The sequence below is a fragment of the Streptomyces sp. NPDC048696 genome (assembly GCF_043198895.1).
Classification (GTDB): Bacteria; Actinomycetota; Actinomycetes; order Streptomycetales; family Streptomycetaceae; genus Streptomyces.
This window is the reverse complement of sequence record NZ_JBICVJ010000001.1, coordinates 339,619-570,304: the sequence shown is the minus strand read 5'-3', so window position 1 is coordinate 570,304 and position 230,686 is coordinate 339,619. Positions and strand designations below refer to the sequence as shown.

188 protein-coding genes and 2 pseudogenes (2 of these 190 running past the window's edge) are annotated in these 230,686 nt (G+C 70.7%); 105 read left to right on the top strand and 85 right to left on the bottom strand.

Annotation, left to right across the window (positions count from 1 at the left end):
- Both lanL and ACGFRG_RS02520 read right to left on the bottom strand, forming a co-directional pair.
- Positions 1-1,698, bottom strand: the 5' portion of a protein-coding gene (lanL, locus tag ACGFRG_RS02525) for a class IV lanthionine synthetase LanL (protein WP_393260569.1). 984 nt of this gene lie to the left of the window's left edge; the window shows 1,698 of its 2,682 coding nt (coding positions 1-1,698); the start codon lies at positions 1,696-1,698; its stop codon lies beyond the left edge, outside the window.
- A gap of 45 nt (positions 1,699-1,743) precedes the next feature.
- A complete protein-coding gene (locus ACGFRG_RS02520) occupies positions 1,744-2,997 on the bottom strand; it encodes a serine hydrolase domain-containing protein (RefSeq protein WP_393260820.1) in 1,254 nt (417 codons plus the stop codon).
- Positions 2,998-3,303: 306 nt separating this feature from the next.
- Here ACGFRG_RS02520 and ACGFRG_RS02515 point away from each other — a divergent pair, with 306 nt between their 5' ends.
- Complete coding sequence (locus ACGFRG_RS02515; RefSeq protein ID WP_393260567.1) at positions 3,304-5,013, top strand: FAD-dependent monooxygenase; 1,710 nt, start codon at positions 3,304-3,306, stop codon at positions 5,011-5,013.
- Here ACGFRG_RS02515 and ACGFRG_RS02510 read toward each other — a convergent pair.
- Entirely contained in the window at positions 4,989-5,447 is a 459-nt protein-coding gene (locus tag ACGFRG_RS02510) for a MerR family transcriptional regulator (protein WP_361417327.1), read from the bottom strand. The two genes, ACGFRG_RS02515 and ACGFRG_RS02510, sit on opposite strands and share 25 nt — an antisense overlap.
- A 118-nt stretch (positions 5,448-5,565) precedes the next feature.
- On the opposite strand from ACGFRG_RS02510, the gene ACGFRG_RS02505 reads away from it, so the two are divergent.
- On the top strand, positions 5,566-6,285 hold the full coding sequence (locus ACGFRG_RS02505) for a class II aldolase/adducin family protein (protein WP_393260565.1): 720 nt from the start codon (positions 5,566-5,568) through the stop codon (positions 6,283-6,285).
- A 65-nt stretch (positions 6,286-6,350) separates the two neighbouring features.
- Positions 6,351-6,749 (top strand): carboxymuconolactone decarboxylase family protein, encoded by a 399-nt coding sequence (locus ACGFRG_RS02500; RefSeq protein ID WP_393260563.1) that lies wholly within the window; start codon positions 6,351-6,353, stop codon positions 6,747-6,749.
- Positions 6,750-6,813: 64 nt separating this feature from the next.
- Here the strand turns inward: ACGFRG_RS02500 and ACGFRG_RS02495 are convergent, their stop codons facing one another.
- Positions 6,814-6,981 (bottom strand): hypothetical protein, encoded by a 168-nt coding sequence (locus tag ACGFRG_RS02495; RefSeq protein ID WP_393260560.1) that lies wholly within the window; start codon positions 6,979-6,981, stop codon positions 6,814-6,816.
- A 75-nt stretch (positions 6,982-7,056) separates the two neighbouring features.
- A complete protein-coding gene (locus tag ACGFRG_RS02490) occupies positions 7,057-8,211 on the bottom strand; it encodes a serine hydrolase domain-containing protein (RefSeq protein WP_361417316.1) in 1,155 nt (384 codons plus the stop codon).
- Between the two features lie 209 nt (positions 8,212-8,420).
- On the opposite strand from ACGFRG_RS02490, the gene ACGFRG_RS02485 reads away from it, so the two are divergent.
- Entirely contained in the window at positions 8,421-8,960 is a 540-nt protein-coding gene (locus tag ACGFRG_RS02485; RefSeq protein WP_393260557.1) for a GNAT family N-acetyltransferase, read from the top strand.
- Between the two features lie 66 nt (positions 8,961-9,026).
- Here the strand turns inward: ACGFRG_RS02485 and ACGFRG_RS02480 are convergent, their stop codons facing one another.
- Entirely contained in the window at positions 9,027-10,238 is a 1,212-nt protein-coding gene (locus tag ACGFRG_RS02480) for a radical SAM protein (RefSeq protein WP_393260555.1), read from the bottom strand.
- The gene (locus ACGFRG_RS02475; RefSeq protein WP_361417307.1) at positions 10,235-10,624 is read right to left on the bottom strand and encodes a hypothetical protein; all 390 of its coding nucleotides are present in this window, start codon (positions 10,622-10,624) and stop codon (positions 10,235-10,237) included. Before ACGFRG_RS02475 ends, ACGFRG_RS02480 begins: the two co-directional genes overlap by 4 nt.
- Positions 10,625-10,810: 186 nt before the next feature.
- Between ACGFRG_RS02475 and ACGFRG_RS02470 the strand changes: the two genes are divergently transcribed.
- From ACGFRG_RS02470 to ACGFRG_RS02445, 6 genes are all read left to right on the top strand, one after another.
- The gene (locus ACGFRG_RS02470; RefSeq protein WP_393260551.1) at positions 10,811-11,554 is read left to right on the top strand and encodes a hypothetical protein; all 744 of its coding nucleotides are present in this window, start codon (positions 10,811-10,813) and stop codon (positions 11,552-11,554) included.
- 10 nt (positions 11,555-11,564) lie between these two features.
- Positions 11,565-12,203, top strand: a complete 639-nt coding sequence (locus tag ACGFRG_RS02465; protein ID WP_393260548.1) for a hypothetical protein — start codon at positions 11,565-11,567, stop codon at positions 12,201-12,203.
- Positions 12,197-12,988: a hypothetical protein gene (locus ACGFRG_RS02460; protein WP_393260546.1), complete on the top strand. Its 792-nt coding sequence runs from the start codon at positions 12,197-12,199 to the stop codon at positions 12,986-12,988. Before ACGFRG_RS02465 ends, ACGFRG_RS02460 begins: the two co-directional genes overlap by 7 nt.
- Before the next feature lie 5 nt (positions 12,989-12,993).
- Positions 12,994-14,961, top strand: a complete 1,968-nt coding sequence (locus ACGFRG_RS02455; RefSeq protein ID WP_393260818.1) for an ABC transporter ATP-binding protein — start codon at positions 12,994-12,996, stop codon at positions 14,959-14,961.
- 137 nt (positions 14,962-15,098) lie between these two features.
- A complete protein-coding gene (locus tag ACGFRG_RS02450; protein WP_393260544.1) occupies positions 15,099-16,355 on the top strand; it encodes a serine hydrolase domain-containing protein in 1,257 nt (418 codons plus the stop codon).
- Between the two features lie 166 nt (positions 16,356-16,521).
- Positions 16,522-18,060, top strand: coding sequence for a carboxylesterase/lipase family protein (locus tag ACGFRG_RS02445; protein WP_393260542.1), 1,539 nt, complete (start codon positions 16,522-16,524; stop codon positions 18,058-18,060).
- 18 nt (positions 18,061-18,078) lie between these two features.
- Here ACGFRG_RS02445 and ACGFRG_RS02440 read toward each other — a convergent pair whose 3' ends face one another.
- A complete protein-coding gene (locus ACGFRG_RS02440) occupies positions 18,079-19,227 on the bottom strand; it encodes an aminotransferase class V-fold PLP-dependent enzyme (protein ID WP_361417288.1) in 1,149 nt (382 codons plus the stop codon).
- A complete protein-coding gene (locus tag ACGFRG_RS02435; RefSeq protein WP_393260540.1) occupies positions 19,224-21,206 on the bottom strand; it encodes a hypothetical protein in 1,983 nt (660 codons plus the stop codon). The genes ACGFRG_RS02440 and ACGFRG_RS02435 overlap by 4 nt, the downstream gene beginning before the upstream one ends.
- A gap of 221 nt (positions 21,207-21,427) precedes the next feature.
- On the opposite strand from ACGFRG_RS02435, the gene ACGFRG_RS02430 reads away from it, so the two are divergent.
- Both ACGFRG_RS02430 and ACGFRG_RS02425 read left to right on the top strand, forming a co-directional pair.
- Positions 21,428-22,438 carry a LacI family DNA-binding transcriptional regulator gene (locus ACGFRG_RS02430; protein ID WP_393260538.1) on the top strand — a complete coding sequence of 337 codons (1,011 nt, stop codon included), beginning with the start codon at positions 21,428-21,430 and terminating at the stop codon, positions 22,436-22,438.
- 92 nt (positions 22,439-22,530) lie between these two features.
- Positions 22,531-22,950 carry a TOBE domain-containing protein gene (locus tag ACGFRG_RS02425; protein WP_361417279.1) on the top strand — a complete coding sequence of 140 codons (420 nt, stop codon included), beginning with the start codon at positions 22,531-22,533 and terminating at the stop codon, positions 22,948-22,950.
- Positions 22,951-22,964: 14 nt separating this feature from the next.
- On the opposite strand, the gene ACGFRG_RS02420 is transcribed toward ACGFRG_RS02425, so the two are convergent.
- Entirely contained in the window at positions 22,965-24,938 is a 1,974-nt protein-coding gene (locus ACGFRG_RS02420; protein ID WP_393260535.1) for a GTP-binding protein, read from the bottom strand.
- Between the two features lie 319 nt (positions 24,939-25,257).
- Between ACGFRG_RS02420 and ACGFRG_RS02415 the strand changes: the two genes are divergently transcribed.
- The 5 genes from ACGFRG_RS02415 (at position 25,258) to ACGFRG_RS02395 (ending at position 31,796) form a co-directional block, all read left to right on the top strand.
- Positions 25,258-26,178: an alpha/beta hydrolase gene (locus tag ACGFRG_RS02415; protein WP_393260816.1), complete on the top strand. Its 921-nt coding sequence runs from the start codon at positions 25,258-25,260 to the stop codon at positions 26,176-26,178.
- 132 nt (positions 26,179-26,310) lie between these two features.
- On the top strand, positions 26,311-26,637 hold the full coding sequence (locus ACGFRG_RS02410; protein WP_361417273.1) for a hypothetical protein: 327 nt from the start codon (positions 26,311-26,313) through the stop codon (positions 26,635-26,637).
- A gap of 282 nt (positions 26,638-26,919) precedes the next feature.
- Positions 26,920-28,899, top strand: coding sequence for a glycoside hydrolase family 3 protein (locus ACGFRG_RS02405; RefSeq protein WP_393260532.1), 1,980 nt, complete (start codon positions 26,920-26,922; stop codon positions 28,897-28,899).
- Between the two features lie 247 nt (positions 28,900-29,146).
- Entirely contained in the window at positions 29,147-30,865 is a 1,719-nt protein-coding gene (locus tag ACGFRG_RS02400; protein ID WP_361417270.1) for an acyl-CoA dehydrogenase family protein, read from the top strand.
- Positions 30,866-31,040: 175 nt separating this feature from the next.
- Positions 31,041-31,796, top strand: coding sequence for an IclR family transcriptional regulator (locus tag ACGFRG_RS02395; protein WP_393260530.1), 756 nt, complete (start codon positions 31,041-31,043; stop codon positions 31,794-31,796).
- 141 nt (positions 31,797-31,937) lie between these two features.
- On the opposite strand, the gene ACGFRG_RS02390 is transcribed toward ACGFRG_RS02395, so the two are convergent.
- The gene (locus ACGFRG_RS02390; protein WP_393260527.1) at positions 31,938-32,228 is read right to left on the bottom strand and encodes a hypothetical protein; all 291 of its coding nucleotides are present in this window, start codon (positions 32,226-32,228) and stop codon (positions 31,938-31,940) included.
- 342 nt (positions 32,229-32,570) lie between these two features.
- Between ACGFRG_RS02390 and ACGFRG_RS02385 the strand changes: the two genes are divergently transcribed.
- A complete protein-coding gene (locus tag ACGFRG_RS02385) occupies positions 32,571-33,116 on the top strand; it encodes a hypothetical protein (protein WP_393260525.1) in 546 nt (181 codons plus the stop codon).
- An 84-nt stretch (positions 33,117-33,200) separates the two neighbouring features.
- Here the strand turns inward: ACGFRG_RS02385 and gltX are convergent, their stop codons facing one another.
- Entirely contained in the window at positions 33,201-34,568 is a 1,368-nt protein-coding gene (gene gltX / locus ACGFRG_RS02380) for a glutamate--tRNA ligase (RefSeq protein WP_361418293.1), read from the bottom strand.
- A 520-nt stretch (positions 34,569-35,088) separates the two neighbouring features.
- On the opposite strand from gltX, the gene ACGFRG_RS02375 reads away from it, so the two are divergent.
- The 4 genes from ACGFRG_RS02375 (at position 35,089) to ACGFRG_RS02360 (ending at position 40,664) form a co-directional block, all read left to right on the top strand.
- Positions 35,089-35,763, top strand: a complete 675-nt coding sequence (locus tag ACGFRG_RS02375) for a response regulator transcription factor (protein WP_393260812.1) — start codon at positions 35,089-35,091, stop codon at positions 35,761-35,763.
- 5 nt (positions 35,764-35,768) lie between these two features.
- Positions 35,769-37,049, top strand: coding sequence for an ATP-binding protein (locus ACGFRG_RS02370; RefSeq protein WP_393260523.1), 1,281 nt, complete (start codon positions 35,769-35,771; stop codon positions 37,047-37,049).
- A gap of 174 nt (positions 37,050-37,223) precedes the next feature.
- Complete coding sequence (locus tag ACGFRG_RS02365) at positions 37,224-38,003, top strand: ABC transporter ATP-binding protein (RefSeq protein ID WP_393260810.1); 780 nt, start codon at positions 37,224-37,226, stop codon at positions 38,001-38,003.
- 99 nt (positions 38,004-38,102) lie between these two features.
- Entirely contained in the window at positions 38,103-40,664 is a 2,562-nt protein-coding gene (locus tag ACGFRG_RS02360; RefSeq protein WP_393260521.1) for an ABC transporter permease, read from the top strand.
- Positions 40,665-40,673: 9 nt separating this feature from the next.
- Here ACGFRG_RS02360 and ACGFRG_RS02355 read toward each other — a convergent pair whose 3' ends face one another.
- Positions 40,674-41,621, bottom strand: coding sequence for an RNA polymerase sigma-70 factor (locus ACGFRG_RS02355; RefSeq protein WP_361417250.1), 948 nt, complete (start codon positions 41,619-41,621; stop codon positions 40,674-40,676).
- Between the two features lie 173 nt (positions 41,622-41,794).
- Here ACGFRG_RS02355 and ACGFRG_RS02350 point away from each other — a divergent pair, with 173 nt between their 5' ends.
- Positions 41,795-42,280: a carboxymuconolactone decarboxylase family protein gene (locus ACGFRG_RS02350; RefSeq protein WP_361417247.1), complete on the top strand. Its 486-nt coding sequence runs from the start codon at positions 41,795-41,797 to the stop codon at positions 42,278-42,280.
- A 90-nt stretch (positions 42,281-42,370) separates the two neighbouring features.
- Here the strand turns inward: ACGFRG_RS02350 and ACGFRG_RS02345 are convergent, their stop codons facing one another.
- Both ACGFRG_RS02345 and ACGFRG_RS02340 read right to left on the bottom strand, forming a co-directional pair.
- Positions 42,371-42,517, bottom strand: a complete 147-nt coding sequence (locus ACGFRG_RS02345; protein ID WP_393260517.1) for a hypothetical protein — start codon at positions 42,515-42,517, stop codon at positions 42,371-42,373.
- 34 nt (positions 42,518-42,551) lie between these two features.
- Positions 42,552-42,974 (bottom strand): helix-turn-helix domain-containing protein, encoded by a 423-nt coding sequence (locus ACGFRG_RS02340; protein WP_361417244.1) that lies wholly within the window; start codon positions 42,972-42,974, stop codon positions 42,552-42,554.
- An 87-nt stretch (positions 42,975-43,061) separates the two neighbouring features.
- Between ACGFRG_RS02340 and ACGFRG_RS02335 the strand changes: the two genes are divergently transcribed.
- The 4 genes from ACGFRG_RS02335 to ACGFRG_RS02320 all read left to right on the top strand — a co-directional run bounded on the left by ACGFRG_RS02335 (position 43,062) and on the right by ACGFRG_RS02320 (position 46,799).
- Positions 43,062-43,883, top strand: a complete 822-nt coding sequence (locus ACGFRG_RS02335; protein WP_393260515.1) for an NmrA family NAD(P)-binding protein — start codon at positions 43,062-43,064, stop codon at positions 43,881-43,883.
- Between the two features lie 309 nt (positions 43,884-44,192).
- Positions 44,193-45,158, top strand: coding sequence for a threonine/serine dehydratase (locus tag ACGFRG_RS02330; RefSeq protein WP_393260512.1), 966 nt, complete (start codon positions 44,193-44,195; stop codon positions 45,156-45,158).
- Between the two features lie 146 nt (positions 45,159-45,304).
- Entirely contained in the window at positions 45,305-45,757 is a 453-nt protein-coding gene (locus ACGFRG_RS02325) for an iron chaperone (protein WP_393260509.1), read from the top strand.
- A 133-nt stretch (positions 45,758-45,890) separates the two neighbouring features.
- On the top strand, positions 45,891-46,799 hold the full coding sequence (locus ACGFRG_RS02320; RefSeq protein ID WP_393260506.1) for a pentapeptide repeat-containing protein: 909 nt from the start codon (positions 45,891-45,893) through the stop codon (positions 46,797-46,799).
- Positions 46,800-46,932: 133 nt separating this feature from the next.
- On the opposite strand, the gene ACGFRG_RS02315 is transcribed toward ACGFRG_RS02320, so the two are convergent.
- The 3 genes from ACGFRG_RS02315 to ACGFRG_RS02305 all read right to left on the bottom strand — a co-directional run bounded on the left by ACGFRG_RS02315 (position 46,933) and on the right by ACGFRG_RS02305 (position 49,757).
- A complete protein-coding gene (locus ACGFRG_RS02315) occupies positions 46,933-48,474 on the bottom strand; it encodes a purple acid phosphatase family protein (RefSeq protein WP_393260503.1) in 1,542 nt (513 codons plus the stop codon).
- A complete protein-coding gene (locus ACGFRG_RS02310) occupies positions 48,471-48,830 on the bottom strand; it encodes a hypothetical protein (protein WP_393260501.1) in 360 nt (119 codons plus the stop codon). Before ACGFRG_RS02310 ends, ACGFRG_RS02315 begins: the two co-directional genes overlap by 4 nt.
- Before the next feature lie 81 nt (positions 48,831-48,911).
- Positions 48,912-49,757, bottom strand: a complete 846-nt coding sequence (locus ACGFRG_RS02305; protein ID WP_393260499.1) for a class I SAM-dependent methyltransferase — start codon at positions 49,755-49,757, stop codon at positions 48,912-48,914.
- 16 nt (positions 49,758-49,773) lie between these two features.
- On the opposite strand from ACGFRG_RS02305, the gene ACGFRG_RS02300 reads away from it, so the two are divergent.
- From ACGFRG_RS02300 to ACGFRG_RS02290, 3 genes are all read left to right on the top strand, one after another.
- Positions 49,774-49,962, top strand: a complete 189-nt coding sequence (locus ACGFRG_RS02300) for a hypothetical protein (RefSeq protein ID WP_393260496.1) — start codon at positions 49,774-49,776, stop codon at positions 49,960-49,962.
- 165 nt (positions 49,963-50,127) lie between these two features.
- Positions 50,128-50,409 (top strand): hypothetical protein, encoded by a 282-nt coding sequence (locus ACGFRG_RS02295; protein ID WP_393260494.1) that lies wholly within the window; start codon positions 50,128-50,130, stop codon positions 50,407-50,409.
- Positions 50,410-50,466: 57 nt separating this feature from the next.
- Entirely contained in the window at positions 50,467-51,009 is a 543-nt protein-coding gene (locus ACGFRG_RS02290; protein ID WP_393260491.1) for a ricin-type beta-trefoil lectin domain protein, read from the top strand.
- Positions 51,010-51,024: 15 nt separating this feature from the next.
- On the opposite strand, the gene leuE is transcribed toward ACGFRG_RS02290, so the two are convergent.
- Entirely contained in the window at positions 51,025-51,693 is a 669-nt protein-coding gene (leuE, locus tag ACGFRG_RS02285; RefSeq protein WP_393260488.1) for a leucine efflux protein LeuE, read from the bottom strand.
- 226 nt (positions 51,694-51,919) lie between these two features.
- Between leuE and ACGFRG_RS02280 the strand changes: the two genes are divergently transcribed.
- Both ACGFRG_RS02280 and ACGFRG_RS02275 read left to right on the top strand, forming a co-directional pair.
- The gene (locus ACGFRG_RS02280) at positions 51,920-53,881 is read left to right on the top strand and encodes a hypothetical protein (RefSeq protein WP_393260485.1); all 1,962 of its coding nucleotides are present in this window, start codon (positions 51,920-51,922) and stop codon (positions 53,879-53,881) included.
- An 89-nt stretch (positions 53,882-53,970) separates the two neighbouring features.
- The gene (locus tag ACGFRG_RS02275; RefSeq protein ID WP_361417211.1) at positions 53,971-54,447 is read left to right on the top strand and encodes a hypothetical protein; all 477 of its coding nucleotides are present in this window, start codon (positions 53,971-53,973) and stop codon (positions 54,445-54,447) included.
- A 25-nt stretch (positions 54,448-54,472) separates the two neighbouring features.
- Here the strand turns inward: ACGFRG_RS02275 and ACGFRG_RS02270 are convergent, their stop codons facing one another.
- Positions 54,473-55,606 carry a sensor histidine kinase gene (locus ACGFRG_RS02270; protein ID WP_393260483.1) on the bottom strand — a complete coding sequence of 378 codons (1,134 nt, stop codon included), beginning with the start codon at positions 55,604-55,606 and terminating at the stop codon, positions 54,473-54,475.
- Positions 55,603-56,298 carry a response regulator transcription factor gene (locus ACGFRG_RS02265; protein ID WP_361417205.1) on the bottom strand — a complete coding sequence of 232 codons (696 nt, stop codon included), beginning with the start codon at positions 56,296-56,298 and terminating at the stop codon, positions 55,603-55,605. Before ACGFRG_RS02265 ends, ACGFRG_RS02270 begins: the two co-directional genes overlap by 4 nt.
- Before the next feature lie 314 nt (positions 56,299-56,612).
- Here ACGFRG_RS02265 and ACGFRG_RS02260 point away from each other — a divergent pair, with 314 nt between their 5' ends.
- Genes ACGFRG_RS02260 through ACGFRG_RS02245 form a run of 4 tightly spaced genes read left to right on the top strand, consistent with a single transcriptional unit; the run spans position 56,613 to position 62,807 of the window.
- Entirely contained in the window at positions 56,613-57,779 is a 1,167-nt protein-coding gene (locus ACGFRG_RS02260) for a GNAT family N-acetyltransferase (protein WP_361417202.1), read from the top strand.
- On the top strand, positions 57,776-58,999 hold the full coding sequence (locus tag ACGFRG_RS02255; protein ID WP_393260480.1) for an acyl-protein synthase: 1,224 nt from the start codon (positions 57,776-57,778) through the stop codon (positions 58,997-58,999). Before ACGFRG_RS02260 ends, ACGFRG_RS02255 begins: the two co-directional genes overlap by 4 nt.
- Complete coding sequence (locus tag ACGFRG_RS02250) at positions 58,996-61,533, top strand: acyl-CoA reductase (protein ID WP_393260478.1); 2,538 nt, start codon at positions 58,996-58,998, stop codon at positions 61,531-61,533. The genes ACGFRG_RS02255 and ACGFRG_RS02250 overlap by 4 nt, the downstream gene beginning before the upstream one ends.
- On the top strand, positions 61,530-62,807 hold the full coding sequence (locus tag ACGFRG_RS02245; RefSeq protein ID WP_393260476.1) for an MFS transporter: 1,278 nt from the start codon (positions 61,530-61,532) through the stop codon (positions 62,805-62,807). Before ACGFRG_RS02250 ends, ACGFRG_RS02245 begins: the two co-directional genes overlap by 4 nt.
- 6 nt (positions 62,808-62,813) lie before the next feature.
- Here the strand turns inward: ACGFRG_RS02245 and ACGFRG_RS02240 are convergent, their stop codons facing one another.
- The 11 genes from ACGFRG_RS02240 to ACGFRG_RS02190 all read right to left on the bottom strand — a co-directional run bounded on the left by ACGFRG_RS02240 (position 62,814) and on the right by ACGFRG_RS02190 (position 73,825).
- Entirely contained in the window at positions 62,814-63,986 is a 1,173-nt protein-coding gene (locus tag ACGFRG_RS02240; RefSeq protein ID WP_393260474.1) for an acyltransferase family protein, read from the bottom strand.
- The gene (locus tag ACGFRG_RS02235) at positions 63,983-65,920 is read right to left on the bottom strand and encodes a DHA2 family efflux MFS transporter permease subunit (RefSeq protein ID WP_393260471.1); all 1,938 of its coding nucleotides are present in this window, start codon (positions 65,918-65,920) and stop codon (positions 63,983-63,985) included. Before ACGFRG_RS02235 ends, ACGFRG_RS02240 begins: the two co-directional genes overlap by 4 nt.
- 22 nt (positions 65,921-65,942) lie before the next feature.
- Positions 65,943-66,701, bottom strand: coding sequence for a glucose 1-dehydrogenase (locus ACGFRG_RS02230; protein WP_361417184.1), 759 nt, complete (start codon positions 66,699-66,701; stop codon positions 65,943-65,945).
- Positions 66,698-67,084: a holo-ACP synthase gene (locus ACGFRG_RS02225; protein WP_393260467.1), complete on the bottom strand. Its 387-nt coding sequence runs from the start codon at positions 67,082-67,084 to the stop codon at positions 66,698-66,700. The genes ACGFRG_RS02230 and ACGFRG_RS02225 overlap by 4 nt, the downstream gene beginning before the upstream one ends.
- Positions 67,081-69,576 (bottom strand): beta-ketoacyl-[acyl-carrier-protein] synthase family protein, encoded by a 2,496-nt coding sequence (locus ACGFRG_RS02220; RefSeq protein ID WP_393260464.1) that lies wholly within the window; start codon positions 69,574-69,576, stop codon positions 67,081-67,083. Before ACGFRG_RS02220 ends, ACGFRG_RS02225 begins: the two co-directional genes overlap by 4 nt.
- A 74-nt stretch (positions 69,577-69,650) precedes the next feature.
- The gene (locus ACGFRG_RS02215; RefSeq protein ID WP_361417175.1) at positions 69,651-70,649 is read right to left on the bottom strand and encodes a glycine cleavage T C-terminal barrel domain-containing protein; all 999 of its coding nucleotides are present in this window, start codon (positions 70,647-70,649) and stop codon (positions 69,651-69,653) included.
- A gap of 121 nt (positions 70,650-70,770) precedes the next feature.
- Positions 70,771-71,262: a 3-hydroxyacyl-ACP dehydratase FabZ gene (gene fabZ, locus ACGFRG_RS02210; RefSeq protein WP_393260461.1), complete on the bottom strand. Its 492-nt coding sequence runs from the start codon at positions 71,260-71,262 to the stop codon at positions 70,771-70,773.
- Positions 71,259-71,546: a phosphopantetheine-binding protein gene (locus ACGFRG_RS02205; protein ID WP_361417169.1), complete on the bottom strand. Its 288-nt coding sequence runs from the start codon at positions 71,544-71,546 to the stop codon at positions 71,259-71,261. Before ACGFRG_RS02205 ends, fabZ begins: the two co-directional genes overlap by 4 nt.
- A 52-nt stretch (positions 71,547-71,598) precedes the next feature.
- On the bottom strand, positions 71,599-72,345 hold the full coding sequence (locus ACGFRG_RS02200) for a 3-oxoacyl-ACP reductase family protein (protein WP_361417166.1): 747 nt from the start codon (positions 72,343-72,345) through the stop codon (positions 71,599-71,601).
- Positions 72,342-73,340: an ACP S-malonyltransferase gene (locus tag ACGFRG_RS02195; RefSeq protein ID WP_393260457.1), complete on the bottom strand. Its 999-nt coding sequence runs from the start codon at positions 73,338-73,340 to the stop codon at positions 72,342-72,344. The genes ACGFRG_RS02200 and ACGFRG_RS02195 overlap by 4 nt, the downstream gene beginning before the upstream one ends.
- Complete coding sequence (locus ACGFRG_RS02190; RefSeq protein ID WP_393260455.1) at positions 73,337-73,825, bottom strand: 4'-phosphopantetheinyl transferase superfamily protein; 489 nt, start codon at positions 73,823-73,825, stop codon at positions 73,337-73,339. Before ACGFRG_RS02190 ends, ACGFRG_RS02195 begins: the two co-directional genes overlap by 4 nt.
- Positions 73,826-74,215: 390 nt before the next feature.
- On the opposite strand from ACGFRG_RS02190, the gene ACGFRG_RS02185 reads away from it, so the two are divergent.
- The 8 genes from ACGFRG_RS02185 (at position 74,216) to ACGFRG_RS02150 (ending at position 84,841) form a co-directional block, all read left to right on the top strand.
- Entirely contained in the window at positions 74,216-74,680 is a 465-nt protein-coding gene (locus ACGFRG_RS02185) for a thioesterase family protein (RefSeq protein ID WP_361417157.1), read from the top strand.
- Between the two features lie 91 nt (positions 74,681-74,771).
- Entirely contained in the window at positions 74,772-76,172 is a 1,401-nt protein-coding gene (locus tag ACGFRG_RS02180) for an FAD-binding oxidoreductase (RefSeq protein ID WP_393260452.1), read from the top strand.
- Positions 76,169-77,650, top strand: a complete 1,482-nt coding sequence (locus ACGFRG_RS02175; RefSeq protein WP_393260449.1) for a flavin-containing monooxygenase — start codon at positions 76,169-76,171, stop codon at positions 77,648-77,650. Before ACGFRG_RS02180 ends, ACGFRG_RS02175 begins: the two co-directional genes overlap by 4 nt.
- Before the next feature lie 71 nt (positions 77,651-77,721).
- On the top strand, positions 77,722-78,681 hold the full coding sequence (locus ACGFRG_RS02170) for an alpha/beta hydrolase (RefSeq protein ID WP_393260446.1): 960 nt from the start codon (positions 77,722-77,724) through the stop codon (positions 78,679-78,681).
- Positions 78,678-80,105 (top strand): aldehyde dehydrogenase family protein, encoded by a 1,428-nt coding sequence (locus tag ACGFRG_RS02165; RefSeq protein WP_393260443.1) that lies wholly within the window; start codon positions 78,678-78,680, stop codon positions 80,103-80,105. Before ACGFRG_RS02170 ends, ACGFRG_RS02165 begins: the two co-directional genes overlap by 4 nt.
- Positions 80,106-80,143: 38 nt before the next feature.
- A complete protein-coding gene (gene panD, locus ACGFRG_RS02160) occupies positions 80,144-80,563 on the top strand; it encodes an aspartate 1-decarboxylase (RefSeq protein ID WP_361417142.1) in 420 nt (139 codons plus the stop codon).
- A gap of 80 nt (positions 80,564-80,643) precedes the next feature.
- A complete protein-coding gene (gene asnB / locus ACGFRG_RS02155) occupies positions 80,644-82,491 on the top strand; it encodes an asparagine synthase (glutamine-hydrolyzing) (protein ID WP_393260440.1) in 1,848 nt (615 codons plus the stop codon).
- A gap of 181 nt (positions 82,492-82,672) precedes the next feature.
- Positions 82,673-84,841 carry an MMPL family transporter gene (locus ACGFRG_RS02150; RefSeq protein ID WP_393260437.1) on the top strand — a complete coding sequence of 723 codons (2,169 nt, stop codon included), beginning with the start codon at positions 82,673-82,675 and terminating at the stop codon, positions 84,839-84,841.
- Between the two features lie 73 nt (positions 84,842-84,914).
- Here ACGFRG_RS02150 and ACGFRG_RS02145 read toward each other — a convergent pair whose 3' ends face one another.
- From ACGFRG_RS02145 to ACGFRG_RS02135, 3 genes are all read right to left on the bottom strand, one after another.
- Positions 84,915-86,774 carry an AMP-dependent synthetase/ligase gene (locus tag ACGFRG_RS02145; RefSeq protein ID WP_393260808.1) on the bottom strand — a complete coding sequence of 620 codons (1,860 nt, stop codon included), beginning with the start codon at positions 86,772-86,774 and terminating at the stop codon, positions 84,915-84,917.
- 11 nt (positions 86,775-86,785) lie between these two features.
- Positions 86,786-87,412, bottom strand: coding sequence for a winged helix-turn-helix domain-containing protein (locus ACGFRG_RS02140; RefSeq protein ID WP_361417133.1), 627 nt, complete (start codon positions 87,410-87,412; stop codon positions 86,786-86,788).
- Between the two features lie 172 nt (positions 87,413-87,584).
- Entirely contained in the window at positions 87,585-88,976 is a 1,392-nt protein-coding gene (locus tag ACGFRG_RS02135) for a hypothetical protein (RefSeq protein ID WP_361417130.1), read from the bottom strand.
- 773 nt (positions 88,977-89,749) lie between these two features.
- Here ACGFRG_RS02135 and ACGFRG_RS02130 point away from each other — a divergent pair.
- The 5 genes from ACGFRG_RS02130 to ACGFRG_RS02110 all read left to right on the top strand — a co-directional run bounded on the left by ACGFRG_RS02130 (position 89,750) and on the right by ACGFRG_RS02110 (position 93,691).
- A complete protein-coding gene (locus tag ACGFRG_RS02130; protein WP_393260433.1) occupies positions 89,750-90,748 on the top strand; it encodes a phospholipase in 999 nt (332 codons plus the stop codon).
- A 164-nt stretch (positions 90,749-90,912) separates the two neighbouring features.
- Positions 90,913-91,500, top strand: coding sequence for an RNA polymerase sigma factor (locus ACGFRG_RS02125; protein WP_361417124.1), 588 nt, complete (start codon positions 90,913-90,915; stop codon positions 91,498-91,500).
- 2 nt (positions 91,501-91,502) lie between these two features.
- Positions 91,503-92,204 (top strand): Rieske (2Fe-2S) protein, encoded by a 702-nt coding sequence (locus ACGFRG_RS02120; protein ID WP_361417121.1) that lies wholly within the window; start codon positions 91,503-91,505, stop codon positions 92,202-92,204.
- 90 nt (positions 92,205-92,294) lie between these two features.
- Positions 92,295-92,762 (top strand): cupredoxin family copper-binding protein, encoded by a 468-nt coding sequence (locus ACGFRG_RS02115; RefSeq protein WP_361417118.1) that lies wholly within the window; start codon positions 92,295-92,297, stop codon positions 92,760-92,762.
- The gene (locus tag ACGFRG_RS02110) at positions 92,759-93,691 is read left to right on the top strand and encodes a metallophosphoesterase (RefSeq protein ID WP_361417115.1); all 933 of its coding nucleotides are present in this window, start codon (positions 92,759-92,761) and stop codon (positions 93,689-93,691) included. Before ACGFRG_RS02115 ends, ACGFRG_RS02110 begins: the two co-directional genes overlap by 4 nt.
- Before the next feature lie 62 nt (positions 93,692-93,753).
- Here the strand turns inward: ACGFRG_RS02110 and ACGFRG_RS02105 are convergent, their stop codons facing one another.
- The 5 genes from ACGFRG_RS02105 to ACGFRG_RS02085 all read right to left on the bottom strand — a co-directional run bounded on the left by ACGFRG_RS02105 (position 93,754) and on the right by ACGFRG_RS02085 (position 104,768).
- The gene (locus ACGFRG_RS02105) at positions 93,754-94,398 is read right to left on the bottom strand and encodes a hypothetical protein (RefSeq protein WP_393260428.1); all 645 of its coding nucleotides are present in this window, start codon (positions 94,396-94,398) and stop codon (positions 93,754-93,756) included.
- A gap of 127 nt (positions 94,399-94,525) precedes the next feature.
- The gene (locus tag ACGFRG_RS02100) at positions 94,526-95,329 is read right to left on the bottom strand and encodes a methyltransferase domain-containing protein (protein ID WP_393260426.1); all 804 of its coding nucleotides are present in this window, start codon (positions 95,327-95,329) and stop codon (positions 94,526-94,528) included.
- 356 nt (positions 95,330-95,685) lie between these two features.
- Entirely contained in the window at positions 95,686-96,225 is a 540-nt protein-coding gene (locus tag ACGFRG_RS02095) for a hypothetical protein (protein WP_361417106.1), read from the bottom strand.
- A gap of 134 nt (positions 96,226-96,359) precedes the next feature.
- Positions 96,360-100,175 (bottom strand): hypothetical protein, encoded by a 3,816-nt coding sequence (locus ACGFRG_RS02090; RefSeq protein WP_393260423.1) that lies wholly within the window; start codon positions 100,173-100,175, stop codon positions 96,360-96,362.
- A 6-nt stretch (positions 100,176-100,181) separates the two neighbouring features.
- Positions 100,182-104,768, bottom strand: coding sequence for a hypothetical protein (locus ACGFRG_RS02085; protein ID WP_393260420.1), 4,587 nt, complete (start codon positions 104,766-104,768; stop codon positions 100,182-100,184).
- Positions 104,769-105,214: 446 nt separating this feature from the next.
- Here ACGFRG_RS02085 and ACGFRG_RS02080 point away from each other — a divergent pair, with 446 nt between their 5' ends.
- Positions 105,215-106,096 carry a hypothetical protein gene (locus ACGFRG_RS02080; RefSeq protein WP_393260418.1) on the top strand — a complete coding sequence of 294 codons (882 nt, stop codon included), beginning with the start codon at positions 105,215-105,217 and terminating at the stop codon, positions 106,094-106,096.
- A 353-nt stretch (positions 106,097-106,449) separates the two neighbouring features.
- On the opposite strand, the gene ACGFRG_RS02075 is transcribed toward ACGFRG_RS02080, so the two are convergent.
- The 3 genes from ACGFRG_RS02075 to ACGFRG_RS02065 form a co-directional block, all read right to left on the bottom strand.
- Positions 106,450-110,310: a hypothetical protein gene (locus ACGFRG_RS02075; RefSeq protein ID WP_393260416.1), complete on the bottom strand. Its 3,861-nt coding sequence runs from the start codon at positions 110,308-110,310 to the stop codon at positions 106,450-106,452.
- Positions 110,307-113,075, bottom strand: a complete 2,769-nt coding sequence (locus tag ACGFRG_RS02070) for a hypothetical protein (protein ID WP_393260413.1) — start codon at positions 113,073-113,075, stop codon at positions 110,307-110,309. Before ACGFRG_RS02070 ends, ACGFRG_RS02075 begins: the two co-directional genes overlap by 4 nt.
- 126 nt (positions 113,076-113,201) lie before the next feature.
- The gene (locus tag ACGFRG_RS02065; protein WP_393260410.1) at positions 113,202-113,939 is read right to left on the bottom strand and encodes a BTAD domain-containing putative transcriptional regulator; all 738 of its coding nucleotides are present in this window, start codon (positions 113,937-113,939) and stop codon (positions 113,202-113,204) included.
- Between the two features lie 305 nt (positions 113,940-114,244).
- Here ACGFRG_RS02065 and ACGFRG_RS02060 point away from each other — a divergent pair, with 305 nt between their 5' ends.
- Positions 114,245-115,393 (top strand): hypothetical protein, encoded by a 1,149-nt coding sequence (locus tag ACGFRG_RS02060; protein ID WP_393260407.1) that lies wholly within the window; start codon positions 114,245-114,247, stop codon positions 115,391-115,393.
- 31 nt (positions 115,394-115,424) lie between these two features.
- Here the strand turns inward: ACGFRG_RS02060 and ACGFRG_RS02055 are convergent.
- The 3 genes and pseudogenes from ACGFRG_RS02055 to ACGFRG_RS02045 all read right to left on the bottom strand — a co-directional run bounded on the left by ACGFRG_RS02055 (position 115,425) and on the right by ACGFRG_RS02045 (position 118,892).
- Positions 115,425-116,139 (bottom strand): annotated as a pseudogene (locus ACGFRG_RS02055) (sterol carrier protein domain-containing protein).
- A gap of 140 nt (positions 116,140-116,279) precedes the next feature.
- A pseudogene (gene thrS, locus ACGFRG_RS02050) lies at positions 116,280-117,512 on the bottom strand (threonine--tRNA ligase); the annotation flags it as partial.
- A 216-nt stretch (positions 117,513-117,728) separates the two neighbouring features.
- Positions 117,729-118,892: an MFS transporter gene (locus tag ACGFRG_RS02045; protein ID WP_393260805.1), complete on the bottom strand. Its 1,164-nt coding sequence runs from the start codon at positions 118,890-118,892 to the stop codon at positions 117,729-117,731.
- A 323-nt stretch (positions 118,893-119,215) separates the two neighbouring features.
- Here ACGFRG_RS02045 and ACGFRG_RS02040 point away from each other — a divergent pair, with 323 nt between their 5' ends.
- From ACGFRG_RS02040 to ACGFRG_RS01995, 10 genes are all read left to right on the top strand, one after another.
- Positions 119,216-120,430: a hypothetical protein gene (locus ACGFRG_RS02040; RefSeq protein ID WP_393260404.1), complete on the top strand. Its 1,215-nt coding sequence runs from the start codon at positions 119,216-119,218 to the stop codon at positions 120,428-120,430.
- A gap of 20 nt (positions 120,431-120,450) precedes the next feature.
- Positions 120,451-121,656: a sedoheptulose 7-phosphate cyclase gene (locus ACGFRG_RS02035; RefSeq protein ID WP_393260803.1), complete on the top strand. Its 1,206-nt coding sequence runs from the start codon at positions 120,451-120,453 to the stop codon at positions 121,654-121,656.
- Positions 121,649-122,374 carry a cupin domain-containing protein gene (locus ACGFRG_RS02030; protein WP_393260401.1) on the top strand — a complete coding sequence of 242 codons (726 nt, stop codon included), beginning with the start codon at positions 121,649-121,651 and terminating at the stop codon, positions 122,372-122,374. The genes ACGFRG_RS02035 and ACGFRG_RS02030 overlap by 8 nt, the downstream gene beginning before the upstream one ends.
- Complete coding sequence (locus tag ACGFRG_RS02025; RefSeq protein WP_393260398.1) at positions 122,371-122,781, top strand: hypothetical protein; 411 nt, start codon at positions 122,371-122,373, stop codon at positions 122,779-122,781. Before ACGFRG_RS02030 ends, ACGFRG_RS02025 begins: the two co-directional genes overlap by 4 nt.
- Positions 122,778-123,353, top strand: coding sequence for a VOC family protein (locus ACGFRG_RS02020; protein ID WP_393260395.1), 576 nt, complete (start codon positions 122,778-122,780; stop codon positions 123,351-123,353). The genes ACGFRG_RS02025 and ACGFRG_RS02020 overlap by 4 nt, the downstream gene beginning before the upstream one ends.
- Positions 123,350-124,906, top strand: a complete 1,557-nt coding sequence (locus tag ACGFRG_RS02015) for a GMC oxidoreductase (RefSeq protein WP_393260392.1) — start codon at positions 123,350-123,352, stop codon at positions 124,904-124,906. The genes ACGFRG_RS02020 and ACGFRG_RS02015 overlap by 4 nt, the downstream gene beginning before the upstream one ends.
- 32 nt (positions 124,907-124,938) lie before the next feature.
- A complete protein-coding gene (locus ACGFRG_RS02010) occupies positions 124,939-125,862 on the top strand; it encodes a VOC family protein (protein WP_393260389.1) in 924 nt (307 codons plus the stop codon).
- 95 nt (positions 125,863-125,957) lie between these two features.
- Positions 125,958-126,605: a response regulator transcription factor gene (locus tag ACGFRG_RS02005; RefSeq protein ID WP_361418281.1), complete on the top strand. Its 648-nt coding sequence runs from the start codon at positions 125,958-125,960 to the stop codon at positions 126,603-126,605.
- Between the two features lie 12 nt (positions 126,606-126,617).
- Entirely contained in the window at positions 126,618-128,639 is a 2,022-nt protein-coding gene (locus tag ACGFRG_RS02000; protein ID WP_361417061.1) for a GAF domain-containing sensor histidine kinase, read from the top strand.
- A gap of 82 nt (positions 128,640-128,721) precedes the next feature.
- On the top strand, positions 128,722-130,326 hold the full coding sequence (locus ACGFRG_RS01995; protein WP_393260386.1) for a carboxylesterase/lipase family protein: 1,605 nt from the start codon (positions 128,722-128,724) through the stop codon (positions 130,324-130,326).
- Between the two features lie 26 nt (positions 130,327-130,352).
- On the opposite strand, the gene ACGFRG_RS01990 is transcribed toward ACGFRG_RS01995, so the two are convergent.
- The 3 genes from ACGFRG_RS01990 to ACGFRG_RS01980 all read right to left on the bottom strand — a co-directional run bounded on the left by ACGFRG_RS01990 (position 130,353) and on the right by ACGFRG_RS01980 (position 133,890).
- Positions 130,353-130,832 (bottom strand): hypothetical protein, encoded by a 480-nt coding sequence (locus ACGFRG_RS01990; protein ID WP_361417054.1) that lies wholly within the window; start codon positions 130,830-130,832, stop codon positions 130,353-130,355.
- A gap of 68 nt (positions 130,833-130,900) precedes the next feature.
- Positions 130,901-133,519: a caspase family protein gene (locus tag ACGFRG_RS01985; protein ID WP_393260383.1), complete on the bottom strand. Its 2,619-nt coding sequence runs from the start codon at positions 133,517-133,519 to the stop codon at positions 130,901-130,903.
- Positions 133,516-133,890: a hypothetical protein gene (locus ACGFRG_RS01980; protein ID WP_361417048.1), complete on the bottom strand. Its 375-nt coding sequence runs from the start codon at positions 133,888-133,890 to the stop codon at positions 133,516-133,518. Before ACGFRG_RS01980 ends, ACGFRG_RS01985 begins: the two co-directional genes overlap by 4 nt.
- A 523-nt stretch (positions 133,891-134,413) precedes the next feature.
- Between ACGFRG_RS01980 and ACGFRG_RS01975 the strand changes: the two genes are divergently transcribed.
- The 3 genes from ACGFRG_RS01975 (at position 134,414) to ACGFRG_RS01965 (ending at position 138,057) form a co-directional block, all read left to right on the top strand.
- Positions 134,414-135,832 carry a family 2B encapsulin nanocompartment shell protein gene (locus tag ACGFRG_RS01975; RefSeq protein ID WP_361417045.1) on the top strand — a complete coding sequence of 473 codons (1,419 nt, stop codon included), beginning with the start codon at positions 134,414-134,416 and terminating at the stop codon, positions 135,830-135,832.
- Between the two features lie 58 nt (positions 135,833-135,890).
- The gene (locus tag ACGFRG_RS01970) at positions 135,891-137,102 is read left to right on the top strand and encodes a family 2 encapsulin nanocompartment cargo protein terpene cyclase (protein ID WP_393260380.1); all 1,212 of its coding nucleotides are present in this window, start codon (positions 135,891-135,893) and stop codon (positions 137,100-137,102) included.
- A gap of 91 nt (positions 137,103-137,193) precedes the next feature.
- Positions 137,194-138,057 carry a geranyl diphosphate 2-C-methyltransferase gene (locus ACGFRG_RS01965; protein WP_393260377.1) on the top strand — a complete coding sequence of 288 codons (864 nt, stop codon included), beginning with the start codon at positions 137,194-137,196 and terminating at the stop codon, positions 138,055-138,057.
- A 72-nt stretch (positions 138,058-138,129) separates the two neighbouring features.
- Here ACGFRG_RS01965 and ACGFRG_RS01960 read toward each other — a convergent pair whose 3' ends face one another.
- From ACGFRG_RS01960 to ACGFRG_RS01945, 4 genes are all read right to left on the bottom strand, one after another.
- Positions 138,130-139,626: an IMP dehydrogenase gene (locus ACGFRG_RS01960; RefSeq protein ID WP_393260375.1), complete on the bottom strand. Its 1,497-nt coding sequence runs from the start codon at positions 139,624-139,626 to the stop codon at positions 138,130-138,132.
- Between the two features lie 275 nt (positions 139,627-139,901).
- On the bottom strand, positions 139,902-140,279 hold the full coding sequence (locus tag ACGFRG_RS01955; protein ID WP_361417033.1) for a MerR family transcriptional regulator: 378 nt from the start codon (positions 140,277-140,279) through the stop codon (positions 139,902-139,904).
- A gap of 119 nt (positions 140,280-140,398) precedes the next feature.
- A complete protein-coding gene (locus tag ACGFRG_RS01950) occupies positions 140,399-140,866 on the bottom strand; it encodes a hypothetical protein (RefSeq protein ID WP_361417030.1) in 468 nt (155 codons plus the stop codon).
- A gap of 20 nt (positions 140,867-140,886) precedes the next feature.
- A complete protein-coding gene (locus ACGFRG_RS01945; protein ID WP_361417028.1) occupies positions 140,887-141,105 on the bottom strand; it encodes a hypothetical protein in 219 nt (72 codons plus the stop codon).
- Between the two features lie 295 nt (positions 141,106-141,400).
- Between ACGFRG_RS01945 and ACGFRG_RS01940 the strand changes: the two genes are divergently transcribed.
- Both ACGFRG_RS01940 and ACGFRG_RS01935 read left to right on the top strand, forming a co-directional pair.
- On the top strand, positions 141,401-142,297 hold the full coding sequence (locus tag ACGFRG_RS01940) for an acyl-CoA thioesterase (protein WP_393260370.1): 897 nt from the start codon (positions 141,401-141,403) through the stop codon (positions 142,295-142,297).
- Positions 142,298-142,527: 230 nt separating this feature from the next.
- Entirely contained in the window at positions 142,528-143,187 is a 660-nt protein-coding gene (locus ACGFRG_RS01935; RefSeq protein ID WP_393260368.1) for an endonuclease, read from the top strand.
- A 69-nt stretch (positions 143,188-143,256) separates the two neighbouring features.
- Here ACGFRG_RS01935 and ACGFRG_RS01930 read toward each other — a convergent pair whose 3' ends face one another.
- A complete protein-coding gene (locus ACGFRG_RS01930) occupies positions 143,257-144,903 on the bottom strand; it encodes an APC family permease (protein ID WP_393260365.1) in 1,647 nt (548 codons plus the stop codon).
- Between the two features lie 1,383 nt (positions 144,904-146,286).
- Here ACGFRG_RS01930 and ACGFRG_RS01925 point away from each other — a divergent pair.
- The gene (locus ACGFRG_RS01925; RefSeq protein ID WP_393260362.1) at positions 146,287-147,246 is read left to right on the top strand and encodes a helix-turn-helix domain-containing protein; all 960 of its coding nucleotides are present in this window, start codon (positions 146,287-146,289) and stop codon (positions 147,244-147,246) included.
- A 95-nt stretch (positions 147,247-147,341) separates the two neighbouring features.
- Here the strand turns inward: ACGFRG_RS01925 and ACGFRG_RS01920 are convergent, their stop codons facing one another.
- Entirely contained in the window at positions 147,342-148,055 is a 714-nt protein-coding gene (locus ACGFRG_RS01920; RefSeq protein WP_361417014.1) for an RICIN domain-containing protein, read from the bottom strand.
- A gap of 259 nt (positions 148,056-148,314) precedes the next feature.
- Here ACGFRG_RS01920 and ACGFRG_RS01915 point away from each other — a divergent pair, with 259 nt between their 5' ends.
- From ACGFRG_RS01915 to ACGFRG_RS01900, 4 genes are all read left to right on the top strand, one after another.
- Positions 148,315-148,770 carry an XRE family transcriptional regulator gene (locus ACGFRG_RS01915; RefSeq protein ID WP_393260359.1) on the top strand — a complete coding sequence of 152 codons (456 nt, stop codon included), beginning with the start codon at positions 148,315-148,317 and terminating at the stop codon, positions 148,768-148,770.
- A complete protein-coding gene (locus ACGFRG_RS01910; RefSeq protein ID WP_361417009.1) occupies positions 148,767-149,288 on the top strand; it encodes a ParH-like protein in 522 nt (173 codons plus the stop codon). The genes ACGFRG_RS01915 and ACGFRG_RS01910 overlap by 4 nt, the downstream gene beginning before the upstream one ends.
- The gene (locus tag ACGFRG_RS01905) at positions 149,285-150,445 is read left to right on the top strand and encodes an MAB_1171c family putative transporter (RefSeq protein WP_393260356.1); all 1,161 of its coding nucleotides are present in this window, start codon (positions 149,285-149,287) and stop codon (positions 150,443-150,445) included. The genes ACGFRG_RS01910 and ACGFRG_RS01905 overlap by 4 nt, the downstream gene beginning before the upstream one ends.
- Positions 150,446-150,754: 309 nt before the next feature.
- Positions 150,755-151,108, top strand: a complete 354-nt coding sequence (locus ACGFRG_RS01900; protein WP_361417003.1) for a beta/gamma crystallin domain-containing protein — start codon at positions 150,755-150,757, stop codon at positions 151,106-151,108.
- A 130-nt stretch (positions 151,109-151,238) separates the two neighbouring features.
- On the opposite strand, the gene ACGFRG_RS01895 is transcribed toward ACGFRG_RS01900, so the two are convergent.
- From ACGFRG_RS01895 to ACGFRG_RS01855, 9 genes are all read right to left on the bottom strand, one after another.
- Positions 151,239-153,149, bottom strand: a complete 1,911-nt coding sequence (locus ACGFRG_RS01895; RefSeq protein ID WP_393260352.1) for an ABC transporter ATP-binding protein — start codon at positions 153,147-153,149, stop codon at positions 151,239-151,241.
- Complete coding sequence (locus ACGFRG_RS01890) at positions 153,146-153,580, bottom strand: lasso peptide biosynthesis B2 protein (RefSeq protein ID WP_393260349.1); 435 nt, start codon at positions 153,578-153,580, stop codon at positions 153,146-153,148. Before ACGFRG_RS01890 ends, ACGFRG_RS01895 begins: the two co-directional genes overlap by 4 nt.
- Complete coding sequence (locus ACGFRG_RS01885) at positions 153,577-153,831, bottom strand: lasso peptide biosynthesis PqqD family chaperone (protein ID WP_361416994.1); 255 nt, start codon at positions 153,829-153,831, stop codon at positions 153,577-153,579. The genes ACGFRG_RS01890 and ACGFRG_RS01885 overlap by 4 nt, the downstream gene beginning before the upstream one ends.
- Positions 153,832-153,856: 25 nt before the next feature.
- Positions 153,857-155,713 carry a lasso peptide isopeptide bond-forming cyclase gene (locus tag ACGFRG_RS01880; protein ID WP_393260346.1) on the bottom strand — a complete coding sequence of 619 codons (1,857 nt, stop codon included), beginning with the start codon at positions 155,711-155,713 and terminating at the stop codon, positions 153,857-153,859.
- A 27-nt stretch (positions 155,714-155,740) separates the two neighbouring features.
- Complete coding sequence (locus tag ACGFRG_RS01875) at positions 155,741-155,851, bottom strand: keywimysin-related RiPP (RefSeq protein WP_107470783.1); 111 nt, start codon at positions 155,849-155,851, stop codon at positions 155,741-155,743.
- Positions 155,852-156,225: 374 nt separating this feature from the next.
- Complete coding sequence (locus tag ACGFRG_RS01870; protein ID WP_393260343.1) at positions 156,226-156,843, bottom strand: TOPRIM nucleotidyl transferase/hydrolase domain-containing protein; 618 nt, start codon at positions 156,841-156,843, stop codon at positions 156,226-156,228.
- A gap of 51 nt (positions 156,844-156,894) precedes the next feature.
- Complete coding sequence (locus tag ACGFRG_RS01865) at positions 156,895-157,476, bottom strand: hypothetical protein (protein WP_393260341.1); 582 nt, start codon at positions 157,474-157,476, stop codon at positions 156,895-156,897.
- 120 nt (positions 157,477-157,596) lie between these two features.
- Positions 157,597-159,336 (bottom strand): glycoside hydrolase family 6 protein, encoded by a 1,740-nt coding sequence (locus ACGFRG_RS01860; protein WP_361416978.1) that lies wholly within the window; start codon positions 159,334-159,336, stop codon positions 157,597-157,599.
- Positions 159,337-159,380: 44 nt separating this feature from the next.
- On the bottom strand, positions 159,381-160,835 hold the full coding sequence (locus ACGFRG_RS01855; RefSeq protein WP_393260338.1) for a cellulose binding domain-containing protein: 1,455 nt from the start codon (positions 160,833-160,835) through the stop codon (positions 159,381-159,383).
- Positions 160,836-161,104: 269 nt separating this feature from the next.
- Between ACGFRG_RS01855 and ACGFRG_RS01850 the strand changes: the two genes are divergently transcribed.
- Positions 161,105-164,026: a glycoside hydrolase family 48 protein gene (locus ACGFRG_RS01850; protein WP_393260336.1), complete on the top strand. Its 2,922-nt coding sequence runs from the start codon at positions 161,105-161,107 to the stop codon at positions 164,024-164,026.
- 82 nt (positions 164,027-164,108) lie between these two features.
- Here ACGFRG_RS01850 and ACGFRG_RS01845 read toward each other — a convergent pair whose 3' ends face one another.
- Complete coding sequence (locus tag ACGFRG_RS01845) at positions 164,109-164,603, bottom strand: cupin domain-containing protein (RefSeq protein WP_393260333.1); 495 nt, start codon at positions 164,601-164,603, stop codon at positions 164,109-164,111.
- 80 nt (positions 164,604-164,683) lie between these two features.
- Between ACGFRG_RS01845 and ACGFRG_RS01840 the strand changes: the two genes are divergently transcribed.
- A complete protein-coding gene (locus ACGFRG_RS01840) occupies positions 164,684-165,535 on the top strand; it encodes a LysR substrate-binding domain-containing protein (RefSeq protein WP_393260330.1) in 852 nt (283 codons plus the stop codon).
- 12 nt (positions 165,536-165,547) lie between these two features.
- Here ACGFRG_RS01840 and ACGFRG_RS01835 read toward each other — a convergent pair whose 3' ends face one another.
- The gene (locus ACGFRG_RS01835) at positions 165,548-165,754 is read right to left on the bottom strand and encodes a hypothetical protein (RefSeq protein ID WP_393260801.1); all 207 of its coding nucleotides are present in this window, start codon (positions 165,752-165,754) and stop codon (positions 165,548-165,550) included.
- A 159-nt stretch (positions 165,755-165,913) separates the two neighbouring features.
- Here ACGFRG_RS01835 and ACGFRG_RS01830 point away from each other — a divergent pair, with 159 nt between their 5' ends.
- Together ACGFRG_RS01830 and ACGFRG_RS01825 are read left to right on the top strand one after the other, a co-directional pair.
- On the top strand, positions 165,914-167,185 hold the full coding sequence (locus ACGFRG_RS01830) for an MFS transporter (protein ID WP_393260327.1): 1,272 nt from the start codon (positions 165,914-165,916) through the stop codon (positions 167,183-167,185).
- A gap of 160 nt (positions 167,186-167,345) precedes the next feature.
- The gene (locus ACGFRG_RS01825) at positions 167,346-168,086 is read left to right on the top strand and encodes a class I SAM-dependent methyltransferase (RefSeq protein ID WP_393260325.1); all 741 of its coding nucleotides are present in this window, start codon (positions 167,346-167,348) and stop codon (positions 168,084-168,086) included.
- Positions 168,087-168,183: 97 nt separating this feature from the next.
- Here ACGFRG_RS01825 and ACGFRG_RS01820 read toward each other — a convergent pair whose 3' ends face one another.
- Together ACGFRG_RS01820 and ACGFRG_RS01815 are read right to left on the bottom strand one after the other, a co-directional pair.
- Positions 168,184-169,038, bottom strand: a complete 855-nt coding sequence (locus tag ACGFRG_RS01820; RefSeq protein WP_393260322.1) for a class I SAM-dependent methyltransferase — start codon at positions 169,036-169,038, stop codon at positions 168,184-168,186.
- A gap of 181 nt (positions 169,039-169,219) precedes the next feature.
- A complete protein-coding gene (locus ACGFRG_RS01815; protein ID WP_361416957.1) occupies positions 169,220-169,756 on the bottom strand; it encodes a hypothetical protein in 537 nt (178 codons plus the stop codon).
- 307 nt (positions 169,757-170,063) lie between these two features.
- Here ACGFRG_RS01815 and ACGFRG_RS01810 point away from each other — a divergent pair, with 307 nt between their 5' ends.
- On the top strand, positions 170,064-170,732 hold the full coding sequence (locus tag ACGFRG_RS01810; protein ID WP_393260320.1) for a HEAT repeat domain-containing protein: 669 nt from the start codon (positions 170,064-170,066) through the stop codon (positions 170,730-170,732).
- Between the two features lie 6 nt (positions 170,733-170,738).
- Positions 170,739-171,743: a MerR family transcriptional regulator gene (locus ACGFRG_RS01805; RefSeq protein ID WP_393260318.1), complete on the top strand. Its 1,005-nt coding sequence runs from the start codon at positions 170,739-170,741 to the stop codon at positions 171,741-171,743.
- A gap of 18 nt (positions 171,744-171,761) precedes the next feature.
- Here the strand turns inward: ACGFRG_RS01805 and ACGFRG_RS01800 are convergent, their stop codons facing one another.
- Complete coding sequence (locus tag ACGFRG_RS01800) at positions 171,762-172,457, bottom strand: SDR family oxidoreductase (RefSeq protein WP_393260315.1); 696 nt, start codon at positions 172,455-172,457, stop codon at positions 171,762-171,764.
- Between the two features lie 100 nt (positions 172,458-172,557).
- On the opposite strand from ACGFRG_RS01800, the gene ACGFRG_RS01795 reads away from it, so the two are divergent.
- Positions 172,558-173,385 (top strand): LysR family transcriptional regulator, encoded by an 828-nt coding sequence (locus tag ACGFRG_RS01795; protein ID WP_393260312.1) that lies wholly within the window; start codon positions 172,558-172,560, stop codon positions 173,383-173,385.
- Between the two features lie 108 nt (positions 173,386-173,493).
- Positions 173,494-175,143 (top strand): FAD-binding oxidoreductase, encoded by a 1,650-nt coding sequence (locus ACGFRG_RS01790; protein WP_393260309.1) that lies wholly within the window; start codon positions 173,494-173,496, stop codon positions 175,141-175,143.
- A gap of 185 nt (positions 175,144-175,328) precedes the next feature.
- Here the strand turns inward: ACGFRG_RS01790 and ACGFRG_RS01785 are convergent, their stop codons facing one another.
- A complete protein-coding gene (locus ACGFRG_RS01785; RefSeq protein WP_393260306.1) occupies positions 175,329-176,801 on the bottom strand; it encodes an ArnT family glycosyltransferase in 1,473 nt (490 codons plus the stop codon).
- A 198-nt stretch (positions 176,802-176,999) separates the two neighbouring features.
- Complete coding sequence (locus ACGFRG_RS01780; protein WP_393260303.1) at positions 177,000-177,629, bottom strand: dihydrofolate reductase family protein; 630 nt, start codon at positions 177,627-177,629, stop codon at positions 177,000-177,002.
- Between the two features lie 148 nt (positions 177,630-177,777).
- On the opposite strand from ACGFRG_RS01780, the gene ACGFRG_RS01775 reads away from it, so the two are divergent.
- From ACGFRG_RS01775 to ACGFRG_RS01705, 15 genes are all read left to right on the top strand, one after another.
- Positions 177,778-178,392, top strand: coding sequence for a dihydrofolate reductase family protein (locus tag ACGFRG_RS01775; RefSeq protein WP_361416934.1), 615 nt, complete (start codon positions 177,778-177,780; stop codon positions 178,390-178,392).
- Positions 178,393-178,554: 162 nt separating this feature from the next.
- Complete coding sequence (locus tag ACGFRG_RS01770; RefSeq protein ID WP_393260301.1) at positions 178,555-179,205, top strand: CatB-related O-acetyltransferase; 651 nt, start codon at positions 178,555-178,557, stop codon at positions 179,203-179,205.
- 274 nt (positions 179,206-179,479) lie between these two features.
- Entirely contained in the window at positions 179,480-182,221 is a 2,742-nt protein-coding gene (locus ACGFRG_RS01765) for a discoidin domain-containing protein (RefSeq protein ID WP_393260298.1), read from the top strand.
- 238 nt (positions 182,222-182,459) lie between these two features.
- Entirely contained in the window at positions 182,460-182,900 is a 441-nt protein-coding gene (locus tag ACGFRG_RS01760) for a peptidoglycan-binding domain-containing protein (protein ID WP_361416925.1), read from the top strand.
- Between the two features lie 148 nt (positions 182,901-183,048).
- On the top strand, positions 183,049-184,386 hold the full coding sequence (locus ACGFRG_RS01755) for an MFS transporter (RefSeq protein WP_393260295.1): 1,338 nt from the start codon (positions 183,049-183,051) through the stop codon (positions 184,384-184,386).
- Complete coding sequence (locus ACGFRG_RS01750; protein ID WP_393260292.1) at positions 184,383-185,966, top strand: PE-PGRS family protein; 1,584 nt, start codon at positions 184,383-184,385, stop codon at positions 185,964-185,966. The genes ACGFRG_RS01755 and ACGFRG_RS01750 overlap by 4 nt, the downstream gene beginning before the upstream one ends.
- A gap of 438 nt (positions 185,967-186,404) precedes the next feature.
- Complete coding sequence (locus ACGFRG_RS01745) at positions 186,405-188,867, top strand: collagenase (RefSeq protein WP_393260290.1); 2,463 nt, start codon at positions 186,405-186,407, stop codon at positions 188,865-188,867.
- A gap of 148 nt (positions 188,868-189,015) precedes the next feature.
- Positions 189,016-189,942: an endo-beta-N-acetylglucosaminidase H gene (locus tag ACGFRG_RS01740; protein WP_393260287.1), complete on the top strand. Its 927-nt coding sequence runs from the start codon at positions 189,016-189,018 to the stop codon at positions 189,940-189,942.
- Between the two features lie 128 nt (positions 189,943-190,070).
- Positions 190,071-191,108 carry an ATP-binding cassette domain-containing protein gene (locus ACGFRG_RS01735; RefSeq protein WP_393260285.1) on the top strand — a complete coding sequence of 346 codons (1,038 nt, stop codon included), beginning with the start codon at positions 190,071-190,073 and terminating at the stop codon, positions 191,106-191,108.
- Positions 191,105-192,463: an ABC transporter permease gene (locus ACGFRG_RS01730; protein WP_393260283.1), complete on the top strand. Its 1,359-nt coding sequence runs from the start codon at positions 191,105-191,107 to the stop codon at positions 192,461-192,463. The genes ACGFRG_RS01735 and ACGFRG_RS01730 overlap by 4 nt, the downstream gene beginning before the upstream one ends.
- A 4-nt stretch (positions 192,464-192,467) precedes the next feature.
- Positions 192,468-195,218: an alkaline phosphatase family protein gene (locus tag ACGFRG_RS01725; protein WP_393260281.1), complete on the top strand. Its 2,751-nt coding sequence runs from the start codon at positions 192,468-192,470 to the stop codon at positions 195,216-195,218.
- Between the two features lie 180 nt (positions 195,219-195,398).
- Positions 195,399-196,121: a VOC family protein gene (locus ACGFRG_RS01720; protein ID WP_393260279.1), complete on the top strand. Its 723-nt coding sequence runs from the start codon at positions 195,399-195,401 to the stop codon at positions 196,119-196,121.
- An 81-nt stretch (positions 196,122-196,202) separates the two neighbouring features.
- Complete coding sequence (locus ACGFRG_RS01715; RefSeq protein ID WP_361418275.1) at positions 196,203-196,751, top strand: GNAT family protein; 549 nt, start codon at positions 196,203-196,205, stop codon at positions 196,749-196,751.
- On the top strand, positions 196,748-197,860 hold the full coding sequence (locus ACGFRG_RS01710; protein WP_393260276.1) for an ABC transporter substrate-binding protein: 1,113 nt from the start codon (positions 196,748-196,750) through the stop codon (positions 197,858-197,860). The genes ACGFRG_RS01715 and ACGFRG_RS01710 overlap by 4 nt, the downstream gene beginning before the upstream one ends.
- Before the next feature lie 472 nt (positions 197,861-198,332).
- Positions 198,333-198,737 carry a transglycosylase SLT domain-containing protein gene (locus ACGFRG_RS01705; protein ID WP_361416894.1) on the top strand — a complete coding sequence of 135 codons (405 nt, stop codon included), beginning with the start codon at positions 198,333-198,335 and terminating at the stop codon, positions 198,735-198,737.
- Positions 198,738-198,937: 200 nt separating this feature from the next.
- On the opposite strand, the gene ACGFRG_RS01700 is transcribed toward ACGFRG_RS01705, so the two are convergent.
- Positions 198,938-199,351: a hypothetical protein gene (locus tag ACGFRG_RS01700; protein WP_361416892.1), complete on the bottom strand. Its 414-nt coding sequence runs from the start codon at positions 199,349-199,351 to the stop codon at positions 198,938-198,940.
- Positions 199,352-199,635: 284 nt separating this feature from the next.
- On the opposite strand from ACGFRG_RS01700, the gene ACGFRG_RS01695 reads away from it, so the two are divergent.
- Complete coding sequence (locus ACGFRG_RS01695; protein WP_393260272.1) at positions 199,636-201,087, top strand: amidase; 1,452 nt, start codon at positions 199,636-199,638, stop codon at positions 201,085-201,087.
- 130 nt (positions 201,088-201,217) lie between these two features.
- Positions 201,218-202,258, top strand: coding sequence for a vWA domain-containing protein (locus ACGFRG_RS01690; protein ID WP_361416887.1), 1,041 nt, complete (start codon positions 201,218-201,220; stop codon positions 202,256-202,258).
- 84 nt (positions 202,259-202,342) lie between these two features.
- On the opposite strand, the gene ACGFRG_RS01685 is transcribed toward ACGFRG_RS01690, so the two are convergent.
- The 3 genes from ACGFRG_RS01685 to ACGFRG_RS01675 all read right to left on the bottom strand — a co-directional run bounded on the left by ACGFRG_RS01685 (position 202,343) and on the right by ACGFRG_RS01675 (position 206,278).
- Positions 202,343-204,049, bottom strand: coding sequence for a ricin-type beta-trefoil lectin domain protein (locus tag ACGFRG_RS01685; RefSeq protein ID WP_393260270.1), 1,707 nt, complete (start codon positions 204,047-204,049; stop codon positions 202,343-202,345).
- A 359-nt stretch (positions 204,050-204,408) separates the two neighbouring features.
- Complete coding sequence (locus ACGFRG_RS01680) at positions 204,409-204,873, bottom strand: hypothetical protein (protein WP_361416881.1); 465 nt, start codon at positions 204,871-204,873, stop codon at positions 204,409-204,411.
- Between the two features lie 274 nt (positions 204,874-205,147).
- On the bottom strand, positions 205,148-206,278 hold the full coding sequence (locus ACGFRG_RS01675; protein ID WP_393260267.1) for an FAD-dependent oxidoreductase: 1,131 nt from the start codon (positions 206,276-206,278) through the stop codon (positions 205,148-205,150).
- A gap of 142 nt (positions 206,279-206,420) precedes the next feature.
- Between ACGFRG_RS01675 and ACGFRG_RS01670 the strand changes: the two genes are divergently transcribed.
- Positions 206,421-207,011, top strand: a complete 591-nt coding sequence (locus tag ACGFRG_RS01670; RefSeq protein WP_393260264.1) for a TetR/AcrR family transcriptional regulator — start codon at positions 206,421-206,423, stop codon at positions 207,009-207,011.
- Positions 207,012-207,074: 63 nt separating this feature from the next.
- Here the strand turns inward: ACGFRG_RS01670 and ACGFRG_RS01665 are convergent, their stop codons facing one another.
- Together ACGFRG_RS01665 and ACGFRG_RS01660 are read right to left on the bottom strand one after the other, a co-directional pair.
- On the bottom strand, positions 207,075-208,013 hold the full coding sequence (locus ACGFRG_RS01665; RefSeq protein ID WP_393260261.1) for a GDSL-type esterase/lipase family protein: 939 nt from the start codon (positions 208,011-208,013) through the stop codon (positions 207,075-207,077).
- 229 nt (positions 208,014-208,242) lie between these two features.
- Positions 208,243-209,199 (bottom strand): alpha/beta hydrolase family protein, encoded by a 957-nt coding sequence (locus tag ACGFRG_RS01660; protein WP_393260258.1) that lies wholly within the window; start codon positions 209,197-209,199, stop codon positions 208,243-208,245.
- 165 nt (positions 209,200-209,364) lie between these two features.
- Between ACGFRG_RS01660 and ACGFRG_RS01655 the strand changes: the two genes are divergently transcribed.
- A complete protein-coding gene (locus ACGFRG_RS01655) occupies positions 209,365-209,982 on the top strand; it encodes a TetR/AcrR family transcriptional regulator (RefSeq protein WP_361416866.1) in 618 nt (205 codons plus the stop codon).
- 97 nt (positions 209,983-210,079) lie between these two features.
- Here ACGFRG_RS01655 and ACGFRG_RS01650 read toward each other — a convergent pair whose 3' ends face one another.
- Positions 210,080-210,748 carry a class I SAM-dependent methyltransferase gene (locus ACGFRG_RS01650; RefSeq protein WP_393260256.1) on the bottom strand — a complete coding sequence of 223 codons (669 nt, stop codon included), beginning with the start codon at positions 210,746-210,748 and terminating at the stop codon, positions 210,080-210,082.
- 93 nt (positions 210,749-210,841) lie between these two features.
- Entirely contained in the window at positions 210,842-211,567 is a 726-nt protein-coding gene (locus ACGFRG_RS01645) for a dienelactone hydrolase family protein (protein WP_393260253.1), read from the bottom strand.
- Positions 211,568-211,862: 295 nt separating this feature from the next.
- On the opposite strand from ACGFRG_RS01645, the gene ACGFRG_RS01640 reads away from it, so the two are divergent.
- Positions 211,863-212,633 carry a polysaccharide deacetylase family protein gene (locus tag ACGFRG_RS01640; protein ID WP_361416857.1) on the top strand — a complete coding sequence of 257 codons (771 nt, stop codon included), beginning with the start codon at positions 211,863-211,865 and terminating at the stop codon, positions 212,631-212,633.
- Positions 212,634-212,811: 178 nt separating this feature from the next.
- On the opposite strand, the gene ACGFRG_RS01635 is transcribed toward ACGFRG_RS01640, so the two are convergent.
- Positions 212,812-213,411, bottom strand: coding sequence for a short chain dehydrogenase (locus ACGFRG_RS01635; RefSeq protein WP_393260250.1), 600 nt, complete (start codon positions 213,409-213,411; stop codon positions 212,812-212,814).
- A 164-nt stretch (positions 213,412-213,575) separates the two neighbouring features.
- Between ACGFRG_RS01635 and ACGFRG_RS01630 the strand changes: the two genes are divergently transcribed.
- Entirely contained in the window at positions 213,576-214,439 is an 864-nt protein-coding gene (locus ACGFRG_RS01630) for a LysR family transcriptional regulator (protein WP_361416851.1), read from the top strand.
- On the opposite strand, the gene ACGFRG_RS01625 is transcribed toward ACGFRG_RS01630, so the two are convergent.
- Together ACGFRG_RS01625 and ACGFRG_RS01620 are read right to left on the bottom strand one after the other, a co-directional pair.
- Positions 214,429-216,942 (bottom strand): hypothetical protein, encoded by a 2,514-nt coding sequence (locus ACGFRG_RS01625; protein ID WP_393260248.1) that lies wholly within the window; start codon positions 216,940-216,942, stop codon positions 214,429-214,431. The genes ACGFRG_RS01630 and ACGFRG_RS01625 overlap by 11 nt on opposite strands.
- Positions 216,943-217,223: 281 nt before the next feature.
- A complete protein-coding gene (locus ACGFRG_RS01620; RefSeq protein WP_393260245.1) occupies positions 217,224-220,241 on the bottom strand; it encodes a VCBS repeat-containing protein in 3,018 nt (1,005 codons plus the stop codon).
- A 375-nt stretch (positions 220,242-220,616) separates the two neighbouring features.
- Here ACGFRG_RS01620 and ACGFRG_RS01615 point away from each other — a divergent pair, with 375 nt between their 5' ends.
- The 3 genes from ACGFRG_RS01615 (at position 220,617) to ACGFRG_RS01605 (ending at position 227,670) form a co-directional block, all read left to right on the top strand.
- Positions 220,617-226,892, top strand: coding sequence for an RHS repeat domain-containing protein (locus tag ACGFRG_RS01615; protein ID WP_393260243.1), 6,276 nt, complete (start codon positions 220,617-220,619; stop codon positions 226,890-226,892).
- An 89-nt stretch (positions 226,893-226,981) separates the two neighbouring features.
- Positions 226,982-227,467: a hypothetical protein gene (locus tag ACGFRG_RS01610; RefSeq protein ID WP_361416839.1), complete on the top strand. Its 486-nt coding sequence runs from the start codon at positions 226,982-226,984 to the stop codon at positions 227,465-227,467.
- Positions 227,464-227,670: a hypothetical protein gene (locus ACGFRG_RS01605; RefSeq protein ID WP_361416836.1), complete on the top strand. Its 207-nt coding sequence runs from the start codon at positions 227,464-227,466 to the stop codon at positions 227,668-227,670. The genes ACGFRG_RS01610 and ACGFRG_RS01605 overlap by 4 nt, the downstream gene beginning before the upstream one ends.
- A 30-nt stretch (positions 227,671-227,700) precedes the next feature.
- Here the strand turns inward: ACGFRG_RS01605 and ACGFRG_RS01600 are convergent, their stop codons facing one another.
- Entirely contained in the window at positions 227,701-228,594 is an 894-nt protein-coding gene (locus tag ACGFRG_RS01600) for an NADP-dependent oxidoreductase (RefSeq protein WP_361416833.1), read from the bottom strand.
- A gap of 70 nt (positions 228,595-228,664) precedes the next feature.
- On the opposite strand from ACGFRG_RS01600, the gene ACGFRG_RS01595 reads away from it, so the two are divergent.
- Positions 228,665-229,252: a helix-turn-helix domain-containing protein gene (locus ACGFRG_RS01595; RefSeq protein WP_361416830.1), complete on the top strand. Its 588-nt coding sequence runs from the start codon at positions 228,665-228,667 to the stop codon at positions 229,250-229,252.
- 118 nt (positions 229,253-229,370) lie between these two features.
- Here the strand turns inward: ACGFRG_RS01595 and ACGFRG_RS01590 are convergent, their stop codons facing one another.
- Positions 229,371-229,640 (bottom strand): hypothetical protein, encoded by a 270-nt coding sequence (locus ACGFRG_RS01590; RefSeq protein WP_393260240.1) that lies wholly within the window; start codon positions 229,638-229,640, stop codon positions 229,371-229,373.
- Between the two features lie 221 nt (positions 229,641-229,861).
- On the opposite strand from ACGFRG_RS01590, the gene ACGFRG_RS01585 reads away from it, so the two are divergent.
- Positions 229,862-230,275 carry a VOC family protein gene (locus ACGFRG_RS01585; RefSeq protein WP_393260237.1) on the top strand — a complete coding sequence of 138 codons (414 nt, stop codon included), beginning with the start codon at positions 229,862-229,864 and terminating at the stop codon, positions 230,273-230,275.
- Here the strand turns inward: ACGFRG_RS01585 and ACGFRG_RS01580 are convergent.
- On the bottom strand, positions 230,251-230,686 hold the 3' portion of the coding sequence (locus tag ACGFRG_RS01580) for an MIP/aquaporin family protein (RefSeq protein ID WP_393260798.1). Its footprint extends 302 nt past the window's final position; the window shows 436 of its 738 coding nt (coding positions 303-738); the start codon falls outside the window, past its right edge; it ends in the stop codon at positions 230,251-230,253. The genes ACGFRG_RS01585 and ACGFRG_RS01580 overlap by 25 nt on opposite strands.

The following is a 230,686-nucleotide window of genomic DNA, read 5'->3' as shown; positions in this document are numbered from 1 at the left end:
TTCGTCGAGCCAGCGGGCCGTGGTCCGCAGCAGCGGTTCGAGGGCCGGGGCCTCGCCCGTACGTACGGCTCTGTCGAGGACGGCCACCACACCCGCCGCCCCCTGCTGGAGGTTGCACGGGTCGCCTTGCGGTAACGACCGGGGTCTGGGCCACAGGTGTACGGCGGCGGGGTCGGCCGTCGCCGCGACCCAGGCCAGCCCGTCGTGCAGCAGGCGGTCGAGTGCGGTGCCGGTGAGGGCGGGGCCCGGTGACGCCGTCGGAGTGGTCGGCTCCGCCCGGAGAAACGCCGCCGCCTTCTCCAGCGGCCAGCGGTCCGGCGCGTCGGCGGTGAGACCCAGCACGAGCGGGGCGAGGGAACCGAGGGCCGGGCAGTCCGGGGCGGCGGCCTCCACGATCGCCGTCAGTCGCTCGCCTGGTGGGCGTGCGGGCGAGGTGTCGGGGGCGAGCAGCGGGTTGAAGCCGGTGGTGGCATGGAGCAGGGTGGCGCCGAGGCCGAAGCAGTCGACCTCGGGGCCGGGCGCGGGCCCGTAGTCCGTACCGGAGAGGTATTCGGGCGCGGTGAAGCCCTGGGTGCCCATGACATGGGCCGTGCTGTCGGCGCGTACCGCGCATTCCAGATCGACGAGGACGGGCGTGCCGTCGGGGCGTACGACGACGTTGGTCGGTTTGAGGTCGCGCAGCACGAACCCGGCCGCGTGCACCTCGCCGACCAGACGTAAGAGGTCCCGTGCGAGCTGCCATGCCACCGGGACCGGAAGACGGCCGCCCGCGCGCAGTGCGCAGTCCGCCGACCACTGGCGCAGGTTGTCCCCGTCGATCAGCTCCTCGGCGAGGAAAACATGCCCACCTGCCTCGAACACCTCGTGCGGAGCCGGGGTGATGCCGAGCGGTGCCAACCGCGCCAGTACGTCGGCCTCGTAGCGCAGCCAGTGCCGGGCGTCGGTCCCGTCGGGCAGCGCACCGACGTGGGGACGGGCCTCTTTGAGGAGTACGTCCCGGCCGGTGCGGCGGTCGTGCGCACGGTAGACCCCGCCACGGTTGGAGAAGCGGATCGCCTCCCGGACCCGGTAGCGGTCCGCGAGGAGTACGGAGCCTGTGGTGCGGGCGCGTGCGGGCGTGCCGAACGGTGACCGGGCCCAGGCGGGCGGCGAGAACCACGGGTTGCGCTCGTCCGCGACGAGCGTCCCGTCCGGCGCCTGGAGCCGCCCCCGGTAGAAGCCCTCGTCGTCGAGCTCGCGCGGCGCCGAAAAACAGCCGTAACGACAGTGGACCAGGCTGCCCGGACGATACCGCCGGTCCGAGAGGATCGCCGGACCGGCGAGACCGTCGGTGGCCCGGTCCAACTCCTCGGCGAGAAGGTGAAGTTGACGGTCGTCCGCGGGATACGCGGTGATGAACTTGCCGGAGTGCGCCCGCGCCGCCCGTACGCCGTTGAGATCGGCGGTGACGCGCGGCGACACCGCGAACTTGAACGCGCAGCCGTGCGCCACCAGGACGCCCGCTGCCCGCTCCAGCACCTCGTGGGCGGAGGCGACGGTCGCCGAGACATGGAGCTTCCATCCCTGCCTGCGGGAGCGGTGGCCGGGCGGCGTGACCATGCACCAGGTTTCGCCGTCCCGCATCGCCCACGAGGGGCGTTCGGCGCCGAGAATCCGTGCCGCGATCGACTGGTAGCTCACCTCGTGGCTCGCCGTCACGCGGTCATCGTGGCACGGCTCACCGCAGCGCGGAAGGTCGCGTCGTCAGCTCTTGGTCGGTGAGGCCGAGGGCTGGGATGTGGACTGGGACGACGGTTGCGACGACGGCTGGGACGACGGCTGGGACGGGGGCGAGGTCGTCTGGCGGGGCTCGATGACCGGGATGTTGTACACGTGCCCGGGGGTCACGATGCGGGTGATCGCCTGGCCGAAGAGGGTGCTGGGTTCCGTCTTGTTCTGCAGGACGTCGGTGTTGAGGACGACCGAGAGCGAGGCCTTCGACTCCGGCAGGTAGATGGCCAGGGACTCGTAGCCCGGCAGTGAGCCGTTGTGTCCGATCCAGCCCTGGATGTTGAAGATGCCCAGACCGTAGCTCGCGCCCGGAATCGGCGTCGGGATGGTCTTGAGGCGCTCGGCCTGCGTTTTGGCCGACAGCAGGGTGCCGGTGGCGAGGGTTGGGGCCCAACTGTGCAGGTCCGACAGGGTGGAGACCATCGCTCCGGCCGCCCACGCCCAAGAGGGGTTCCAGTCCGTGGTGTCCTCGATCTTTCCGGACAGGGTCTGGTTGCTGTAGCCGCGGGCGTGCGGGCTGGGGAACTCGGTGCCGGTCGGGAGGAGGGTGTGGGACAGCCCGGCCGGCTTCACGACCTTCTGCGCGATGAACTCGTTCAACGGCATACCGCCGGCCTTCTCCACCACCAGGCCGAGCAGGATCAGGTTGGTGTTGCTGTACTCGAAGTCCTGACCGGGCTGGAACTGCACCGGGTGTTTGAAGGCGTAGTCCAGCAACTGCTGTGGTGTGAAGGGCCGCTTCGGGTCGGAGAGCAATGCCTTGTCGAAACCGGGGTCCTCGGAGTAGTTGAACAGCCCGCTGCGCATGTCCGCCAGATCCCGCAGCTTGATCTTGTCCCCGTTGGGGACTCCGGGGATGTATTTCGAGATCGGATCGTCCAGACCCACCTTGCCCTGGTCGACCAGTTCGAGCAGGGCGGTCACGGTGAAGGTCTTGGTCTCGCTGCCGATGCGCATGTTCAGATTCGGTGTCATGGGGGCGCGGCTCGTCTTGTCGGCGACACCGAAGGCCTTGACGTAGCTCCCCTTGCCGGGTGCCGACAGACTGACCATCACGCCGGGTATGTCGGCCTCGCGCATGACCTGCTGGATGGCGGCGTCCAGACGCGCGGCGACGGCCGGGCTGAGCTCGGGGAAGCCGGTGCCGCTGGACGTCGACGCGGAGGGGGATACCGGCGGCGTCGTGACGCCGTAGGCGCTTCCCGCGGACATCGGCACGGCCAGCATCGCGGCCGCCGCCACCCCCACACACGCCTTGCGCCACTGAATCTGTGAATACCTCACGGGCAGGCCTCCTGCCGGACGAGAACGTCCGGAAGACTGCATCCGGACGAGGACATCACTCCCGTTCCACGCTAGGTCGGCCGCGCCGCCCGCGCATGGCGGCGCCCGGGTTGCGGGTCCCGTGAGACCGTGCTGGAGCGCTCCACGTGGGGCGCGGTGCGGGTCCGGGGGCTCGGCTCGCCACCCGCGCAACGCCTGGTGACCATGGAGTACGGGACCCGTCCGATCGCCCGACACCGGGAGGCACCCGTGACGCAGAGCCACACGACCGACGTGTTGATCGTGGGCGCCGGCCCGGTCGGACTCAGCGCGGCCGCCGAGCTGCGCCGCCACGGAGTGCGCTGCCGTCTCATCGACCGGCTGCCCGCCCGCCTGCCGTACGCGAAGGCGGTCGGTATCCAGCCGCGCACCCTGGAGATCTGGGACCGGATGGGCCTGGCCCGCGCCGCCGTGGAGGCCGCCGTGCCACTGCGCGGCCAGCTGATGTACGTCAATGGCAGGGAACAGGCGCGGATCGACCTGGAGCTTCCGCCCGAAGTTCCTTATGGATTCGCCGCGTTGCCCCAGTACGAGACCGAGCGCCTCCTGGAGGAGTACGTCGCGGGCCTGGGCACGGTCATCGAACGCGGCACCGAACTGCTGTCGTTCAGCCAGGACGCGGACGGCGTCACCGCGCGGCTGCGCACCGCGTCGGGTGCCGATGAGGAACTGCGTACCCGCTATCTGATCGGCTGCGACGGCGCGCACAGCACCGTACGCAAGGGGTTGGGTCTGTCGTACGAGGGCGGGGCGTTCCCCGAGGAGTTCATGCTGGCCGATGTCGAGGCCGACTTGGACCTGCCCCACGGATACAGCGTGCGCTCCACGCACCGCGCCGCCGACGGCTCGACCGATGACCTGCTGGTCTGCATCCCGCTGCCCGGAACGGGCCGGTACCGCATGTCGATGATGGTCCCGCCGGAACTCTCCGAAGGGGCGGGGGGCGAGGCGCCGTCCGCGCGAGGCGACGACGTGGCGCACGGCCTGGAGGGCGGTCGGGCCCCGGAGCTGTCCCACATCCAGGCCGTCGTCGACCGGCTGGCGCCCAGCCCGGCCACCGTCTCCCGTATGCGCTGGTCGTCCGTCTTCCGTATCAGCCACCGGATCGTCGACCGCTACTCCGACGGACGCGTCTTCGTCGCCGGGGATGCCGCGCACATCCATCCGCCTACCGGCGCCCAGGGCATGAACACCGGTATCCAGGACGCCTGCAACCTGGCCTGGAAGCTCGCTCTCGTCGTCCAAGGGGCAGCCGGGCCCGCCCTGCTCGCCAGCTACGACGCCGAACGCCGCCCGGTCGGCGAGGAGGTCGTCGGCCGGACCGTCCGACACGCCACACAGGGCATCGAGACCGACCCCGCGGACCCGCGGACCGTGCAGCTCCGCGAGGCCCAGCTGCTGGTCGGCTACCGCGACGGACCGCTCGCGGGCAGCCAGTACGGGCCGACCGACGCACCCCAGCCCGGCGACCGGGCCCCGGACTGCGCCGGGCTGACCGCGCCCGTGCCCACCTACCCCCTGCGCCTGCTCGACATCCTGCGCGGCCGCACGGGACACGTCGTGCTCTTGTACGCGACCGACGCGACCGACGCGACTGAGCTGTCCGAGGCCGCCGAAGCGGCCGGCGTCGGCGGGGCACCGCTGGTGGTCACCGAAGGCAGCCTGGATGCCCCCAACTACCCGTACTCCGGGGCGAGTTCGCATGTCATCGCCGTCCTCGCCCGCGAAGTCGCGGCCACCACACGCGACACTTCGGCCATCCCCGGATACGTCGACGCCGCCGGGGAGTTCGCCCGGCTCTATCGCCCCGACGGCTCGACCGGCTTCGTCGTCCGGCCGGACGGGCAGCTCGGCGCCCGATTCCCCCTCGCTGTCACCGCGGCGGCCCTGTCCGACTACCTTTCGGTGCTCTCCGGCTGACCGGGGGACAGCGGTTGCGCTCCGAGGGGCTGAGCTGCGGGGGGCTGAGCTGCGGGGGACTGGCGCCACGTCGCCATCTGCTTCCGGAAGGTCGGACACACGAGGATGTCCTCCTTGCCGCACTGGATGGCGTGCGCCAGGAGCTGGTGGGCGTGGTCGAGGTCGACCATACGTTGCTCGATCTCGGCGAGTTTGGCCCGGATCAACGCCTGCCTGCGGGGTTGGTCCTGCTGGAACTCCTTGATCTCGGCCAGGGTCAGTCCGGCTTGCTGGCACTTGCGCAGCAGCACGATGCGCTCGGCGGCCTCGGGCGGATACCGCCGCTGGCCGCCCTGGCGTTCCGGCGCGGGCAGCAGTCCGTGGCGTTCCCAGAAACGGATGGCCGACGCGGGGACCCGGGTGAGCTCGGCGAGCCGACCGATCGTCAAACGCATACTCCGCCCGTCCTTCCGTCCGACGCTTGACTTAAACCTTAGTTCAAGTTGAAGAGTGGTCCGCGTACGGGACAGCGGCGCGAGAGCGGCCGCAGCAGACGACTTCGGAGATGACGTGATGACCGCGACGACCGCGACGACCGCGATGAACGGCACGAACAAGATGGACGAGACGACGGTTACCCCTGAAGTGGCGGAGCGGGGCCGCCAGCTCGTCGAGGCCGCGAGGCAGCTCTTCGTGGCCGGGGTGATGTCGCACTCCGGGCACGCCAACCTGAGCGTCCGGGTCGACGCCGAGCGCTTCCTGCTGACCCCGGGGTTCGTCCGCGATCTGCGGCCCGAGCAGTTGGCGATGGTCAGCCTCGACGGGCGGGTCCTCGCGGGAGAGCTGCGGTCCGTCAGTGCCGAGATCATCGGTATGCACAGCACCGTGTACCGCGCTCGCCCGCACGCGGGTGCGGTGATCCACACCCACTCGCCCGCCGCGACGGCCTTCGCCGTGGCCCACCGGCCGTTGCCGTGCCGGACCGAGCCGATGCTGCGCTTCGGACAGGCCGAGGAGGTACCGGTGGTGGCATGGGGGCCTCGTGGGTCCGACGTCTCGGTGCGGGGCACGGCCGAGATCCTGGAGCAGCGCCCGACGACGTCCGCGGTGCTGCTCGCCAACCACGGCCTGCTGGTGTTCGGTCCCGACTCGGCGGCCACCGCCCAGCTTGTGGTGGCGATCGAGGAGAGCGCGGAGGCGGAGATCGCCGCGGCGGCGCTCGGCGGTGCCGTGGACTTCCCCGAAGGCGCGCTGGAAGACGTCCGAGCGGCGATCGCGCGGGTTTCGGCATGACGGACGACGCTCGCACGCAACGTACGGAATCCGTTCGTACAGAGCCCGTTCGTAGTGCTGAGGCCGTGCGCACGGAGGCCGTACGGGACCGTTATCGCGCGACGTTCGGTGCCGTACCCAGCGGCGTGGAGAACCGACTGCGCGTGGCGCGGGCCCTCGGTCGACTCGACACGGAAGAGGCGTTCGCCGAGCTGCGGCACATCGTGCTGACCGACAATCCGCTGGGCGAACGGGTGCAGCAGCTGGTCCACTTCGGGCAGCTGCTGGCCCTCGGCCGTACGGATCCGGCCCGCCTGCACGCCCGCGGAGCCCTCCACGCCGGCGCCGACCTCACCGACCTCGTCGGCGTCGCCGAGACCGCGCTCATCACCGCGGGCACCCCGGCCTACGCACTCGGCATCGAGATCATCGCCGAACTCCTGGAGGCCGAACGCCTGGAGGTCGGAGACCACAGGGCTGTCTGAGGGGGCGTCCGGAGCGCGTCGGAGTCATGGGCGCGCTCCCGCTCCCGGCCTCCGGGCGCAGCGGTCAACCAGCCATGCCCCAGGCCATGCTGATCACGTACAGAAAGAAGAGCAGGAGGAGCGCTCCCGCGAAGGCCGCCACGCCGAGGACGGCCTTCATAGCGGTCTCGGCCGCCCGGTGGGCGTCGGCGGGGCGCATGGGGACTCGGGGGTCTTGCTCGTAGGTGGTCACGGAGACAGCCTGCCGCGCGCGGGCGACGGCAGGCCATCCGTACAAGTACTCAGGTGCGACGCGCGGTTGAGCACGTCACGCGGCGCGGCACAGCGCGGTGGAGAGTGTCTTCATCGCGGCCGTCGCCTCCGCGTCGGTCATGGTCAGGCCCGTGTTGACGGAGAGGGTGATCTGCCGCTTGCCGTCCGCCGAGGTGAAGCTGAAGGTCTGGAAGCCGACGACTTCGCCCGTGTGCCCGACGACCGGTCCGTCGGACGGGCAGAGGTTGCCGTTGCTCTCCAGCCCCAGGCCGTACGAGCGGTTGGGGCGCTCGGGGTTCATGGGGTGCAGGGTGCGCATCTCCTTCATCAGGCGGTCCGGCAGCAGGCGGCCGTCGAGGAGCGCCTTGTAGAAGGTGTTCAGGTCGTGCGTGGTGGAGATGAGCGTCCCGGCGGCCCAGTACGCGGCGGGGCTGAACTCGGTGAGGTCGGTGGGTGCGGCGCCCGTTCCCCGGCCGTCGAGCCACTCGTAGCCGTGCAGATGCGCACCCGTCAGGCGCGGGGAGGTCGGGAAGGACGTGCCCTTGAGGTGCAGGGGCCGCAGGATGCGGTGGGCGATCTCATGCCCCAGCGACTTCCCGCTGACGTGCTCGACGAGCAGTCCGAGGACGACGTAGTTGGTGTTGGAGTACTCCCACGTCGTGCCCGGCGCGGGCCGGTTCGGTATACCGGCGATGAGGGCGATGAGCTGGCGCGGGGTGTACGTGGCCTTCTGCGCGTCCCGTACCGGGTCGGGCTTCTTCATCAGTACGTCGGTGTAGTTGGCCAGCCCGCTGGTGTGGTTGAGCAGCTGCCGTACGGTGATGTGCTCGCCGCCCGGCACCACACCGGGCAGCTGTCGCTCGATGTCGTCGTCGAGTCGCACCTTGCCCTCCGCCACCAGCTGGAGGACGACGGTGGCCACGAAGGTCTTGGTCACGCTGCCGGCCCGGAAACGGTCCCCGGCGTGTGCGGCGCGCCCGGTGCCCAGATCGGCGACCCCACTGCTGCCCTTCCACACCCCGCGCCCGTCCCGCACCTCGGCCACGGCCCCGGGTATGCCGGCGGTCACGGTGGCGTCGAGGGCCTGCTGGAGCGCGGCCCGGTCGGCGCCGGACGCGGGCGCGGCCGCCACGGCGGGAGTGGCGACGGGGACGAGCAGAGCGGCGGCGAGAAGCGCGGAGGCGGCTGCGGCCTTGCGGTGGTGCGACATGGGGTGACGGCCTTATCTGAGTCGACGTGGTGCGAGTGGCTGACGTTTTTTCAGCCTAGGCCGGTGAGGGTGTTCCGGTGATCATGGACAGGGATGAGCTCGGGCTTCGCATCCCTTAAGGGAAACCCCAGGTGAGGGGTGGGGTGGCAGGTGTTCCACGTAATGGACGGGCGCCTGCCGCGAGCAGCCGGACTGAAATACTTCCGGCCATGGATGCTGAGGTGGTGGGGACCCGGGCGCGCTCGGTGGTGGCGGCGTCGGCACGGGAGATATCGGCGGACGGACCGGGCTGGGTGCTGCGTTCCGGGGTGGTGGCGGACATCGAGGCGATCGCCGAGCTGCGGGCCGATGTCATGCGCGCGGATCTGGAACGCCTCGGGCGCTACGACGAGCACCGGGTGCGGCAGCGGCTGCGCGATTCCTTCTCCACGCGGTACACGTCGGTCATCGAGGTCGACGGCGAACTCGCGGGGTGCGTCACGGTCCGGCCCGCCGACGGCATGCAGTGGCTGGAGCACTTCTACCTCGCGCCGCGCCATCAGGGCCGAGGGCTCGGGGCCGCCGTCCTGCGGTCGGTGCTGGGGCGGACCGACGCGCAGGGCATGGCCGTGGGGCTGCACGTCCTGCAGGGCAGCGCCGCCCGTCGGCTCTATGAGCGCCACGGATTCGTCATGGAGTCCCAGGACCCGATCGACGTCTTCATGGTGCGCCCGCCGGGGGCGACGAGAGGTGCCGCAGCGCAAGCCTGAGCTGTGGCACCCCACGCCGAGCACGGCGACGCGGGTGGTCACGAGGTCATGGCCTCCGCCAGGGCCTCAGTCCAGCGCCCGCCGTGCGAGCAGCGTCCGGTCCAGACGATGGCTCACGCTGTCCACGAGCCCGAGGTCCGTGAGCCGTTCCTCGATGTACTGCTGGACCGGTAGCACCACCCCGCACCGGGACAGACCCGACACCGGGTCGCGCCAGCGTTGCTCGGGGGTGGATTCCGCCGCGAAGAAACCGGAACAGGAGCCGAAGTACCGGCAGCCGGTGCAGGTGTCCCGGACCCTGTCCCGCGACTGGCGCAGTGCCTCGCCGAAGGTCGGGGAGCGGCGCATGGCGGAGAGGGATTCGGTGAAGATGTCGCCGTGCCGCAGCGACAGGTCGTACGCGTCGCCGTTGGAGTACACGGATCCGTCCGTGTCGATGACGAGGATGGTCTCCCCGCGCTCCTTGTCGTAGAAGCGCCGCTCGCCTTCGCCGTGCAAGGCGTGCACGACGTTGGCCGCGTAGCCCTCGATCGGCTCGACGTTGATGAAGCTGTCCGAGACCAGCCAGCGGTCGGTGAGCGTCTTGAGGGCGGCGACGATCTCCTGTGACGAGAGGTCGTGTTCCGCCTGCTGCCCCGGATAGCCCGTACGGTAGATGGGCAGCAGCCGGAAGCCCAGGTCCATGTCCTCGAAGAAGCGGTGGATGTCCGCCACATGGGGCGCGGTCGAGCGGGACAGCACGGTGATGCAACCGAAGTTGAGGCCCTCGTCCATCAGGCGCTGCATGTTGGCCAGGACCCGTGGCTGCGCCTGGCGGCCGGCGACGTTGACGCGCTGGCCGCCGACCAGGTCCACCGACACGCCCACGTCGTCGAAGACGTCCCGCATCAGGGTGAGGTCGTCGTCGGTGAGCCGGTAGAGGTTGGTCTGGACGGAGTTTCCGTACGGGATCCCGGCGGGTTCCAGGAACTCCTGCTGGGCCCGCTTGACCTCGTAGTAGAACTCGTGCGGCATCAGGAGCGGTTCCCCGCCGTGCCACACGAAGTCCGCCGTCCGGCCCGGCTGGTCGGCCAGCCACTCGCCGACATGCTTGATCATGTTCCTGACCTGCGGAACCGTCATCGCGGTACGGTCGCCGAGCGACGGGAACTCGTAGCAGTACCGGCAGCGCAGGTTGCAGAACTTGGAGACCTTCACCACGAGTTGCAGATACGGCGGCGTCTCCTCCCGCGCGGGAGGGCGGCCCTCGCGCCGGTCCTCGGCGGTGCCGACGCTCATGCGGTCCCGGCTCCCAGCGCCGACTTCAGTCGCAGGTACGCCTCGGTGACGCGCTGCCGGCGCGGAGCCGGTTCCGGGCCCTGGCGGCGCGCGGCGAGGCCGGTCCGGCGCGGGCCCTTGTCCAGGAACCTCTCGTGCCAGCCGTCGCCCGTGCGGGGGCCCTCGACCCAGAAGTCCGGGTAGTCGGGCCACATCCGCTCGGCGGGCCGCAGCCCGTCGACGATCGCCAGCCGCTCCCGCTGCTCCTGCCCGGCCCCGTCGGCCAGCGGCTCGTTGGGTCCGCCCGTGCGCTGGAGCGCGAGCAGCCGCAAGTACGCGCTGCGGGAGACGGACTGTGGCTCGATCGCGTCCTGCTCGGGGGGAGTCCTGTCGGTCCTTCCGGCCATGGTGACGACCCTTCTCGCTCTGTCGGCCCGCTGATGGGAGCGGCCGTTCCGCAATCATGAAATCTGGCCGGAAAAGTACTGCCAACCCCCCAATATTGGGGGGTGTTCGCAGGCCCCGGCGGCGCCCGAGACTGGTTGCCCCAGTCCAGCAACCGGCTCCGGACACAATGGGCAGGAGAGTTCGCGATGACTACCTCAGCAATGGCCGCCACGGCCAGGAGCGTGGACGTGGTGACCGTCCCGACCGATGCCGCGGGGGTGGCGGGCGGCGGTCTGCTGCCGCCCGCCGGATCAGTGGTGATCTACGTGGGGGACGCCTCGGCCCTCGCCTGGCGACGGCTGCGCGAGGCCGCGCTGCGCGGCGACTGGCAGGCCGTACGGGACACGCCCGTCCCCGAACGACCCGCCCCCGGCACCGAGTTGGTGGCCGCGTCGAACTACTTCGACCTGCTCTGCGCGGGCCACGCGCTGGTGCGGGATCTGGCGCTGCCGCGCGGATACGAGTTCAGGACGCTGACCTTCCCGTACACCGGCGGCCCGCTCCAGGACACGGACTTCCGTATCGTCGAGCACACCGACCGGGGTGTTCCCGAGGTCGGGACGACGTATCTGCTGATGCGCCGGGCACCCGAACTGACGCCGCTGGAGCAGCGCATGCTGGAGTGCGTCAGCCCCGACGAGCGGCATGTGCACATGGGGACGCGCGAGCCCTGCCAGACCATCACGACGATGGACATCATCACCGACCGCATCCGTGACGCGGCGAACGACGCCGTCCGCGAGAAGCACGCGCGCGCCGGTTTCGCCCGGGGCGAGAGCGCGACGGAACTGTCCGCCGCGGAGATCGAGGAGATCACGGGGGAGACGGGCGGGCCCGCGGCCTCGGTGGCCGGTCTGCTCGCGATGCGCCGCCGCCACTTCCGCCTCTAGGGAGCGCCGCGTGGGATCCGTAGTCGTGGCCGTCGTACTGGCGGCGTGGTTGATGTTGACCGTGGTGGCGGCGCTGCCCCGGATCGGTGAGGCGCTGCGCAAGCGGGTCCCCGCCTGGTTCTCCCCGTTGCTGCCGTCCTGGACGTTCTTCGCGCCCAACCCGGCGACCAAGGACAAGGTGCTGATGTACCGCGACGTCCTCGCCAACGGCACGGTCGGCCCCCTGCGACTCGTCCTGCCGGACGGCGGCGCGGGGGGCCGGGCGGGCAAGGCGCTGTTCGACGCGGCCGCGCACCTGGTACGGCGGGCCGCGCAGGGCTGGGAGGAGGAGCCGGACGCGCGCACCCGGGACGCCCGGCTGATGATCAGCACGCCGTATCTCCTGCTGCTCAACAGAGCGGCGTCCGCACCGCACGACGCCGCCGCCGTCGGCTTCGAGTTCGTCATCGCGCACGCGAGTCTGCGGGACGAGGACCCCCAGGTCATCTTCGTGTCGATGGTGCACCGGCTGGGGGCGGGAACGCCGGGAGCCGATGCGCGCGGCTCGGATGCACGGGATGGGGTTGTACGGGATGAGGAGGCGCGGGACATCGGCGTACGGGAAGTCGACGTACGGGACCCCGGCGCCCGGGAAGGTACGCCATGCTGAACGAGACCGAGACGGCCCGGGCGATCCTGGCCGTCTGCGGTGCCGGGCTCGCGGTGTCGGCGGCCCGCGACCTGCGCCAGGCCCGCGAGTTCGCCGAGGACGGCACGCTGGCGTGGTCCGTGGTCGGGGCGTACCCGCACCGCTGCCCGCCCCCGGTGCGCGGGCTCTTCGTCTGGGAGCGGTACCGGGCGGTGCTGGCCGTGCAGTTCGCGGCGGGCCTCGCCGCCCCGGTCGTGGCGCCGGTGTCCACGCGCGGCTCGGCCGTGCTGGCCTGCGTGCTGCTGGCCACCCTGCTCCTGGGCCTGCACCGCAGTGACTACGGAACCGACGGCGCCGACCAGATGGCGGCCCTCGCCATGCTCACCGCCGCCGCCACGCTGACCGTCGGGGGCACGGTCGGACGGCTCTTCCTCGCCTTTCTCACCTGCCAGTTGGTCCTCAGCTATCTGATCGCGGGGACGGCGAAGCTGATCTCGCCGATGTGGCGCGACGGCTCCTGCCTCGCGATGATCCTCTCCACCCGCTCCTACGGCTCGCCCCGGCTCGCCGCGATGCTACGGGCCCGGCCGCTGCTGGGGCTCGTGATGGCGTGGGGCGTGATGGTGCTGGAGGTGACGTTCTGGCTTGCGCTCATCGTGCCGGGCGGCCCGCGCTGGGGGTTCCTCCTCGCCGGAGCCGCGCTGCACATCGGCATCGCGGTCACGATGGGACTCAGTACGTTCGTCTTCGCCTTCATCGGGGCGTACCCGGCGCTGGTGTTCATGGCCGCGACCCTCACCGGGTGAGCGGGATGCGCCGCCGGAACCGAGACCGCACCGACCGCGCCAGCGGGGCCACGGACCCGGACGGCGTGCGGCCGTCGCACTCCGAGCAGCTGCTGTTCGGCGGCCCCCTGCGCTACGACATGGGCTGGTCCCAGCACGAAGAGGCCTACCTCGAACTGAACCTGCGCGCGGTGCTGCGCCGCCTGCCACGGCTCCTGGCCTCCGGGTTCCGGCTGGCCTGGCGCGCCGACCCGCGCGCCGCCCGTCTCCTGGTCGTCGCCAACCTCGGGCGCGGGCTCGCCCAGGCCGCGAGTCTGCTGGCGGTCAACCACATCCTGGCCGGGCTGCTGACGGGCGCGGCCATCGGGGACCGCCTGCACCGCGCGCTGCCCGCGCTGATCGCGGTGAGCGTCACGATGTCGGCGGGGGCACTGCTGCGGGCCGTCACCACGTACGCGACCGGGCGGCTGGAGCCGAGGGTCGAGCGGGTGGCGACCGAGGTGTACCTCGAACGGGCATCGCAGGTGGAGCTGGCGGCGATCGAGGACGACGAGTTCCACAAGCTGCTCGACTCGGCCCGGTACGGGGCGTCCTCGGCGCGCCGGATGATGAGCATCGGCAATCGCGCCATCAACGCGGCGACCTCGTTCGTCACCGCGGCGAGCGTCCTGACCGTGCTGCACCCCGTGCTGCTCCCGCTGCTGGCCCTCATGACGGTGCCCGGTTCCTGGAGCGCGCTGACCACCGCCCGCCGCCGCTATCTGTCCTTCCACGCCTGGACCCAGCACACCCGGGCCGGCGGGCTGATCGGGCACATGCTCACCGACACCGGCGCCGCGCCCGAGATCAGGGTGCACGGCATCGGGCCGTTCCTCCTGCGGCACTTCCGCGCCCTGTCCGAGTCCGCCGAAGCGGAGCAGGCACGGCTGGCCCGGCTCGAAGCCCGGACCGGACTGATCGCCGCCGTCTGGATCGGTGCCGCCACGGCCGCCACGTACATCACTCTGGGCGCTCTGCTCCTCGGCGGAGCGATGGCGCTGTCCGTCGCGGGCACCGCCGTGATCGCGATCCGTACGGGCTCGGCGAACCTCACCACGCTGGCCCTTGAGGTCAACGCGCTCCATGAACAGGCACTGTTCGTGGGGGACTTGGAAAGGCTCTGCGACGAGGCGGCGCGGCGCACCCCGCCCACCGGGGGCCTGCCGCTGCCGGAGTGTCCGCGGCGGATCCGCTTCGAGCACGTCACCTTCACGTATCCCGGCCAGGCCGCGCCCGCGCTGGACGACGTGACGCTCACCCTCCCCACCGGAAAGATCATCGCCCTCGTAGGGAGCAACGGCTCGGGCAAGACCACCCTCGCCAAGCTCCTGGCCGGTCTCTACACCCCACAGCACGGCCGCATCCTCTGGGACGAGACCGACGCCGCCCACGTCGACCGGCGCCACCTCACGGACCGCGTCGCGATGGTCGCCCAGGACTTCACCCGATGGGCCTTCACCGCGCGCGTCAACGTCCTCATCGGCCGCCCCGACGCCCCCGCCGACGACGAACGCGTCGACCGCGCCCTGCGCCACGCGGGCGCCAAGGAACTCGTCGCCGAGCTGCCCCGCGGCCTGGACACCTTGCTGGCCCGGGGGTTTCGCGGCGGCCACCAGCTGTCCGGCGGCCAGTGGCAGCGCATCGGCTTCAGCCGCGCCGCCTACCGGGAGGGACAGATCCTCATCGTCGACGAACCCACCGCCGCGCTGGACGCCCGTGCCGAACTGCAGGTCTTCGACGAGATCCGCGCCCTGGCCGACGACGGCCGCACCGTCCTGCTCATCACCCACCGGCTCGCCTCCGTCCGCCACGCCGACCTCGTCCACGTCCTCGACAAGGGCCACGTCGTCGAATCCGGCACCCCGTCCGACCTCCTGGCGGCGGACGGCCTGTACGCCGAGCTCTACCGGCTTCAGGCGAGCCAGTACGCCCCGGAGGGCGACGTGTGCCGCTGAGGGCAGCGAACCCTGCCCGCCCGACGGTGGCGCGGACATCGTCGGTCCGGTCATACCCCTATACGATCTTGGCGGACCGGAGGGGTTACAAGACCGGCCCTCCGCACAAGTCGCCGGGAAACAGGGGTATTTCTCTTATGGCTGGAACCACCATCGCCCGTACGGTGACCGTACTCGCGACCACCGTGGTGCTCGCGGCCGGAAGCGCCGTGGGCGCGTCCGCCGCGCAGGACCGGAGCGAGCCGGACACCGCCGGGGTGCGCGCCGCGCTGCAGCGTGTCGTGGACGCGGGCGCGCCCGGCGCGTTCGCGGTGATCCGCGACCACGGCAACCCCGAGCGCAGCCGCACGCTGACCCTCGGCAAGGCCGACCTCGACGGCACGCCCATGAACGCCGACTGGCGTTTTCGCGTGGGCAGCAACACCAAGATGTTCACCTCGGTCCTGGTGATGCGTCTCGCCGAACAGGGGCGCATCGACCTGGACAAGCCGCTGCGCGACTACCTGCCGGCCGGGACGCTGCCCGAGAGCTGGGCGATCACCGCGCGCCAGGTGATGGAACACCGCGCCGGGGTGTACGACCACACCAACGACCTCCTCGAACAGAGCGGCGAGGAGACCACCGACGCCTTCGAGAAGCGCATCCGCAACAACGTCTACGAGCCCAAGGACCTCGTGGCGATGTCGGTGAAGCACGGCCTGCAGTACACCCCGGGAACCGCCTACTCGTACTCGAACACCGACTACGTGCTGATGGGTCTTGCGGCCGAGCACCTCACCGGGCGTCCCTACGCCGAGCTGCTGCGGAAGCAGATCTTCGAGCCGCTGAAGCTGCGTCAGACCACCTTCACCGTGCCCCAGAAGACCATCGCGGGCCGGCACGTCACCGGCTATCTGACCAATGACGACCGCACCAAGCCGCTGCTCGACTCGACCGAGCAGACCGCGTCCTGGGTGTGGAGCGCGGGCGGTGTGGTCTCCTCCGCCCGCGACCTGGACCGCTTCATGACCGCGCTGCTCGCGGGCAGCTCCGGCGGGCTGGTCTCCGACGAGTCGCTGCGCCAGATGACGAGCGTGCTCCCCACACCCACGGCCAAGGTCAGCTACGGGCTCGGGATCAGGGAGATCGCGCTGTCCTGCGGCAAGGTGCTCGGCCACGGCGGAATCGTCCAGGGCTACCAGACCCAGACGTTCTCCACCCCGGACCACAAGCGCACGGTCGTCGTGTTCGCCAACGCCTCCAACAACGGCGCCGTCACCTCGGCGCTGACGAACACCCTGGAGCCCGCGTTCTGCGGCGCGGCGCCGACCGCCGGCACTTCCTCGCACCGGTCGATCACCGGCAACGGGGCGGCGGACCGTTCGGTTCCGGCTGTCGAGGACAGCCGTATCTGACGCTCCGTAAGATCCCCGGAGTGCGCGGCGCTCACCTGACGCGCCGCGTGCTCCGCGCGGTGCCGCGGCCCGGAACCGTAAATGGGTGGCATGCGTTCTGACACCGGCGGGATGATTCCGGAGGGGTCACCCTGAAGGCGTTCCCCCTACCCGGGAAGGGACCGCGATGGCGACTGGCGCTGCCGAGCCGACCGGCTCCGAGCCCGAGGCCCGTACCGCGGCCGGTGTGCTGCGCGGCCGGGTGGAGCAGGGGGTGGCGGTCTTCCGCGGCATCCCGTTCGCCGAGCCGCCCGTGGACGCGCTGCGGTTCGCCGCGCCGCAGCCGGTCAGGGGCTGGGACGGGGTGCGCCCGGCGGTGTCGTACGGCCCGCCGCCTCCGCAGGCCGGTCACTTCGGGATGGCCGCGCTGTCGCCGGACGCGGCGGAAACCGACTGGCTGACCGTGAACGTATGGACGCCGGCCCCGGACCCGGGAGCCGGGCTGCCGGTCATGGTGTGGATCCCCGGCGGCGCGTACGTCATCGGCATGGGGAGCCTGCCGGAGTACGACGGGGCCCGCCTCGCGCGGGACGGCGGTGTCGTCGTGGTGACGCTCAACTACCGTGTCGGCATAGAGGGCTTCACGTGGATCGAGGGGGCGCCCGCCAACCGGGGTCTGCTCGATCAGGTGGCCGCCTTGGAGTGGGTGCGCGACAGCATCCGGGCCTTCGGCGGCGACCCCGACCGGGTCACGGTCTTCGGCCAGTCGGCGGGCGCGGGTTCGGTCGCAGCCCTCCTCGCGATGCCCCGCGCGGCGGGACTCTTCCGCCGGGCGATCGCGCAGAGCGTGGTGGGAACGTTCTTCTCGCCCGAGCTCGCCGCCGACATCGCCACCGCCTTCGCGGCCGAACTGGGACTGCGGCCCACCGTGGCCGACCTGTCGGCCGTGGACCCGAACCGGCTGTGCGCCGCCGGTGACGCGGTCGCGGCCAAGTCGGCGTCGTTCGCGGAGCGTTGGGGGCAGGCCGCACACCGGTCGATCCTGGTGTCCCCCGTCGTCGACGGCGATGTCCTGCCGCGCACCCCCTGGCAGGCCGTGGCCGACGGCGCGGCCCGGGACGTCGACGTCCTCGTCGGACACACCCGCCATGAGCAGCGGCTGCTCACCGCGCTCGACGGTCTGCTCGGCCAGGTGACACAGGAGCAGGCGGACAGCGCCCTGAAGCTCTTCGCCCCCGGCCCGGACGGATCACGCCGCTACCGTGCCGCGTACCCCGCCGCGGGCCCGGACGAGCTCTACGAACTGGTCCACTCGGACTGGCTGTTCCGCATGCCGAGCCTCCACCTCGCCACCGCACAGCTCACCGGCGGCGGACACGCCCACGTATACGAGCTCACCTGGCCCGCCCCGGGCATGGGAGGCATCCTCGGCGCCTGCCACGGCCTCGACGTCCCCCTGGTGTTCGGCAATCTGAGCAGCGGCCAGCCGGCCATGCTGATCGGCGAGAGCCCGTCCGCGGCGGCGGAGGAGCTGTCCGCGTCGATGCGCGCCGCGTGGACCTCCTTCGCCGCCCACGGCGATCCCGGCTGGCCCGCGTACGACGCCGGGCAACGCCTCACCCGCTTCTTCGACACCCCCTCGACCGTCACCGCCTATCCGGAGGAGGCTGCCCGCCTGCTCTGGGAGCACCACACCTTCGCGGCGCTGCCACTGCTCGGCGGCTAGCGGCGGCGGACCGCCGGGTCAACGGCCGTCCAGCAGGGCGCGCACCCCCGCCGCCAGGCGCTCGTACTCCCGCGGTCGGTTGTACAGCTGTCCGCTGATCCGGATGCCGCCGCCGTCCGCCCAGGGCCAGATCAGCACCCGGCAGCGCAGCCGGGTGCCGATCTCGTTCTGCAGCGCGGCGGCCTCGTCCCGGGTGCGGGCCATGCCCGGGGGCAGACGCAGGGCGCGCATGGCGAGGGCGTCGTCGGCGGGCAGCGGGGTGAGGCCCGGGACGCGGGCCAGCAGCTCGGCGCCGTACGCGGCCAGGGCGCTGTTGTGGGCGCGCACCCGGCGGGCACCGAGCCGGACGATCAGGTCGAGGCCTTCAGGGGCGGCGAGCCAGCCGGTGTAGTCGGCGGTGGCCCGGTACTCCACGGCGCGGGGATAGCCGCGGTGGTCCTCCCACGAGGGCACCGGCGGGGACACCCGGGCGCGATGGCCGGGCGCCACGGCCAGGACGGCGCTGCCCGGCGGGGCGTACCCCCACTTGTGCAGATTGCCGAACCAGAAGTCGGGCCGCCCGGCCAGCGGTCGGTCGAGCATGCCGAGTGCGTGGGCACCGTCGACGACGGTCGTCACGCCTCGCTCGGCGAGGTCGGCGAGCAGCCGGGGACCGGCGATCAGTCGGGCGGTGGGTGAGCTGATCTGGTCGAGCAGCGCCACCGTGGTACGGGGAGTGACCGCGGCGAGGACCGCTTCGCGCACCGCCTCCTCGTCGGGCAGTGCCGGGTCGAGGACGACGGTGTTCAGCCGGGCCCGGCGGGCCGCCGCCGCGACGACGGTGCCGTAGCCGTGATCGGTGACCAGGATCTCGTCGTCGTCCTTGAGTTCCAGGGCGTCGAGCGCGAGGTTGGCGGCCTCGGTGGCGTTGGCGACGAAGGCGATCGCCTCGTGGTCGGCGCCCAGCTGCGCGGCGACACGGCCCCGAGCCGCGGCCAGGCGGTCCGGAACGGCCAGGAAGAAGGCGTCGGGGTCGGCCTGCGCCTCCGCTCGCAGCCTTCGCTGGACCCGGCTGACCGGGAGCGGTACGGCGCCGTAGGACCCGTGGTTGAGGTGGGCCACCGCGGGGCTCAGCCGGAACAGCTGCGGGCCGCCGGGAAAGGTGGTGGGCGCCGTGGGCGTGGTCATCGCGCCTCGATGGTGACGGTCTGCCCGGGCGAGACCCGGGTACGGATGTACGTGTACGTGGTGCCGTCCACCACCTTGGTACGGGCCGGCTGCCGCACCCCGTCGACGAGGAGGGCGCGGTGCGTGCCGGGGAAGCGTGCCTCCCAGGTGTACGGGGAGCTGCCCGAGGTGTGCGTGAGGGTCGATGTGCGGGCGCCGTCGTGCCGCAGGGCGAAGGTGGAGTCGCCGATGTGCAGATCCTCCAGCTTCAACCAGCCCATGGTGGACGGCAGTTGGGACCGGGTGGTGAGGGTGTGGTCCGGGGCGTCGGGAGTGAGTCCCATCAGCCCTTGGACGGTCTGCCCGACCAGAGTGAAGGAGACCTCCGGGTAGTCGCCGTTGGCGCCCTGGCGGGAGTTGACGTGCGGGAGGTCCTTGTGGTCGTAGACATACCGCATCCACTTCCACGCGGTGTCCGGGCGATCGCCCGCGAAGAAGACGTCGGGGAGGTAGGTCAGCGCCTCGATGTTGTCGGGCCGCCCCGCGCCACCGGCCTGCTCGTCGACGAAGTCCAGATAGGCGGCGAGGCGGTCGCCAGGGTCGATGATGTGCTTGAGCGGCATGAACCAGCTGTTCTCCTTGCCCCAGCCGGTGAGCGCCCGGCCGTCGGTGGTGTAGCCGCGCACCATGTCGGCGCCCGAACCGCCGCCGCTCCAGGTGGAGTTGAAGTACGCCTTCAGATCGCGCGAGCGGCGTTCGAAGCGCGCGGCCAGTACGCGGTCGCCCTTGGCGCGGGCGAGGGCGGCCATCGCCCGGTATGCCTGGTACTGGGAGCCGATGGCGTCACCGGCCTCGGCCAGCGGTTCCCCGCTGACCTCGTCGTAGCTGGCGGTGCCCTGGAAGATGCCCTTGCCGGTGCCCTCGGCGACCCGTACCCGGCCGTTGTCCTTCTGTCCGTCGTGGAGAGTGACGAACTCGTCGGTGACATGGCGGTAGAAGTCCCACAGGACGGGGTCGGTGAGGTAGGCGCGGTCTCCGCTCCAGCGGTACGCCTCCTCGGCCTTCTGCACCAGCTCGAAGGGGGCCGGGACCTCGCGTACGAAGGAGTCGGGGCCGTGGTAGGCGATCGACAGATACGTCCGGGCGTCGAAGTTCATGGCCCATACGGGGTAGTAGGCGTGCTCGGCGGTGGCGGAGGCGGCGAACGAGCGCAGCATCGTCTTGTTCTCGGCGCGCAGGCCCAGCACTTCGGCGCCGGCCAGTTGGTGGGCCGTGTCGCGCGCGTAGTAGCCGCTGCGGTGGGCGTATCCGGCCCAGTACGAGGGGGCGTAGACGCCGGAGCCGGTGCCGCCGGGGTTGCGCTCGTCGACGTTGAGCGGGCCCTGGGTGCCCGGCAGTTGGACCCAGCTGTTGGCTTTGCGCTCGGCCCAGTCGAACAGGGCGACGACCTCGGGATCGCTGGAGCTGATCCGGGGGTCGGCCGGCGCGGACGGTGAGACCATCACGTCGTCCACGTTCACCCACCCGTCCCCCGACTCGAACGCGATCTCCAGCCGGTCGCCGGGAGCGAGCGGGACACGGCTGAGCGTGTGGCGGCGGTAGGCGGGGGACGCGGGCAGGGACACGGATGCGGCGGTCACGCCGTTGACCCGCACCACGTACCGCCCGCCGGATCCGCCGGTGGCGATCCAGGCGGAGAAGTCATAGCTGCCGCGACCGGTGGCCGTGACGGTCTGGGAAATGTTCTTGCCGCCGGCGTCGAGGTAGGCGAGCCGCCTGCCGTCGTGCGGGTTGTTGGTGGCGACCCCGGTACCCGGGCCGAACTCCCAGCCCGATCCACCCGCTTCGAATCCGGGATCGACCACGGTCAGCAAGGCGGGCGCCCCGGCGGACCCACCCCGTGCGGTGTGGGCCCCGGTGCCGGCGGCGGCGGTGGGGGCGAGGGCGAGCGGAACCAGTAGCGCGGCCGTGGCGAGCAGCGTCACGCGGGAACGGCTCATCGGGTTCTCTCCCGGATCGGTGGAGTGGCTGTCCTGAGTGGAGCGGCTGTCCTACGGCGGTTCGGGGCGCGGGCGGCACGCTAGCAATCGGCCGAGACTACTTGCAATGGATATGACGAGACAGAAGTGAAGACATAGCTGAAAACTTTCATCGGATCGATGTAAGTTGCCCTGGACTCCGGCATGTTGGAGGGTCGTACGATCGTCACGGAAGGAGCGCGATGAAGGTCGGCATCACCGACGTCGCAGCCCATGCGCGGGTCAGCGAGGCCACCGTCAGCCGGGTCGTCAACCGGCGGCAGGGGGTGTCCCGCAAGACCCGGGAGACGGTCGAGCGGGCCATGGCCGAACTTGGCTATGAGCGGCCGACGCAGGGCCAACTGGTAGCGGTGATCACCGAGTTGGTCTCCAACCCGTTCTTCGCCGATGTCGCCGAACGCATCGAGTCGGCGCTGGCGCCGCACGGTTTGAAGGCCGTGCTGTGTCCCGCGTTCGCGGGCGGTGTGCCGGAGCGGGACTTCCTCTCCGCCCTGGTGGACAAGGGGGTCGCGGCGGTCGTCTTCCTCTCCGCCTCCAACACCGTGGCGGGCGCGGACACCGACGGGTATGAACTGCTGCGCCAGCGCCGGGTGCCGTATGTCGGGATCAACGGCGAGTTCGCCGACGGGGTGGCCGTGCCGGTCTTCTCCACCGACGACGCTCTCGCCGCCGAACTGGCCGTGGACCATCTCCATCGCCTCGGGCACCGCCGTATCGGCATGGTCTCCGGGCCGACGGGAAACCGCCCCGCCGACCGGCGCGTCCAGGGCTTCCTCGACGCCATGGCCCGGCGGGGTCTCGACGGCGCGCGGCCATGGGTGATCCGGCAGTCGTACACCGTGGAGGGCGGACAGGCGGCGGCCGCCCCGCTGCTCGCTCTCGGCGCCACCGCCATCGTCGCCGCCAGCGACTACATGGCGCTCGGCGCCATTCGGGGGATCCGTCGGCAGGGGCGATCGGTGCCGCAGGACGTCTCGGTGGTCGGTTACGACGGCACGGCCATCACCGACTTCACCGACCCGCCCCTGACCACCGTCCGCCAGCCCGCGGACCGGCTGGCCCTGGAAGTGGGCCGCAGCGTGCTGGCCCTGGTGGGCAACCGTGAGGTGCCCACCGGGGAACTGCTCTTCGACCCGGAGCTGGTGATCCGCGCGTCCACCGGGCCGGTGCCAGGCGTCCGGACGAACGTGTGACGGGTGGTTAGAGTGGGCGGGGAATAGGAGAATGACGGAAAAACCCGGCATTCCACCCCCACTCACACACTCCGTATGCGAGGCGTTCCTTCATGAGCCTGTCCATCCGCAATCAGATCCCCGGCACCGTCACCTCGGTCACTCCCGGCGAGGTCATGGCCACCGTCAAGGTGCGTCTGGAGGGCGGCCAGGACATGACGGCCGCCGTCACCCTGGAGGCCGTCAAGGAGCTGGGCATCGCCGAGGGCTCGGCCGTGCGCACCCTGATCAAGTCGACCGAGGTGGCCCTGGCGACCGGCCCGGTCGAGGGTCTGTCGATCCGCAACCAGATCGCCGGGACGGTCGCCGACGTCGCGACCGGCGGCGCCATGGCCTCGGTCAAGGTCGACATCAACGGCGGCGCGCTCACCGCCGCCATCACCAAGGACGCCGTCACCGACCTCGGCCTGGCCGCCGGTACCTCCGTGGTCGCGCTGATCAAATCGACGGAGATCGCCCTCGCGACGGCCTGAGCCATGCGCCTGCGTCACATCCGGCGGTGGGCGTGCAGCAGATACGCGTCACGGTGCAGCGGGTTGTGGTCCGTACGCACCCGGGTCCTCGGGTTCGCCGCCGCGCGGTAGTGGTCGAAGGCCGTCTCCAGAACGCCCTCGCCGCCGCACAGCCCGGGCAACTCCCGCTCAAGCCCGTGCACTTGGTCGGCCGGAAGATGGCCCTCGACGACGTACGCCTCGCCGTGGGCCGTCGGTGTGCCCGGCAGGGCGCGGCGGCGGGCCAGGGCGAGCGACACCGAGGCGTAGGTCTGCTGAGGGAACTCCAGGCGGAACCGGTGCATCGGCTCATGGACGACCGTTTCGGCCCGGTCCAGCGCGGTCATCAGGACGAGCGGGGTCAGGCCGCGGAAGTCGCCCGCCGTGCTCCTGATGCTGCAGAAGCCCGAGTGGGTCATCGTCACCACGCAGTCCGGCACCTGCCAGCCGTACAGGCCCTGCCGGAGCGTGGTGTGGACCGTTTCCTCGACGGCCCGCACATAGCCCAGCGGCAGCGAGCCGAGTTCGACCTCCAGCCGGAAGACGACACCGCCGCCGACCGGCCCCGGCTCCACCCGCAGTCCGACCGTCGCCAGGAACGGATTCCCGTCGTGGTCGATGATCTCGTGGGCCGACCCCGTGCCGCTCACGCGCTCGACGCAGATCGGCGTCGTCTCACGGAACTGGACGGCGAGGCCGTACTCCTCGGCGAGGGTGGTCTGCAGGACCTCCTTCTGCACCTCGCCGTAGAGGGAGACGGACAGCTGCCGGCCGTCCGGGTCCTGACGCAGTCCGATCAGCGGGTCCTGCTCGGCGAGCTGGGTCAGGGCCAGGTGCAGCGGGCCGCTGTCGGCCGGGGCGGCGGGCACGACGACGGTTTCCAGGGATGGCGGCGAGAAGACATGGCCGTCGGGGCGGCCGTCCGGAACACGCCCGACCACATCCCCGATCCGGACCACCGCAAGCCCGCGCAGCATCGCGATCTCCCCGGCCCGTACGGCGGGGCGATGCTCCAGCGTTCCCCGGTCGAAGACGGCGACATCGGTGGCCTTGGCCTCGGCGCCCCCGACCGGAACGCGCTCGCGGGCCCTGAGCTCTCCCGAGAACATCCGGACGTACGCGATCTTCTCGCCGCCCCGCCCGCGCTCCACCTTGAACACCCGACCCGACAGCGGACCTTCACCGCTGTGGCGTTCGGCGGGCAGCAGCTCCTGGATCGCCTCGACGAGCTCCGGGATACCCGCGCCGTTGATCGCCGAGCCGACGTACACCGGATGCACCCGCCCACGACGGGTCTGCGCCACGAGCGCGGCGCGCAGCCGGTCGTACGACAGGGCCGCCTCGTTCTCGACGTAGGAGGCGAGGAGGGCGTCGTCGTGGGTGGTGAGGGCATCGAGGAGCCGCCGGACGAAGGGGCCGTCGCCCTCGCCGAAGGCGGTGGTCCGTACGGCGGAAGTGCCGAGTCCGTCGGCGACGCGGCCCATCGCGATGACGGGCAGATCCAGCTTGCGCTCGATCTCGCGCAGCACGCGTGCGTCGTCGGCGCCGCGCCGGTCGGCCTTGTTGATGAACAGCAGGGTGGGGATGCCGAGCCGCTTGAGCGTGCGCATCAGCACGCGGGTCTGCGGCTGCACGCCCTCCACGGCGGACACGACGAGGACGGCGCCGTCCAGGACGCCGAGGACACGTTCGACCTCGGCGATGAAGTCGGGGTGCCCGGGGGTGTCGATGAGGTTGACGGAGACGGCCGAATCGCCGCTCCCCAGGCAGAAGTTGACGACCGCCGACTTGATGGTGATACCGCGCCGCCGCTCCAGCTCCATGCTGTCGGTCCGCGTGTTGCCCGCGTCGACGCTGCCGAGCGTGTCGATTACCCCGGCCGTGTGCAGTAGCCGTTCGGTCAGACTGGTCTTACCGGCGTCGACGTGCGCCAGGATCCCGAGGTTGAGCGTGCGTGGCGTGATGCGCATGAAGCGTCATGTCCTTCAGGTTGATGAGCGTTCCTTTCGTCTGGGACATGGACGTTCCGCGCATGATCAGCTCCCTTGGTCACGGGTGGTCTCACGCACAACACTGGCACAGCGGGCTTGAGCTGGGCGACTGGTTTTCCGGGGCGCCCGGCTTCCTCGCACTCGCGGCCGGGGTGGCAAGCTGTCCTGGTCGGGGGCGCGGTCGGGCGTCCCTTTGCCGAGGGGAGCTCTTGTCGTGGGTGTCGGTGACACGCCGTCGCGGCACGCCCGGTACGTGCCGCCTCCTGTCGACCCGGAGCTGCGTGCCGTGCTGGCGGCCATGGGGGAGGAGGCGCGGGAGCCGGTCACCCCGGAGGGTCTTGCCGCCTGGCAGAAGCGGGACGCTGCGGGACGGCCGAGGCCGACGGTCGAGGATCTGCGGGCCGACGGCCTCTTCGCGGTGGAGGAGCTGCGCGCGCCGGGTGCGCCGGGCGAGCCGGACGTCACGCTCGTGAGCGCGCGGCCCGCCGGAGTCGCCGGGCCGCTGCCGCTTCTGTACTACCTGCACGGCGGCGGGATGATCACGGGCAACGCATGGTCCGTACTGCCGCGCCTGCTGCGCGAATGGGCTCTTCCGCTGCCACTCGCCGTCATCTCCGTCGAGTACCGCCTGGCGCCGTACGCGCGGTACCCCGCACCGGTGGAGGACTGTTATGCCGGACTCGTCTGGGCGGTTGATCACGCGCGCGAACTGGGCCTCGACGCGGACCGCGTCATCGTCGGCGGGAAGAGCGCCGGCGGTGGACTCGCCGCCGCCCTCGCCCTCCTGACCCGCGACCGGGGCGGGCCGACCCCGATCGGCCAACTGCTCCTGAGCCCGATGCTGGACGATCGTGGCGACACGTTTTCCAGCCACCAGATGGCCGGTCACGACACCTGGGACCGCACCTCCAACGCGACGGCGTGGCAGGCCCTGTTGGGCGACCGGTACGGAGCCGAGGACCTGCCGCCCTACGCGGCCCCCGCCCGGGCCACGCATTTGTCCGGCCTGCCTCCGGTCTACATCGAGGTCGGGTCGGCCGAGACCTTCCGGGACGAGGCCGTGGCCTACGCCAATGCCGTCTGGCAGGCCGGTGGCGAGGCCGAACTGCACGTATGGCCCGGCGCGTGCCACGGGTTCGACACCCTCGCACCACGGGCGTGCCTCAGCCAGGACGCCCGCGACGCCCGCTCGCGCTGGCTTCGGCGGTTGCTCGGCTGATCAGTCGTTTCTCCGGCTGTCCGGATCACTTGTCCGGATCGCTCCGTGAAGGCTGTCAATGCCCAATATTGGGGATTCCGGGCCCGGTTGAGCCGGAGCAGTGTGGGCGCAGCCCGAAGAAGGAGTGAGCACATGACCGATCAGCAGTATGCCCGTCGCAAGGTCATGAAGGCGGCGGGGGGAGCAACTCTCGTCGCCGGTGCGGCGATCATGGGTACGCCCGCCGCCCGCGCCGCCGCCTCGCACAACCAGGCGCGGACCCTGGCGGGCCTTCCGATCCCGGACCGGGTGACGGCCTACCAGGACAACTGGCGCTTCTGCAACTACTGCTTCAGCCTCTGGTGGAACGGCGCGCCCACCAACGGCGCCTGCGCCTCCAGAAACTCCCCGGACGGCCAGCACCACGGTCCGGGCAGCTGGAACTTCTTCCTGCCGGCCAACCCTGCCGAGCACATCTGACAGCGGGGCGTGACGCCCCTGCGGGGGCGGGGGAGGCGTCGGGTCCGACTCCGGACCCGACGCCTCCCCCTTGCCGTCGTGGGCACAACCACCTCGCGCGGTCGACTCATGGTGGTGCCGAGGTCGGACGCGGCAGGGTACTGGTGGACTTCATGAAGTGAACGTGCGCGCGCTCCTTGACAGTGGATCAGCCCCACTGGCTTCATGTCTTGTGGCGTGAGCGAGCTGAGTGAGCTCGTCTGCCGCGTTTGAGAGCGCTCCCATCGATCAAGGAGCATCGACGTGACACTTCAGCCCGCACGCGGCGCCCTGCCGCGAACACGCACGACCGGCCGACGCACGACCGGCCGACGCACGGCAGGCGTACTGCTGGCCGCGGCCGCCCTGGTCGCCACCGCCGTGCCGGCCTCGTCGGCCCTGGCCGACCCCGGCACCGCGACCGCCGCCCATGACCGGACGACCGCGTACCTCAACCCGAAGCTGCCGGTGGCGCGGCGGGTCTCGGATCTGCTCGGCCGTATGACCACGGCGGAGAAGATCGGCCAGATGACCCAGGCCGAACGCGGCTCGGTCGACGCCGACCCCGCACAGATCACGCACCTCGGCCTCGGCTCGCTGCTGTCCGGCGGCGGGTCCACGCCGAAGCCCAACACCCCCGGGGCATGGGCGGACATGGTCGACGGCTACCAGGCGCACGCGCTCGCGACCCGGCTGCACATCCCGCTGCTGTACGGGATCGACTCCGTGCACGGGGACGGCAATCTGGTCGGCGCGACGATCTTCCCGCACAACATCGGCATGGGCGCCACGCGCGACCCCCAACTGGTGGCCGAGGAAGAGCACATCACCGCCACCGAGACCCGGGCCACCGGCCCGCAGTGGGTCTTCGCACCGTGCGTGTGCGTCGCCCGCGACGACCGCTGGGGCCGTACCTACGAGAGCTTCGGCGAGGATCCGGCGCTGGTCCGGCGGATGGAAAGCGCCATCGACGGCTTCCAGGGCACCCGTACGAAGGATCTGGCCCGGCCCGACCGCGTGCTGGCCACCGTCAAGCACTACGCCGGTGACGGCGACACCACCTACGGCACCTCCACCACCGGTGACTACACCATCGACCGGGGCGTCACCCGCACCAGCCACCGGCGCTTCGACGCCGTCGACCTGGCTCCGTACGTCACCGCCGTTCAGGTCCACGGCGCCGGCAGCGTGATGCCGTCCTACTCGTCCGTCCAGTGGACCGACGTGCCGGGCAGTCAGCCGGTCAAGATGAGCGCCAGCAAGGAACTGCTCACCGACGTCCTCAAGCGGAAGATCGGTTTCGAGGGCTTCCTCATCAGCGACTGGGACGCCATCACCCAACTGCCGGGCGACTTCGCGACCCAGGTCCGCACCTCCGTGAACGCCGGTATGGACATGTTCATGCAGCCATACGACGCCCCGCAGTTCGAGCAGGCTCTCGCCGCCGAGGTCCAGGCCGGCCGGGTCCCGATGTCCCGCATCGACGACGCGGTCTCCCGCATTCTGCGCGCCAAGTTCCAACTCGGCCTGTTCGAGCACCCGTTCACCGACCGGACCAACATCGGCACCGTCGGCTCGCCCGCCCACCGGGCCGTGGCCCGCCGCGCGGTCGCCGAGTCCCAGGTCCTGCTCAAGAACGACCACCACGCGCTGCCGCTCAAGCCCTCCCAGCGCATCTACGTCGCCGGGGTCAACGCGAGCGACCTCGGCAATCAGGCCGGTGGCTGGACCGTGACCTGGCAGGGCCAGTCCGGCAACACCGCCTTCCCCGGCACCACCATCCTGCAGGGCATCCAGAACGAGGCGAAGAACGTCACATACAGTGCCGACGCCACCGCCCCCATGAGCGGTCACGACGTCGGCATCGTCGTCGTCGGCGAGACCCCCTACGCGGAAGGCGTCGGCGACGTCGGCACCGGCGGGCACACCCTCGGTCTCTCCGCCACGGACCGGGCCAACATCGACCGCGTGTGTTCGGCCATCAAGACGTGTCTGGTCCTCGACGTCGCGGGCCGACCGCAGATCATCACCGGTGAACTGCCCAAGGCGGACGCCTTCGTCATGTCCTGGCTGCCCGGCAGCGAAGGAGCGGGAGTCGCGGACGTCCTGTTCGGCAAGCGCCCCTTCACCGGCAAGCTCCCCGTCACCTGGCCCCGCAGCGAGGCCCAGGAACCGATCAACGTGGGCGACGTCCACTACGACCCGCTGTTCCCCTATGGGTACGGCCTGACCGCCAAGCACTGATCCACGGGGCCGGGGAGTCCTCTGCCGCCCGGGTGAGCCGGGTCTCACTCGGGCGGTGAGACTTGTTTATGCAACGAGTTGCATAGAAGGATTCGAGGTATGGCGTGCGAACACTCGATCCTCGTCTCTCCGCCGCACGGGCCAGGCTCCGGCCATGAGCGCCGCCGGGCGATTCGAGCGGTCCAGTCGGTTCTTCACGCGTGACCCACCGACCTTGAACCCTCACCGCTCGAAAGGCGAAACCTCCGTGGCCGACGCTCTGCTGTTCAACCCGCGTACCTACGACCCTCAGCACTTCGACCCCGAGACCCGCCGGCTGCTGCGGGCCACCGTCGACTGGTTCGAGGCGCGCGGCAAGCGCAAGCTGATCGAGGACTACCGTTCACGGGCCTGGCTGGCGGACTTCCTCGCGTTCTCCGCCAAGGAGGGCCTGTTCGCCACCTTCCTCACCCCGGCCGCCGACGCCGCGAACCAGGACCAGCGCTGGGACACCGCCCGGATCGCCGCCCTCAACGAGATCTTCGGGTTCTACGGCCTCGACTACTGGTACGCCTGGCAGGTCACCATCCTCGGCCTCGGCCCGGTGTGGCAGAGCGACAACGCCGCCGCCCGTGCCCGCGCGGCCGAACTCCTCGCCCAGGGCGAGGTGTTCGCGTTCGGCCTGTCCGAGAAGACGCACGGCGCCGACATCTACTCCACCGACATGCTCCTTGAGCCCGACGGCGACGGCGGCTTCCGGGCCACCGGTTCCAAGTACTACATCGGCAACGGCAACGCCGCCGGGCTCGTCTCGGTCTTCGGCCGCCGCACCGACGTCGAGGGCCCGGACGGCTACGTGTTCTTCGCCGCCGACAGCCGCCACCCGGCGTACCACCTAGTCAAGAACGTCGTCGACTCGTCGAAGTACGTCAGCGAGTTCCGCCTTGCGGACTACCCGGTCGCCCCGGGCGACGTCCTGCACACCGGTCGCGCCGCCTTCGACGCCGCCCTCAACACCGTCAACGTCGGCAAGTTCAACCTCTGCACCGCCTCCATCGGCATCTGCGAGCACGCGATGTACGAGGCCGTCACCCACGCGCACAACCGCATCCTCTACGGCCGCCCCGTCACCGCCTTCCCGCACGTGCGCCGGGAGCTGACGGACGCGTACGTACGTCTGGTGGGCATGAAGCTCTTCAGTGACCGCGCGGTCGACTACTTCCGCTCGGCCGGGCCGGACGACCGCCGTTACCTCCTCTTCAACCCGATGACGAAGATGAAGGTGACCACGGAGGGCGAGAAGGTCATCGACCTGATGTGGGACGTCATCGCCGCCAAGGGCTTCGAGAAGGACAACTACTTCGCCCAGGCGGCCGTCGAGATCCGCGGCCTGCCCAAGCTGGAGGGCACGGTCCACGTCAACCTCGCGCTGATCCTCAAGTTCATGCGCAACCACCTGCTGGAGCCCGTCGAGTACCCGGCCGTGCCGACCCGCCTCGACGCGGCCGACGACGACTTCCTCTTCCGGCAGGGACCGGCTCGTGGCCTGGGTTCCGTACGCTTCCACGACTGGCGCGCCGCCTACGACGCGTACGCCGCACTGCCCAACGTCGCGCGCTTGCGGGAGCAGGCCGACGCCCTGTGCGAGTTCGTCGCCACCGCGGCCCCCGACGAGGAGCAGAGCCGCGACCTCGACCTCCTGCTCGCCGTCGGCCAGCTGTTCGCGCTGGTCGTCCACGGCCAGCTGGTCCTGGAGCAGGCCCGCCTGTCGGGCCTGGACGAGGACGTGCTGGACGAACTGTTCGCCGTCCTCGTCCGTGACTTCTCCGCGCACGCCGTGGAGCTGCACGGCAAGGACTCCGCCACCGAGCAGCAGCAGACCTGGGCGCTCGACGCGGTCCGCCGCCCGGCTGTCGACGCGGCCCGCTCGGCGCGGGTCTGGGAGCGGGTGGAGGCGCTGTCCGGGGCGTACGAGATGGCGCAGTGACAAGCCGCCCGCTGAGCCGGCGCAGAGCCGTCCAAGAGCCGTCGGCTCAGCGGGCGTCGACAGCCGTGGTCCCCTGGTGGTCCTTCCTGGCGTAAATGCTGTCAATACCCAATATCCGGGATTCCTGGCCGAGTTGGAGCCGGAGCAGTCTTGGCGCAGCCTGAAGGGGGTTGCGATGGAGTCCACGGGGGTGTCCCCACACGCCGTACGAAGACCGGGAGCCGGCGCCGGGCGCGGCGTGCTGGAAGGGGCGTTCGCGCTGTTGGAAGGGCTTGCCGGGGTGGACGAGGCCGGGCTGAGCTACCTGGCGTCCCGGGCGGGACTTCCCAAGGCGACCGCGCACCGCCTCCTCGACCAACTGGCGGGGCTGGGCGCGGTGGAGCGCCGGGACGGTCGCTACCGCATGGGTGCGACGGTCGCGCGCCTGGGGCGCGCCTGGCGGACCCATCGCATGGTGGAGAGAGCCGCCGCTCTACCGCTGAGGCGTCTCGCGGCTCAGACCCGGGGCGGCGCGGCCGCGGTGGCGCCCTGCGGCGGTGACATGGTGGTCATCGCCCGGCTGCCCGGGGCGACGGACGCGGCCTTCCCTTTTGTCACCGGGTCCGTTATGCCGCCGGGCAGTGCGGCCGCTGTCGTCGTCGCGGCGTCCGGCACCGCGACGCAGCCGCCCGCCGGCTGTTCCACCGCCGACTGGTCACGTCGGCTCTCCGCCGCACGGGAACACGGCGTGGCCGTACATCACTCCGAGGGGGAGGTGCCGATGTGCTGTGTGGTGGCACCGGTGCATGCGCGGTCCGGGGCCGTTGTCGCGGCTGTGGGAGTGACGCTCCTCGACGGCCGCCGACCGGGTCCCGCCGCGGATGCCGTCAGGCACGCGGCCCGCGCGGCCAGCGTGAACCTGACCCGTATGCCCGCCGCCTGGCACTTGTGACGGCGGGCCCGGCATGGCTCCCGATGAGCGGTCGTTCCCTTTGATCGGAACAGCCGTTCCGCTGAACGGAACCGAAATGGCCGCGGAGCGCAGTGGCCGGACAGAGTGGGGCTGTGCCGGGCCGGTCGGCCCGGCCGTCACTCACAGCGGGGAGAAGCAGATGGCAATCCGTAGGAAAACAGCCGGTGTTGTGGCCGCGGTCGTCGCGAGCGTCGGTTTGGCGACGGCGGCGTCAGCGGCGACGGCGGCATCGGGCTCCGGCACGCCCAAGCCGGCCCCCAGGGCCGTCAAGGCGTCGGCAGCGACGGCGGGCACGCCGGTGTTCGGTACGGCCGCCCAGCTGGCCGGCGGATCGACCGGTAGCGCGTACGCGTACTGCCCGTCGGGTACGGCGCCGACGGGCGGTGGCGGGTCGACCAGCGCCTGGGACATCTTCCTTACCGACTCCTACGCCTCCGGCAGCAGCTGGGTCGTCAGGGGGAAGAACACCGGGACGGGGACTGAGTCCCTGACGGCCTTCGTGCTCTGCCAGTAACCCTTCCGCGCAGGGGAGGGATCCCGGGCAGGGGAGGGGCCGCTCGCACGCCTCTGCTGCCCGCCCGGGGTTTCCCGCGCGCACGGGGCGGGTCTTTCGGGCCCGCCCCGTGCTTTTGGGGCTTTTCGGCCCACCCCGAAAGTCCGGGCGTTCGCAGCCCGTACACGATGCACTGGCCGTGGCAGTCAGCCGCCCCCGGCGGGCGGCTCAACCGACGCGACGGTCAGGAGACCAGCCACATGGCCATGCTTCGCAGGACAAGACGTGCCGTGCCCGCGATCGCCGCCGCCCTCGCCGCAGGAGCACTCGCTCTCTCCGGCGCGGGCAGCGCACAGGCGGCGCCCGGCCCCGCCGCCGTCATGCGGCCGATGGACGGCGGCACGTGTACCGGGAACTGGCACTACATCGGGAGCCCGGGGAACTTCTATATGTACGGCGAGTACGCGGGGCAGGTGCAGCAGCTCTGGGACTCCTCCTGCAACCGGACCCAGGCCCACTGGCAGTGGGCCGGACAGTTCCAGAACGACCACGCCCGTGACAACCCGACGGTCTGCGTGGCCCTGGTCTCGCCCACCTCGGGCGTGGTCGAGCCGTACGCCTGCGGCTCCATCGGCCAGAAGGACGTCAGCTCGTACGGGTGGGTGCACGACGGCAACCCGGACGACTGGCGTGCGCAGGCCAACATGTGGACGGCGAACCGCAACTGCTACAACGACGCGTGGGGCACCGACCACTGGTACGGCGGGGCGGACTGGGCCCAGCCGCACACCGGCGGACTCTGCTGAGGCATCGCCCACCCCACTGATCACCCGGCCCGGGCGGTGGACACACCGCCCGGGCCGGGCTCGTCAGCCGTTCGTACGCCGGTGTCAGCCGACCAGTTTCGCCAGGGCCGCGTCGATCCGGGCCAGGGTCTTCTCCTTGCCCAGGATCTCCAGGGACTCGAAGAGCGGGAGGCCGACCGTGCGGCCGGTGACGGCCACGCGGACCGGGGCCTGCGCCTTGCCGAGCTTGAGGCCGTGCTCCTCACCGGCCGCCAGTACGGCGTCCTTCAAGGACTCGGGGCTCGTCCAGTCGGCCGCGTCGAGGTTGACGCGAGCCGACTTCAACAGGGCGTCCGAGCCGTCCTTCATCGCCTTCGCCCACGAGGCCTCGTCCTCGACCGGCTCCTTCAGGAACATGAAGTCGACATTGGCGGTGATGTCCGAGAGGACGGCGAGCCGGGTCCGGGCGTGGGGCGCGAGCGCTTCCCAGGCCGCCTGATCGAAGTCCTCGGGCGCCCACTCGGCGTACGGCGCACGCAGCCACGGCCGGCACGCCTCGACGAACTCGTTCAGGGGGAGCCCACGCACGTACTCACCGTTGAACGCCGTCAGCTTCTTGATGTCGAAGAAGGCGGGGGACGTGTTCACGTCCTCGACGCGGAACCTCTGCTCCAGTTCGGCGTACGGCCGCAGCTCGACGTCGTCGCCCGGACCCCAGCCGAGCAGCATCAGGTAGTTGGTCATCGCCTCGGGGAGAAACCCCTCGGCGAGGTAGTCCTCCAGAGCCACCTTGTCGCGGCGCTTGGACAGCTTCTGCCGCTTCTCGTTGACGATCACGGGGAGATGCGCCCACACCGGAGGCTCGGCTCCCAGCGCCTCCCACAGCAACTGCTGCTTCGGCGTGTTCGACAGGTGCTCCTCACCCCGGATGACCTGGGTGATCCCCTCGTCGAGGTCATCGACCACGTTCGCGATCAGGAACACGGGGGAGCCGTCACCGCGGGCGATCACGAAGTCCTCGATGGCGGAGTTCGGGAAACTCGGCTCGCCCCGGATCAGATCCACGACGACCGTCGCGCCCTCGTCGGGAGTACGGAAGCGCAAGGCCCGTCCCTCCGCGTACTCCAGCCCCCGTTCGCGGCAGAAGCCGTCATAACCGAGCTGCTGAGACCCGGTCCGCTCCTGGACCTGCTCCCGCGCGCAGTCGCAGTAGTACGCGCGCCCGGCCGCGTGGAGCTGCTGAGCGGCTTCCCGGTGCCGGTCGGCGTTGTGCGACTGGAAGTACGGGCCTTCGAACGCGGGGTCCGCTTCGGAGATCCCGATGGCGGCGAGGGCGTTGATGATGCCGTCGATCCACTCGGGCTTGTTGCGCGCGGTGTCGGTGTCCTCGATCCGCAGGACGAACTTCCCGTTGGACTGTCGCGCGACGGCCCAGTTGTAGAGAGCGGACCTGGCTCCACCGACATGGAACATCCCGGTCGGAGAGGGAGCGAAACGTACACGTACTGGGGCAGCGGACATGCCGCAAGCCTACCGATCTGCTGCCGATGCCTGCGCGCGGCCGAGGGGGGCGGGCACGGGAACTGTGTCCCCGGTCAGGCGATCAGCGCTCTTTGTATCGGGTGCGTATCAGAAAGCGCTTGGTCGCCCATCGAATCAGGGAGCCTGCTCACGGCGAAGGGGTCCGCAGGGGAGCGGGAGTGCTGCGGTTGTTTCCGCCTTCCGGGGTGGTGATACCCGGGCCGACCTGGGCGTTCATGGATGGGAGTCGCCGTCGGGAAGGGGGCGGGTGTTCCCACGTGTGACGCGGTCGCCGTGCCCGGTCTCTGTCGTATCGTTCCCTTCAGGTCGTCGTCGCTGCGCCTGTGCACCGCCGGGATCGCTCGCCCGCCCGGACCGTCCGAACAGGAGTCATCCACCCGTGTCCTCGTCCGCCCCGGCCGGGGCCTCTTCGCGGCCTGTTCGTGTGTTGCTGGTGGAGGACGACGAGCTGATGCGGCGGTCCTTCACCGTCGCCCTTGAGCGCTATGGCTATGAGATGGAGGCCGCCGCCGACGGGCTTGACGGGCTTGAGCTCTTCCGGGACCGGCACGCGGGCTTCGACCTGCTCATTCTGGATGTGATGCTGCCCGGTCTCGATGGGATCGGGTTGTGCCGCCGGGTGCGGGAGACCAGCCTGGTGCCCGTTCTGATGATGTCCGCTCGCGGTGACGGGCTCGATGTCGTCGCCGGTCTGGAGGCCGGAGCGGACGACTATGTGGTCAAGCCGGTGGACACGTACGTCCTCGTGGCACGTATCCGCTCGCTGCTGCGGCGGGCGACCTACGCGCCGGCCACTTTGGGAACCGGGCACGCCGCAGACGAGGGGCCGTCCTCCGAGGGGGAGGTGCTGGTCTTCGGGGATCTGACCATCGACACGGCCGGCATGGAGGTGTCCGTCGCCGGAAGCCCGGTCGCGCTGACGCCGACCGAGCTGAAGCTGCTCCTTGAGTTCGCCGCCCACCCGGGCGTCGTCCTGGAACGGCACACGCTTTTGCGCGACGTCTGGGAGTACGGCTGGGACGGCGACAGCCGGGTCGTGGATCTGTGTGTGCAGCGGCTGCGCCGGAAGCTGGGGCGGGAGCGGATCGAGACCGTCCGCGGCTTCGGCTACAAGTTCAGGCGCTGAGAGCGGTGCGTAGGGTCCCGCGGTCGCGTACGTTCTCAGGGCTGCGGCCTGCTCGTGCGTCCCTGCGTTGGAAGATCGCGGCGCTGGTCGCCGCCACGGCGTGCCTCGTCGTGGCGGCGGTGGGCGTGCTGGTGCACTTGTGGATCGCGCGGGACATCCGCGACCGGGCCGAGGCGCGGGCCTTCAACAGCGTCTACTCGGCCATGGAGACATACCGGCGCACCGGAACGCTTGCGGACGGCGCACAGCTAGATCCGGTCGAGCTGCCCCACGCACTGCGCCACCCGGCCGACGGCGACCGGCACACCGCCTACGACGGGCACGTCGACGCGAACGTGGGGCCGAGCTTCTGGGGTGCCCAGCGGACCGGCGGCCCGGGCAGCCCGGTGCTCGCCTACCGGGTCAACATGAGCAGCGAGCTCTACACGCTGCGCCAACTCGACATGACCATGACGGTGGCCTCGCTGGTCGCGCTCGCGGCGGCCACACCCCTGGCGGTGTACGGCGCGGGGCTGGTCGCCCGCAGACTGCGGCGCGTCTCGGAGACCGCGGGCCGGATCTCCGCCGGGGACCTGGACGCCCGGACCGGGCCCACCAAGGGCCACGACGAGGTGGCCGACATCGCCGCCACCGTCGACCTCATGGCCGACACCCTCGGCCAACGGCTGCGCACCGAGCGGCGGTTCACCGCGGACGTGGCCCACGAGTTGCGTACCCCTGTGGGCGGTCTGCTGGCCGCCGTCGACCTGCTGCCGCCCGGTGAGACGGAGGATCTGCTCCGCGCCCGGGTACGCGATCTGCGGGGCCTGGTCGAGGACCTGCTGGAGATCTCCCGGCTGGACGCCGGTGCCGAACAACCCGTCCGCGCGCGGGTGCCGCTCGGCGCCGTCGTCCGCGAGGCCGTGACACGCACCGGCTTCGACACCGAGGTCGCCGTCGCCGCCGCGCCGGGCGCGGAGGGTGACGTCACAGTGGAGACCGACCCGCGCCGCCTGGAGCGGATCGTGGGCAACCTCGTCGTCAACGCCCACCGGCACGGCAACACCCCGGTGCGGGTCACCGTCGAGGGACGTACGGTCGTCGTACGCGACCACGGCCCCGGCTTCCCCAAGGACCTGCTGCTGCACGGCCCGCGCCGGTTCCAGACGGGTGCCACGGAACGCGGCTCGGGCCACGGCCTGGGCCTGACCATCGCCCAAGGGCAGGCCCGGCTCCTCGGCGCCGAGCTGCGTTTCGACAACGCCCCGGACGGCGGCGCAGTCGCCACCCTGCGCCTGCCGGACTGACCGCCGGACCCCTGCGTAACCGCAACTACGCAACCGCTACGAAGCGGCGCGTACGCCGATACACAGCCGCCCAGGCCCCGATACGTTCTCCGGGCACCCTTCGAAGTGCGCGTTTCCGCACTTGAAGAGGAGTCCCTTGTGACCGTCACCCCCTTTGCCCCGTACGCGACGCACATGACGCCCGGGGTCGCGGCCGCCACCACCGACCTGACCAAGGTCTACGGCAGCGGCGACACCCGGGTCGTGGCCCTGGACCGGGTCGGCATCGAGTTCCGGGAGGGGGAGTTCACCGCGATCATGGGCCCCTCCGGCTGCGGCAAGTCCACCCTGATGCACTGTGCCGCCGGGCTCGACACCCCCACCTCCGGCTCCGTCCGTATCGGCACCACCGAACTGGGCAGGCTCGGCGACCGGCAGCTCACCCAGCTGCGCCGCGACCGGATCGGTTTCATCTTCCAGGCGTTCAACCTGCTGCCCACCCTGACCGCCCTTGAGAACATCACGCTGCCGCTGACCATCGCCGGACGCCGCCCCGACCGGCAGTGGCTGGAACGCGTGGTCGCCATGGTCGGCCTTTCCGAGCGCCTTGGCCACCGGCCCGCGCAGCTGTCCGGCGGGCAGCAGCAGCGCGTCGCGGTCGCGCGCGCCCTGGCCTCGCAGCCCGCGATCATCTTCGGTGACGAGCCCACCGGCAACCTCGACTCCCGGGCCGGGGCCGAAGTCCTCGGCTTCCTGCGCGACTCGGTGCGCGAGCTCGGCCAGACCGTCGTCATGGTCACCCACGACCCCGTCGCCGCCGGCTACGCCGACCGCGTGGTCTTCCTCGCCGACGGCCGCCTGGTCGACGAGATGACCCGTCCCACCCCGGACCGGGTCATGGACCTGATGCTGCATTTTTCGGGGGAACACCACAAGACCCGCGACTCCGACGCCCGCCCGCATCACACCAGTTGACGTTCCGTCACCCCGTCACCCCGTCACCCCGTTGCCCCAGGACCGAACCCCGCCCTCGCTCGCACCCGACCGTCGAGCCCACGACCCTGAAAGCTCCCCATGCTGAGAACAGCCCTGCGCAACATCCTGGCGCACAAGGCCCGTCAGATCATGACCGTCCTCGCGGTCTGCCTGGGTGTCGCGTTCGTCAGCGGCACTCTCGTCTTCGCGGACTCCACCGCCGAGGCCCACCGCGCCGCCGCGTCGAAGAACTTCGCCGACATCGCCGTCACCGTGACCGCGAAGGAATCACCTCCCGGGACCTCGGCGGACGGGCGGACGAGTGTGCTGGACGACGCGCTCGTGCGGAGACTGGCCGCCGTGCCCGGTGTCGCCGCCGTACGGCCGTCGGCCGACGGATCCGCCGCCCTGAACGCGGCGGACGGCACCCCGCTGCGGGTCAGGCCGGGGGCGAACCCGGCCGCCGCCTACGTACCCGGCGCGGACGGCAACGACAGCCGCTACCCGCTGGTCAAGGGCCACGCCCCGAGGCACAGCGGTGAACTCGCCGTGGACAGCGGCACCGCGGCGGCCGGCCACCTCGGCATCGGCGATACCGTCACACTGGCCACCGACGGCCCGGTCATGACCAAGCGGCTGGTCGGCATCGTCACCACCGAGGACACCCGGGTGACCGCCGGCGGCACCCTCGCGCTGTTCGACAAGGCGACCGCCCAGAAGCTGTTCGCGACCCCGGGCCACTACACCGGGATCGATCTGTCCGCCGTGCCGGGCACCGACCAGTTCGCGCTCTCCCGGCGGGTCACCGACGTGCTCCCGGCCGACCGGGCCGAGGCCACCACCGGCGCCGCTCAGGCGGCTCAGCAGGCCATCCTCGTCGACACCCTGACCCGGGGTTACGAGAAGCTGCCGATGGTCTTCGCCGGGGTCTCGCTGTTCATCGGCTCGTTCCTCATCGTCAACACCTTCAGCATGCTGGTGGCGCGGCGCACCCGGGAGATCGCGCTGCTGCGGGCGATCGGCGCCTCGCGCCGCCAGGTGGCCCGATCGGTCCTGCTGGAGGCGCTGTTGGTCGGCGTCGTCGCATCGGCGGCCGGGTTCCTGCTCGGCCTCGGCATCGCCTCCGTGCTGCCCGACATCCTGAGCACCGGTGGAAACACGTTGCCTCACGGCCCCCTGGTCATCGGCCCGGCCTCCGTCGTGGCAGCGCTGGGGGTGGGTGTGGGCGTCACCGTGCTCTCCGCGTGGCTGCCGTCCCGCAGGGCGGCGAGGATCGCGCCCGTCGAGGCGATGCGTACGACGGAACAGCCGCCCACCGCCGCCCGATCGAGGATCCGCGGTGTGGCGGGCCTCGCCCTGCTCGTCCTCGGCGCCGGCTGGCTGCTGTCGCTCTCGGGAGCGAAGGACGCCTCGGAGGAGAACTTGCAGAGTGCGATGTTCGGCTGTGCCCTGCTCGTCGTCGCCCTGCTCGTCCTCGCGCCGCTGCTCGCCGTCCCGGTGATCCGGCTGACCGGACGGCTCACCGGCCGCTTCGGGGTCACCGGCCGCCTCGCCCGCGAGAACGCGCTGCGCGACCCGCGCCGTACCGCGACCACCGCCGCGACCCTTCTGATCAGCACCGCGCTGGTCGCCGGGCTCGCCGTCATCGGCAACTCCACCGGGCAGGCCCTCGACCGCCAGGCCGCGGCGGGCCTCGGCGCCGAGTACGTCATCAGCTCCCGCACCCCCACAACCGGCGTCGACCCGGCCGCCGTACGGCGGGTGGCCGACACCTCCGGGGTGCGGACCGCGAGCGCCGTCACGGACTCCACCCTGTTCGTCGGCGGCGGCGTCCGGGACATCTCCGGCGTCGACCCCGGGACCGTGGACAGCGTCATGAAGCTCGACTTCGTCAGCGGATCCGTGAAGGATCTCGGGCCGGGCCGGATCGCGGTCTCCCGGACCGTCGCCAGGGAAAACGGGGTGACGTCGGGCGGCCGGCTCAACGCCCGTATCGGCCCGGGCCAGGAGTTCACGCAGTACACCGTTGTGGGCGTCTACAAGGACAACCCCATCGCCCACGACGCGCTCGGCACCCGTACCGAGGTGTCGAAGAACAGCTTCACGCCCGGATCCGTCCAGCGGATCCTCGTCCGCACCGACAGCGGCGCGGTCTCGCAGACCACCGAGGACCGGCTGCGCAGCGCCGTGGGCGACAGTCCGCTGCTGAAGGTGCAGAACCGGCGACAACTCGTCGACGAGGCCGCCGGCACCATGGCCGACCTGTTGAACGTGATGTACGGGATGCTCGCCATCGGCGCCGTGATCGGCGCGCTCGGCATCGTGAACACCCTCGCCATGTCGGTCGCGGAACGCACCCGCGAGATCGGCGCACTGCGCGCCCTCGGCATGGACCGCGCGGGCATCCGGCGCATGATCCGCCTGGAAGCGGTGACCGTCGCCGGGTTCGGCACCCTGCTCGGCCTGGCGGGCGGAGTGTTCGGCGCCTGGGCGGTCGGCTCGCTGGCCAACGGCGCGATGGAGCAGTACTCCCTGGCGCTGCCCTGGGCGACGCTGCTCCTCCTCTGCCTGGTCTCCCTCGCCATCGGCGCGCTCGCGGCCGCCGTGCCGGCCCGTCGGGCAGCCGCGCTGAGCCCGCTGGAGGCCGTCGCACAGGCGTGACGTACGGGATCAGCGGCGCAGGGCGGTCTCCCGCTGCATGTGCGACAACTTCTCGGGGTTGCGCACGGCGTAGAGCCCGGTGATGAGTCCGTCGTCCATGCGTACCGCCACGACGGTGTCGATCGCCCCGTCGAGCCGCAGAACCAGTGCCGGGTAGGCGTTGACCTGTGCGGGCCGCAGCGACGACGTGGTGATTTTGTCCATCCCGGCGATCAGCAGACGGGCCACCTTGGCGGCCCCGAGCACCGGATTCAGGACGGCCTGCTTGACTCCGCCGCCGTCGCCCAGGAAGACGACATCCGGGGCGAGGATGTCGAGCAGGCCCTGCAAGTCGCCGGTCGCGGCGGCCCGTTGGAACGCGTCGAGCGCGTCCCGGGTCTGGGCCGGGGAAACGGTCCCGCGCGGCCGGCGCGCCGCGACGTGGGTGCGGGCCCGGTGCGCGATCTGGCGGACCGCGGCGGGGCTCTTGTCGACGGCCTCGGCGATCTCGTCGTAGTCGAGGTCGAACACCTCGCGCAGCACGAACACCGCCCGCTCGGTCGGCGCCAGCGTCTCAAGGACCAGCAGCATCGCCATCGAGACGCTGTCGGCCAGCTCGACGTCCTCGGCCACGTCGGGCACCGTGAGCAGGGGCGCGGGCAGCCAGGTGCCCACGTAGGACTCCTTGCGGCGGCCGAGCGTACGCAGCCGGATCAGCGCCTGGCGGGTGGTGATGCGGACCAGATACGCCCGTTGATCCCGTACCGCGTCGAGATCGACGCCCGCCCACCGCAGCCAGGTCTCCTGCAGCACGTCCTCGGCGTCGGCGGCCGAGCCGAGCATCTCGTAGGCGACGGTGAAGAGGAGGTTGCGGTGGGCGACGAAGGCGTCGGTGGCGGTGTCCGTACGCCTGCCGTGTCCGAGCTGCCCGGCGGGGTCCTCTGTACGCACGTTCTGCTCGCTGTGCTCGCTCTTCACCGGCTGCTCCTGCCTGTTCGCTCTCGATGGTGCCACGCGCACAAGACACCGGTCCCCGCGGTTTTGTGACACCCATGAGCGGTGGCGCACGTCACACTATCGGCCCGTCACAAGGCGCGGGCCGTCGGCATCTTGTGGTCGTTCAGCGCAACACCACGAGTGAGGACGAGGTCATGAACGAGCGAATCAACCTGTTGGAGAACGAGTTCGCCGGCAAGTTCACCAAGCGGTTCGCCAACGCCGGCCTGGTGATCCACCAGTCGACGCTGGCGAAGTCCACCCAGGAGCTGGTGTCGCTGCGCGTCAGCCAGATCAACGGCTGCGGCTGGTGCATCGACTTCCACACCAAGGAGGCCGCGGCCTCCGGTGAGAGCGCGCTCCGGCTCAACCTGGTTGCCGCCTGGCGCGAGTCCACCGTGTTCAGCGAGGCCGAGCAGGCCGCCCTGGCACTCGCCGAGGAGGGCACCCGCCTCGCCGACGCCCACCAGGGCGTGTCCGACGAGACCTGGGCGCAGGTGCGGGGGCACTACGACGACGACCAGATCGCCGCGCTGGTCTGCCTGGTCGCTCTGGTCAACGCGGCCAACCGGCTCGCCGTGATCGTCCACCAGAAGGGCGGCTCCTACGAGCCCGGCATGTTCGCCGCCGCACTCAACTGACCACCGGCCGCATCGGTCCCGGCCCGGGACGAACGGATCATGGTTCCTCGACGCGAGTCCCGCGGCCCTGCGGCAGGCCTGCGCAACTTCTCACCGGCTGTACGCGACAGTGAGCCGCAGCTGCGGTTTGTGCACCGAGCTGGGGATCGCCTTCATGCCGTACAGCCCGCTGGGCGGTATCTCCCGGGCGGGCGGCCTGGGCGCGTCGCACGCCGCGTTCGCCCGGATCGCCGCCATACCGTCGTCGGCAACGTGTCCGCGATGGTTGTTGTCAGCGGATGTCGTGGTCAGGGTGCGTCCGGTCGTATGTGTTCCGTGCCTCCGCGATCGCGGTGCGGTGGGCGAGGGACCAGTCGGCCAGTGCCTTGACCAGGTGGGTCAGGCCGGTTCCGGTCTCGGTCAGGCGGTAGTCGACCTGGGCCGGGACGGTCGGGTAGACCGTCCGCAGTACGAGGCCGTCGCGTTCCAGCCGGCGCACGGTGAGGGTCAGCATGCGCTGGGAGATGCCGTCGATGGCGCGCTGAAGCTCACGGAACCGGCGTGGCCCGCCCGCGAGTTCGACGATCACGAGTACCGACCACTTGTCCCCGATGCGGTCCAGGACGTCGCGGATACCGCAGTCGGGATGGTCCGCGCCCCCGCAGGGGTCGAGGTCGGCGGGGGTGGTGGTTACCCCGGTGTGCGTGGGTGACATCAAACTGCCTTCTTGTGGGCGACGCATGGCGGATCGAGGATCAATCGTAGTTACCGACGAGAACCACGACGGAAGACGGCGATTGACATGATCTTGGTGACGGGAGCCAACGGGAGCCTCGGCGCCGCCACTTTGGCGGCGCTGCGTGTCCGTGGCGCCGCCGCGACGGGCGGCAGCCGTACGCCGGGCGAGGGTATGCGGCGTCTCGACTTCGACGACCACGCGAGCCTCGGCCTCACCGGTGTGTCGACTCTGGTGCTGATCTCCGCCGGTTACGCCGAGGACGACCAGGTCGTCGAACGGCATGCGGCGGTCCTGGACGCCGCCGCCCGCGACGGTGTCCACCACGTCGTCTACACGAGCTTGACCGGCACCGCCGACCATCTCGGATTCGCGCTCGCGCACCGGGCGAGCGAACGGTTGGTGCGGGCGAGCGGAGTGCCGTGGACGATCCTGCGCAACGGTCTGTACGCCGAACTCTTCGGCGCGCTGCTGATGTGGTCCGAAGACGGTGTGGAGTCCGCGTTCGGCGACGGCGCCCTGGCCGCGGCCGCCCGGGACGACCTCGCCGAGGCCGCGGCGATCGTCGCGGCGGACCCGGCGCGGCACGACGGCCGTACGTACGACCTCGTCGGTACGCCGATCACGGCCGGGCAGGTGGCCGACCGGCTCGGCGTCCGGCACCGCACCATCGGCCTGGGCGAGTACCGGCGCAGGCTCCTCGACGACACCCCCGGTCTGCTGCCGTTCCAGCCGCCCATGCTCGCCTCGATCGCCACCGGCGTCCGGCACGGCTTCCTGGACGGCACCGCCCCCGACCTCGCGGACCTGCTCGGCCGCCCTGCCCGGGACCCACTGTCCGTGGCGGTCGCGGCTGCGTCCGCCGCGAGGCGGGGGGCGAGGGTTTAGCGGTTCGGCGGCGGGCGCTTGTTCGTACTTCCCTTCCGGCGGCGCGTCGCCGGCGAGCCGGTTGCGCCGGAGGGTGGTCAACAGGGCCGGGTCCGGCGCCTCTTCGCGCGACAGGCGGCTCGTACTACGCCCAGCCGGGCCGGCCGCACTTCGGGCCGCCGCGGCACGCCGTAGCATGGATTTCCCGCGGACCAGGGAAGGCGCTGGTCCAGCTCGCGTTCACCGTCCGGTCGGCGGCGAAGGAGGCGGCCACGGCGTGGCGCCCTGCTGCGAGCCGGCACCTTCTCATCGCAGCGCAGGAGCAACGAAGTGCAGCAGCTCACGTACGGCGACATCAAGGCCGCCACCGAACGGGTCGCCGGGCGCGTTCGCCCCGTCACCCTCGCCGCGGTCGAGTCCGGCGCGATCCCGACCGCCCACCGCGCCCCCTTCGGCCAGGTGTGGCTGGCGCTGGAGTTCATGCAGTTCACCGGCTCGTTCAAGGCGCGCGGCGCGCAGAACTTCATCCAGGCCCACCACGACGCCGGCACGCTGCCCGAAGCCGGGGTGACCATCGCGTCGGGCGGCAACGCCGGGCTGGCGTGCGCCTGGGCCGCCCAGCGGCAGGGCGTGCGTGCCACGGTGTTCCTCCCCACCAACGCCCCGGCGGTGAAGGTGGCCAAGCTGCGGGGCTACGGCGCCGAGGTGCGCCTGGTCGGTGCCGAGTACGCCGAGGCGCTCGAAGCGTGCGAGGAGTTCGCCACCACCACCGGCGCGCTCGCCTCCCACGCGTACGACCACCCGCTGATCGCCGCCGGGGCCGGCACGCTGCTGGAGGAGATCCGCCGTCAGATCCCCGACGTGGACACGGTGGTCGTCGCGGTCGGTGGCGGTGGTCTCTTCGCCGGGGTGGCCACCGCCGCCCGGCACCACGGCATCCGTACGGTCGCGGTCGAACCGGAGAACTGCCGCGCGCTGAACGCCGCCATCGAGTCGGGCCGGGTGGTCGACGTCCCCGTCGACTCGATCGCCGCCGACTCCCTGGGCGCCCGCCGCACTTCCGAGATGGCCCTCGCGGCCGCCCGGCACGACGGTGTCCGCTCCGTCCTCGTCCCGGACAGCGAGATCGTCCGCGCCCGCCAGGCGCTCTGGGACCACCGGCGGCTCGCGGTGGAACACGGCGCGGCCACGGCGCTGGCGGGCCTGCTCACAGCCGACCAGCGGATTCCCGGCGAGAAGGTCTGCGTGGTGCTCTGCGGGGCTAACACCGACGCCCGCACGCTGATCCAGCCCTGAGCACCGGCAACCGGCATCGGTACGGGGTGGGCCTCGCGGCTGCTGTTCGTGCTGGTCACCGGCGTGCTGAGCCCCGTTGTCAGTGGGCCGGACTAAGGTCCCTCTCAAGATCCCGCACCGCAAGGTCCTCAAGGGGGAGCACAGTCATGAGCAGCGCGGACAACAGCACGTACGAGGGATTCACGGCCGAGGAGCGGGCCGCGATGAAGGACCACGCCAAGGAGCTGAAGGCGGCAGCACGCCGGACCTCGCGCGAGGAGAAGGCGGCGCAGGCGGCACAGGACGTGCTCGCGAAGATCGCCGAGATGCAGGACTCGGACCGCGTCATGGCCGAGCGCGTCCACGCCGTCATCACCGCCAACGCCCCGACCCTCGCGCCGAAGCTCTGGTACGGGATGCCCGCCTACGCCCTCGACGGCAAGGTCGTCTGCTTCTTCCAGTGCGCGGACAAGTTCAAGACGCGCTACGCGACGCTCGGCTTCAGCGACCTGGCGAAGCTGGACGAGGGCACGATGTGGGCGAACGCCTTCGCTCTGACCGAGGTGACGGCCGAGGTCGAGGCGCGGATCGGTGCGCTCGTGAAGCGTGCGGTGAACTGAGACGTACGCCGGTGCCCGGGCCACGACGTGCGGTCGGCGGGCGTTCTCTCCACCTCGAACACCCGGCAATTTCACGGCAATTGTTGGCGCTTGGGTTGTTCCTCCGGGGCGTGAGCGCTGGCTCACTGTCCGTATGACGTTACTGACAGGGGTCGGCGCCGCGGTGGTCGCAGCGGGGCTCCTCTTCGCCCTTCTCGGTCCGGTGGCGCACGGGCTGACCCGGAGTCTGCCGGTGGACAGCACACCCCCCAAGGAGCGTCACGACGCCCTCACGGCGAACCGTGATCTCCTCCTGAAGTCACTGACCGGTCTGCTCGCCCTGGGCGCGCTGGCGTACACGGCGCAGACGTTCCGGGTCGCACAGCAGCAGGCGGCGACCGCCGTGCAGGGTCAGGTGACCGACCGGTACACCAAGGCGATCGAGGAACTGGACGCGGACGGCCCCGGCAAGGAGGACATCCGCATCGGCGCGATGTACGCGCTGGAGTGGTTGATGGGCGACTCCCCGCGCGACCACAACACCGTCGTGGACGTGCTCGCGTCCTTCGTCCGCCACCACGACAAGGCAGCGGGCGATTCGGCCGCACCGTCCGACGAGGCCCTGGGGCCCGGCGACGTCCGGGCCGCGCTCACTGTCCTCGGCCGCCGGGATCGCCGGGGCGAGACCCACCGGCTCGATCTGCGGGACATCGGCGTCGCCCATATGGACCTTGAACAGGCTGATCTCTACCACGCCGACCTGTTCCAGGCCGATCTGCAAAAAGCCCGTCTGGCCAAGGCCGATCTCCGGACCGCCTCGCTGGTCGCCGCCAGACTTCAGGGCGCGCGTCTGCCCGGGGCCGACCTGCGCCGGGCACATCTCGACGGCGCCGACCTGACCGGCGCCGACCTCGCGCGAGCGGACCTGCGCGGAACGGACTTCACCGCCGCGCACAGTCCCGACGCGGATCCCCAGCCCGCGGCGAAAGGACTGACCTGCGCCCAACTGCGCACGGCGATCACCGACGGGACGACACGCCTGCCGTCTGCCTTGTCCTGCTGACCGCTTGCCCGCCGCGGGTGTGGCGCCGCTCGGTGCGCTTGAGGAGCTTTCGCTTGAGCAGCTTCGCCACCTCCCGGTCCGTCCTCACCGTAGCGATCACCCGAAGGGGACGCACCGCGGCCGCGTATGCGTGCTAGTGGGCGTCCCGGCGCCTGCGGTGGATGCGGAAGCGGTCGAAGAGGACGGGGGCGGGGTCCGGGTTCGTCTTGGTCGCGGTCGGGGTGTGGTAGTAGCTGACGGTGATCGTCGTACGGCCGCCGATCAGGGGTCCCGGGTCGACGTCGAAGACCGCGACGCCGTACGGGTAGGTCTGGTCGGGATCGCGCACCGCGGACCAGGTCGCCTTCTCTTTGGCGTCCGGGTCGGCCTTGTAGGTGAGGCGCTGGGTGCGGACGAAGGCGTCCGGGACGCCGTCGCCGTCGGGGTCTGTCAGATACGTGTCGTCGTGCGAGGCGGTTCCGCCGCCACCCAGGATGAGGTGGACGGTGCCCTTGGAGGTGTCGATGTCGTCGAGTCGGTCGTCGACGACGGCCGGGCGCAGGAGGCTGCCCGGGTCGGTGCCGCGTACCGGGTGCGTACGCTCGTAATCGTGGTCGTGGCCGCAGAGCACCAGGTCCACGGCGTGCCGGTCGAGGACGGGCAGCAGCTGCTCGCGCAGCCCCATGTCGCCGCCGTGGCTGGCGGCCGACGACGACATCGCGAACTGGTGCAGCGACACCACGATCCAGTCGACGTGCCGGCCCGCCCGGGCCCGCGCCAACGTCCGCTCCAGCCACTGGAGTTGGGCGCCCTCGCTGTAGCCGCTGATGTAGACGGACTGCCCGGTCGCCGGGTCGATGCTCGCGTCGTCCTCCACCGCGAGGTCGTTGCCGTCCAGGACGGCGAAGAGCACCGAGCCGACCTGGAAGCTGTACCAGTTCCCGCAGTAGTCACGGGTGTGGTTGTCGGGAAGGTCGAAGCGGGTCGCGTACGAGGCGTAGCCGAGGTCGCCGCCGCCCGCCTCCACCTCGTGGTTGCCGGGTGCGGGCATCCAGGGGCGGTTGGCGGCGGACACCGACATGTTGTTCATGAAGGCGTCCCAGCACTGCGGCTGGGTGTCGGCGTTGTTGTTGGCGTAGGCGAGGTCGCCGTTGAGCAGGTGGAAGAGCGGGTTGAACCGCTCCACCTGCCGCACCGCGACCGCCCCGTTGACGGCGGACTTCTTCCACTTGGGGTCGCCGGCGCCCAGGTCGCCGAAGCTGGTGAACCGGAACGGCACCCGTCCCGGCGCGGGCGCGGTGCGGAAGGTGGAGCGGCGCGGCGCCGCGCCGTCGTGCAGCACCTCGTACACGTACTCCGTGTCCGGCCGCAGCCCGCGCAGTCGCACCCGATGGGTGTACGTCTCGACCTTGTTGAGGCCGTCCACATACGTGGTGGTCTCGGCCCGCACCGTACGCCCGAGGTCCCCGCCGGGGCGCCCGAGGCGCAGGCGGGGTCGGCGCACCGAGGCGGCGGTCGCCCAGGAGACGGTCATCTCCCGCGAGGGCTCCTCGCCGTAGGCCAGGTGTATCTGCTCGGCCCCCGGCGCGTCCGCGACGGCGGGCTGCGTCCACAGCAGGGTCGACGCCGGACCGGCCGCCAACACACCTGCCGCCGCCGAGGCTTTGAGGACGGTCCTGCGTGCCGGCTGACTCACCGCTGTTCTCCTGACGCTGGGCTCTCGGAATCGCCCGAAGGCTCACAGCGGCAGAAGAACAACCCCACGGAGCGAGGGAAACGTCCGGCGGACAGCGGATGAAGGACGTTCGCCGAACGGATGAAACGGACGGCAGCCAGCCGTCGTCGTGGGGTGCCCGCGCCGCCGTGGTGCACGACGGCGGCCAGCTGGGCGGACAGTGCCGGCTCGGCCCAGCCATGGGCAGCGACCGCGCGGCGGCCCTGCGCGCGGACCGCCTCGATGGCCACCTCGCCGACGTCTGTCGACGCGTGCGTCGGCATACTGCCGAAACCCATGTACACCGGCGGTGCGCCGGCGTCCAGGAACGCGGTCAACTCAGCCGGGAGCGTTACGCGGACAACAACACCCGCACGTCGCGACTGCCAAATCCTCAAGCCGGCATGTGGAAACCCGGGCTACCTGGGGCGGTTGGCGGTGACCAGCCAGGCAGGGGCGTGCAGTCGCAGTGCGCCGTCCTTCTCGTGGGGGCGGAGGATGTCGGTCAGCTTCCGGTGGGCTCGCGTCTGGACCTCTTCCGTGACCTGGCTGGTCAGGTGGCGGCCGGGGCCGGAGGTCAGCAGGAAGGCGGCCGCGTCGGCGGCGTCGCGGCCCCACGTCCCGTACGCCTCAACGCGTACGACATCGATGTGCTCGAAACCGGCGGCGGACAGGATCGTGTTGGTGCGGTCCGGATCCGCCAGGGAGAACATTCCGGGGCTTCCCGGTGTGCCGAACTCTCCGACGGGCAGGATGTCGCGCAGTGCCGCGACGGCCTGAAGCCACTCGTTGTCCGCGGCCGGGGCCGCGCAGATGAATGCCATCCGGCCACCGGGGCGCAAGGCGCGCCCGATGTTGCCGAACGCGGCGACGGGGTCGGCGAAGAACATCACGCCGAAGCGGCTGATCGCGACGTCGAACGTGCCCGGCTCGAAGTCGTGGGCCTGAGCGTCTCCTTGCTCGAAGGCCACGTTCGGGATGTGCTCGTGCTGCGCGCTCTCGCCTGCGCGCGCCAGCATCGGTGCCGACAGGTCCAGGCCGAGCGCCTGACCGTCGCCGGCCCGGAGTGCGGCCAGTCGGGTCGTGCACCCGTTGCCGCAGCCGATGTCCAGGACGCGGTCACGCTCCTGGATCGCGGCGGCGGCGAGCAGGGGCTCGTTGAACCCGGCGTTGACGGCATCCCAGCGGTCCTGGTTCCGGGCCCAGTGATCGCCCTCGTACCCGTTCCACGCCTGTGCCTGGTCGGTGTTGACGACGTGGTGCATGGGAGGCCTCCTGTTGTTGGCTGCGATCACCGCCTATCTGGACGCCGAAACGCGGCTCGGACGCCTCCCGGACACCACCGACACCGTCTCGGTCGCCCTCGCCCTCGTCGGGACGGTTCATCACCTCCTGATGACGAGCTGGGCGGACACGCCGGACCCCCGTGAGCAGACGGTCCGCCTGGTCGCGCTGCTTGTCGGAGGGTAGGTGGCCGCCGCCGGGCGGTATGGGTGTAGCCCTGTTGCCCACGCGCCATCCCCTGTTCTGGGGGTAGCGGCGACAGTACTGGCGAGCCAGGATGTGAGGGTCAGTCATGGTCTGCGGGGGAGTGGCCGCTTCCGGCTGGGTACCTCCCCGGGAGGGAGAACAGTCATGCGTCGTCGTATCGCGGGGGTCGGCATGCTGGCCGCTGCCGGTGTGCTTGCCCTTGCTGTGCCCGCTCAGGCAGCGACGGGATACCTGGTGGTGAACGGTGTTCCTCACCAGAACCCGCAGCGGGGCTGCTATGCGACATCGTCGCCGGTCTCCCTCCAGAACTACACCAATTCCATCGTTCTGGTCCATGCTGCGGGGAACTGCCAGGGCCCCGTGACGGCGGAAGTGGACCCCGGACAGTCGGCGACGACGTTCGGGGCCAGCTACTTCGTCTTCTGAGCCAGCTGTGGACCGACCGCGCTCGCACGCGCCCGGTTCCGCCGGAAGGAAACGCCAGTGATCTCAGAGCGAGAAACCCGGAGCAGACCCAGGTCCGGACGCCGCGGCCTGGTCGCGTTCGTCGCGGCGGTGTTCGCGGTGCTGGTCATCGTCATGACCGGCGCGCCCGCGCAGGCCGATGGCTTCAGTGCGATCAACGTCTGGAACTCAAGCCACTGTCTCGACAACGCCACCGAGAACGCCGCGAAGCTTCAGATGTGGTCGTGCGACAGCGGTTCCGACGAGAAATGGCTGGAAGGGTTCAACACCCAGACCGGCCTGTTCACCTTCACCAACCAGCGCACGGGACGCTGCATCAGCGCGCCGGCCTTCGGGGCGGGAACGGTCACGATGGCGTTCTGTGACGCGGCCGACCCCGCTCAGCAGTGGAGCGTCTTCTTCGCGGACAACCCCAACGGGCCGCCCTCGGGCTGGTACGACGTCTGGCAGAACGCGTCGAGCGGGCTGTGCCTGTCCACGCCCAGCGTGCGCAACGGCACGCTCGTGCAGACGACGCCCTGCGATCCCTCCGACCAGTACGACAGATGGCACCAGCAGTGACCGGCGCCTGCGTCGTCACACCCCGCTGAGCGACAGCTTCGCGGCGAAGCCGAGGAAGAGCACGCCCGCCGCCGAGGTCGCCCCGGCCGACAGCCGCTTGCGGCGGCGGAAGGCGGCGGCCAGGCGGGTGCCGCTGAATATCAGCGTGGACAGGTAGAGGAAGCTCGCTGTCTGCAGCAGCGTGCCCAGCACCAGGAAGGACAGCGCCGGGTAGGCGTATCCGGGGTCCACGAACTGCACGAAGAAGGAGACCAGGAACAGGATCGCCTTCGGGTTGAAGAGGCTGAGCACCAGGGCACGCCGGTACGGCCGCTCGACGGCGATCTCCCCGGCCTCGCCCTCGGGGCCGGGAGCCGTGTCGGCCCCGGGTGACGCATGGCGGGTCCGCCACATGCCGAGTGCCTGCCGCAGCATGCCGATCGCCATCCAGGAGAGATACCCGGCACCGGCGTACTTGACCACGGCGAACAGCAGCGGCGTCGTCTGCAGCAACGACGCCGCCCCGAGCGCGGAGAGCGTCATCAGGACCGTGTCCCCGGTCCATACACCCGCCGCCGCGACATACCCCGTCCGCACTCCGCGCCGGGCGGCGACGGAGAGCACGTACAACGAGTTGGGCCCGGGCGCCAGAATGATCAGCACCAGGCCCGCGAGGTATGTCGGAAGATCGGTTACACCCAGCATGCGGCCGAGTGTCGCACAGGGGTGTGACAGTCGGTTCGGGTGTTTCACGATGTGGCACCGGTCGGCAGGGTACGGCGGGGGCGCGGTGTCGTCGCGACGGTTTCGCGGGCGAGTCGGTTGCGGGGAGTAGGTCCTGCGTTTGAGGACTTCGGCCTCGTGTGGCGGGTGGGTGCCAGGTGGTGGAATCCCGGCAACCGATATCGCCCGGAAAGCCGGAAGGTACCTCATGCGTCTTGGCTGGACCGCCGCAACCGCCCATGTCCTGCTCCTGAGTTCAGTCGTTGTCGCCGCGGATCTCTCCGTGGCCCACGCCCAACCCGTACCGCCCGCGATGCAGCAAGCGGCGGCATCGCGCAGTCTCCCGGACTTCGTGTACCGCGGGGTCAACCTGTGGCCGAAGGAGCCGTTGGCCAAGAACCCGGCCTATGAGTCGTCCGACCGCTATACCGAGCCGAATCCCGAGCGGGCGTTCAAGGAAGGCATGCATGGACGGCTGGCCGACGAGGCCCTGTCCGCGAACTTCTCCATCGAGCGGCACTTGCAGGGCGGCGAGCGCAACATCAGTCCGTACATCTCCACCACGGAGGACCTGGCGACCGCCAAGAAGTTCGCCCTGGGGACGGGAAACCAACCGGCTGCCTATGGGTTTGAATTCCGGCAGGGCGCGGACGGCAAGGTGCGGAAATTCGCCGTCTCCCGGGGCATCGTCTACATCATCAAGCCCACCAGCGGCAATATGGTCTACGTAGCGGACGCCGCGCAGCGCGAAGGCGTGGCGGACAAGCCCTCCGTGTGGGAGAAGTTCGGCCAGCGGGAGTGGGCGGCGTTCCGGAAGATCGATCCGCGGAACATCCACTCGGCGCAGGTGTATGAGCGTGTCGCCGAGGTGGACGAGAGCGGGAAGATCGGCACGTGGTCCGAGGCCGCGATAGCCAGGGGCGACTTCACGGTGGACGGTAAGCAGGTCAGGAGCCTCCAGGTCAATGATGCCTTCGACGCGAACCATCCCGGCTTCCTGCCCGCCCGTATGCCGTGTTCTCCCAGTGGCTCCGGCGGCCGCGCCAAGCGTTCCGTGAACCTGTGCGGAACCGGTGCGCCCGTGGAGGAGAAGCCGAGCGGTGAGGCGTCGGAGTCGCTGGAATCGCTGGAGTCCAGGCAGGTCGAGAAGGTCTTCGGGGAGTTGGCGGGCAAGTACGCGCTGAAGGTGGTCGCGCGCGACGGCAAGACGTTGTCGCCCGCCGATGTCCACGCCCGGATCCGGCAGTACACGAGACTGTCGCCGCAGGCGAAGGCCACACTGCGGGCGGGGCTGAAGTCGGCCGCCGGTACGGCCAAGGGTGCGCTGGTGGTGGCCGGAGGCGCCCTGTGGGCGAAGGGTGTGTACGACGCGTTCGCCGAGGACACCAGCAGTCTGGACAAGGCCGCCGCGCTCACCGCGATCGTCCCGTTCGTGGGCTGCGGCACACAGGCCGCGGCGAACAGCGACCACGGCCGGTTCGACGCCGACGACACCGCGGCCTGTTTCGGGGCCGACGCGCTGCTGGTGACCCCGTTGTGGCCGGCCGGGCTGACGCTGCACGGCGCCCGCTATTTCACCGCGAAGTGGCAGGAGGCCCAGATTCCGTCGATCACGGTGTTCCAGAAGGCGCGTGACGAGGCGTGGGGGCAGACCTTCGCGGACTTCCGTGGGCAGGGCCTGGCGAAGCTGGTCGCCTCGGCCGCGCAGGCCGAGCGCCAGCAGGTGGAAGCGGAGAAGGCGGTGGTCCTGCACAACGCCGCCGAGAAGATCGCCGAAATCCAGCGGGGCGGCGCCTCGGACGCGGCCAAGCGGCTGCTGACCCGCAGCGCCGAGCGCGCCGCCGAGAACCGGATCGACGAGCTCCCGCAGCAGGTGCGGCAGCAGTTCGACACCGCGATCCGGGACGCTCTGGTGGAGCGCGCCCGGCAGTACAACGAGGAGTTCATCAAGCAGGAGGTCGACATCGACCGCTGGAAGGACGAGTCCTGGCAGGCGACTCTGCACGGCCCGAGCCACTCCCGCGCAGACCGCCAGGCATACCTGGACAAGCTCGTTCAGCGGCTCCGCGACGCCGACATGCTGCCGCCGGTGCCCGACGCGAAGACCCTCGCCCCGGACATCGCCCGCGCACGCGAGGCCCTGGCCACGGCGGCGGGCGGCAACAGCTGATCGTCGGCCATGCCGGGCGCCCGACCCATCGCGGCGTAAAGTGCGCAAATACCGGTATATCCCTCATGGGAATGATCGAGGTTCCGCCCATGGCACACTCAGCTCCCCCTCCCCACCGCGTCTCCCGCACCGGCGTCCTCCTCGCCGTGATCGGCTTGGCCTTCGCCGTCCTGGTGGCCGTCGGACTGATCTGGTCCCGGGAGATCGCGTTCTGGATCAAGGGGCATACGGCGGGGAGCGCATGGTTCCTCACGTACGAAGGGGCTACGGTCAGCGGCGGGCCCCGGGCCACCGACGTGCGGTACGGACACAGCCCCGACCGCTACAAGTCGCAGTACGCGCAGGAGCGCGTCGGGCCCGTCCAACTCCCTTGGAAAACCGAGGTGTTCGTGAACGTCGGCAAGGAGGCGCGGGTGGAGCTGGTTCCCGCAGCGGACGGGGTGGTCTCCTGCCGCATCCTGCTCGACGGGGTCCGCGTCGTCGCCGAAGGGAAGTCGCCGGGCCCGGGCAAGCCCGCCGTCTGCCGGGTGGACACCCCGGCCACTCCGGAGAAGTGGCCGCGCTGAGGCGACCGTATGCCATGCGTGCCGGTCACGGCGTGGCGGTCGGGAGGGTGGCGGTGACCAGGAAACCGCCGTCCTCGGTCGTTCCGGCGGTGAAGAAGCCGCCCAGGAGATGGACGCGCTCGCTCAGCCCGATCAGGCCGTGTCCGCCGCTCGGCAGATCCAGCGGGACCGCCGCGCGGTCGGGTGGGCCGTTGCGCACCTCGATGGCCAGCTCGCCGTCCTGCTGGTGCACCCGGACGAGCAGTTCGGCGCCCGGGGCGTGTTTGCGGGCGTTGGTCAGTGCCTCCTGGACGATGCGGAACGCGGCCCGCTCGACGGCCTCCGGGCACTGATCGCACGCCCACTGGTCGATCTCGGCGGTGATGTCGAGGGCGCTGTCGGCGATGAGGCGTTCCAGGTCGGCCAGGCGGGGCTGCGGGGTGAGCTCGGCCTGGCCGCCGCCGGACGCGGCCCGCAGCACTCCGACCATATGGCGCAGCTCCTCCAGCGTACGGACCGACAGAGTGCGGATCACGCCCGCGATGTCCTTGGTCGCCGGGTCGGTGCTGCTCATCCGCAGTGCGCCTGCCTGGAGGCTGATGAGGCTGACCTGGTGGGCGACGACATCGTGCATCTCCCGGGCCAGCCGGGCCCGTTCCATGGCCAGGACGTGCTCGGCCAGGAGCCGGTCGCCTTGGGCGCGGCTCTCGGTGAGGTCGTGCAGCCGGTCGGCGAGTTCGCCGCGCAGTCTCATGAGATACGCGAAGGCGAGCGCGGCCGAGGCATCGACCAGAACGCCCTCCAGCCTGGTCTCCTCACTGGCTCGCGAGCTGAACTCGTCGGCGGTGAAGGGATACGGCAGGAACTCGGCGGCGATGAAGAGCATCGCGCACACCGCCACGATCCCGCGGTGAGGGCGCAGGCGGGCGACGGTGTAGAGGGCGATCAGCCCGGCCAGCCAGGCGGTGGCCAGGTAGGTGCCGGGCAGCGTCAGGAGCTGCACGAGGAGCGGCTGTCTGCGCCGGGCGAGGAGTACGACCGCCGAGAAGACGGCCGCGCCGCGTTCCACCGCGCTCAGCGACCCCTCGTCGCCGACGAACGTGTCGGCGAAGGCGATGAGCACCGGGCCGACGAGGAAGAAGAGCCTCTTGGCCCGCGCACTGGGAACGTAACGTCTCATGCCGGGTTGCGCGGTCGGGGCCGCCCCAGGCCCGCCCGTTCCGCGAGTACCGCCGCCTGGACCCGGTTGAGTCCGCCGAGCTTGCCGAGGATCGCGCTGACGTGGTCCTTCACGGTGCTGTGGGCCAGATGCATCTGCTCGGCGATGGCGCCGTTGGACAGGCCCTGACCGAGCAGGGCCAGTACCTCCAGCTCGCGGGCGGTGAGCTGGCGGACCGCGTTCGCGGCTTCCTGGAGGCCGTCGATCCCGTCGACGAAACCGCCGATCACGGTGGTGGTGACGGACGGGTCCAGGGTGCTGCCGCCCGAAGCCAGCACACGGACCGCGTGTGCCAGCTGCTCCGGTTCGGTGTCCTTGTGCAGGAAGCCGCGCGCGCCCTCGCGCAGCGCGGTGGTGAGGTATTCGTCCGTGTCGAACGTGGTCAGCATCATCACGGCGGGGAGTTCGGCGGTGCGCTGGGCGTTGAGGCGGCGCAGCACGGTCAGCCCGTCCACGTCCGGCATCCGGATGTCGAGCATCAGCACGTCCGGGCGGTACGCGAGGACCGTTTCCACCGCCTGCCCGCCGCTGCAGTCCGCGACCACCTCGATGTCCGGTGCCGCGCCCAGGATCATGCGCAGTCCGGACCGGACGAGCTGTTCGTCGTCGACGATGACGACCCGGATCGCTTCGGCTGCCTGGTCCTGCTCCACGCAGTGAATCTACGGCGCACCGCCCGGCGGCGCCTTCCGGGACGGGGCCGTATCGCGCCGACGGGTGAACGTACGCCTGCTCGCCCGCCCCCGCCCACCCCTCCGAACGGCGGGGGCAACCGGGGCCGCCGGACGGGTGTGGCGTCGCGGTGTCGGTCGGAACATTAGTGAGAGAAGGCCCGCGCTGAAGCGCTCCCCTCGCACGGCGAGCCGGGACGGGGCCGGTTGGCAGGCACGGCGGGTCTCCTCTCGCCCACGGGACCCGCCGACCGTCGCAGAAACCGCAGGTTGGACAGGAATCCAGGATGGGCCCGATGTTGATCAGACCAGCTCCCCGCGCCGCCGTACTGCTGGACACCGCCTCGCACGACGATGTGGCAGCGCTGCGTCATCTCTACTTCACGGTGTACGGCAGTGTGTACCCGCTGCCGGTGGGCACCGACCCGGCCGCCATGGCGGCGGCTGTGGACGACCCCGGCACCCGCTGGCATGTGGCCCGGCACGCGGTGACCGGGCAGGTCATCGGCTCGGCGGTGCTCCGGGGCGACCGTGCGGCCCGGATCGGCAAGGTCGAGGCCCTGGCCGTGCACCCCGAGCACGCCGGGGCCGGCATCGGGCGGGCGCTGCTGTCCGAGCTGTGCGAGGCGGCGGTGGGGCCCGGCGGCGAACTGGACTCCGTGTACGCCACGGCACGCTGCGTCAGTCCTGCTCCGCAGCGCGCCCTGCTGCGGCACGGCTTCCGCCCGGCCGGGCTGCTGCCCGCCGCGGTGCAGGTGTGCGGCCGGGAGAGCCTGGCCCTGCTGGTGCGCCACCGGGACGGCGTCCTGGACCGGCGAGCGCCGCTCGGCGAGCTGCCCGGCCAGATCGTGTCCCTGCTGGACGCGGCCACCAGCGCGGGCATCGCCTTCGACGGCGTCCGCCCCGGGCCGGACACGCCCGCCGTGCGGCCGGGCCAGGCGGCGGAGCCTATGGAGGTGGTGCAGGAACCCCATTTCGTACGGCGTCACTATGCCCGCACCGCCCGACGGGCGCCGGCGGGGCTGCCCTGGGGCGAGCCGAACGCGCTGCTGGCCCCGGTGGACGGGCGCTTCGAGACCTACGCCGTGATCGACCGCACCAGCGGCTGCGGCATGCTGCTGGACACCGAGCCGCACGACCCCGCCGCCGACGCGGCCCTGGGGGACGTGGTGCAGGCCATGGCCGACCGGGGCGCGCTGTACGTCGAGGCGGTGCTGCCGCTGGCCGACCGGCCCCGCCTCGATCTCTACCTCGCCCACGGCTTCGTCCCCACCGGTGTCTACCCGGCCATGCGCTTCGACGGGGAGCGCTGGCACGACCACGTCTTCCTCAGCCACGGCGCCAGCCGTCCGGACTTCCGGGCGCTGGACGTGGACGAGCACTTCACGCGCTATCTCCAGCACTACCGCCGGATGTGGACCGCGACGTATCTGTCGACTTTCCCGGAGGACTCCCAGCGATGACGAACGCGATGACACACCCCACCGCCGCCTCGCCCGGCGCCGCCCATCTGAAGTACTTCGCGCCGCTTCCCGTGCCCGATCCCGGACGGCTCGCGCACCTTCAGCGGCTCGGTGACCTGCGTACGCCGTACGCGACCGGACCCGCGGTCGACGACCTCTTCGCCACCGCGCTCGACGAGGTCAACCGATGGCATATCGACAACTCACCGGTGTACCGGGACATCTGGAACGGCCACTCGGCGGACCGGAACGCCCCGATCGCGTCGGCCGACGACGCGGCCGGACTGCCACTGGTCCCCGCCACCTTCTTCAAGTCCCACGAAGTGCTGTCCATCGGCCGTGACGAGGTGGCGGCCCATCTCACCTCGTCCGGCACGACCGGCCAGAAGTCGCAGATGTTCTTCGACGCGTGGTCGATCGGCTCGGTGATGCGGATGGCCGCGTTCGTCCTGGACCACTACGGGTTCATCACCCCGGACCAGCCGAACAACTATCTGTTGTACAGCTATGAGCCCACCGACGCGCTCAAGCTCGGCACCGCGTTCACGGACAACTTCCTGTGCGACCTGGCCCCGGTCAACGAGCGCGCGTACGGGCTGCGCGCGGTCGGCAGCGAGCACGTCTTCGACTCGTTCGGCAGCGTCGACACCCTGCTGCGCTACGCGGAGCAGGATCTGCCGGTACGCATCCTCGGCTTTCCCTCCTTCCTCTGGTTCACCCTGGAGCGGATGCGCGCGATGGGGGTCGGGCCCCTGAAGCTGCGGGCGGACTCGTTCGTCTACCTCGGCGGCGGCTGGAAGGGCCAGGCGGGCCGCCAGGTCTCCAAGTTCGAGCTCTACGACCGGATCGAGGAGCAGCTGGGCATCCCGCACGAGCGCGTCCGCGACAGCTACGGCGCGGTCGAGCACGGTGTGACGTACGCCGAGTGTGCCCGCCACCGCCTCCACGCGCCCGTGTGGTCGAGGATCTTCGCCCGCGACGTCGCGACACTGCGCCCGCTGCCGTACGGCGAGCAGGGCTATCTGCACTGCGTGTCGCCGTTCATGACCTCCGCGCCCGTGCACAGCCTGCTCATGGGCGACCTGGTGTCCGTACGGCCCGGGTCCGATTGCGGCTGCGGTCTGGAGACACCGTGGTTCGAGATCCACGGGCGGGCCGGAACCAGCACCAACCGCAGCTGCGCCGTCGCCGCTGCCGAACTGATGAAGGGGGCGTCGTGAACGCCGAGTTGGAGCACCTGTGGCAGGGCGAGTGGATCGACGACCGGGAGGCCGAGAAGCTGCTGGCCGACCTGCCCGTCCTCGCCCGGACCGAGCTGAGCCGCCCGCTGCCCGCCCGGCAGACCGTCCGGGCCTGCGAGCGCCTGTCCCGGCTCCTCGCCTCGCCGGACAGCGCCGTCCACCAGAAGCTGGCGAACTGCCTGCGCGAGAGCGGCGCGGACGCCGCGTCGGCGGCGACGAGCCTCGCCGAGATCGCCGAGTTCCTTTCGGCCGAGTCCCTGGAGCGCAAGCTCACCGCCGAGCTCGGCGGCACCGCTCCGCACAGCCTGGGACGAGCGGATTTCCGTACGCCGGTGTTCGAGGCATGGGCCCCGATCGGCCTGCTGGCGCACATCACCGCCGCCAACGACCCCATCGTCGGGGTGTTCAGCGCGGTGGAGGGGCTGCTGGCGGGCAACGTCAATGTGCTCAAGACCAGTGGGGGCGACTCGCTGTTCACCCATCTCATCCTGGAGGCGCTGGCCGCCCAGGACCCGGACGGCGACATAGCCAAGCGGCTCATCGTGCTGCGCTTCTCCTCCAGCCGTACGCACTGGCTGGACCTGATGTGCGCGCCCGCCGACGCCGTCGCCGCCTGGGGCGGCGAGGAGGCGATCGCCTCGGTGGCCTCCCGGGTCGGGCCCGGCTGCCGCCTCGTCGCCTGGGGCCACCGGATCTCCTTCGCCTATCTGACCGCCGACTACTGGGCCGACGACGAGACACTGGCCGGACTCGCCGACAGCATCTGCCGCCTGGACCAGCAGGCCTGCTCCAGCCCCCAGGTCGTGTACCTGGACACCGCCGACCCGGCCGCGCTGACCGCGTTCGCCGAGCGGCTGGGCCCCGTACTCGACGAGCGCGGCAGCCGCATCGCGCAGGCGCGGCCCTCGCTCGCCGAGCAGGCGGAGATCACCACGACCGTGCTGCTCGCGCGGACCGAGGAACACCTGGGCCTCACCCGGGTCTTCGAGAGCGCCGAAGGAGCCTGGCGCATCCTCGTCGACCACCGCTCCGCGCTGCGCGCCTCGCCGCTCTACCGGACGGTGTGGGTCAAGCCGCTGCCCCGCGAGGCGATCACCGCGACCCTGCGGCCCATGCGCCGCTACCTCCAGACCGTCGGCCTCGCCGCCGCTCGCCCGGACGTGCCCGGCCTCGCCGCGCACCTGTTCACCGCCGGAGCGCTGCGCGTCACGCCGGTCGGCTCCATGATGGACAGCTACGCCGGCGAGCCCCACGACGGCCAGTACCCGTTGCAGCGCTACAGCCGCCGCGTCAGCGTGCGGCTAGACGAACGCTTCATGCACGACACCCGCCTGGACGACATGGGCGCGCCCGGCCCCGACCCGGCCTGGCGGCTGCCCGACCCGGCGACACCCGTGATGACCAAGGCGGACGTCCAGGCCCTCAACCCCGCTGTCGCACCCGACAAGGCGCAACTGCACATCACGAGCGGCGGCACGAGCGGCACACCCGCCCTGTCCGTCTACACCTACGCGGACTTCCGCAGCCAGACGCAGCGAGCCGGTGAAGGCCTGATCGCGGCGGGCCTCGACCCGCGCACCGACCGCGTCGCCAACCTCCTCTACGCGGGCGGCATGTACGGCAGCTTCCTCTACGGCCACGGCCTGCTGGAGGGCATCACCGCCGCCCAGCTGCCCATCGCCGCCGGGAACGACTACGAACAGGACGCCCGGATGATCGTCCGGCACCGGGCCAACACCCTGCTCGCGATGCCCTCGTACATCTGGCAGCTGTTCCGCAACGCCGGACACATCCTGCGCGAGTACGGCGGCGTAGAGAAGATCTTCTACGGGGGCGAGCACTTCGGTGCAGAGCAGCGCCAGCACCTCAGTGACACCTACGGCATCGGTACGATCCGGTCCTTCGTCTACGGCGGCACGGACCTCGGCACCATGGGCCACCAGTGCAGTCACGCCGTCGGCTCCGTGCACCACCTCTTCAGTGACCTGTTCACCCTGGAGATCCTGGAGGTGGACTCCGACCGGCCGGTGGCCGAGGGCGAGACCGGACGTCTGGTGTTCACTCCGCACACCCGCAGCGCCCCCGCCATCAGCCGCTATGAGCAGGGAGACCTGGGCCGCTGGGTCGAGGGCGCCTGTGGCTGCGGCCGCACCACCCCCCGCTTCGAACTGCTCGGGCGTACCGGAGACGTGCTGCGTGTGGGCACCTACTTCCTCAACTACCGCAAGTTCCAGCGGATCGCGGAGACGCACCTGGGTTACTGCGGTGAGCTGCAAGTGGTCGTGGAACCGGGCGAGGAGCGTGAGCGGGTAACCGTACGCCTCGATCGCACGGCGGGCGTGGACGCGGAGACGGCGAACGCGGCCTTCCTCACCCACTACTCCGAGCTGCGGGAGGGACTGGCCGAGGGGCTGATGGACTTCTGGATCGAGAGCGCCGACCCGGGGGCGTTCCAACGCAGTGCCGGCAGCGGCAAGTTGCGTCCGGTCGTCGACCGGAGGCAGCCGTCGTGACAGTCGACCACGGCCGGACGGTCGAGGCGGCGCGCGTCGGTACCGGGCCCCTGATCACCCGTAACAGCGGCTTCGCCCGGGTCTGGGGTGCGCAGCTCCTCAGCCAGAGTGCCACCCGTATGTATCAAATGGGCATGTTGTGGTGGGTCCTCGGGCAGGTCGTCGCCGGTGAGCGCGGTATGGCGTCCGGGATCTTCCTGGCGTGCGCCGCCCTGCCACCCGTGCTCTTCGCGCCGTGGATCGGCCGCGTCGTCGCGGCCCACCCCAGCGGCCGGGTACTGCGGGGCGCGGTCGTGGCCGCGGCCGCCATCGGCCTCGTGCTCGCCGTCGTGGCGCTGGTGGCCCGGCTGCCGCTGGTCGCCGTGTACCCGGGGATGCTCGCGCTGGCCTCCTGTCAGGCGCTGTTCGACCCGTGTCTGACCAAGGCGATTCCCGAGTTGGTCGACGACGCCGACATCGAGAACGCCACCGCGTTCGAGCAGTCGACCTTCTCCCTGGTGGGCATGGCGGGGGCGGTGCTCGGCGCGGTCCTGGTGGGTGTCGCGGGCCCGTTGCTCGTGGTGGCGACCAGCGCGGCGGCCTACCTCGCGGCCGCCGTCGTGCTCGGTCCCGTCCGGTTCCGTCCCGTGGAGTCGCCCGAGGCGGACGCCGACGCGCCCGCGGGCGTTCTGCGGACCTGGCGGATGCTGGCTTCGCGCCCCTTCATCCGTATCGCGCTCGTCTGCTTCGCCGCGGCGAACTTCTTCATCACCGCGACCTTCGTCGTCCTGCCGCTCTACACCAAGGACGCCCTGGCCGCGCCCAGTACGACCCTCGGCCTGCTGGAAGGGGCGTTGTGGCTGGGCATGCTCCTCGGCACCTTCAGCGGCGCACGGCTGCCGGGATCGCCCTCGCGCATCGGGGCCGTCTGCGTGGCGCTGTTCGGCGCGGCGCTGGTCGTGCCCGGACTCGTCGCCGACCGCACGGTGTTCCTGCTGTGTCTGCTGGTCGCCGGATGGGCGGTCGGCGCCACGAACGTGGTGTTCGTCGCCCTGTTCCAACGCACCGTCCCGACGGCGGCCAAGCCCGCGTTCTTCGCCACCATGCTGGCGCTGCTCGGCGCGAGCTTCCCGCTGGCGTCCCTGGTCTTCGGTGTGGCGGGCGATCTCTTCGGCCCGCAGACGCTGTGTCTGATCCAGGCCGTCGGGCTGCCGCCGATCGCCCTGGTCCTGTGGCTCCGCTCCGGCCGCGCGGCCGAGGCGGCGCGGGCCGGAGCGGAGGAACCGCGTATATGAGAGGCGCTACGGGGCGAGCCTGCCTCCGCAGTGGGGGCACGCCCCTCTGTGGCGGCCGGCGGACGCCGTGCGGGGCCGTCCCCAGTGGCGCATGGCCGGGCGCTCGACGGCCAGATGCAGCAGCCAGGCGAGCAGTAGGGAGACGATGAGCATCGGGATCCCGACGACCACCTGCTCCGTCAGGCCCATCGTGCTGAAGTGCGGGATGCCCAGCAGCTTCGCGCCGTAGTCGATCACCGGCTTGTGCACCAGATAGAGCGCGAACGACACCTCACCGAGCCAGATGAGGTACGGGTGACGCAGGGGAGACGGGTGTCCCTCCACATCGGCGACCGCTCCCGCGCAGATCACCAGGGCGATAGGGACAACGGTCGCGGCGGCGAAGGAGCAGAGCAGGGTCTCCATGGCCATCCAGTAGCCCAGCGCGAGCAGGGCCGTTGCGGGCAGCAGACCGATCTGCGGCCACTTGCCCGCGGCGACGATCCGCGCCACGGTCATCCCGAGCGCGAATTCGAGCAGCCGCGCCAGCGGGAAGAACCCCACGAACCAGGTGTCGTTGTTCAGGTAGGGCAGCAGCGGGGCCACCGGCTGCCCGGCGGGGATGAAGTGCAGGGCGATGGCCGGCAGAGCGAAGATCGTGGCCACGAGCGCTCCGGCGACCCACCACAGGGTTGCCGTCGACATCCGCCGGATCTGCCGGACCAGCAGGGGGAACGCCAGATAGAAGAAGACCTCGCACGACAGCGTCCAGCTCACCGGGCTGAGGGCGGTCATGAGGTTGAAGCGCGGCAGCCACGACTGCGTCAGGGTGGCCGTGGGCAGGATCTGCGCGGCGACGATCGCCTTGCCGGTCAGGAGCAGCAGACCGGCGTGGGCGGCGGCGACCACCAGGTGGTTCGGGTAGACCTTGGCCGCCCGCCGCCGCCAGAAGGTGCGGGCGGTGGTCTCGGGCCGGGTCGACCAGGTCAGGACGAAGCCGCTGAGCACGAAGAAGAACGAGACGCCGACCTCGCCGAGGGTGCGCCAGAAGTCCCCGTTGCCCCGGATGTAGAGGGAGAAGTGGCACAGGAACACCGCGGCCGCGGCCGCGAAGCGCATGCCGGTGAGGGTGGGGAGGCGATGTTCATGACTGGCTGTCGGGGTCCGCGTGGAGGTGGGGCCGGTGATCGCTTGAGTCATCGCTGGTTCCTTCTTTCTGCGTGGGTGCCGAGTCCGTCGGCGCCCGGGCTCATCGAGCCGGTGCGTCGGCGGCTTCGGCGCGGGGTGCCGGGCCGTTGGGCCCAGCGGGTGTTCTGCTCGCCGACGGCCTGTTGCACGGCCGCCGCGAGCAGAGCAGGGGTGACGTCCGGCGCGAGGGTCTCGACGCGGCCGTGGATGGCCTTGCGGAGGAGACCCGCGGGGTCGCGGGACGACCGTGGCGCGCGAACGGGAACATCGAGGACGGCGCTGACGGCGGCGGCCAGGCCGGAGGTGTCGCCGCACACCGCGTGGTCGACGGAGGCCAGACCGCGTGCGCGCAGGCCCTGGAGGAAGGACGACCAGGTGGCCGTCGCGTCGATGCCCGCCACCTCGAAGCCGATGACTTCGCGCCGACCGCGTCTGCCGACGCGGATCGCGGTGAGGATCTGCGCGCTGCGGTAGTGGGGACCGTCCCGGACGACCACGGACAGGGCGTCGAGACGGAGCACTACCGTCCGCCGTGAACGTGCCCCGAACGCAGGGCTGTCGCCCGGCCGCAGGGCCATCGCGAGGACTACGGCGGTGGCGAGGACACCCGTGGTCAGCAGCGTCGTGGCCTGTAGGGCGTCGGCGAGTGCGGAGGCATCGGCCGCCGGGCCCCGGGTGCGATGGCTGATGAGCGCTCCCACCGCGGCGCTGCCCAGGACGCCGCCGATCTGGCGGGTGGTGTTGAGCACCCCGGAGGCCGCTCCCGCGTGGCGCGGCTCCACGGCATCCGTCGCGATCTTCGCCAGCGGGGCCAGCGCGCAGCCGATGCCCACATCGGCGGTGAGCATGGCGGGGAGCAGGCTCCACGGATCCAGTCCCGGGCGAGCCTGCGCGCCCATCAGGACGAGCCCGTACGCGTACGTCACCAGGCCCGCCAGTACGAGGGGTTTGCCGCCGAATCGGTCGCTAAGGCGGCCCGAGACATGGGCGGCGGCCGCCGCGGCGAGCGGTGTCGGAGCGGTGAGCAGGCCGGACTGGAGGGCCGAGCGGTCCAGGCCTTGTTGGAGGAAGAGCGCGAACGGGGCGGCGGTGCCGATGACGGCGAACTGGACACCGGCCCCGATCCCGTTGGCCAGCGCGAAGTCGCGGTGGGCGAACAGGGCCCGGGGCACCAGGGGAGCGGGGGTGCGCGAACGCTGCTGGACGCCGAACAGCACCAGACAGACGAGGCCCGCGCAGAGCATCTGATGCCTGGTCAAGAAGGCATGGCCAAAGGGTGGTCGGTGTCCGCCGCCCAGCAGGGCGAAGGTCACAGCGGTCAGCCCGGTGGTCAGCAGGGCGAGCCCGGCGAGGTCGACTCCGCGCTCGCCGCCGGGTCTTGGCGAGGGCAGGAAGAGGAGTGCGAGGACGAGCGCGACCGTCCCGGCCGGCACGTTCACCATGAAGATCCATTGCCAGCCGGCTGTGGTGACCAGGAGGCCGCCCAGCAGGGGTCCGGCGACGATGGAAAGGCCCAGGACGCTCGTCAGCATCCCGAAGGCGGCGCCGCGCCGGTGGGCGGGGAACAGCACCGCGATGAAGGCACCGACTTGGGGCGTGACGAGGGCCGCGCCGACGCCTTGCACGGCGCGCCAGAGCAGCAGCTGGCCGATGCCGTCGGCCAGGCCGCACAGGGCGGAGGAGACGGTGAACAGGACCAGGCCCGCCGCGTAGACGGGTTTGGGGCCGTAGCGGGCGCCGAGCCGGCCTGCCGGGATCATGAACACGGCGTAGGTGATGACATAGGCGTTGACGACCCACAGCGCCGCGTCCAGGTCGGCCGCCAGGTGCTCCATCATGGCGGGGATCGCCACGTTCACGATCGTCGTGTCCAGCACGATCATGAAGAAGCTGAGGCAGAGGATGCCCAGCAGGGCCCAGGGAGCCCGGCTGCCCTTGTGCTCCATCACCCACTCCTCGCGCAGGGCATCACAGGGCCGTGAAGCCGCCGTCGACGACGAGCTCCGCGCCGGTGACGAACGAGGCGGTGGTGTCGGCCAGGAACCGTACGGCGTCGGCCACTTCCTGCGGCTCGGCGAGACGGGGCAGCGGGGTGCGGGCGGTGACGCTGTTGATGAACTCCTGGGGTGCGGCCGCCGTCATCGGGGTCGCCACCATGCCGGGCGAGACGGCGTTGACGCGGATGGCCGAGGGAGCCAGCTCGACGGCCGCGGCCCGGGTCATGGCCCCGACCGCGCCCTTGGCGGCGTGGTAGGCGAAGGAGGCGCCCGAGCCGACCAGACCGTAGATGGAACTCACATTGATGATGGCGCCGCCCCCGGCCGCCCGCAGGCAGGGCGCGGCGGCCCGCATCCCCAGCCAGACCCCGCGCTGACAGGTGTCGACCACCCGGTCCCACTCGGCCGGGGAACAGCTCTCCAGGCCGTGGATGCCCAGGGTTCCGGCGTTGTTGACGAGGATGTCGAGATGGCCGAAGCGGCGGCGGGTGAACCGGGTGATGCGCTGCCAGGAGACCGGGTCGGTGACATCGAGGGGATGGCCGACCGCGTGGCCCGCGCCCGGCCGTCGGTTGAACTCGGCCGCCGCGGCCCGGCAGGCGTCGCCGTCGAGGTCCGAGACCACCACGCCCATGCCCTGGTCGAGGAGCGTACGGCTGACGGCTCGGCCGATGCCGCCGAGGGCCCCGGTGACCAGCGCCACGCGGGGCCCCGGGCGGGCGGCGCTCATCGCGGCGCTCCTTCGGCCGGCCACCAGGCCAGGGCCGCCGCGTGACCGCGCGCGTGGGTGAGCGAGATACGCGGGACCGGCAGGCCGCGCGCCGCCGCCCAGTCGGCGAGGGCGCCGCGCAGATGCAGGGTGGGAGCGCCGCCCGCGCGGCGCCGGATCTCCATGTCCTGCCAGGGGGGAGGGCCCGGCCAGCCGAGAAGTTGGGCCGCGGCTTCCTTGGCCGTCCGGCGGACGAGCAGATGCTCCTCGGCACGGGCCAGGCCCAGGGCGTAGGCACGCTCGCCCTCGGTCAGCCACCACGACCACCGCTCGTCGTGGCGGTCGGGCGCCTGGTGCGGTTCGGCGATCCGCGCAACAGTGGGTGCCATGGTCGAGGTCGTCATGCCGCCTCCCCGGCCGTCGTGATCTGCTCGGACGCCTCGTCGGCGGTCCAGGGCGCGAGGACCAGGGAGGCGTAGGTGCCGCCCCAGTTGGCCGCCGTCAGGACACAGGCCCGGCCCGGCTGCGTCGAGGGAGCCAGATAGCCGTCGACGCCGTCGAGGAACCGTTCCGGCGCCGGGATCTGCGGGCTCCATCCGGTGCGCAGGGTCTCCGTGGCGCACACGGCCGCCATCAGCGCGGAGGTGCTGGGCACATGTCCGGTGTACGGGCTGAGGTTGGCCAGCCGGACGCTGCCCGGCTCCCACACCTGGGCGACTGCGGCCGCTTCGGCCCGGTCGAGGGCGGCGCTGCCGCGTGCGTCGCCGAAGACCGTACCGATGGCCGAGGCAGGCATCCCGGCGTCGGCCAGGGCGCGGCGGAAGCTCTCGGCCCAGGCGTCGCCCGACGGGTCGTTGCCCGCGATGCGGTAGCCGTCGCTGGTGAGGGCATGGCCCTTGACCTCGGCCAGGATCGTGGCGCCACGGGCCAGGGCGTGCTCCAGGGACTCCACCACGAGGGCGGTGCTCCCGGCGCCGAGTACGGCTCCGGTGGGTGAGGCGCTGTAGGGGCGCGGGGCGTCCTCGGCCAGCAGGCCGACCCGGTCGAAGCCGTAGTGCAGCAGCGGGGTGAGTTCGTCCGCACTGACCGCGAGCATCACGTCGGCCTCGCCGCGCCGGATGAGGTCGGCGGCGTAACCGAGTCCGCTCAGGCCCGCCGCGCAGCCCGTGGCGAGCGTGGACAGCGGGCCGCGCAGCTGGAGGGCGAGACAGGCGTGGCCGGCCGCGGCGTTCATCACCGAGTTGGGGAAGAGTCGGGGGTTGACGCGGTGGGGGCCCTTGGTGCCGATGGTCTCGCTGAGCTGCTCCACGGTCTCCACCGGGCCGCTGAACGTCCCGAACACCATGCCGATACGGTCCGAGGCGGCCTTGGTGATCCGCAGTCCGGCGTCGTCCAGGGCGAGACGGCTGGCGGCCAGGGTCAGCAGTCCGATCTGGTCGAGCCGGCGCGCGTACGCCCGGTCCACATGGCGGCGGCAGTCCGCCGTGTCGACCTCGGCCGCCAGCTTGGTGCGCGAACGGCTCAGGTCGGTGAGGCGGGCCGGGCCCACTCCCGTACGGCCTTCCTTGAGGGCGTCGAGGAAGGTGCGGCGTCCGCTGCCGATCGAGGTGACCGGGCCCGCTCCGGTGATCACGACGCGGCCTTCGGCCCGCTCGTGCGACGGGCTCGGGCGGCGCCCCAGGACCAGGGAGCAGTTGTTGCCGCCGAACGCGAAGGAGTTGGAGACCACCACGTTCAGGTCCTGCGGCCGGGACCGGTTGGGGACGATGTCGCGGCCGAGCTCGACGCTCTCGTCCACGTTCACCGTCGGGGGCAGCACGCCGTCGCGCAGCGCCATCACACAGGCGGCCGCCTCCATCGCCCCCGCTGCCCCCAGCATGTGGCCTACCTGGGACTTGGTGCTGCTCATCGGGGCGGCGGGCAGCCCCGCGAACAGGGCGTCCACGGCCTTGGTCTCGGCGCTGTCGTTGGTCGGTGTGCCGGTGCCGTGCCCGTTGACGTAGTCGACCTGGGCCGGGCCGAGCGCGGCCTGGGCCAGACCCGCGCGCATCGCGCGGTTGGCTCCGGCTCCGGCCGGGTCGGGGGCGGTGGCGTGGTAGGCGTCACTGGTGAGCGCGTAGCCCAGCACATAGCTGAGGATGTCCGCGCCGCGCCGGCGGGCGAACGACTCCGACTCCAGGACCAGGATCGCCGCGCCCTCGCCCAGGTTGAGGCCGGTGCTGCGCGAATACGGGGCGCAGGGCTCGGAGTCGAGCGCGTTGAGGCTGTCGAAGCCCGCGAGGGAGAGGATGTCCAGGACGTCCACCCCACCGGCGATCATGACGTCGGCGCGGCCCTCCCGGATCGCGTCGGCGGCGAAACCGATCGAGTTGGACCCGGCGGCACAGGCGTTGGAGATCACCACCTTGGGGCCCTTGAACTGGAACGCGATGCTCAGGGCGTCGGCCGAGGTGTAGAGCGGGTAGTTGTAGAGCAGGTCCGCGCGGGGTTCCTCGGCGCCCTCGCGCAGCAGCTCCCAGTGGAAGCGCTCACCGCGGTCCAGGCCGCCGACCGAGGTGCCGACGGCGACACCCATGCGGTACGGGTCCTCGCCCTCCATCGGCAGCCCGGCGGCCGCGACGGCTTCCTCCGCGGCGGTCAGGGCCAGCGAGGTGGCGCGGTCCACCCGGCCGCGCAGCCGGGGATGGGAGGAGGCCACCTCGGCGACCTCTCCCGCGTACCGGCAGCTGAGCGTCGACACATCGAGCCGCCGGGTGGGGGCGATGCCGCTGTCTCCCGCGCGGATCGCGCGCCACACCTGCCGGGCGCCGTCGCCCAGCGCGCAGCTCAGCCCTATGCCGGTGATGGCAACGCCTTCCAGGCGGCGGTCGCCGAGGCTCACGTCTTCGAGGCTCATGTTCTTCTCCTAACGACGATGGCCCGGGGGCCGGAGCGGGGGCGGGGCGGGCGGTGCCCGCCCCGCGTGGCCGGTCAGTCCAGCGCGATGTCGAGGCTGGTGGCGGTGAGGAAGGGAGCGGACACGGTACGGACCGGGGAGTCGGCCGGGGCGAGGGCGAACTCCTGGCCGGAGGCGGCTACTTCCGCCTCGACCTGGCCGGTGCCGATGATCCGCCCCAGGCGCGGCGAGAAGACGGCGTGCGTGACGGCGCCCACCGTCGCGTCGCTCACGGTCAGTTCCGTGCCCGGCGCGGGGGGCTCGGTCAGCTGCTCGTCGGCGACCCAGCACACCGGGCGGCGCGGCTGTCCGCTCGCGCCCGCGGGCTCCTTGCCCGGCTCGATCATCCACTGGAGGCCGAGGTCGAACGCGGTGGCGCGCTCGCCCGGAGCCTCGTGCTCGACGCTGGCGAAGCGCACCTCCATGCGGCAGATGTCGACCGCCTCCTTGCCGCACTCCACCGCCCCCAGGGAAAGCAGCTCGGCGCGCAGTGCCTGCCCGGCACCGGCCGGGGCGAAGAACTTGTATCCGTACTCGCCGGTCACCCCGCTGCGCGAGACGACCACCGGGCGGCCCTCGTGCTCGACCGAGACGAAGCTGCGGTAGCCCATGGAGGCCACCGGGAAGGGGAGGTATTTCTGGGCGATGCGGAACGAGGCGGGGCCTTCCACGGCGAGCACGTCGTAGCCGGCGCGCACGTCCTCGACGGTGGCGTCGGGGCTGCGGCTGCCGTGCGCGAGCAGGTGCTCGGTGGCCTCCTCGGCCTGGGCCGGCCAGATCTCCACGAGGTAGTGCGTGGCGTGGCAGTGGACGAGGACCTCGGAGATGAGCGTGCCGTCCTCGCGCAGCAGCAGGGCGGGCATGCTCTGGCCCTCCAGCAGGAACTCCACGCTGCGGGTGGCCACTTGGCCGAGGAAGTCGGTGGCGCCGGCGCCGGAGACCCGTACCAGGCCGATGTCGGCGTAGTCGAGCAGTCCGGTCGCCTCGCGCAGCACGGTGTACTCGTCATGGGGGTTGGTGTAAGCGGTCTTCATGGGTGCTCCCGAGGGGATGGGTGGGACACGAGGGGTGGCTCAACCGGCATGTAGATATGCGGGTGTTGAGGCTGTGCGTATGTACGTGTGTACGTGTGCGGTGCCGAGGCGGCGGCCAGGGTCAGGACTCGCGTTCGGTGACGGTCAGCCGGACGGTGAGCACGGTGTCCCGGCCGACCGACGCCTGGCCGGTCACCGAGATGAGGCCGCCGAGGCGGGGTCCGCTGTGCAGGCGGAAAAGCACCTGGTCACCGGGGACGACCGGCTTGAGGAACTTGGCCTGACGGATCTCGGCGAGATAGCCGACCCGGTCGGCGACGTCGGCGACCACCTCGCCGGTGGCGCGCAGGGCGCCCGCCGTGCCGTACACGACGGCGGCGAGCTGGGCGACGCACTCCACAAGCAGCACGCCCGGGTAGATCATGCGGCCCGGGAAGTGGCCGGCCAGGACGGCGTCGGACGAGGTGATGTTCTTGATCGCCTCGGCACTGACGCCGGGCTCCAGCGCGGTGACCCGGTCCAGGAGGAAGAACGGGTGGCGGTGCGGCAGCAGCCGGGCGATGTCGTCGGCGCCGAGCACCGCGTCGGGCGCCGGGGTGGGGAGCGTGCTCATGCCTGGTCCGCCTGGATGTGGTCGAGCAGCCGGTTCAGGGAGAGCAGGCTGTGGGTGTCGTCGTCGGTGATCACGACGCCGAAGGTGTCCTCGACGGCCATCGCGAGTTCGAGGGTGTCGATGGAGTCGAGCTCAAGTCCGCGGCCGAACAGCGGCTGGTCGTCGCCGATCATCGCCGGGTCGACGTCCAGCGCGAGCCGGTCCACCAGCAGCGTCTTGACGTCATGGGCCAGCTCCTGCCGGCGGGCGGCACGGGTGGTGGCTTCTTCCAGGGACATGACCATGGGTTGCTCCTTGTACGGGGGAGGGGAAGGGGGAGAGGGAGGTAGGGGTGGCTCAGCTGATGAGGCCGCCGTCGACGACGAGCGAGGTGCCGGTGATGTACGCCGCGGCGTCACTGAGCAGGAACCGCACGGCGGAACTGACTTCCTCGGGGCGGCCGATGCGCCCGAGCGGGACGCCGCGCAGGCTCTCTTCCAGGCGTTCGGCGGGCATCTGCCGCGTCATCGCGGTGTCGACGAACCCGGGCACCACGGCGTTGACGCGCACGCCGTAGCCGCCGAGCTCCTTGGCCATGGCCTTGACCATGGCCAGTGCCCCGGCCTTGGAGGCGGCGTAGTTGGCCTGGCCCGGGGGCGGGTTGAGGGCGCTGGTGGAGCCGACGGTGACGATGGCTCCGCTCCGCCGGCTCGCCATCATCCGGCCGGCCGCGCGACAGCACAGGAACGCCCCGGTCAGATTGGTCTCGATGACCTTGTTCCACTTGGCGTCGCCCATCATCACGGCGTAGCCGTCCTGGGTGACCCCGGCGTTGTTCACCAACAGGTCGAGCCGTCCGTGGTGTTGGCGCAGATGGCGGAACATACGGTCGACGTCCTCGGGCCGGGCGATGTCACCCTGGAGGAGTTCGGCGTCCGGCCGTACGGCCCGCACGGTGTGCAGGGCCTTCTGTGCCTGGTCGGGGTTGCTCCGGTGGTTGAGGACGACGGTGGCGCCGGCGCGGGCCAGGTCCGTCGCGACGGCGAGCCCGATGCCCTTGGTGGCGCCGGTGACCAGCGCGACCCGTCCTTCGAATTCGCTCACGTGCTTCCCTTCGTCGCTGCGGTGATCAGAGCGGGGCGCTCTTCGGAGGGCGGTGTGCCGGGGGAGGGAGTCGAGGAGGTGGCGCGCAGGGCGTCGTGCACGCCCAGGTGGCGTGCGTCGCGGACCATCTCCCGGCCGAGGCCGGTCAGCACCCGCCCGGGACCGGCCTCGACGAAGACGTCGACGCCATGGGCGTGCAGGCTGCTGACGGTCCGTCGCCAGTGCACCGGGCGCAGCATCTGCCACAGCAGCTCGTCGCGGTACTCCTGGAGGTCGTCGACGAGACGGCCGGTGGTGCTGGAGACGAGCGGGACGCGCGGGGTGTCGAGCCGGACCGCGGCGAGTTTGGTCGCCAGGGCGGGCAGCGCCGGTGCCATCAGGGGCGAGTGGTAGGCGCCGCCCACCGAGAGCTGGCGGGCCCGCAGCGCCCCGGCTTCGCGGGCCTGCTCGATGACCCTGTGTACGGCGTCGGTGGTTCCCGAGACGACCGTCTGGCGCGGGGAGTTCACATTGGCCACCATCACCAGGCCGGTGTCGTCGCAGGCGAGGCGGCACAGGTTGCGCACCAGGTCGAGCGGCAGACCCACGACGGCCGCCATGGCACCGGCGGTCCGGCGCGCCGCCTCGCGCATGGCGCGTCCCCGGCAGGAGACGAGTTCGAGCGCGGTGTCCAGGTCGAGGCTTCCCGAGGCGTACAGGGCGGTGAACTCGCCCAGGCTGTGCCCGGCCACGCAGGACGGCTGCCAGCCCCGTCGGCGCAGCCGCGCCAGGGCCGCCGCCGACCAGGTGAAGACCAGGACCTGGGCGACCTCCGGGTCGGCGAGCCGCTGCGCGTCGGCCGTCGTCATGAGCTGGGCGACCGGCAGCCCGGTCACCTGCTCGGCGCGGGCCACCAGCGCCTCGCCCTCGGCGCCGAACTGGTGCAACTCCCGTCCCATGCCGGGGAATTGACTGCCCTGGCCGGGGAAGACGAAGGCGGCGCGCTCGCCGGTCATGAGGACTCGCCGTCCCGGTCGGCGCCCGCTCGGTCGGTGCGGGGGCGGTTGGTGCGGGGGTGGGCGGCGGCCCAGGCGGCGGCCATGTCGTCGCCCAGCTCGTGCGCGCCGCCGACCATCTCCACGTCGTGGCGGGCCGCCCAGTGGCCGAGCTCACCGTGCAGACGTACGGGCCAGGGCTGCTCGCCGGGGGCGATCTCGACCTGGATGTCCTTGAGGCAGGCGCCCGGCGGCAGTCCGCCGACGGCCTTGACCACCCCCTCCTTCACGCCGAAGGCGCGGCCCAGCGTGCGCTCGGGGGAGGTGGCCCCGTCGGCGGCGGTGTGCCGCGCGGCGGTGCGTTCGGCCTCGCTGAACACGCGCTGCAGGAGTTCACCCTTGGTCCGGGCGACCGCCAGGTCCCAGCGGCACAGGTCGACGAGATCGATACCCGCTGAATGGACAGCTGAGGGCATCGCGGTACGAAGCATCTCTGACTTTTCCATCGGAAAATCCTGTCGCTGCACGATAAACGGTGAACGATGAATGGTGAATGCGTATACGAACTGTTTCGCATTCCGTTTCCGAGATCGAAGTTAGGTTCCGGCGCGCGCCGCTGTCAATGCGAATGAAAGGTTTGCGAAGGCTCTGACCTGCGGTGAAAGCAGTCTTTTGGTGAGGTGTAACACCTGCAAGAAACGTGAAAGATTTGGCTGCTCAGCGTGGCTCCGGAAAGCCCGCAGTGACGCTCTCGTTTTCGTGGTTGACGCACTGGCGCGGACCTGATTAATGTGCAATTGCCGCTGCGGATCCACTGTCCGCACTCCGGTGCTCGTCGAGGAACCCGTATTTCTCCGAGCCCATCTTTCCGACCCCCGAAGACGAAATGAGGCAGCATGCCGCGCTGGGTTGAATCGGTCTCCGGAATCGAAGGCTGGAACCACATCGAAACGTCCGCCCGGGTCCGCTGGGGCGAGTGCGACGTGCAGGGACACGCCTACTACGCCAGCTACGTGCCCTGGTTCGACCTGGGTCGGGAGGCCTTCGCGCTGGCCGTCGGAGTCGACTTCTGGAACTACACGATCACCACGACGAACTTCCGCGCGCGCTTCCACGAGCCCGCGAAGTATCTGGAGGACCTGACCATCAGGACCTGGGCGATCACCCCGCGCCGGCATCTGGAGTGCTACTACGAGATCTACCGCACCAACGGCGGGCGGCTCCTGGCGGAGGCCCACTCGGTGCACTCGCTGGTCGACCCCGCCACCGGCCGTCTCATGCGCGCGACCGACGAACTCCACGACAAGTTCGAGGAGTTCATCGCGCGCCGGCGCGCCGAGGCGGCCGAGTCCCGCAGCTGAGCAGTTCCGGCCCGGTGGCCCCGCACCACCCGGCCCTCCTTTCGCACTCTTCGGAACGTTCGAGACGCCGACAGCCCCCAGGAGGCAAGGCATGAATTCCCCGGCCTTTGAGCAGCTGCGTGCCGCGCTGCAAGGAGAACTGATCACCCCGCAGGATCCCGAGTACGACGTGCGGCGCAAGGTCTTCAACGCGATGATCGACCGCAGGCCCGCGGCCATCGCCCGCTGCCGGGGCACCGCCGATGTCGTGGCGGCGCTGGCCTTCGCCCGCGAGCAGGGTCTCGCCGTCGGCGTGCGCGGCGGCGGCCACAGCATCGCCGGTCACGGCACCTGCGACGGCGGGCTCCTGATCGACATGTCGCTGATGCGCGGGGTCCGTGTCGACCCGGTGCGCCGCACCGTGCGCGTCGAGGCGGGCGCCACCCTGGGCGATGTGGACCGCGAGACCCAGCTGCACGGTCTCGCCGTGCCCAGCGGTCAGGTGTCCGAGACCGGCATCGCGGGTCTCACACTCAGCGGCGGCATGGGCATGCTCCAGAGGAAGTACGGCCTGACCTGCGACAATCTGCTGTCCGTCGACATGGTCACGGTGAGCGGCGAGTTGGTGGTCGCCGACGCCGGGAACAACCCGGAGCTGTTCTGGGCGCTGCGCGGCGGCGGCGGGAACTTCGGCGTGGTCACCTCGTTCGAGTTCCAGGCACACCCCGTGGGCCCGATGATGCTGGCCGGCATCGTCGCCTACCCGGTGGAAGAGGCGCCCGCGGTCCTGGAGTTCCTGCACGAGCAGATCGCCGACACCCCCGACGAACTCAGCACCGATGTGGTGTTCCTCCGGGTGCCCTCGCTGGAGTTCTTCCCCGCCGAGCACGCCGGACGACCGGTCGTCGCCTTCTTCCTGCGCTACGCGGGCGCCGTCGACGACGGCTGGGCGGCCGTCGAGCGGTTCCGTACGTTCGGTGATCCGCTGGTCGACATGATCGCGCCCATGCCGCTCGTCGATGTGCAGTCGATGCTCGACCCGGCCAACCCGCGCGACCACCAGCAGTACTGGACCAGCGAGTTCCTGCCGGAGTTCGGTCCCGCCGAGCGGGCGACGGTCGCCCGCATCGGCGCGGATCTGCCGTCCGCCGAAACGGTGATGCAGGTCATCCCGTTCGACGCCGCCCCCACCCGCGTCGCCGCCGACGCCACGGCCTTCGCCCACCGCGAGGAGAGCTGGCTGATCCACATCGTCGGCCAGTGGGCCGACCCGGCGGACAACGAACGGTGCCGGTCCTGGGTCCGCCAGGCGGGCGCGGACCTGCGGGCCTTCGGCACCGGGGCGGCCTACTTGAACCTGGTCAGCGAGGACGACGCCGATATGCGGGTCAACGCCTTCTGGAACGACGCCCGCCTGCGGCGCCTGGCCCGGGTCAAGGCCCAGTACGACCCCGACAACCTGCTGCGCTTCAACCACAACATCCCGCCCGCGCGGGCCGGGGAAGACCGATGAGTGCCGCCCGCGCCACCCGGCCGGACCAGCGGCGTGTGCGGGTGGCGATCGTGGGGGCCGGGTTCGGCGGGATCGGTATGGCCATCGCCCTCAAGCGGGCGGGCCACGACGACTTCGTCGTCCTCGACAAGGCGCCCGAGATCGGCGGAGTGTGGCGGGACAACACCTACCCCGGCGCGGCCTGCGACATCCCCTCCGCGCTGTACTCCTACTCGTTCGCCCCGCGCTACCGCTGGTCACGGCGGTACGCACCGCAGCCGGAGATCCTCGACTACCTGCGCTCCTGTGTCCGGGCCCACCGGGTGGAGCCGCATCTGCGCCTGGGCCAGGAGGTCGTCGACGCCGCCTTCGACGAGGACCGCGCGCTGTGGTGCCTGCGCACCGCGGCGGGGCGCACCGTCGAGGCGGAGGTGTTCATCGCCGCCTGCGGCCAGTTGAGCCGGCCCGCCGTCCCCGCCATCCGTGGCGCGGACGCGTTCGCCGGACGGTCCTTCCACTCCTCGCGGTGGGACCACGAGCACGATCTCACCGGCCGCCGCGTCGCGGTGATCGGTACGGGGGCGAGCGCCCTGCAGATCGTGCCCGCCATCGCCGAACAGGTGGGTCACCTCACGGTCTTCCAGCGCTCGGCGCCGCACGTCGTGCCCAAGTGGGACCGGAACTTCCCGCCGCGGCCCCAGGGCGCCCTGCGCCAGAAGGCCGCACGGCTCGGCTGGTGGCTCTTCAACGAGTCGCTGGTCAGCGGACTCACCCGCCGCTGGCCGACGATCGCGCTGACGCGCCGGGGCTGCGAGGCGCAACTGCGCACCCTCTCCGACCCGCTGCTGCGACAGAGACTCACCCCCACCACCGAGATCGGCTGCAAGCGCGTCGGCATCTCCAGCAGTTACTACCCGGCCCTGGAACGCCCCGACGTCACCCTCGTCACCGAGCCGATCGCCGAGATCACCGCCGACGCGATCCATACCGAGGACGGCACACGGCACACCGTCGACACCATCGTGTACGCGACCGGGTTCGCCACCACCGAGTTCCTGAGCTCGCTGCGGGTACGGGGGCGGGACGGGGTCGAGCTGTCCCAGGTGTGGCGCGAGGGAGCACACGCGTATCTGGGCATGGCCGTCCCGTACTTCCCCAACATGTTCCTCGTCTACGGGCCGCACACCAACATCGGCGCCGGATCCGCCGTCTACATGATCGAGAGTCAGATCCGGTACATCCGCGCCGCGATCGACGAACTCCGTTGTGGCAGACGGCAGTTCCTCGAAGTGCGGCCCGAGGCGGCACAGGACTTCGACGCCGAGATGACCCGGCGCACCCGGCGCTCGGTCTGGGCGACCTGCACCAGCTGGTACCGCCACGCCTCGGGACGCGTCACCAACAACTGGCCCGGCCAGACGCTGGAATACCGCCGCCGGACCGCCCGGCTCGACCTGGCCCACTACAGGCCCGCCGTGCCGCGCCCGCGTCGCCCATGACCTTCCGCGCCCCTCCCATCGGGCAATCGCCGAGGCGCGAGCCCGCCGGTCCCCTCACCGCAAGGAGCACCATGGCTCTGCATCCCGACTCGCACCGCATCCTGCAATCCCTGCGCGAGCAGAACTTCCCCCCGCTGGAGAGCGTCGGCATCCCTCGCCTGCGCGTGCTGATGGGCCAACTGCGCCAGGCGCAGGGTGAGCCGGAACCGGTGGCCCGCGTCATCGAGACCCAGGTGCCCGGCGAGGCGGGCATGCTCCCGGTCCGTGTCTACCAGCCCGAGCCGCGACCGGGCCCGCGCCCCCTGCTGGTGTTCTTCCACGGCGGCGGCTGGGTCGCGGGCGGCATCGAACTGGTCGACCTGCCGCTGCGCAGGCTGGCCAACGCGACCGGGGCGGTCGTCGCGAGCGTCGGCTACCGCCTCGCGCCCGAGACCCAGTTCCCCGGCCCGCTCCACGACGCGTACGCGGCCGTGTGCGCGCTCGCGGACCGGGCCGCCGAACTCGGCGCCGATCCGCACGCGCTGATCGTGGCGGGGGAGAGCGCCGGGGGAAACCTGGCCGCGGCCGTCTGCCGGATGGCCGCCGCCGACGACGACGGCCCCGAGATCTCGCTGCACATTCTCATCTGTCCCCCCTTGGCTCCGGCCCGGCACTCCCCGTACGCCTCCTACCGCGAGAACGCGGACGGCTACCTCAACACCCGTGCGGCGATGGAGTACTTCTGGGACCAGTACCTGCCCGACCCGCTCACCGCGGCGAACCCCCTGGCCGCGCCGCTGCTGGCGTCCGAGTTCTCCGGCCTGCCGCCCGTCCTCGTCCTCACCGCGGGCAACGACCCGCTGCGCGACGAGGGAGAGGCGTACGCGCGGTGCCTGCGCGGGGCCGGTGTGCCGTCGACGGTGCGCCGGATGGAAGGGGCGCTCCACGTCTTCTTCCTGCTCCCTCACCTCACCGCCTTCGAAACCGCCCTGCACGACATCGAGCGTGCTGTCGCGGCCAGTTCCCCCCTGCCCGAAGGATCATCGGCATGAACCACGAGCACGTACGCGACCACATATACGTCGACGGGGCCTGGATCCCCTCCCATGGCTCCCGCACCATCGACGTGGTCGACCCGACCACCGAGCAGCCGATCGGCCGTGTTCCTGACGGCACCCCCAAGGACGTGGACGCGGCGGTGCGCGCGGCACGGCGCGCCTTCCCCGACTGGTCGCGCACCCCGGCCGAGACCCGCGCCCGCTACCTGCGCGAGGTGGCCGACGGTCTCGAACGCCGGGCCCCGGAACTCGCCGCGCTGATCGCCCGCGAGGTGGGCACCCCCATCGCGTTCGCCCGCATGGCCCAGGTCGGCCTGGCCGTGCTCACCTTCCGTACGGCCGCCGAGGTCGGCGGCTCGTACTCATACGAGCGCCGCGAGGCCAACTCGCTGATCGTGCGCGAGGGCGTCGGCGTGGTGGGTGCGATCACCCCCTGGAACTACCCCCTCCACCAGGCGGCGGCGAAGGTCGCCTACGCGCTCGCGGCAGGCAGCACTGTGGTGCTCAAGCCCAGCGAGGTGGCACCGCTGAGCGCGTGGGTGCTGGCCGAGGCCATCGACGAGGCCGGGGTTCCCGCCGGTGTCTTCAACCTCGTGAGCGGCACCGGGCCGGTGGTGGGCGAGGCGATCGCGGGCCATCGGGACGTCGACCTGGTCTCGTTCACCGGTTCCACCGCGGTGGGCAGGCGGATCAGCAAGGTCGCCGCCGACACCGTCAAACGTGTCACGCTCGAACTGGGCGGCAAGAGCCCCACGGTCCTGCTCGCCGACGCCGACCCGGCCGCCGTCGTCCCGCGCGCCGTGGCGGGGGCCTTCCTCAACAACGGCCAGACCTGCTGCGCGCTCACCCGCCTGCTCGTGCCCCGCGCTCTGAAGCACCGGGTCGAGCGGATGGCGAAGGCGGCGGCCGAGGCCACGGTCATCGGAGACCCGTCGCAGCCCACGACCCAGCTCGGGCCGCTGGTCTCGCACACCCAGCGCGAGCGCGTCCGGGGCCATGTCGAGCACGCCGTGGAGCAGGGCGCCACGCTCCTGTGCGGCGGGACGCAACCGCCCGAGGGGCTGTCACACGGCTACTTCGTCCGCCCCACCGTCCTGACCGACGTCACCCCCGCCATGGACGTGCACCACGACGAGGTGTTCGGTCCGGTGCTGGTGATCGAGGCGTACGACGACGAGGACCACGCCGTACGCCTGGCCAACGACACCGACTACGGGCTGGCCGCCGCCGTCTGGTCCGCCGACCCGGCCCGCGCCCTGGCGGTGGCCCGGCGGATCCGGGCCGGACAAGTCGAGGTGAACGGCGCCCCCTTCAACCCCCGGGCCCCCTTCGGGGGCTACGGGCAGTCCGGGAACGGCCGCGAGCACGGAGTGTTCGGCCTGGAGGAGTTCCTGGAAACCAAGTCCATCCAACTCTGACCACCCTCATCCCCACCCGACACAGACAGGACGAACCCATGTACCGCACCATGCTCACTTCCAAGATCCACCGTGCCACCGTCACCCAGGCCGACCTCCACTACGTCGGCTCGCTCACCCTGTGCGCCGACCTCATGGACGCCGCCGGACTGCTGCCGGGCGAGAAGATCGACATCGTCGACATCAACAACGGCAACCGGCTCTCCACGTACATCATCGAAGGCCCGCGCGGATCCGGCGTCGTCGGCATCAACGGGGCCGCCGCACGGCTGATCAGCCCCGGGGACCTGGTCATCATCATCAGCTACGGCATGGTCCAGGACCAGGAGGCCGCGCGCGTCCAGCCCAAGGTCGTCTTCGTCGACGCCGACAACAAGGTGGTCTCCCTGGGGGCCGACCCGGCCGAGGCCACGGCCGACGGCACGACCGTTCGCGGCGACCACGTCTTCGTCGACTAGCACCTGACCCCGCAGCCGGGCACCTGACCACGGCACACCAGCTCGGCCAGGTGCCCGGCCCCCACATTCGGAGTTGAACCATGTGCGGAATCACCGGCTGGGTGTCGTACGACGGCGACCTCACCGCCCGGCGCCAGCTACTGGACCGGATGACCACCACGATGGCCCCGCGCGGCCCGGACGCCCACGGCACCTGGAGCGACCGGCACGCCGCGCTGGGCCACCGCCGCCTGTCCATCATCGACCTCGAAGGCGGCACCCAGCCCATGACCGCGCCCACCGCGCACGGTCCCGTGGTGCTCACCTACAGCGGCGAGGTCTACAACTTCAAGGAGCTGCGCGCCGAACTGCGCTGCCGGGGCCACCGGTTCAGCACGGCCAGCGACACCGAGGTGGTGCTGCGCGCCTACCTCGAATGGGGCGAGCACCTGGTCGACCACCTCGTCGGCATGTACGCCTTCGGCCTGTGGGACAGCCGCACCGAAACACTCCTGCTGGTACGCGACCGCCTCGGCGTCAAACCCCTCTACTACCAACTGACCGCTGACGGCGTGCTGTTCGCGTCCGAACCCAAGGCCATTCTGGCCCACCCCGACGTCACTCCCACCGTCGGCCTCGACGGCCTGCGGGAGATCATGCTCGGGGTCAAGACGCCCGGGACCGCCATCTGGCAGGGCATGCGCGAACTTCCCCCGGGCCGCCTCGCCGTCCTCGACCGGTCGGGCCTGCGCGAGCGGACGTACTGGAGTCTGACGGCGGCCCCGCACACCGACGACCGGGCGCGGACCACCCTCCACCTGCGCAGCCTTCTCGAAGACGCGGTGCGCGAGCAGCTGGTCGCCGACGTGCCGCGGTGCACACTTCTCTCCGGAGGGCTCGACTCCAGCGCGATCGCGGGACTCGCCGCCGCCGAACTCGCCCACGGCGGTGAATCCCTGCGCTCCTTCTCGGTCGACTTCGTCGGCCACAGCGAGCACTTCGCGCCCGACGGCCACAATGTGAGCCCCGACTCCGACTACGCCCAGGCCGTCGCCGACCACCTCGGCGCCCGCCACACCAACCTGGTCCTGGACCCGGCCGCACTGGCCGACCCGGAGGTGCGCCGCGCGTGCGTGGCCGCCCGCGACCTGCCCATCGGCCGCGGCGACATGGACCACTCCCTGCTGCTCCTGTTCCAGGCGGTCCGTCGGCACTCCACCGTCGCGCTGTCCGGGGAGGGCGCGGACGAGATGTTCGGCGGCTACTGGTGGTTCCACGACCCGGACCTGCGGGCCGGCGCGGGCTTCCCCTGGCTGACGGCGGCCACCGGACAGGTCGTCCAGGAACGCCGCTTCCTCGCCCCGGACGTACAAGAGGCCCTGGACATACCGGAGTTCGCCGCGCAACGCTATCGCGACGCGCTCGCCGAGGCCCCCACCGTCGACGGCGAGGACGCGGCACAGCGCCGGGCCCGGGAGCTGCTGTATCTGCATCTGACCCGCAGCCTGGGCGGCATGCTCGACCGCAAGGACCGGCTCAGCATGGCCGCCGGACTGGAGGTGCGGGTGCCGTTCTGTGACCACCGCATCGCCGAGTACGCCTACAACCTCCCCTGGAGCCTGCACACCTTCGACGGCCGGGAGAAGAGCATCCTGCGCGCGGCCACCGGCCACGTCGTCCCCGAGCTGGTGCGGCGCCGCACCAAGAGCCCGTACCCCATGACCCAGGGCGCCGGTTATCTCGCGGCCCTCCAGGAACAGGCGCGCGAGATCCTGGACCAAGCGCACGCGCCCGTCTTCGAGTTGTTCGACCGGCGGGTCGCCCACCGGCTGGCGCATGCCCCATGGGACGCGTCGGGCAACGGCGCCGGGCAGCGCCTGGCACTGGAGAAGCTGCTCGACCTGCACGTCTGGTGCGACCTGTACCGACCGCGTCTCGTGACGTGCTGAAACGCCGGGCCCGAGGGGGCCCGTGCTGAAGCGCAGGGCCCCGGCGGGCCCACCACCCGATCACCGGCCCCCACGCCGAGGAGTCAGCGTGTCCCGAACCCCCCACCCCACCACCACGACCACGCCGCCCGACAGCGCCCGACCGGCGGGCCGCTCCCTGCTCGCGGCGCTGGGGCGACTAATGGTCCGCCGACGCGTGCCCGTACTGCTCGCCGTGCTGCTCGCCACGGCGGTCGCCGTCCCCTTCACCGCAGGCGCGGCGAACCGGCTGTCCACCGGCGGGTTCGCCGACCCGGCGGCGGAGTCCACGAAGGCCGAGCACCTGCTGGCCGAACGCTTCGGCGCGGGCGCGCCCCAGCTGGTACTCCTCGCGCGGACGACGGGATCGATCGACGGTCCCCAGGCCGTGACCGCCGGAAAGGACCTCGCCCGCGAGCTCGCCCGGCAACCAGGTGTGGAGTCGGCCGTGTCGTACTGGACGGCCCCGCAAGAGTCGGCTTCCGCTCTGAAGGGCCGCGACGGGCACTCCGCGCTGGTGCTCCTGCGCCTGGGCGGCGACGACAACCGCGTACACACCACCGCGACGCGACTGGTTCCCCGCTTCACCGGCCCGCACGGGGCGCTGTCCCTGTCGGCCACCGGGCCCGCGCAGGTCGGGGCGGAGATCCAGGAGCACAGCCAGCGGGATCTGACGCGCGCCGAGGCGTATGTGGCCCCGCTCATCCTGATCGTCCTGGTCCTCGTCTTCGGCAGTGCGGTGGCCGCCGGACTGCCGCTGCTCATCGGGGGGTTCGCCATCCTGGGCGCGTTCCTCGTGCTGCGGGTCCTGTCGTCGGTCACACCGGTGTCCGTCTTCTCGATCAACATCACCACGGCGCTCGGACTCGGCCTGGCGATCGACTACAGCCTGTTCATCGGCACCCGCTACCGGGAGGAGATCACGCGCGGCCTCAGCACCGTCGAGGCGGTGGCGCTGAGTATGCGCACGGCCGGGCGGACGGTGCTGTTCTCCGCGCTGACCGTGGCCCTGTCCCTGTCGGCCCTGCTCGTCTTCCCGCTGTACTTCCTGCGCTCGTTCGCCTACGCGGGCATCGCGGTGGTGGTGTTCGCCGCCTTCGCGGCCTTGGTGGTGCTGCCCGCGATGCTGGGCCTGCTTGGACCGCGCATCGACGCACTGGATGTACGGCGGCTGTGGCGGCGGCGCGAGCGACGCGGCGCCTCCGGCGGCTTCTGGCGGCCCCTCGCCGCCGGTGTCATGCGTCGGCCCGTGCTGTGCACCGTCGGTGTGGTCACTTTGCTGGTCGCGCTCGGCCTGCCGTTCGCGCGGGTGTCCTTCGGGCTGGTCGACGACCGCGCCCTGCCCGCCGACGCGCCCGCGCACCGCACCGCCCAGTTCCTGCGCGAGGAGTTCACCGGCCGGGAGGCCTCCGCCCTTTCCGTGGTGCTGCCCCACGTCGGCTCCGGGAGCCGGGAGCAGGTCGGCGCCTATGCGGCCGACTTGTCGACGCTTCCGGGTGTGGCCCGGGTGGACACCGTCACCGGCTCCTACACCGCCGGGCGGCACGTCCAGGCAGCCTCTTCGGCCTCTTCGGCCTCCTTCGCGACGGACACCGCCACCCGGCTGTCGGTGGTGTCGTCCGTCGAGCCGTACTCGTCCGCCGGTGCGACGTTGGTCCAGCGGCTGCGGGCGCACAGCGCACCGGGCGAGGTCCTGGTCGGCGGCGACGCCGCCGTGCTGACCGACACCCGCGCTGCGCTCGCCGACCGGCTGCCCGAGGCGGCACTGATCATCGGCGGTGCGACGCTGGTGCTGCTGTTCCTGTTCACCGGCAGCGTGCTGATCCCGCTCAAGGCCGTGCTGCTCAACCTCCTGAGCCTGACCGCGACGTTCGGCGCCATGGTGTACGTCTTCCAGGAAGGCCATCTCAGCTGGCTGGTGGGCGAGTTCACGGTGACCGGCATGGTGGATGTCACCATGCCGGTGCTGATGTTCTGCGTCGCCTTCGGGCTGTCCATGGACTACGAGGTCTTCCTGCTCTCACGGATCAAGGAGGCGTACACGCAGACTGGCGACAACACCCTGGCCGTCGCCACCGGACTGGCCCGCACCGGCCGTCTGATCAGCGCCGCGTCCGTGCTGGTCGCGCTGCCCATGATCGCCCTGGCGACCTCGGGGATCACCTTCCTGAAGCTGCTCGGGGTGGGTCTGGCACTGGCGGTGCTGATGGACGCCACACTCGTACGGGGTGTGCTCGTGCCGGCCGTGATGCGGCTCGCGGGGCGGGCCAACTGGTGGGCGCCGCCGGTGCTGCGCCGCCTGTACGCCAGGGTGGGTGTCAAGGAGGAGTGACAGAGAGATCCCTGAAACCCCTCGCTGCCCGCACTCAAGGAGTGCGGGCAGCGGGCGTTTTCAGCGTTGGTCGTCAGTCGTAAAGGGACTCGAACAGGTCGCGGAACCGGGTGTGCACGACCGGGCGGGCGACCTTGAGGGACACGGTCAGTTCACCGGCGTCGGCGCTGAGGTCCCGGTCGAGCACATGGAAGGCACGGGCGCGGAAATACTCCTGGAGGCCGCCGTTGGCGCGCTCCACCGCGTCCCGTATCTCGTCCAGCAGCTCCGGTGAGCGGACGAGTGCGGGCACGTCGGTCGGCAGCCCCCGGGCCGACGCCCAGTCGGCGGCCTGGCGGGCGTCGAGCGTGATCAGGGCGACGAGGTGGGGGCGGGCTTCGCCGTAGAGCACGGCCTGGGAGATCAACGGGTGGGCGCGAAGCTCCCGTTCGAAGGGGTGCGGTGTGACGGCCATCCCGTTGGAGAGCTGGACGAGCTCCTTTTTGCGGCCGGTGAGGTGGAGGTATCCCTCGGCGTCGATCGCGCCGAGATCGCCCGTGTGGAGCCAGCCGTCACGAACGGTGCCGAACTCGCCCTCGTCGTAACCCCAGTAGCCGTGGAAGACGTTGGCGCCCTTGATCAGCACCTCGCCGTCGTCGGCGATCGCGACCTCGACGCCGGGGAGGGGTCTGCCGACCGTGCCGATGCGGTTGTCGTCGGGGGTGTTGGAGGTGGCGGCGGCCGCCGTCTCGGTCATGCCGTAGCACTCCACCAGGGGCAGGCCGCATCCCACGAAGAACGTCAGGATGTCCCGCGAGACCGGTGCGCCCGAGACCGTGGCGCGCCGCAGGTTTCCGCCGAAGCGCTCGCGCACCTCGGCGAACAGGGTCCTGTCGGTACGCTCGAACCACTCCTGGAGGTCGTCCGGAACGGGTTGCCCGGCGGCCCGCAGTTCGCGTACGCGCAACCCGGTGCGGGCGGCGTCGAGCAGCTGCGGGTGCCGCTCGGCCGGATGGGCCGCCAGGACGGCGCGGTAGATGTTCTCCAGGGCCAGCGGGACGAGCGGGACGATGCTGGGCCGGGCGGCCTGCAACTCCGCCGCCATCTCGTCGGCCGAGCCGCCCTGGAACCAGCTGAGGGTGTAGCCGGACCACCAGGTGAGCAGCTGCATCAGCAGCGCGATGGTGTGCGGGCCGGTGACGACGAAGATGGTGCCGTTGCTCGCGTCCGGCGAGGCCAGCGGGGACCGTGGGGGTGAGGGGTGGGCCGCCAGGACGGCCACGTAGTTGCCGTGCGAGAGCGCACAGCCCTTCTTCGGGCCCGTGGTGCCCGATGTGTAGATGATGACCAGGAGGTCGTCGGGTCGGACCGAGGCGCGGCGCCGGGCCAGGGCGGCGGGTGTCACGGCGTGCTCTCCCGCGGCGCGGAGCCGGGCAAGAGTGAGCGGCGGGTCGTCGCGCCCGGCCACCTCGTCCATCACCAGCACCTGGCGCAGCCCGGGGATCCGGGGGCGCGCGGCTTCCACCTTGGCCAGTTGATCGGCGTCCTCGCAGATGACGGCCTTGGCGTCGCAGTCGTTGAGGACGTGGGCGATCTCCTCCGGCACGGTGGTGGGGAGCAGGGACACCAGCACCAGGCCCGAGGAGGCGGCGGCGAGCAGCAAAAGGGTCCACTCCGGGCGCAGCCGGCTCTGTACGGCGATCCGGTCACCGGGTGCGAGACCGAGAGCCATCAGCCCGCGGGCGATCTCGTCCGCGGCGGTGTGCGCTTCGGCGAAGGTGAGGTGGTGGAGGGTTCCGTCGGGTTCCCGCCATCTCAGGGCCGGGGCCTGCGGCCACTGGTCGGCGGCCCGCTCGGTGAGATGGGCGAGGGTGGGGGAGTGCGGTGTGTTCGGGCTCGCGGTCGCGCTCGGCTTCGGGCCCGGGTGCGGCTTCGGCGTCTGGTTCGCGGACATGGGCACGGACTTCACCTCCAGGTCCCGGGCACGGCGGGCCGTCCGGCGGTGGTGTCGTGCTGCGTGTCCAGCATGTATCCCTTGCTCCACACCGTCTTGATCACCAGACCCAGCGGGGCGAGACGTCGGCGGACGCGCAGGATGCGTACGTCCAGGGCGTTGCGGCGGTGCTCCTCGGTCGTCGGCCACATCTGGGCCATCAGGTCCTCCCGGCTGACGATTCCCCGGTACTCGGAGAGCAGCAGCCTGACCAGGTCCGCTTCGCCCGGGGCGAGAGGCACGCTCTGGCCGCCGAAGTGCACGATGCCGTGGCGGTCGAGCACCGGATCGCGGGGAGCGGCCCGGAGCTGGAGGGCGGCCTGGCGGGCCTGGAGGTCCTGGGGGTCGGCCGGAGTACGGATCCAGTCCTCCAGTTCGTCGACGCAGCGCGGCGGCGGGGTGGCCGCCTCCACGAGCAGCAGCCGGGGTACCCCGTCGGCGCGGCACTGGTCGAGCTGACCGGCCTGCTCGGGCCAGCGCAGGATGCGGACGGTACCGGGGGCGGGGCGGCGCCAGGGGGTACCCGCGTGTGCCGGGCCGGAGTGGGGGGCGTGGGGAGGGCGAGCGGTGGGCTGGGGCAGGGTGAGCGGGAGAGTCACGGTTGCCTTCCTTGGGGTGACGTGCCCGGCGTTCCGTGAGGGCGTGGGAGGCAGTGGCCCATCGGACGGTGGAACGACCGGGCGGACATCGCAGCGCACTCCCCACACAATCCGTTCACGGTCCTGAATACCAGAGCGGACGGTGTGCTTGAGGTGTGCCTTCGCCGCGAGCTCAGGGTGCGGTCAGGAGTGTGCTGTCGCCGAGCGTGTGGAAGTACTGCTGGACGGCGGGAACATGGAGGTGTGCCCGCAGGTCGCCGTGGAGTGCTTTGAGGCAGGCGGAGACGGTGGAGGTCGGTGACGCGGCCAGAAACCGGGCGGTCTGTGCGGCGAACCGGAGAGCGTGTTCCACCGCGCCCAGGGCGAGATGGGCGCGTCCGAGGTGTACGTGGGCGAGGGCGCGTTCGCGTTCGGTGAGGGACGACGCGGTGCGGCCGGCGGCGTGGAGCGGTGCCAGCTGATCGAGGGCCGGCTGATGCAGCCCGCAGTGCACGAGCCCGATACCGATGAGATTCTCCAGGGAATCGCGGGTCAACCAATCGGTGAACAACGGATGTACGTCGGGCGACGTCTCGGCGTGCGCCGTGCGGGCGTCCTCGAAGTGGCGCAGCGCGTCCTCGGGTCGGCCGTGGAGCGCGTACGCAGTGCCCTGGGCGACCCGGACCAGCGCCGTCAGACGTGAACCGGGAGCGACACGGGTCCGGCAGACATCGTCGGCCGGTGCGAGAAGAGCCAGCCCCTGCGCCGGATGGCCGGTGCTCATCTGCTGCTCGGCCAGCAACACCAAGGCCCACAAGCCCAGTTCGAGGTCTCCGCCCAGCGCGCTGATCCGCAGGGCGGCGGCGTAGGAGTCCTGTGCCCTGAGATGGTCACCGAGTTCGTACGCGAGCCAGCCACTGAGGCAGGCGGCGTTGGCGGCGGCCGACAGCAACAGGCGTGCCTGCGCGGGCCCGTAGCCCGCCGTGTGGATCAGATCGCACACGAGGCGCAGCTCACTGTCCGCGAGGATACGAGTCGTCGACGCGCCCTCCTTGAGATACAGCGTACGGATCTGCCGATGGCGGGCGTCGAGTGCCGCCACCGTGGCCGGGTCCAACGGCGAGCCGGGCCGGGTCGGGATCGGCTGCGGCGCGACGGTCTGCTCCTGCCATCGCATGGCCAGCTGTTCGAGCGTCGTCTCGCAGGTGAGGAACGCGCGATGGTCGCCGCCGTGGGGGTGGGTGAGGGCGCGCAGGGAGCTCAGCGCGTCGTCGGCGCTCCAGGGCGCGTGCAGGTGCGCGGTCGCGTCGGAGGCCAGGTGCAGCCAGTGCGGCCAGCCGAGGCGCAGCACATCGGCGCGGACGACGCCGTGGAGGTGGGCGATCGTGAGCTGAGCGGTGAGTTCCGGGGTCACCCGCCCCGATTCCCAGCGGGCGACCTTCTCCCGTCGGTCCGCCATGCTGCCGAAGCCGAGCTCGGCGTGTGTACGGGCGACGAGCCGGGCGTAGTCGGCGTGCGACAGGCCGTCGCGCTTGCGCAGCTGGGCGAGCGGGTGGGCGGGGGAGGTTTTGGGGGTGCGGGGCATGGTGGGGGCACCTCGTGCGTGGGGGCGGGGGTGGGCCGGGAGGGGGGGAGGATGTCCCCGGGCTCAGCTCTCGGGGTCCGGCGTCGACCGAGGGGTGCGGCGGTCGGCGCGGACGAGCGACCAGGCGAGGCGGCGCAGGCGTTGCTGCCATGTCGCGGGCCGTGTGCGCCGTACGGCGGCGCGTATCCGATACGTACGCCATCGCCACCTGTGCGCCGACGGTGCGGCGGCGAGCGGTGCGGATGCGCAGAGTGTCGGTGTGAGTGCTGTGCGTGGCGGTGCGGGCGAAGCCGGGGTGGTCGGCAGGGCGCTCATCGCGTGGGGGTTTCCGTTCCTGTTCCGGGGACGTCGGTTGTCCGGGGAGGTGGGAGGCGGGGGCATTCCGGACGGGTCATCCGGGCTCAACCAGATTCGCTTCCCGGGGGTGCCGCCCGGACCCGCTCGCCGTCTGCACCACCCCCCGCTGATCGGCGGGGCCGCACACATCCCCGCTCCCTCCGCCCGGCGGCACGGGGCAGGTGGCGAGGCGAGGCCGTAGCTGTTACTCGTCAGTACGGCCGGGTGTGGCGTACGGGGTGCCCGGGGCTGTACCCCCGCCCCTGTGCGATCAGGAGCGTTCCAGTCCGGCGTTCCATGCCATTTACATCTGACCTGGTCACAGACCGCTTTCGCGTTCCAGCGTCCCGAAGCGTCGGGTTTCCCTGGCTGGCGGGCAGCCGTAACCCGCAAGATCGGACGGTCCAACGACATGCCGATATGAAGGAGCACCTTTCTTGACCACTCACTTACGACATGGCATCCATGGCATCGGCTCGCGGATGGTGGTGGCGCTGGTGGCGGCCCTGTGCGGGCTCGTCGGTGTCACCGCACTCGGTACGACCCGTGCGGCGGCCGCCGATCAGCGCCAGGCGATCTACGCCATCGCGCACCGCGTCGACACCCTGAACGGCGTGGACGCCGCGATCAAGCACGGCGCCAACGGCATCGAGATCGACGTGTGCGCCTGGTGGAACCCGAACGAATGGCGCGCTTACCACGACTGTTCCTCGGCCGGTGACAACCGGCTCGGCCCCAGCTTCGACAGCATGATCGACCGCATCGTCTCGCACGCCAACGCGGGGCGCCGGCTGGCGCTGGTCTGGCTGGACATCAAGGACCCGAACTACTGCGGCGAAGCACCGAACCGCGGGTGCAGCGTCGCCGGACTGCGCGACAAGGCGCAGCGGTTGACGGCCGCCGGGATCCAGGTGCTCTACGGTTTCTACGAGTACCACGGCGGCAGCACCCCGGACGTCGGCGGCCGGGGCTGGCAGAGTCTGGAAGGCAGGCTCGGCCGTCTGGAGGGCATCACGACGACCGGAACCCGCGACCAGGCCCAGGCCGCCTTCAACCGCTCCGGTTCCGGGTTCCCGGCCGGTCACCGGGCGATGGACTACGGCGACTCCGACATCACCAAGGGGTTCGGCAACTGCACCGAAGCCACCTGGAACACCTGCGCCGAACTGAAGAAGGGCGCCTCGGACCGCGCCGCCGGAAAGCTCGCGGCCACGCTGTCCTGGACGACTACGTACAACGACCCCTGGTACGTCGACAAGCTGCTCGGCGACGCCCGGGTGGACGGCATCATCGCGGGCTACGGCGCCTTCACCGGAGTGCGCGAGTACGACGACAGCTGGCAGTGCGCCAACGCGATCAACCTCGTCCGCGACTGGGTCGGCCACCACAGCGGCACCCACCGCATGGCCACCAGCGGCGACCGCCTCTTCAGGTAGCCGAAAACCCAGGGGCGCCGCGCTCCGCCACGGCCCTCCCCGGCCCGTCGGCCGGATTCCCGCCGACGGGCTCGTCCCCGGGTCTCCCCAACTCCGTAACCCCGCGCGCTACTTGTAGGTGAAGCGGGGCTGGACCCCGAGCCTGCGAGCCGAAGCGGTGGGACATGGCGGTGCGCCGGTCGAAGGAGCCCGGGCGTGGGCCGGGGGCGCGCGGGAGGCCCGGCGCGTCCCGGCTCAGCCTTGTCGGCGGTGAGACGTACGCCGACTGGGAGGCGATCTACCGGGACAATGTGGACCGGATCTATCGGGTGATGTTCTCGAAGGTCGGCAACCGCGCCGACGCGGAGGACCTCACCACCGAGGTCTTCCTCGCGGCGCTGCGCCCGTTGCGGACCTCGGCCACCGTGCCCGAGGTCCGCGCGTATCTGCTGGCCACCGCGCGTACCGTGCTCGCCTCGCACTGGCGGCGCGTCCTCGGCATCGAGGTCACCCACCTGCCCGAGGAGCACGCCCAGCAGGAGCCGGATACCGAGGAGGCGCCCTCCGACGTGCCGCGCCGTGCCCGGAGCATCCTGGACGCGCTGCCCGACCGCTACCGTCGCATCCTCGAACTGCGCTTCCTGGACGCCAGTTCGCTGAAGGAGGCGGCCGCGGAACTCGGCGTGTCCGTCGGCAACGCGAAGGTGCTCCAGTACCGGGCGCTGCGGCACGCCGCGTTGGTGGCGGCCCGGCTGGAAGAGACGGAGGGGTGACGGTGGACGACGAGGCCGAGAAGTACATCGAGGCTCTGCTGCGCTCGCGCCGCCCCAAACCGTTCCGGGCGCGTCCCGAGGACGCCGCGGAGATCGCCACGGCGATCACCCTGCGCGCCGCCCGCCCCGGTGCCGGTGCCCCGAGCGAGGAGTTCGTGGCCGCGCTGCACGAGCGCCTGGCGGCTCAGCTGGACGAGCCCGGCCACGTCCCGAAGGGGGGCACCCGCAGAAAGTTCGTGCGGGGCGCCTCGCTCGCCGCCGCGGCTGCCGCCGCCGCGGTCCTCGGTGATCGCGCGCTGCTGCGGGACCACCCCGAGGAGAGCCCGCCGAAGGCGTCGACTCTCCAGCCGAACGTGGGGACTTGGCACACCGTGGCCACCAGTGCCGAGCTGCCGCACGGCGCTGTGCGCGCCTTCGACACCGGCGCCGTCACCGGATTCGTCGCCCGGCTCGACGGGCGGCTGCGTGCGGTGTCGGGGGTCTGTACGCACCAGGGCTGCCGCCTCGTGCTCAACCAGGCGGCGGGACAGCTCGACTGCCCGTGCCACAACTCGGTGTTCGCGGTCACCGGCGAGGTGGTCCGCCACCAGTTCGCCCGGCCGTTGCCCGCGCTGCCCCGGATCGCCGTACGGGAGTCGGGGGACGCGGTGCAGGTGTACGTGCCCGCGGGCGGCGGTGTAACCCCGCCGCCTATTCAAGGGTGAGCCCCGCGAGCGGCGGGGCCGGCACGCGGTCCGTATCAGAGGGGCCGGAACAAAGGCCCCGTCTTCTGGACGGGCCGGACGGGGGAATCCATGCGAACAGCTGTGATCCGGCGCCGAGTCGCCCAGCGGGGCGCGGTGTTCGCCGCCACAGCCGCAGCGCTGGGGCTGCTGGCCTCCTGCGGGACGTCGACGCATGCCGGGAACGGGGGAACGAAGATGACCGGCATGCCCGCGTCGACGGCTCAGCGGGGCTCCCCGACGGCCGGAGGCGGCGGATCACCCGCCGCCTCCGCGCCGTCCTCCGTGGGCAGTGCCGTCGCCGTGAAGAACTTCGCGTTCGCCCCGGCGGCCCTCACCGTGCGGGTGGGTACCACGGTCACCTGGACCAACACCGACGACGAGCCCCACACGGTGACCTCCGACAAGGGTGGTCCCCTGCACTCCCCGCCGCTCGACTCGGGCGGGGTCTACCGGTACACCTTCACCAAGTCCGGCACCTACACATACTTCTGCACCATCCACCCGTTCATGCACGGCAGTGTGGTGGTGCAACCGTGAACGGCTTCCCGCACGGTATGACGCGCCGTCAACTCCTGCGCCACTCGGCCTGGTTCGGCTCGGCCGTCGTCCTCACCGTGGCCGGTGGCGAGGTCTACAGCCATGTGGCCGGATCCAGCGGCCACCAGCAGACGGCGAACGGACCCGACACCTTGTCGTTCGTGCAGCTCAGCGACAGTCACCTCGGATTCCACGGCGCGGCCAACACCGATGTCACCGGCTCGTTCGCACGTGCCGTCGACCAGGTCAACGCCCTGTCCGCACGCCCCGACTTCGTGATGCACACCGGTGATCTGACGCATCTGGCCACACCCGGCCAGTTCGATCAGGTCAAGCAGATGATGAAGGGGCTGCACAGCGGCTCCACCCACACCGTGCCCGGTGAGCACGACGCCATCGACGACGCCGGCCAGAAGTACCGCGCCGCGTTCGGCGCGGGCAGCCGCGGGGACGGCTGGTACAGCTTCGACATGAAGGGCGTGCACGTCATCGCCTTGGTCAACGCCCTCAACCTCAAGAAGCTCGGCCATCTCGGCACCGATCAACTGGACTTCATCCGCAAGGACGTGGCCGGTCTGTCGGCCGACACCCCGATCGTCGTCTTCAGCCACATCCCGCTGTTCGCGATGTACCCGAACTGGGGCTGGGGTACGGACGACGCCGTGCAGGCGCTGGCGTACCTGCGCCGCTTCTCGTCCGTGACCTGCCTCAACGGCCATGTGCACCAGCTCTTCAGCAGGGTCGAGGGCAATGTGACCTTCCACAGCGCCACCACCACCGCCTACCCGCTCCCGCACCCCGGCGACGGCCCGGCCCCGGCCCCGGTGACCCTGCCCGCGGGCAAACTGCGCCAGGCGCTCGGCATCCGAGAGGTGCGATACCACCGCGGCGACAAGCCCCTGGCGGTAACGGACCGCACCCTGGCCTGACGCCCCCCGGCCGGCCTCGACCACGAGGCCGGCCGGGTTTCGCCACGCCGGAGGACGGCGAACTAGCCCATGTCGAGCACGTCGGCCGCCGCCGGAGCCCGTACGTCTATCGGCTTGTCGAAGGCACTGAACGACGTGGTGCTCTGGAGCGTCGCTCCCTTGTAGAGGACCTTGAGGATGTACGGCTTGCCCTCGGCGGCGACGTAGAAGGTATACGTTCCGCCCTTGTCCGCCTGGTCCGTCACCTGAACCGGAATCGTGCGGGTGCCGTCGACCTCGACCGGGTCACTCTGCTGTGCCTTGCCGAAGGAGGCGAACTCCCGGGTGCACTCGCCGAGCCCGTCCCCGGGCGTCGCCGCGCTGGTAGGGGTCTTGACCCACCTCGACTGCCGCTGCGTTCCGGTCATCGGGTGTCCGGCCGCCTTGAGGTATTCACCGTTCGGGCGGGCGTAGTCCGTGTCGCCGATCCGGATCTGCTCGAAGACGGCGCCCGAGGTCCAGGTCGTCCTGGCCGCGCACGTGTGCTTGAGGTCGGTGGTCTGGTGGCTGGAGGAGGTGCCGCCCGCGCCACCGGTCGTCTTCGAGTCAATGGTCACCGAACGGAGCACGCTCATCGTGCTGTTCGCGTCACGAAGCAGTTCGTCGGCGGAACGTCCCTTGCCCGTGCCGCCCCCGGAGCAGCCGACAACGGCGGCACCTGCCGTCACACACGCCAAAATCCCTGTGACGGCCCTCGCCACAGCCATTGGTGCCGTACGCACGACGCCCCTCCCTGATCGCTCCTGCTGATGAAGTGATCACACTAATCGAGCCGCCCGGCCGGTAGGGACGGGATTACGGGCGGCGGCCCCACGCCGAGATCATCGGGGCGGTGGCCAGGTCGAGGCGACCGGCGGTGACGTTGGACAGGTGGCGGTCGATCTCCTCGTCGGTGGCAAGGCCCTGCCCGACCAGAAGGTGACGCACCTGCCGCACTGTCGCGTCCTCCAGTACGGCACAGGCCGGGGACGTGATCGGGAAGTACGCGTCGGCCTGCACATCGGCCAGACCGGCCTCGCGGAGCACCCGGGGCAGGGTCCGCCCGTACGCGAGGTCCGCGCCGCGCCCGGCCATCAGGGTGCGGAAATCCGATCGCAAGCGGTTGGCGAGCCGCTGTTCAGGACCCGACTCGTCCGGGCACAGCCGAGGCATCAACATGGGGTCGGCGTCCTCCAGGAGCAGCCACCCACCGGGCCGCAGCGCCTGGACCATCCGGCGCAGTGCCTCGGCGCGGTCGGCGACATGCACCAGGACCAGTCGGGCGTGCACAAGATCGAAGGCGCCGGGCGGCGGGGGATCGGACGCGACATCGTGGGTCAGCACCTCGATCACCCCGTCGGCGATGTCCCGCGTCCAGGACACGTCGATGTCGGTGGCGACCACTGTTCCGGTCGGACCGACGCGTGCGGCGAGCCCGAGGGGTACGGAGGGACCCCCGGCCCCGACTTCCCAGCACCGCATACCGGTACCGATTCCGATCCGGTCGACGTGCCGGAACGTCACCGGGTCGAACAACTCGGCCAGGGCACGGAAACGTACACCCGCCTCGGACTGTCGATTGTCCAGCAGATAGCCGCCGTTGTCCTCGTTCTCAGTCATGCGGCGATTGTGGCAGAGGGGTTCAGGGTCCAGGCCGACTGCATGAGTTGTCGGAGCATGAGCCACGAGACGGCTGTGGCGCACGCCATCCGCCCCGGACCCCGGACCACCGGCGGCACCCGTGGCGCGTCGGCCACGGCCGGGGAGTTGTTGGCCGAGGGGGTGCTGTTGTGCCGTGGGCGGAGGCTGCCACGCTCGTTCCAGCCCTCTGCTCCGGCGACACGGCTTTCTCCTGGCCCGGTCGCCGGTGGCGGTGTACGCGGAGGTCCCCCGTCTCGGCGTACACCCCGGGTGCCTGCCCGCCCATCGGCGGCGGGCAGGCACCTGTCCGCCCCAGCGCCCTCACCCGGGGTCGGCTACAGCCAGCTCTGCCGGGCCTCGGAGACCGGCTCCTGCCCCGGTGGCCGGGCCAGGCGGCCGTCGCGGATCCCGTCGAGGAGCAGGTTGATCGCGTCCATGATCTGCGGAACCGTACGACGCAGGTCCGCCGAGTCATCCGGCCCCACCTCATCCGGAGCCACTCCCGCCTCCTTGAGCAGCCCGTCCAGGTCGCCCAGCCGCTGTGCCACCCAGCCCAACGGGTCCGCGGTGAGCTGCTCGACGAACACCCGCCGGCCGGGCTCCCACGCCCGGAACCGGGGGTGATGATGCGTCCGGTCGAAGCTCGCGAACGGGCCGTCCGCGGATTCCAGCAGGTCGCCGCGCCACAGCGGACGGTCGATCATGATGGGCCGCGCCGAATAGATGGAACCTTTCAACTCGCCCGGCTCCAGCATCCGCAGCTCCAGGCGGACTCCCCGCTCGGGACCTTCCTGCCCTGGATCGGGTACGGGATCGACGAAGTAGAGATCACTGACGACGACGCCGACCCGCTCGAAGCCGAATGCGTACAACACCGGACCGCCTCCACTTCGGGTGCCACACCATGAACTCCCCAGCGCCTCCCGCCCCGTGGCGGGGACCAGACGGTGCCTGCCCAGGATGCGGACCGGGGACACCTCGCGTGGCAGGGATTCCGCGCGCGTGTGGTTCAGCAGGCCGGTGGGATCGGGGTGAGGGGGGAGCAGCGCAGGATGCGTTGGCTGGTCAGCAGGCCCAGGTCCGCTCCCAGGGGGTCGGAGGCCGTGGCGGAGGCGTCGCGCTGCGGTTGGCCCTCGGCGGGGAGCAGTTCGACGGTGATCACCGACAGCGGTGTGTCGGCGGGCAGGGCCAGGTCGTCGAGCGCCGTCGCGACCTGCGACGTGTCGAAGGTGGCGACGCCGATGAGGTCGCGGGACGCGGGCCGCGGATCGACGGGGCCGTCGTCGAGCCGCGGCGGGGCCGGGGCGCGGGCCAGGAGGACGTTGCGGTGATCGGTGCCGTCGGCCTGGACGACCTGGCCGTAGAGCAGGGCCCAGATCTGGGTGCGAGGGTCGCCCTGTCGTAGGTTCGTGAGGCGGGTGCCCTCGAACACCGCGCAGGCGTACGGCGCGGTGACGACGATCTGCGACGCCTCGTACGGCGAGGGCTGATCGCGCAAGGCCGTGCAGCGCAGCAGCGGCGGGGGATGCTGCACTCCCTTGATGATCAGGGCGCGGCCGAACCGGGCCTGCGCCGTCGACCAGCGCGCCGGTGTGTGGCCGATGCGCAGCTCGTACGTCCAGAACCCGAACAGCTCCGGCGCGTCGGCGGCGACACCCTCCGGCAGCGGCACGATGAAGTGGCGGGGCGACGGGTCGGCGGTGGTCGGCTTCGCGGCGGTCATCCGTGTCATGGCCCCGAAGCCCGAGTCGTCGTCCGGCTGTTGGGGGTGGATGACCCGGATCGGTTCCGGGTCGATGGGCAGCGGAGGTGGAGGCGGTGGATTCGGCAGGGCCGCCTCGGCCTGCTCGAACCAGGTGGTCGCACCGTTCAAGGTGTCCGGAAACGCGCGGAGACCATTCGTGATCCGGCCGGACAGCAGCGGGTCGGGGCCGGAGCTGACGGCTCTGGCGAAGACGGCGTCCTGCGGATCCGCCACCGGCTCGTCGAGCTCGAACCACAGGACACGACGGCGGGGTTCGGTGGAGGCGTAGGCGTCGCCGGGGGTGTACGGGGAGAGCGCGATCCCCGCCGACACCACGGTCGGCGTCTGCCGTGGCTTCACCGCGACGGGCAGTCGTACGGAGAGGACGCGTTGCTGTGTGCCTTCGTCGCTCGTCGGAGAGAGGAGCTTGGGTGCGAACGTCCAACGCGGGGTCGACTCGGCCGGGAACGCGCCCGGGGCGGGCTGGGGATCGATGGCGTCGAAGAAGATGAGACGCGTCCTTCTCCTGCGGTCGGCTCCTGCCCCGCCGGCGGCCGTACCGCCGTCGCCGTCCGCCATGGCGTCGGCGGACACCACGAACGGGACCCGCAACTGGCCTATGACAGGGCCGAGGTCGTTGGGGTCGGTGTGGGGCGCGGTGTCCTGGTGGCGGTGTACGACGATGCCCTCGTCCTTGAGCCCGTCCCAGGTCCAGTCGCGTACGAGGTCCAGCTCGATCGCCACGATCCACTGGCCGAGCAGCTGCTCCTCGTCGGCGAAGGTGAGGGCCGCGTGGTCGCCGCCCAGTGTGTGGCGCAGGGCGTTGGACACCCCGAACAGGACGCGCTCGCCCGCGCGTGCGCTCAGCGCGAGCCCCTGGGCCGTCAGGGCCAGCTCCTTCGCGACGCGATCAGCCGGGTCCGGGCCGGGCTGCAGGAACATCGCGTGGAGCCACGACGGGGTCACGGCGGGGAACAGCGCGGATTCCGCGGCGGCCTCGGCCCGGGTGGCGAGGTGGCTGGTCATGCCGGTACGGGTGGCGTCCTCGTCGAAGTAGTCCGGCTTGTCGGCGCACACCGCGGTCAGGCGTAGGCGTATGTCGCGGGCGCTCGGCACGGGCAGGGTGGTGGCACCGTCCGCCGGGCGCGGCAACGTGGCGATGTCGGGCTGATCCACGTAGTCGAGCGTCAAGGCGACCTCGGGATCGGAGCCCGCGGCGCCACCGGGCCCGTAGGCCGGGAACGCGGCCTCGTGCTGATAGAGCTCGTAGAAGCCGTCCGTGTCGGTGCCGAGCGGATCGTGGGCCGGGAGCCGTACGTCGACCGCCACGCGGACACCGGTGACGTCGGGGTCGCTCACGCCGACTCCGCGTCCCTCCTTCTTGGCCGTCGGCGCGTCGGCGCGCAGCGCGGCGAAGGCTGTCGGGGCGTCCACCCCGGCGAAGACCAGCGCGGGGTAGCCGATCAGGGGCCGCCGCACCTTGATCGTATGCACCGTCGTCACCGGGGGCCTGGTCTCATGGGGCGCCGGTACCGGGACGTCGGTCGTGATCCGCAGGGTGCTCGGCGGGATGTGGCGCAGGAAGCGCGTGGCACCCGTGGGCTGGTCGCCGGGGCTCAGCACCGTGTCGTCGACTCCGGGTCCGCCGCCGGTCAGATCCGCGAACCGGCAACGGAACTCGTACCGTTGGCCGTAGCGCAGCGGGACCGGGGTGGCCGGGGCGGCGTAGGTGGCTGCCGGGACGTCGATGGGGACGTGGTTGCCGTCTTTCGGCCGGGTGCCCATCAGCTCGTACAGGGTGGGATCGGCGACCACGAGCGAGTCGCCCTGCCAGCGGGTGAAGTACATGGGCAGCCACGCGGTGCCGGTCGTCGAGTGAACGCTGCGCGCGGGGACCGGCTCGACGGTGAGCTCGCCCTGGAACGTCTGGCTGAAGACCGGCGTGGCGGGCGGGGGCGGGAAGCTCAGCGGGGCCGGTTTGCCGTCGGCGCCGATGGAGTGGGCCCGGCAGAGCGAGGTCCAGCCGGTGTGGGCGGGAACGTCCGGCATCCGTACGTCGACACGGTATCCGCCGACCCCCAGCGGGGCCTCCAGCGCGCTCGCCGTCGGGTCGAGCCGTGCGCGCAGGGCGTCGAGCTGCCGGGTGAGCCAGAGTGTCACCTGCTCGTCGTCCCAGCCCACGTCGATGCCCGCGTCGGTGGCGGGCTTGAGCTGGTTGTGGCCGCTCGTCCCGGCGTCCGCGGTGACCGCCTGGGCGGTGTGCACGATCTTCGCGAAGCCGTCGTCGTAGTCGGCCGCCTCGGCGAGCAGTGTGTCGTAGCCGCCCGCGAGGCCCACCGGGAAGAGGACCGCGGCGAACAACGGCCGTGCGGCGGTGGTGAGGGGCGGCAGGAGGGCGGCGTAGCGGCGAACGGTGTCCGTCCCGGTCGGTGTGACGGGGCCGGTGGGGTCGAGTTCGAGGTAGAGCCAACCGCCCCGGGCGAGTTGCGCGGGATCCGCCACGGGAATCGTCAGATCGTGGATGAGGCCCAGAGTCCGGGCCATCAGGGGCTGGCGCAGCGCGAAGCTGAGGACGGCACCCCAGGTGATCCGCTGCGGCGGCTTGGGGTCGCCCTCGACGGCGGCAGCCGTGTCGCGCAGTTCGCATCCGAACTCCTCGCCGAGGGTGGTGCCCGGTCCGGGACGCTCGAAGGCGAAGGCATCCGTGTAGCTGCTGGGGAGTTGCTTGCGGAACGACGTGCCGGCCAAGCGGGCCAGGCGCTGCGGGTCCGACTCCGGCGGCTCGATCCGGAACTGCTGCCCTAGCGCGTCGAACAGCGCGGTGGCACCGGCGGGCGCGGTCGCGGTGAACGGGACCTCCAGCACACCGGAGGGCGTACCTCCGTACAGCGCGTCCCTGCCCAACCGGACCAGCGCCCGCAGCTGCCAGGACGTGCCGGAGAACTTCGGCAGACCCGCCGTCGGCGTGGGCGGCGCGGTCGGGTCGCCGACGGGGAGCAGCAGGACCCGGGCCTGCAACTCGGTGCCGGTCCACCGCTGGGGGAAGGCCAGGAGCGAGAGTTGGACATCGGACAGGGCCATGGTGACTCACGGGAGGGGGAGGGCGATCTCGGGGGTGGTGATGTCCTGGCGGAACTGCCAGTACCCGTCCCAGTCGACGTCGGCCACCCAGCACGCACTGAGGTGGATGCCGACCGAGACCGAGGCGGTGAGGCCGATCGTGATCTCGGGGATGGTCGTCGGGGGCGGGATCTCGGGCGGGACGAAGGGCTTTTCGAAGAACTGCGGCGGGGGGATGACTCCCAGTCCGGCCGACAGTGTGATGGTGGCGCTGGCCAGCCCCTCCAGTACGTCGACGCTGGCGCGGCCGGACAGGATCGCCCTGAGCTCGAACGGGTCGGGGCCCGTGTTGAGTTCGAAGGCGATCGCGACGGAGGCCGCGCCAGAGGCGATGCCCAGGTCGATGGCGAGTCCCAGGCCGAGACCGCCCTGTACGACGACGTCGAGGCCGTTCGGGCCGATCGCCACCTGGACCACGCCGGTACCGGCGAGCGGTGAGACGATCCAGCGGAACGGCTGCTGCGGGCTGCCGAGACCGGCGACGAACCGCACATCGCGCGGTGCCAGCGAGACGTCGAAGCCCATGTTCACGGCGACATCGGTGATCTGCCCGGCGCCGAGAGGGAGGTTCGGCAGGGCGAACGCGTTGAGCACGCTCAGATGCTCGCCGGAGAAGGCGACCTTCAGCCCGGCGCCCGTGCTGCCAGGCAGGAAGCGGGCGACCTGCTGGACATTGGTGAAGATCGCCTCAAGGAACTTGAGAGTGCCGCCGTAGGTGACCCACAGGTCCTCGACGGTCGGCGCGCTGTGTTCGTCGACCTTCACGGTGCCGAAGATGCTGACCAGGGGTTCGCCGTGGTAGTCGACCAGGAAGCAGACCCTCTTCAGGGACAGGCTCCACCGTGGTGAAGCCGCTGGATCGACCGTGATCGTGGCCTGGGTGGGCTTGGCCGGGGTCTGCTCATCGTGGTAGTCGAGCAGGACCTGGAGGGCCTGCGGCCCGCCGAGGTCCATCAGTACCGTCTGCTTCGCCGACACCAGCGGGAACTCGTCGTGGTAGCTCAGCGCGCCGTCGGTGACGGCCAGATCCTTGATGCCGACGAAGTCGAAGGCGTCCGCGAGACCGGGGAAGGGGCCGACCGCTCCCAGGAGAGCGCCCATGTCCGCCAGGTAGGGCGGGCGGGGCAGGGTGATCGGCTTCGGGTCGTTGCCCACCCGGGGCCGGTCGAACAGGATCGTCTGGGTGCCGAACGACTGCAGGAAGCCATAGCGGACGCTCGGCTTGGCGGTGTCGGCGAGTGCGGTGATGTCGGCGGGGTCGGCCACGTGCCAACGGCCGGATCCCGGGTAGGACGCGTTGGGCCCGACCACCGGCACCGGGAAGGACGGATCGAGCGCCTTCGGCGCGGCGTCGCCCTCGGTCGTGCGGACCACGCTCCAGGCGCCGTCGCGAGGGAGTGCCGCCGATCCGCGTACGGCGGCGACCAGGTGGGGAACCACGCTGTCCTGATTGCAGGCCACCTCGACCCGGGCGGCGCCCAGGAGCAGCCCGGGTTCCTTGTCGGTGCCGCCGAGAAGGAGGGAGCAGTTGATCGGCAGCGTGCCCGGGCCATGGGTGGAGAGGAGGTCGAACACCTGCGGTGCGCCCGCCGGCCGGACGCGCGTGACCGTCTGTCCGCCTTTCTGTGTCGTGTACTTGGGCCCGTCGATGAGGATCCAGCCGGTGGCGCCGTGGGACGGTGTCCGCTTTCCGTCGGACCCGCCCGTGACGACCAGCCGCGGGTCCGAGCCGGTGGCGAAGGCGACGTCGCAGTCGAAGGTGACGGGTTGCCAGGTTGTGGGGGTCGAGTCGGTCTCTCCGGCGCGGGCCGGCACGCTGAACTGCGGTGCGGCGAGGCGGATGGTGCGGACTCTCTCGGCCGCTTCGAACAGTCCGGGATGCCGGACCTCCGGTGCGAAGGCCGGTGCGACGGCGGGATTCCCCGCGGGGTCGCCCTCGTATGCCAGTCGGCCGTCACCGGCGGCGAGCCAGCCGCTGTCCTCCCGGAGCACCCACCCGCCGTCCGTACGGTCGATGGTGATCGTCCGCACCACCCGGATGTGCTGCGGATACAGGACGCTCTGCATCTGAACCACGACGTGGGAGGCGCGGCCGACCAGGACGTCGAACCGTGCCTGGATGATCGCCGGGCCGACCGCCGCGTGGTCGCGCCAGTCGCTGAACAGGCTCGCGCCGTATCCGGACAGCTCGTAGCGGCGTACGGGGACGCCCTGTCCGGAGTCACGACTGCCGAAGTCGCCGGTGAACCGCGTGTAGATGTCGGTGCTCAGGACACCCTCGGTGTACGCGCCCACGTCGTGCACCAATCCGGGCAGCGTGGGATCGCGGGCGGGATCGGCGGGTCCGCCCCGGATCGCCACTTGCAACCCGCCCACCAGGGGTCCCTCGAAGGCCGGTTGGTTGAGGAGGACACTGCCGCCGCGCGCCAGGAAGGTGGGCCGGTCGTTCGGGTCCATCGCCTGGTGCGTGTCCACGTCGGCGATCAGGCCGAACGGCAGCGGCAGCCTCGCCTCGAAGTGGTCGCCCGCGCCGATCGCTTCGAGGTAGGAGGCGAGAAGCGGGATCGGTGCGAGGGGAGTCACCGCCGTGCTCTGTGTTCGTACCACCGCAGGGCCGCCGTCGTGCGGGGGCGACGGAAGCGGGATGTCACCGCTGCCCGGATCCGGCGACTTGGTGAGCATCGGCTCCCAGGAGATCGGCGGGAGTGTGATGACGGCCGCCACGTCCCCGGGTGCCCGCACCGAGAGCCCTTCGAGGCTGAGCGAGCTCGCCGATTCCGTGGGAATGGCCAGGCCGAACTGGTCGGCGTTGCTGGACACGTCCAGGAGGACGAGCGGAGCGTCGGAACCCGCGCCGGTCGGCACCCCGCGCATGCCGAAGCTCAACTTCGGCTCGGTGGGCACCGGCCAGGTGACACTCGTCTGCACGGTGAAGCTCGTGGCGGGATCGCCGCGCGGGTTCGCGTGGTTGGTCGCGTACGGGTCGGGCAGGATCGGCAGCAGCGCCCGCGCGGTGAAGACCAACGCGAGCTCGCCTTGGTCGACGCTCTCGCCGACGAGGTGTCCGGTCAGGCGCAGCGCCCCAGGAGGTCCGGTGTTGAGCAGCGCGTTCTCCAGCGCGAGCGCCATGCGCGGGGGATCGGCCGCGTTGGGACCGAAGGCGACGACAGTGACGCTGGTGCCCTCGGCGCCGAGGGACAGCGCGAGCGACGCGATGCCCGGAGCCACCCGGATCCGTCCGCCGTCGGCGGTCACCGGGCGGTCGAAGTGACCGACGGCGGAACGCCAGAGGAAGACGATCTGTTCCACGCCCGGTCGGCTTCGATAGATCGGTGGGGGGCCGGTGCCGACGGCGAAGTCGATGCTGGAGCGGCGCGGGGGAGAGGCGCCGGACTCCTGCCACAGCAGCAGCCGCTGGACGACGCCGGGCTCGTGCACCGAAGGCCACGCGGTGATCTGGCCGGGAGCCACGTACAGCAGCAGGGAGTGGACCGGCAGCGGCTCTCCCAGCCCGGTCCATCGGGCTTTGAGCGGGCCGTCCAGACGGAGGGCGAGGGAGCCCGCGCCTTGCGGGTCCGTGACCACGCCGGAGACGGCCCGCGCCACCGGCAGCGCCCATCCGGCCCCGCTGATGTCCGCCGCGTCCCCGATCTTCCACAGCTGCGACCGTACGTCCGTGAAGGCGAAGGCGGCGGCCGAGGCGGTCGCGGGTACGACGACCGAAGCCGAGACAGCGTCGTAGAACGCGGGGTCGGTGGAGCGCGAGAGGGTCACGGAGGATCCGTAGACGCCGAGGTGGGCGTCGCTGAAACCGATCTTCGCCGCCCTGAGCATGCGGAGGTCGAAGGTGGCCGAGGCGGGGAGGCCGACGGTGGCGGCGGAGGCGTCCTCGCCCGGGCCTCCCGCCGCTCCGGCACCGGGCGGGGCAGCGACGTCGACGTCCAGTCGCAACCGCCAGTCCCCGCCGAGGGTGATCGTCGTCGAGGTGGTGCCGACCACGGTGTCCAGCCCCACGCTGCCACCGCTGACCGGCAACCCCACGAACTCGTCGAGTGGCCGTCCCGGCACGAGCGCGGCCGTCGCGAGCCATACGGCGCCCGCGGACAATGCGGTGGACCCGGGCGTGATCGGCAGCAGGGCCAGCAGCATCGGTGTGCCGACCGGGTAGTTCACATACACCTGGATGTTGCCGGAAGGGGCATACGTATCGACCCAGATCCAGTCGCCCGCGTCGTTGCGGAACGGGCCGCGAGTGGTTGTCGGCGGCATGCGCGGGTCCGACTCGGCGGCGATCGGGTCGGCCTGGCTCGATGGAGAGGTCCGGATACGGACGACGGGCCGGTCGAAACCGGGCAGGGGCGCGGTGGGCGCGGCGTACGGGCCTGACGGACCCGGCATACCGGCTTCGGACTCCCGCATGGACGCCGCGCTCTGCCCGGCGTCCAGGGCGTGGAGAACGTCGGAAAGGGCCTCCGAGAGTTCGTCCGCCGAGGCGCGGGGTCCGGGCCGGATCCCTTCCAGTCCTTGGATCTGTTCGTAGCGTTCCGCTGCCATCGGAACGTCCCTTCCCGACCGCGGAGCCAGTGCAACCGTCGTTCTTCAGCGGTTGCTTCGCACGATAGGGGGCGCATCGTTATTTCCGCGTCACGCGTGCGTCAAGAACAGCGCGGCAGCGCTTTTCGACTTTGCACCGCTCCCGTTGAAGAGGAGCATGGATCGTGGGGTGAGTTGTGCAGGGAACGGAGGGTGTGTTGAGAAACCGACACCCGACCCGGCGATCGGGTACCGAGGACCCGCCGGCACATCGCGTGCGTCTCCCCGGGTTCGTGAACGAGGACGACATCGGCCTCGGAGATTTCGTGCAACGAGTGACCAAGGCGGTGGGGGTCCCGCCCTGCGGCGGCTGTACGAAGCGCGCCCGAAGGATGAACCAGTGGCTCACCTTCTCCGGTCGGCCCGGTCGATCTGGTCGGCAACACTGAGGAATTCAGGAGCCTCCCATGAGTCTCGAAGACATCGGGAACGAGCCTTCGGCCTCCGTGGTCCCCGAGGAGTGCCACACCTGCGGGGCGGAGCCCGATGCCCCGGACAGACACGGGGCGACGCACGAGCCACCGTCGTTCTGCTACGCCCTCGGCCGGGTCGACTTCCGCATTCCCGATCTGGGCGTCGACCGGGAGCTTGCGCAGAGCATCGGGCGGAGCAGGAGGGCGAGCCTCACCGACCGCGAAGCGGTGAGCGAGGTCCTCGGCAGACGGGAGAACCGCTACCTCGTGCGGCAGCTCTGCTATGTACTCACCGTTCAGGGCGTCGACACCTACCTTCTTCGGCCGCGTGACCCGGCGGACTTCCGTCTGCTGGCCCGTGCCGTGCGCGCCAATCCCCGAGCCACGGACCTCGATGTCGTCGTGGGACTGCGCGGCGGGATCGCGCCGCCGGAGCTCTGCAACGGCTTGATGCTGCCCGTGGTCCACTTCGATCAGCTCTTCTCTTTCGACACCGACGAACTCGTGCTCGCCATCGAAAAGCCCGATGACATGTCGGAGCACGAATTCGCGGCCGCGGCTGAACGGCTGCTGCAGAGGATCATGCAGATGGCCGACAACGCGGGTACGTCGGACGAGCACCGGGCGCTGAACTACCTGGCGGTGCGCTACTCGGCGATCTACATCAAGACGTTCGAGAAATCCCTCGAAGACTCGTTGCTCACCGCGATCGACGTCCGCCCCTCGCACATCGAGGGTGGGCGAAGGGTTATGGACGTGGTGTTCTCGTTCACCGACCGGCGTACAGACGTGATCGACAAATGGTTCGTACGGGTCGATGTTCGGGATGAATTCCCGTTCATCCTGACCAAACTGTCGCCCTACTACGACCATTGAGACTGCTGGCGAGAAAGGACAACGACCGTGAGCGTGCCAGGATTCACCGCGCAGCCGCGCGACGTGGCGGTCTTCGCTGCCGCCGACGGCGTCGACCCGGGCACCTGCAACTACGAGTGTGGGGTCACGTGCCGGAATCAGTGCAAGAACAGTTATGACGTGCCCAAATGTATCGCGAAATGCATGACTCCGTGCTTGGGGGAGTGTGAATTTGAGCCTTCTTGCCAAACGTACACCTCCTGCCAGGATGGCATTCTGTATATCCGCTACCGCTGTAAGGAGGAATACAACAAACCTCCCGTCGTCAGCCCGTGGGTGGCGTTCGACACTTGCTGAAGACTTGTTGACCTGGTTCACAGGTTGAACGTGTCGAAGTAGCTGAGCCGCTCGCCCGTCACGGAAGTCCCTTGGGTCGTGTCGGTCTCCTGTACGAGGATCCGTCGGGAGACGGTGCTCGGCTGCACGGTGAGGGTTCCCGTCCAGAGTCCGATCTGGTTGGTCACCTGCTGGAGAGCGAGGTCGACCGGCGTCACTCCCGTCAGTGTCTGCCAGTCGACAGGGTCGTCGACCGTGGACCGTCCGCGGGCCTGCAACAGGGCGGTGAACTTGGTGCTGAGACCGTCCGGTCCCGCGGGCGGGACCGGGCCGCTGACCGTGACCAGCGCGTTCGTGCCGCTGAGAGTCACCGAGGCGCGACGGGTCGTGGGCAGTTGGACGAATCCGGCGTCGGCCACGGTCGACAGGCGCAGGTCCTCGGGTGCGGTCAGGGCGTCCGGTTGCAGCCGCGCCACCTTGAGCCGCACGAAGGGCTGGTAGAGGTTGTCGGCCAGGAACTGGACGTCCGCGTACCACAGACGGCGGTGACTGTCGTAGGCGACGGGGTATCCCATGGCCTGCCCGGGGGAGACCGTCATGGGTATCGCGCCGACGAGATCCGCAGGCCGGGGGAAGGCGATCACCGGTGCGGCGCCGGCTTCGCGGATGGGGTCGCGCCCCCACATCGTGGCCCACTGTTCGGAGGAGTCGTCGGGTTGGTCCGTCTGCCCCAGGACGAGGACGGCGAGCAGTTCGCCTTCCCCCGAGAGGTACCACGGGCGCTCCAGATAGACCCGTACCGCTCCGCCTTTCCGCGTGCGAGCCAGGACTCCGTCCGTATGGTCCTCCTGCCAGCGGAAGGCGGGTACGACGCTGTGGACGGCCGGTGCGGGAGGCCGGGTCGTGGCCGGTACGTGCAGCGTGACCGAGGCACCGGCGCGGGTGACCGGGGGCACGACGAAGGAGACTTCCACGGATTGCCCGTCCGTCACGGCCCCGCCCTCGCGGCGTGCGACATCTCCGGTGGCGTCGCGGATCAGGACGTCCCGCTCGGGGCTGTAGGCGGTTCCGGGTTCGCCCGGGGTGCCGTTGTCGGTGAGTGCCGGGACGGCGGCACGTACTACGGCGGTACCCGGTACAAAGGCGTCCGCCACGTGCTGCGGGTTCGTCCCGGTCAGTCGCAGCGTCTTGCGCTCGGTGAAGTACGCGACAAAGCGCGAGGTGCCGACAGGGGTGAACTGCACCATGTGGTGGCGGGTGTCGCCCGCGTCATGGCGGGCTGTGAACGGCACGGTGTCGACGGCGCCGGTCTCGGGCACGTCCCCGCTGTCCGGGTGCAGCAGGGCCCGGGCGGACGAGGTGGTCGGCCCCGGCTGAGTCGTGTCGTCGACCGTCTGCGTCCAGGCGGCCTCGGTGTGCAGGGACTGCGTCGATGCCCGGTGGATCGCCACCGCCTGGTCGTCCAGGACGTACGCGGTCGCGTGGGGCTCGCGCAGGATGCGCGGTTGGCCGAACGCCGGGGCCGCGACGGGGCAGGGGACGGCGTGGACCAGATGCAGTTCCGTGGTGGGCGTGAGCTGTGCGACGCGGCCGGCGATGGCATGCGCGCGTGTCTCGGCGATCTCTTGTGGAGTCCGGGTACCGGTGTCGGCGAACCAGTGCCACAGGCCCATGATCTCCTCGTCGCCGGAGCTCAGCATGCTGCTGAGCGGCGCCGAGAAGGCGGTGCCGGGCGCCAGCGTCAGCTCCACCAGTCGCTTCGCCGGAGTGACGACCGGAGGCGGCGGGGCGGCTGCCGCAGTGCCGGGAATCGCCACCAGCCGCAGCGGGAACCGCTGGTACCAGGCGGTGTCCCGGGGCCACGGCACCAGCAGTTCAGGCGTCCCGGGCAGACCGTGCAGGGCCATTCCGTCCGAGAGGGGGTCGGGCAGCCAGGGCAGATCCATCGCGTCCGTGTCCACATAGGGGGTGCCACCGGCGCCGGCGTCCGCCGGGCCGGTCACGACACCGCCGTCGAGCCGCTTGAGCAGGGCGTAGACGCCGGGGTCGAGGCGGTGTTCACCACCGACGTCCAGCACGCCGTGCCGTTCCAGCATGAGCACCGCGGCCTTGGGCGCCAGCAGATGGCGTTCACAGGCCGGCCCTTTGACCGGGGCCGTGGGGTCGCGGTTGTCGGTCCGTACGACGAGGACGGCGACGGACTCCCCGTAGGTGACAGGGCGGCGCGAGACCAGGATCGGGGCGGGCACCGGCTCGTAGCGGGAATAGCGCAGGGGTGCTGTCGCCGGTTCGCCGGTGCTGGGCTGTTCGGTGAACGGAAGGCTGCGTCCCGCGAGGTCGACGAGGCGTGCCCGGAAGCGGTAGGAGCGCCCGTAGCGCAGCGACGGGAGTGTTCTGGCGGGTGGACCGAAGCTGGCGGCGAAGGGGAGCGTGGGGTCCCCCATGGGAGCCGGGTCCTGGAGCCGGCCGGAGAGATCGAGCATCTTGCCCGGCGGTTCGGCGATCAGGCTCCAGCCGTGCCAGCGGAACAGCGATTGGTGCAACCGGGAAACCGGGTGTCCCTGCTCGTCGAAGCCGCGCGCGAGGGCGTCGGTCACCGAGCCTTCGTCGTCGACCGGTACGGGACTGCTCGACCCGTGCACGGTGTACGCACCCACGCGGCGGCAGAGCGGATACCAACGGCGGGAGCCCTCGTCGTAGACGTCCACCCGGTAGCCCTGCTGCACATTGTCGCCGTCCAGGGTGATGGCGTCGCCCGGTTCGGGCTGGGGCGTCCCCAGGTCCTCGTCGATGAGCTCAGCTTGTTTGAGGATGTTCTGGAAGGTGACCTGGCGGTCCTTCTCGGCGACGAAGATGCCGTCGGTGTGAAGGGTCGGTGCGCGCAGCGCGGGGGCGAGCCCGTCGCGGGGGAGACGGCTCAGCGCGTTCGCGTACGACTGGAGTGCCAGCGCCCCCGCGTCGACGTCGAAGTCCACCACCGTGAAGCGGCCGGCGTCGTCCAGGGGCAGGTGCAGTGCGGCCGCACTGCCGCCCGCCCGGGCCAGTACCAGCCGTCCGGCTTGCGCCAGGCACTGGGTGCATGGCACGTAGTTGTTGACGAACTGGCTGTTCAGCGGCACGGCTTGAATGGTCACGGGCCCTTCGAGACCTGTGGGCAAGGCGAATTTCACCTGACGGACGAGGCCGACGGCGGTCATCAGCGCCGGGTGGTCGGCGAGCGCGGCGAGCAGGGCGTGGACATCGCGCTGAAGGGCCGACGCCTGACTCGGCGGGGCCTGCCTCCCGGCTCCGTGGACAGCGAGCGGCCGATGGAAGTCGGCCAGGCGCACCCAGCCGGCCGGGTCCTGGGGGATGTCGTCGGGCAGGACCCCTTGCCGGAGCAGCGAGTTGAAGGGATCCACCGCGATCCCGGAGCCCTGCGGCAACCCCACCCGGCGTACGAGGCCGTCCACGGCGTCCCATTGACCTGGCCGGCCGGTCCCGCCGGCGGCGGTGAACAGCCTGCCGTACTCCTCGCGCAGCGCACCCGCCACGAGGCGGGTGGGGTAGGACTGGATCGGATCCTTCGACACCGTGCGGTCGAAGAGGAAGGGCTGTACCGGACTGGAGTCGGGGAACAGCGCCCGCCACAGGGCTGGTTCGGGGACGGCGCTCACCGTGGTCCGCACGGTCACCGACTCCCCGGTCGGCTTCTTGATCCGTACGCTCAGCTCGAACGCGAAGTCCGGCCAGACGCTGACATGCGGGTACCGGCACAGGGGCAGCACCGCGGTACCCGCCGGATTCCCCTCGTCCGTGGACAGCTGGAAGCCGAACACCAGGGACAACTGCGCTTCCCCCGTGGCCGGATCGGCCGAGGGATCGGGCAGCAGCGTCCAGACGACCGTTTCCTTGATCATTGGTCCCCCATCGGTGCGAACGCGTCACACCGGGCCTGCCAGGGCACTTGGGTCGGAAACGCGTCGCCGAACGACGGGTCGCCGCCACCGCTGAAGGAACGCTCCACCGACAGTGTCACCGCCTGGGAGAAGAAGGCCAGCCGAACCCGTACGGTCACGGAGGCGATGCCGTGCACCTCCTTGGGCGGGCGGAACTCCAGCGCGAGGTAGAACTCCACGGAGATGGTGATGATGCCGAGGACATCGAGTGCTCCCACGGCCCGGAGGAAACCCTTGATCTTCGATCCTTCGGGCGCGAGGTACAGGTAGATGCCCGCCGTCACGGAGACGGAGCCGCTGGCCACTCCGAGATCGAGGGCGGTGGCAGCACCGAACTCCAGCTGGGCCTCCAGCTGGATCTGTCCCGAGTCGACTTCGAAGCGGAAGAAACCGCCGCCCCCGAAGAGGGAGACCGTGACGAGGAAGGGGTGGTCGCGCGACGACAGAGCGAACGCGGCGCTGACCCCTCCCGCACCGCGCAGCGGAAGGACGACCGAAGCCGACAGGGCCAGGTTCTGCATCAGGAACACGCCGATACCGATCGACGGGATCGCCAGGCTGTAGCCGATTTCGATCCGGTCGGGGTCCGACGTGATCCGGGGTCCGTTGTCGGGGGACGGCAGGTAATGGCGCAACGCGTCCAGGAATTGCAGGTCGCCGGCGAAGGTCACTTCGCCGATCTTGGGGTCGAGGGAAGGCGAGGTGCCGGTCTTGCTGGTGAAGGCCAGCCGCTTGAACTTGATGTCCAGGATCGAGAGGAACGACAGGGTGAAGGAGCGCAGCTCGCCGCGGATCTCCGCCTGGGGCTCCCCGCCGGCCAGCTGGATCAGGGTGGTGCCGCGCAGTTCGAGCTCGGTGTCGGCGGTGGTCACCAGGGGGCCGAAAGTGTCTACCTTGACCTTGGTGTGCCAGGTGAGCGTGGTGCGTACCCGGTCGGGCGGTGCCAGGGCCCCGGGCGGGCGCAGCACCTCCGTGACCATACGGGGCACATCCTCCCTGTCACCGATCGTGGTGAAGTCGGGTATGGGCGGGATGAGTTCGGGCAGATTCAGGAATCCGAGCAGTTTCGCCGGGGAGACACCACCGGCGGCGGGCGGCGCGAAATAACTCAGCGGGTCGAACCGCCCGTTCTTGAACGCGGCAAGGTCGCCGCCGATCAGACCCTGCTGGCTCGACAGGCCCGTCACCGACATCGCCAACGAGGCCACCGCGCCGGTCGTCGCCGCCGGCGGCGCCAACGAGGCAGGGTTTTGCAGCCGTGCGTAGACGTTCTTGGCAGCCGTCAGGCCGTGTTCGACGTAGTCGATGTCGCGTTCCAGCCGCTGCACCTGTCCGGCGGTCACATCCATCGCTCCGCCGACGCTCTGCGCGGTGAAGGCGTCCAGCGCGGGTAGCCGGGCCTCGACGCCGAGCAGTCGGGGAAACGCGGCGAGCAGTCCCGCGTTCTCCAGATCCGCCGCCGCGACCGTCGACGGCTCCGCACCGATGTGCAGCGCGGCCACTTCGACCGTGGAGGACTCGGGGGTGTCGCCGGTCGTGGGGGCCAGTTCCACCCTTCCGGCCGCGGGCAGCGCCAGATCTCCCACTTGGGAGGTGTACAGGCGGGCGGCATCGTCAAGACCCGCGTAGGCGAGGTTCCCCCGGACGAAGGCGAGGGGCGCGCTGAAGGTGGCCGAGTGCCCGCGGCTGTCCTCGGCGGTGAGGCTGAAGCGTCGGCGCCGGTCGGACTCGTCAGGCCCGTACACCCAGAATCCGAGGTCGAGGAACTGCTCGTCGCTGCTCGACACGTCGGCGGTGAGCGGGCCGTTCAGCCGGACCTGCTCGAAGGGGAAACCCCGGCCCTCGTGCGGAAGGGCTGCGAGGCCGGTGTAGGCGATCCGGGGGACGAGGACGACCAGATGGCTCGTCTGGACCAGTCCGTAGTCCAGCCGCCGTTCCGTGCAGGTGGAGATCTGCACCGGGAAACCGAGGGGGAACAGATAGCCCCGCTCCACCACCTGGACGACCGTGTCACGGCCGCCCACCGACTGGTGGCGATACGCCGTCACTCCGACACCTTGGACCCCGTCCCAGTTGCCCGTGAGGTCCACCTCGGCGCCCAGGGCGTTGAGGGCCAGGCGTTTGGCAAGGACCGGTCGTGCGCCCATCGCGTCGGCGATCTGCCCTCGCTGCGAGGGGGTCAGAGAGCTGACGAAGTCCTGGCTGGGACGCGGTACCCCACCGGAGTCCAGCGATACGGGAAGGGTGGACGCCAGGGCCCCGGCCGGATCGGTCGCGGCGGGCGGGAGCGCGAGGTGGGTCTGCCACAGCCCGGTGACCCCGGCGGCGCTGGTCACCGGCTCCACCGCGTGCACCCATGTCACCGCCGTGGGTACGGGCCGGAAGGAGAGCCCCCAGACGCACTCCAGCGAAGTGCCGTCCCGGGTGGTCGCCAGCGACGCCCAGTTGAGCAGGCCGGCCGCCGTGAAGGGGATCGACGCGTTGGGCGGTACGCCCAGAGTGAGCGTGCTCGGGCCGGAGAGCTGAGCGGCCTTCACCCCGGTCGTCGCCCCGCCGAGCGAGGTCGCCTCCTCCAGTACCGCCTGGGGAGGCAGTTCCACGGAGAGGGCGGCGGGCGATGCAGGATTCGCGACCACCAGCTTCCGGTCGGCTCCCACGCCCGTCTGAGCGAGGTTGATGAAGTTGAACGTAAGGACCACCATGTCATCGCGGCGCAGCAGCGTCACGGGCCTGTGCTCCATGGGGATGAAATCGGCCTGTGACGACTCTTCGCGAGGTCCCTCACCGTAGTCGTGCTGGGTCATGGTCCTTGCACCTCAGCAAAAGGGTAGGCGGAGTCCGTCAGCCCGCCGTCATCGCGCTGTTATCGGTGGGCTGCTGTCGGTGGGCGGAATCATCCGGGCGAACCGGTGGGACGGTTCGAGGCCCAGCTCCTCGCGGAGCAGCCGCTGGAACGCGCGGTAGTGCCGCACCGCCTCGATCACGTTGCCCTCCGCAAGGTGCGCGGACACCACTGCCCGGTGGGCGCTCTCGCGCAACGGCTCGATCCGCACGCTCGCGAGGGCCGCCTCCAGAGCGAGCGCGTGACAGCCCGCTCGCGCCAGGCTCTCCGCCACCGCGTCCAGGGCGTGCAGCCGCAGTTGGCGCAGCCGTTCCCGCTCCAGGAGCACCCAGTCCTCGTCCCAGCCGGGCAGCAGGTCGCCGCAGTCCCGCAGCACCGCCAGCGCCGGTCTGTCATCCGGCGTCCCGGTGGCCCGCACCACGCTCAGGGCGGTCTCGGCGAGTGCGTGGGCGTCCACCGTGACACAGTCGGCGATGGACATCGAGTCCCGGTTGCAGTGCAGGAGCGCCCGCTCCTGCCCCGGCAGCTTGCACAGGGCCGTACGAAGGCTTCCCCTGGCGTGTTCTTCGGTGACGTCCGGCCACAGGGTTCCGGCGAGCACCGTCCGGCTGACATGCCCCCGCAGTCCGACGAAAGCCAGCAGTCGTTGCGCGTTCATGCACAGCTCGACCGCTTCGGTGTCGTACTCCAGCCGGAACTGGCCGAGCAGGCGCAAGCGCGGCGCAGAGACTGGTTCCGAGCGGTACATCTGCCCTCTCACAGAGTGCGTTTGGAAGCGCGACCTTGCCGAGTTGGCGCATTCCACGCTACGTCACACGGCGTCAGTCGGCTCGTCCGCGCAGTTGCGGTGCTCCGGTGGCGGGGATGAGACTGATGGTGTAGGCGCACGATGCGCCAGGCGGTCTCCGGACACTGGAGCGGCAGACCGCGCCGGGCCGTTGGAACATCTCCCCGCAGTGCGGCCGAACGCATCCTGCGCACGGTGCGTGCCGTACGCGGTGAGCCCTCGCGCGGCGCACCCCTCTCGTTGACGTGTGGAGAAGGGAGCAGGCCATGACTGATCAGGGAAGCGGCGGCACAGCGTTCTCGGTGCCTCCCGAGGGAGGCGGGCCGCACGGAGCACCCGGAGACGGCGGAGTCTCGTTCGAGCCCACGCCCGACCTGCTGGCTCGGCAGGACGAGGCCAGCGGCGCCGATCGGCAGGTCCTGAGAGCCAAGGAAGCGGCCGCCGAGGCGATCAAGCATGCCCTGTACCGGCGTTCCGCGGGTCCACGGTCCGCGGACAGCCTGCGCGGGGTGGACAACATCCAAGGAGTCGCTGTCGGGCTGGGCGAACCGGGCGGTGAAGGAGCGCCGGGCCAACAGGTCCTTCAGGTCCACGTCGCCGAGCCGGTGACAGCCGACGAGGTGCGTGCGCTGCTCGTGGACACCATGGACGTGCAGCCGGCCCGCGACGTCCCGATCCAGGTGATCCACAGCGGCCGCATCAGGGCGATCTCCGGAGCGTTCCGCAACCGCCCTGCCCCCGGTGGGATCTCCGTGGGGCACGTCAATATCACCGCCGGGACGATGGGGTGCCTGGCCGTGGGACGCAGCGGACCCGCCGCCGACAAGCTGTTCTGTCTGAGCAACAACCATGTGCTGGCCAATGAGAACAACGCCCAGGTGGGCGACTGCATCGTCCAGCCGGGCCCGGCGGACGGCGGCACCTGCCCCGACGACCAGATCGCGGTTCTGGAGAACTACGGCGTTCTCGATTTCACGGGCAAGACGAACTACGTCGACTGTGCGATCGGCTGGTGCTTCCCGGACCGGGTCACCCGCTCGCTGTTCCACCTCGTGGCGGGCGTCGTCCAGTTCTTCACCATCGGCAGCCAGACCGTTCCCGCCCAGAACGGCATGGGGGTGGGCAAGATGGGCCGCACCACGCAGCTGACGTACGGCTCGGTCGTGAGCACCACGTGGAGCGGCAACATCAGCTACTCCGGCGGCCGTACGGCCTTCTTCGACCGGCAGATCTCCATCAACAACCCCGGCTACCTCTTCAGCCGCGGAGGGGACTCGGGCTCGATCATCTGGACCGCCGACGCCGCGACCAACCCGGTGGGTCTGCTGTTCGCGGGGGACGAGGTGGGCGGCTTCACCTTCGCCAACCCGATCGACTGGGTCCTGAGCACCTTGGACATCAACCTCTCCACCTGATGCGGCACCCGCGGGCCCGGCCGGCGCGTGGTCAGAACCAGTGGAGGCGGTGCGGGGACCGTTCGGCGCGGAAGAGGGCGTCGGCGAGGGTGGCCGCGCCCGGGCGGTGGGCCCGGATGTGTCCGGCCCGCACGAGCGTGCTCGGGGCGGTGCCGCCGAGGTAGACCGAGCCCGGGTCGCTGATGTCCAGGGACAGGTCGGGGTCCCGGTCCGTGGGGACGCAGTCGGCCTTGCCGTCCCGGACGGTGAGCAGATAGCGGCCGTGCTCGTCGAGGAACGGGTCGTCGACGTCGAGGACGAGCTCGCCGTCCATGAACCAGCCGCGCGCGGTCAGCGCACGCGGGACGTCAAGGAGTCGCACCCAGAGCCAGTCGGTGTCGCCGCTCACCTCGCCGGCCCGGAAGTCCTCGAACTGCCAGCGCACCGGGTGCCCGGTCGGGACGTGCTTGAACACGACCCGGGTGACCAGGTCGTGTCCTAGCAGGAACCGGGCCAGGGCCGGCGGTGACCCCGGAGGTCGGCACAAGGATCTCACCGGGCAGGGTGAGCTCGAAGGAGTACGCACCGGCGGTGCCGACGGGCCGCCCGTCCGCCGCTGTGGCGAGCAGGTTGCGGTCCATTTCCTACGCCGACCAGAGGGCCCCGCCGCCGTCCCCGGCCGGGGTTTGACGGAAGCGCCCGAACGCGGCATGGAGGGTGTCGACGAAGACGTCGAGGTCCCGGCCGGTGGTGGGACGGATGTCCATCGCTGCCGCTGCCTTCCTGGGATACCGGGCACCACGACACGTGGTGCCCGGCGACAACGCAGCGCCGGCGCCGAGGCCGGGTCTGACGAATTACGGCCGGATCCACGGCCGTTCAGGGCGCATCCCGCGGTCCGTACGGCTCACGAAGCGGTGTCGGCCCACAGGTCGGTGCTGTGGGCGTCGACCAGGGCGCCGATGCGGGTGAGCGCGTCGGCGACCGGCCGCGGGTCGAGGCGGCGGCCGTCGCGCAGGCGCAGTGCCACGTGGTCGTCGGCGGCTTCCTTGGCGCCGATCACGGCCTGGTAGGGCACCAGTCGGGCCTCTCGGATACGGGCGCCCAGGCTGCCGCGGTCCGGTCCCGCGATCTCGGCACGCAGGCCGAGAGCCATGCATCGCTCGGCGAGTGCCACCGCGTTCGGCAGTTCGCTGTCCGAGATCGGGAGGATCGCCAGCTGGGTCGGGGCGAGCCAGGCGGGGAAGGCGCCGCCGTGCTGTTCGATGAGGTGGGCGACGGCCCGCTCCACACTGCCGATGATGGCACGATGGACCATGACCGGGCGGTGTTTGGCGCCGTCCGCCCCGATGTAGTGCAGGTCGAACCGCTCGGGCTGGTGGAAGTCGACCTGGACGGTGGACAGGGTGGACTCCCGGCCCGCGTTGTCGGTGACCTGGACGTCGATCTTGGGACCGTAGAACGCGGCCTCGCCCTCGGCCGCCTCGTACGGCAGACCGGACTGGTCCAGGACCTCGGTCAGCAGCGCGACGGACCGCTCCCACTTCTCGGGTGCGGCGACGTACTTGCCGCCGGGACCGGGCAGCGAGAGCCGGTAGCGGGTCGGGGCGATACCGAGCGCCTCGTACGCCCGGCGGATCATCTCCAGCGCCGCCCGCGCCTCCTCGGCCACCTGGTCCAGGGTGCAGAAGATGTGCCCGTCGTTGAGCTGGATGGCTCGCACCCGGGTCAACCCGCCGAGCACACCGGAGAGTTCGGAGCGGTACATGCCTCCCAACTCGGCCATGCGCAGGGGAAGTTCGCGGTAGCTGTGGGAGCGCGAGCGGTAGATGATCGCGTGATGAGGGCACATGCTCGGCCGCATGACGACCTGTTCGCCGCCGAGGTCCATCGGGGGGAACATGTCGTCGCTGTAGTGCTCCCAGTGCCCCGAGATCTCGTACAGCTCCCGCTTGCCGAGCACGGGTGAGTACACATGCCGGTACCCGGCTCGCCGCTCGGCGTCGCGGATGTACTCCTCCAGGGTGTGCCGTACGGTCGCGCCGTCGGGCAGCCAGTACGGCAGTCCCGCGCCGATCAGCGGGTCGGTGTCGAACAGGTCCAGTTCGCGGCCGAGTTTGCGGTGGTCGTGCATGGCGGTCTCCTCGTGGACATCGGGCGAGTGACCACACGGCGAAGCCCCGGGGCACTCGCCCCGGGGCTTCGGACCAGAACATCAGTCAGCGCGCCGGGACACTCTCCGGCGTCGTCGTCATGGCGATAGCAGCGCGCTTCATGCGGAGGACGTTAGCAGGACGTCGCGATCTTCGCACCGTGATTTTCCCCGTGCTGCGGCGAGCAAGGCACGTGTCAGGGTTCAGACGTTGGACGGCACCGGCCGCAGCCACAGCAGTACGGTCGTGGTGGCCGCCAGCAGGGCGACGCATCCGCTGAAGATCAACCCTGCCGGTCGCAGCCCCAGCGTGACGGCCATGATGCCCACGCCGACCACGGGAATCGAGATCGCCACATAGAAGACGACGAACAACGCGGAGGTGATCTCCGCCCGTCGGTCGGGCGGGCTGTGCTCGCTCACCATGGTGACACCGGCCCGGAACGACAGTCCCTGCCCCGCGCCCGCTGTGACCGCCCCCGCCACCAGCAGCGGCAGGGAAGCCGCGATCAGCGCGGAGGCGATCAGCGCCATGCCCGCCACGAGCGCCACGCACCCCCACGGCAGTGCCCGGTGCACACCGACCCGTCCCATCAGCAGCTGTCCGGCCGTCGACGCCGCGAAGGCCAGGAAGACCACCGTGCCCGCCACCGCCGGATCGCTCACGCCCACCAGCTCCTTGAGGAAGCTGGGTGCCACCGACGCGAACAGGCCCAGTGTCATGAACCCCGTGAAACCGGCCATGGCCGCCGGTACGAAGGCGGGGCGCACCGACGGCGGCACGTGCAGCCGCCGGGGGCGGCGCGACGTGCCGTGCCGCTCCCGTACCGTCTCCGGGATCAGCAGCACACCGACGACGGCCGCCGCCACGAGTGCCAGGTCCAGGAGGAACACCTGGCGGAGCGGATCCGGCGCGTACCGTGCCACCAGACCGGCGAGCAGCGGTCCGCTGCCCAGGCCGCCCATGTTGGCCGCGGTCGCGATCAGCGTGGCGGACGTGGCCCACCGTTTGGGGGCGAGCTCCACCACGGCGGCGGTCGCCGTCCCCGTGAACAGCCCGGCCGAAAGCCCCGACAGCACTCGGCCCGCGAACAGCTCCGGCAGCCCGCGTTCGAAGAGGAAGCACCCCGCGCTCATCGCCGACAGCACCAACCCCGCCAGCAGAACCGGCCGCCGGCCCACGGAGTCCGACAGCTGCCCCAGCAGGAGCAGCGCCACGATGACACCGACGGCGTACACCGCGAAAATCACGGTCACCATGAACGAGGAGAAGCCCAACTTCTGCTGATACAAGGCGTAGAGGGGAGTGGGCAGCGTCGTGCCGCACATGGTGACGGCGAACGCGTAAGCGGCCAGGGCGAACGGCAGGCCGCGTCCGGTGTCGTACCGGCCGGTGCCGATGTCGTCCGCTCGGCGCGCGGATACGGGGTTGCTCACCGCGACTGCCTATCAGGAACACCCCGGTGCCGGGGTGACGCCCCGCGCGCCGGTGGCCATTACACACCGGCTGGGCGAAGACACGACAGCGTGCGCCGGCACACGGCGAGCACGCACCCCGGGCCGACGGGCGGCCGGGACCCGACGATGGGGCCGGGACGGGGCCGCAGCCTCATGTGTACGGGGCCCGGGCGCGCCGACGGTGAAGGGGTATCGATCACCCCTTGGGCAGCGCCCGGTCTGCGAGTCCCCTCATGTGCTCCTTCTCCGTATCCGTAGCCCTCGACCGGAGCATCGGCTCCGGTCCGGCCCGTTTCCCCCTCCAGGTGCGGGCCGGAGCCGCCTCGTGGGGCGAACTGACCGGCATCGCACGGCAGTTGGACGCCGAGCGCTTCCTGCTCGTATCCGAACCCGGTGTCCCGGCGGCCCACGCCGACCGCGCCCTGCACCACCTCGGCGCGGCCGCCCCGACCCGTATGGTGCGGGCGTGCGACGCGATCGCCTTCGGGGCCGACGACATCCCGCCCGACGCCGTGATCGTGGCGCTCGGGGGTACGAGCGTCCTCGACGCCGCCGTCCGTCCAGCCGCACACACCCACCGGGGCCCCCTCCTGCTGCCGACCACCCTGCCCGCCGTCCTGGACACCGCCCTGTCGCTGGTCGGTCCCGCCGGGCCGCGCCGCGTGCCGGTCCTGGTGCGTGCGCAGTTGGAGTTCCTCGACACGCTCGCACCCAATGCCGTGCGGCCGGGGCTGTACGCGCTGGTCAGGAACGTGCTGTCGGTGTGCCCGGCCGCCTATGACCAGGTCGGCGCCCGGCTGCGCCCGGACGGCAGGTACGACACGGGCGAGCTGGCCTCGTTCATCGCCCTGTGCGCCGATGTCCGCGCCGCCCTGACCTGCTACGACCCGCTTGAGGACGGCCCGGCCGGGGTGCTGCGGTACGGGCATGCGGTGGCCGACGCCCTGCGCGCCCTCGGCGTCGGCGCCCTGCGCTACGGCGACGCGGTGGCCCAGGGCCTGCTGGTGGCCGCCCGGTGCGCCCGCCGGATGGGACTGCTCGACGCGGCGGGGGAGGCCGCGCACCAGGAACTGCTGGAGCGCTGGGGCGCACCCGGCCTCCTTCCCGCACCCGTCACCGCGCGGGACGTGCTGCGCGCCCTGCGGCACGCGGCGAACGGCAGCGGCAGCGAGGACCACACCGTCGCCATGGTGCTCCTCGACGCTCTGGGAGAGCCCCATGTGACCGCTGGTCGCACCGTCACCCCGGTCGGCGAGGACGTCCTGCGGGCCGCCCTGGGCGGGGCGGCGACGGACCACGTGGTGGCCCCGCCCCGGCGGCCGGGATCCGGCCGGGAAACCGGCCGGGACACGGTCGGGACCGGTGCCTCATGTGCCCGGGGCACCGGGCGCCAGAACGTAGTGGAAGACGTTTCGTTCCGCCCCCGACCGGGGTCGCGCATTCTGTGAGGAGACCGCTCGTGACCACCTTGGCCCCCCGTTCCACCCACGGCCTGTTCACCTCGGGCGAGCCGGTCCGTTCCTGGACCGTGAGCACCGCCAAGCCCGTCCGCTACGAGGTGGGCTTCACGCCGGGCGTACTGGACCCGCGCAACCCCGCACTCGCGGGCGCGGGGGTCCCCGACGACGGCCCCGCGCCGCCCCGGCGGCTCCTCGTGGTGGAGACCACGGTCGACGAGCTGTACGGCGACCGCCTCCGCGCGTACGGAGCCGCCCGTGGCCTCGACTACGAGATCCATGTGCTCACCGCACACGAACAGCTGAAAACGATGGACGCCGTCTTCTCGGTGACCGAGGCGATGGACCGGTTCGGCATCGCCCGGCGCAGCGAGCCGGTCGTCGCGATAGGCGGCGGCGTGCTGATGGACGTCGTCGGCCTGGCCTGCAGCCTCTACCGCCGGAGCACTCCGTACGTCCGGGTGCCGACCACACTGATCGGCCTCGTCGACGCGGGTGTCGGGGCGAAGACCGGCGTGAACTTCGGGCCGTACAAGAACCGGCTCGGCACCTACCACCCCGCCGTGCAGACGCTGCTGGACCCGCGTTTCCTGGCCACCCTCGACCGCCGGCACCTGAGCAACGGCATGGCCGAGATCCTGAAGATCGCCCTGATCAAGGACCGTGATCTGTTCGGCCTGTTGGAGAGCCACGGCGGCCGACTGGTCGACGAGCACTTCCAGGGCGGCCGCGGTCCCGACGCGGTCGTGCGGGAGGTGCTGGGCCGGGCGGTGCACGGCATGCTGGAGGAGCTGCAGGGCAACCTGTGGGAGAGCGAGCTGGAGCGGGTCGTCGACTACGGCCACTCGTTCAGCCCCACCCTTGAGATGCGCGCCCTGCCCGAGCTACTGCACGGCGAGGCGGTCTGCCTCGACATGGCACTGACCACCGTGATCGCCGAGGAGCGCGGCCTGGTCCTGCCCAGGGAGCGCCGCCGGATCCTGGACGTGATGCGCGGCCTCGGTCTGCCGGTGTGGCACCGGCTGTGCGAACCGGGCGTGCTGGGCGAGGCGCTGGCCGACACGGTCCGCCATCGCGACGGCAGCCAGCGGCTTCCGCTGCCCCTCGGCATCGGCGACGCCGTCTTCGTCGACGACGTCACTCCCGGCGAACTGGCCGATGCCGCACTCACTCTGACGCTGTATCACACCGCGGACAAGGAGGACGGTCATGCGTGAAGCGGTCATCGTCGCCGACGTCCACGAACCGGCGGACGTCCACGGTGTGCACGCCGCCGAGGGCCTTTCGCGCTGGACGTGTCTGGCCCGGCGAACCGGGCTGCACGGCCGGTGGGAGGCGGTCGAGTGGGCCTGGCTGCCGCCCGGCGGCGTCAGCGGGGAACACCGCCACTCCCGTACCGAGGAGCTGTACTTCGTCCTGCGCGGGCGCGGCGAGATCACCCTCGACGGCCGGGCCCACCCCGTGCGCCCCGGCACGACCGTCCTCACCGCCCTCGGCCGTCGGCACGCGCTGCGCAACACCGGGCGGCGGCCGCTGTCCTGGCTCGTCATCGAGATGCCCGCCGATATCCCCGCCCCGCCCACCACGAAGGACACCGTCATGCACGACACGACCGACGCCGACGCCGTCATCGCCGACCTGTACCGCTCCGGACCGGTGGACGCCGCCACCGTGCTCAGCGGCCCGCTGCGCACCGTACGGGTGACCCGTCTGCTCCCGGCCGACACGGCCGAGCTCGCCGCCCGAGACGTCGAGCACACGGTGTACGTGACCGACGGCGCCGGTACGGCCTCGATCGGTGAGACGAGTGTGGCGCTCGGCCCCGGCGTCTCCGTGACCCTGCCGCTGGGCACCGAGGCCCGCGTGGAAGCCGGTGGCGAGGGACTGGAGTACTTCCACGCCGTCCTGGACGTGCCCCGAGGGGAGGAGTCGTGATCGTCAACGCGAGCCGCCGGACGGCGGCCCTGCACAGCGGTGGCCGGGCGCCCGTACCGCCCATCCGCGTCCGCTGTCTGGCCCGGCGCGGCATGCTGCACAGCGAATGCGAGGCCGTCGACCGGGTGAGCCTGGCACCCCACGCGCACTACGACCTGGTCGGCCGGTCCGGCACCGAAGCGGCCTGGTACGTGCTGCGCGGCCCGCTCACCGTCCACTGGCCCGGCGTACCGGCCACCGCCGCCGCCCTCGGCGACGGCGCCCTGGTCCTGTCCCGCACGGCAGGGGACATCGCCCTGCGGGCCGGGCCGGACGGCGCGGAACTGCTGTGCCTGACCGTGACACCGTCGGCCCTCACCCGCCGACTCCCGCCCCGCACCCCCGACATGACAAGGGACCGGACATGACCACCACCGCCCCGGCCACAGCCACCACTTCACGCGCCCCGGGCCTGAGCGCCGTCCACCACGTCGCCTTCACCGTGCCCGACCTCGACGAGGCGGTCGCCTTCTTCACCGACGTGCTCGGCGCCGAGACGGCCTACCGCACCGGACCGATCGCCACCCCCGGCAGCGACTGGATGCACCGCCAGCTCGGCGTCCACCCCCGGGCCACCGCACACATCGCCATGCTGCGCCTCGGTCCCACCCTCAACCTCGAACTCTTCCAGTACACCGGCCCCGGCCGACGCCGGAAGATGCCCCGCAACAGCGACTGTGGCGGCCACCACCTGGCCCTGTGGACGGACGACTTCGACGCCTGTGTACGCCACCTCGCCGCCACGCCGGGCGTACGGATACTCGGCGAGCCCGAACGGGTCGGCGAGGGCCCCATCCGCGGCACCCGCTGGGTGTACTTCACCACCCCGTGGGGCCAGCACCTCGAACTCGTCCACGCCCCCGACCGCCAGCCCTACCAGGACCACACCGACGTACGCCTCTATCAGCCGCAGGCCCCGCACGAAGGGAGAGGGACATGACCGGCATCTGGGGACCCGGCACCCCGCCGGTGGTGCGGGGCGACGCCACCCGCTACGACGCCGACATCGTCGTCATCGGCTCGGGAGCCGGGGGAGCGACCATGGCCTGGGCCCTCGCCGGGACCGGCGCACGCGTCCTCGTCGTCGAGCGCGGCGGCTTCCTGCCGCGCGAGGAGGCCAACTGGTCGCCGCAGGCGGTCTTCGGCGACGCCCGCTACCGCAACGCCGAGACCTGGCACACCACCGCCGGCAAGGCGTTCACCCCCGCCGCCCACTACTACGTCGGCGGCACCACCAAGGTGTACGGAGCGAGCCTGCCCCGGCTGCGCGAGAGCGACTTCGACGCGGTCGACCACCTGGACGGCACCTCCCCGGCCTGGCCCTTCGACTACGGGGGGCTGGAGCCGTACTACGCCGAGGCCGAGCGGCTCTACCGTGTGCACGGCCAGTGCGGCCACGACCCGACCGAGCCGGCCAGGTCCGGTCCCTACCCGCATCCGCCCGTCGCCCACGCGCCCCCCATCGCGGAGCTTGAGCAGCGCCTGCGCGCCCAGGGCCTCCACCCCTATCCCCTCGAACTCGGCGTCGACCTCGCCGACGGCGGAACGTGTGTGCGCTGCGGCACCTGCGACGGGTTCCCCTGCCGCGTCGGCGCCAAGAGCGACGCGGAGACCCGCGCCCTGCGCCCCGCACTGCGCGCACCCACGGTCCGGCTGCTCACGCATACGTATGTCTCGCGGCTGCGCACCGGCCCCTCCGGGGGCATCGTCACCACCGTCGAGGCGCACCGCAACGGCCACCCCGTCACCATCGTCGCGGGCACCGTCGTGGTCTCCTGCGGAGCCGTCAACTCGGCGGCCCTGCTGCTCCGTTCGGCGAGTGGCGCGCACCCCGCCGGTCTTGCCAACGGCAGCGGTCTGGTCGGGCGGAATCTGATGCTGCATCACAACAGCATGCTGATGGCCGTCGACCCCCGCCGCCGCAACCCGTCCGTCTTCCAGAAGACCCTCGCCGTCAACGACTTCTACCGGGCCGGCGACCACACCCCCCACCCGCTGGGCAACCTCCAGCTGATGGGCAAGGTCCACCCGGCGGCCATGGCGACCGCGCACCCACGGGTGCCCCGCCGCGTCCTGGGCGCGCTGGCGGACCGCAGCGTCGACTGGTGGCTGATCTCGGAAGACCTGCCCCGGCCGGAGAACCGGGTGCTGCTCGGGTCCGGGGGAGGGATCACCCTCGACTGGCACCCGGTCAACGCCCGCGCGCACCGGCGCCTGCTGCGCCAAGGGGCACGGATGATGCGCCGCGCGGGATACCCGCTGGTCCTCACCCACCGTATGGGCGTCGAGCACACCGGCCACCAGTGCGGTACGACCGTGGCCGGTCACGACCCGGCCCGCTCGGTCCTCGACCCGTACTGCCGCAGCCACGAGGTGCGCAACCTGTTCGTCGTCGACGGCGGTTTCTTCCCCTCGTCCGCGGCCGTCAATCCGACCCTGACCATCGTCGCGCAGGCCCTGCGCGCGGGCAGAGACGCCGCCGTCCTGCCCTGACACCGCAACGTGGGACCGCAAGGAGATCCACCATGTCACTGCACCGTCTGTCCTCCGTCACCATCGGGGTCCCCGTCCCCGCCGCGACAGCCCCGTACTACACCGAACTCGGCCTGCGCCCGCACGACGACGGCTGGTTCTCCACCCGCGACGGCGGCCGCCAGCTGCGCATCGTGCAGGCCCCCACCCGTCGGCTGATCGAGATGCGCATCGGCGTCGACGACACCGACGACCTGGACGCCGCCTTCGTACGGCTGCGCCGCATGGGCATCGCCGCCGTGCGGGGAGACGGGCCGAGCCTGATCGCGGCCGACCCCGTCACCGGGGCCCGGGCCGTGCTCCAGGTGGAGCCGCGCCCCACCCCGACGCCGACGCCCCCCACCCCGTACAACGGACCGGGGCGCGAGGAGCGCACCGCCGGCCGGGCGCCGGGCATCCTGCGCCCCGACCGGGTGCGGCCCAGCAAGCTGGGGCACGCGGTCCTGGGCACCCCCGATCCCCGGACCACGGCCGCGTTCTTCGGCGACGGCCTCGGCTTCAAGGTCAGTGACTCGCTGGGCGACGCGGGCTCCTTCCTGCGCTGCACCACCGACCACCACAACCTCCTGGTCCTGGCGGCTCCCGTGCCCTTCCTGCACCACACGTCCTGGCAGGTCGACGACGTGGACGACATCGGGCGCGGCGCCATGGCCATGCTGGAGGGCCATCCCGAGCGCCACATCTGGGGCTTCGGCCGCCACCACATCGGGTCCAACTTCTTCTGGTACCTCAAGGACCCGGCGGGCAACTTCACCGAGTACTACTCCGACATGGACTGCATCGTCGACGACCAGCTGTGGGATCCGGAGGTCTTCGACGTCAACGAGAGCTTCTTCAGCTGGGGCCAGCCGCCCCCGCCCTCGTGGGTCGCGCCGGAGGACATGGCCGCGCTGATGACCGGCACCCATACGGCGTGAGCGGCCCGTACGCCCGTCCGGGGCGAGCAACAAAACGAGAGATCGCCCCGGGCAGGCTCTAACGTCAGGCTGTGAGACAAGACGAGGACGACACCATGCCCCGTGTCCTGATCGTCGACGACCATCCGCTGTTCCGCAGCGGCCTGAAGGCCGCGCTGGAGAGCACCGGCGGCGCCGACGTCGTCTCCGAGGCCGCCACCGGCGGCGAGGCCCTTGAGGCCGTGGCGCGGCAGCAACCGGACGTCGTCGTCATGGACCTGTCCCTGCCCGACGCCTCCGGCATCGACGTCACCCGGCAGCTGCTGGGCCTGCACCCCGGGCTGCCGGTGCTGATGCTGACCATGTCCGACGACGACGGGAGCCTGTTGGCCGCGCTGCAGGCCGGTGCCCGTGGCTATCTGGTCAAGGGCGCGGGCGCGGGGGAGGTGCTGCACGCGGTCCGTACGGTGGCCGCCGGCGGCGCGGTGTTCGGCCCGCAGACCGCGGCGCGGCTCACCTCGCTGCTCGTCGAGGGCCGGCGCCACGACGCGGAGCAGCTGTTCCCGGCGCTCACCGCGCGCGAGGCCGAGGTCCTCGATCTCATCGCCCGGGGCCTGGACAACCGGCGCATCGCCCGTGAACTGGTGCTGTCGGAGAAAACGGTCCGCAACCACGTCACGCACATCTTCGACAAGCTCCAGGTGACCACCCGCGCCGAGGCCGTGGCCAGGGCGCGGGACGCGGGCCTGGGGGACGAGGACTGAGGGAGCGCTGCGATGGACGAGGCGGCAGGCGTGCGGGGCGGGCGCTCCGCCCTGGCCTTCGCCGCGTACGGGCTGACCCTCGCCTCCGCCGTGACCTGGGCCGTCCTCGCCCTCGCCCACCTCGACGACGCGCGGCTGATCCCGTACATCGTTCCCGGCGGGGTCCCCGCGGTGGCCGCCACCGGAGTCGTCCTGCTGGGCGCCTTCATGACGGCCCACCGCCCGCGCAGCGTCCTGGGCCCCCTCCTGGTCGTGACCGGGACGGCCAACGTCTTCTCGGAGGCGGCACTCCTCCTCGCCGCCGTCACCGAGCCCCCGTACGGCGCCGGTGTCGCCCTCGGCGTCGTCTCGCGGCTCTCCTACGCGCTGGCGGCCTTCACCTTCTACGTGCTGCCGCTCTACCTGCCCAGCGGCGAACTGCCGCGCCACTGGATCTGGCGGCCCTACCTCGTCGTCGTCGCCCTGTGGAGCCTGGTGCCCGCCTACACCGACCCCGCGCGCAGCTACGGCCTTCCCGACCCGCTGAACGCCGGTGCGTGGGCACGCGTGCGGGCGGACATCGTCGCCCACCTCCCGGTCGTCCCCGTCGTCTCCGCCTTCCTGCTGATCGGCCTCACCGTGATGGCGGTGCGCTGGTGGCGCAGGCCCGACCGACGGCAGATCATCCCCGTCCTGCCGTATGTGCTCTGGCTGGTGTTCCTCTACGTCGGCCGCATCGCCCCACCCACGGGCGCGCTGTGGTCCTACGCGTACGCGGTGGCGTTCCTGTGGCCGTTCTGCGCGATCTACGGCATCAGCCGCGACCGCTCCGGACAACTGGACCGGGCCACCCGCAAGATGCTGGCCTCCCTCCTGCTCACCGCCGCCCTGATCGCCGTGTACACCGTCGTCTCCCTGCTGGTCCTGCGCTCGCTGCCCGGAGGGCTGAGCACCCAGGCCCTGGTGTCGGGCGCGGTGGGTCTGACCTTCGGTGCGCTGCTCTACCCGTGCGCACGGGTGGCCGTACGCGTGGTGGACCGTGTCTACTACGGCGACCGCGCCCGCCCCTACCACGTGGTGCGGGCCCTCTCGCAGCGGCTCAGCCAGACCGCCCCGCCCGCGCAGGCCCCGCGACTGCTCTGCGACACCGTCGTCACCACCCTCAACCTGCCCGGCGCCAGAGTGGTGGTCGACACCCGCGGCGGCCCGCGCACCCTGGCCGCCGCCGGGGAGCCGGTGTCCGACGCGTACGGATTCCCCCTGACGTACGAGGGCAATGTCGTCGGCCATCTGCATGTCGCCCCGAGGGCGGGCCAACGGGCCCTGGACCGCCAGGACATGGAGGTCCTGCGCTCCCTCGCCGACCAGGCCTCGCCCGCGCTCGCCTCCGTACGCCTCTACGAGGACCTGCGGGCGGCCCGCGAACGCATGGTGGTGACCAGGGAACAGGCCCGCCGCACCCTGCGGCACGACCTGCACGACAGCCTGGGCCCCGCGCTGTCCGGCGCCCGGCTGCAGATCGACACCGCGCGCTACGCCGTACCGGACGACTCCAAGGCCGCCCAGCCGCTGGAGACGGCCTCCGAGGGCATCGGGCAGGCCATCGCGGAGCTGCGCCGGATCTCCGCCGGTCTCGCACCGGCCGCCCTGGACCGCAACGGGCTGTGCGGCGCGCTGCGGCAGCTGGCGGACCGGTTCGGGCAACGGCTCCCGGTGGACGTGCGGTTCGCCCCCGACCCGCTGCCGGGCCTGCCCGCCGCCGTGGAAGTGGCCGTCTACCTGATCGGGGGCGAGGCACTGAACAACGTCGTACGCCACTCCAGGGCCACCGCGGCCGTGCTGAGCGTGCGGGTGGTGCCGGAGGAGGTGACGATCGAGGTCAGCGACGACGGGTACGGGATCGTGGAACACCGTACGGGCGACGGGGTGGGCATCCGGTCGATGCGGGAACGGGCGACCGAGCTGGGCGGGGAGTTCACCCTGACCCGCAATCGCAGCGGCGGCATGGTCGTCAGGGCGTCGTTCCCACCGGTGGCCGGTCCCTTCCCGGGGTGACGGCGTGCGAGGGTGCACGATCGGGCAGGTGTGCCCCCTTCCGGGCGAAGGCAACCCGCCCGGCCACGGGTAGAGACTCTTCATGGCCCTTGCGCGCAGCCTGTTCGCCCCCCTACTCGTCGGGCTCCTCGGATTCCTGGCTCCTGCGGCCGCGGTCCCGGACCAGGCGGCACCCGAGGACCCGGCCGTGATCACCACGGATGCGGGAGCGGTACGCGGCGTGGTCACCGACGGGGGCCGCGCCTTCCTCGGTGTGCCGTTCGCCGCGCCGCCGGTGGGGGAGCGGCGCTGGCGGGCGCCGCAGCCCGTCGCCGCGTGGTCCGGTGTGCGGGACGCGGGCCACTTCGCCGGTGCGTGCGCCCAGCCGGCCCGACCGGTCCTCGGCAATGCCGAGATCACCAACGAGGACTGCCTCTATCTGAACGTCTTCACCCCGCCGGGCGGCGGCGCGGGCAAACCCGTCCTGGTGTGGTTCCACGGCGGCTCGTTCGTCTCCGGCACCGGCGCCCACTACGACGCGTCCCGGCTGGCCCGCACCGGCGACCTGGTCGTGATCACGGCCAACTACCGGCTCGGCGCGTTCGGATTCCTGGCCCATCCGGGGCTGACCGCCGAGGCCCCGGACACCGGATCCGGCGACTACGGCCTCATGGACCAGCAGGCGGTGCTGCGGTGGACGAGGGCGAACGCGGCGGCCTTCGGCGGGGACCCCTCCAACGTGACGGCGGCGGGCCAGTCGTCGGGCGGCCTGAGCGTCTGCGGGCACTTGGCCGCGCCCGGTTCGCGGGGCCTGTTCGCGCGTGCCGTCATCCAGAGCGCCCCGTGCGGTGTGGCGTCCCGTCCGGCCGCCGAGGCCGTCGCCACGGGCAGGTCGTTCGCCGCCGGGGCGGGCTGCCTGGGCAGCGCGTCCTCGATCGTGACGTGCCTGCGGAACAAGTCGGCCGCCGCACTGCTGAAGGTGCCCACCAGCGGCGCGGCCCCCTGGTGGCCGGTGTCCGGCACACCGGTCCTGCCCGTACCGCCCGCGCAGGCCATCGCGGCGGGGGAGTACGCCAAGGTGCCCACGCTGATCGGCAACGGCCTCGACGAGGGCACCATCGGCGCCCTGATCGTCGAGTCCGGCGGGGTGCGCCTGAACGCGGTCACCTACCCCCTCGTACTGTCCACCGTCTTCAAGGCGGACGGCCCGAAGGTCGCCGCGCGGTATCCGGCGTCGCGGTACGGCAACGACCACCGCCTCGCGTTCGCGGCCGCGTTCGGTGACTACCTCGTGGCCTGCCCCACCCGGGAGGCGGCGCGGCGGTTGGCCACCGCGACACCGGGCCGCGTCTTCGCGTACGAGTTCGCCGACCGGTCCGCCCCCATGCTCTACAACCTGCACCCGGATTTCCCGATGGGTGCCTACCACGGCGCCGAGCTTCCGTACCTGTTCGGCTATCTGCCCGCGGGCGACGTGAAGTTGAATCCGGGGCAGACCAGGCTGTCGCAGACGATGGCCACCCTGTGGTCGCGTTTCGCCGCCGACGGGGCCCCTGACCCCGCCGTCTGGCCGTCCACCGCCCCGGACCCCTATCGGCCGCTCTCCCTGGCCCCGGACGCGATCACCCCCCGGACCGACTTCGACGCGGCCCATCAGTGCGCCTTCTGGGCCACTCTCCCGCCCCCGACCTCCCAGGGGCCGGTGTAGCGGCGGCGTTTCCCGGCGGACCGCCGTCAGTACTGCCAGTGCGGGCGGCCGCTGACGACCCGGCAGTAGATCTCGCGCCCGTTCGCGGCGTGGGTGGACCGGCCCAGATCGGCTTTGCGGCAGAACTGGCCCGCGTTGTAGCAGTTACCGGCGTTGGAGACGATCTCGCAGTCGCCGGAGTGGGTGGAGGCGGTGTCCTTGGCGCTCGGGCGGTTGTCCGGAGCCGGAGGTTCGGCGGTATGCGACTTCGTCGGCGCGGGCGCGGGGGTGTGCGGCTTCGCGCTCGTCGGACTCGGGGCCGGTGAATGACCAAGGGAGTCGGAGGGAGTCGCGGTCGGGGCGGCCGAGGAGGATACGGGAGGCGGCGGGGACTTGGGGTCGGTGCCGTCCTGACACCCCGCGAGCGTGAGGGCGGCCGCGATCGCAGCGGCGACGACGGCGGCTCTGGCCCGTCGCGAGCGCGAGGGTCTGGGGCCGGGAAGGGGCATGGGTCTGGATATGGACATGGCGGTAACTCCTGCTCCGGGCACGCGACGTGTGCGCAGCGAACGTGCCGCGTGCGCTGCGCAGCAGGTTACGCGCCCGGCGGCTCCGGCACGGTGCAAATGGACTCCATGGGGGCCGGGCTCTCCCGGTGGCCGGTTCGGATCGCTCGGGACGACGGATGAGCGATGGACTGGGTCGACGGGCCCTCCTCGGCGGCGGAGCCACGCCGCAGCTCGTGCGCCTTGTGCATGAGCCGGCGCGCGTGCGCGTGGTCTCCCAGCGCCCATTCGATCTTGGCGATCAGGCGGTACGCGTATCCGAGGCCCGCCGGGTCGTCGACCGTCTCGAAGCGTTCGAGCGCCAGAGCGGCGTGGTGGCGGGCCGCCGTGAAGCTCCCGCCTTTGCGCAGAGCTTCGGCCGCCGTTGCGTGCGCATGCGCTGCGCCCTCCTGATCGCCCCGGTCATCCAGCAACCGGGCCGCCGTCTGCGCCGGTTCCACCGCGTCCGGATGCTGCCCGGCGTAAATGCGCAACGCGGCCTCCCCGACAAGACACTCGGCCAGCAGCGCCTCGTCATCGGCCGCGGCCACGCAGGAGTGCGCCTCGGCCTGGAACCGCATGGCCTCGTCGACGAGATCGGCGGCCAGGGCACGCTCGGCCAGAGCCATGAGACGGCGACCGCGCTCGGCCGCGCCACCGGGTGCCGCCTCGGCCGCACGGACGAGTTCGGCGGCCACGTCCTGGCGGGTGGCGCCCCGATCCGCTGGTGGCACGGGGCCGGACTGTGCGCCCAGGCGGGCCAGAGCCGCCCGGGCCCGGGCGCTGCCCGTGCCGTCACCCCTGTCCGTCGCGTACCGGAGGGCGGCCTCGGCCTCCTCCCTGGCCTCCTCGGTCCGCTGCTCCTCGTGCAGGGCGTCGGCCACATCGCAGCTCAGCTCGGTCGCGAGGTTCCACCGGTCCGCCCGCGCCGCGCGTGCCGCCGCGCGGAGTTCGCCGAGTGCGGCGGCCCGCCACGCCGTGCGTGCGCCGTCCTCGCCCGCAGGGCCCAGGCGGCGGCGCAGATGCAGATAGAGCGAGGTCCGCCGCTGGACTTCCGCCTCGGGCGCGGTGCGCGAGTAGCTGCGGTAGAGGTCGTGGAAGGCGTAGCGGCCGTTGGCGCGTTGCAGGAGTCCCACGTCGACGAGTTCTTCCAGCATCAAGCCGCAGATGCCCGGCGGCAGCCGGCACAGGGCGGCCGCCGAGTGCCGGTCGAAGTCCGGACCGGGATGGCCTGCGCAGTCCTGGAGCACCTGCCTCTGCTGGTCGTTGAGCGCCTCGTACGACACCGTGAAGGCTGTACGGACACGATCGTCGTCGGTGTGCAGGTGCTGCAACGGGCGGTCCGACTCCCGCATCGCGTCCAGCAACAGATCGGGCGGGGTGCGGCGCAGCCGGGCGGCGATGGGGCGCAGGGCGAGCGGGAAGCAGCTCAACAACTCGGCGATCTTGGCGAGTTCACCGTCGTGCCCGGTGAGCCCGCTGATGTCCTGCAGCAACGCCACCGCGTCGGCCATCTCCAGCGGAGCCAGTGCGTACCGGCGGACGTGGTGGGGCATCTGCGGCATCTCCGCGGTGAGAGAGGCCCGGCTGGTGACCACGATCAGCGCGTCGCGGGCGCTCGCGTCGAGGCGGGAGAGCTCGGCGGCGTCCGTGACGTCGTCGAGCAGTACGAGCGGGAAATCGGCGCTCGGATGTCCCGCCCGGCCACCGGTGAGCCGCTGGTACAGCTCCGCCGCCAGCGCCGACTTGCCCACGCCGGGCGGCCCGTGGATGACGAGGACGCCGGGTCCCCGCGAGGCCTCGGCAGCCAACTCCCGCAGCTCACGGTCGCGGCCGAACAGCCGCGTGGCGGGCAGCGGCCCGGACGCCTCGGTGCTGCGGCCCGCTTCTCGCGTCTTCGGGTCGTCGTACGCGGGGTTGCGGAAGACGGCGATGCGCTCGCCCGAGTTGTGGGCCCCGATCTGCGGGTGCTGCGGGTGTTCGCGGGTGCTCAGCATCTGGTGCATCCGGGCGTGCACGGTCCCGAAGTCGAGCACCGGACCCGCGTCCGGCACGCCTGTGCGCAGCAGGCCGAGCAGGGCACCGGTGAACGCGGACAGCTCTTCGTCGGCCAGCGAGTAGGCGACTTCCGTGGCCGCGCTGGAGGTCAGTACACAGACGCCGTCGATGTCGGCGGCCTGCTTCAGCAGCGTCTCGCGGGAGCTCATGCCTCCTTCGACGGCGGCTCCGCTGAAGCAGCAGTCGAGGACCATGGCGCACTTCAGGCCGTGCCGCCGGTGCGCCGACCGCACCTCGTCACGGATGTGTGCGTACGGCAGGGCCCGCCACATCTGGTGTTCGTTGGAGTGGTGCAGTGCGAGATGCAGCTCGGTCGGCCGGTCGGGGTGCAGCAGCCCGTGACCGGCGTAGTAGACGAGCAGGGTGTCGGTGGCCTCGTGCACGGCGGCCTCGATGGCCCGCATGACCTCGACCCCGTCGACCTCGCCGCCGAGCACCTGGCAACTCGCGGGGGCCAGTCCCCACACGGAGTCGTCGCACAAGGCATCCCGCAGTGCCGCGAGATTGCGCTCCACGGCGGGCAGTTGGGCGAGCCGGCTGTCTTCGGCATACGTGGGGATGCCTATCAGCACCGCCCGGGAGGCCGCCGGGTCGGACAGCAGGGCCGTCATGTGTCGGACGACTCCGATTCCCCGCGGGCCCGCAGCACCCGGAGCACGTCCTCGGCCGTCCCCTCCAGCACGGTGCCGTCGCTCTCGGTGATCCGTACGGTCGGCGTCGGCGCACCACGCGGGCGCCGCCAGGCGGCAGTGGTGACCAGCAGCCCGAGCACACCCACCGCGCTGTCGGCGACCGCGGTGATCGTGTCCAGGGACCCCATGGGTGCGGGCGGTGGCGACGAGGCTCCCGGAGGCGGTGGTGCGGAGGATCCCGCGGTCCCGATCGTGACACCCGAACGTGCGACTGACGGATCGCGGAGCAACCACCCGGTCAGGGCCGTGGCACCGGCGGCGCTCCCTACCGTGATCCGTACCTCGGTCATGCGGCTCCCCCGTGGATCGTGCGACCGGCACTGGAGTACCCATGATCCCACCTCTGCCCTGCGAGTGGAGAGACTTCGCGGGTTTCCCGGTCCTGGTACGCGGCGACGCCGCTTTCGCGCCGCGTCGGCCAACCGGATGGTCCAGCCTTCGTACGGCTCGCAGTTGGTGGATCGCATGCGTCCGCTTCCATACATCGGACCGGATCACGGCCGCGCATTATCAGCCACCTCACCGACACGCCTCGCGGTATATCCGCCCCCACCCCTCGCTCGCCCCACCATGATCAAAGTATCGACTAACCAGGCGTAACGGACGCCCTGACCACGCCTTTTCGTGATGATGAGCCGAGGCAGGCCGACGCCAACACGTCACGTCAGTGGCGTAAATGCATCGATATGTCGTCGGCCGTCTCGACCAACATCAATACCCGCTGGTTCACTTGCGCCCCGGGAGCCTCTTGTCACCCCATCGGGTAACTCCAGAGGCTCCTTCTTGACGCATGCGCCCAATGGGAGGATCGGGATGTCGACCGCAGCGTACGGGCAGCACCTTGAGGAGCCGGCCGGGCGGGCACAGCTCAGCCTGGGGGTCGCCGCCGCGCGGAACCTGTCGACCACCACCAAGAGCGTCCCGCAGATGCAGGGGATCAGCTCACGGTGGCTGACGCGCATGCTGCCCTGGGTGGAGGTGAAGGGCGGCGCGTACCGGGTCAACCGGCGCCTGGTGTACGAGGTCGGCGACGGCCGGGTCACCTTCGTGCAGGAGGGGAGCGCGGTCCGGGTCGTCCCCGCCGAGCTGGGAGAACTTCCGCTGCTGCGCGGGTTCGAGGACGACAGGGCGCTGCGCGCGCTCGCCGACCGGTGCCGTCAGCAGCAGTACGGACCGGGCCAGCTGATCGCCGAGCAGGGCGGGGCCGTCGACCACGTCTACCTGATCGTGCACGGCAAGGTCGAGAAGGTCGGCACCGGAAGCTACGGCGAGGAGACCCGCCGTGGTGTGCTCTCCGACGGCGGGTTCTTCGGCGGGCAGGCGGTGGCCGACGAGCCGGGGGAGTGGGAGTTCACGGCGCGCGCCATGACGGCGTGCACGGTGCTGGCCCTGCCCCGCACCGCGTACGAGGAAGTGGCCGACCGCAACGACGGGTTGCGCGACCACGTCCGGCGGCGCCAGACCGAGAAGGCGCGGCCGCAGAACAAGAGGGGCGAGGCGAACATCGCCCTGGCCTCCGGCCACACCGGTGAGCCGGTGATCCCCGGGACCTTCGTCGACTACGAACTCGACCCGCGCGAGTACGAGTTGAGCGTGGCCCAGACGATCCTGCGCGTGCACAGCCGGGTCGCCGACCTCTACAACGACCCGATGGACCAGATCGAGCAGCAGCTGCGGCTGACCATCGAGGCCCTGCGCGAACGCCAGGAGTCCGAGCTGGTCAACAACCCCGAGTTCGGTCTGCTGCACAACGCCGACTACAGCCAGCGCATCTCCACCCACTCCGGCCCGCCCACCCCGGACGACATGGACGAGCTGCTGAGCATGCGGCGCGGGACCAAGGCGTTCTTCGCGCACCCCCGGGCCATCTCCGCCTTCGGCCGCGAGTGCAACAAGCGGGGCCTGTCGTTCGACACCGCCGACATGAACGGCCACCCGGTGCCGGCCTGGCGAGGCGTACCGATTCTGCCCTGCGGCAAGATACCCGTCTCGGACGAGGGAACCTCCGCCATCCTCGCGATGCGCCTGGGCGAGGCCGAGGAAGGGGTGGTCGGCCTGCGGCAGACGGGCATCCCCGACGAGTACGAGCCCGGCCTCAACGTGCGGTTCATGGGCATCAACGACCAGGCCCTGATCTCCTACCTGGTCAGCACCTACTACTCGGCGGCCGTTCTCGTGCCCGACGCGCTCGGCGTCCTGGAGAACGTCGAGGTCTTCCACAGCCCGTCCTGACGTCCACCGCAGCCCTCCTGACGTCAACGGTGCGATCGGAGATCGGAGAGAAGAACCGGTGTCACAGCTGTCCCGGATGACCGCGCCCGCGGCCCGCCACCAGGTGGCGCGACTCGTGGCCACGCTCCTCACCCAGAGCCGGAGCCCCAGCCAGAGTCACGGAATCCGCCCTTGGGCGCCGCTGGCGCTGCCGGGATCCGCCTTCCGGCCGGTGGGCACCCTCGTGCCCACCGGGCCGACGGGCCTGGGCACGTCCGCCGCCCGCATCGCGGCCCGCGAACCGGCCGACGACGCCCCGGCCGAGCGCGCCGGCGGTGTCCCCGAGCTGTACTGTCCGCCCGCGATACGGGACGACCGTGTGCTCGGCCAGGAGGTCAACGACCGGCTGGTGGGCTGGGCCGAGGAGATCGGGCTCTACTCCGGACGCCTCGACCGCGTGCGCGCGGCCGACTTCGGGCGTCTGATGATGCTGGCCCACCCCGACAGCGACGACGTGGACCGGCTGCTCGCCGCGGCCAAGTGCGCGCTGGCCGAGTGGGCCACCGACGACTACTACTGCGACGACGAGACGATGGGGTCGCGGCCCGAACTCCTCGGCTCCCACCTCGGTCTCGCCTACGCGGCGCTCGACCCCGCCCACCTGCCGAGCGGCTACGCGTCCGGGTGGGAGCGGGACATGCGGGACGACCCCGTACGGGTCGCCCTGCGCTCGGGGCTGCGGGACCTCGCCACGTACGCGGACCCCTCCCAGGTGGCCCGGCTCCGCCATGAGGTGGCCGTGCTGTTCGTGGGGTACGGGCAGGAGGGCTCCTGGCGCTCGCGCGGGTATATGCCCACCGTCCGCGAATATCTGGCGCACCGTCAGATCAACAGCTTCCTGCCCTGCATCGCCCTGGTCGACGTGGTCGGCGGCCATCCGCTGACGGCCACCGAGTACGGCGATCCACGGGTCCGCCGCGCCGTGACGATGGCCGCCACGGCCAGCACGCTCGTCAACGACCTGTATTCGATGGCCAAGGAGCACCACTCCGAGGGGGTGGAGTTCAACCTGCCCACCGTGATCGCCGAGGAGGAGCGGTGCTCGCCGCGCGAGGCGATCGAACGGAGTGTGGCGATCCACGACGAGCTGGTGCGCACCTTCGAGGCCGAGGCGGCGGCCCTCGCCGTCGCGGGATCGCCTCAACTGTGCCGCTTCCTCGCGGGAGTCTGGGCCTGGCTCGGCGGCAACCGCGAATGGCACAGCGGCAGCCTGCGCTACAACGAGGCCTGAGCCGCCACCCCCACCCCCCTCCCGTAATCACCCCCCTTTTCTTTGTCATCACCGACGCGGTCATCCCCGCATGCAGCAAGGAGCCCCCCGAATGACGACCACGCCCGCCTCCTCCACCGCGCCGGTGCTGCGCACGGCCTACCAGAAGTCCGTCGCCGAGTACTGGAACAACGAGAAGGACCCGGTCAACCTGAGCCTGGGCGACGTCGACGGCCTCTACCACCACCACTACGGGATCGGCGACTACGACCCCTCCGTACTGGAAGGCCCCCAGGAGACCCGCGACGCACGCATCATCGAGGAGCTGCACCGACTGGAGTCGGCGCAGGCGGACGTCCTCCTCGACCACCTCGGCCCCATCGCCCCCGAACACCGCCTCCTCGACGCCGGCTGCGGCCGGGGCGGCTCCAGCATCATGGCCAACGCGCGCTTCGGCTGCCAGGTCGACGGTGTGTCCATCTCCCAGTCCCAGGTCGACTTCGCCAACGGCCAGGCCGGCAAGCGCGGCGTGGACGACAAGGTGCGCTACCACTTCCGCAACATGCTGGACACCGGCTTCCCGACCGGCGCCTTCCAGGGCATCTGGAACAACGAGTCCACCATGTACGTGGACCTGTTCGAGCTGTTCTCCGAGCACGCGCGCCAGCTGGCTTTCGGTGGCCGTTACGTCGTCATCACCGGCTGCTACAACGACGTGACCGGTGGCCGCTCCAAGGCAGTGAGCCGGATCGACGAGCACTACACGTGCAACATCCACCCCCGCAGCGCCTACTTCAAGGCGATGGCCGCCAACGGTCTCGTCCCCATGAACGTCGTCGACCTCACGGCCGCCACGATCCCGTACTGGGAGCTGCGCGCCCGGTCCTCCCTCGCCACCGGCGTCGAGGACCCGTTCCTGACCGCGTACCGGGAAGGCAGCTTCCACTACCTCCTCATCGCGGCCGACCGCGTCTGACATCGTCATACGTAACGCCCAGGTCGCCCCCGTCTCCGGCGGGGGCGCGGGCGTCCGCGGCCGGTCTCCTGGTCAGGAGACCGCCGTGGGGGTTTCCCGCAGGGTGACGTTGGCGTGGCTCTCCTGGAAGCTCTGGTCCGAAACGAGGGTCAGCCGGGCCGTGGACTGGAACTCCGCCAAAGTGGCGGAGCCGCAGGAGACCATCGTGGTCCTGAGCTTGGCGACGGTCAGGGCGAGCCCTTCGTTGAGGTCGCCCGCGTAGGGGACGTAGCCGTCCACGCCTTCCTCGAAGAGCAGCCCCTGACCGCCCTGGCCGTAGCGCTGCCAGTTGCGGGCCCGGTTCGAGCCCTCACCCCAGTACTCCTTCACGAAGCCGTCGCGGGTGGGCAGCTTCGCACCGGCCGCCTGGTCGAAGCGTGCGAAGTATCGGCCCATCATGACGAAGTCGGCCCCCATCGCCAGTGCCAGGGCCACGTGGTAGTCGTGCACCAGCCCGCCGTCGGAGCAGATCGGCACGTACTCACCGGCGCGTTCGAGGAAGGCGTCCCGGGCGGCCGCGACGTCCAGCACGGCGCTGGCCTGGCCGCGGCCGATGCCCTTCTGGTCCCGGGTGATGCAGATGGAGCCACCGCCCACCCCGACCTTCACGAAGTCCGCCCCCGCCTCGGCGAGAAACGTGAACGCCTCGCCGTCGACCACGTTGCCGCCGCCGACCGGGATCTCCGGATAGTGCTTCTTCACCCAGGTCAGCGCCTGCGCCTGCCAGTCGCTGTAGCCGTCGGACGAATCGAAGCACAGCGCGTCCGCACCGGCCTCAAGCAGGGCCGGGACGCGCTCCTGATAGTCGTGGGTGTTGATGCCCGCGCCCACACGCAGCCGCTTGGCGGCGTCCACGAGCTGGTTCGGGAAGCGCTTGTTGTCGTTGTAGTCGGACCGGAATACCAGATGCTGGAGGTGTCCCTCGGCGTCCAGCACCGGGAGGCAGTCCAGCCGTTCGTCCCACAGCCGCGCGTTGGCCTCGGAGAGCGTGATGTCGGGCCCGGCGTGGGCCAGTTCGGCGACGGCGGTCATCCGGCCGCTGACCGGTCCGTCCAGGTCATGGCGCTGAGGGTGGAAGTCACGGGAGGTCACCAGGCCGAGCAGGCGGCCGGTGGCGGTCCCGTCGTGGGTGACCGCGGCGGTGCTGTGGCCGGTACGGCGCATGACGTCGACGAGGAGACCCAGGCTGTCGTCGGGACGGACGTTGGTGTCGCTGGTGACGAATCCGGCCTTGAAGTTCTTCACCTGGCGGACCGCCGCGACCTGGTCGTGGATCGGCTGGTTGTGGTGCAGGAAGCTGAGACCGCCGTTGCGCGCCAGGGCGATCGCGAGTTCCGGTGTGCTGACGGCCTGCATGATCGCGGAGGTGAACGGAGACTGCAGTTCGATCGCCGACCCCTCGCCCTTGATGTGCCGCACCAGGGGTGTGCGCAGGTCGACGGTCGCAGCCGAGCAGCCTGTCCGAGTCCGGTTCGGCAAGAGCAGAAACTCGTTGAACGTCCGTGAGACCTCGGCGATGATCTGTGCCACTCGTTCCTCCTGACCCGTCGGCCGGGGCCGACTGCCCCGCCGTGAGGACCGCCCCGTGAACGAGGCCCGGGCAGGCAGAGACCGGCGCAGCAGACGTGGAGGTGCCACCAACTGCGGCAGAGCCCTGACCGGCCCGTTGGTCGAACGGGGATACGGTCGTGACCAGGCACCTTAGCGGTTGACCGGGCAACTGCACGAATCGTGCCCCACGTTGGCAGCAGCCACCGCCGGGTGGTTGTTCCAGGGCGTGCGGCCGAGCCGCCGGGTGAAGACGCTCAAGCCGGGCCGGAGCTCGCGCTCTCCGACGCCGTATCGATGACTTCGTCCAGCACATCGCGCGAGCGCACCAGATCGGTGATCAGACGGTTGATGCGGTCGCGCTCCGCGGTGAGCTCGTCCACCAGCTCCGGGGTGGCGATCTCGTTCGGCCGACCGTCCGCGTCCCTCATGCAGGGCAGCAGTTGTGCGATCTTCTTGCTGTTCAGGCCCGCGGCATACAACGTCTGGATGCGTACGACGCGGTCGACGGCCCAGTCCCCGTAGTCCCGGTGGCCGCCGGGGGTGCGTTCCGCCCGCAGCAGCCCCTGCGTCTCGTAGTAGCGCAGGGAGCGCTCGCTCACTCCGCTGAGCCGGCCCAGTTCCCCGATCCGCATTCCGCACCTCGCATGACGCCATGATGACGACTTGAACCTGACACGTATGTCAACTTCTACCACGTCGGCGCGAGGGGCACACCGCGGCGCATCGGTCCAGGGCGCGTCGGCTTCATGTCTCACTCGGCCGCGGCGATCCACTCCTCCAGCTGCTCCCTGGTGGTGGACGGATCCGCGACGAGTACGGCGAGTTCGTCGTCGGGGGAGTTGAGTGTGGCGAGGGCGGGGCAGCGGTGGCAGGCGTCCACACCCGCCTGGTTCCACCACTTGCAGTGCGGACGGAGGTGGCACCGCGGTACGGCTGCCGGGGCGTTCGGCGTCGGCACGGTGCGTACGCGCTCGATCAAGCCGCAGGCGTCGCCCTCCCGGTTCACGCACTCGGACACGCAGTGCGAGGCGAACCGGAGTACCCGGTGGGGTGCGATGCCCTCGGGGATGGTGGGGAGAACGTCCGCTGCCGGCACCGGCTCGGCCAGATAGACGACCTGGCCGTTCTCCCCGGATCTCACTCCCAGGACAACGGATTCCGGACGCTCGGCGTCCCCACTGGGGCACCAATTGACCTGGTCCTCAACGGGATTGTCCACCGTGCACACCTCCGTCCCCGTCAAGATCGCGCGACGTCGGGGCTGCTCGCTTGCACACCCAGGATGGGCCCGCCCGTTGTCGTCGCGCCGCTCTCCTGCTCGGCGGCGATGGCTTTCTGGAGGTGTGCGGTCAGGTGCTGCGAGTCGATGCGTTCGGCCGCCGTGGCGGCGCCGCCGGCCGCGAGGAGCCCGGTGACAAGCGCCGCCGTGACGGCCGCCGCGCGAAGGTTGCTGTTCATACACTTCTCCTTAACGTTGTCGTAACAACTGCCACAGGCGACCGTATGTAGCAACTCCCGTTCGTGGAAGGCGTTTTGTGGCGTAGTTTTTTCGTAGCGCGGAGGCCTGTGGTCGTACTCGTACGGAGTTGTGGTGCTCACGATGACGCTTCCTCGTACGCGGGGTTGAGGCGTCGCATCACCCCCCTGCCTCGTAGGAGTCAACTCCGCTGCTCCTTGCGGCGTTTCGGTTGAGGGCCGAGGCGGAGCCGGAGATACTGGCTCCCGTTCGGCGATACCGAGTGAAGTGGGGTCCATGGACCGGGAACGTACGCCGCTGAACCTGCTCGGCCTGCTCGATCTCGGCGCCGATCCGGACGGGGACGAGAACCGCTTCGCCGGGCTCCCCGCCCTGGAGCAGACTTCCCCGGTGTACGGAGGGCACCTGGCCGCCCAGGCGCTGGCCGCGGCCGGGCGTACGGTGTCCGGTGAGCTGCCGGTGCACTCGGTGCACGGTTTCTTCGTCCGACCCGCCCTGCCGGGCATGGCCTTCGACCACCGGGTCGAGCGGGTGCGGGACAGCGCCTCGTTCGCCACCCGCCGGGTCCGGGTGACCCAGCGCGGCCGGGAGGTGTTCTCCCTGACCGCCTCCTTCCACCGCCCCGAGCCGGGCCTCGGCCACCAGGATCCGATGCCGCCCGTGCCGGATCCGGAGAGCCTGCCGACCTACGAGGAGCGGCTGACCAAGGCGTTCGGCACGGTGATGCATCCTCTCGGCACGCCGTACGAGCTGCGCTTCGTCGGGCCGCTGAGCTTCGACGCGGAGAAGGATCCGTCGTTGCGGTCGCCCCGGAGCCAGGTGTGGGTGCGGGTCAGGGGCGAACTGCCCACCGAGGCGGCCGCCGGTCGTGAACGCCTGCTGCACGACTGCCTGTTGGTGTACGTCTGCGATGTCACCATGCTGGACACGGTGCTGGTCCGGCAGGGGGTCTCGTGGCTGCACACCACCGGGCGGAGCGTCGACTACACCGTGTGGATCCATCGTCCCTTCCGCGCGGACGACTGGCTGCTGTGCGACCTGGAGACCCCGGTGGCTTCCGCCGGGCGGGGGCTGGTCCTGGGCCGGGTCTTCACCCGTGAGGGGGTGCTGGCGGCCACCCTCGCCCAGGAGGGCCTGATCCGGGTGAACAGCGGCCACGCAGCCGTCGGCTGAGGGCGGCGGATCCGGACCCTTTTGCGGCCTGACCTACGGGGATCGGCTCCGGAAAGGAGGCGGCCGGACACGGAGTGTTTCATGTGTGGGGCACGTAGTTGTGTGCGCCCCAGCACCGGAGGAGGCTGGAATTCACGGCAATCAAGGGGGCCGGGAGGTGCCATGTACAGCAAGGTCACCATCGCGCGTCATCCGATCCACCCGATGCTCGCGTTCGGCGTGCCGCGGACATGAACACCCAGGAACTGACATCGCGCCTGCTGCGCGAGTACGGAACGACGTACGCCGACGAGGCGGGCATCGCGCTCCGCGACACACCCGCGCCGCTGTACCAACTGCTGGTGCTGACCGTGCTCTGCTCGATCCGCATCAAGGCGGACATCGCGACTGCCGCTGCCCGGGAGATCTTCGGAGCCGGGCTGCGCACTCCTCGGGCGATGGCGGACTCCCGCTGGCAGGCCCGGGTGGACGCGCTGGGCCGTGCCCACTACGTCCGCTACGACGAGAGCACCGCGACCGCACTCGGCGAGGGCGCCGCGCTCGTACTCGACCGGTGGAAGGGAGACCTGCGCAACCTCCGCGCGGAAGCGCACCGAGAGCCGTCCGCGGTGCGGGAGCTGCTCCAAGAGGTGCCCCGGATCGGCCCGGTGGGCGTGGACATCTTCTGCCGGGAGGCCCAGCAGGTCTGGCCCGAGCTGCGCCCCTTCTTCGACGGCCGAACCTGTGAGACGGCGGCGTCACTGGGACTGCCGCACACCCCGAATGGCCTGGGGCGGCTGGTCGAGCCGAAGGACCTGGCCCGCCTTGCCGCCGCCCTGGTCCGCGTCCGCCTGTCGAAGGACGCGGTGAGCGAACTGCGGCCGCGTGAACACGTACGCGGACACCCGTGAACGCGTACGCCGGGGCCCGGGCGAACACTTCGCCCGGGCCCCGGCCCGTTCACACCGCGCGGACGGCGGTCACTTGATGTCGGCCTCCTCCGGGACCACCACCTGGTCGATCATCCGCTGGATCTTCTCGGTCGGCAGGGCCACCGCGAGCGCCCAGTAGTAGATGGCGAGGCTGAAGCCCGCCACGACGGCCATGTCCCACCACAGCGGGAACCACGGGTGCTTCAGCGGCCCGAAGTCGCTGGCGTAGACGATGAGTCCCATGCCGATCAGATAGACGGGCAGCCACTGCGCGGCCTTGAGGTCGAGTTGGGGCTGGATCGGGTTCATCTTGAACACGCGGTTGGCGACGAGGATGACGTAGCCGATGAGGATCGCCACACCCAGCTTCCAGTCGGTCTCCCATCCCGACCACAGGATCAGCAGGTTGGCGACGACGAAGGCCAGTGGCGACATCCAGGACCCGCCGGGGAGTCGGTACGGACGGTCGGCGTCCGGCAGGCGGTTGCGGAAGACGCCGAAGGACAGGGGCGCGCCCGCGTACATGAGCACGCTGGCGCTGGTGATCAGCCCTACCAGCGACTGCCAGCTCGGGAACGGCAGGAAGCAGATGCAGCCGGTCACGAACGCGGCGATGAGTCCGGGCCACGGCACACCGCGCCGGGTGGTCTTCTCGAAGACCTGCGGCACATAGCCGTTGCGGCTGAGGCCGTACGAGACCCGCGAGGACCCGGTGATGTAGATCAGGCCCGTACCGGCAGGGGACACCACTGCGTCGAGATAGAGGATGGTGGCCAGCCAGCCGAGGCTGATGAGCGTGGCGAGCTGGGCGAACGGACCCGTCAGGGTGTTGAACGCGGCCGTGGCCCAGGTGCCCTGGACCTGCGACGCGGGCAGCGCCGCGAGGAAGACGACCTGCAGCAGGATGTAGATGATCGCGCCGATCACGATGGAGCCGATCACCGCACGCGGAATGTCGCGTTTCGGGTTCGCGCTCTCACCTGCGAGCTGGTCGGCCTGCTCGAAGCCCAGCAGAGCGAAGATGATGCCGCTCGTGGAGACCGCGCTCAGGATGCCCTTCGCGCCGTAAGGGTTGAAGCCGTTGGCGGCGGTGAAGTTGCTTCCGTGGAACGCGATGATGGCGAACACGAAGATCGTCAGCAGCGGGATGCCGACCTTCCACCAGGTCGCCGCGCTGTTGGTACGGGCCAGCAGCCGGATGCTGAGGAAGTTGATCGCGGTGATGACCGCCATCAGCACGATCGCCACGGCGATCCCGGAACCGGTCAGCAGGTCCTGGCCGCCCTTGATCTTCAGCCAGCCCTTCGCCCAGGAGTAGTGCTGGCCATATGTGATCATCGCCAGCACCTCGATGGGTGCGACCGTGGCGGCCTGGAGCCAGGAGAACCATCCGAACGACGCTCCGGCGGCACCGCCGAACGCGTAGTGCGGGAAGCGCGCCGTGCCGCCGGAGACCGGGTACATACCGCCGAGCTCCGCGTGCACCAGCGCCAGAATCAAGATCGCGAGACTGCCGATTCCCCAGGAGATGATCGCCGCCGGCCCCGCCACTCCCAGGGCCTTCTGGGCGCCGAACAGCCAGCCGGATCCGATGATCGATCCCTCGGACGCCCAGATCAGCCCCACAAAGCCGATCTCTCGCCGCAAGCCCGGGTGGCCGCTCTGCGTGGCGGGTGTCGCTTCGGATATGCCCATGGCCCGCACCCTTCGTCCAAGGTGAGGTACATCACAATCGTATCGCTAGATCGCGCACCGCACCCGCTGCGGGAAGCGCCCGGTTCCGGGCCTGTTCTCCCACCGCGAGTGCCCCCGCGCGAGGGGCTCACACTCCCCAGATGGAGGAGTTGAGACAGGAGACGCCTCGCTCAACAGCTGGGGCACCATGCCCGTTCCGCCGCATACGCATGTCACGTCGCCCGATCGCCGACCGTGCCGGCAGCGGACGCTGCCCGGCGGGCCATGGGGGTGATCGCCATGATGGGTTCCTTGACTGTCGAGAATGGTTGAGGTCGCCGGGGAGGGAGTCTCAGGCGACTGCCACCAGGTCACGGTGGCGGGCAGCTCACGGTGGCGGAGGGCTGACGGCACCTCATACGAGATACGAGCGCGGACGTCACGCTGCTCGTGCACCGGGGTGTCCCACGACGATACGCACGACTCGGGCGGGTGCGGAGGCCGTCCCGGACCGTCCCGGCCCTCGGCAGGGCGCTGACCTGGGCAGTGGGACGCCGCACCGCGAAGACCAGGGACGTCCCGGGCTGGGGTGCGGCGTGGGGATGTGGTGATCCACACACCGCACCGCGCTTCGGTGTGCGCGGACCCGGGTGGGGCCCTGTGCCGGAACTCCGGGACGGAATCGACTTGATCTGCTGCCGCGCCGGTTGGAGGGAAATACCGGGGGCGCTCAACGCCGGCGACCAGGTGGGTCGAAGAAGCGGAATGCCCATGCGGTAGATGCCCGGATGCCCGGCATTGCGGGCGTAAGGCCAACTCCATCCGCGGATACGCAACCAGGGTGCGGCACCGTTTTCCCTGGGCGCCGCGCGCGGCCGATGGTGTGTCCGGGATATCCGGGACCGATCCACCCCTCGGCGACGGTCGGGTGCTCGTCCCGGCGTCGGGAGCGCGGCGCGGGATGGCCCGGGATGCCCCCTGGGTCGCCTTCGGGGGTCCTCTGGCGCCGGAAGCGGGGGGATCGCCGGGTCGACTTGCGGAAGGCAAACGGTGAATGCATCCGGAATGGTCCGGACCGGTTGTGCCGGTCAGTCGGACATGCGGCCGAAAGGAATTCGGCACGACGCATGTGGATGCCACCTACTTCCCGCACCGGTGAATCAAGGCTGTTCGGCGGAGAGAAGTCACGGAGTTGGCCCTTGGGCGGGACGATGTCCGACGTCTGTATTCCGGCGCGCGCGGCGGTGGAATGACAGTCCGCCAGGTCGCTCGGAGTGCCCGGTCCGGCCGTGGTCGGACCGGTGGTGCGGGTGTCCGGAAACCGGTCAGCGGTCCGGTTACTCTATGGTCCGCGCGACGGCGAGGGAGTTGTCGTCTGCCGCGAGTGAAAGGCGGGGGAGGCACATGTCCGATCAGATCAACGCTCCTGTGTGCGCACAGGAGCAGCTCTTTGCGGAACTGCGCCGTATCAAGCAGGAGGCCGGGTTCAGCTATGGACAGCTGGCCGACAGGACCCACTACAGCCGCTCCTCCTGGGAACGCTTCCTGAACGGGAAACAACTTCCATCCAAGGTCGCCGTCGAGCAGTTCGCGGCCGCCACCGACGCGGATCCGCAACCGCTGCTCGCCCTGCTCGTACAGGTGGGGCAGTCGCCGACCGAGGAACCGGCCGCCGCCGAGGTGTACGCACCCCGGCCCGGGACGTCGGACCCCGTCGCCGAGACCTCCGAGGCGCCGCAACCGCCGCACGCGGCGGAGGAGCCGGACCGTCCCGCGGGCCGCGCACCGCGGTGGATACCGTTGGTGCTCGCCCGGCGCCGGGTCGTCGACGGGCCGTCCTGGCGACGCAAGCTCGGGGCCGTGGGCTACATCGCGTCCGGCGCGGTCATGGGTGCGGTCGCCGCGGTGCTGGCCATGGGCGGCGGGGCCGGATCCGGCGCGCCCGTCGGTACTCAGGCGTCGGCCACCGGTAAGGGGGCGCAAGCGGTGCCCGCGGCCGGAAAGGTCCAGGTGAAGTGTTCCGGGGACACCTGTCTGCGCCGTGACCCGCAGTCCATGGACTGCCAGTGGGACGCGAACACCGCGCATGACACCTGGCTGCGCGGTATGCACATCGAGCTGCGTTACAGCCCCGCCTGTCACGCGGTGTGGGGGCGGATCGAGAACGGTGCCATCGGGGACGTCGTCAAGATCAGGGACCGGACCGACCTGGAGCTGGAGGCCACGATCCGGACGGACCGTGACACCTACACCCGGATGCTCGCGGTCACGGACGACGCGCCGCCCGCCTCCGTGACGGTGTGCGGGGAGATACCGAGCCAGAAGCAGTTGGAGTGCTCGCCGACCGCCAGCGTCGTGCCGTAGCACCACATAAGGAGGGGCCGCCAGGAGGCGGCCCCGTGTCGGACGGCTGATCAGAGGTCGGCGGGCCAGAGGTCATCGGGCCACAGCCCGGAGGGTCAGGGAGTCAGCGTCCACTTCTGGTTGTCCAGGCCGTTGCAGTCCCAGATGCCCAGCTGCGTACGGTTGGCGGTGCTGAATCCGAGGTCGTCGAGGCACTTGCCGGTGAGGACGTTCTTGAGCGATCCGTCCGGCTGGGGGATCCACTGCTCGCCCGCGCTGCCCACGCAGTCGTAGATCTCCACCTTGGTGCCGTTCGGACTGTCGCTGCTGCCCCACACCACGTTCAGGCACATGCCGAGGCCGCGCACGCTGTGGTCGTTGCCCAGCGTCCACCACTGGGCGCCGGTGCCGTTGCAGTCGTAGATCTGCACCGGGGTGGCGACCGTGGTCCTCCCGCTGGCGATGTCCATGCACTTGCCGCCGTAGCCCACCAGACGGCCCTGGCGGCCGGCCACGCCCACGACCTCGGCCGAGATGTGCTTCGTCGCCCAGGAGGCGCCCGTGCAGCCGCCGACCGAGGTGCCGTTGCCGGTGATCACGTTGCCGAGCACCGTGAACGGGATCGGCTGGCCGGCTTCGATGTAGAAGCACCCCACCACGGCCCGCCACTGGACGCTCGGGTCGACGCCCGAGCACGTGGCGCTTCCGTACGGGCCTTCGTAGCGGGTGGTACAGGAACCGGGGCTTGAGGCATGGGCGGTGGCGGGCAGGGCGGCGGCTGTGAAGATCGCCAGCAGAGCCGTGAATAAGGCGGCGACAGTGCGTCTCATGTGGTGCTCCTTCATTCGCGAGCGTGCGTCGGACGGGCATCCGATCGGACTCGACCGGACATGGTCGAGCTCGATCCGATGGGCCCGCAAAGCGATTCGAAGCTTGGCCGACCGGGGCGACGGGTGTCAACTGGTGTGGAGGAGATGGCCAGTTCATTCATCTCAGTTCATGCCGTCGTCATCGGCTCGGGTGTCCGCTCGGGTCCGGCTCGGACTTGGCTCGACTCGGACCCGGCCGAGGTCAGGAGGTCGGGTTACTATGCCGCTACCGAACGGAGGTGGGGCAGTGCCGGAGGCCGGAGCCCAGTCATTGGCGGAGCGAATAGAAGCTCTCTTCCAGGCCGTACGTCGCCCGGACCGCACTCCGTACAGCAATGAGGACGTCGCGCGGGCCTGCCGCGACTCCAGCGGAGAGACGTTCTCGGCCACCTATCTGTGGCAGCTTCGTACGGGGCGCCGGGACAACCCCACCAAGCGCCATCTGGAGGCGCTGGCCGCGTTCTTCCAGGTGCCGGTCGCGTATTTCTTCGACGACGCCGAGAGCGCTCAGATCTCCGAGGAGGTCGCCCTCCTCTCCGCCATGCGGGACGCCGGTGTACGCGATGTGGCCCTGCGCGCGGTCGCTCTTTCCCCCGACGGGCTGGGCACCGTACGCGACCTGATCGACTCCATCGCCCGCCGGGAAGCCGATCGCCGCAGGTCAACAGAGCGGTGAGGAACCGCCGTTGGGGCACCGGCCGGGCGGGCCGCCCATCCACCGCGGCGAGAGACCGGCTTCGGCGGTGCCGGGCCATCGCGGCCTCGCTGGAACTCCCCGTCCCGTTCGACGCGGTCGAGCTCATCGCCGACGCGGCCGAACAGCGCGGCAGACCGATCGACCTCATACCGATCCCCTGGTCGCCCGGAGTTCCCTGCGGTCTGCTGGTGAGCGCGGACCAGGCCGACTACATCGCCTACGCGGCGGACACCTCTCCGCTCCACCGTGAGCACATCCTCGTGCACGAGCTGTCCCACCTCCTGTGCGGCCACGACGGCACACTCTCCACCGAGTTGACACCGCACCTGGCGGACGAGCTGGTGCACCGGGTCCTGGGCCGGACCGTCTACACGGAACCGCAGGAGCAGGAAGCCGAGTTGCTGGCCTCGTTGATCATCCAGCGTGCGGTGTGGAATCTCCCGGCGCGGCCCCCGGACCCCTTCCTCGGCCCCGGGCCACGGCGGAGGCGGCCATGACCGACCTCCTTCAGTGCCTCGTCGGACTGGCCCTGTGCGCCTTCGGCCTGTACCGGTGGCGAGCCGTACGCGGTGAACAGGCGGCGGCCGCGCAGCGGTATGTCCACCGTTCCGTCTTCTGTCTGGGCATCGCCCTGATCGTCCTCGCCCCCGCCACAGCAAGGGCCGTCGAGCACACCGTCGCCATGCCGGGCCTGCCCATGCTGATGGGCGATCAGCTGCGGATGCTGGCCGCTTCCTGTCTGGGCCTGCTGGCCGCACGGTCGGCGCGGCGGCATGTCATCACCACCGCGTTGACCCTTGTCACCATGGTGGTGCTGTTCTCGGCAGCCGACCTCCATCACGCATCCGGAGAACTCTTCGTCGACGTGCGGCGGCGCCCGTTCCTGGCCGCGTACAACACGGTCATCACCCTGTTCCCGGCCTGGCACCTGGTGGCTCTGGTGCGGGTGACCCTGCGCAGAGCCCGGCGTGCCGAGGCAGGTGTCCAACGCGTGGGGCTGCGCCTGTTCTGCGCGGGCGTGGCCCTGGGTGTGGTGTGGACGGCCTGGGGTCTCGACGACATCCGGCTCGCCCTGTCCAGCGGGCGCCAGACCGACGGCGAGGACGCCGTCTCCACCGTCCTGGGCTTGGTCTGCGCGACGCTGGTCATCGCCGGAGGCAGCACCTCCGCGTGGACTCCGCTGCGGCACTGGTGGTGGGCGCGCCGCACGTACCGGGCGCTGACCCCGCTGTGGTCCGCGCTGCACGGTGAGTTTCCGCAGATCGCGCTCCAGCCGCCGCGCCACGGCCTACGTATCGGTCAGGCCACCCCGCGCGCGGTGCGTTTCGCCCTCTACCGCCGGGTCATCGAGATCCACGACGGCCTGCTTCTGCTGCGCCCACGTATGGAGACACCGCCGCTGGGGGAGCCGGTGACGGCTGCCGCGCGGGCGGCGGCCATCGTGGCGGCGCTGGGCAGGACGAGGGCCCTGAACGCGCCGGGCTCGCCCGCCCCGGCGCCGGAATCCGCATACCGTCCCCTCTCGGCGGAGGCCGATGACGACGCGGGAGAAGTGGGAACCGACGTCGAGGCGTCCCAACTGGCCGCCATATCACGGTGCTTCGCCGACCTCACCGGACCCGTCCAGCGCCGCCGGGAAGACGTTCCGGTGTGAGCTCACTCCGGCACGTCGACCCCACCACATCCCCCGGACATACGGGTCTTGGCTGACGAAGCGACGGTGTGGGCTGAAACCTGTCAACTGCCCCGCAGGTGCCCAGATCTGGACATTCGGGGGCTCATTCCAGCCGGGGTCCACATAACAGATTGCCATATACAGCCGCTTTATAGGATCGTCGTTGTGTAAGCGCGAGACGACGTGATGGCCGCGCTGTGGGGGCATGAAAATGCGTTTTCGGCAGCACACCGCCCGTGGTCGTCACCAAGGTAACTCCCGATTCGACATTCGAGTTTAGGGGAACTTGTGATCTCAAAGACGAAAAAGGTCGCGCGTTCTGCGGCCGTGGCGTTCGCCGCGACTGCCGCGATCACCATGGCCATGCCGACCGGTAACGCTTTTGCCATCGACCATGTCACCTGCCGCGGCGGGGAAAACTTTTTGAAGATCTGGTCGCACAACAACGGGCGTGACAGCGTGGACTGCTACGCGAACAAGGGGAAGACCAACTTCGGCGGGTGGTGGGTCGACAAGATCTCCACCGGCAACAACGACTTGATCTACTACGACGCCAATGGTGACTCGGTGAAGATCGAACGGTGGCACGAAATCACCTTCCCGAACCGTCCGCCGAAGGTCACGGCCATCGAAATCCTGTGATGAGTTGACGGGAAAGTCGTCCAGAACGGTTGTCCGGGACGGTCGTCTTCGCTGATTGTCCATTCGTGGATATCGCCGCTTCCCGGGCGAGCGCGGAATTCTCCATCATGTGAATCTGCTGACATCTGGTTCACTCATGCTGGCCACGCCTTTCCGGGCGTGGCCAGTATCCGTTTGGTGGTATCTGCGCGCTGCCGTTCCGCGCGGCGGAGGGCAAGGCGGATCCGGGTGTGAGCATCTGGCCGGCGGCGAGTTCGCGGTATGCGGGGCTCGTGGTGAGCAGTTGTTCGTGGCGCCCGCAGGCCATGGCCCGCCCGCCCTCCAGGACGACGATCCGGTCGGCGTGCCGGACGGTGGACAGGCGATGCGCGATCACCAGAAGGGCGCACTCCTGGGCGGCATCCCGCATGGCCGTGGTGAGCGCCGCCTCGTTGATGGCGTCGAGGTGCGAGGTCGGTTCGTCGAGCAGGAGCAGAGCCGGCCGGGCGAGCAGCGCGCGGGCCAGGGCGACCCGCTGCCGCTCCCCGGCGGAGAGGGTCGCGCCGCGCTCGCCGAGCACGCCCGACAGACCGCCGGGCAGGCGCCGGACGACCCCTTCCAGTTGGGCGAGTTCGATGACACGGTGGATCTCGGTGTCGTCGGCGTGGGGCACGGCGTACGTGATGTTGTCACGCAGGGAGCCGTGTACGACGTGGGTGTTCTGGTCGACGACGGCGATACGCGCCCGGCACCGGTCGCGGCTCAGCTCGCTCGCGGGACGGCCGTCGAACAGGAGGGTTCCCGCATCCGGTTCGTAGAAGCGGGCCACCAGCGCGAAGAGTGTGCTCTTGCCCGCTCCCGACCGTCCCACCAGGGCGACCTGCTGACGGTGCGGAACGATGAAGGAGACGCCGCGCAGTACGGGCCGGTCCGGCTCGTAACCGAAGTGGACATCCCGCAGGGTGAGTGCCGCCGTCGGCTGCGACAACGGGGCGGCGGGATGCGACGCGGGCCGGGCGGGCTCGGGGGAGCGGGTGGTGGTGGCCCCCGCGGCGATGGTGTGTGCCGGGGGCTCCGGTTCCGCCGGGAGGTCATGTGCCTCCGCCACCCGTTGGTAGGCGCCCATGCCGCGCTGGATGAGACCGACGGCCCGGAAGACCGACGACAGGGGCAGGACCAGGTACGAGGCGTACAGCAGGAAGGCGACCAGGTCGCCGAGCGAGCCCGTGTGGCTGTTCACCCGCAGACCGCCGATGACCAGGACGAGCAGGAAGGAGCCCTGGACGGCGAGTTCGACGGCCGGACTCATCACCGAGGCCAGCTGCGCGGTCCGTACGCCCGCGCTGTACGCCTGGTCGATCCGCTCGCCGATCCGCGCGGCCTCACGTTCCTCCGCCCGGTGCACCCGGACCATCGGCAACGCGCCCAGCGCGCGCTCCAGTTCGGCGGCGATGGCGCCGACCGAGTTCTGTATGCGTTCGGACGCGGCTCTGATGCCTTTGAGCAGGGAGGCCACGATCACGGCGGCGGCGGCCACCGTGAGGGCGACCAGGAGCAGCAGCAGCGGGTCCAGCCACATCATCAGCGCGATCGCGCCCGCCGACACGAGCGCCCCCGTCCCCAGGTCGACCAGCGCCTGGGCCACCACCTCCCGCAACAGGGTGGTGTCGGCCGTGACCCGGGAGATGAGGTCGCCGGTGCGATGCCGGTCGTACTCCTTCATCTCCAGCCGGAGCAGATGCCTGACCAGACCGTGCCGCATCCGGCACACGATGCGCTCACCCATGCGCTCCAGCAGGAACCGGCCCATGGCACCGGTCACCGCTTCGACGGTGAAGAGCGCGCCCAGGAGCGCAAGGAGCGACCAGAACGTCCGGCCCGCGCCGCTCGCGTCCACGATGCGTTTGGCGACGAGTGGTTGGGCCAGTCCCAGGGCGGAGCCCACCAGTGTCAGCACGGTGGCGAGAGCCATGGCGCCCCGGTGTCCGGCGGTGAGCCGGAACATGGTGACGACCGCGCCCCGGGTCGTACGGTCGGGAGCCTCGGCGGGTGACCGGGTCATCGAGCGGGCCGGTCCACCGGGGTGACGGCCATCAGCCGGGTGAAGTAGTCGTCGGGCACTCCTTCGTCGACCGGGCGGCCGTCGGCCTCGATCCAGGCATGCGCGGTGAACGGCGGCACGATCCGTGCCCCCGTGCACCAGGTGGGCCAGCTGCCGCCCAGTCGGCACAGCAGCGCGGCCCCCAGCGAGCGGGGCAGACAGCCGCGCGGCCCGGCGCAGCGCAGACTCACGGCGCACATCGCGTCGCGGGCGTTCTTCGCCTGGGCGGGCGTCGCCGGCGCCGCGCCACGGCGTACCAGATTGAGGACGCGGCGGATGCGGCGAGGCGGCAGGAAGGAGAGCGCGACCGCGGGAAGCAGGGCCAGCCGGGCGCCCAGCCGCCGGGCGCAGGGCACACCGCTGGGGCGCTCCAGCGCGCTGGGCGTGGTCATGCGGCGAGTCCCGAGGCGCGCAGTTCGGCGACCAGGTGGGTGACGTCCCGCCGCGCCCGCTCGCGCTCGATGTCGAACTCCGCGACCAGCGCGTCCGTGGCCGCCGCCTCGTCCTCGCCGCCGAGCAGCGTCTCGATGATCAGCGTGGCGGTGGGGTTCAACTCCCAGTACTGGCCGCTGCGTTCATCGAGCAGGACGGTTCCGTAGTCGGTCTGCGCGGTGGAGACATCGGGGCCGAACCGCAGTGCCATGGTGGGGGTGCCTTTCGCTGGAGGGTCAGATGGAGGTGGTCGCCCCGGTCTTCGCGCCGCGCGGCAGACCGCGCAGCCATACCTCGGCGGCGATCGTGGAGTAGAGGATGGCCTGCTGCAGTCCGGGCGTCGCGGGCCGCAGCGCGAGGTCGCGCAGCGCGTCGCCGTTCACCAGGCCGAGGTGTTCCAGCCGTGAGTCCTCCCACAGGGCGAGCAGATCGGCGCGGTGCTCGCGCAGCCCGTTGGACGCGTCCATGGACGCGTCCGCCTTGTTGCTGCGCCGCAGCCACTCCTGCGGGACGACGTCCCGCATGGCGGCGGTCAGCAGGGGTTTGTACTGCCAGGGCGACACCCGTTCAGCGGGCCGGACCGCGAGGAACGCCTCGATGACGCGGTCGTCCAGGAACGGCGACGCCATCGGCACACCGGCCCTCGCGGCCATCGCGTCCCACTGACGGATGATGCGGGTGCAGGAGCGGATCTGTTCCAGATCGGCGTGCAGACCGCGGTCACGGTGGAGCGGCTGCGCGCTCTCGGCCGCCGCGCGCAGCGCCCGTGCGGCCAGCCACTCGCCCTCGGGCGTCACCCAGTCGAACAGGCGCGGCGCCCCGCCCCAGCCGAGGGCGCCGGTGACGGTTGCGGGAAGGGGGTCGCGCAGCTGCCCGACCGAGTCCCTCAGCCACTTCCCGTACGGCCGCGCATCGCTGAGGGCGCGGGCCGTGCCGCCGAGCGGCCACTGCCACAGGGCACGGAATCCCCGCAGCTGCCGCAGGGCGAAGAGGGGCCGGGTGCGCAGGAGACGGTGGTAGTACGCCTCGGAGCACCAGGCCACATGGTCGCCGCCGATCCCCGTCAGATGCAGACGGCTGCCCCGCTCGGCCATGCCGGGCAGATGGTGCAGCACGCGGGAGCGGTCCATGACGCCGATGGTCGGTTCGTCGAGCAGGTCGTCGATGGTGAGCAGATCGGTGTACACGAGCGGAGAGGCATCGGCGTCCCAGACGACGTGTTCGACGTCCGGCAGGAACCCGGCGGCTTGCCGGGCCCAGTGCAGATCGGTGTCGGCCGGGTCGCGCCCGGGCCAGGTGCTCGCCACGACATGGGCGGGTGAGCGGTCGGCGAGGAAGCAGATGGAGGTGGAGTCCAGGCCCCCGGACAGGTCGCAGCTGACCGTACCGCCGTGCCGTGTACGGGTGTTGACGGCGTCCGCAAGTGCGTCGCGGGCCAGGTCCGCGCCGGCGGTGAGCGTCCGTACCGGCTCGGGAGGAGTCCACCAGCGCGAGTGGCGGGCGGCCCGGCCGTCCGGCGCGACGATGAGGGCGTCCTGCGGGGGCACGGTGGTGACGCCTCGCCAGAGCGGTGTTTCCTGCAGCGGATGCGGAACCGGCCACAGCAGCCGGACCGCCACCTGCTCCACGTCCGGTTCCTCGCCGAGGGCGGCGCCGAGTACGTCGGCGCGGGTGGCCGCGACGCGTACCCCGCCGATCTCCGCGTGGAAGACGAGCCGCAGTCCGGATGCCGTGCCCTGTACCCGGAGCCGCCCGTCGAGCGCCGCGACGAGATGGAAGCTGCCGGGAGTGGAGCGGGCCAGCGCGTCGAGCTGGGCGAGGTCCCGTAACTGTGCGGCGCGGTGGCTCAGTCGGGCGGTGTCGAGTGGAGAGCACCCGATGACGGCGAGGGCTGCGGGACCGGCCTGGGCGGTGACGATCTCGTCGTCGTGCCACCGGCCGATCAACCAGGGACGTCCCGAGGCGTGGGGCAGGGTACGAGTTCCGGGGCGGGCGAAGAGGCGGGCCGCGGCGGCCGCGTCCTCGCGGTCCGGAAAGACCGCGAAGTGCGCGTCGCCGCGGCCCGGACTCGCACCTGCGTGCGTGTCAGTCATGACGTCGAATGGACGTACCGTCGACCGTCAGTTCTTGCTGAGAATGAGGCGGTCATTCCCGTGGCGCTGCAGAAGTCCCGTCTTCTTCCGGAAAGAACCCAGCCGGACGAGCGTCGGCGCCTCGTACGCCTTCTTCATGACGACTCCGTTCTGCTCCCTCTGACTGAACGTCACCACCACCGGGGGAGTCCGGAGGCGGCCAGGGGCAACGGTATGTGCAGGTCGGGTGGGGCTGGCAAGGACGTCAGAGGTTATATGATTCTCCGACAATCATGGCAATGAGGGGAATGTTTCGGCCATCAGGTCCGGACCATGGGTCTGTGTGGAATATGCACTCAACACCCCGCACGCGACGACCGTAACGATTTCATCAGCACACTTGGTAAAGCCTTGAGTATCGATGACAAGGGGGCGCACCACCGCAGCGCGATCCAGGCGCCGGGCGCTTGTATTTCCCTCTCGCTACTTTCCCGCCTCGCGCCCGGCAATTGTGCGCCCCTTACCTCAGTCGGTCAGAGACTCTTGAGGAGAGCGTCGAGCGGGGTCGGGACGTCTTCGGGGCCGAGGGCCTCGACGAGGAGGCGGCCGTAGCGGATCTTGCGGCCCTTCTTGGTGCCGAGGAAGCGCCGCAACTGCTGCTGCCGGGGCCGACCGTGCTGTGCGGGCTGATGCAGGAAGGTCTGCCAGGCACGGAAGTCGCCTTCGGCCCCGACGATCTCCTCGACTCTCGCCGTGCCCAGCGCGCGGATGAGCTCGTCCTCCAGGTCCCTCACGCACACGAAGAACCCGGCGTCCGGCGCCCCCGCCCGCTCCAGGCCGCGCTCGTAGAAGCGTCGCTCGCCCTCGTCGCACAGCCCCACCAGGCGCAGGCCGAGCCCGGGCGGACCGAGGAGGGCGGCGAAGCGGCCCACACTCATCGCCCCGCCCATCGACACGACGCACACCCCCTCGTTGGCGAGTTCCCGCCCACGCCGCGCGGCCAACGCCTCGACGGCCGCGAGATCACTGGGCCCTTCCAGCAGCACGGCCGTCCGCACCCCCAGCTGCCCGGCCAGCTCACTTGCCGCCCCACCGGGTCCACCGCTCGCCGAGCCACCGACCGCGTCCCGGAACGCCCGCATGTCCGCCATGGGGCGAGTCTGCATGCCCACCGACCGCACAGCACGCAATTCTTCGCGTCGTCAGTGGCCGCCGCTCGGGGTCTCGCAGCCGGTGTGGTCGGGATAGCCGCCGAACGCGTCCGCCCGGGTGGCCGTGCTGTTCATCGTGCCCTCCACGCACACCGGCCAGGCGTCGGCCTCGATGAGGAAGCCGACCCCCGAGCCGTCCTGGTAGGACCGCGTCTTCCCGGCGGGATAGCCCAGGCCGGTGAGCGCGCTCAGGGTGCCCTCCGGCGTGAAGTCGCCGCGTTTGCGCAGTGGTTCGAGCGCACTCTTGACCCGTTTGATGGCGGCGAGCCCGTCGCAGCGGTGCTTGCCGTGCAGTTCGAAGGGCACCCTGAAGCCGTGGTTCTCGGCGTAGTGATCGCCGGGCGCAGGGGTGACCGAGGCGGTCGGGGTCGGCGTCGACGGGGCGCTCTCGCCGGGGCACGCGAAGTCCGCCGGTGTGCTCGGTGTCGATATCCCGGTCGGTGTGGGATGCGATTTCCGGTAGGCGTCGGCGGCATCCCCGGACCGCTGTGTCCCGCATCCTGCCGCCAGCACGGCCAGTACCGCCATCGGCAGCGTTCCGCGCCGGATCCCCGTCATTCTGATCATGGTCATGCCTCGATCTTCCCTCGCGTACGGGCAGGGCGTCATCCGTACGCGTACTCATCGGGGGGCGAGGCGATGGGAGCCGGCGGCCCGCGTTCCCCAAGGGCGCGGGCCGCCGGAACGTATCGCTCAGAGCGCGGGATACGCGTTCTTGAGCAGTTCCTGGAACTGGGCCGAGAACCAGTGGCCGGCCAGCGGGGCGTTGGGCAGCGCCCCGGACATGTTGTTGCCGTTCCGGACGTTGCCCGTGTACGTCGGGTCGCACATCCGGTCGAAGCCCTTGCCCTCGTCGTTCGGGATCGCCGAGCTGGAGCCGTCGGACTCGCCCGGCGCCTTCACCCACAGATAGGCGTCGATGCCGGGTTCCGGCGCGGCCTTCGGACGTTCACCGAGACCCGCACCGGCCTGGTTGCACCAGTTGCCCAGGTGGATACGCCGGTCGGTGCGGCTGCCGTTGACGTAGGCGTCCAGGCTCGACTTCGCGGCGGGCCCGCTCGGGCGCGCGGCGCCGCCCCAGCCGTTGCGGGAGGTGTCGATCAGCATGCCGATGTTCGGGCTGAACCCGGCCGTCACCAGACGGGAGCGGAAGGCCTGGGCGTACGAGAGCTCATCGACGTACCGGTTCCAGTCCACCCACTTCGACTGCCGCACCGATGTGCCGTTCACCGAGTCGTCGATGGAGAAGTAGGGCTCCTTCAGCGCTCCGTAGTTGGCGGTGTTGCTGATGAAGCCGGTGACGTACTCCAGCTTGGACCCGGAGGCCTGCGCGGCCTGGGCCAAGAGGTCGGCGGACGCGCCGAAGTTGTCGTCCCAGCCGAGCCAGCCGTGGTGACCCGCGTCGATGTAGTTGTAGACGTTGGCGATCGGGCCGAGCTTCGACAGGGCGTATCCGACGCCGTTCACGTAGTTGCCGTTGGCCTTCATGGTGTCGCAGGCCGGGGTGGCGGTGGGCCGGCCGCTCGTGTTGGTGACGAGGTTGGGCAGCGAGTCGATCTCGACGACCGTGGTGATACGCAGTGAGGCGTACTTCGGGTCGGCGAAGATCGCGGCTATCGGGTCGATGAACTCGTTCTTGTACCGGTCGAGTTCGGTCGGCCCGAGCTCGCCGTTGGAGGCGAGCGCCGAGCAGTCGCGGCCGGGCAGGTCGTAGATGACGAAGTTGATGGCGAGCGGCTGCCCGCCCGCCTGCCGCAGCGCCTCGTCGAGGTGCGCGCGTACGCCCATGCCGCCGCCCACACCGTTGATCGCGGCGATCCGGTCGAGCCATACCGACGTCGGGGTGTTGGCGACGGCGCTGCCGCCGGGCTCGGCGGCGGCCTTGGCCTTCCACTCGGGGTTGACGTAGAGCTTGGCCCCCGCGAACGGGTTGTCCACCTTGCCGCCGGTGGGCGGGGGTGTGGTGGTCGGTGAGGGGCTGGGCGAGCCGGGGGTGCCCGCGCCGGTGCAGGTGGTGCCGTTGACGGCGAAGGCGGCCGGAGCCGTGTTGGTGCCGCTGTAGGTGAACTGGCCGCCGGGGGAGACCGAGGCGCCGGGCGCGATCGTCCTGTTCCAGTCGAGGTTCTTGACCGTGACGGTTCGGCCCGACTGCGACCAGGTGCCGTTCCAGCCGTTGGTCAGCTGCTGGTTGCCGGTGTAGTCGTAGGTCAGCGCCCAGCCGTCGATCGCCGCCGTCCCGGCGTTGCTGACCGTGACCGTGGCGGTGAAGCCGGAACCCCAGTCGTTCGCCTGGTAGTTCACGCTGCACGCGAGGCCCGCGGCCTGCGCGCCGCCCTGCAGGAACGCGGCCGTGCCCGCGGCGGCGACCAGGACGGTACAGGCGGAGAGCAGTGCGGTTCGTCTGGGCGTGGACGCTGTTGTCGTGCGGCTCATGATGTCCTCTCGGGGAACGGAGAAGGGTGGATGGGCAACCCGGATCAGGAGGTGAGGGCGCGCAGGTGATCGCGCAGACCGATGCCGTACGCGGTCGGCGTGCCGTCGTACGAGGTGATCAGGGCCGGCCCCGTCGAACAGTCCCAGGTGTTCCAGGCCCAGCCGAGGTAGGACGCGCCCTTGCCGTCCAGCCAGGCCATGGCGCGGTCGATGTAGGAGTGGCCGCAGTCGTTCTCGCCGATCTCTCCCGCCACGAGCGGGACGCGGGCGAGGACGGGCGCGAGGGTGGAGCTCCAACAGGACTCACTGACGCAGGAGTTGAAGTTGTAGCCGTGCCAGGCGGCGGCGAGGTTCCCGGTCGCGTCGTGGGGCTGGAAGGCGAGCCACTGGCTGAGGTCGTTGGAGTACGTGAGGCCGCCCGCCAGTACGGTGTTGGTGGCTCCCGTGCCGCGCACCGCGTCGAGCAGGTCCTGCATCCCGGCCACCTCGTAGCCGATGCCCGGGCAGGTGCCGCCGTCGCGCCAGCAACGCCACGCGGCCGCCGTGTCGGATGTGGCGCGGTCCGGATAGGGCTCGTTGAACAGGTCGAGGACCACCGCCGGATCGGCTTTGAAGGTGCGGGCGACCGAGGACCAGAAGGCCGGGGCGTACTGGGCGTCGGGCATCGGCTTCTGGCAGGTGGCGTGCACATCGGCGCAGCCCGAGGAGTTGCCCGTGTACACGCCGTGGGTCCAGTGCAGGTCGAGGAGCGGAGTCATACCGTGCGCCTCGACTCTCTGCACGAGACCCTGCACGGCCGAGATGTAGTTCGCCCCGGAGTACTGGGACTTGACGTTGTCCAGGCCCAGCCAGCACTCCTCGTTGAGCGGAATGCGCACCGTGTTCGCGCCCCAGTCGGCCATGGTCTTCACGGACGCGTCGTCGACCGGTCCGTCGAAGATCCCGTACCCCTGGACGCACAGGAACTCGGCGCCCGAGCGGTTCACGCCGAGCAGCCTTCGGGTGGTGCCGCCCGCGTCGACGAGCCGGTTCCCGGAAACCTTCAGCGCCGGGGCGGCTCCCGGCGGCTGCGGGGAGCCCGGGTCGGCGTTGCAGAGCGTGCCGTTGAGCGTGAACGCCGTCGGCGCCGGGTTGGTCCCCGACCACGAGGCGAGGAACCCGGCGGTGGCGTCGGCGCCCGTGGCGAGTGTCCCGTTCCAGCTCTCGTTGAGGGCGGTGACCGTCGTGCCCGCGGACTGGGACCACTGGGCGCTCCAGCCCTGGGTGAGTCTCTGCCCGGCGGGGAAGTCGAAGCCGAGTCGCCAACCGCTCATCGGAGCCGAGTTGTTGGTGACTTTCACTTGGCCCTGGAACCCGGTGGCCCACTGGCTCGTCACCGTGTACTCCACCGTGCAGGCCGGGGACGCGGCGACCGCCTGCGGGCGGGGCGGAAGCAGCACCGAAGCGGCTGCCAACAGGCCGCCGAACAGCAGCACAACAAGGCGCGGGGGGTGTCGCATGAGCGACTCCTTGCAGCTCGGGCGCGCCGCTTCGGCGCGCCGACTGAATGGAACCGCTCCCACTGGTTGCTTCGGACGTTAGCGCCCAACTAGCTCTGAAACCAGAGCAGTTGTCAAACTCTTCAATTGAAGTGGCCCTGGCAGGCCGATCTCGTGCGGACCCTTGACAGCCCTGTGTACCTCCCGCATTTTGGGAGCGCTCCCATTGGTTCAGAGCTTGTGCACAGCACCGCACCCCCCATCGCCGAGCCGCTTGGAGTGACCCCCACATGCCACCGCGCACCAGACGCAGGCGAAGCGTGCGCCGCCTGCTCCTCACGTACGCCACCGCACTCTCGCTGCCCCTCGCGGCGAGTGTGGCCGGAGCTGTTCCCGCAGCTCACGCGGCCGCCGTCCAGTGCGGCGTCGACTACAAGACCAATGACTGGGGTTCCGGCTTCACCGCCGACATCACGGTCACCAACCGGAGCTCCACCCCGGTGGACGGCTGGACGCTGACCTACTCGTACGGCGGCGACCAGCGGCTCACCAACGGCTGGAACGGCACCTGGTCCCAGTCCGGTCAGTCCCTCACGGTCAAGGCGGCCGACTGGAACAAGACGATCGCCGCAGGCGCCGCCGTGACCACCGGCGCCCAGTTCGCCTACAGCGGCGCCAACGCGGCACCCACCGACTTCGCGCTTGACGGCACCTCCTGCACCGGCGCCCACCAGCCCCCGATCACCGTCCTGACCAGCCCAGCCGCCGGAGCCACCTACACGGTGGGCGACGCGGTGCCGCTCGCGGCGACCGCGGCCGCCGCCGACGGCGCGAGTATCAGCAAGGTCGAGTTCTACAGCGACACCACGCTCCTCGGCACGGACACCACCGCGCCCTACACCCTCGCCACCAGCTCGCTCGCCGCCGGCGACTACTCGCTGTACGCCAAGGCGTACGACAGCACGGGCGCCTCCGCGGAGTCGACGCCGGTCGGCGTCCACGTCGTCGGCCAGCCCGCCGTGGTCGCAACTCCCGCCCAACTCTCCGTACAGCAAGGCAAGTCGGCGACATTCGACGTGAAGCTGTCCACCCAGCCGGCCGCGAACGTGACCGTGTCGCTGGCCCGCGCCTCGGGCAACACGGGGCTCAGCCTGGCCTCCGCCGCGAGCCTGACCTTCACCCCGGCGAACTGGAACACCGCCCAGCGGGCGACCGTCACGGCCGACGCCACCGGAACCGGCGCGGCCGTCTTCGCCGCGACGGCCCCCGGCCGCACCAAGGCCGAGGTCACCGTCACCGAACTGGGCGCGTCCACCACGTACGACGCACGGTTCCTGAGCCTCTACGGGAAGATCACCGACCCGGCGAACGGCTACTTCTCGCCCCAGGGCATTCCCTATCACTCGGTGGAGACACTGATCGTCGAGGCACCCGACCAGGGCCATGAGTCGACGTCCGAGGCGTACAGCTATCTGATCTGGCTGCAGGCCATGTACGGGAAGGTCACGGGGGACTGGTCCAAGTTCAACGGCGCCTGGGACACCATGGAGAAATACATGATCCCCACCCACGCCGACCAGCCCACCAACTCCTTCTACAACGTATCCAAACCGGCCACCTACGCGCCGGAAGCCGACCTTCCGTCCCAGTACCCGGCGCAGCTCGACCCGTCCGTCCCGGTCGGGAACGACCCGATCGCGGGCGAGCTGAAGAGCGCGTACGGCACCGACGACATCTACGGCATGCACTGGCTCCAGGACGTCGACAACGTCTACGGCTACGGCAACGCGCCCGGAAAGTGCGAGGCGGGGCCGACGGCGGGCGGACCCTCCTACATCAACACCTTCCAGCGCGGCCCCCAGGAGTCCGTCTGGGAGACCGTCCCGCAGCCCACCTGCGACGCCTTCACCTACGGCGGCAAGAACGGCTACCTCGACCTGTTCACCAAGGACTCCTCCTACGCCAAGCAGTGGAAGTTCACCGATGCCCCCGACGCCGACGCACGCGCCGTACAGGCCGCCTACTGGGCGGACGTATGGGCCAAGCAGCAGGGCAAGGGCGCCTCGGTCACCGCGACCGTCACCAAGGCCGCCAAAATGGGCGACTACCTGCGCTACGCGATGTACGACAAGTACTTCAAACAGCAGGGCAACTGCGTCGGGCCGACGACCTGCCCGGCCGGCAGCGGCAAGAACAGCTCCAGCTACCTGCTGTCCTGGTACTACGCCTGGGGCGGCGCCACCGACACGTCGGCGGGCTGGTCCTGGCGGATCGGCTCCAGCCATGTGCACGGCGGCTACCAGAACCCCCTCGCCGCCTGGGCGCTCAGCTCCTACCCGGATCTGAAGCCCAAGTCGGCGACGGGCGCGGCCGATTGGAGCACCAGCCTCAAGCGGCAGCTGGAGTTCTACCGCTGGTTGCAGTCCGACGAGGGCGCCATCGCGGGCGGCGCCACCAACAGCTGGCAGGGCCGGTACGCGACCCCACCGACCGGCACACCCACCTTCTACGGCATGTTCTACGACGAGGCGCCGGTCTACCACGACCCGCCCTCCAACCAGTGGTTCGGCTTCCAGGCATGGTCGATGGAACGGGTCGCCGAGTACTACCAGCAGACGGGCGACACGGCCGCCAAGACAGTCCTCGCCAAGTGGGTGAGCTGGGCGCTGTCCAAGACCACCGTCAACCCCGACGGCACGTACCGCATCCCCGCCACCCTCCAGTGGTCCGGCAAGCCCGACACCTGGAACTCGGCGTCACCCGGGGCGAATTCGGGCCTGCATGTCACCGTCGCCGACTACACCGACGACGTGGGAGTCGCCGCCGCGTACGCCAAGGCCCTGACCTACTACGGCGCCAAGTCCGGCGACACGGCGGCGAAGACGACGGCCAAGGCGCTGCTCGACGGCATGTGGAACCACAGCCAGGACGCACTGGGCATCGCGGTCCCCGAAACCCGGACCGACTACAAGCGGTTCGCCGACCCGGTATACGTACCGAGCGGCTGGAGCGGGACGATGCCCAACGGTGACAAGATCGACTCGTCCTCGACCTTCACCTCGCTGCGCTCCTTCTACAAGAACGACCCGGCCTGGTCGAAGATCGAGACGTATCTCGCGGGCGGCGCCGCCCCCGTCTTCACCTACCACCGGTTCTGGGCCCAGGCCGACATCGCGATGGCCATGGGCGCGTACGCGGAGCTGCTCGAATAGCCGGTGCCGGCAGTTCCGTGCCCCGGTCCGTCCGGCCCAGCCCCGCATGGACGGACCGGGGCCTCACCCGTATCCACCCCGTCTACGCGAAGTCGGTGGCGGGCTCGGTGGCGTAACGGCTCATGGTTCGGATGGTTGCCTGTGGGGTCAGCGCCTGCCCGGCGGCGATCATGTCCTTCAGGTCCCGGAAATACTGCACGTACAGGTCGGGTGTGAACGTGCTGACCATGACGGCCGGTTGGTCGGTCACGTTGGCGAACGTGTGCGGGGTTCCGGGCGGGACCATCACGAGCGTGCCCGCCGTCGCGTCGTAGTCCTTCTCGCCGACCGTGAACCGCACCGTACCGGCGACGACGTAGAAACCCTCGTCGTGCTGGGCGTGCCGGTGCTGTGGCGGTCCGGGGGTGTGCGGTGCGAGGACGGACTCGGCGAGCCCGAGGCGGTGCCCGGTGTTGCTGCCGTCTTCGAGGACGCGCAGTCGCGTGGTGCCCAGGACGATGGTTTCACCGTCGTCCGGGCCGACCACTGATACGGCGGGGTCGGCAGTGGGTTCGCTGGCTTTCGGTTCGTCGGTCATGCTCCGATTCCACTGCCGCAGCGCCCGGACTGTCCAAGACCCGTTCTCCGGCGTCGATACCGTACGGGTATCGTCGCAGCGTGGAACTACGCACGCTGCGCTACTTCGTGGCGGTCGCCGAGGAACTTCACTTCGGCCGGGCCGCCACCCGGCTGCACATGAGTCAGCCGCCACTGAGCCGGGCGATCAAACAACTGGAGAGCGAACTCGGCGCCGCGCTGTTCGACCGGTCCTCCGCCGGTGTCACGCTCACCCCGGTGGGGGCCGTACTGCTCGACGAGGCACGCGCACTGCTCGACCGGGCCGAGCGACTACGCGTACGTGTGGCCGCTGCGGCCGGTGCCGCGACCATTACCATCGGCGTCCTCGATGGTGGCACCGACCCGAGCGCGACCCGGCTGGCCGACGCCTACCGACGGCGGCACCCGAGCGTCGAGGTCCGCATCCGCGAGACCGATCTGGCCGATCCCACCTGCGGGTTGCACGCCGGTCTTGTCGATATCGCCCTGGCCCGCGGGCCGTTCGACGAGACCGGCCTGAGCGTGCGTCAACTGCGCGCCGACCCGGTGGGCGCGCTGCTGCGCACCGACGATCCGCTGGCCCGCCGCGACAGCCTGAAACTCGCCGACCTGGCCGACCGCCGCTGGTTCCTGTTCCCCGAAGGCACCGACCCCATCTGGCAGGCGTACTGGAACGGCGGGAAATCCCGCGAGGGTCCGGTGGTGCGTGCGGTCCAGGAGTGCCGACAAGCGGTTCTCTGGAACGGCACGGTCGGTATGACCGTCCTCGGCCACGATCCGACCGACGGGCTCACCGTGGTTCCAGTGACCGACATGGCACCGAGCAAGGTGGTGGTGGCATGGAACGAGGGCGACACGAATCCCTTGATCCGCTCGTTCGTCGAGCTCGCGACCGCCTCCTACCGCGACTGAGCGCCGCGACAGTCAGTGATGGTCCCAATCGCTCGTGGACGGTGGGGCGTTGTGGGCGGCGAAGGAGCTGAAAGTCGTCCGGGCACTGCGGGCGTAGGTCCGTCGCTGCTGCTCGATGAGGAGTCCATCGGCGTTCTCGGTACGGCTGCGGCCCCGCCGCACCACCACCACGCACAGGAACACCACCAGCGCGAGCAGAAGCCCGAAAAACACGAGCATGGTGACCACGTTCAACCCCCTGATCCACACCGTCGCCGCAGTCCGCAACGGTAACTCGCAGGGTGGCCCGCCGTCACGGGGTCGGCGCTCCGCGCGCCGGACGGCCGCTGCACGCAATTGCTGTTGTTCATGCGTCACTTGGTGAGTGACCATCGGCCAATGACCATACCGAAGGGCCCCGCCTCCCTCTGGCGTCACCGAGATTTCATGCTGCTGTGGGGCGGTCAGACCGTCAGTGAGATCGGGTCCGCCGTGACCGTCCTCGCGCTCCCCTTGCTGGCCGTGGTGGCGCTGAACGCCACCCCCTTCCAGACCGGCCTGCTCAAGGCCGCCTCCGGCCTGGCCTTCCTGCTCGTCGCCCTGCCCGCCGGGGTCCTGGTCGACCGCTACGCCAAGCGGCGCCTGATGCTGTGGTGCGATGTCGCGCGCGCCGCCGTGGTGGGTCTGGTGCCGCTGCTGTGGTGGTGGGGCCAACTGGAGATGTGGCAGCTGTACGTGATCGTCGCCGTCGCCGGGGTCCTCACCGTCTTCTTCGACGTCGCCTACCAGAGCTACCTGCCGCACCTGCTGAGGCACGACCAACTGGTCGACGCCAACGGCAAGATGGGCAGCACGCAGTACTTCGCGTACGTCTCGGGGACCGGCCTGGGCGGCGCCGTCGCGGCGGTTGTGGGGGTGGCTCGCGCGGTGGCCGTCGACGCGCTGTCGTTCCTGGCCAGTGCCGTGACGCTGGCGCTGATCCGGGTGCCGGAGGAGCCGCCGGTCAAGGAACGTGCCGAGCGGCGTATGCGGGCCGAGATCGCCGAGGGCCTGAGCTTTGTCTTCCGGCACCCGGTGCTGCGCCGGATCGTGGCCTGCACCGCCAGCTCCAACCTGGGCATCAGCATCGCCGAGGCGGTCGACATGATCTTCATCGTCCGGGTGCTGAAGGTGCAGTCCGGATACGTCGGCCTGCTGCTGGCGTGCGCCACGGTCGGCGGCATCGTCGGTGGAATCGTGGCCGGGCGGATCGGTGCCCGGTTCGGCACCGCCCGCATGATCTGGGCGTCGTTCGCGTGCTGCGGCTGGACCGGCCTCCTGGTGCCGCTGGCCCAGCCCGGCTGGCAGGTGGGCCTGTACGCGATCGGGTGGTCGATCTTCTCCGCCACCGCCGTGGTCTACAACACCGGTCAGCTGAGCTTCCGGCAGGCCGTGTGTCCGCCCGAGCTGCTGGGCCGGATGAACGCCAGCGTCCGCTGGCTGATCTGGGGGATCAACCCGCTGGGCGCGCTGCTGGGCGGAGCCCTGGGCACCTGGATCGGCATCAGGCCGACGCTATGGATCGCCATGGCCTGCGTGTGGTCCTCGGGCCTGTGGGTCTACTTCTCGCCACTGCGCCATATGCGCGACGTGCCCACGCCCGGCACCGCGGCTCCCGTTGATGTTGGTTGATACGAGGTTCACCCGGTCAACTTCTTTGTGTCATCTGCCAGTACGGCGGTCGAGCGGGGCGGGGCGAGACTTTCCGCCAGGACGGCGACCTGGCGGGACTTCGATTCCGGAGGCTCGTCGTGGCCGCGTACAGGATGAGGCGATTAGAAGGGGGCGGCACGTGAGCGTGCAGCAGTACGACGAGATCGGCGAGGCGTTCGAGGGGTTCAAGTCCCTGCCGCTGATGCGTTACGGCGAGGTGCCGAGCTTCCTGGGCATGGTCGGGGACGTGAGCGGCAAGTCGGTTCTCGACCTGGCGTGCGGCACCGGTTTCTACAGCAGGGAGTTGAAGCGGCGCGGTGCCACGGACGTCCTCGGCGTCGACATCTCCGTCGAGATGATCGCCGCCGCGCGGGCGAGCGAGCACAGTGACCCGCTGGGCGTGCGCTACGAGGTCGGTGACGTGGCTGAACTGGAGCCTGCTGACCGGACGTTCGACATCGCGCTAGGAGTGCAGTGCCTCAACTACGCCGAGGACATGGCGACGATGGAGCGGATGTGCCGCAACATCCACCGGAGCCTGGCGCCGGGTGGGGAGTTCTTCGTGCTCGCCCAGAAGCCCGACTACCGGTTCGACTGTGAGTCCCTGGACAAGTACGGCTTCCGCTGCGAGCCGGCCGGTGAGACCGAGACGGGTACGAAGGTGCGGGTCACGGCTCTGCTCGACCCGCAGCCGATCACCATCGTCAGCAGCGCCCCGCGCCGCGAGGTCTACGAGGAGTGTCTGGGCGCGAGCGGGTTCAAGGAGGTGGAGTGGGTTCCGCTGCGGGTGTCCGATGCCGGCATCCGTGAGTACGGCGAGGACTTCTGGGCCGACGTGCTCGCGCACCCGCCGCTGGAGATGCTGCGCTGCCGGGCGTAAACGGCCGCCGACTGGCGGGACCTTGAATGCGGTTCCGCCGGTTGGGGCGGGGGCGCTTCCTGTGGCGGGCGGCGGAGCCGGTGACTCCGCCGAAACGTCACGGCTTGGTGGCAACGCAGATGTTGTACCGCCAGGTCTCCTGGTGCCGGTACATCTCCACCCCGCTCATCGCGTTGACCAGGCTGTCACCGTGACCTACGCCGCGCGCGAGGGCGTACGGAAGTCGGCCGAGCACCGAGAAGCACCGCAGCATGGGCAGGACCTTCTCCGTCGCGTCATAGGCCGATTCGACGACGAAACCGGCCTGTTGGAGAAGATGCACCAGATGCCCGTGCGTCATGGTGAGCATGCCCGGCATGCCGGAGAGCTCACAGACCCTGAGCAGCGCGGCCTGCGCCTGCGGCGGTAGACGGTTCTGCGGAGTGCTGGAGTATTCGCACATCACCAGCCTGCCGCCGGCGCGCAGGACGCGGAAGAACTCCGCGAGCCCCTGCCGGGGGTCGGGGGAGTGGACGAACGACTCCATGGTGTAGACGCCGTCGAAGGAGGCATCGGCGAACGGGAGGGCGTGATAGTTGGCCAGGAGGAAACGTGTGCGTCCGCCGGGCTCCCCGGCACGGGCCGACCGCTGCCGCGCGATGGCGACGTCCGGCTCGATCCCGTCGATCCCGGTGACGTGTACCCCGCTCGCCCGTGCGATCGTGCGGGCCGTGTCGCCGACCCCGCACCCGGCGTCGAGCACCGACGATGCCGGAGGCAGGGCCAGCTTCCGGGCCACGACGAGTTCCATGCGCCGCATGGCCGCCGTGAATCCCCACGGGGAATGGCCCGGCTCGTACCAACCGAAGTGGCGCGTACGGCCGAGCAGCGCCGCATACCCGAAGCGTGACCCGAACGCCCGGTAGTACGGCAGGACATGGTGCCGGTAGTGGACGTCGCTCACCTGACTCATCGCTACGGCCCCCTCAGTCGACCGGCCCCACCCACCCGAGGCTGCCGTCCTGTGCAGCTGACCACAACCGGGTCGACGGCAACTGTTCGTCGCTGCGGCGCAGTTCGCAGGACGAGGTGGCTCTGCCCTCGGAATGGAGCGACGGCCCACCAGCACGGTGGGCTGACGGCTGGGCAGCGCGTCAGGAATCGCCCGCGCGGGTAAGTGCTTCGCTGATCATGCGGGTGGCGAAATCGGGGTCCTCGGTGAGGCGGTTGATGTGTTCCGCGAGCAGGAAGGTGGTGGCTTCCAGGGGAGTCAGCTCCTCCTTGGTCCAGTCACCGTACTGATTGCGCCACAGGCTGGGACTCAGGTCGGTGCCCGCGGCGATGACCAGACCGGCCATGGTCGGGATGGCCTCGGCGCGGATGCTCTTGGGCATCATGCGCAGCGAGGTCACGAGGTGGGGCACCACGGACTCGATGACGTCCTTGTTGTGGTCCTCATAGGCCATGCGCAGCCACTTCATGAACATGAAAATGAGCGTGCAGGCGCCGTCCAGCAGGTCATCGGCTCCCGTGGGACCCAGGGACGCGATGTACTGGTCGATCAGCTTGCGTTGTTCGGGGTCGGCCCCGGTCTTGCCGGAGTGGACGCTTTTGAGCCGAGAATCGATGATCATGAGCGCTGCGCCCACATCGCCGGCGGGAGCGTACTGGGGGTCACAGGGTGATGACACAGGCTTCCTCCTCATACCACCGCGGCGGGCAGCGCGGCGTGTCCGCACAGTAGACCGCCGATGAGCCGGGCGTCCGGCGAATCCTGCTGAACCGCCGGGACGAGCGGTCCGCTCACCGCACGTACTGCTGGCCTGCCGGGCCGACGGAGCGCCGAAGGATCCCGAGCACTCCGGGCGCCAGCGGCGCCCCGCCCCGGCGCCCGCCTCTGCACGTGCGCCGCCTCTCACACATGTCCCAGGGCGGCCCGGCTCCGCTTGACCTTGACACAGTGACAAGGCTTTCACTGTGGCCAAGGAGGTGGTCCCGATGACCATGCCGACATCGGCCACGGATGCGTTGCGAGCTCTCCAGGGGTTGGAGGGTGGCTCATCGTCCGTGCGGCTGCGGGCGGCGCTGGCGGTGGGTACGGACCCTGACCCGGGGTTTGTCGACAAGCTGATCGAACGATGCGCGATCGAGCCCGAGTTCTATGTGCGCGAAATGCTCACGTGGGCACTCACCCGCCACCCGTCATCGATGACGGTCCCCAGGCTCATCGATGAACTCCGCTCGGAGCGTGCGCAGGCGCGAAGTCAGGCGTTGCACACGCTGTCCAAGATCGGGGATCGGCAGGCGTGGCCCGCGATCACACGGGAGTTGCTGTCCGACGCCGACGACGAGGTGGCGCGGAGCGCTTGGCGGTCAGCGGTCGTACTCGTGCCCGAAGGCGAAGAAGCCGAGCTTGCCGCAGAGCTGGGGGCACAGCTTGGGCGCGGGGAGCGTGAGACGCAGGTGAGCCTGAGCCGTGCGCTGACCGCACTCGGTGAGGTGATCGTGTCGACTCTGCGCACCGCGACGATGGATCTCGACCCTCGCGTGCGCGTGCACGCGATCGCCACCGAACGGCTGTTGCGCGACCCCGACACCGGATTCGAGTTCGCGATCGAGGAGGCGAAGCGCATCATGGCCCTCGGTACGAGCGGTCAGGAGGGGTGAAGAGCAGTGTTGATCGGTGATGTGGCGCGACGGTCCGGGGTCAGTGCCCGCATGCTCAGGCATTACGAATCGCTCGGCCTGGTGCGGCCGACGGGGCGTACCGAGGGCGGCTATCGAGAGTACTCCAGCGACGACATCCGGCGGATCTTCCACATCGAGAGCCTGCGCTCATTGGGGCTGTCGCTGCGTGAAGTCGGGTGCGCGCTGGATGATCCCGGCTTCACGCCTTCGGAGCTCGTCGACGACCTCATCCGCCAGACGCGAGAACGCATCGAGGCCGAGTCGGCGTTGCTCATCCGACTCCGTCGGATCGGTGCCGCGGAACCCGCCGAGTGGGAGGACGTGCTCCAGATCACCGCACTGCTCCAGGCCTTGGGGTCGGAGAGTGCCGCCAGGCGCCAGCGCGCGGCCCTGTCCTCGGTCCGAGAGGTTCCGGTGCCGGTGGAAGCTCTGGTCGAGGCGGCCTTGAGCGAGATGGATCCGAATGTCGCCGGAGCCCTTCGATGGGCTCTGGCGCAATCGGGCGACAGCGGACTGGCACTGTTGGCGGAGGGTCTTGGCTCACCGGTGGCACAGGTGCGCGAACGTGCCGTCCAGTCCATCGCCGAGATGGGGAGCGGTGAGGCGACCGCACTGCTGAAGGGCGCCCTCACCAACCCCGACATGGTGGTCCGCGGATACGCGGCTCTGGCGCTCGGGGTTCGCGGAGTGGCCGACGCGGTCCCGACGCTCATCGACATGCTCGTCGGGGAGACGCGCGACGCCGATGCGGCCGACGCTCTGAGCGCGCTGGCGAGTCGTCCGGCGGTGGCGGATCAGATCGCTACCGGTCTCGTCGACTGCCTCGCCGACGGCACCCTTGAACCGTCCGCGCGTCGACGGCTGACAGAGGTGCTGGCGGATGTCCCGGGAGTCACGGCGTCACGCGCCCTGGCAGATCTGTCACAGGACGAGGACCGTGCGGTTGCGCTGACTGCGACGTACGTTCTCAAGCTGCGCAACGCGTCGTAACCCCAGCGGACCCTTGGTCTACCAGGGCACGACCTGCCCCTGGTAGTCCACGAAGTGGAGGCCGGGCTTTCCTTGGTGGCGCTCGATCGTCTCCACGACTCCGGGAACGCTCTCCTCCACACTCAAGTCGGCCTCGGGGCCGCCGAGTTCGGTCCGTACCCAGCCCGGGTCCATGAGCAGCAGGGTCCGCGTGTCGTCGGCGTTGCGGGCGGCGTAGCTGCGCATCAACTGGTTGAGCGCGGACTTGCTGGCCCGGTACAGGTCCTGCCCGCCTTCGGTGTTGAGGGTGATGCTTCCCTGGTCGGAGGACATGACGCCGATGGTCCCGGTCGGCGCGACGAGCGGGCGAAGCGACTCCACGACGCGCATCGGGCTCAGCGCGTTGGTGATCATGACTTCGGTGAACATGTCCGTCGGGACGTCGTCGATGGGTATGTCGCCGCGGGTGATGGCGGCGTTGACGAAGAGCAGGTCGAGCGTGCGCGATGCCAGTCGGTCGCGCAGCGCCGAGATCTGCTCAGGCTCGGTCATCTCCAGCGACTCGATGGTCAACCGCCCTTCGGACGCGTCGGCCAGGTCGTGGAGACCGGTGCGCCGAGTGCCGCGGACGGTGCCGATGACGTCCCAGCCGCGCCGCAGATACTCGGCGGCGAGCCCGAGGCCGAGGGTCCGTGAGGCCCCGATGATGACAGCTGTCTTGCGGGTGTCGTTCATGTGATTCCTTGCGTGGTCAGGGCGTCGGGACTGCTGCAAGTCTCCGAGTGGCCCGGCCGGGCGTCCAATACCCTTCGGACCGCATTGATACCGTTACGGCATGGATCTGGATCTGCGAAAGCTCCGCTACTTCGTCGCGGTGGCCGAGCATCGCCACTTCGGCCGGGCGGCACAGGCGCTGTTCATCGCGCAGCCGGTCCTCAGCCGCCAGATCCGCGCGTTCGAACAGGAGCTGGGCTGCCCGCTGTTCACGCGCTCCACACGCAGCGTCGAGCTGACTGCCGCGGGAAAACAGCTGTATGACGAGGCGTCAAAGATCACCACGGTGGTGGACGGGGCGCTGCGGCGCGTGCACGAGGCCCAGCGGGGCGAGCAACGGCTCGTCGTCGCCTTCTCGGGCGGCCTGCATGTGTCGGAGGCGATCCGGGCGTTCGCGGTGAGCCATCCGGAGGTCGGTATCGATGTTCTTCCGCTGCCCTGGTTGGAACGGGACGCGCCGCTTCGTGACGGCCGCGCGCAGGTGGGATACCTTCGCGGCCCCTTCGATGACTCGGGGCTGCGCACTGTGCCCATCGGGGCCGAAACGAAGGTCGCGTGCCTGCCGGTGACGCATCCGCTGGCCACCCGCGGCGCCCTCACGTCGGCCGATCTCGACGGTGAGCCGATCCTCGACGTCAAGGCGCGGCGGACGACCTCACTGGAGGAGAAGTTCGAGCTCATCGCGTCAGGCCAGGGCATCGCGCTCGTCCCGGTCAGCATCGCGGGCTCCTACTCCCGTCCTGACCTCGTCTACCTGAAGGTCACCGACTACCCGCCCGTGGAGACCTGCCTCGCGGTGCTGGAGAGCAACTGCACCGGCCCCGTAGCGGACTTCCTGGACATCGCCACCGCGACGCTGCGCCGATCGGCGGGCCGTGAGGTGCGGTAGTCGTACGGGTTGGGTCACGCGCCAGACTGCGTCATGATGAGCCGTCAACAAGTAGTAAGAGTAGGGAAGTTGACGGCGAACCGGCGGATGCCTCGGTAGGAGGTCGTGTTGGACAGATCGAACCTCGACCCGCCCAGTCGGCGCGGGCTGCTGGCCGCGGCGGGCGCGGTGGCCGCGGGTGGTGCGGCCGCGAGCCTGGCCGGGCCGTCGGCTGCGGCCGCTGCGGCGGATACCGGTGCGACGGCGGGGGAGGGGGCCCTGTTCGGGCCGGTGACGGTCCGGCCGGGTGACACCCGGTACGACAGCCTGTTGCGCGGCAACAACTTCCGCTTCGTGGGGCGGCCGGACGAGATCCGCGTCGTCGGCTCGACCGAGCAGGTGGTGCACGCGGTCACCGATGCCGTACGGTCCGGGCGCACCGTCGCGGTCCGCAGCGGCGGGCACTGCTTCGAGAACTTCACCGCCGACCCGGCCGTACGGATGCTCCTGGACCTGTCGCCCATGGACACGGTCGGCTACGACGCGGCGCGCGGCGCGTTCGCCGTGCAGCCGGGAGCCACGCTCGGGCACGTCTACCGGACGCTGTTCAAGGGCTGGGGTGTGACCCTCCCCGCGGGCGGCTGCCCGGAGGTGGGCGCGGGCGGGCACTTCGCCGGTGGCGGGTACGGACCGCTGTCGCGCCGGTACGGATCGGTGGTGGACCACCTGTACGGCGTGGAGGTGGTGGTGGTCGACCGCGAGGGCACCGCCCGGGCCGTCGTGGCGACGCGGGAGCCGGACGACCCGCACCGCGACCTGTTCTGGGCGCACACGGGTGCGGGCGGCGGGAACTTCGGGGTGGTCACGCGCTACTGGCTGCGTTCACCCGGCGCGAGCGGGAACGACCCGGCCAAGCTCCTGCCGCCCGCGCCGCGCGAACAGCTGGCGTGCCTGGTCAACTGGGCCTGGGACGACAAGATGACCCAGCAGGCGTTCACCAGGCTGCTGCACAACTTCGGCACCTGGCACGAGCGCCACAGCGCGCCCGGCTCGCCGTATGCCGGTCTGTACGCGATCCTCATCCCGACCCACCGCAGTGCGGGCGGCTTCCTGATGACCGTTCAGATCGACGCGGACATCCCCGGCGCCGCCACCATGGTCGAGGAATTCGTGCGCGCGGTGTCCGAGGGTACCGGCCTCACCGGCAAGGTGACCCCGGTGACGATGCCCTGGCTGCATCCGACCACCTGGCCCGGCACCGGCGAGCCCGGCAACGTCGGCACCCGCCGCTACAAGATCAAGGCCGGTTATCTGCGCCGCTCGCTCACCGACGCCCAACTCGCCGCTGTGTACCGGCACTTGACCAATAAAACGGGCACGCCGGGTGGCGGAATGCTCCTCGTCGGGTACGGGGGTCAGGTCGGCGCCGTACCGTCGAGCGCCACCGCCGTCGCCCAACGCGACGTGATCATGAAGGCCGTCTACCAGACGATCTGGTCCGCCGAGTCCGACGACGCCGCCAACCTCGCCTGGGTCCGCGCCTTCTATCGTGACGTGTACGCGGACAGCGGCGGAGTCCCCGTGCCCGGCGAGGTCAGCGACGGCTCGTACATCAACTATCCCGACACCGACCTGGCGGACCCGGCGTGGAACACCTCCGGCGTCCCCTGGCACACCCTCTACTACAAGGACAACTACCCGCGCCTGCAACAGATCAAGGCCCGTTGGGACCCGCGCGACGTCTTCCACCACGCACTGTCGATCCGACCGCCCGGCTAGGGCCTGTCCGGTGGATCTGGCCGCCTTCGGTGCGGGTCGCCGTTTCGGTGCTGGTGAGTGGGGGTGTGGTGCGTCCAGTTGCAAGGCGGAGGAGGGCGGCGACGCGGAGCGTCGGCAACCGACGACAACGCGGCAGATGGGCGTGCCACACCCCCGCGTCCCAGGCCAGATCCACCGGACAGGCCCTAGTACTGGCGCAACGACGGCCAGAGCGTGGACCACGGCTGGTGCGGGCCCTCGCACAGTACGACCTCCGCGTTCTGCTCCTGGTTGCCGATGCCGTGGCCGTTGTCGATCCGGTCTACGGTGCGGCAGTCGGGGAAGCGCCGTTGCAGGCGGTGCCGACCGTCGGCCTGCTCGACCAGGAGGACGGGACCGTCGGAGCCGTCCGGGGGCGGACCCCAGTCGTACAGGCTCATGTGACCGGAGTAGGCGATGGGGAGCCCGTAGGCGGGTCCGTAGCGGGCGAGGGCGCCCGCCTCGCCGTAGTTCGAGGTGAGCAGGACGGCGTGGGCGCGCGATGCTGCGGGGATCGCGGTCCAGGCGGCCGCGACGGTGCGGGTGAATCGGGGCCAGCCGACCTGCTCGCCCTGGTCGACGTCGACGGCGTTGGTCACGGCGACCGCCGGGACCGGCAGCACGGGCAGCGCGGCCAGGGCACTGGTGGCCGCCGCCAGGAGCAGCATGGGTGTGAGGGTGCGCCAGGACCTGCGGGCACGGCGGACAACGGGTTCGCAGCCGGCCGCCGTCACGGCGAGGAGCAAGGGAAGCGGGTAGTACGGCTTGCCACCGCCGACGAGCACCAGAACGCAGAGCACCGGATAGGCGAGCGCCAGCGGCCGGGCCCAGCGCAGCTCGTCATCGCGCAGCAGTCGGAGCAGGCCCACTATCGCGACCGGAACGAGGACCGGGGAGAACTGGAGCAACTGGAGCGGCAGGAAGAGCAGCCGCCCCGACACCCCGCTGACGTGGCTGAGAACCCGGGCCACCTTCAGCTCGGGCCAGCCGTTCGTGGCCTGCCACCACAGCGTGGGCGCGCAGATGAGGAGCGCGAGGACCAGCGCGAGCAGCGGTCCGAGCAACACTCGCGCACCGCCGGGCCCGGGCCGCCGTACGAGTTCGCGCCAGGGACGGGTGGTCAGCGGACCGAGCAGCAGTGCGACGAGCAGTGCGAGCACCAGGGATACGACGAGCTGCTTGTTGAGCAGCGTCACCCCGATCGCCACGCCCAGGGGCGGCCACCAGCGGCCGTCCCGGGTCCGCAGCAGCCGGAGCGTCAGGAGCAGGACGCCCAGCTCGGCGGTGAGATCGAAGGTGCTGGTGGACAGCAAGTGGCCGATGGCCAGGACGTACCCGGAGCAGGCACAGCATCCCGCTGCGAAGATCTGCGCGCCTCGGCCCGCTCCCAACTCCCGGGCCAGCAGGGCGGTCAGCACCACGGAGCACGCGGAGAGCAGCGCGGGTACGACCCGTAGACCTGTAGGGCTCGCGCCGAAGGCGGCGGAACCCGCCCGGGCGAGCAACGGTGTCAGCGGTGGCTCGTCGACGTAGCCCCAGGCCGGATGTCGGCCGGCGAGCAGGAAGTAGAGCTCGTCACGATGAAAGCCGTACCGCCCGGACAGTGAGACCAGCACTGCGGCGAGAACGGCCGCCAGCAAGGCGACCGGCCTTGCCGCGAACGGTCTCAACGCGAGCGGCCGTCGCGGACCGACCCGTCCATCCCCCCGAATGTCCACCGCCGCAGTGTGGCAGCCGCGACCGGCGCGGCCAAGGCGGCTGCCGCAGATCGTCACGTGGGTTGGGAGGTTCCCCGTTCGACGCGCTCCCGCCACTGGCGCATCCCGCGCGGGGCCTCCTCACCCCTGTTCGTCCTGCACGAAGGTTCCGTACGCGGGCTTCCCGGCCTTTTCATAGACGCAGTACTGCATGCCCGTACCGCTGGCGTGGGATTCCGTCAGCGTCCAGGCGGTCGGGGCGGCGCCGTCGCTGAAGAGCCGCTTGCCGGTGCCGAGGATCACGGGGCTGATGAGCAGCCGGTACTCGTCGACGAGATCGTGCCGCTGAAGTGTGCGGATGAGGTCGCTGCTGCCCTGCGTCATGATCACGCCGTCGAGCTCGTCCTTGAGCCGCGCGATCGACTCCGCGGCCTCGCCCTCCAGCAGATGGGAATTGTGCCACTCCAGTGCGCGCAGGGTGCGCGAGGCGACGTACTTGGGCATGGCGTTGAGCTTCACGGCGATGGGGTTGTTCTCGTCGGTGACGCGGGGCCAGTACGACGCGAAGATGTCGTACGTCCTGCGGCCGAGCAGGAGATGGTCGGCGGTCTCCTCGAAGATCCTCGTCATGAGGGCCCCGAAGTCGTCGTCGGCGTAGGGAACCAGCCAGCCGCCGTGTTCGAAGCCCGCGTCGACGTCCTCACCCGGCCCGCCGGGAGCCTGCATGACACCGTCCAGGGTGACGAACACGGTAACGATGAGTTTGCTCATGGCCCGGCCTTTCACATACGAAGCGGAATGTCTGTACTCGGATTGACTCCCGGGTCGCCGAAATCTCATCGCGGGCATCCACCTAATGCGCACGAACGCAGGTCGGCGTGAGCGATGAGTTCGGGCGGCGGATCGGGTCTGCCTAGGTATGACCCGAATCATCGCTGACATCTCGGTCTCTCTCGACGGCTTCGTGACCGGGCCCGACCCCGGTCCGGACAACGGTTTGGGGACCGGCGGCGAGGCCCTGCACACCTGGGCGTTCTCCGACGATCCCGACGACCGCCGGGTCCTGCGCGAGGGGACCGCACGGTCGGGCGCCGTCGTCCTCGGCCGTCGGCTCTTCGACGTGGTCGACGGGCCGGACGGCTGGGACGACGAGGTCGGCTACGGCGCCGCCGAGGTCGGCAAGCCGGCGTTCGTCGTCGTGACGAGCTCGCCACCGGAGTCCGTGCGGCTCACCGGCCTCGACTGGACGTTCGTCACCACCGGCCTGCCCGACGCCGTCGCCGCCGCGCGGGAGCGGGCCGAGGCGGCGTCGTCGGACCGTGGCAAGGACCTCGACGTCGTCCTCATGGGCGGCGGCGCCACGGTCGGCTCGGCGCTCGACGCCGGGCTGGTCGACGAGTTGAGCCTGCACCTCGCGCCCGTCGTGCTGGGCGCCGGAACGCCACTGTTCACCGCCGGAACACCGCGCACGCTGGTACAGCGGAGCGTGATCCAGACATCGACCGCCACGCACCTGAGCTACGACGTCCTCTGAGGGCGACGTTTCGTACCGGCGGCTTCTTCTCCTGGGACGGGACGCCCGTGCCCTGGTGATCGGTCATCAGCCATCGGTCATGGACCGTAAACCGGTGTCCCGGCAACCGCGCTGCCGCGACCATGGAGCGGATACCGACACGCACCAAAGAAGGAACGCACCATGCCAGTGCCCGCCGACCCGACGGTCCTCCATCCGATGCCCGGGCAGCCGCGGGTGGTGCTGCTGAAGCCGCTGGTGAAGTCCCCGCTGATCGAAGTCGGGGAGTACTCCTACTACGACGACCCGGACGACGCGACCGCGTTCGAGACGCGCAACGTGCTCTACCACTACGGGCCGGAGAAGCTGGTCATCGGCAAGTTCTGCGCACTGGGGACGGGTGTGCGGTTCATCATGAACGGCGCCAACCACCGTATGGACGGCCCCTCGACGTTCCCCTTCCCCACGATGGGCGGCTCCTGGTCCGAGCACTTCGACCTGCTCACCGGCCTGCCCAACCGGGGTGACACCGTCGTCGGCAACGACGTCTGGTTCGGCCACGGTACGACGGTGATGCCCGGCGTACGGATCGGACACGGCGCGATCATCGCCTCCGGCGCCGTGGTCACGGGCGACGTGCCCGACTACGGCATCGTCGGCGGCAACCCGGCGCGCCTCATCGGCACCCGCTACGACGACCACGACATCGCCCGCCTGCTGGCCGTGGCCTGGTGGGACTGGCCCGTGGAGCACATCACCGAGCACGTACGGACGATCATGTCGGGCAGCATCGTCGACCTCGAAGCCGCCGCCCCGCAGACCCCGCACGCGTGACGCCCGCCCGCATGACGCCCGTACGGAAGTGACCGTGCGGGCGCATCGGCCCGAGGGCGCACCCCGCGCGCCGCCGACCTCATCGAGGACATGCCGGCCTGGGCCTTGCCCGCGGCAGTCGGGGGCCGAGGCGGTGGTGCCTCGGCCCCGACACGCGCCAGCCAGCCTCATTCGTTCGGAACTTGACTGACAATGACACACCTATTGACGTAGCTCGTTCAGGAAATTTATGGTCCCTGGACCCTCGCAAGGCGAACCAGAGTGACGGAGAACAATGACGTACTCCTTTGGTGTGCGGCCGCGTGCCGCCCGGCTTACCGCGGTGCTGCTGGCCGGAGCGCTCGTCACCTCCGCGTCGCCGGCGGCGTCGCAGCCGGTGCGGAACGCCGCCGCCCCGACCGCCGCCCCGACCGCGACCTGCCGCGACAGTGACGACTGGACACTGGGCACCACCCGTCCGGACGCGGCGGACACCCATCATGCCTTCGTCGGCAACGGCTACCTGGGGCAGCGCGTGCCGCCCAACGGTGCCGGATACGCCGACAGCGAGGCCAAGACCGGCTGGCCGCTGTTCACCCCGCGCTACGACGGCTCCTTCCTGTCCGGCCTGTACGCGCACAACAAGCAGACGGCCGGGGGCCGGCAGGCCGTCGCGGCGCTGCCCAACTGGACCGCGCTCAACGTCACCACGGGTGGAGCGAAGAGCGATACCTTCAACTCTTCGACACAGCCTGGCCGCATCTCCCACTACCGCCAGTCGCTCTTCCTCCACTGCGGTGTGGTGCGTACGTCGCTGACCTGGACCGCCGCCGACGGCCGCCGGACCGACCTCGTGTACGACGTGCTCGCCGACCGCGTCGACCCGCACGTGGGCGCCGTACACATGAGCATGACGCCGCACTGGAGCGGTGAGGCGACCGTCACCGACATGCTGGACGGTCGCGGCGCGCGGCGCATCCAGCAGACCGGCGGTGGTGACCGGACCACCCGGCACGGCAGCGGTGGCCCCACCGCACCGGCCATGGACGTGGCGTTCCGTACGGACGGCACGAACGTGGACGGAGCTCTCGCCTCCACCCTGCGCCCCGAACGCGGAGTGCATGAGGCCAAGGCCCAACAGGCAGGCCAAGCAAAGAACATGACTGTGCGTCAAGAACTCACCCTGCCCGTCCGGAGCGGCCAGTCGTACGACTTCACCAAGTACGTCGGCGTCGACACGGCGCTGACCTCACGCGCGCCGCGCCACGACGCCACGGCGACCTCGCGGCGTGCCGCCGACCGTGGCTGGGACGCCCTGCTGCGCTCCCACACCGCCGCCTGGTCGCGGCTGTGGCGCAGCGACATCGAGGTGTCGGGACAGCCCGAGATGCAGTCGTGGGTGCGGTCCGCGCAGTACGGGCTGCTCTCCAGCACCCGCGAGGGCGCGGCCAACAGCATCGCGCCGACCGGCCTGACCAGCGACAACTACGCAGGCCTCGTCTTCTGGGACGCCGAGACCTGGATGTACCCGGGCCTGCTCGCCACCCGGCCCGAGCTCGCCAAGTCCGTGGTCGACTACCGCTACCGGACCCTCGCGGGGGCTCGCGAGAACGCCCGAAAGCTCGGTTATCAAGGGCTCTTCTACGCCTGGAACAGCGGAAGTTCGGGCGATCTGGCCCACGAGTGCCACAGCGTCGACCCGCCGCACTGCCGCACCCAGATCCACCTCCAGGCCGACATCTCGCTGGCCACCTGGCAGTACTACCTGGCCACCAAGGACACGCACTGGCTGCGCGAGCGCGGCTGGCCGGTGCTGCAGGGCATCGCCGAGTTCTGGGCGGGCCGCGTCAGCCGCAACACGGACGGCAGCTACTCCATCAAGGACACCGCCGGTCCCGACGAGTACAGCAACGGCGTCGACGACGCGGTCTTCACCAACGCCGGCGCCGCCACCGCCCTGCGCCACGCCACCCGCGCCGCCGAACTGCTCGGCAAGCAGGCCCCCGCGCAGTGGAACGCGATCGCCGACCGCATCCGGATCCCGTACGACGCGAAGAGCAAGGTCTTCCAGCAGTACGACGGCTACCGGGGCAGCACCATCAAGCAGGCCGACACGGTCCTGTTGATGTACCCGCTGGAGTGGCCCATGCCCAAGGGCGCCGACGCCGCCACCCTCGACTACTACGCACAGCGCACGGACCCCGACGGCCCGGCCATGACGGACTCCGTGCACGCCATCGACGCGGCCGGAATCGGCGAACCGGGCTGCTCCACGTACACCTATCTGGAGCGTTCCATCAAGCCGTTCGTGCGCGGCCCCTTCGGACAGTTCTCGGAGGCGCGCGGCGACAAGGCGGGCGCCGAGGACCCCCTGGCGGGCTCGCCCGCGCACGACTTCCTCACCGGCAAGGGCGGCTTCCTACAGGTCTTCACCAACGGCCTGACCGGCATGCGGATGCGCGAGAACCGCCTCCACCTCGACCCGATGCTGCCCCCGCAGCTCGACCGTGGCGTCACCCTGCACGGCCTCACCTGGCAGGGGCGCACCTACGACATCGAACTCGGCGCCCACCGCACCGTCGTGCGCCTCACGGACGGTGCGCCGATGACCATCGACACCCCCCAGGGCGAGCAGATCGTCAGCGAGGGAGCCCCGGCCGTCCTCAAGACCCGCCGCCCCGACCTCGCACCCACCACCAACGCGGCCCGCTGCACCACCGCCACGGCCACGTCCGAACAGCCCGGTATGTACGCGGGCGCCGCGGTCGACGGCAACACGGCCACGGCCTGGGTCCCGGACGGTGCGAGCGGCACACTGACGACGGACCTGACCAGGCCCGTCCGCATCAAGAAGGTCACCCCCACCTGGACCGCCACCAAGCCTGTTTCCTACAGCGTCGAGCTCTCCCTCGACGGACGGCACTGGCACCGCGTGGCGGCGGGCGACGCGCCGCTCGCCCGCTACGTACGGCTGACGGTGCACGGTGACGCCCAGGCCAAGACGCACCCGGGCGTCGCGGAGCTGACCGTGAACTAGGTCTCTCCGACGGGTCGGTTCGAGCCCGCGAGACATCCCGGGATATCCCGGGACGGGCGTGGGACGCCCATCCAGGTTGCGGTGCCGGCGGCGCGTTCGCCAGAGTCGGCCGTGCCGCCCGCCACCGCTGCTCCCGACTCGTCGAGCCGAGTCGGGAGGGGGACCGGGTGCGCCGTCGCGGTGTCGCACATGGCGACCTTCGCACGTCCAAGCATGTCTCACGGACAGGGAACCGATCATGACTCTCAGCAGCAAGCTCGCCAAGAGCGCCGTCGCGCTGGCCTTCGCGGGCGCGGCCACCTTCGGTGTCGCCTCGTCGGCGAATGCCGCGGAGGGGTCCAGCCACTACATCGGCGACGGCTACACGAACAACACGCACGGTGTCTGGTGCCTCCAGGAGAGCCTCAACTACTTCCAGACCCACTACAACCAGGGCGACTTCTACGGTGTTCACATCCCGACCGTGTCGCAGGACGGGATCTGGGGTCCGCAGACGAAGCAGGCGGTCATCGCCTTCCAGCAGATCGAGCACATGCGTGACTCGGGCGTCTCGGTGGACGGAGTGGTCGGCCCGATGACGGGTGACCACGTCATCGCGGACGGCGACCCGTACTACACGGGCGGCGGCGCGAACGACACCGCCTACTGCTTCGCCTACCTCCCGACGACCTACAACTGACCGTCGCGGGAGACCCGGTCTCCCAGAAACCCCTGCCACCGGCAGGAGACGTTTACCCGCATGACAAACCTGGGCCAGGACCTGACAAGGTTCTGGCCCAGCCAGAAAAGGGTGGGACTTCGCGATCGTCGCGTACTACCCTCCCCGGATGCCTCAACTCCCTGGTGACGAGCCCCTGTCGGACCGCTCGCGTTCGCTGTGGCGCGATCGCGAGTTCGGTGTCTTCTGGGCCGCGCAGACCCTTTCCGTCGTCGGCGACTCGTTCGCGCTGGTCGCTCTGCCGCTGCTGGTGCTGCACGCGACGGGGTCGGTCGCGCAGATGGGTCTGCTGACCGGTGCCGCGGGCGCGGCCGCGGTCGGCGCGGGGGTGTTCGCCGGGGTCGTCGTCGACCGGCTGGACCGCCGGAAGCTGCTGATCGCGTGCGATCTGGTCCGGCTGGTGCTGTACGCGCTGATCCCGCTGGCGTGGGCGCTCGGCCCGCAGATCTGGCTGCTGTACGTGGTCCTTCCCCTGGCCGAGGCCGTCGGGATGCTGTTCTCCGTCACGTATGTCACCGCTGTACGGGCGCTCGTGCCGGGTGACCGCATCACGGAGGCCAACGGGCGGCTGAACGCGACGGCCGCGGCGGCCGGGGTCGTCGGACCGCTGCTCGCGGGCGTGGTGGCGGCCTGGCTGGGACCGGCGGCGGCCGTCGCCGTCGACGCGGTGAGCTTCGGGGTGTCGGCCGTCTGTCTGGGTTTCATACGGTTCAAGGGCCGCACGGAGCAGTCCGGTGACACGGCGGCGCGTGGCCCCGAGCGGGAGTCGATCGGCAAGGAGTTCGCCGCCGGGGTGTCGTTCCTGCGGCGGCATCCGGTGCTGCGGAGCCTGACGCTTCTGCTGTCGGGCTTCAGCTTTCTGACCCTCGGCCTCAACGACCTGATCATCTATCACCTCAAGCACGACCTCGGCCAGGGCGACAGCGCGGTCGGCACCGTCTTCGCGGTAGGAGCCCTGGGCACGGTCGTCGGCGCGCTGTTCGTCGCCCGGATCCGCCACCGGCTCGGCTTCGGTGTGACCTGGACCGGTGGCGTCGCGGTCTGCGGGCTCGCCCTGGCGGCGATCGGCTCGGCCGCGAGCGTGGCCGGCATCGCGGCCCTGACCGCGGTGTTTCTGGGATGCGTCAGCGTCTCGGGGACCTGCTCGATGTCACTGCGGCAGGAAGTGACTCCGGACCACCTGCTCGGCCGGGTCACCTCGGCCTTCTGGACCATCCACTACTCGGCAGCCCCCATCGGCGCGGCCGTCCTCACCTGGGCCGCGCAGCGGTACGGCACGGGCGCGGTGTGTGTCATCGCCGGAGGGTGCTGTCTGCTGATCGCGGTGCTGGCGCTGTTCACCCCTGTGCGGGTGCGCCGCCCCGAGCAGGCCGGACCGGTCGCGACCGGCCCTGTCCCGCACGGGCCCGGCACGGAGTCGGCCCGTAGTGGATCATGTGAGTCATGAAGGGTGGGACTGACAAGCTCCGGGAGTGGCAGGAGGCAGCCGCTCGGGCGGCGTGCCAGGAGAGCCCGCACGAGCGGGCGGCCGCGTGGGCATCGCTGTTCCAGGGGTCGGAGCCCGGGCCGTCGGAGCGAGTGCGTGAGTCGTGGGCGCATGGGCTGGCGCTCAACCCGTCCACCCCTGATGACCTGTGCGCCCGCCTCATCGGACTGTCGCACTATCTCCTGTGGCGCCGTCTGCCGGCGGCGGTCGTCGAGGCGGCCATCGTCCACCCGGAGCGCAAGGTGCGGCAGCTTCTGGCCGAAGTCCAGCCGTGCCTCACGCCTGAGCAGTGGACTCGCCTGATCCTGGGCGAGCGGGAAACCCGGCACCGCTGGATCCTCACCCTGCTCGCGGCGGATCGGCGCGCCGAGCTCACCGATACCGCGTACGAGCAGCTCGCCGCGGACCCAAGCGCGCACGTCCGCAAGGAGGCGGCTCGCCTTCATGCACTGCCCGTACGGATACTGGCCGGCCTGACGGCCGATGACGACGCGTCCGTACGGGCCTTGGCGTGCAGCAGGGCTTGGCCTCATCTGGACACGTCGGCGAGACGCGGGCTTCTCCAGGATCCCTCTGACAAGGTGCGCATGGAGGCTCTGTTCCAGCACCACCAGGAGCACCCGATGCCCCGATCGGTCTTCGAGACCGAAGCACTCAAGGACGGCGCGGTGGATACCTGTCGTCTGGAGCGCGGCCTCGCCGAACACCTGGCCCACCACGGCGAACCGGCCCAGCGCCGCGCCCTCGCGTGCAACCCGCACCTGGACCCGGACCTGGTCGGCCTCCTCGCCCAGGACGCCGACGTGAACGTCCGTTCCGTGGTGGCCAAACGCTCCGACCTCACCGAGGAACAGCGTGCGGGCATCCCCATCGTCTTCGACCCGCGCGGTCACTCCCACTCCCTCGACTGGGTCACGGCGCTGCACGAGGATCCGGAAGCCATGCGCCGCTTGGCCTCCTCCTCCCATCCCCTCGTACGCAGAAGCGTCGCCCGGGCCAGGCACCTCCCGCCGGACGTCGTCGAACTCCTCGCCCGCGACGACGACCGCGTCGTCCAGCTCTTCCTCGCGGAATCCTGTGACGACGCGCCCGCCGACATGCTGTTGCGGGTATGGCAGTGGTGGACCGGCAGCCTGACCACTCCCGACCGCCCCCACGGCCACCCCAACTTCCCCCGTCGCGACCTGCTCCGCTACGCCGACGAACAGAACCCAAGAATGCGTCAACTCGCCCTGGACGACCCGGATTCGACGGCGGAGCTGGTGGAGAGGTTCAGCCGGGACAGCGATGAGGAAGTACGGCACCGGGCCGCGTCCGACCCACGGCTGACACCCGAGTCGGCCGTTCGGCTGCTCGACGACCCGCACGAGCGCGTACGCCGCGCGGCCGCCCGGCATCCGGGACTGCCCGCCCGGGTACTGATCCGCCTGCTGCGGGACACCGACACCGCACAGCTCGCGGCACAGCACCCGGCGCTGCCCATCCCCGTGATGGAACAGCTGCTCCAGCGAATCGAGCCCGCGGCCGGCGCGATGGTGTGAATTGCTGCTGGATGGGAGCCCTTGCCCGGTCAGCCGTGCTTCATCCCGTTCCTCCCGCCTGGCACCGCTCGTCCATGCTGCCCGCGCAGGCTCGGCGGACCCCAACTGCCCAGGAATTGCCGCCGGTTTACCCGCGCTCTCTTCACAAGCAATGTGACATGTGCAATTTTTCTGGCTGCGGCCACCGCAAGTCGCGTTCAAGCCAACGGATCAGCACGGCCCGCGGGTCATCGGGGGCTGCCCGGACACGCCCGTACGCACAGGGCGGCCCGGGTGGTTCCGGCGGCTCGCGGGATCCCCCACCGCCGCGCGCCGCAGCGCGGCATTCACTCCGCTGGGAGGCGGCACGTGAACACCCCACCAGTAAGACCGATACGACCAAGAGGCAGCCTCGGCGGCCTGTTCATACTCGCGCTCGCACTGTGCCTGTCGATAGTCATGCTCGCCCAGGCGGGCCGCGCTGTCGCGGACGATCACCAAGGGTCGGCCCCGCGGCCCGCGAAAGGCGCGGCGGCTGGGCCCGAGGCGCACGCCGCCCCGCCGCCGGTCGGCTCGGCCGCGGCCGTCACCGACCGCGCGGACGAACGCCGCACCCCGGTCGACGCCACTCACCGGCCTCCGCAGAACCCGGTCCCGTCCCGCACCGCCCCGTCGAAGCCGAGCCGTGCGAAGGGCCTGACCGCGGCCTCCTGCACCCCGGCCGACTTCGGCAGCCGCAGCGGATCCGCCCTCGTCGCGTTCGTCCAGGCGTCGAGCACGGACTGCGTCAACACGCTGTTCGCCCTGACCGGCACCGACGCCCGCAACGCGTTCCGCGAAGCGCAGATGGTCACCATCGCCAACGCGTTCCAGAACACGGCACGGACCTACCCCGGCGACAACTCCACCCAGGTGTGGCAGCTCGTGCTGTTCCTGCGCGCCGGGTACTACGTGCAGTACAACCACGCCTCGGACGTCGGACCGTACGGCGCGAGCCTCGCCTCGGCGACCGAGGCCGCGCTGGACACCTTCTTCGCGTCCTCGCACTCCATGGACGTGAGCTCCGCCAGCGGCGACGTCCTGGGCGAGGTCATCATCCTGACGGACAGCGCCACCGAGCAGGCTCGCTATCTGAAGACGTACCAGAAGGTGCTCAACGGCTACAACAGCTCCTACGACGCGTACTGGAGCATGGACGTCGCCGTGAACGACGTGTTCACCCCGATCTTCCGCGGCCACTGGAACCCCGCGTTCATCACGGCGGTGACCACCGATCCGAGTCTCATCGACACGCTGAGCGCGTTCGCGCACAACCACCTGGCCAAGCTGAACGACGCCTGGTTCTACCTCGACTCCAACGCCGGTACCGAGACCGCGCGCTTCCTCGACACCCCCGCGCTGCAGGCCAAGGTCAGGCCGCTGGTCAAGGGCCTGCTCGGCGACTCGGCCATCACCGGCGCGACCGCACCCCTGTGGGTGGGCGTCGCCGCCATGACCGACACGTACGACAAGGCCCAGTGCTCGTACTACGGGACCTGCGACTTCGCCGGTCAGCTGACGGCCGCCGCGCTGCCGATCACCTACCACTGCGACGCCGCCCACACCTTCCGCGCCCAGTCCCTGACCAACGCCGCCCTCGCCGCGGCCTGCACCAGCCTCCAGGGCCAGGACGCGTACTTCCACAACCTCGTCAAGGACAACGGCCCGGTGGCCGACGACCACAACACGACCATCGAGATCGTGACGTTCGCCAGCCCCAAGGACTACCAGACGTACTCCGGCTGGATCTTCGGCAACAGCACGAACAACGGCGGCGAGTACCTGGAGGGCAACCCCTCCGACCCGGCCAACCAGGCCCGCTTCCTCTCCTACGTCAAGAGCGTGGGCGACGGCTTCCCCGCCGACATCTGGAACCTCAACCACGAGTACACGCACTACCTCGACGGCCGCTACGACATGGCCGGCGACTTCAACGCCGGGCAGGCCGTCCCGGACATCTGGTGGATCGAGGGCTTCGCCGAGTACGTCTCCTACAGCTACCGCGGCGTGCCCGACACCGAGGCCATCGCCGACGCCGCACAGCACACCTACGCACTGAGCACCCTGTGGCAGAGCACCTACGCCAACTCGGATCTGACCCGCACCTATCCGTGGGGATACCTGGCCACCCGCTACATGGTCGAGAAGCACCCCGCCGACGTGCAGAACATGCTGGCCAAGTTCCGCACCGGTGACTACACCGGCGGATACGCGGTCTACAACACCGGCATCGGCACCCGCTACGACGCCGACTTCAACGCCTGGCTCGACGCCTGTGCCGCCGGAGCCTGCGGCAGCACGAGCAACGGCCCCAAGGCCGCCTTCGACGCGTCCGTCTCCGGGCTGACGGTGAACCTCACCGACAAGTCCACCGACACCGGCAGCACCGTCACCGCCCGCTCGTGGAACTTCGGCGACGGCACCACGTCCACGGCGACCAACCCGTCCAAGACCTACACCGCCCCCGGCACGTACACGATCTCCCTGACCGTGACCGACGCCAAGGGCCTGACCTCCACCGCCACCAAGTCCGTGACCCTCAGCGGCGCCCTGCCCGCCTGCACCGGCGCCGACACCCGCGCCCTGGGCCAGAACTGCTCCCGCTCCGGTCGCTCGGCCAATGCGGGCGACCTGGACTACCTGTACGTCTACCTGCCCGCCGGCACCGTGACCCTGCACATCACGACCGCCGGAGGCACGGGCAACGCCGACCTCTACTACAACCCCAACGGCTGGGCGACCCCGTCGGCGTACACCGCCCGCTCGACCAACGCCGGGAACACCGAGAGCATCACCGTCACCAACACCACCGCCGGATACCGGTACATCAGCCTGTACGCGCAGACGGCGTTCAGCGGCGTCACGGTCACCACGGCCTACTGAGGTCCGAACAGGCAGCCCTTCGGGTTCGCCCCTGCTCGCCCGTCCGCCTGCGCGGGCGGGCGAGCAGGCGTGCCCGAGGCGCCCTGTTCAGGGCCGCCCGTGGTATGGCAGGCTCCGCTCGGACCATGCGACGGGAGGCTGATCGGCAATGCGCGCAGCACGCCGTAACAGAGCACGGACAGCACGGGCGACGGTACTCGCACTCCTGGCCGCCGTGGCACTCGTGGTCGGCGCGACGGCGACCACGTCGGCGGCGGGGGCACCCGCGACGAAGAAGCGGGGGCCGATCTCGGTGGCCTACATCGAGGTGAACAGCGACAGCATGCTCAACGTGGGCAAGTACCGCCTGGCCAACGGCGGCGGCAACGTCTTCGACATCGCCGTGGTGTTCGCCGCCAACATCAACTACGACACCGCCACGAAGTCGGCGTACCTGTACCTCAACCCGAACGTGCAGCGCGTCCTGGACAACGCGGCCACCCAGATCCGCCCGCTGCAGGCCAAGGGCATCAAGGTCATGCTGTCGGTGCTGGGCAACCACCAGGGCGCCGGGTTCGCGAACTTCCCCTCCGGCGCGGCCGCTTCGGCGTTCGCCAAGCAGCTCTCCGACGCCGTGAGCAGGTACGGCCTCGACGGCATCGACTTCGACGACGAGTACGCCGAATACGGCAACAACGGCACCGGCCAGCCCAACGACAGCTCGTTCGTCCACCTGGTCTCCGCGCTGCGCGACGCGATGCCGAACAAACTGATCTCGCTCTACAACATCGGCCCGTCGTCGACGAGGCTGTCCTACGGCGGCGTGGACATCTCGTCGAAGTTCAATTACGCGTGGAACCCGTACTACGGCACCTGGGGTGTGCCCGGCATAGCCCTGCCGAAGGCGAACCTGTCACCGGCGGCCGTCGACTTCGGCTCGACGTCCTCAAGCACCGCCGCCAGCCTGGCCAGGCGGACCGTCAGCGAAGGCTACGGTGTCTACCTGACCTACAACCTGGACGGCTCCGACCGGCACACCTATGTGTCCGCCTTCACGCGGCAGCTGTACGGAACCGATGCCGTGTACACCCCGTGAGTGAGGGGCGGGGGCGCCTGGACCGTTGACGGTCGCCTTCCGTTCCACCGGCCTTCAACTGGCAGCCCCTGTCCGCGTCGTGTGCCGTCCCTATGTTCTGTTGCGGGTTCTCCCGGAAGAAGGGGCTCATGGACACACCGCTGGCACTCCAGGCACGCGGGATCACCAAGTGCTTCGGCGACGTCATCGCACTCGACGGCGTCGACATGGATGTGGCGCAGGGTCAGATCCACGGCTTGGTCGGACCGAACGGCGCGGGCAAGACGACCTTGCTCGGGCTCCTCCTCGGACTGGCTGTCGCCGACAGCGGCCGTCTGGAGATCTTGGGGACGCGGGTGGGCCGAGGGCTCGCCGCTCCCGACGGCGTCGCCGGTTTCGTGGACGGGCCCGGCCTCTACCCCTCGCTGACCGCCCGGCAGAACCTCGCCGCGCTGGCCGCCCTGCGCGGCCACGACGCGCGGACAGCGGGGATCGACGACGTGCTCCACGAGGTCGGCCTGACCGATGTCGCCGACGACCGGACGCGCGGCTTCTCCCTCGGTATGCGCCAGCGGCTCGGGCTCGCCGCCGCCCTGCTCACCAGGCCCCGGCTGCTGGTCCTCGACGAACCGGCCAACGGCCTCGATCCGGCCGGCACCAGACACGTACACGGTGTCCTCACCCGGCTCGCGGCGGACGGCACCGGCGTCGTGCTCTCCAGCCACCGCATGGATGACGTCGAGGCGCTGTGCTCCGAGGTCACCATCCTCGCCACCGGAAGGGTGGTCTTCTCCGGCCCGCTCGGCAAGCTGGCCGCCGAGAACCGTGAACTCGAATACCGTCTGCTCACCTCCGACGCGCGGGCCGCCCGTCGGCTGGCGGCCGAGACGGACGGGATCTCGACCGTCGACGGCGCCGAGGGGAGGCACGACGCTGATGGGCTCGTCGTGCGGGCCCTGGTGCCCGCCCTCGACGAGTTGGTGAGGCGGCTCGTCCACGCGGGCATCGCCTTGCGTGAGCTCGCACCGGTGGCCTCGCCGCTCGAAACCGCGTTCCTGTCCCTGACCGAACCCTCCACCGAGCCCTCCACCGGGCGACCGACCGGGCAGCTTCCCACCCAGCCGACCGAGCAGCCGACCGAACGGCGGCACAAGCAGCGGACCGAGCCGCAGGAGGCCGGACGATGACCGTGGCTGTCGCCACCCAGCCGGCTTTTGGCACCCGTCGCGTCCCGGTGGTGCGTGCGTACCGCTTCGAGCTGGTCAAGCTCATCTCGCAGTGGCGCGTGCGCCTGCTGGTTCTGGCCTGCTGGAGCGTGCCGGGCGTCTTCGTCGCCGCGGTGGCCCAGCAGAGCACGCTCCCCACGGACACGCTCTTCGGCCGCTGGATGCACGCGACCGGGTGGGCCGGACCGCTGGTGACGCTCGGCTTCTCGGGCAGTTGGGCGCTTCCTCTGCTGACCTCGGTCGTCGCCGGTGACGTGTTCGCCTCCGAGGACCGGCTCGGCACCTGGCGGCACCTCCTCGTGGCGGTGCGCTCGCCCCGGCGGATCTTCGCCGCGAAGGCGCTGGCGGGTCTCACCGTCATCTTGGTGCTGGTGGTCGGACTGGCTGCGTCCAGCACGGTCGGCGGGCTCGCGGCGGTCGGCGGTCATCCGCTGGTTGGCCTCGACGGGCACGCGTTGGCTCCGTCGGACGCCGCCGGGAAGGTGCTGCTCGCCTGGCTCTGCGTGCTGGCCCCGGCCCTGGCCCTCGCCGCGATCGGACTGCTCGGGTCCGTCAGCCTCGGCCGTTCCCCGATGGGACTGCTGCTGCCGGTGCTCGTCGCGCTGGCGATGCAACTCGCCCAGCTACTGCCGCTGCCTGTAGCGGTACGCCTGGCCCTGCCCGGCTACGCGTTCATCGCCTGGAACGGCCTGTTCACCAGCCCGGTGCAGGGCGGCCCGCTTCTCATCGGTGTCGCGGTCGCCCTGCTGTGGGCCGCGACCGCCACGACGCTTGCCTACTTCCTTTTCGTACGGCGCGACTTCACCAACCCGGCGCACGACGGCCCGGGGCGCCGCGCGCTCACCCTCGCGGTCCTGCCGTTCGCCGGGCTGCTCGCCGGGACCGTGGCGGTGATCGCCGCGGCGACGACGGCCACCGGCTCCGGCATAGAGCAGGAGAAGATCCAGCGCTCGGTCGCCACGGCGTTCGCCCACCTCTACCGCACGCAGACCGACCAGCTCAACCGCCCCGCGGTCACCGAAACACAGCTGAAGGCCACGGCCGCGTGCAGCAAGGGCAACGCCAGCACCGGCGCCAAGGGGCCGGGCAACGACTGGCGCTGCGTCGTCTCCTGGCATCTCCCCGGCATCGAGACCACCGGGCAGGCCGTCTACCAGCTCGATGTCGCCGCGGACGGGCGGTTCGTGGCCGACGGCGACGGGCCGAAGGAAGTGAACGGCTACTTCCTGGTGCGGACCGCGACCGGGGACGCGCCGAACCCGCTGTGGCAGTTCGACGGCAATGTCGAGCTGTTGTCCGCCACCCCGAAGGGATGAGTCCATGCAGGTCACACGCCGTCGTCGGAGTGCCGAGAAGGGGCACTCCGGCCCTGTCGGCAGACGCGTCGGCCGCCGAACACCCCTGGCAACGGCAGGCATCGCGGCCGTCGCCCTCGCCCTGGCCGGCACCGCCTTCGCCCAGACGACGCAGTTCGGCAAGGACCGGGTCGGCCAGGTCACCAGTCAGGGCCAGGTCATCTCCAGCGACCAGTACATCGCCCCGTACGGAAGCCGTCTCGTCATCAACAACGGCAAGATCATGTCGTCCACGGTCAGCCCGGACGGCACCCACCTCGCGGCCTCGGTTGCCGACGGAGGGCTGGCGCTGGACATCGTGAACCTGAAGAAGGGGAAGGTCCAGCAGCTCATCGGCAACAGCGCCTCGGCGGATCTGCGCATCAGCGGCAACGACGTGGGCCAGGAAGGCCCGACGTATTCACCTGACGGCAGGCAACTGTGGCTGGGCCAGACCGACGGCTACACCAAGTTCACCGTGAAAGCGGACGGCAGCCTCGCCAACCCCGTGTCCGTCAAGATCCCGGCGGACGGGCCCAAGCACGCCCTTGTGGGTGCGGCCGCGTTCTCGCCCGACGGGTCCACCGTGTACGCGGCGGTCAACGGCCAGAACCGGGTCGTCGCCATCGACACGGCGACCGGGGCCGTCCAGCACAGCTGGGCCGTCGGCAACGCCCCGCGCGACCTGGCCAAGGTCGGCTCCAAGCTCTACGTCAGCAACGAGGGCGGGCGCCCGGCGAAGCCCGGCGACACCACGGTCAACTCGTACAACACCCAGGTGCCCGCCGACCCGGTGACCGCGGCCACCACCACCGGCACGGTCAGCGTCATCGATCTGGCGAACCCGGCCGCCGCCGTCGCGAGCATCGACGTCGGCCTGCACCCGACCGCCCTGTACGCGAGGAAGGGCGCGCTGTTCGTCGCCAACACCGCCACCAACGACGTCTCGGTCATCGACACCGCGAAGAACAAGGTCGTCCAGACCATCTCCACCAAGCCGTGGCCCGAGGCGTCCGTGGGCTACGAGCCCACCGCGGTGACGTTCGCCAGGGACGGCCGCCTGCTGGTGACGCTCGGCCGAGCCAACGCCGTCGCCGTCTACCGGTACACCACCCCACAGGAGCCGGTCGGCTACGTCGGCCTGCTTCCCACGGACTACTTCCCCGCCCAGATCGCCACCGTCGGCAACGAGGTGTGGGTCTCCAACACCCGTGGCATCGACGCCCGCCGTCCCGCCAACAGCGCCGGACACAACACCCACGACACGACATCGAGCCTGCAGCGGTTCCTCCTGCCCAAGGACAGCATCATCAAGTCCGAGACGGCCAAGGTCTTCCGGCAGAACGGCTGGAGTGCCGGCTCGGTCGCGGCGGGCAAGGGGCACGCACAGCCGGTGCCCGTTCCCGTGCGGCTCGGCGACCCGTCGACGATCAAGCACGTCTTCCTGATCGTCAAGGAGAACCGGACCTACGACCAGGTCTACGGAGACCTGCCGCAGGGCAACGGCGACCCGTCGCTGACCGAGTTCGGCGAGAACGTGACACCGAACCAGCACGCACTGGCCAAGCAGTTCGGGCTGTACGACAACACGTACGACATCGGCACGAACTCCGCCGAGGGCCACAACTGGCTGATGCAGGCCGACGACCCGGAGTACACCGAGTCCTCGGCCGGTGCGTACGAGCGCAGCTACGACACCGAGGACGACGCGCTGGGCCACCAGCGCACCGGGTTCCTGTGGACCGGTGCCCAGGCCGCCGGAAAGTCCGTACGGGACTTCGGCGAGTTCCAGCAGTTCCTGACCAAGCCCGCCGACGCGAGCTGGCAGAACCTGTACTGCGACACCAAGAACATGCGGTCGACCGGGCAGAACACCGCCTACCCCCTGGTCTCCTCCTCGCCGATCCCGTCACTGAACTCGGTGTCGGTGCCCGGCTTCGCGAAGTTCGACACCAGCGTCCCGGACATCTACCGGTACGAGATCTGGAAGCGTGACTTCGAGAAGAACGGTCCGGCGAACCTCAACATGTTCTGGCTCTCCAGCGACCACACCGGCGGACCGCCCAACGCGGCCGCCCAGGTCGCGGACAACGACCTCGCCACCGGCCGGCTCGTCGACACGATCTCGCACAGCCCGTACTGGAAGGACTCCGCGATCTTCGTGGTCGAGGACGACTCCCAGGCCGGCCTCGACCACGTCGACGGCCACCGCGCCCCGATCCAGATCATCAGCCCCTGGGCCGGACACGGCGTCGTCGACAGCCACTACTACTCGCAGATCACGATGATCCGCACCATCGAGCAGATCCTCGGGATCCACCCGATGAACCAGAAGGACAGCGCCGCCAGCCCGATGAGCGCGGCGTTCACCGGGAAGCCGGACCTGACCCCGTTCACCGCGCTGCCCAACCGCACCTCGCTGACCGCGGGTCTGACGACCCCGCCCACCTGCGGCTCGGACACCCCGTCGGCGCAGAATCCCCGCGCGGCGGCCGTGCCGCCGGCGAAGGTGCCGGCGGACAAGCAGCAGCTCGCGGCTGAGTGGGAGACCTGGAAGTCGCACCAGCGGCTCACCGGACCGGACGCCAAGCCCGACTTCGCGAACCCTCAGCAGATGAACCACTTCACGTGGTACGAGACGCACGGGTGGACGAAGCCGTACCCCGGCGAGACGAAGATCTACGCGCCCAAGGACGTACCGGGCGCCTACATCCCGTCAGCGGAGAACGACGGCTGACGCGGCGGATCGCGACAGGGCCCCGGTCGGCGGTGACGTCGGCCGGGGCCCTGTCGCACCGCCAACCAGGCTCTCCGCGAGGGAAATTGGGATGCGGGTGCCGCACGGCCATCCCCAGGCTGCGCTCGCGCGTCGGGCGAGGCGCCGTATCGGCCGTCAGGGATCGGAGATGCACGGGGTATGACCAGTGACCTGTTCGCGATCTGCTTCAACACACCCCATCCCGCGGGCCTGGCGCGCTTCTGGTCCGGGGTTCTGGGCTGGGAGTTGGCCGACGGTCCGGACGACGGTGTCGCGCTTGTGCCCCTTGACGCCGCCGGGTTCCGTATCCGTTTCCTGCCGGGCCAGGAGCCGAAGACCGGCCAGAACCGGGCGCACTTCGACCTGACGAGCGCCTCCCCGGAGGACCAGCGGCAGACCGTGGCCAGGGCGCTGGAGCTCGGCGGGAAACACATCGATGTGGGCCAACTCCCGGAAGAGGGACATGTGGTGCTCGCCGATCCGGACGGCAACGAGTTCTGCGTCATCGCGGCGGGCAACAAGTTCCTCGCGGACACCGGCTTCATCGGAGCGCTGGCCTGCGACGGTACGCAGGAGGTCGGATACTTCTGGAGCGAGGCGCTGCGGTGGCCGCTGGTCTGGGACCAGGACCAGGAGACCGCGATCCAATCGCCGAGCGGCGGTACGAAGATCACGTGGGGTGGCCCTCCGGTCGCGCCCAAGACGGGTACGAACAGGCTGTACTTCGAGCTGGCGCTCCCCGCCGGCGCCGACTGGGAGACGGAGGTCGACCGTCTGATCTCGCTCGGTGCGACGCGCCCTGGCACCGGCGAGAGCGATACCGGCCGGACGCTGCTGCTCGACCCCGACGGCAACGAGTTCTCCCTACGAAGGCCCCGGTAGCGGTCCCGTCCCGCTGACGCGCCGAGAGTGCCGGGGCCCCGGAAACGGCCCGCGGGTCCCGGTCAGTATGCTGCGCTGGTGATGATCGACGGGGTGGAGATGCGCGAGGTCACACTCGCGGACGCGGCCGGTCTGGCCGAGTCGTTGCGCCGCAACCGTGTGTCGATGCGGCCCTTCGAGCCGTACCGGCCCGAGGAGTTCTACACCGAGCACGGCCAACTCGCCAGGATCGACGCACTGCTCACGGAGCGCGAGGCCGGGCGCCTACGGCCGTACGTACTGATCGAGGCGGCCGGTGGCGCGCCCGTCGGGGGCATCAACCTCGGCAGCATCGCCCTCGGTCCGTTCCGCAGCGGCGGCCTCGGCTACTGGGTGGACCAGGAGTGGGCCGGCCGGGGACTGGCGACGGCCGCGGTGCAGGAGGTCTGCCGCATCGCCCGCGAGGAGATCGGTCTGCACCGCGTTGAGGCGAGCACACTGGTCGACAACATCGCCTCGCAGCGCGTGCTCGCCAAGGCGGGATTCGAGCAGTACGGCACCGCGCCCAAGTATCTGCACATCAACGGTGCTTGGCGCGACCACCGCCTCTTCCAGCGGCTGCTGCACGACGACCCGCCCACCGGCGCATGAGCACGCCACCTTCGCCGTCCGGAGCTGAGCGGACCGGCGGGTCGTCGGTCCGGATCGGCGCTCTCGTTCCGCTGACCCGGCCCGGCTGGGTCGAGGCGGGTCGGCACCTGCTCGCCGGACTCGAACTGGCCGTCGATGACATCAATGACGACGGCGGGATCCTCGGAAAGCCACTGGAGCTGGTGGTCCGGGACACCGCGGCGGATCCGGAGCGCGCCGCGGCGGCCGTGGACGAACTGGCGAGCCTGGGCGTGGTCGCCCTGGCGGGGGAGTACCACAGTGTCGTCGCTCGCGCCGTCGCCGCCCGGGCCGACGCCCTCGGCCTGCCGTTCCTCTGCTCGTCGGCGGTTCTCGACGCGCTCACCGAACAGCCGACACCATGGGTCGCGCGCCTCGCCCCGGCACAGTCCCACGGCTGGCGGATCTACGCGGACCACCTGCTCGACGCGGGCCACCGCCGCATCGCCGTCGCGACGCAGCCGAGCGTCTACTGGGCATCCGGCACCCGCATCCTGCGGGACCACCTCGTCGCACGCGGCGCCACCGTCGTCGAACTCGACATGAGCGCGCTCGCCCCCACGGCCGTGTGCGACGCGCTCGTCGACCAGCGCGCCACGGCCCTCCTCCTTCTGGTCGGCCACCCGGATCCGGCCGTGTCGATCGTCAAGGCCGTACGCGGTGACCAGCGCCTCACCGAGATGCTGATCGGTGCTCCGGCCGGGCAGCCGGAGTTCAGCGAGTGGGCAGCGCTGCTGGGTGAGGACGGCGCCGCGATCCCGTTCCTGCGCTATCTACCCGAGTGCCTGGGCCCTCTGGGCACAAGAGTCGAGGCAGCCCTGCGCGCACGGCTGGCCCAAGCACCCTCTTTCGTCGCCTTCGAGGGCTACGACACGGTCACCGTCCTCGCCGACGTACTGCGTAAGCACGGCGCGGACCGGACGAGCACCGCCGCGGCCTGGCCGCTCGTCGCGGTCGAAGGCACTCGCGGAGAGATCCGGTTCTCCCGCACGCCGGGCATCAGCGTTCGGCAATGGGCCTGGGCGCCGGTCCAGGTCGTCGACCGGGATCCGGCGGACCTCGATCGCTTCCGGGTCCTTCATTTCGGCTGAGCGTGGGCGGCGTGTCACCGAGAGTGACACTGAAGGCAGAGAAAAGCGGTATTTGACCGATTCATCCCCTTCGATTCGAGACCGATCACGTCATTCCACCCCCACCGTCAACGGGAACAATCCGCTACAGACTGTGACATTCAGGCCTTGCGGAGGTGACTCGCCCCATAGGGCCCACGTCACATACGTAGGGGACTAGTAGCTCCCCACAGCCCGGATGCCGGGTGCTCGGGCGGGCTCCCACCTGCATGAATACCTTGCGGGCCATGGGGCCCGCCCTGCACCCCCGCTGCGACGCCCGCTAGTAGAAGGGGTCGTTGCCAGGCGGCCGGGGCGTCGGTAGAACTGGATGAGTCGCCGGGCGGCACGGGTGCTTCACCCGCCGCAGACGAACCCCTCTCCCTCGCGTGAGTGGCTCACGCATGTCTTCGACATGCCGCGACCGTCCTAGTCCCCTTCGAAAGGCCCCTCTGTGTCCATCTCTGTCATCCGCCGCGTCGCCGCTTCCAAGAAGACCCTTGCGGGCGCTGTCGTCGCCCTCGGTGCCGCCGGTTCCCTGTTCGCCACGGTCCCCGCCCAGGCGGCTCCGATGAGCGAGAAGGCGATCGCCCAGCAGATGATCAAGGACCCGGCGCAGTTCGCGGCCTTCAACAACATCGTGTCCCGCGAGAGTGGCTGGGACCACACCGCCACGAACGCCTCCTCCGGCGCCTACGGCCTGGTCCAGGCCCTTCCGGCCTCGAAGATGGCCTCCGCCGGTGCGGACTGGAAGACCAACCCGGCCACCCAGATCAAGTGGGGCCTGGACTACATGAACTCCCGCTACGGCAGCCCCGTCGGCGCCTGGAACTTCTGGCAGGCCCACCACTGGTACTAAGCCGCCAGCGGACAGTAGACACACAAGAGCGCTCGGCCGGGACATCCCGGCCGAGCGCTCTTGCGTTGTTCTGGCCGATCCCTTACGAGAACTGCCACGTCGTGGGACCGTTACGCCGATCCGTACGGGCACGGACGCACCACGCCCCCGTGGCCCAGGCAAGATCCACCGGATGGGCTGCGGGCGGTGTGGCACCGTGGTCAGCGCACCTGGACGGTCTTGACCTGCGACGTCTGGTGTATCCGGGTGTGCTTGGACGTGGGCGAGGACGCCTCGGTGAGTACGGCGCGGTACTGCCACTGGCCGCGATGCGCCGGGCGCACCGTGAAGTCCAGGCGCCCGCCGCCGTTGTAGCCGCCGTGCGAGCACCGCACCGTCACCCAGCCACCCGAGCCCGACCGCTGCTGCACGCAGAACCGGTTGTAGGTGGAGTTGTCATCCATGCCGTGCCCGGCGAGGTGGACGGCCGAACCGAGGCGCGCGGTGCGCGGACCGGCCGTGAACGTGATGTCCGACTTCGCCCAGGCGCCCCCTGCCGCCAGGGCGATGGTGGCCGCCGCCATGGTGCCGACGGCCGCCCCCCGCAGTGCCGTGCGGCGATTACGCGTGATCATGGCTTCCCTCTCCTGTGGTCGCTGTGGTCACCGCCGGACCGGACGGGAGTGGTCAGGCTCCCCACCGATCCGGCGGACTTACGCACGGGAAGAGAGCCTGGACGCGGTGGCCGTTGCCTCGGCTTTGTCACCGTTGTGAAACACGGAAGCTGCTGAGTCGACGCGGACGAAGTCGGTGTGAGCGCTTGGCAGTTGGGCAGGCAGCAACGCCCGGGATGGGCTGTTCCCCCGTTGCGTTACGTGGTATTTCGTGCCCTCGTCCAGGGGCCGGTACGGTCGGATTCATGACGTCGAATTTTGCTACGGCCGAAGAACTCGCGGCTGCTTTGCGTGCCGGAAAAGTGAGTTCGGTGGAACTGACCGACGAGGCGATCGCCCGCATCGAGCGCGACGACCAAGCGGTCAACGCGATCTGTGTGCCGGACTTCGACCGTGCGCGGGCCGCCGCGCGCGACGCCGACCAGGCGCGCGCCCGAGGTGAGGACGCGCCGCTGCTCGGCATTCCGGTCACGGTGAAGGAGTCCTACAACATCGCCGGGCTGCCCACGACGTGGGGCATGACGCCACACCGGGACTTCATGCCGGCCGAGGACGCGGTGCAGGTGTCGCGGCTGAAGGCCGCGGGCGCGGTGATCCTCGGCAAGACCAATGTGCCCGTGGGCCTCCAGGACATACAGACCTTCAACGAGATCTACGGCACCACCAACAACCCGTGGGATCACAGCCGTACGTCGGGTGGCTCCTCCGGCGGATCGGCGGCGGCTCTGGCGTCCGGCTTCGGCGCGCTGTCCATCGGTTCCGACCTCGCCGGCTCGTTGCGCACTCCCGCGCACTTCTGCGGTGTCTACGCGCACAAGCCGACGCTCGGGCTGGCGCCGATCCGGGGTATGGTCCCGCCGCCCGCGCCGCCGTTGCCGGCCGACTCCGACCTCGCGGTCGTCGGCCCGATGGCGCGCAGTGCCCGTGACCTGACGCTTCTGCTCGATGTCATGGCCGGGCCGGATCCGCTGACGTTCGGTGTGGCGCATTCGTTGACTCTGCCGCCCGCGCGCCACGAGCGGCTGGGCGACTTCCGGGTCCTGATCGTCGAGGAGCATCCACTCATTCCGACCGGGTCCGCGGTGCGGGCGGGCGTGAACCGGGTGGCGGACGCTCTTGTCGCCGCCGGAGCCCGCGTCGAGCGGCACAGTCCGCTGCTGCCCGATCTGACCGACGCCGCGATGCTCTACACGCAGTTGCTGTTCTCCGGCGCGGTCGCGCGTTTTCCCGTCGAAGGCTACGAGGAGCTGCGGACCCACGCCGCCCAGCTGAGCCCGGACGACCGGAGTCTCGACGCGGAGCGGCTGCGGGCGATGGTGTTCAGCCACCGCGACTGGCTCGAGTCGAACGGCCGTCGCGAGCTGCACCGCCACGGCTGGCGGCAGCTCTTCGCCGAGTTCGACGTCGTGGTGTGTCCCATCACGCCCACTCCCGCGTTCCCGCACGACCACAACCCCGATCCGAGGGAACGCCGGATCGACATCGACGGCGTCGAGTACCCGTACTTCGACCAGCTCGTCCTCGCCGGTGTGGCCACCATGCCCGGGCTGCCCGCCACCGCCGTACCGGCGGGCCGGTCCCCCGAGGGGCTGCCGGTGGGAGTGCAGCTCATCGGGCCGATGTTCGAGGACCGTACCCCGCTGAAGCTGGCCGAACTGCTTGAGGAGAAGATCGGCGGCTTCGAGGTACCGGAGTAGGGCGTACGGCCCGGGCGCTCTCGGTCCGGCTCCGGTGACTGTCTTCGTCCGGCACCGGAGCCAAGATCGATTGTCAGTGGTGGGTGGGACGATCGAAGTATCGAGTCGGTCGGAACGAGGGGGACCTGCCATGTCCGTAAGCCAGAACTACATCAATCACGTCGCTCTTGTGCTGGATGCCAGTTCGTCCATGTCGCACCTGAGCGGCAAGGTCGTCGAAGTCGCCGACCAGCAGATCGCCTACCTCGCCCGCCGGTCACGGGAGTTGGAGCAGGAGACCCGTGTGACGGTGTACGTGTTCGCCGACACGGTGGAGTGCGTCATCTACGACAAGGACGTGCTGCGGATGCCGTCCCTGAAGCAGTTGTACCGGGTCGGCGGGATGACGGCTCTGCTGGCGGCCGCGCTGAAGTCGCAGCGGGAGCTGGCGCAGACGGCGCAACTGTACGGCGACCACAGCTTCCTGACGTTCGTGCTGACCGACGGGCAGGAGAACGCGAGCCACCGCAGCCCGGACGCCCTCGGCAGGGATCCGCGTGCCCTGGTCAAGGCGGTCGCCGAGATGATCGCGACGCAGCAGGACAACTGGACGCTGGCCGTGCTGGTACCGGACCAGATGGGCAAGCGGGAGGCCATGCAGTGCGGTTTCCCCAAGGACAACATCGCCATCTGGGACGCCACCAGCACCCGCGGCCTGGAGGAGGCCGGGCAGGTCATCCGCCAGGCCACCGAGAACTTCATGGTGGGCCGCGCCCAGGGCATCCGGGGATCGCGGGCGGTGTTCTCCACGGGTGCCGAGGCGGTCAACAAGGACACCATCGAGGCGGCCGGCCTCACCCCGGTGGATCCCTCCCAGTACCAGCTGATCCCGGTGGCGCGGGAAGCGGCGATACGCGACTGGGTCATCGAGTGCGGACACACCTACCGCACCGGTTGCGCGTTCTATCAGTTGAGCAAGTCGGAGAAGATCCAGGCGCGGAAGCAGATCGCGGTGCTGGAGAAGAAGACGGACCGGGTGTACACGGGGCCGGAGGCCCGGGCCCTGCTCGGCCTGCCGGATGCGGAGGCCCGCGTCAAGCCGGACCACAACGACGACTTCACCATCTTCGTGCAGAGCACCAGCGTGAACCGGAAGCTCGTGGCGCACACACGGCTCCTGCTGATGATCTGATGCGACCCGCTCCCGCAGGCCAGGGCCGTGGCCTTGGCCTGCGGGAACGCCGGTGCGTCGGCGACGGCGGGTCATGACGGCGGGTCAGCCGGGCAGGGACCACACCTGGTTGGCCTGGAGATGGCCGCAGGTCCACACGTCGAGCTTGGTGAGGTCGGCCGTGCCGCCACCGTAGACGTCGAGGCACAGGGCCGAGGCGTTGTTGACCAGGGTCCCGTCGGGTTTCGCGGTCCAGTGCTGGGCGGGTGTGCCTGCACATGTGGAGAGGGTGACCGGGCTTCCGGGGGTCGTACCGGCCGCTGTCAGGCATTTGCCCAGTGACCGCACGCTGGTGTCAGTGGGCATGGTCCAGCGCTGGTTGGGGTTGCCGGTGCAGGTGTAGAGGATCGTCGGTGTGCCGTCGGCGGTGCCGCTGCCGGTGACGTCCGCGCACTTGGCGCCGTTGCCCGTGAGCTGGCCGGTGGGGACGGCGGTGCCGCACCCGGCGCCGGGCGTGAGCCGCCAGATCGCCGTGCCGTGCGCGGGAACGGTGGCCGTGAGGCCGCTGCCGGCGGTCGAAGTGGCCCCGGTCCAGAGGTCCTTGGCGGTCACCGTGCAGCCGGGCAGGCCGATATCCGCCAAGGATGTGGTCACGGTGCGGGCTGTCGATGCGCGGTTGAGGACCGCGACCGCCCGGTCCGAGCCGGCCAGCGGCCGGACGAGGACGTCGGTGGTGCCGTTGGTGGACGCCACGCTCGCCTGCCGGCCGAGGCTGTCCTGGTCGACCGCGATCAGGTCGGTGTTGCCGAGTGCGGAGCGCGCGGCCGGGGTGAGCCGGGAGACGTCGGAGGAGAGGATGAGGGGTGCGGCCATCATCGACCACAGAGCCATCTGGCTGCGGGACTCGTCGTCGCTGAGCCCGCCGGCGCCCGCGATGAGGAAGTCCGGGTCGTTCCAGTTTCCGGGCTTGGCGTAGCGGCCGATCCAACGGTTGTAGCCGTAGTTGGAGAGGACGCTGGACCATCGGCTCGCAGTCGGGTGGGCCGGGTCATACGTGGCGATGTCCCAGCCCTCACGCCAGAGTTGGCCGTCCGATCCGACCCAGGACAGTACGTCGAACCAGGTGGGACTGCCCCACTCACCGGTCTGGAAGTACGCGGGCGCCGACTCGGAGAACGCGATGTCGCGGCCGCTCGCGCGCAGGGCCGCGGCCTGGGCGTCGTACGCCTGCCGGTAGGCCTGCTCCTGGGTCTGCCCGGTCGCCGTGTAGACGTTGCAGCCGTCCAGCTTGAGGTAGTCCACGCCCCATGCGGCGAACGAGGCGGCGTCCTGGGCGAAGTGGTCGGCGCCGCCGCCCTGGGGCCGCCCGCTGCCGGGGTAGCCGCCGCAGGTCGCGGACCCGGCGTCCTCGTAGATCCCGAAGCGCAGTCCGCGGCCGTGGAGGTATGAGCCGAGCCAGGCCATGCCGTGCGGGAACGTGACGGGGTCCGCGACGAGGTTCCCTTGCGTGTCACGGGACTTGGCCATCCAGCAGTCGTCCACGGTCACCGTGGTGTAGCCCTTGGCGGCCAGGCCGATGGAGACGAGGGCGTCGGCGTTGGCGGTGACGGTCTGCTCGGTGACGCCGCACTGGTAGTGGGCCCAGTCGTTCCAGCCCATGGGCGGGGTCGGGGCCGACTGTGCGAGGGAAGGCGAGGCGGGGGAGGGGGAGGCGTGCGCGGTGGCGGCGGTGGTGAGCGGCAGACAGAGCAGCGCGGCCGTGAGCACGGCAAGTGCGGTGCGTCGGCGCGGTGTACGTGGGGGGCTGGGCACGGTGATCTCCTCTGCGGTGAGAAGGGGAACGTGCGGGGTGGCGCTCGGGAGGAGCGGGTGAGACCCATTGCTGATCGGTTCTGCACTGTAGCGCTCCGTTTCGAGCAGCTTCAATCACCGTGCGGTAAAAGGGAGATGAGGGTGTGAGCGGCGGGTCCCGGATCGGGCGAAGGGCCGCTTCGCGAGGGCTTGGATGATCTGTGGGGGTGGAGCCGGCCCGGGCGGGGTCGCGGTCTCTCGGTCCGTTTCACCGAGCCGCTTCCTCGACCCGGGCCGACTTCACCCCGTTTCAACGTCGGGCGCGTGCGGCGAGGAGGGGTGCGAACCCTCGTATCTCGACTCTCAACGCCGCCGTGATGTCAGCACCAGAACTGCGGGCTCTCCACATCGCCGTACGGGACGCCCGACTCGGTTATCCAGGACTTCACCACGTACGGGCCGCCGTAGCAGTTGGTGACGGTGACGGAAGGGTTGTTGCCGATCAGCACGTTGCCGGCGCCTCTGGGGAGGAGTTCGTTGTGGTCGGAAGAGGCGGGCGAACCGAGCTGGTTGCCGTTGACCACGGTGAAGACCTGGAAGTGGACGCGGACATCGGTGGTTCCCGACCACACCCAGACCTTGGGGTCCACCGAGTGGACGCCCGCCGAGCCCTGGTACGCGCAGGGGTTGAGCGTGACGCCGAACCCGGCGGGGGCACTGCCCCGGCAGGGGGCGCCGCCGGCCCAGCTCGTGACCGCCTGGGCGGGGGTGGACAGGGCGATGCTCGCGCTGATCGCGGCTGTGCTGGCGAGCAGACCGAACAGCTTCTTGCGGGTACGCGACATGACGCCTCCTGGGACGTGTGTCAGCCGGGGGATCTTGGTCGCGGATCACGCTGCTGGACGGCAATGGCATGCGATCGGAGGTTAACCATTCCCAGACCAGATCTTGGGACGCACTTGGTGGAAGAGCGGAGTCGGCTGTTCCGACTCCGTTCGGCGTGCACTCCAACTCCCGTGAATACAGGGGGAGTCCGGGGACTCGGAGGTGACACACAGGTGGTGCGACTCCGAGCAGCTGGAGAGTGATCGAACGGTAGGCGCTGGGCTTGGGCGGGTGTCAGTGGTGGGCGGTCATGTGGGCGAGGGTCTGCTCGGCGCTGTCCACGGAGAAGGCACCGGCGATGCCTTCAGCGGCTCCCTCGGCCGCTTCGACGGAGCGGGGAACGAGGAGCTTCTCGTAAGCGGTGACGGCGTCGTCGACGATGGCGTGCTCGATGAGGGCCTGCGCGAGGTCGGCGCCGTCGCGCATGGCGAGATTGGCGCCCATGCCGGAGAAGGGGGACATCAGGTGGGCGGCGTCGCCCAGCAGGGTGACACCGGGGGTGGGTTCCCAGGTGTGCGGGACGGGCAGGGCGAACAGCGGGCGGTTGACGTATCCCGTGTCGGTGTCGGTGATGAAGCCGCGCAGTAGCGGGCTCCAGTCCGCGGACCGGTGCAGGAGGGCGTCGCGGACGGCGGCGGGGGCGGTGAGGTCGACGCCCTCCTGCCGGTGCCAGTCCTGGGGGGTGCGCAAGCCGATGTAGACGCGGATGTGACCGCCGCCGTTGCGCTGGGCGATGAAGCCGAGGTTGTTGTCGAGGGCCATCATGGTGCCGTTGCCGGTGAGGGCGGCCAGTGACGGGTGCCGGTTGTCGGCGTCGTTGAGGCCCGTCTCGACGAACGTGACACCGGTGTAGAGCGGGACCGCGTCCGTCAGCACACGACGCACGCGGGACCAGGCGCCGTCGGCGCCGACGACCAGGTCGGTCTCCGTGTGGTGACCGTGGGCGAAGTGCAGGCGGTGGCGGCCGTCGCCGAGCGGTTCAGTGCGCTCCAGCTTGTGGCCCCATCGGACGGTACCGGGGGCGAGGGAGTCGAGCAGGAGGTCGCGGAGCTGCCCGCGGTCGATCTCGGGGTTGCCCTGGCCGTCCTGGGGCGGGGCGGCGTCGAACAGGATGCGGCCGTCGCGGGCGACCAGCCGCATCTGCTCGCCCTCGGGGCGGGCCAGCGCGGTGAAGTCGTGCCACAGCCCGGTGGCACGCAGGGCGTGCTGCCCGGTGTCGGGGTGCATGTCGAGGGTGCCGCCCTGGTTGCGGGCGGTCGCGGAGGCGTCGCAGTCGTAGACGGCGACGTCGATGCCGTGGCTCTGGAGGATGCGGGCGCAGGTCAGGCCGCCGGGTCCGGCGCCGATGACGGCGATACGGTTCACGGTCGTTTCTCCATGTCGCGAGTGTGCGGGGGCAGGGGCCGGCGCGGTCGGTACCGGTCCGGCCCCTCCACAAAAGCACGATCACTCAATAAGTGCAACGGTACAACTTTTTGGGTCGGACACCTTTGTGTACGATGTGAGCATGACGACACCTGTAGGACGGCGCGAACGCAAGAAGGCCGCCACGCGCCAGGCACTCGCCGACGCCGCCCTGAGCCTCTTCCTCGAACGCGGCTACGACGCGGTGACCCTGCACGAGATCGCCGAGGCCGCCGACGTGTCCACCACCACGCTTCTCAAGCACTTCCCCAGCAAAGAGGCGCTTGTCTTCGACGAGGAGGCCGACCAGGAAGCCGGCCTCGTCGCCGCCGTCCGCGACCGCACCCCGGGCATGACGATCCCGCAGGCCCTGTGCGCGTACGTCAAGCGCGTCCGCATCCACGCGGCCGACTCCGACACTCGCCACGCCGACTTCCTCGACCTGGTGAGGGCCACCCCCGCCCTCAGCGACTACGGCCACCGCATGTGGATGCGCCATCAGGACGCCCTCGCGCGCGCCATCGCCCAAGACCTCGGCGTCGCACCCGACGACCCGCGCAGCGCGGCCCTGGCCCGCTTCGCCCTGGAGACCTCCGCCCTCGCCCGCCACGCCGACGACCCCGAACGAGCCGTCGACGTCGCTTTCGACCTCCTCGAACACGGATGGAGCGTCACCGGTCCCGCGGTGCGGTGACGGCGGCGACCGGCCTGGGGGGAATGCCCGTACGCCCCGAAGTCGCCTGCACCCGCTGCCGGTTCAGCGGCCGAGGGTGTCCAGGTGCTGATGGAGCGCCCGGTGGCCTTCGGGGGTGGGGTGCAGGCCGTCGAAGAGCAGGTCGGTGCGCTTGCGCAGGGGTTCCCACATGTCGAGGAAGTCGACGTAGTTCTCCTCGCACCAGGACCGTGCGGCCTCACGCAGGACCAGCGCCCGCTCCTCGGTGAACCGCAGGCCCTCATAGTCGCGGGTGCGTTCCTCGTCGAGCCAGATCGGGCCCGCGACGACGAGCCGTGTGTTGTGCCCGAAGGCGGTGGCGGCCAGAGAGTCGAGCCGGTCCGTGACGTACGCCAGGGCGTCATCACCGGTCTGTGCGGTGGCGAAGGGAAGGGCGGAGTCGTTGACACCGGCGGCGACCAGGAGCGTGTCGGGCAGGCGGGCGGCGAGCAGGCCAGGGGTCTGCTCGCTGACGTCGCGCAGGGTGCTGCCGGGGATGGCCAGGTTGAAGACGCGGTGTTCGCTCTCGTTCGCGGCGATGTGGTCCGCCGCCAGGTGGGCGGCCCATCCGCCGCGCGGGTCACAGCGTCCGTAGGCGATGCTGTCGCCCACCACCACGATGCGCGCCGCCGAGCGCAGCGGCTTCGCGTCGAGGTAGGCCCAGGCGCTCTCGCCGGAGGTGAGCCGCACTCGTCGGCGGGCGTAGTCGTCGACTTCGTAGGCGTCGGCCGCGGCGAGGTCCTGGTCGGTGAGGTGCAGGACCGCCCCCTCGACCACGGCGCCGTACTTGCGCCGCAGGGTCAGGTGGACGTCGAGGCCGCTGGTGGCGATCACGGACGGGTCGGTGATCGGCAGGGGCCTCGTCGTGTATCCGGTCAACGACGCGGGAGACGTGGGCACGGCATGGCCGAAGAGCGCGGTCTGGACCTGCTCGTCCATCAGCGTGCCGAAGGAGAACAGGGTGTGGGGGCGTGACGTGGTCACTGTGGGGTACGCGGCCTTTCTCGAATGATCTGTCGGATCACCCTAACGGCCGCCTCGGGCCGCCTGACCAGCGATCCTTCCGTCCCGTACGCCCTTGGCGGCGGTCCGGCGCCCCGAGCCCCACCTCGCGTGCCGGACCGCCGTGTTGGCCCCATGGGCGGACAGGGGCCCCGCTCCATACGACCTACCTGGATACGGCCTACTTCGATACGGCCTACTTCGATACGACCTACTTGGACGCGATCCGTCCGAGTGGGTCGGGGTCGGCGTCCAGCGCCTCCCGCTCCGTCTGCCAGGCGGGGTCCCCGGGGTAGAGCTCGCTGCGCAGGTAGGCCGAGGCGAGCCGGGCGACGGCGGCGACGCGTTCGGGGTTCTCGTCCGTGGTCTCGGCGACGTCGTATCCGGAGATCCCGCCGAGCCCGTGCTCGGCGTCGAACAGGGTGAGCAGGGACTTCGGGCCGGGGGAGAGGAGGTACGGGTCGGTGTGCCACTCCGGGCCCCAGACCGTCAGGAAGGCGGAGTCGTCCTTGTCCCCGGCGACCACGAGCGCGGGCGTCGTCATCGTGGAGAAGTCCGTGGTCAGGAAGAACGAGTAGTTCTCGACCGTGAACTCGGTCAGCGCGTCGCCGCCCCGGCCGGGCGCGGCGAGCAGCACGCCCGCCTTGATCCGGGGCTCGGCCAGGGTTACTTCCGTTCCGTCGTGCGGATCGGTGAGCCGGGCGCCGAGGAGCAGGCTCGCGGTGTGCCCGCCCATCGAGTGCCCGGCCACGGCGACCCGGCTGTGGTCGAGGCGGCCGCGGAGCTGCGGGACGGCATCCTCGATCGCGTCGAGCCGGTTGAGGATGCGGGTCATGTCCTCGGCGCGGGTGCGCCAGTGCGGCGACCCCTGGGCCTCCGGATTCGGGCTCAGCGTCCTGGAGTCCAGGTGGGTGGGCTGGATCACGACGAAGCCGTGTGCCGCCCAGTGGTTGACGAGGGGGGCGTAGCCGTTCAGCGAGGACAGGTTGTTGGAGGGGCCGAGACCGTGTGAGAGGAGGATGACCGGCAGCTCGCTCCCGGTAGCCGGGGCGGAGACCCGCAGTTGCAGGTCCGTGGCGCGGCCGGGCGTCGGCAACACCACCGGGCCGACCGAGACGACGGGGGTGGGCGGGATGACGGTGTCGCCTGTGTATGCAGGTGCACTCATGGTGGGGATGCCCTTCGGTGGCTTCTGCTGCTGATCGCAGGCAGGCAGCAGAGGGTGAGGCGGTCCGTAACGCCCGCCGTCAGCTATCCTCAAAGCGGATCGCTGTTCCACTTACGATACGGATCGGCGATCCGTTTAGTCAATAGTCATCGGAAGGAGTGCGTGGTGCCCACGCCAGACGGCCAGTCCAAGGGGGCGCCTGCCCGCAGCAAACGGGCAGACGCGACGCGCAACCGGCAGACGCTGCTCGATGCCGCCGCGGAGGTGTTCGTGACCTCGGGGATCGACGCGCCGATCCGGGAGATCGCGGCCAGGGCGGGCGTCGGGCTGGGGACGCTCTACCGCCACTTCCCGACGCGGGCGGACCTCGTCACCGCCGTCTACCGTCACCAGATCGAGGCATGCGCCGAGGCCGGCCCGAAGCTGCTCGCCGAAGCCGCGCTCCCGTTCGAGGCGCTACGCCAGTGGGTCGACCTCTTCGTCGACTTCCTGGTCACCAAGCACGGGCTCGCCGATGCCCTGCAGTCCGACAGCGACCGGTTCGCCGCGCTGCACACCGACTTCCTCGACCGGTTGATGCCGGTCTGCGCCCAACTGCTCGACGCGGCGGTCGAGGCCGGCGAGATCAGGCCCGGCGTACAGCCCTACGAGCTGATGCGCGGCATCGGCAACCTCTGCATCGGGCGTGACAGCGACCCCCGCTACGATCCCCGTCGGCTGATCGAACTGCTCCTCCAGGGGCTGCGGCAGCCCCGGCCACTTGGCGTTGACGGCACGTCATGACCCCTTCGGCGTAGGCGAGGCCGCACCATCGAGTGCCGGGCACCTCCTGATGGAGGTGCCCGGCACGGGAACTTGTGGCGCTTCGGACGCCTGGTGCTCAGCCGGGTTGCTTGGCCATGACGACCACACCCGGCCCGCTGTGCTCATCCGCGGGGAGCCGAAGTTCGGCGACCGGGTGCAGTCCGGCCTGCTCGATCAGGTCCACGAGTTGTTCCGGCCGCCATTTGTGTGTCGTCCAGCGAACGGGTACATCGCCGTAGGCCTCGGTGCGCACGACGTCCTCGTCGCCGACGTGTGTCGCCGTGATGAGGTGCCCGCCTGGCTTCAACGCGCGCGCGAACAGGGCGAGGACCTGCGGAAGCACGTCGCGGGGGAGGTTGAACAGTGACCACCACCCGAGTACGCCGCCGAGGGACGCCTCGCCGAGGTCGAGTTCGGTGGCAGAGGCGACGCTGAAGCGGCACTGCGGATGGAGGCGGCGCGCGTTCTCGATCATGCGAGGGGAGAGATCCACTCCGGACACGTCGAGCCCGCGTTCGGCGAGGTAGGCGGTCACCGTTCCGGGCCCGCAGCCGACGTCGAGGACGGGCCCGAGCCCGCTCACGGTGTCGGCGAAGGCGTCGATCGGCGCCTTGAGCCACGGATGTCTACGGATGTCGCCCATCCCCGTCGTCGTCACCATGTGGGCGTAGTTGTCGGCCACCCGGTCATAGGACTCACGTACCACGTCGAGATCGGCTGGGCGGTCAATGTGTTGTGCGCGCATCGCGCAACGATAAGACCGTGCGGGGACGTTGGGACGGGTGGGGGGCCTGGCTCGCGACCCGGAGTCGCGGTGGAGTCTCGGTTGCCGACCAGATCACTCCGTTACGGGCAGGCACTCGGCGAGCAGGTCGACGACGTCGCGCCAGGCTCGCTGCGCGTGCTGGGGGTGGTAGGCGACGCCGGGGACTGTGGGGTGGTCGACCGGAGGGTGGTGGAAGGCGTGCAGGGCGCCGCCGTAGACCGAGAGGCGCCAGTCGACGCCCGCGGCCTGCATCTCGGCGGTGAACGCGTCCCGTTGCTCAGCGTGCATGATCGGGTCCTCCGACCCGACCCCGGCCCACACGGGGCAGCGGATGCGCGCCGCCTCGCCCGGTCGGCCCGTGGTCAGCGCGTTGACCGTCCCGATCGCGCGCAGGTCGACGCCGTCGCGCCCGAGTTCAAGACCGACGGCGCCCCCGGTGCCATAGCCGACGGCGGCGATCCGGTCGGGGTCGGTCCGCGGTTCGGTGCGCAACACGTCGAGCGCCGCGTGCCCGATGCCCCGCATCCGGTCGGGATCGGCGAGCAGTGGCAGGCAACGGGCCAGCATCTCCTCGGGGTCGGCCAGATAGCGCCCGCCGTGAAGGTCGAAGGCCAGCGCTATATATCCCAGCTCGGCCAGAGCGTCGGCCCGGCGGCGCTCGACGTCGCTGAGCCCCATTCCCTCTGGTCCGAGCAGCACCGCGGGCCGGCGGTCGGCACCGGCCGGGAGCGCGAGGTGCCCGATCATCGTCAAGCCATCGGCCGGGTACTCGACCGTACGCGTGGTAATCGTCGCCATGAGACTGGACTGTAGAGATCAACCGAGCCCGGTCGGAAGGCTGTTCACGGCTGGCGGAACAGTGAGGGTGTGCCACTGCACTGCGGCGATGGCTTACGAGGTCCCGTGCCCGAACAGGCGGGATCGGGCCGGGCCGGCCCGGTTCCGGCCACCGTTCGCGGGGAGTTGTCCGCGATCTTTCCCGGAATTGTCCGTGATCCGTAACAGACGCATCCTCTGGCCAACGTTCCTCGTCCTGCCAGGTGGTCGCGAGGTGACCGGGGATCAGCGAGGGAATGCGGGAAAAGGGGCGGACATGGCACGGCACGTCGGCGGGCGGGTCTGGTACGGCAAGGTGGTCGGGGCGGCGCTCGGGGTGGCGGTGCTCGCCACCGGTGCCTCGGTGTGGACCGCGCAGGCCGGTGCCGGCGACGCGTCACCGAAGGCGGCCGCCTCGGCCACGCCGGACAGCGACGTCAAGCCGGTCGCGACGACCATCGCGCACGCCTCGGACGCGGGGGCGCGCGGCGTCAACATCACCATCGACGACGGCCCCGACCCCAGGTGGACCCCTCAAGTGCTCGACCTGCTGCGGGAGTACGGGGTGAAGGCCACGTTCTGCATGGTGGGAACGCAGGCGCAGGCCCACCCGGACGTCGTGAAGAAGGTGGTCGCGGACGGGCACCGGCTGTGCGACCACTCGGTGTCGCACGACACCTCCATGGACAAGAAGCCCCAGACCTACCAGTCGCAGGAGATACTCGACGCCGAAAGCATGATCACCAAAGCGTCCGGGGGCGTACGGCCCATGTACTACCGGGCGCCCGGCGGGGCTTTCACCCCGTACAGCCGCGAGCTCGCCGCGTCCCGGGGCATGCGCCCGCTGGGCTGGAACGTGGACTCCAAGGACTTCGAGCGTCCGGGGACGGACGCCATCGTGGCGACCGTCGAGCGGGAGCTGCACAACGGACCGACACTCCTGTTCCACGACGCGGGAGGCGACCGCACCCAGACCGTCGCGGCCCTGCGCCGCCTCCTTCCCCGGCTCAAGGAGCAGGGTTACTCCTTCGGCTTCCCGGTGCGCTGAGCCCCGACCCCGGCCGGTCCCGGCGTATGTGGCCCCGGACCCGCACGCCGCCAGGCGCAATTGACAAGAACCGCGTTCCCCCATGGCCGACGGGCAGTCGGCGGCATCAGGTCAGCCCTCTTCGTGGCGGGCGAGCCCTCGACATACATACGGTCAGGGGCTCGCCCGGCCGCGATCTCTAGTGCACTCGGTATATCTGCCCCGTCTGCGCCCCCTCGATCGAGCGGATGTACGCGGTCGCGACGCGTGCCGCCGGGACTGCTTCCATGCCCGCGAAGAACGGTCCGTAGGCGGGCAGCGACTCCTCGACCACCGTCGGGCTCACCGCGTTGATCCGCTGCGGCGCGAGCTCGATCGCGGCGGCTCGTACGAACGCCTCGACCGCGCCGTTGGCCGCGGACGCGGCGGCCCCGGCCACGATCGGCTCGTCCGTGAGGATCCCGCTGATCAGTGAGAACGAGCCGGTCGCGGCCACGTGCCGGGTGCCTTGACGGACCAGCTCCAACTGGCTGAGCGTCTTGCCGCGCAACGTCGCCGCGAAGTCGTCGGCGGTCAGCTCGGCCAGCGGCTTGAACACGGCGTCGCCCGCCGCTACGGCCACCGCGTCCAGCGGACCGGCCTGCTCGTAGAGCCGGGCCACGGACTGCGGGTCGGTGACGTCGGCGATCAGGTCCCCGCGCGTGCGGCCCACGCCGATCACCTCGTGGCCGCGCTCCGTGAGCGCCGTGTGCACCGCGGAGCCCAGCGTGCCGGCCGCGCCGACCAGAAGAATCCTCATAACTCACCATCCATCGCCTGGAAACGAATGCCCGGGACGTGCCGGGCGGCCCCAGGGGAGTGCCCCCGGGGCGGGGGGCCGGGCGACCACCCGGCGCATCCGACGCTACGGGTCGCGCTCGGCGCCCGGAAATGCCGTCTGGACAGGGACTATGCTTCCCAGGCATGGATGTGGAACTGCGTCACCTCAAGGCCCTGGCCGCCATCGCCGAGGCGGGCACGGTCACCGCTGCGGCCGCCCGACTGCACATGACGCAGCCCGCTCTCTCCCGCACCCTCGCCCAACTGGAGGCGCGCGTGGGGGTCAGCCTGGTGGACCGTTCGTCCCGGCATCTGGACCTCACCCAGGCCGGTGAGACCCTGCTGGGGCACGGGCGCGCCATCCTCGCCCATCTCGACGCGGCACTCGCCGACACCCGCGCCGTCGACCGGCCGCTGCGCGTGGGCTACACCTGCGCGGTCCTCGGGCAGCAGACCGTCCCGCTGCTGCGTACGTGGCGCCAGGAGCACCCGCACGCGCCGCTCGAAGTGGTCCGCCAGGACAACAGCACCGCGGGCCTGGCCACCGGTGACACCGACGTGGCGGTGCTCCGTACCGTCCCCGCCGATCCGCGCATCCGCACCGAGGCCCTGTACACCGAGGACCGGGTCGCCGCTCTGCCCGACGACCACCCGCTCGCGGGCCGCGACACGGTGCGTCTGGCGGAGCTCACCTCCGGCCCGGCCCTCCCCCTGGCCGTATGGCCGGACACCGGCACCGCCTCGGTGGACCTCTGGCCCCCGGCGCAGCGCCCGCACCGCACGATCGCGGTGCGCAACGTCGACGAGTGGCTGAACCTCGTCGCCACCGGCGGCGCGTTCGGCGTGGGCGCGGCGGGCACGGCGGAGAGCCACGGCCACCCGGGCGTGCGCTTCGTCCCGCTCGCCGACGCGCCCGTCACCACGGTCTACCTCGCCCGCCCGGCCCACCCGACCCACCCGCGTACGGAGCAGTTCCTCGCGGCGGTACGGGAAGTGGTCAGCGCGTAGTCGGGCGTGAACCGAAGGGCGGCGGCGGGATCTGGGTATCGTCGACGTAGCCGTCCCCGAGGTATTCGATCACCTCGTAGCTTTCGTCGATGATGGCGTAGCGGAAGGTGTCGCCGGGCTGCATGTGTACGCGCCCGTTGACGACCCGCTGGGGTGGGTCCGACGGCCGGGCGGCGTCGCCTCCCTGGGGGCCGCTGCCCGTGTAGCACTGGAGCTGCTGGCCCATCAGCCGTCCGGCGTCCTGGTTGTCGGTGGCCTCGATGTACATGATGTGTGCGGGGGCGCCGCCTTCCGCGGCGATGTTCGGCGGGTACTCGTCGCGGTCGATCTGGCCCAGCCGGTTGCCCTGCGGGCCCTGCATCTCCGCGGCCGTGAGGTTGAACAGCTGGCTCTGGGCGGGCGAGCCGCGCAGTGAGTCGCGGCGGCGGTCGACGCCGGGGGAGTAGGTGAGCCGCCAGGGCGCCCCCTCGGCGACGGCGTCCCGGGCGTTCGCCACCACTCCGGGCGTGGCCGCCTCGTACAGGTAGATCAGCCAGTTGCCGTCCTCGTCCCGGCGGGGTACGTCCGCGGGCAGCGGCGGCGGGCAGGCGCGGCGCGGCGGCGGGGTGGGCGCCGGGTAGGGGCGCGGGCGCAGGTGCGGGCGGGGGCGCGGTGTGGTGGTCGTCGGCGATGGTGTGGTGGCGAGCAGGTTGTTGGCGATGCGCTGGAGTCCGGCGAGCATGGCGGGAACGTTGGCGGGCCCGCACTGCTGGCGGCCGCCGTTGTGGGTGAAGAGCCCACCGCTCCCCGCGGTGCCGACGACGTAACTGTGGCTGCGGCTGTGCACCGTCGGCTGCAGCCATCGGCCGCCGGTGGCGCCCGGCTGGACGTATTCGAGCTGGGTGACATGGCCCGTGACGGGGTTTCCGTTCCGGCTGAGGCCGCGTACGGCGGCGCCGGGCCACAGCATCCGCACCGGGAACCAGCTGCCCATGACGGACGGGGCCGGCTGCCCGCCGAGCTCGGGGTGGGAGACGGGAAGCAGGGACAGCAACGTGTCGGGGGACGCGAAGTAGGCCTGGGTGTCGTCGGGGTGGTCGTCGAGGGAGAACTCGACGCGGTAGGCCCCGGACTGCGGCGCCGTGGCGATCGAGGTCAGGGGGGCCGGGAGTGCCGGACTGCCCTGCCGGTCGAGGGTGGGAACGGAGACCGGCGTTCGGCTCAGGGTGTCCCGGAGGTTCGCCAGCGTCCGAGTCACCGGGGTGGGGCTGTTGCCCTCGTGGACGATCGCGGGTGTGTCCGAGCGCCAGCCGTTCTGGCACGGGCGGCCCCGTTCCCAGGTCTCGTGCCCGTTGAGCTTGTCCAGGTCTCCGGGCGCGTACCAGTAGGCCGTGTTGCTGAGATCGCTGCCGTGGTTGGGAGTGAAGGTGTACGAGGTGGAGTCGTTGGTGCCGTCGATGTCCTGCGTACTCGTGGTGACCCGGGCCGTGGTGTCGCGGTCGGCGTAGGACCATTCGTGGGTCATCGGGAACGTCAGGCTCAGCTCCACCGCCCGCTGCGGGCCCAGGTCGGGCAGTCGGCAGTTGAGGTACGGGGCGTTCGGCGCCACCGTGCACGGCGCCGTCGGCTCGGCGGACCAGGGGAGATCCGCCGGGGCGTCGCCCGGTGGCGTGCCCAGCGGCACCGTCGTGCCGCGCAGCGCCGGTCTGCTCGCCGCCGTGCTGTAGTCCAGCGAGTGGGGCGCGTAGCCCACCCAGACCATGACCTGTTGGGCCACGGCCGGACCGGCGTTGAAGAGGTAGAGCGTGACGGTCTCGCTCTGCCCGTACGCCAGGTTGGTGTTGTAGACGCGGCGCTTGGAGGCGATCCTCAGATCCGTCTGGGCGATCGGACCCAGCCCCACACCGGGCGGATCCAACTGACGCAGCGCACCCGGAGTGTTCCAGTACGCCGTGTTGCTCAGGTCCGACCCGTGGTTGGGCGTGATGGTGTACGTGGCCGTGTTGTTGTCCGGCACGGGGTCCGAGGTGGCCGCGCTCACCGTCGCCTGGCGGGTGCGGTCCGCATAGGAGGTCTCGTGGGTCATGGGGAAGCGCACCCTCAGCTCAAACGCCTCCTCCGGCCCCAGATCGGGCAGCGCGCAGGACAGGGTCTCGGTGCGTGACTGAACGGTGCAGTGAGGCTGTGCGGCCGAGCCCTGCCAGCGCACGGTTCCCTCGGCGATCGCCTTCGACGGCTGGACGTTGACGATGCGCGCCCGACTGACCTCCGCGACGGCGGCGGCGCCGTCCATAGACGGCGCGTACCCCACCTCGCTCCTGACAGTGTGCGCGGTGTCGGGGCCGGCGTTGTAGACGTAGAGCGTGATGGTCTCGCTCTGCCCGTACCGGAGGTTGTTGTTGTAGTACGCCCGCTTGGACGCGATACGCAGATCCGACGTACCCCTGCCGACGGCGGCGGCCGTGCCCGACAGCGCGAGGCCGACCGTGCCCACCAGGGCGAGCGCGAGCACGAGAGCCACCACGCGCCGGGCCGTCCGCCACAGGCGCGTCGGCCACAGGCGGGCAGGCGGTCTTCCGGCGGGCCCGCGTCGCGGTGGCTTCGGCATGGTCCTGCCTTTCGGTCCGGCACAGGGGCATTCCGGACCATCCTGAGCGCCTCGCCGGAGATCGTGCCAGCGAGGCGCGGCCGGATAGGTGACTGGGCGTCAGTTAGCAGAGGAGAGGCGCCACAGGCCGGTGACAAATCCCTTCTCGATCGCGCCCAGGTATGAGTGTCCAGTGCCCCAGGAGTTCGTCGGGCGCCTCAGCCCAGCGCCTTGTATCCCTTCAGGCCCGAGCCCGCCGGGATGCCGCCGCCCTGGAGGCCCGGGTAGAAGTACAGCTCGCCGTTCGCGCCGGTCGCCCAGGCGCCCGACTTGCCGTTGCCCGTGACGTCGGGGGTGGCCGTGACGAGCGGGCGGGACGCGGGGGTCCAGCCGCTGCCGATCACCTTGGGGGCGTCGCCCAGGCCCTCGCCCTGCGGGCCCTTGCCCTCGTACAGGCGCAGGTCGCCGTTGGTCCGGTCGCGGGCCAACAGGTCGACCCGGCCGTTGCCGGTGTGGTCGCCCGGCGCCATCAGGTCGTACGCCGACCAGCCGCCCTCGCCGAGCAGGACCGGTGGCTGCTCCAGGTACTCGTCCAGGTAGCCGGAGGGCGACCCGAAGTACAGCCAGAGGTGGTCGCCCTTCTTGACGATCAGGTCCGGGTGCGCCGCGCGGTCGTCGGGGCCGATGACCCCGTCGCCGTCCAGGTCCAGCGGGCCGTCCACGTCACCGATCGCCAGGATCTGGTCCGCGCCCCGGAAGTGGGCGTTCTCCTCGTCCCAGACGTTCAGTTCGCGCCGCTCGGTGACGTCGGGCGCCCCGGTCCCGTCGTTCGGGTGGATCCAGAGGCGGTCGCGCTTCTCGGTGGTGTCCGGGATCAGCGCGAGCAGGTCCTGGAAGCTGTCGTCCGTCCAGTCGCCGCGCGCGGTGATCTTCGCGTTGCCGTAGGCGCCGGGCGCGGAGGCCGGGCCGATGGTCCTGGTCGCCTTGCCGGTGCCGTCGCCGAAGTAGCGCTGGAGGGTGCCCTCGCCGTCGACCGCCCACAGGTCGGGGTGGCCGTCGCCGTTGATGTCGCCCGCCTTGTCGGGGGTGGCGGGGCCGTTGGCGTAGAAGAGGTAGCCGCGTGCGTCGGAGCGGTTGCCCGCCCGGTCCAGACTGCGCACGTTCAGGGTGTGTGGGCCGGCCTTGGCCGGGGTCAGTTTGATCGTGACGTCACCGCCGATCGCGGCGGGCTCGACGGTCCGTACGGTTGTGTCCGTCGTCGACCAGTACTCGTACGAGGCGATGTCCTTGCCCCCGCCGTTGGTGACGGTGAAGACGCCCTCGGTGCGGACCGGCGAGGTGTTCGCGGGCCAGCCCTCGGCCCCGTCGGGGAACTGCGGCGAGCTCACGCCGGGCTGGTGGCTCGGGCGGTCCTTGTAGACCGTGAAGCGGCGGACGCCCGTCCAGCCGGACTGCGTGCGGCCGTCGTCGGCGCGCACCTGCCAGGAGTAGGAGGTACGGTCGGCGAACTTGGCCTTGGGGACGGTCACGCGGGCGACCGTGCCGCTGGTCACGGAGACGGTCTGCTCGAAGATGTTGCCGGCGGTCGAGCCGGTCGGCCAGACCCGGAAGTGGCCCTTGACGGTGCCGCCGTCGGCGTCCGTGACCTTCGCGTACAGCTGTACGTCGGTGTTGCCGACCGCCGAGTACGGGCTGGCGTCGCACTGGGTGGCAGGGCTGGTGCCGAGGCCCGCCGGGACGCTCGGCGCAGTGTTGTACTCGGTGGAGACGACGGCCGACTTGGCGTCGAACTTCTTCCAGCCGAAGGTGTCCGACTCACTGGCCCGCAGGCCCAGTGTCATCGTCTGCCACTTGTTGCTCTGCGCCTTCTTGGCGTTGGCGGTGTTGTCGAACTCCAGGTTGCCCGCCGGACAGCCGGTGCCCCAGCCCCTGGCGTCGGTGACCGTGGCGAGCTTGTTCGACCAACCGGGCTGCTTGTTCCAGGTGGTGGCGGAGCTGATGGTGCCGGTGTCCCACAGCTCGACGGGCTTCTTGGTGCAGGACCAGGAGTGGGTGTTCTTGATCCGGAACGTCGACTTGACGATCTGCTTGTCGGCGTCGTGCAGGTTGCGCGCGTCCATGGTGAAGAACGAACGCCAGACGCCGCCGGTGTCCTGCTCGTAGCCGACGCGGGCGACGTTGTCGCTCTTGTTCCAGTACGACGTCGTCGGGTAACTCTTCGAGACGGCCGTCCAGTTGTTGCGGGCGCCCGAGACGTACGGGTCGATGTGGACGGGGAAGACCGTGTCGGGCGCGGTCAGGAGCTTCTGGTCCGGGGCTATCTCCAGGGCGCCGCCCGCCAGCTTCGCGGGCATCGTGGTCTCCTTGGCGCCCACCGCCGGGGTGAAGCCCTGTGCCTCGACGGCGGGCTCGGCCTGCGGCGCGGCGAGCGCGGCACCCATCGAGCGCGCCTTGAGCGGCGGGGCCTGGCCCTCGGCGACGCCTGAGCTGTCCCACATGGAGGGGGTGGGGGCGGTGAAGACCTCCTGGCCCGCCGGGTTGACGGCGGTGAGGTTGCCGGCCGCGTCGGCCTTGGCCGTGACACCTTCCGTGGTGAGCGCGAAGCGCAGCTTCTTCAGCTCCGTACTGGCCGCCGCCTCCCGGTTCTTGACGACCAGCAGCTGCTGGTAGCCGGTGACGGACGCGCGCAGCTTCAGATCCACGCCGGGCAGGACCTCGGCATAGGTGGCGGTGTCCCCGGAGAGCTTCGGCTCGGGGAGCTCGGCCGCCCAGTCCAGGGTCATGGAGCGGCCGTCGCGGGTGATGGTCGCCATCGGGGCGTCGCCCCCGCCGGAGAACTCCATGCCGACCGTCGTCGCCTTGGGCCGCACGGTCCCGTCCGCCGCCCTCACCAGCGTCGGATCGGCGTCCACCAACTTGCCCGCCTGGCGGACCCGGATCGGCACGGCGTGCGTTTCACGGGTGAAGGTGCCCGACGGGTTGGCGTACGTGGTGGAGAGCTCGGTGCGCTGCGAGGTCACCTCGACCGGCTTGCCGGTGTCGGCGGCGCGCTCGGATGCGCGCTGGGCTCCGGTGGGCGACACGGCGTCAGCGGCCGGGGATCCGGAGGCGGGTGCGGGTGCGGCGAACGCGGCGCCCGGCGTGGCCAGGGCGGTGAGTCCGGCGGCGAGGGCACAGGCGACCAGGGGGCGCCAGGCGAGGAGCGCTCTACCGCTGGGCGATGGGGGAGTGGGCAAGGCTGGCCCTTTCCGACGGTCCTCAAGGGGCGTCAAATGGCGCGGTGCTGCGCGGATACGGGAAGTGGATGAGTCAAGAGAAGGTAATGGATGCGTCTTTCGGTCGCGTGACCGGGGGCGTCCGTCTTCCGATTCGGGACCTATGGGGATGGGGAGTTCGAGTATTGCGGGACTTTGGTCCTGATCGTTTCGGGACCTTCGGGGGGTCGATGAAAGGTAAAGAGTGCGTAATGTCGCTGCGGTTCCATTTCTCAACATGGGGGCGGCGTGCGCGCTTTCACTCAACGGTCCGGCAGAGCGGGACGACGGAAATACGCGAGGCGGTGGTCGGGCCGCAGGGCCCGGGTCACGGCGGCGTCGTCCATCCTGTTCGTGATGGGCGGTTTCCTGACCGCCGAGACGGCGGCGGCCACCAGCCGCCTGGCACTTCCCGAGTTGGCCAAGGACAAGCCCGTACCGGTCTCCCGGGTCAAGTCCGCCGTCGCCGATGACGGCCGGGTCAACGAGGCGGACCGCGACGCCCGACGCGGGGCGCCGGATGCCGAGTGGCCCGGCGCGGACACGGCCGACGTCCGCATCCCCCGTGCCAAGGGCGCGTTGGCCGAGGCCAAGGGGCTGCCGGTCGAGGTCGGCCCGGCGGGCGACGCCGAGGCCGCGCCCGAGCGGGCGCAGATACAGGTACTGGACCGCGAGGCGAGCGACAAGCTCGGCGTGGACGGCGTCCTGATCGCCGTACGCGGCACACAGGGCGCCGAGGCCGCCTCCGGCAAGGTCAGACTGACCCTGGACTACTCCGCGTTCGCGGACGCCTTCGGCGCGGGCTGGGCCTCCCGGCTCTCCCTCGCCCAGCTCCCCGGCTGCGCCCTTCAGGACCCGGGCAAGAAGAGCTGCGGCAGTGGTACGGCTCTGAAGACCGCGAACGACACCGACGAGCAGACACTGTCCGCCGAGGTCGCGCTCCCCGCGTCCGGCGACGGCGGCGGTGAGCCCGTCTCCCGCGCCAAGCGTTCCCTCACCGGCTTCGCCGCCGCCCCCGGCGTCACCCTCCTCGCCGCGACCGCCGCGCCCCAGGGCGGTGGCGGCGACTTCAAGGCCACGCCGCTGACCCCCTCGGGCAACTGGGCCGCGGGCACCTCGGCGGGCGGCTTCACCTGGTCGTACGAGATCCAGACCCCCCAGGTCCCCGGCGGCCTTGAGCCCGAGCTGTCGCTCGGCTACAGCTCACAGGCGCTGGACGGCCGCACCGCCGCCACCAACAACCAGGCCAACTGGGTGGGCGACGGCTGGTCCCTGACCGAGAACTTCATCGAGCGCCGCTACGCCTCGTGCAACGACGACATGAAGTACGACGGCAGGACCGGCAACAACACCGCCAAGAACGGCGAGCAGTGCTGGCGCAGCGACAACGCCACCATGTCGCTGGGCGGCCGGTCCCATGAGCTGGTGAAGGACGACAAGTCCGGCACCTGGAAGCTCAAGGACGACGACGGCACCCGCATCGAGCGGCTGAACGACACCGCTCGCGGCAACGGTGACACCGACGGCGAGTACTGGCGCATCACCACCACGGACGGCACCCGGTACCACTTCGGCTACAACCGCCTCCCGGGCTGGGAGAAGGGGAGGACCGAGACCAACTCCACCTGGAACGTGCCGGTCTACGGCAACCACGCGGGCGAGCCGGGACACAAGGCGTCCTTCGCGGACTCCTGGCAGAACCAGGCCTGGCGCTGGAACCTCGACTACGTCGTCGACCCCAACGCCAACGCCACGGCCTACTACTACGCGGCCGAGACCAACCGCTACGCCCGCGACTTCAACGCGGCGACCGGCAAGGGCACCCCCACCGAGTACGCGCGTGGCGGCCACCTGGTGCGCATCGACTACGGCCTGCGCGCCGACGACGTCTTCGGGGCCAACGCGGCAGCCGCCAAGGTCGAGTTCGAGGTGAGCGAGCGCTGCCTGGCGAACTCCTCCTTCGACTGCGCACCCGCCAAGATGACGGCCGCCAACGCCACGCACTGGCCCGACGTCCCGGTCGACCAGCACTGCACCACGGGCGACTGCAAGAAGAACATCGCGCCCACGTTCTGGACGACCAAGCGCCTGACGAAGATCACGACGAAGTCCCTGGTCGGCTCCGGTTACCAGAGCGTCGACAGCTGGGAGCTGCGCCATCAGTTCCCCGACCCCGGTGACGGCTCGGCCCCGGCGCTGTGGCTGGCCGGTATCACCCGTACCGGTCACACCGGCGACAAGCCGCAGCAGCTGCCCGAGATCACCTTCATGGGCCAGCAGCTCGCCAACCGCATCGACACCACGGGCGACGGTATCCCGCCGCTGGTCCGCTACCGCGTCTACCGGGTCGACACCGAGACCGGCGGTTCGATCGGCGTCACCTACTCCGGCGCCGACTGCAAGCCCGGCGACCTGCCCGACGAGGCGACCAACACCCGCCGCTGCTACCCGGTGTACTGGTCGTCCGCCGACTCCCCGGCCGCCGACTACAAGCCCAAGAAGGACTGGTTCCACAAATACGTGGTGACCGAGGTCCTGGAGAACGACCACGTCGGCGGGGCCCCGGCCCAGCGGACCGCGTACTCCTACTCGGGCGGCGCGGCCTGGGCCAGGAGCGAGGACGAGTTCACCCGGCCCGAGCACCGCACGTACAGCGACTACCGGGGCTACGGCGAGGTCCGCACGCAGGTCGGCAGCGGCTCCGACGGCCGCGTGATCGACACCCGCACCCGCTACTTCCGCGGCATCGAAGGCGCCGAAGTCGCCGACTACGAAGGCGTCAAGAGCGCCGACCACCCGGCCTTCGCGGGCATGGAGCGCGCCGAGGCCGCCTACAACGGCGCCGAAACGGTCTCCGAGGAGGCGTCCGTCCCGTGGCGCCGGGGTCCGACCGCGACCCGGGCGCGGCCCGGACTTCCGGCGCTGGCCGCCGAGCAGACCGGCGTCCAGAGCGAGAGCGGCCGCACCCCGGCCGCCGGCGGCACCTGGCAGCGCACCAAGGCCGAGCGCACCTTCGACGCCTACGGCATGGTGGCCACCGTCACCGACCACGGCGACCTCGACAAGACCGGCGACGAGTCGTGCACCACGACGAGTTACGCGCGGTCCGCCGCCAACATCGCGGCCAACATGGTGGACCTGGAGTCCGCCGAGAAGACGGTCACCGGAACCTGCGCCGCCCCCGGCGCCGAGCTGATCGCCGAGAAGCGCAGCACGTACGACGCCCGGGGCAACACCGTCACGGAAGAGGAGAACGACGGCAAGGGCACCGGCTTCATCACGGTCGCCCGCACCACCTACGACGTCCACGGCCGTCCGCTGACGGTCACCGACGCGGCGAACGCCAAGATGACCACGGCGTACACCCCGGCGACCGGGGCGGCGCCCACCAAGACGACGGTGGTCAACCCGCTGGGCCACGCGCTCACCACCGAGATGGACCCGCGCCGGGGGCACCCGCTCGCGGAGACCGACGCCAACGGCAAGCGCACCGACGTCGCGTACGACGGTCTCGGCCGGCTGACCTCGGTCTGGGAGCCGGGCCGCCCCAAGGCGGACCACCCGACCTCGCCGAGCGCCGCGTACACGTACACCGTCTCGCGCTCCGCGCCGCCGGTCGTCACACAGACGACGCTCACGAGCGACGGCGCCACCGAGACCACATACACGATCTACGACGGTCTGCTGCGCGAGCGCCAGACGCAGCAGCCCGCCGCGTCCGGTGACGGGCGGGTCGTGGAGGAGAAGCAGTACGACTCCCGTGGCCTGGAGTGGAAGACCTTCGACTCGTACTACGCGACCGGCAGTCCCGACGGGAAGCTGGTCGCGGCCGACGACACCAAGGCGCCGGCCGTGCTGCGGACCGTCTTCGACGGCGCGGGCCGCCCCACCGACGTGATCGCGATGAAGTACGGCGACGAGACGCGCCGCACGGTCACCCGGTACGACGGCAACCGCACCACCGTGATCCCGCCGAAGGGCGGCACGGCGCGCACCACCGTCACCGACGCGGTCGGCCGCACCACCGAGGTCGTGGAGTACACCAGCCAGGACCGCACCACCTCGCAGTCGATCAAGTACGCCTACGACAAGCGGGGTTCGCTCACCCGGGTCACCGACCCGGCGGGCAACGTCCGTGCCCACGGCTTCGACGCGCGCGGCCGCGAGATCCGCACCGAGGACCCGGACCAGGGCGTCACCACCACCACATACGACGACATGGACCGCCCGGTCGCCACGACGGACGGGCGCGGGGTGACGCTCACCTCGGCGTACGACGTGCTGGGCCGCAAGACGGCACTCAAGGAGGGCGCCAAGACCCTCGCCGAGTGGACGTACGACAGCGCGGCCAAGGGCGAGATGAGCGAGGCCCACCGGCTGATCGGCGACCAGGTCTACACCCAGCGGATCACCGGATACACGGACGACTACCAGCCCAAGTCCATGGACGTGGTCATCCCCGGCTCCGAGGGGGGCCTCGCCGGAACGTACAAGTGGGGCTTCGCCTACAACCAGTACACCGGACTGCTCACCCAGATCGCACAGCCCGCCATCGGCGACCTGCCCGCCGAGCGGGTGGTGACCCGCTACGACGCCAGGGACGAGGCCCAGGGCCTCACCGCGGGCGGCCGGATTCTGGTCAACTCCTCGACGTACGATGCCTTCGGGCGGGTGATGCGCACCGAGTACAACGACAGTGCGCGCCGCCTCTACCGCAGCTGGGCCTACGACGAGCACACCGGAGAGCTGCTGCGGGCCACCACGGACCGCACCCTGGCGCCGCAGCGCGTCGACGACACCCACTACGGCTACGACCCGGCGGGCAACGTCACCCGGATCACCACCGAGACCGGGCAGGACAAGGCCAAGGTCACCGACACCCAGTGCTTCGCCACCGACGCCCTGCAACGCCTCACCCAGGCATGGACGTCCAAGAGCGACTGCGCCGGTGCCCCGGCCAAGGACAAGGTCGGCGGTCCGCAGCCGTACTGGCTCTCCTACAGCTACGACGCGCTGGGCAACCGCACCCAGGAAACCCGGCACGACGTGGGCGGCGACACCGCGCGCGACACGGTCCGCTCCTACGGCTACGCCAAGCCGGACGGCGCCAAGCCGACCGCGCTGACCTCGGTCGAGTCGAAGACGGGCACGGCGGTGGGGCCGACGGAGACCTTCGGCTACGACGCTGCGGGCAACACCGTCACGCGGAAGACCGACGGCCGCGACCAGAAGCTCACCTGGGACGCGGAGAACCAGCTCGCCTCGGTCGAGGAGAAGGGTGGGGCCACCACCTCGTACACCTACGACGCCGACGGCAACCGCCTGATCCGCAAGGACGGCCAGGGCTCCACTCTCTACCTTCCCGGCGGCAACGAACTGACCCTGGGCACCGACGGCAAGAAGGCCGGGACCCGCTACTACGAGATCGACGGCGACCCGGTCGCGGCCCGCACCGGCGGCGAGATCCAGTTCCTGTTCGCCGACCACCACGGCACGGCCACCACCGCCGTGGACGCCACCACCCAGAACGTCACGCACCGCGCCCTCGCCCCGTTCGGCGAGGACCGGTCGGCGGTGTCGGCGGGTACAGGCGTGGCGGCCGCGGGAGCGCTGGCGGCGGGCCTCGCCTGGCCGGGCGACCGGGGCTTCGTCAACGGCACGAAGGACGGCACGGGACTGACCCAACTGGGCGCGCGTGCCTACGATCCCAAGCTGGGCCGTTTCCTCAGCGTCGACCCGATGGTCGACCGGGGCGAGTCGCAGCGCATGAACGCGTACGCCTACGCCAACAACAACCCGGCCACCTTCTCCGACCCCGACGGCCTCTTCTTCGGAAAGATCAAGAACTGGGTGAAGAAGACGACCGAGAAGGCCGTCAAGACGGTCAACAAGGTCGCCAAGAAGGTGGTCAAGGCCACGAAGAAGGCGGTGGTCACCGTCAAGAAGGTGGTCAAGAGGGTGGTGAAGAAGGTGCAACGGGTCGTCAAGAAGGTGGCCCGGGTCGCCAAGAAGGTGGTCAAGCGGACCATCAAGGTCGTCAAGAAATACGCGACGAAGAAGGTGCAGTCCTTCAGCAAGAAGGTGAAGAAGACCTCCAACTACATCAAGCAGAAGTCTTCGCAGGGCTGGTCCAAGGCGAAATCGGGCGGGACGGCGATGGGGGGTGGCATAAAGCGGGGCTGGAACGCGGCGACATCGACCGGGATGGCCGATGTGCTGGGGAAGGTGAGCACCCTCACGGGTGCGGCTGCTGGAGTCCTGGCTGCCACCGGGTTCCTGTTGCCGGTGGCCGGAGCGCTGGGAGCGGTATCCCTGGGTACCGGAGTGGCCAGCGCGGGAATCTATGCGGGACGCGAGGGATTCGGCAGCCAGAACTTCAAGAACGCGGCCGTCGGAGTCGGGCTCGGAGTCGCGGGCGGCGGGCTCGGTAAACTCGCCGGACGTGGTGCGCAGGCCATGGGAGTACGTGGATCCCGATTTGTCGGTGGCGGCCTCAAGGAGATCCTTCCCGTCGGCCCGAGGGGCAACGTCATCGGCTACGGCAGGTATATGTCGGCGAAGTACGACGCCATGCCCGCTGCCGTAGGGGCGGCCACGACGGACTGGAACGACTGGTCAATCGGTAGCCGGTAGCGAAGTATCCGCGTTCTGACCAGACGAGACGGGTGGGTGCGACCCCACGTGGTCGCACCCGCCCGATGTATTACGTGAAAGGCAACGACATGGAACCCAGAGTGTTCCGCCCGATCGAGCTCAAAAGCGGGTACGTATTCTTCGGCCTGTTCACCGTCGGCGGCATCGTCGCCGCGGTGCGCCTCGCCCTTGGCCACTACTCCGGTTTTCTGGACGCACTGGGCGTGGCCTGGCTCGTCATTCTCCCGTTCGCCCTGAACGTGGCGCTGGGCAAGATCATCGTGGACGAGCACGGCATCCGGTCCTGGCGGCCCTTGTGGCGCAAGGTGTACCTCTGGCAGGACATCTCCAAGGTCACCGTGGAGAAGAAGACCGGCAGGGGCAACGGGGCATTCCGGATCAGGATCTACCGCCACGACGGCAGGCCGCGCTGGCTGCCCGCGCCCTACGTGGACATCCGGGCATCGGACAAGTGGCAGCAGGAGTTCACCGACCAGGCCGAGGACATCAAGGCGCGATGGCGCGAGGCGACGGCGCCAGGAGAGGGCTCCGGGGGAGCGGGTGACGCGCGATGACCGGACGCGCTCTCGGCGGTGCGCGCCGCCGCGCGATCCGCCGCCAACCCCTGTGGGCGGGCGTGGTGCTCGGCCTGTGGGGCACCGCGTTCCTGACCCGCTGGCTCATCGGTGACTGGCCCTGGCCGCTGGGCGCGCTCGGTGCCGGGGCGCTGGTGGCGGCCCCGTTCCTGGTGCTCGTGGCGCTGCGGCCGGGGCCGTGAGCCGGCCCGTGCGACCGCGCACCAAACGGCTCAGATGACCACGACCCGGCGCCCGCGCGTGTGACCGGCATGGCTGTCGATGTGCGCGGCGGCGGCCTCGGCGAGCGGGTACGACTTCTCGACCGGGATGTGGAGCCTTCCCCGCGAGATGAGGTCGGCGGCCTCGGCGAGGGCTTGTGGCACGTTCCCGGTCACGCCGGCGAACCGGGCACCGAACTCCGGCGCGCCGAGATCGGCGATGGAGACCACCTTGCGCGGGTCCCCGGTCAGTTCGATGAGTTCGCGGATCACGCCCGAGCCGGCCAGATCGAGAGCCGCGTCGACGGGGCCGAGTAGGCGCACGCGCTCGACCCAGCCCTCGCCGTACGTCGTGGCGAGGGCGCCAAGGCCGCGCAGATAGTCCTGGTTCGCGGCCCCGGCCGTGCCGATCACGGTGATGCCACGGTCGCGGGCGATCTGCAGCACCGCCGATCCGACGCCGCCTGACGCACCGCTGACCAGCAGCGTCTGCCCGGGCTGCACACCCACTTCGCGGATGATGCGCAGCGCGGTCTCCACCACGGAGGGGTACCCGGCCGCCTCCTCGAAGCTCAGGCCCTCGGGCATACGGGACCAGGCCGACACCACGGCGAACTCGGCATAGGTGCTCGATCCTCGCCCGAACACGTGGTCGCCGACCTCGACATCTTCGACGCCGTAGCCGACCTCGTCCACCACCCCGGCGGCGTCCTGCCCGACGCCGGCGGGCAGCTCGATCGGACGGACCTGCTGGAACTGGCCTTCGCGGATCCTCCAGTCGACGGGGTTCACACCCGCCGCCCGCACGGCGATGCGTATCCGGCCGGGGCCCGCGTGGGGCTCCTCGGCGTCGGTGAGTTGCAGAACGTCCGGACCGCCGAACTCGGCGAAGCTCACTCTCTTCATGCCGCCGAACGTAACACTAACGGTTAGTGTTTCGGAACAGTTTCGGCTTTGTATTTGGTAGTGTCAGGCCATGACCGTGCCGACCGGACGTCGTGAGCGCAAGAAGGCCGCGACCCGCCAGAAGATCGCTGACACCGCCCTGCGGCTCTTCCTGGAACGGGGGTACGACGCGGTGGGCATCCGTGACGTGGCCGCCGAGGCCGACGTGGCCGTCACGACACTCTTCTCCCACTTCGCCTCGAAAGAGGCCCTCGTGTTCGAGCGGGACGACGACTTCGAGCAACGCCTCACGCGGGCGGCCACCGGCCGGGCGCCGCACGAGCCGCTCATCCCCGCGCTGCGCCGCGAGATCCAGGCCCTGGTGCGGCATTGCACGGCGGACAGTGCCGCCCCGGTCTGGCGCATGATCGACGCGTCGCCCGCCCTGCGGGAGTACGAGGAGTCGATGAGGCTGCGCCACGCGGAGTCGCTGGCGACCGCCATCGCCGCCGATCTCGACCTGTCCGAGACCACGACGGCCTGCCGGGCGATCGCGAGGTTCGTGATCGACGCCTACTCGCTGGCCCGTGAGGCGGCCGATCCGCAGGCCGCGGTGGACGAGATCTTCCAGATGATCGAGGCGGCCTGGGAGGCCACCGGCCCTTCTCGACGTGCGTGAAGAACTGCTCCGCCACGTCGGATTCCGCGCATTGGGACGAGAGCCCACACTGAATCCGAGACGTCCCAGAGGTTTGCCGACCGAGGCCGGGCTCCGGGAGGCCTATGCGGCGGACTGGTCAGGCGTGGAGTCCTCGGGCGGGGCAGAACCAGCCCGAGATGTTCCCGAAGAGCGCGCAGGCCCACCAGAGCACGATGGCCGGGCCGGCGCAGTACGACGGCCACAGCAGCCACGCCACCCCGTAGCCGGAGCCCGCGGTGACGAGCAGGGGGACACCCGCGTACCAGCCGAGGTGGGCGCGGCGCAGCAGTCGTACCGCGCCCCAGCCGGTGAACCACGCGGCGAGCGCGAACACCGTCAGCACCACCAGGGCCACGAGCGAATCCATGGCCATGACATTACCCTCCGCTTGGTTGGCTTCTTGCGGCGTCGCAGCCAACGCTGCCTCCGGTCCGACCGGGTGACTCAAGGCCGGTGTCGGCGCGGGTGTGGCGGTCCTCGGGGAGCAGGCGGATACGTTGAGCGGGATCCGGCCGCGCACAGCGGTGCCGACGAGGCCGGATCTCCGGCCCCCGCGGTCCACGCGCAGCAGGGAGTGCCAGCACCGGCATGGACGTTCTCTTCATCACGAGCGTGGCGGCGGTCGTCGCCGACCCGCCGCTGAGCCGCAAGCTGTTCATCGAGGCTCTTGGCCTCCCCCTGGAGGGGGAGGGCGACGGCTACTACTCCAGCGGGAGCGTCCCCGGCAGCAAGCACTTCGGTCTGTGGCCCCTCTCGCAGGCGGCCGAGGCATGCTTCGGCACGGCCCGGTGGCCCGCCGACCGAGTGGTCCCGCAGGCATCGATCGAGTTCGAGGTGGCGAACGCGGAAGCCGTCATGGCCGCCGGTGCCGAGCTTGAGCGCGCGGGTTTCGAGCTGGTGCACCAGGCCCGCACCGAGCCGTGGGGCCAGACGGTGGCGAGACTTCTCACGGGGGACGGCTTGATCGTCGGGATCTCCTACGCCCCCTCCTTGCACGAGTAGCGGGCCCTCCGGCCGAGCGCAGAGCGAAGCCCGAGCGTCCCCACCAGGCCGCCCGCAAGCGGACCCGCGAGATACGCCCACAACGCGACGGTGTTGCCGGACACGATCTCCGGGCCGAGTTGGCGTGCGGGGTTGGCCGAACCGCCGCTCACCGGGCCGAGCAGCGCGATGATCAGGCCGACCGTCACCCCGATCGCGTACGGCAGGGACCGGGCGAGGGCCGGACGGACCAGGTAGAAACCGATCACCAGGGTCAGCGCCGCGAAGCTCGCCGCCTCCAGGGCGAATACCGTCGCCGTGTGCCTGCCGGGGGAGGGCTGGGCCAGACCGTCGCTGAGCGCCCGCGACCCGAGCACCGATCCCCACGTCAGACGGGCAAGCCCGGTTCCGGCCACCGCACCGAGCAACTGG

What these genes read in the sequence shown, in the direction of transcription:
- ACGFRG_RS02350 (WP_361417247.1), top strand. Translation starts at nt 41,795, where the DNA reads ATGAACGAGCGAATCAACCTGTTGGAGAACGAGTTCGCCGGCAAGTTC.
- ACGFRG_RS01680 (WP_361416881.1), bottom strand. Translation starts at nt 204,873, where the DNA reads ATGTCGCGTACCCGCAAGAAGCTGTTCGGTCTGCTCGCCAGCACAGCC.
- ACGFRG_RS02470 (WP_393260551.1), top strand. Translation starts at nt 10,811, where the DNA reads ATGACTACCTCAGCAATGGCCGCCACGGCCAGGAGCGTGGACGTGGTG.
- ACGFRG_RS01660 (WP_393260258.1), bottom strand. Translation starts at nt 209,199, where the DNA reads ATGAGTGCACCTGCATACACAGGCGACACCGTCATCCCGCCCACCCCC.
- ACGFRG_RS02145 (WP_393260808.1), bottom strand. Translation starts at nt 86,774, where the DNA reads ATGTCCGCGAACCAGACGCCGAAGCCGCACCCGGGCCCGAAGCCGAGC.
- ACGFRG_RS02505 (WP_393260565.1), top strand. Translation starts at nt 5,566, where the DNA reads ATGACCGCGACGACCGCGACGACCGCGATGAACGGCACGAACAAGATG.
- ACGFRG_RS02100 (WP_393260426.1), bottom strand. Translation starts at nt 95,329, where the DNA reads ATGACTGAGAACGAGGACAACGGCGGCTATCTGCTGGACAATCGACAG.
- ACGFRG_RS01905 (WP_393260356.1), top strand. Translation starts at nt 149,285, where the DNA reads ATGACCGACCTCCTTCAGTGCCTCGTCGGACTGGCCCTGTGCGCCTTC.
- ACGFRG_RS02000 (WP_361417061.1), top strand. Translation starts at nt 126,618, where the DNA reads ATGGACGAGGCGGCAGGCGTGCGGGGCGGGCGCTCCGCCCTGGCCTTC.
- ACGFRG_RS02360 (WP_393260521.1), top strand. Translation starts at nt 38,103, where the DNA reads ATGCTGAGAACAGCCCTGCGCAACATCCTGGCGCACAAGGCCCGTCAG.
- ACGFRG_RS02230 (WP_361417184.1), bottom strand. Translation starts at nt 66,701, where the DNA reads ATGAGCGCCGCCCGCCCGGGGCCCCGCGTGGCGCTGGTCACCGGGGCC.
- ACGFRG_RS02385 (WP_393260525.1), top strand. Translation starts at nt 32,571, where the DNA reads ATGGCCATGCTTCGCAGGACAAGACGTGCCGTGCCCGCGATCGCCGCC.
- ACGFRG_RS01760 (WP_361416925.1), top strand. Translation starts at nt 182,460, where the DNA reads ATGACTCTCAGCAGCAAGCTCGCCAAGAGCGCCGTCGCGCTGGCCTTC.
- leuE (WP_393260488.1), bottom strand. Translation starts at nt 51,693, where the DNA reads ATGCTGGGTGTAACCGATCTTCCGACATACCTCGCGGGCCTGGTGCTG.
- ACGFRG_RS01645 (WP_393260253.1), bottom strand. Translation starts at nt 211,567, where the DNA reads ATGGCGACGATTACCACGCGTACGGTCGAGTACCCGGCCGATGGCTTG.
- ACGFRG_RS02480 (WP_393260555.1), bottom strand. Translation starts at nt 10,238, where the DNA reads ATGAGCGTCGGCACCGCCGAGGACCGGCGCGAGGGCCGCCCTCCCGCG.
- ACGFRG_RS02255 (WP_393260480.1), top strand. Translation starts at nt 57,776, where the DNA reads ATGACGAACGCGATGACACACCCCACCGCCGCCTCGCCCGGCGCCGCC.
- ACGFRG_RS02040 (WP_393260404.1), top strand. Translation starts at nt 119,216, where the DNA reads ATGTGCTCCTTCTCCGTATCCGTAGCCCTCGACCGGAGCATCGGCTCC.
- ACGFRG_RS01600 (WP_361416833.1), bottom strand. Translation starts at nt 228,594, where the DNA reads ATGAAGAGAGTGAGCTTCGCCGAGTTCGGCGGTCCGGACGTTCTGCAA.
- ACGFRG_RS01590 (WP_393260240.1), bottom strand. Translation starts at nt 229,640, where the DNA reads ATGGATTCGCTCGTGGCCCTGGTGGTGCTGACGGTGTTCGCGCTCGCC.
- ACGFRG_RS01795 (WP_393260312.1), top strand. Translation starts at nt 172,558, where the DNA reads ATGGATCTGGATCTGCGAAAGCTCCGCTACTTCGTCGCGGTGGCCGAG.
- ACGFRG_RS02475 (WP_361417307.1), bottom strand. Translation starts at nt 10,624, where the DNA reads ATGGCCGGAAGGACCGACAGGACTCCCCCCGAGCAGGACGCGATCGAG.
- ACGFRG_RS02180 (WP_393260452.1), top strand. Translation starts at nt 74,772, where the DNA reads ATGAATTCCCCGGCCTTTGAGCAGCTGCGTGCCGCGCTGCAAGGAGAA.
- ACGFRG_RS02325 (WP_393260509.1), top strand. Translation starts at nt 45,305, where the DNA reads ATGAGCAGCGCGGACAACAGCACGTACGAGGGATTCACGGCCGAGGAG.
- ACGFRG_RS02065 (WP_393260410.1), bottom strand. Translation starts at nt 113,939, where the DNA reads ATGTACCGCTCGGAACCAGTCTCTGCGCCGCGCTTGCGCCTGCTCGGC.
- ACGFRG_RS02020 (WP_393260395.1), top strand. Translation starts at nt 122,778, where the DNA reads ATGACCACCACCGCCCCGGCCACAGCCACCACTTCACGCGCCCCGGGC.
- ACGFRG_RS01845 (WP_393260333.1), bottom strand. Translation starts at nt 164,603, where the DNA reads ATGACCGACGAACCGAAAGCCAGCGAACCCACTGCCGACCCCGCCGTA.
- ACGFRG_RS01765 (WP_393260298.1), top strand. Translation starts at nt 179,480, where the DNA reads ATGACGTACTCCTTTGGTGTGCGGCCGCGTGCCGCCCGGCTTACCGCG.
- ACGFRG_RS01610 (WP_361416839.1), top strand. Translation starts at nt 226,982, where the DNA reads ATGGAACCCAGAGTGTTCCGCCCGATCGAGCTCAAAAGCGGGTACGTA.
- ACGFRG_RS02240 (WP_393260474.1), bottom strand. Translation starts at nt 63,986, where the DNA reads ATGACTCAAGCGATCACCGGCCCCACCTCCACGCGGACCCCGACAGCC.
- ACGFRG_RS02365 (WP_393260810.1), top strand. Translation starts at nt 37,224, where the DNA reads ATGACGCCCGGGGTCGCGGCCGCCACCACCGACCTGACCAAGGTCTAC.
- ACGFRG_RS02430 (WP_393260538.1), top strand. Translation starts at nt 21,428, where the DNA reads ATGAAGGTCGGCATCACCGACGTCGCAGCCCATGCGCGGGTCAGCGAG.
- ACGFRG_RS01975 (WP_361417045.1), top strand. Translation starts at nt 134,414, where the DNA reads ATGTCGACCGCAGCGTACGGGCAGCACCTTGAGGAGCCGGCCGGGCGG.
- ACGFRG_RS02485 (WP_393260557.1), top strand. Translation starts at nt 8,421, where the DNA reads ATGGATGCTGAGGTGGTGGGGACCCGGGCGCGCTCGGTGGTGGCGGCG.
- ACGFRG_RS02295 (WP_393260494.1), top strand. Translation starts at nt 50,128, where the DNA reads ATGCGTCGTCGTATCGCGGGGGTCGGCATGCTGGCCGCTGCCGGTGTG.
- ACGFRG_RS02005 (WP_361418281.1), top strand. Translation starts at nt 125,958, where the DNA reads ATGCCCCGTGTCCTGATCGTCGACGACCATCCGCTGTTCCGCAGCGGC.
- ACGFRG_RS01730 (WP_393260283.1), top strand. Translation starts at nt 191,105, where the DNA reads ATGACCGTGGCTGTCGCCACCCAGCCGGCTTTTGGCACCCGTCGCGTC.
- ACGFRG_RS02080 (WP_393260418.1), top strand. Translation starts at nt 105,215, where the DNA reads ATGAGTCTCGAAGACATCGGGAACGAGCCTTCGGCCTCCGTGGTCCCC.
- ACGFRG_RS01930 (WP_393260365.1), bottom strand. Translation starts at nt 144,903, where the DNA reads ATGGGCATATCCGAAGCGACACCCGCCACGCAGAGCGGCCACCCGGGC.
- ACGFRG_RS01985 (WP_393260383.1), bottom strand. Translation starts at nt 133,519, where the DNA reads ATGACGGCCCTGCTGTCCGACCCGGCGGCCTCCCGGGCGGTGCTGATA.
- ACGFRG_RS01800 (WP_393260315.1), bottom strand. Translation starts at nt 172,457, where the DNA reads ATGAACGACACCCGCAAGACAGCTGTCATCATCGGGGCCTCACGGACC.
- ACGFRG_RS02165 (WP_393260443.1), top strand. Translation starts at nt 78,678, where the DNA reads ATGAACCACGAGCACGTACGCGACCACATATACGTCGACGGGGCCTGG.
- ACGFRG_RS02450 (WP_393260544.1), top strand. Translation starts at nt 15,099, where the DNA reads ATGGCTGGAACCACCATCGCCCGTACGGTGACCGTACTCGCGACCACC.
- ACGFRG_RS02455 (WP_393260818.1), top strand. Translation starts at nt 12,994, where the DNA reads ATGCGCCGCCGGAACCGAGACCGCACCGACCGCGCCAGCGGGGCCACG.
- ACGFRG_RS02415 (WP_393260816.1), top strand. Translation starts at nt 25,258, where the DNA reads ATGGGGGAGGAGGCGCGGGAGCCGGTCACCCCGGAGGGTCTTGCCGCC.
- ACGFRG_RS01875 (WP_107470783.1), bottom strand. Translation starts at nt 155,851, where the DNA reads ATGAAGAAGGCGTACGAGGCGCCGACGCTCGTCCGGCTGGGTTCTTTC.
- ACGFRG_RS02340 (WP_361417244.1), bottom strand. Translation starts at nt 42,974, where the DNA reads ATGTCACCCACGCACACCGGGGTAACCACCACCCCCGCCGACCTCGAC.
- ACGFRG_RS02215 (WP_361417175.1), bottom strand. Translation starts at nt 70,649, where the DNA reads ATGAAGACCGCTTACACCAACCCCCATGACGAGTACACCGTGCTGCGC.
- ACGFRG_RS02125 (WP_361417124.1), top strand. Translation starts at nt 90,913, where the DNA reads ATGGCGGTGCGCCGGTCGAAGGAGCCCGGGCGTGGGCCGGGGGCGCGC.
- ACGFRG_RS01725 (WP_393260281.1), top strand. Translation starts at nt 192,468, where the DNA reads ATGCAGGTCACACGCCGTCGTCGGAGTGCCGAGAAGGGGCACTCCGGC.
- ACGFRG_RS01990 (WP_361417054.1), bottom strand. Translation starts at nt 130,832, where the DNA reads ATGTCCATATCCAGACCCATGCCCCTTCCCGGCCCCAGACCCTCGCGC.
- ACGFRG_RS01965 (WP_393260377.1), top strand. Translation starts at nt 137,194, where the DNA reads ATGACGACCACGCCCGCCTCCTCCACCGCGCCGGTGCTGCGCACGGCC.
- ACGFRG_RS02320 (WP_393260506.1), top strand. Translation starts at nt 45,891, where the DNA reads ATGACGTTACTGACAGGGGTCGGCGCCGCGGTGGTCGCAGCGGGGCTC.
- ACGFRG_RS02520 (WP_393260820.1), bottom strand. Translation starts at nt 2,997, where the DNA reads ATGCTGGCCGTGCCGATGTCCGCGGGAAGCGCCTACGGCGTCACGACG.
- ACGFRG_RS01925 (WP_393260362.1), top strand. Translation starts at nt 146,287, where the DNA reads ATGTCCGATCAGATCAACGCTCCTGTGTGCGCACAGGAGCAGCTCTTT.
- ACGFRG_RS02075 (WP_393260416.1), bottom strand. Translation starts at nt 110,310, where the DNA reads ATGATCAAGGAAACGGTCGTCTGGACGCTGCTGCCCGATCCCTCGGCC.
- ACGFRG_RS02135 (WP_361417130.1), bottom strand. Translation starts at nt 88,976, where the DNA reads ATGCCCCGCACCCCCAAAACCTCCCCCGCCCACCCGCTCGCCCAGCTG.
- ACGFRG_RS02220 (WP_393260464.1), bottom strand. Translation starts at nt 69,576, where the DNA reads ATGAGCCTCGAAGACGTGAGCCTCGGCGACCGCCGCCTGGAAGGCGTT.
- ACGFRG_RS01605 (WP_361416836.1), top strand. Translation starts at nt 227,464, where the DNA reads ATGACCGGACGCGCTCTCGGCGGTGCGCGCCGCCGCGCGATCCGCCGC.
- ACGFRG_RS01830 (WP_393260327.1), top strand. Translation starts at nt 165,914, where the DNA reads ATGACCATACCGAAGGGCCCCGCCTCCCTCTGGCGTCACCGAGATTTC.
- ACGFRG_RS01595 (WP_361416830.1), top strand. Translation starts at nt 228,665, where the DNA reads ATGACCGTGCCGACCGGACGTCGTGAGCGCAAGAAGGCCGCGACCCGC.
- ACGFRG_RS01915 (WP_393260359.1), top strand. Translation starts at nt 148,315, where the DNA reads ATGCCGCTACCGAACGGAGGTGGGGCAGTGCCGGAGGCCGGAGCCCAG.
- ACGFRG_RS01670 (WP_393260264.1), top strand. Translation starts at nt 206,421, where the DNA reads ATGACGACACCTGTAGGACGGCGCGAACGCAAGAAGGCCGCCACGCGC.
- gltX (WP_361418293.1), bottom strand. Translation starts at nt 34,568, where the DNA reads ATGTTCCATGTCGGTGGAGCCAGGTCCGCTCTCTACAACTGGGCCGTC.
- ACGFRG_RS02395 (WP_393260530.1), top strand. Translation starts at nt 31,041, where the DNA reads ATGGAGTCCACGGGGGTGTCCCCACACGCCGTACGAAGACCGGGAGCC.
- ACGFRG_RS02435 (WP_393260540.1), bottom strand. Translation starts at nt 21,206, where the DNA reads ATGAGCCGTTCCCGCGTGACGCTGCTCGCCACGGCCGCGCTACTGGTT.
- ACGFRG_RS01745 (WP_393260290.1), top strand. Translation starts at nt 186,405, where the DNA reads ATGCTCGCCCAGGCGGGCCGCGCTGTCGCGGACGATCACCAAGGGTCG.
- ACGFRG_RS02420 (WP_393260535.1), bottom strand. Translation starts at nt 24,938, where the DNA reads ATGCGCATCACGCCACGCACGCTCAACCTCGGGATCCTGGCGCACGTC.
- ACGFRG_RS01885 (WP_361416994.1), bottom strand. Translation starts at nt 153,831, where the DNA reads ATGGCACTGCGGTTCGGCCCCGATGTCTCCACCGCGCAGACCGACTAC.
- ACGFRG_RS01635 (WP_393260250.1), bottom strand. Translation starts at nt 213,411, where the DNA reads ATGAGGATTCTTCTGGTCGGCGCGGCCGGCACGCTGGGCTCCGCGGTG.
- ACGFRG_RS01850 (WP_393260336.1), top strand. Translation starts at nt 161,105, where the DNA reads ATGCCACCGCGCACCAGACGCAGGCGAAGCGTGCGCCGCCTGCTCCTC.
- ACGFRG_RS01640 (WP_361416857.1), top strand. Translation starts at nt 211,863, where the DNA reads ATGGCACGGCACGTCGGCGGGCGGGTCTGGTACGGCAAGGTGGTCGGG.
- ACGFRG_RS02425 (WP_361417279.1), top strand. Translation starts at nt 22,531, where the DNA reads ATGAGCCTGTCCATCCGCAATCAGATCCCCGGCACCGTCACCTCGGTC.
- ACGFRG_RS01695 (WP_393260272.1), top strand. Translation starts at nt 199,636, where the DNA reads ATGACGTCGAATTTTGCTACGGCCGAAGAACTCGCGGCTGCTTTGCGT.
- ACGFRG_RS02085 (WP_393260420.1), bottom strand. Translation starts at nt 104,768, where the DNA reads ATGGCAGCGGAACGCTACGAACAGATCCAAGGACTGGAAGGGATCCGG.
- ACGFRG_RS01995 (WP_393260386.1), top strand. Translation starts at nt 128,722, where the DNA reads ATGGCCCTTGCGCGCAGCCTGTTCGCCCCCCTACTCGTCGGGCTCCTC.
- ACGFRG_RS02375 (WP_393260812.1), top strand. Translation starts at nt 35,089, where the DNA reads ATGCGGCGGTCCTTCACCGTCGCCCTTGAGCGCTATGGCTATGAGATG.
- ACGFRG_RS01585 (WP_393260237.1), top strand. Translation starts at nt 229,862, where the DNA reads ATGGACGTTCTCTTCATCACGAGCGTGGCGGCGGTCGTCGCCGACCCG.
- ACGFRG_RS01895 (WP_393260352.1), bottom strand. Translation starts at nt 153,149, where the DNA reads ATGACCCGGTCACCCGCCGAGGCTCCCGACCGTACGACCCGGGGCGCG.
- ACGFRG_RS01630 (WP_361416851.1), top strand. Translation starts at nt 213,576, where the DNA reads ATGGATGTGGAACTGCGTCACCTCAAGGCCCTGGCCGCCATCGCCGAG.
- ACGFRG_RS02205 (WP_361417169.1), bottom strand. Translation starts at nt 71,546, where the DNA reads ATGGTCATGTCCCTGGAAGAAGCCACCACCCGTGCCGCCCGCCGGCAG.
- ACGFRG_RS02445 (WP_393260542.1), top strand. Translation starts at nt 16,522, where the DNA reads ATGGCGACTGGCGCTGCCGAGCCGACCGGCTCCGAGCCCGAGGCCCGT.
- ACGFRG_RS02460 (WP_393260546.1), top strand. Translation starts at nt 12,197, where the DNA reads ATGCTGAACGAGACCGAGACGGCCCGGGCGATCCTGGCCGTCTGCGGT.
- ACGFRG_RS02150 (WP_393260437.1), top strand. Translation starts at nt 82,673, where the DNA reads ATGGTCCGCCGACGCGTGCCCGTACTGCTCGCCGTGCTGCTCGCCACG.
- ACGFRG_RS02390 (WP_393260527.1), bottom strand. Translation starts at nt 32,228, where the DNA reads ATGTCCCAGGCGCTGGTCGACCCGCCACCGCCCGTCGGCGCCGTACCC.
- ACGFRG_RS02410 (WP_361417273.1), top strand. Translation starts at nt 26,311, where the DNA reads ATGACCGATCAGCAGTATGCCCGTCGCAAGGTCATGAAGGCGGCGGGG.
- ACGFRG_RS01755 (WP_393260295.1), top strand. Translation starts at nt 183,049, where the DNA reads ATGCCTCAACTCCCTGGTGACGAGCCCCTGTCGGACCGCTCGCGTTCG.
- ACGFRG_RS02510 (WP_361417327.1), bottom strand. Translation starts at nt 5,447, where the DNA reads ATGCGTTTGACGATCGGTCGGCTCGCCGAGCTCACCCGGGTCCCCGCG.
- ACGFRG_RS01740 (WP_393260287.1), top strand. Translation starts at nt 189,016, where the DNA reads ATGCGCGCAGCACGCCGTAACAGAGCACGGACAGCACGGGCGACGGTA.
- ACGFRG_RS01775 (WP_361416934.1), top strand. Translation starts at nt 177,778, where the DNA reads ATGACCCGAATCATCGCTGACATCTCGGTCTCTCTCGACGGCTTCGTG.
- ACGFRG_RS02345 (WP_393260517.1), bottom strand. Translation starts at nt 42,517, where the DNA reads ATGGCGGCGATCCGGGCGAACGCGGCGTGCGACGCGCCCAGGCCGCCC.
- ACGFRG_RS02270 (WP_393260483.1), bottom strand. Translation starts at nt 55,606, where the DNA reads ATGAGACGTTACGTTCCCAGTGCGCGGGCCAAGAGGCTCTTCTTCCTC.
- ACGFRG_RS01890 (WP_393260349.1), bottom strand. Translation starts at nt 153,580, where the DNA reads ATGACCACGCCCAGCGCGCTGGAGCGCCCCAGCGGTGTGCCCTGCGCC.
- ACGFRG_RS01650 (WP_393260256.1), bottom strand. Translation starts at nt 210,748, where the DNA reads ATGCGCGCACAACACATTGACCGCCCAGCCGATCTCGACGTGGTACGT.
- ACGFRG_RS02490 (WP_361417316.1), bottom strand. Translation starts at nt 8,211, where the DNA reads ATGTCGCACCACCGCAAGGCCGCAGCCGCCTCCGCGCTTCTCGCCGCC.
- ACGFRG_RS02010 (WP_393260389.1), top strand. Translation starts at nt 124,939, where the DNA reads ATGTCACTGCACCGTCTGTCCTCCGTCACCATCGGGGTCCCCGTCCCC.
- ACGFRG_RS02090 (WP_393260423.1), bottom strand. Translation starts at nt 100,175, where the DNA reads ATGGCCCTGTCCGATGTCCAACTCTCGCTCCTGGCCTTCCCCCAGCGG.
- ACGFRG_RS01980 (WP_361417048.1), bottom strand. Translation starts at nt 133,890, where the DNA reads ATGACCGAGGTACGGATCACGGTAGGGAGCGCCGCCGGTGCCACGGCC.
- panD (WP_361417142.1), top strand. Translation starts at nt 80,144, where the DNA reads ATGTACCGCACCATGCTCACTTCCAAGATCCACCGTGCCACCGTCACC.
- ACGFRG_RS02185 (WP_361417157.1), top strand. Translation starts at nt 74,216, where the DNA reads ATGCCGCGCTGGGTTGAATCGGTCTCCGGAATCGAAGGCTGGAACCAC.
- ACGFRG_RS01750 (WP_393260292.1), top strand. Translation starts at nt 184,383, where the DNA reads ATGAAGGGTGGGACTGACAAGCTCCGGGAGTGGCAGGAGGCAGCCGCT.
- ACGFRG_RS02235 (WP_393260471.1), bottom strand. Translation starts at nt 65,920, where the DNA reads ATGGAGCACAAGGGCAGCCGGGCTCCCTGGGCCCTGCTGGGCATCCTC.
- ACGFRG_RS01945 (WP_361417028.1), bottom strand. Translation starts at nt 141,105, where the DNA reads ATGAACAGCAACCTTCGCGCGGCGGCCGTCACGGCGGCGCTTGTCACC.
- ACGFRG_RS01835 (WP_393260801.1), bottom strand. Translation starts at nt 165,754, where the DNA reads ATGCTCGTGTTTTTCGGGCTTCTGCTCGCGCTGGTGGTGTTCCTGTGC.
- ACGFRG_RS02190 (WP_393260455.1), bottom strand. Translation starts at nt 73,825, where the DNA reads ATGGAAAAGTCAGAGATGCTTCGTACCGCGATGCCCTCAGCTGTCCAT.
- ACGFRG_RS01860 (WP_361416978.1), bottom strand. Translation starts at nt 159,336, where the DNA reads ATGAGCCGCACGACAACAGCGTCCACGCCCAGACGAACCGCACTGCTC.
- ACGFRG_RS01920 (WP_361417014.1), bottom strand. Translation starts at nt 148,055, where the DNA reads ATGAGACGCACTGTCGCCGCCTTATTCACGGCTCTGCTGGCGATCTTC.
- ACGFRG_RS02030 (WP_393260401.1), top strand. Translation starts at nt 121,649, where the DNA reads ATGCGTGAAGCGGTCATCGTCGCCGACGTCCACGAACCGGCGGACGTC.
- ACGFRG_RS02195 (WP_393260457.1), bottom strand. Translation starts at nt 73,340, where the DNA reads ATGACCGGCGAGCGCGCCGCCTTCGTCTTCCCCGGCCAGGGCAGTCAA.
- fabZ (WP_393260461.1), bottom strand. Translation starts at nt 71,262, where the DNA reads ATGAGCACGCTCCCCACCCCGGCGCCCGACGCGGTGCTCGGCGCCGAC.
- ACGFRG_RS01715 (WP_361418275.1), top strand. Translation starts at nt 196,203, where the DNA reads ATGATCGACGGGGTGGAGATGCGCGAGGTCACACTCGCGGACGCGGCC.
- ACGFRG_RS01810 (WP_393260320.1), top strand. Translation starts at nt 170,064, where the DNA reads ATGACCATGCCGACATCGGCCACGGATGCGTTGCGAGCTCTCCAGGGG.
- ACGFRG_RS01880 (WP_393260346.1), bottom strand. Translation starts at nt 155,713, where the DNA reads ATGACTGACACGCACGCAGGTGCGAGTCCGGGCCGCGGCGACGCGCAC.
- ACGFRG_RS01820 (WP_393260322.1), bottom strand. Translation starts at nt 169,038, where the DNA reads ATGAGTCAGGTGAGCGACGTCCACTACCGGCACCATGTCCTGCCGTAC.
- ACGFRG_RS01955 (WP_361417033.1), bottom strand. Translation starts at nt 140,279, where the DNA reads ATGCGGATCGGGGAACTGGGCCGGCTCAGCGGAGTGAGCGAGCGCTCC.
- ACGFRG_RS02225 (WP_393260467.1), bottom strand. Translation starts at nt 67,084, where the DNA reads ATGACGACCTCGACCATGGCACCCACTGTTGCGCGGATCGCCGAACCG.
- ACGFRG_RS01710 (WP_393260276.1), top strand. Translation starts at nt 196,748, where the DNA reads ATGAGCACGCCACCTTCGCCGTCCGGAGCTGAGCGGACCGGCGGGTCG.
- ACGFRG_RS02060 (WP_393260407.1), top strand. Translation starts at nt 114,245, where the DNA reads ATGACTGATCAGGGAAGCGGCGGCACAGCGTTCTCGGTGCCTCCCGAG.
- ACGFRG_RS02170 (WP_393260446.1), top strand. Translation starts at nt 77,722, where the DNA reads ATGGCTCTGCATCCCGACTCGCACCGCATCCTGCAATCCCTGCGCGAG.
- ACGFRG_RS02175 (WP_393260449.1), top strand. Translation starts at nt 76,169, where the DNA reads ATGAGTGCCGCCCGCGCCACCCGGCCGGACCAGCGGCGTGTGCGGGTG.
- ACGFRG_RS01935 (WP_393260368.1), top strand. Translation starts at nt 142,528, where the DNA reads ATGAACACCCAGGAACTGACATCGCGCCTGCTGCGCGAGTACGGAACG.
- ACGFRG_RS01770 (WP_393260301.1), top strand. Translation starts at nt 178,555, where the DNA reads ATGCCAGTGCCCGCCGACCCGACGGTCCTCCATCCGATGCCCGGGCAG.
- ACGFRG_RS02015 (WP_393260392.1), top strand. Translation starts at nt 123,350, where the DNA reads ATGACCGGCATCTGGGGACCCGGCACCCCGCCGGTGGTGCGGGGCGAC.
- ACGFRG_RS01940 (WP_393260370.1), top strand. Translation starts at nt 141,401, where the DNA reads ATGGACCGGGAACGTACGCCGCTGAACCTGCTCGGCCTGCTCGATCTC.
- ACGFRG_RS01690 (WP_361416887.1), top strand. Translation starts at nt 201,218, where the DNA reads ATGTCCGTAAGCCAGAACTACATCAATCACGTCGCTCTTGTGCTGGAT.
- ACGFRG_RS02305 (WP_393260499.1), bottom strand. Translation starts at nt 49,757, where the DNA reads ATGCACCACGTCGTCAACACCGACCAGGCACAGGCGTGGAACGGGTAC.
- ACGFRG_RS01855 (WP_393260338.1), bottom strand. Translation starts at nt 160,835, where the DNA reads ATGCGACACCCCCCGCGCCTTGTTGTGCTGCTGTTCGGCGGCCTGTTG.
- ACGFRG_RS01700 (WP_361416892.1), bottom strand. Translation starts at nt 199,351, where the DNA reads ATGATCACGCGTAATCGCCGCACGGCACTGCGGGGGGCGGCCGTCGGC.
- ACGFRG_RS02115 (WP_361417118.1), top strand. Translation starts at nt 92,295, where the DNA reads ATGCGAACAGCTGTGATCCGGCGCCGAGTCGCCCAGCGGGGCGCGGTG.
- ACGFRG_RS01735 (WP_393260285.1), top strand. Translation starts at nt 190,071, where the DNA reads ATGGACACACCGCTGGCACTCCAGGCACGCGGGATCACCAAGTGCTTC.
- ACGFRG_RS01870 (WP_393260343.1), bottom strand. Translation starts at nt 156,843, where the DNA reads ATGGCGGACATGCGGGCGTTCCGGGACGCGGTCGGTGGCTCGGCGAGC.
- ACGFRG_RS02275 (WP_361417211.1), top strand. Translation starts at nt 53,971, where the DNA reads ATGGCACACTCAGCTCCCCCTCCCCACCGCGTCTCCCGCACCGGCGTC.
- ACGFRG_RS02260 (WP_361417202.1), top strand. Translation starts at nt 56,613, where the DNA reads ATGTTGATCAGACCAGCTCCCCGCGCCGCCGTACTGCTGGACACCGCC.
- ACGFRG_RS01720 (WP_393260279.1), top strand. Translation starts at nt 195,399, where the DNA reads ATGACCAGTGACCTGTTCGCGATCTGCTTCAACACACCCCATCCCGCG.
- ACGFRG_RS02440 (WP_361417288.1), bottom strand. Translation starts at nt 19,227, where the DNA reads ATGACCACGCCCACGGCGCCCACCACCTTTCCCGGCGGCCCGCAGCTG.
- ACGFRG_RS01615 (WP_393260243.1), top strand. Translation starts at nt 220,617, where the DNA reads ATGGGCGGTTTCCTGACCGCCGAGACGGCGGCGGCCACCAGCCGCCTG.
- ACGFRG_RS02335 (WP_393260515.1), top strand. Translation starts at nt 43,062, where the DNA reads ATGATCTTGGTGACGGGAGCCAACGGGAGCCTCGGCGCCGCCACTTTG.
- ACGFRG_RS01865 (WP_393260341.1), bottom strand. Translation starts at nt 157,476, where the DNA reads ATGACCATGATCAGAATGACGGGGATCCGGCGCGGAACGCTGCCGATG.
- ACGFRG_RS01780 (WP_393260303.1), bottom strand. Translation starts at nt 177,629, where the DNA reads ATGAGCAAACTCATCGTTACCGTGTTCGTCACCCTGGACGGTGTCATG.
- ACGFRG_RS02280 (WP_393260485.1), top strand. Translation starts at nt 51,920, where the DNA reads ATGCGTCTTGGCTGGACCGCCGCAACCGCCCATGTCCTGCTCCTGAGT.
- asnB (WP_393260440.1), top strand. Translation starts at nt 80,644, where the DNA reads ATGTGCGGAATCACCGGCTGGGTGTCGTACGACGGCGACCTCACCGCC.